This is a genomic window from Marinobacter sp. F4218 (genome assembly GCF_019443085.1).
GTDB lineage: Bacteria > Pseudomonadota > Gammaproteobacteria > Pseudomonadales > Oleiphilaceae > Marinobacter > Marinobacter albus.
In genome coordinates this window covers 401,328-632,013 of the sequence record NZ_JAHZIL010000002.1, presented here as the reverse complement: position 1 = coordinate 632,013, position 230,686 = coordinate 401,328, and the positions used below count along the sequence as shown (strand labels likewise).

Sequence of the window (230,686 nt, the reverse complement as noted above, 5' to 3'; positions counted from 1 at the left end):
AGTGATACCCTCCGTGAATCAGGTTGTTGCCATGTTCTGCAAGCACGGTTGCCAACCAGTCCCAGTCTTGTTGATTGACTATCTGGGTAATGCCTTCCTGAACCTGTCCATGGTCCAGTAACCATTTAACGGTTTTCTGCCAAAGTGTCAGCGCCCGGTCCGGATCTGAGTGCCGGATACGCTGCAGTAGTGCGTCCCGGAAGAGGTCGTGATAGCGAAACCATTGATCGTGATTGTCCAGGGGAATCAGGAACAGATTCTGACTGAGTAACTGCTCCAATCTCTGCTGGCTGTCCTGTTGGCCGCGAATGGCGTCGCAGAGTGAGGCGCAGAGCCGCGGACAGCAGGCGGTATCCAGAAGGAAGTTTGCCACCTCGGCCGACTGCTGTTCGAGGACTTCAGCCAGCACATAATCACTGATATGCCGCTCATCGATATCCAGCTGAGCCTGGCTCTCGCTGGCCAGGTGACTGCCTTTGCGGACATCGCTGATCTGGCCGCCGCCCGACAGCGCCGTGAGCTGCATGGCGGCAACCCAGCCCTCGGTCCTCCGACATATGGAGCGCACCTCCGCGTCAGGGAGGTTTATCCCCATGGTGTCGTGAAAGAAACGGCGACATTCGTCCTCTGAAAACGCGAGTAGGCCCGGGTGGATATCTTCAATCCACCGCCGGACCCGCCAGCGGGCAAGGGGGAGCGGCGGTTCAGTTCTGGAAGCCAGCGTGACGGTGATTTCGGGTGGCAGGTAGTCAATGAAATAGGCGAAGTCCCGCAGAATCTGCTCATCCTGAACCAGATGAAAATCGTCGAGCACCAGATTCCAGGGGCTCTGGTCAGCAGACAGAACATTCAGGAGGCCGGTAATGGCGCCGGTCGCTGCGTCGTGGGAATCCTGGCTGAGCTTTTTCCGGCATTCCTCCAGCCCGGCCAGCCCGGAGTATTCGAACGCTCCAATGACGTACTGCCAAAACCGTCGCCGCTCATCGTCATGGTCATCCAATGAGAGCCATGCGGTGGGAGAAGGCGTGCTTGCGCACCACTGGGCAACGAGAGTCGTCTTTCCGAAACCGGCCGGCGCTATAACCAGGTTCAGCCTCTTCGGGCTGTGAGGCTCGAGCATCGTGCTCAACCGGTCACGGCGAACAGCACGATGGTCAGAGGTCGGCCGAAGGAATTTGGTGGTCAGCAGCATTGTGTCTCTGAATGCGGAAAGTGTTGATAACGGATTGTGTGCTTTGTCACAGCCAAGTCAAGGGGATTTAAGGCATTAGGGCAGGTTGAACGACGCTTTAATTCATTTTTGGTCTAAACTTAGGATAAAGCTTCTTCTATACTAAAAAAGCATGAAAAATAGATTCGTTATGCGTAGGCTGGGGCAGAATTGCGAGAACAGGCCGCTAGCCGAAGGCCGGGAATCCAGGGAGCAACAGACTCAATGAAATTACAACAGTTGCGATATATATGGGAGGTTGCCCATCACGACCTTAATGTGTCCGCAACCGCTCAAAGCCTCTTTACCTCACAGCCGGGAATTTCAAAGCAAATTCGCTTGCTGGAAGATGAACTTGGCCTCGAGGTTTTCGCGAGGAGCGGAAAGCATCTGACCCGGATAACCCCGGGCGGTGAGATAATCATCCGCGAGGCAGGAGAAATCCTGCGCCGGGTAGAAGGGATCAAGAAAATTGCCCAGGAATTCAGTAACCAGCGCCAGGGAGATCTGAGTATTGCAACTACTCACACCCAGGCACGGTATGCCTTGCCGCCGATAATCAGAGGCTTTATTGAATCCTATCCTGACGTTTCCTTGCACATGCATCAGGGGACGCCAATGCAGATTTCTGAGATGGCAGCCAATGGAGCGGTCGATTTTGCCATCGCCACTGAGGCCATGGAGTTGTTTAACGATCTCATCATGATGCCCTGCTATAAGTGGAATCGCAGTGTAATCGTTCCAAAAAACCATCCGTTGGCCAAAATCGATGAGCTTACACTGCCCGACCTCGCCGAGTACCCACTCGTGACCTACGTATTCGGTTTCACCGGGCGCTCCAAGCTGGACGAAGCCTTTCAGTCCCAGGGACTCACGCCCAAGGTGGTGTTCACGGCCGCCGATGCCGACGTCATCAAGACTTACGTTCGCCTGGGGCTCGGTGTTGGCATCATTGCGAGCATGGCGTTTGACCCGGAAACCGACCAGGACCTGGTTGCCCTTGATGCCAGGAAGCTGTTTCGTCCAAGCATCACCCGGATCGGGTTCCGGAAAGGCACTTTCCTGCGCGGTTACATGTATGACTTTATTGAGCGCTTTGCGCCGCATCTTACCAAAGAGCGAGTCGATGAGGCGGTGGCCCATCAGGGAAGCAGGGCTGAGATAGAGGAACTTTTCAAGGATGTGGATCTGCCCACCTACTGAGTCGGTGGGCGATTCGATAGCACGGCCGGTTTAATTCCTGGCGATCAGGTTGTCGGCATGCAGGCCACACTCTTTCTTGGTGGCTTCTTCCCACCACCAGCGTCCTTCCCGTTCGTGCTGGCCGGGTAGAACCGGGCGGGTGCACGGCTGGCAGCCGATACTGACGAAGCCCTTTTCGTGCAGTTCATTGTAGGGTGCTTCTGATATCCGGATATAGTCCCAGACCTCCTTGGACGTCCAGTCTGCCAGCGGATTGAATTTGACCAGGGTTTTCTCGTCTGTCGAAAACGCCGAGTCTTCCTGGACCACGGGCACATCATTGCGGGTGCCCGGACTCTGGTCCTTCCGCTGCCCCGTAATCCACGCATCGACGGTTGCAAGTTTGCGCTTCAAGGGATTGACCTTACGGATACCGCAGCATTCGGAATGACCATCCTCGTAAAAACTGAACAGCCCCTTTCGGTGAACAAGGTCCTGTACTTCATCGGCGTCCGGGAACAGCACTTCGATGTCGATGCCATAGTGCTTCCGGACCTTCTCAACAAACTCATAAGTTTCAGGGTGCAATCTACCCGTGTCCAGGGTGAAGACCTGAAGGTTGTCGGTAAGTTTGTGGGCCATTTCAATGAGCACTACGTCCTCGGCGCCACTGAACGAGATGGCTATGTTGTCGTACGCCTTGAGTGCGGCCTTAAGGATGGAGCGGGGGCTCTGTCCTTCTAATTCATCCCGGAGCTGTTGGATATCGGTCATGTCCTGCAGGTACCTGATCTAAATGAGTGAAAAGGCTACCATTAAATGCCTCATAGCATGAAGGAATGAGCGTCTATATGGTTATGCCCGATGCAATCCTCGCGGTATTTTCTTATCATACGGCGCAAACCAGAGCGGAGCCGTTGCTCCGACATACCTAACTGTCTATCAGGAGACCACTGTGGAACTCGCATGCCTTGACCTTGAGGGAGTACTGATCCCGGAAATCTGGATCGCGTTCGCGGAGAAAACCGGTATTGAAGAGCTCAAGGCGACGACTCGTGACATCCCTGATTACGACGTACTTATGACCCAGCGCCTCAAACTGCTTGACCAGCATGGCTATGGATTGCCACAGATTCAGGAGGTGATTGGCGAACTGGACCCGCTGCCAGGCGCCCGGGAGTTTTTGGACTGGCTGCGGGAACGATTCCAGGTGGTGATTCTGTCCGATACTTTCTACGAGTTCGCCATGCCGCTGATGGCAAAGCTCGGTTTCCCGGCGTTGCTCTGTCATAAGCTTGAAGTGGCAGACAACGGACAGATTACAGATTACCTGCTGCGCCAGCGCGACCCGAAGCGGCAGTCTGTCCGAGCTTTCCAGTTGCTCAACTACCGGGTGATCGCTGCCGGTGACTCGTACAACGATACCACTATGCTGGGGCAGGCTGAGGCGGGGATTCTGTTTCATGCGCCCCAGAATGTGATTGACGAGTTTCCACAATTCCCGGCGGTGCACAACTTTGACGATCTGAGACAGGAATTTCTCAAGGCCAGCGCCAATCACAGCGCCTGAGCGGATTCTCTGGCGGGGGGAGGGTTCGTGGCTCCCCCTTACAGGTTTTCGAGGAACTCCATCAGTGGTCTGACCTTCGTCAGCGTCTCCTGATATTCACTCTCGGGTTCCGAATCCGAGACAATTCCCCCGCCTCCCCAGCAGCGTATGGTGCCGTCGCCTTGGCACAGCATGGTCCGAATGGCGATGTTGCTGTCCAGTGTGCCGTCCAGGCCCCGATAAAAAACAGAGCCGCAATAGGGACCGCGCCAGTGTGGTTCCAGTTCCCGAATGATCTCCATGGCCCGAATCTTGGGGGCGCCGGTGATGGAGCCGCCCGGGAAAGCGTCGAAGAGCGCCTTTAGCGGCGTTACGCCCGGTGCGAGTCGGGCGTGTATGTGGCTGACCAGATGGTGAACGTTCCGATAGGATTCGAGGGCAAAAAGCTTGTCAACGATCACACTGCCGGTTGCCGAATTCAGGCTCAGATCATTCCGCAGTAGGTCGACGATCATCAAGTTCTCGGCCCGGTCTTTGTCCGATGCCTCAAGCTCTTCCGCCAGTGCTCTGTCTTCTTCCGGGGTTGTACCCCTTGCTCGGGTACCCTTGATTGGGCTGGTTGTGATCGTGTTTCCGTCAATTTCCAGGAACCGTTCCGGTGAAATGGAGAGAACCGCATCATCTCCGGCCCGGATAAAGGCGCTGTACGGTGTCGGGTTCGCCTCTGCAAGTGCCTGGAACGCGGTCCAGGGCTCACCTTGATACCGGCCTACAAACTCCTGAGACAGGTTCGCCTGATAGCAGTCTCCCGCCTCTATGTATCGGCAAATAGCCTCAACGCTGGCCTTGAACGCCTCGGGGGATTGGCGGGGCCTGAAGCAGGAGGGCATGGCCCAGGATGAATCAATGGCTACGGGTTCGGAGCTCAGCCAACCAACCAGTTTTTCGCGCACCCTTGCCGGGCATTGTGGGTGTACCCAGAGGTAGTGCGCTTCGGTCTTGCGATTATAGCTCGCAGTCCAGAGGTAAAACCCGGCAGAGACAAGAGGCACCGGCGACCTGGGGCATAGCGCTGTAAGATGCGCTTCCCTTGCGTAGCCGAGTTCGTAGCTGAGAAAACCGATCCATCCACCCTTGAGGCACTGTTTATTCCCTTCGTCGCGGAGCTCGAAGTCTGAAACGATTGACTCCATGTCCGCAATCAGTGTTTTGACTTCTGCTGGGCCGGCATCCGGCGAAAACAGGATCCGGGATTCCGAGGCAGTTGCCGAGAATCCACTGAATGAGCCCCGGGCTTCCCCTGCACCCACACTTCCCACATACACGAAATCACGTTCTTTGGATGCGTGGGTCAACAGACGTTTGTACTGATGCTCACTGATGGGAGTGGTTACGGAAAGAGTCAATTTGCCCTCGGAAAATTCGGAAGAATGATAATCAGGCCACAAAACGGACGTTGTCGGTTGCGGATTAGCGCTGATTTAATGATGTACTTAAAAACAATCAACGCAAATGGCAATAACGGCACGGCCTATTCTATCGAAAGAGGCCGGGCTTCGCGTCTGTTTCATGAACCAACAACAGGAAATAAACCATGCAGCTTTTCTCTCGGGCAAAAATTACCGCGACCTTGTTATCTGGCGTTATTACGCTCGGTTCTGGGGTTTCTCTGGCTCAGGAGGAGACCGTTGAGGTGAAAATTCCGAAGAACAGTGTGTTATCGGATGGGGTGATCTCAAAGAAAGAGATGGCAAAGTATCTGGTGATCGGGAACAAGCAACTAGCTTACCTGGCCAGAAATGCGACGGAAGAGTATGCGCCTGAGTTGGAGGGAAAGGGACAGGCGATGCCGTCAGCCTGGATGCTTATGTCAGATGGCATAACCGTCAAGAAGGTTTCGTTGGATGAATCGGCTGATGGTGCGCCCCCCCAGATCCGGATCGCCATGTTCCGGGCAGCGCTGAAATCCATCGCACGGAGGGGAAAAATTAATGCTGCGGTTATCGTCTATGCAGGCAAGCTCAGTGAGGACAATCCTCAAGAGGTGCTTGTGCTTGAACACGAACATCGCCTCGGTATTTCTGCGACAAAGATTGTTCCTTTTGAGATTGATGGTGGCAACGTCAAATACGCAGAACCTGTGACCAACAATAAGCCATTTCAGATGTTCTACGATGATAAAGGTCAGGCACCTAGCACCGGTTAAGGGCATTTTGAGAAATAGTCGTGGTTTGTTTCAGGTTGTAATTGGTGGGTTAAGAACTGTGAATGCAGTCACGGACTAGGACTGTAAAACAATCTTAAATGGAATTGTGGAGTAACGAAGTCCACACCCAAAACTAAAAAGCTCAGATAAGAACAACATGAGTTTATAAGGAGATAAGAATGAAAGGCCTGAATAAAATTGCTCTTGCTACAGCTATCGCCGCGGCTCCTTTTGCAGCCAACGCAGAACTGAAAGCCATGAACGACAGCGCCATGGGTAACGTTACCGGTCAGGCCGGTGTGACCATCGAGCTGGAAACCAAAGTAAGCATCGGCCAGTTCAAGTACACCGATGAGGGCTCCTTCGCGGTTAACGGCATCGTGCTTGGTGGTTCTGGTGTTGCCGGTGGTACTGGCACTGACCTCCTTGACCAGCTGAAGATCGATATTGACGTTGCTGACGATGGTGACGCCATCATCCACGTTGGGTCACTTCAGACCGATCCGGCCACCGGCGCACCTGTTCCGATCGACTGGGGTATGACTGTTGATTCCATGGAGCTCCTCGCGGGTTCTACTGGTACAGACAGCACTACTCTGATCTCCAACATGAGTATGCACGGTGACCTGGCGGCTCTGGATATGCGCGTAGACACTGCGACTGATCACCTCAACGTAGCTGTTGCGTTCGACATCGACGATATGGACTTCGACGTTGATTTCCTGGCTATCGGTATCCGTGACCTGACCGTTACAGGTGCTGGCACTAACTTCGACTACGATGGTAACGGTACAACTGCTGATGAAGAACTGGCAGCAAGCAGCGGTGCGTCTGCAGAGGGCTACGATCTTACTAACCCGCAGCAACAGCTGGCGTTTGGTAAGTTGACCAACTATGCGAACGTTAACCTGGACGTTTACAAGGGTGCTGGCCTGGGTGCCTCTACCGCTGTTGACGTACTGCGCGTTGACGTAAACAACGTCTACATGGACGTTGCTATCGGCGCTGTTGAAATTGGTGGTACCTCCATCGGTTCCGTGGCCCTGGATAACCTGGCCGTTACCGACACCAAGATGGCTATCTACGGTCACTAATCTGACCTGATACCAGAACTGGTGAAGCGCCCCGCCTAGCGGGGCGTTTTTTTGTTCCTGAAAAGTTGGGATCGAAAAAAAACGGCAACCCAGGGGCTGCCGTTTTGGTCTTGAAATGGGGCCAGATTATTGGTCGGGCACTGCAATGGAAAGATCAAAGCCGCCACCGGGACGCGGAGTAAGGCTGATCGGCCCTTCATTAATAGCCTGCGGAACCTGAATCTGATCAATGCCCGGCGGATTGCCAATGGAAAAGTTGAGGTTCTGGCCGTCAAACCCAATCCCCAACTGATCATTCAGGAAAGTCTGGGAAAATGGTTCATCCGGTATCTGGGCCTGCTGGCCGAAGATCAGCGGAGGAATCGTAGGTGTAAACTCGGCGGGGGGCTGTGCCCGCGCGAGCTCTTCCTGGGGCAAGAGCAGGGCGCGTCTCAGGAATTCGTCTTCAGCGCTTTCGAGCGCATCCGTTTTTCCTTCCTCAATGTACCTTTGCAAGGCTTCCCGATAGGCTTCCTCTTCGGCCTCGCTGAGCACCGGCTCGCCCGGGGAAATCGTGAGCGAGCGGATGATTCGTTGGCGGTCCGCTTCTGATTTCTGTTGCTCCTTGGGGACGACAATAACGGCAGAATCCTTAACATAGGTTTCGACCATCTCGTCTGAAGTCAGTGCCTGAACACCTGCCAGGGCAGGGAGGGATGCACTAATCCCTGCGACTGAAGCAGCGAGCAGATTTCGGCGTTTCATAATCAGGCCTTTTGGGAAGATAAACGCTGATTCATGGCATGTCTGACCTTACTGCAGTCAGGATGCTTCCAATATCAAGTATTCGGTTTGTAGGACAGGTTTTCAAGCTGGATTGATTGCATTTGTGATCAGAATCGTCGAATTTCCAGTATTGTTATTAAGCTGTCGCTACACGGTTTATATTGCCGGAACTTTTAATGCTTTTACTGGCCCGAAGGGCACCATGAAGAACCTATTCAAGAACCGTTGGAAACGGTGGGTGAATCGACGAATTCCCCGCGCGGACGTCCAGTTGCTCAGTCAGAAGAATATTTTCATTTTGCCTACAGGTGCCGGCACGGTATTCGGTGTCCTGTTGCTGGTGATGTTGATCACCGGCATTAACTATCAGAACAGCCTGATTTACCTGACGACCTTTCTACTGGGGGCGGTTTTCGTTGGTGCCATGCATCAGACCCATCGAAACCTTTCCGGGCTGGAAGTGACTCTGGTCCAGACAGGCGAAGGGATTGCGGGTGAAGAGCTACCTTTTCGAATTCGCGCGACGGCCGGTCGCGATAATGCCATTGCTATCCGTTTATCCTGTGACGGTTCCGGACTTGGGGCCGCTCACATTTCCGCCGGGCAGGCGAAAGACCTGACGTTACCAGTCCCTTCGGTGCATCGAGGCTATTTGCGCCCGGACCGGATCCGTATCGAGACACGGTTTCCTTTCGGTCTGCTCAAGGCCTGGTCGTGGATTCGGCCTGCCTCCTACGGCATCGTGTTTCCCCGGCCGGTTCCTGCTCCCGATGTGGGCATTTCGGTAGAAGATGGCAGTGATTCCGAAAATTCCAGCCCGGCGGAAGGCAATGACCACGCCGACCTGAGGCCGTGGCGCGAAGGGGATATGAGTCAACGGGTGATGTGGAAGCGTTACGCCCGAAGTGGCCAGATGGTGGTCGCTGAATGGGAGGGAGAGCAAGGCAGTCCCTACTGGCTCGATTTCAATGCCTTCCCTGGCACAAATCATGAGTTACGGCTCAGTTACCTCGCCTGGCTTGTGGCCGAGCGTGATCGATCCGGCATCCCCTTCGGTCTCAGTTTGCCGGGTCAACTTATTGAACCCGATTCAGGCGCATCTCACGTCAATCGTTGCCTTAGGGCCCTCGCCGTGTATGGGGAGAAACGTCCCCGCGAGATGGATTCAGTGCGCCACGGAACCAGACTCCAACCGGACGCTGCAGGCTCAGGATTTGCGGAGGAAGGTGTATGAGAGGGCTAAAGGAACGATCCGGCGCTGTGTCGGAGGTACCATCCCCCACCTCCGGCCTGCCTTCCAGGGCCGTGCTTTGGCTTATCGGCAGTTTCGCATTATTGCTGACGCCGCAATTGGATCGCCTTCCAATCTGGTTGATTGCGGCGTGTGCCGTGTTGGCGGTTTGGCGCTGCCTTGCCCAGTACGGACGAGTAAGATTGCCGGGGCGGTGGTTGCGAGCCGGGATTATGCTGGTGTTGATCTCGGTGTATGTTGCGACCGTGCGGGGCCGGTTTTCCGTTGATACTGCCGCGTCGTTCTTTGTGCTTGCGGTCGGTCTTAAGTGGCTTGAAACCCGCTCATCCAGGGACTTCTACGTCCTATTTTTCATCCTGGTCTATCTGAGTACGGTTAATTTTCTCTTCCACCAAGAGATTCACTGGACCCTGGTAAACCTGGCGGCGATTGCGGCACTGCTGGTGGGCCTGCAGGTGCTTAATGCGCCGGACTTTCCCGGTGCCATGAAAGCGAGTTGGCGGAGGCTGGGGCTGTTGTTGGCGAAAACCTTGCCGATTGTCGTGTTGCTGTTTGTTTTCTTTCCCCGAATGTCGCCTTTATGGAGCGTACCACTGGTTTCCGGCGAAGCAAGGTCGGGTATCAGTGACACTATGCGCCCGGGCGACATCTCAAGCTTGGCACAGAGTAGCGAGCGGGCGTTTCGGGTGACGTTTGGTGGCGAAATGCCTGCCTACAGGGACCGCTATTGGCGTGGCCTTGTGCTGGATTACCTGGACGGTGAAACCTGGCGGCAGGTCGCTGGTGGGGGGTATCAGCGCCCCGGGCGTGTGGCGCTGGACGGTGGCGTAGGTGATCTTGGGCCCCGACAGTACGATGTGCTTCTGGAGCCCACCGATAAGCGTTGGGCCTTTGCACTGGAAAACTCCCGGGCGGTGTCTGCCAATGTGGTCGAGGAATCCGAGGATCTGTTTCGATTCAAACGGCCAGCCGACACATCAGTTCGATACCGCCTGGAACGGGAAGCAACCGAGAATCGGGGGGCAACCTCGTTGCCACCGGCGGAGGCCCGACGGTACCTTCAGTTGCCGGCCACCGGGAATCCAAGAGCCCGGGATCTGGCTGACAATTTGCGCCGACGTTTGACGGATAGCGAAGTCCTCCAGGCATTGCTGACCCGATTCCGGGAACAGCCCTATTTCTACACACTCAGACCACCTCAAATGCCTGACAATGGCATCGACACACTGCTTTTTGACGCCAAGCGGGGCTTTTGTGCTCATTATGCCGGCGCGACCGTGTTCGTTTTGAGGGCGGCCGGCATTCCGGCGCGAGTGGTTGTCGGCTACCAGGGCGGTGATCGAGGAGCCGGTGGCGACTACCTGATCGTGCGGCAATACGATGCACACGCCTGGGTTGAGGCCTGGATCGAGGGCAGGGGCTGGGTTCGGGTAGATCCAACTGCTGCGATTGCACCGGATCGGATTGAGTCGGGGCTCCGTGAGGCTGTGGCGGAGGAGGGCTCCTTCCTTGAGGATGACTGGACATCGCCGCAACGGTACAACGATATTCCCATTATCCAATGGGCAAGCCTTCAATTGGATCGCATTAATTATCAGTGGCAGCGCTGGGTCGTGGGTTACCAGGGACAAAGTCAGATGGACCTGATGTCACGCCTACCCGGAGGTTTTGGCTTGAAAGAGTTAGGCTATCTGAGTGCGGGAATTGTTGGCGCCGGTTTGCTTGTGGCTAGTCTGATGTCCGCGTGGCAAGTGCGCAGGGGCGAACGTCGGGATGCTTTTCGGAGAATTGTTGATACCTGGCACCTGCTCTGTTTCCGGGCGGGAGTGCCCGTTCGGACTGGCGAGACACCCACTGCGCTGGCTGAGCGCCTGGGCCGGGCTGAACCTGCGGTGGCTGAGTCTGCGCGGCTCTTTGCCCGAACCGTCAACAGCCATTACTATAGCGACAACCCGACCGAAGGCAGGGATGACCAATTGCAGCGTCTCCGCCGTTTGCTGGCCACTATGAAAAAGCAAATGCGCCGTTCTCATTCAACAGCAGGTAAACGCCCGTGACCGATATCGCACGCAACATGCCCTGGCACAAACGGGCCTGGTCAGCGGTTCAGCACCGTCTGTCGGAAGGCCGGCTCCCGCACGCACTGATCATCACGGGGGAACGGGGTGTCGGAAAACGGGCATGGGCCGAAGCCGTTGCCGGCCTTTTACTGTGTGATAGCCCTGCAGATCAGGCACCCGGTGAACCGGTTGCCTGCGGTCGCTGTAAGCAATGCGAGCTGTACGCAGCGTCCAGCCACCCGGATGTTCGTGTCTATGCCCCTGAAAAATCACGAATGGTCAAAGTGGATCAGATCAGGGCACTGTCGACGTTTGCCGTGGCGTCCCCACAGGTTGCCAAACGAAAGGTGGCAATCATTGATCGCGCCGATCAACTGAATATCAATGCGGCCAATGCCCTGTTGAAGACTCTGGAGGAGCCTCTTCCGGACGTCACACTTCTCTTGTTGCAGGAGAGCGGCAGGCCGGTTCTGCCGACCGTTCGGTCGCGCTGTCAGACTCTGACCATCCCGACGCCGGATTTGGAATCCGCAAACACGTGGTTGGTGGAGAGAGTCCAGGCACTGGAAGAGGCGGACCGCCCACCTGCCGACATTCTGGCTAAAGCCCTCATGCTCTCGGGCAATGCCCCGCGGCTGGCGCTGGAATATGCCACCGGAGATTTCCTTAGCCTTCGAGATGAGGCATTTACCCGGTTCAAGCAGTTCATGAAGGGGCAGATGCCCGTAGCTGAGGCCGCCAAGGCGTTCAAGGCCCTGGGTCTTGAGGGGAGTCTGTGGCTATTCGAGGGTTGGGCTGCAGACCTGGCCCGATTGAGCTCCGGGGGGAGCGCCCATGATCACGAAGCGGAAGAGATGTTGGCTTACCTTGCTCGAATGAATCCGGCGTGGCGAGCCCACGATTTGTTGGATATGGTAAGGGATTCCAGAGCAGCGGGTGTCTACAATGCCAACCCGGAACTGGAAGCCAGCCGGCTATTGATCGCATGGCAAAAGCTGATGCCGGTTAAACGGCGGGTTGGCTGAGGGTCGCAATCCCGGTGCATTGCGCCTTTGGCGTTCACAACTGCTATGATTGCGAAATGACAGGGATTTTTGGTCCCTGAAACGACGAATTATCGAGATAACACAAGAAAGGTGTCAGTTATGGGGCCCGGATTTGGTGCACGCAGTGGCATTCTTACCCTGACCATCAAGGACAAGGCGGTACTCTATGCCGCTTACATGCCGTACATCCGACAGGGCGGACTCTTCATTCCGACCCAAAAGCAGTACCAATTGGGCGATGAAGTTTTCCTGTTGTTGAATCTGATGGATGAGCCGGAAAAAATTCCGGTGGCCGGAAAAGTCATCTGGATAACGCCAAAAGGGGCGCAAGGAAATCGCGCAGCCGGCATCGGCGTGCAGTTTAATGGAGATGATGAAACCGCCCGTACGAAAATTGAATCCTACCTTGCAGGGTCTCTGAGTTCCGATCGTCCCACCCATACAATGTGAGGGCGATTTCGCCATGAATGATATCGCCATGTCGTCGGAAGCCATCAAGAGTGCCGCAGGGTTTCGGGAGTCCAAATGGCGCCTCAGAAGCTTGTCCCTCGCCGGATTGACCTGGCCCGCCAGAACGCGCGCGACCGAACCAAAAACGGTGCTCATGCTCCACGGGTGGCTGGACAACAGCCTGTCCTTTATCAAGCTCGCCCCCGAGTTGACTGACTTGGCGAATGTGCATGCTATTGATATGGCAGGGCATGGTCAGTCTGGCCATCGGCCAGAGGGCCAGAGCTACCTGCTTATGGATTACGTCGCCGATCTCGCGGAAGTCGTAGACGGGCATTTCTCCGGCACGGGCGAAACCCAGGTGGATCTTGTCGGGCACTCCCTTGGCGGAATCGTCTGTGCGCTTTATGCCGCTGCCTTTCCAGAGAACGTCCGTAAACTGGTCATGATTGACAGCCTGGGCGCGATCAGCCGGCCCGTTGAAGAAACGGTGCCCCAGCTCAGGCGCGCCATCAAGAAGCGGCTCGCGGGGTCCGGGCGCCAGACCGTCTATCCGGATATTCAATCCGCCGCCAAAGCCAGGGAGGGCGGTTTGAGCCCGCTCAGTCCCGAGGCAGCGCTTACCCTTATTCCACGCAATATGAAGCCCGAGGGAGACGGTTTCGTCTGGCGGACCGATCCAAGACTGAGGCACCCTTCGCCCCTTATGATGAGCGAGGATCAGGTTATAGCGTCGTTAAAGGCGATTGTTACACCGACACTCTTTGTCCGTGCGGAGAAAGGCCTGCTTGCCTTCAGGAAGGGGCTCGATGAGCGTCGTGAAGTAATCGCCTCCCTCGACATTGCCAACGTTCCGGGCGGGCATCATTGTCATCTGGATGGCGACACCCGGCCAGTTGCCGAGGCAATCCGAAACTTTCTTGAAGATGAGTAGCTCCTTGCCGAACAATCGTTTTGTCCATTGCATTGCCTTTCTCTCTGGCTTTTTGCCCGGGCTGGCGGCTGCCGCCAGCCCCGCGGAAATGCCCGAACCCTTTCCCCAATCGACGCTTGAGACCACAACAGCCATAGAGTCGCCCGGGCACCTGGTTCTGTTCAGTCCTGTGCGGGAAGTGAATAACCAGATCCGATCGGAAACCATGGCCAGACTCCCGGTCGCCGGCGAGGGCCGGCTTTACGAAATTGCCCGGGATTCCGGTCGGGATAAGGCGCGGGAGCACTATCTCCGGCTTTTGCAGGACCGGGGCGCCCAGATTCTTTTTGACTGCACGGGCCTTTCCTGTGGACGCAGTAATGTCTGGGCCAATCAGATTTTTGATCAAAGAGAGCTGTATGGACGAGATGCCACCCAGGATTACCTAGTTGCCGGGACGACGGCGAGTGATGGCAGTCGCTGGTTAACCCTCATCTACACAGTCACACGGGGTAACCTGAGAGAATACGTCTGGATTGAACATCTTGCGGTGGCTTCGGGGGCCAGGGTGCCAGGCTTGGGCAGCGTTGACAGCCGTATTCGCGGGCCCGTGATTGTGCCCTGGACGGGGGGCATAACCTATCGGTTTGACTGGTCCGCAACTGATCGTCGCAAGATTTCCGAGTGGTCGGGTGACGAGGGCGCCCTCGTGGTTCTTTCCGGTTTTTCCGCGCTGGGCACGGACGAGAGCTTCGAAGATGCCATGGCGCGGGCTTCGGAGGCAACCAAATCGCTGTCTGAAGTGTTGGCGAAAACCGGCGTATCGTCGGAGCAGCAGAAGCTCATCATTGTGGGCCCGAGTGTTCCCCTGGATGATCCGGACCGCCAGGGTGATCGGGTGGAAGTGACGGTCATCACGAGGTAACTCCCATGAGTAAATCCAGGGATGGCAAAGGTCCCAAGACTGAAAAAATGGTAGAATCGGGAACGGAGGATAAGGCTTCCAAGGTCCTGAAAAGTGCCGATGTGGCCCGGCCCACCTCCAAGGGGTCACCAAGGCAGACCCGGACCGCCGGCCAGCGCAAGACGGTTGCGCTGACTCTTGGAAGCGGCGGTGCCCGGGGCTACGCCCATATTGGCGCGATAGAAGTCCTCGTTGAGCGGGGCTACGACATTGTGGCGATTTCAGGGTGCTCGATGGGCGCATTGATTGGCGGCATGTTCGCTACGGGAAAAATGCAGGACTACAAGGATTGGGTGACTGGTCTGGGCCAGTTTGATGTTCTGAAGCTTCTGGACGTCACCTTCAACTCGGTGGGCGCGATCCGCGGCGAGAAGATATTCTCGGTAGTTCGGGAAATGCTGGGTGATACCCGAATTGAAGATCTGCCGATTGCCTATACCGCTGTGGCGACGGATCTGCTTGCGCACAAGGAGATCTGGTTCCAGGAAGGACCGCTGGATCAGGCCATTCGCGCCTCCGTGGCTATACCGAGTGTGGTAACGCCCCTGGTGCTGAACGGTCGCGTCCTGGTAGATGGCGCCTTGCTCAATCCGCTTCCGATCATCCCCACCATTTCGTCCCACGCTGACATCATCGTTGCGGTAAATCTCAGCGGGGAGGATGAGCGTCGCCAAAGGGTACCGGATGCGGCCTTCAATCAGGAGGGCGAGGAGTCCGAAATGGATGAGTGGGTTGATACGATTCGAGAGAAGGCTTCCCGATGGTTTGACTGGGACACGCTCAAGTCTTTCGCCGCCCGGAAACCCGACAGCGGCGAGACCCCGGAGGAAAAGATCTCAAGGGAGATGCACAAGAAGGATGATGATAAGCAAAAAGACACGAAGCCTTCCGATAAAAAGGCTCAGGAAGAACACGAGACCATCGACTGGGACAAGCTCGGTATCGGCAAGTTCGATGTGATGAACCTGACGGTTGAGACCATGCAGAGTGCCCTGGTGCAGTACAAGATCGCCGGGTATCCCCCGGACTTGCTGGTCAACGTGCCCAAAAATGCCTGCCGTAGCTACGACTACCACAAAGCGCCCGAGCTGATTCAATTGGGTCGTGAACGCATGTCGGCTGCACTGGACCGTTTCGAGGCGAACAGAAACAGTAGCGGACCTTTGGCGATTTAACTCCCATTCCCCGGCGTGATGTTGCAGAGGCTGCAGGACGGTAGCCAAAGGGCGTATAATCCCGCGCTGACCATTTCCAGTACAGGATTGAACTCTGTGACCAGCCACATTGATGATCTTTATACCGTCCGCGACTACCTGCGGTACGCGTCTTCGCAGTTTGCGGCTTCCGGGCTGTACTTTGGTCATGGTACGGATAATGTCTGGGATGAGGCCGTCCAACTGGTTATGCGCAGCCTTAACCTGCCATTAGAGAACAATACACTGTTCCTGGATGCCCGGTTGGTGCGGGAAGAACGCCAACTGATTCACGAGCGCATTGAACGGCGGATCAGCGAACGAATTCCGCTGGCCTATTTGCTGGGCGAGGCCTGGTTCATGGGCATGCCATTTCATGTTGACGAACGTGTCCTCGTTCCACGGTCGCCGATCGGCGAGTTGCTCGAGAACGGTCTGCAGCCCTGGTTGGGTGACAAGCCCGTGCACCGCATTCTGGATCTGTGTACGGGCAGTGGGTGTATTGGAATCGGAGCGGCCAGTGTGTTCGGTGAGGCCGAGGTCGAGTTGGCGGACATATCAGACGACGCCCTGGCGGTCGCTGAGTCCAACATTGATTTCCATGGCCTGCGGGACCGGGTTCGAACGATCCAGTCCGATGTCTTCAGCAACATTGACGGCCAGTACGATGTTATTCTGAGTAATCCCCCCTATGTGGACGCGGAAGATCTTGCGGATATGCCGCAGGAATACCGCCATGAGCCCGAGCTCGGCCTTGCAGCGGGGGCAGATGGGCTGGACATCGCGCATCGAATTGTTGCCCAGGCTCTGGATCACCTTTCGCCCGGAGGGTTGCTGATCGTCGAAGTGGGCAACAGTTGGGTCGCTATGGACGAAGCCTATCCTGATCTGCCGCTGACTTGGCTGGAATTTGAGAATGGCGGTAGTGGCGTATTCCTGGTAACGGCGGAAACGCTGCAGGAATGGCAGAGCTGAGCTTAAACAGATTTCTTATATTAACTGGATAAAGTACTGAATCATGTCGGGAAATACCTTCGGAAAGTTGTTTACTGTCACCACGTTTGGTGAAAGCCACGGCGCCGCGCTCGGCTGCATCATAGATGGCTGCCCGCCGGGGCTGGAGCTTTCGGAAGCCGATATGCAGCGTGATCTGGATCGACGTAAACCGGGAACGTCCAGACACACGACCCAGCGCCGGGAAGCCGACGAAGTGCGGATACTCTCCGGTGTGTTCGAGGGCAAGACGACAGGTACCCCAATCGGTCTGTTGATTGAGAACACCGATCAGCGTTCGAAAGATTATTCCAAGATTGCAGAGCAGTTCCGGCCGGCTCACGCCGATTACACCTACATGCACAAGTATGGCGTTCGTGACTACCGCGGCGGTGGACGTTCGTCTGCCCGGGAAACGGCGATGCGCGTTGCCGCGGGTGCGGTGGCACGGAAATTCCTGGAACAGAGACTCGGCATCGTCATCCGTGGCTATCTGTCCCAGCTCGGGCCGATCAAGGTTGAGAAGCTGGATTGGGCGCAGGTCCATCAGAACCCCTTCTTCTGTCCTGATGCAGACAAGGTCGCGGAAATGGAATCCTACATGGATGCCTTGCGTAAAGAGGGTGATTCCATCGGCGCCCGCATTAATGTTGTCGCCGAGGGAGTGCCGCCAGGGTTTGGCGAGCCCGTGTTTGATCGCCTCGATGCTGACCTTGCTCACGCCCTCATGAGCATCAACGCGGTCAAGGGCGTTGAAATTGGTGCAGGGTTTGACAGTGTGGAACAGAAAGGAACGGAGCATCGGGATGAGATGACGCCCGAGGGCTTTCTTTCCAACAATGCCGGTGGTGTATTGGGCGGCATCTCTTCCGGGCAGCCGATCCTCGCGAGCATCGCCCTGAAACCGACCTCCAGTCTGCGTTTGCCGGGACGGGGTATCGACGTCCACGGAAACCCCGCGGAGATCATTACCACCGGGCGCCACGATCCCTGTGTTGGCATCCGGGCCACGCCCATTGCGGAAGCCATGATGGCCATCGTGCTGATGGACCATTACCTGCGTCATCGCGGACAGAATGCGGACGTTTCCGTGTCCACCCCCGTGATAGGCCAGCTCTGATTCACGGCTAGCCACTGCGTTGGAGAGTAGAGTATCTACTGGCGACTTTCCAATCTCTACTTCTGGTTCTTTGCCCTCCTCGGAGGGCTGTTACCCTATTGGTCCCTCTATTTAGAGGGGCAGGGCTTCTCCTACCTTCAGATCGCCACGTTGATGGCGACGATACAGCTGACCAAGATAATCGCACCCAGTGTCTGGGGCTGGCTCGGCGACCGGACCGGACAGCGCGTGCGACTGGTTCGGTTTGGCGCTATTACCGGGTCCCTTTTCTTCGCTGGCGTGTTTCTGGAGCCGGGGTTTTATGGCCTTTTGCTGGTTATGCTGGCATTTACCTTCTTCTGGAACGCCATTCTTCCGCTCTACGAGGTCATCACGCTCCGAACGCTGGGAGCGCGCAAGGAAAAGTACGGTAAGGTCAGACTGTGGGGGTCTGTCGGATTTATTTTTGCGGTCGGGCTAGTGGGGGGCGTCCTCGAGTTTGTTCCGGTTCAGACCCTGCCCTGGCTCTTGTTGCCGGTGTTTGCCGGTATTGCTGTCTCGGCATTCCTAGTGCCTTCAGAGGTTGGAGAGCCGAAATCAGCGGCTCCAAAAGGAAGCCTGAAAAAGATCGTGACGCACCCAGCCGTTGTCACCTTCTTCTTGATGAATTTCCTGCTTCAAGTGTCCCACGGCGCCTACTACACGTTTTTCAGTATTCATCTGGAGCAACACGGCTACGGCAAACTTTCGATCGGCTTGCTCTGGTCACTTGGTGTCATCGCCGAAATAGCCCTTTTCCTGATCATGCATCGACTGTCCCGAAGATTCAGCGTTCGACAGATTGCCCTGGGTGCTTTAACGCTGACGATGATCCGGTGGGTGCTGATTGCTGAGGTAACCGACGTGGTCGCGGTGCTGGTGTTTGCACAGTGTCTGCATGCGGCATCCTATGGAGCGCTCCACGCCATATCGGTCCAGTACATTCAGGGATTCTTCGGTCGCCACCACCATGGTCAGGGACAGGCACTCTACAGCGGGCTCACCTTCGGGGCGGGCGGCGCGTTGGGTGCCTGGCTGTCTGGTTTTCTGGTAGAGGGCTTCGACACGTCGGCGGCTTTCTGGGGTGGTGCCGGTGCCATGCTGGTGGCCATTGCCGTCACTTGGCGAGGGCTGAGGCCCCCGCCAACCGAGCAGTGACTGAGTCTCGTTACTCCGCTGATTCGTCCTCGTCGTCCTCGATCTGAAGCGACAGCCCGCTGCCGCTCGGCCCTCCGGATGATGCCGCCGATGGGCTTTCGTTCCCTTCCTGTCCGTGCAGCTTGATCTTCAGGCGAAGGTTATTGGCGGAGTCGGCATTCTTGAGTGCTTCGTCTTCCGAAATCTTGCGATCCTTCCAGAGATTGAAGAGTGCAAGATCGAAGGTCTGCATACCAAGGTTTGCGGATTTTTCCATGATCTCCTTGATGCCCTCGATTTCTCCCCGAAGGATCAGTTCGCTGATGGTTGGAGTTCCCAGCAGAATCTCGATGGCTGCGCATCGTTTTTTGTCGATGGTGGGTACCAGCCGTTGGGAGACAAAGGCCCGTAGATTCATGGCGAGATCCATCAACAATTGCGACCGGCGTTCTTCCGGGAAGAAGTTGATGATGCGGTCCAGCGCCTGGTTTGCATTATTCGCGTGAAGTGTGGAGATACACAAATGCCCCGTTTCGGCAAAGGCTAGCGCGTGTTCCATGGTTTCCCGGTCACGGATTTCCCCGATCAGGATGACGTCAGGGGCCTGGCGCAGGGTGTTTTTGAGGGCTTTCTGGAAGCTCCGGGTATCCACGCCCACTTCGCGCTGGTTAACAATGCTTTTCTTGTGCCGGTGGATGTATTCCACCGGATCTTCGATGGTGATGATGTGCCCGGCCGAGTTGGAATTACGATGGTCAATCAGAGCCGCCAGCGACGTTGATTTCCCCGATCCGGTCGCACCGACAAAAAGTACCAGGCCGCGCTTGGCCATCACGACGTCTTTCAGGATGGCCGGAAGACCCAGGTCATCTGCATTGGGAATTTCGGCGACGATGTTCCGCGCGACAATGGAGATTTCATTCCGTTGCCGGAAGATGTTGATGCGGAACCGGCCAACATTGCGAATGCTGTAGGCAAGGTTCATCTCCAGCTCTTGCTCGAATTCGGTAATCTGTTCGTCGTCCATCACCGAATAGGCAATATCTTTGATGATGCCAGGAGCCAGGGGAGTTCGGTCAATGGGCTTGAGGGAACCGTGAAATTTCGCGCAGGGCGGAGCGCCGGTGCTCAGGTAAAGGTCCGAGCCATCGTGTTTGGCCAATATTCGCAGATAATCGTCAAAGCCCATGAAATCTCCTAAGCGTGTTGTATCGGTGGTTCATGATTCTGTTTCTTCCTGGCGGACAATTTCCAGGAGTGTCCTCGCAGCGAGGCTGAGCTGACGCCCGGAAAGCCCGACTGCACCAAGTACTCTCGAGACTGAAAAATTCGTGGCCAGTCTGTGCGTGCTTTCATCAAGCATGGTGATGGGCAGAACGCTCCATCCGAGCCCGACGCTGGTCATCATTTTGATTGTCTCGAGATAGTTGGTCGGGATCTGTTGTTGTAGCGCCAGGTTTGCTTCCAGGAACAGGCGGCTTACCGCCCGGTAAGTGGCGGTGGTCGTGTCCGGAAGGATTGCCGGGTAACGTGCCAGGTCCTCCAGCGACACCGATTTTTTCAAGGCAAGCTCGTGCTCCGGCCCTACAACGAACGCCATCGGATCTGGCCAGTGCTGATATACCATGAAGTGGCTTTCCATACTGTCACTGAGTGTGACAAAGGCGAGTTCGGCGTTACGCTTTTGCATCTCAGCGTAAGCGGCATCGGATTCCATGAACTGAAGGTTCAGTTTTACCTCCGGGTAGTGACTGGTGAACTTTCGAAGCCAGTTAGGCAGGTGGTGGAGCCCGATGTGGTGGCTGGCAATAATCTCCAGTTCCCCTTCAAGTTTTTCGTTGTCCGGCGAGAGTGCAATCCGGGCGTTGTGGATTTCATCAAGAATTCGCCGGGCGTGGGGCAGAAGTCGGACGCCGGCATCCGTGAGCCGGATCTGTCGGTGGCTACGGTCGATGAGTTTCACGTCCAGTTGGCTTTCCAGGGCTGCAAGGCGCTTGCTTATGGCCGGTTGCGTGAGATGAAGTAATTCGGCGGCTTCCGAAAAAGATCCCTGATCAACAATTGTCAGAAAGGCGCGAAGCGCAGTCGGTTCCATGGCGTGTCCTGCTATGTTGTTAGCCGTCGATCCTCTGGGGTGCTGGCCGTATGTCAAACGCTATAAGATGCCAAATAGGAATGCAAAGGATAAAAAACATGAATTGGGGTTATTTTGGTATGGGGAGTATGATAGTCCGATATGAAGTCAAAACCAGAAACCCGGGATAATGAGAGAGCAACCATGGCCGGCAAAACCTTATACGACAAATTGTGGGACGATCATCTGGTCAAGCAACGGGACGATGGTTCTGCGTTGATCTATATCGACCGGCAATTGCTGCACGAAGTAACCTCTCCGCAGGCATTCGAAGGCCTGCGTCTGGCGGGACGAAAACCGTGGCGTATCGATGCCAACATTGCCACTCCCGATCACAACGTACCGACGACGGACCGGGACAAGGGCATTGATGGCATTGTCGATCCGGTTTCGCGAACACAGGTCGAAACCCTTGATAAGAACTGCGATGAGTTTGGCATCCTCGAATTCAAGATCAAGGACACCCGTCAGGGTATCGTCCATGTGATCGGGCCGGAGCAGGGTGCAACCCTGCCGGGCATGTCTATTGTCTGTGGTGACTCCCACACCTCCACCCACGGAGCATTCGGATGCCTCGCCCACGGCATTGGTACCTCCGAAGTTGAGCATGTGCTGGCAACCCAGTGCCTTGTGCAGCAGAAAATGAAGAACATGCTGGTAAAGGTGAATGGCAAACTCGGAGCGGGCATAACGGGCAAGGATGTGGTTCTCGCGATCATCGGCAAAATCGGAACCGCTGGCGGGACTGGTCATGCCATTGAGTTTGGCGGCGAAGCCATTCGGAACTTGAGCATGGAAGCGCGGATGACCATCTGCAACATGGCCATCGAGGCCGGTGCCCGGGTGGGAATGGTTGCGGTGGATGATACCACCATCGATTACGTTCGCGGGCGACCTTTTGCACCCAAAGGCGACCAATGGGATGCGGCGGTCGAGTATTGGCGGACCCTGCACAGCGATGACGATGCAGTCTTCGATAAAGTGATAGAGCTTGAGGCGGCGGACATAAAGCCGCAGGTGAGCTGGGGAACTTCACCGGAAATGGTCGCCGGCGTTGATGGCTTTGTGCCGGATCCCGCCAAAGAGCAGGACCCTATCAAGCGAGAAGGCATTGTACGGGCCCTGAAGTACATGGGGCTGGAGCCAAATATGCCGATTACCGGAATCCAGCTGGATCGGGTTTTCATCGGTTCCTGCACCAACAGTCGGATTGAGGATCTCCGGGAAGCCGCAGCGGTGGTGAGGGGGCGTAGGGTAGCACCGAGTCTCAAGCAGGCCATGGTGGTTCCGGGCTCGGGTCTGGTGAAGGCCCAGGCAGAGAAGGAAGGACTCGACCGGATTTTTATCGAAGCCGGACTGGAGTGGCGCGATCCTGGCTGTTCGATGTGCCTTGCCATGAATGCCGACAAACTGGGGCAGGGTGAGCATTGTGCCTCGACCTCCAACCGCAACTTCGAGGGGCGTCAGGGCTTCGGTGGTCGTACTCACCTGGTGAGTCCGGCGATGGCGGCCGCAGCAGCCGTGACCGGGCACTTTGTCGATGTCCGCGAATTGACCCACTGATCCACAGGAGAGAGACCATGCGAGCATTTACGCAACACCAGGGCCTGGTAGCCCCCATGGACCGTTCCAATGTGGACACGGACATGATCATCCCCAAGCAGTTTCTGAAATCCATCAAGCGTACGGGGTTTGGGCCCAACTTGTTTGATGAGCTTCGATACCTCGACGAGGGCAAGCCGGATCAGGATTGTTCCAGCCGCCCGTTGAACCCTGACTTTGTGCTGAATCAGGACCGCTATCGGAACGCGAGCGTGCTGCTGGCTCGGGCGAACTTTGGTTGTGGATCCAGCCGTGAGCATGCCCCCTGGGCGTTGGAAGACTATGGCTTCCGGGTGATTATTGCCCCGAGTTTCGCCGATATTTTCTATAATAACTGCTTCAAGAATGGCTTGTTACCCATTGTTCTTGATGAAAAAATTGTTGAACAGCTGTTTCAGGAGGCGGAAGCAAGTGAGGGGTACGAACTTGCCGTCGATCTTGAAGCCAAAACCGTTACTACTCCAGGCGGTGAGTCCTTCGGGTTCGATGTGGACGATTTCCGTCGGCATTGTCTGCTGAATGGCCTTGACGACATTGGTGTGACGCTCGAGGATGCCGGCGCGATCAGGACCTATGAAGAACAACGCCGCAAGACAGCTCCCTGGCTGTTTGGTGCCGGCAACTGAGTTTTACAAATTGAAGTGATCTGACACAGGAAAGGATTATGTCCAGAACCGTATTGATGTTGCCAGGCGATGGCATCGGGCCGGAAATCGTCGCAGAGGCAGAGAAGGTCCTGCAAAAAGTTAACGACCGTTTTGCGCTGAATCTCAGTTTTGAATCTGGTCTTGTCGGTGGTGCCGCGCTCGACGCCGCCGACACCCCTTTGCCCGAAGAAACGCTGGACAAGGCCCGGAAAGCGGACGCCATTCTGCTCGGCGCTGTAGGTGGACCGAAGTGGGACAGTCTGCCCATGAGCCAGCGTCCGGAGAAGGGTTTGCTGGGCCTGCGTTCCAACCTGGAACTGTTCGCCAACCTGCGCCCGGCCATCCTGTACCCGCAGCTTGCCTCCGCATCTTCCCTGAAGCCGGAAGTGGTTTCCGGCCTGAACATCATGATTGTCCGGGAACTGACGGGCGGTATCTACTTTGGTCAGCCCCGGGGTGTAAGGGAACTGGAGAGTGGTGAAAGGCAGGGCTACAACACCTACGCCTACACAGAAACCGAGATTCGCCGAATCGGCCGGGTGGCGTTTGAGGCGGCCCAGCAGAGAGGCAAGAAACTTTGCTCGGTTGATAAGGCAAATGTGCTGGAAGTGACTGTTCTGTGGCGCGAAATCATGAATGACCTGTGTCGCGAATATCCGGATGTTGAGCTCTCGCATATGTACGTCGATAACGCCGCCATGCAGCTTGTCCGGGCGCCCAAGCAATTCGACGTGATTGTGACTGGCAACATGTTTGGTGATATTCTCTCTGACGAAGCGGCTATGCTGACCGGATCAATTGGCATGTTGCCATCTGCGTCACTGAACTCCGAGAAGCAGGGGATGTACGAGCCCTGTCATGGTTCGGCGCCTGATATTGCAGGCCAGGGCATAGCCAATCCGCTTGCCACCATACTGAGTGCAGCCATGATGTTGCGGTACAGTCTGGGTGAAGAGGAAGCCGCAGAGGCTATCGAGGCAGCGGTCAGCACGGTACTGGATCAGGGACTTCGGACTGCGGACATCATGTCTCCGGATGGAACCCAGGTTTCTACCCGGGAGATGGGAGAAGCGGTTCTCGCTGCGCTCTAGGCGCTGATCCGGTTCCGGCTGAATTTGCGACCCGACGGTAACAACATGCTGTTGCCGCGGGATCATCCATCCTGTCCCTGCCAGCGATAGAGGCAGCGGGCGGGCATAAAACGAGGTTCAAAGGTCGCACATGAAGCGAGTTGGACTTGTAGGTTGGCGCGGCATGGTAGGTTCAGTCCTCATGCAGCGCATGCGCGATGAAAACGACTTTGCCGATATCGATCCGGTATTCTTTTCGACTTCCCAGACCGGGAAGCCCGCACCGGACGTTGGTAAGGATGGCGTTCCTCCACTTCAGGACGCGTTCGATATTGATGCCCTGAAAACCCTCGACGTGGTTGTGACCTGTCAGGGTGGGGATTACACCACCAAGGTCTACCAGAAACTGCGCGACGCGGGCTGGCAAGGCTACTGGATAGATGCCGCCTCGACTCTGCGCATGGTGGATCACTCAGTGATTGTCCTGGACCCGGTCAATCGCGACGTTATCGACTCTGCCCTGGAAAAGGGTGTGAAAGATTACGTGGGTGGTAATTGCACGGTAAGCCTGATGATGCTGGCCCTCGGTGGCCTGCTCGAGCAGGATCTGATTGAGTGGGTCTCCCCGATGACCTATCAGGCTGCTTCCGGTTCCGGAGCCCAGAATATGCGGGAATTGCTCAATCAGATGGGTGATCTGCATGGCAGTGTGAAGTCCGAGTTGGCCGATCCGTCTTCCGCCATTCTTGAAATCGACCGTAAGGTGACGGAGACCATGCGAAGCGGTGATTTCCCGACAGAGCACTTTGGCGTGCCGCTGGCCGGTAGTCTGATTCCCTTCATCGATAAGCAGCTCGATAACGGCATGAGCAAGGAAGAATGGAAAGCAGGCGTTGAGACCAACAAGATCCTTGGTCGCAGCGACAACCCGATTCCAATCGACGGTATCTGCGTGCGCATCGGCGCCATGCGCTCGCACAGCCAGGCACTGACGATCAAGCTGAAGAAGGACCTGCCCGTTGCCGAGATCGAATCGATTCTGGCCAAGGCTAATGACTGGGTGAAGGTCATTCCGAATGATCGCGAAGCAACCATGGAAGAGCTTACGCCGGCGAAGGTCACCGGTACCCTGAGTGTGCCTATCGGTCGCATCAGGAAGCTGGCCATGGGGCCGGAGTACATCTCCGCGTTCACGGTAGGTGACCAGCTCTTGTGGGGAGCAGCGGAGCCGCTGCGACGCATGCTGCGGATCCTGCAGGAGCGTTAAGAAATGTTACGCAGGGGTAATTAATGCCAACTGTGTCCGGTTTCAGAAAACCGGTTGGGGGCGAAGGCTGATTTCGGCCTTCGCCCCTGTTATTTTCAAGAGCGCTAGGGAGTTCCGCTCGATTGATAAAAAAATGGTACAAGGATTGCGGCTGATTGATTGATAAAATAGGTATTATCAACAATACTTGCCGCACCAAGCGTCAATAGAACGACACTATAACTAGAACGATCCAGACGGAAGTCATCCAACCTCGTCCGATTCTGTTTTTATAAAGCAGTAACGAATAACGGAGACTGGAAAGGAAAAAGCATGAAGGTACGCAAGCTTGCGGTTGCCCTGGCTCTGGCGGGAGGGCTCGGATCCAGCGTTGCACAAGCCCTGGGGCTGGGAGAAATTGAACTTCAGTCCTATCTGAACGAGCCTTTGGACGCAGAGATCAATCTGCCCCAGAGCCGAGGTGTGGATCCGGGCGATGTATTCGTGAATATAGCCCCCGAATCTGCCTATGAAACAGTCGGACTTAGCCGCAACCAGTTTCTGAGTAAACTCAGGTTCCAGGTTATTACCCAGAGCGACGGGTCCCTGGCAGTCAACGTATCTTCACGGGAGCCCTTGCGTGAACCGTATCTGAACTTTCTGCTCGAGCTGACCTGGCCGAATGGACGGTTGATGCGGGAGTATGCTGTTCTGGTCGATCCTCCTGTCTACGCGGAGGACTCCGGTGTCGAGGAACGGGTGAGTGCGCCAGCGGTCACCTCCGGAGCCAGCCAGCCGTCTACCAGTCGCAGTGCCGAGTCTGTTCGTCGTCAGGCGCAGGCGGAGCAGTCGTTGGGGCGAGGGTACCAGGGCAACACCTTCGGCCCGACTGGTGCGTCAGATACCCTTTGGACCATTGCCTCCAGTGTTCGTCCGAACAACAGTGTGACCACCCAGCAGGTCATGCTTGCCATTCAGGATCTTAATCCTGATGCCTTCATGGGGGAGAATATCAACCGCCTCAAACGGGGCGAGGTACTTCGGGTACCCACGCTTGATCAGATCCAGTCCCGGACCAGGGCAGAAGCCACACAGGTTGTCAGGCAGCAGAATGAGGAATTCCAGTCTCCGCAGCGCACGGTTGATGCGACTGACAGCCAGCAAGCCCAACCAGCATCCACACAGGCATCCGCCGGCGGCGATGAGCTGAAACTGCTTGTTGCGGATAATGAAAGCACGGAATCCAGTGACGGTGGCTCCGCGGGTGGTGATGGAGAACTTCCGGGCGGAGTCGACGCGGGTACCGCAGTTGCAATGGAGGAGCTGGAAAGCGCGCGTCGTGAGAACGATGAGTTGAATAGTCGCGTTAACGATCTGCAGGATCAGGTACAAACGCTGCAGCGACTGCTTGAGCTGAAAAACAGTCAGTTGGCAGATATGCAGCAGATGACGGGTGAATCCGAAGAGGTTTCCGCTGACGCGACAGCCCCTGTTGAGGGCGAAGCGAATGAAGAGGGTGCTGAAGGCTCCGACCCGGCAGTAGCGGCGCCTGATGAAGCGGCTCCCGGTGAAGTCGACGAGACAGAAGGCACTGTCGGTGTCGAAAGCCCGGATGCTGACGCGACTGCCATGGATGAAGAAGGCGTGGCCGCAGAGTCCGACGAAGCTGGGCAGGCAGAAGAGGAGTCGGGAGCGGCTGCTAATGGCGATGCTGCCGACCAAATGGCGGAAGGCTCTGCTGAGGAATCCGAGAGTGGCGCTGATGAAGCGGCCATGGAAGAGGTTGACGAAGCTGATGCGGGTGCTGGTGCTGGTGCCGAGGTAACTGAGCCAGAAGAAACAGTCGTATCGCCCGAAGCTGAGCAGTCGGCAAGTCAGGAACCCAAACCTTCGGCGCAACCGCCAGTCGCGGAAAAAGGATTTCCGGGCAACATCATTGATGCCATTACCGGCAACTTGCTCTATCAGGTTGCGCTGGGCGGAGGTCTTATCCTCCTGCTCCTTCTTCTCCTGTCGTTGGCGCGTCGGAATGCCAACCGCGAAAAGGCGTTTTATGAGCAGCTGAACAGTGAATCCGGTGATGAATCGGACTCCTTCGAGTTGAGTCTGGACGAAGAGGACGCGGATCACGGTGCCAGTGATGAAGCACTGGCAGAAGCGGACTCCTACATTGCCTATGGACGCTATGATCAGGCTGCCCAGACTCTGGAGGCGGCCATTTCGAGGGAGCCAAGCCGGAAGGACCTTCGACTGAAGCTGCTGGGTGTCTATGCCGACAATCAGGACCGTGAGTCGTTTGAGAAGCAGTTTGGTGAAATTGAGGCACTGGATGACGATCAGGCCTTGGCTTCGGCCAACGAACTGCGCGCTCAGTTGGACGAAGCGGAATCGATGCCCAGTATCGATGACCTTGAGTCCCAGCTTCGCTCAGATTCATTCGGAGGCTCACAGGCTGAAACTGCGGAAAGCGTCCCCGGTTTGGGAACAGAAAATGATTCCCAGCTCTCGGACGAGTTGCTTGCGGACCAGTATGACGCCGGGAAAGAGGAACAGGTTGAAAATGAATTCGGTGAGCTGGACACGGATTTTGCGGACTTTGATCTGAACGAGCTTGAGTCGAAAGAGGACTCTGCGGACGCCGGGACAACGGAGTCTCAGGAAGCCTCAGAGCAAGAGAACAGTGACGATTCAATTGAGTATGACCTGTCCGGTCTGTCTCTGGAATCCGAAGAGGAAAACGCGGTTGAAGGCCAGGAATCTGGCACTGAAGGCAAAACCGATTATTCTTCGTTTGAGATGGATCTCAGCGATCAGGCCGAAAGTGAAATCGATGACACTGACTGGTCCGACGACCTAGGTCTCGAACTGGACAGCGCTGTTGAAGATGAGTCTGGCGCCAACGCATCTGGAGAAAAACGTTCCGCAGAGGTCGCTGACGATTCAGCCGACAGCGACACTGACTCTCTGGACGAATCCTTCCTGGATGAGCTGGATGCCGAGTTGGATAAGGTTGCCGGCGAAGAAGACGAGCTGGGCGGGGATGAGATGGAGGAGTCGTCTCTGGATGATCTCGAGCTGGATGTCTCCGATGAAGACCTCGCCTTGATGGAGGAGTTCTCCGATTCCGCCGATTCAGCCAGTGCCGACGAGGGCGAGGCTCCCGCTCTGGATGAAGAGCTAAACCTTGAGGATACTCTTGGTGAGGGTGATGTCCTCGGTGAAAGCGCGGCTGCCAGCCCGGAAGAAGAAGTGGCCGGCACTGAAGAGCTGGAGGACCTTGGTTCTCTGGATGAACTGGCAGAGCAGGATGACGAGGCTTCCGAAGGTAGTTCCGAGATCGAAGAGCAGTTGCCCGTAGCGTCAGACGAAATTGGTGAGGATGTGAACAGATCTGGCACCGTCGAGATCGACGAAAACGAGCTTGGCGACGATGACGATTTCGACTTCCTTGCAGGAACTGACGAAGCTGCAACGAAGCTTGACCTCGCCCGTGCCTATATCGAGATGGGAGACAGTGACGGCGCCCGGGATATACTCGAGGAAGTTGCACTGGAAGGAGATGAGGATCAGAAAGCGGAAGCGCAGGATCTTCTTAAAAATCTGTCCTGATTCGTTATAATCGCGTTGATCAGGCGGAAAGCGCCGGCCGTCGAATCCATTTCGACACAAGCCGGCGCTTTGTTTTTTTCAGTATCATTCATTCCGGATAGGCGTTTGTTTCTCGAACCTCAACAGCTTACCACCGAAATTGACATAGGCGATGGTCGCGTTGCCCTTGCTTTCGAATACGACGGCCGTGATTTTCACGGCTGGCAACTTCAGAAGTCCGGCGTTCGCTCCGTCGAGTCAGACCTGACGGCGGCGGTCTCGAAAGTTGCAAACCATCCCGTTGACCTGGTCTGTGCAGGACGGACGGATGCCGGCGTACACTCCAGTTATCAGATTGCCCACTTTGAAACTTCATCCACCAGGAGTCTCCGATCCTGGGTAATGGGGATAAATACGGCACTACCAGGCGATATTGCCGTTCACTGGGCGGGCAATGCCCCGGGCGACTTCCATGCTCGTTTTTCTGCCGTTTACCGGCGCTACCGGTACGTGATCTATAATCATCCCGTGCGGCCTGGAATTCAGCGGGGGCAGGTCAGCTGGACGTTTAAGCCTTTGGATGCCGGATGCATGCATGAGGCAGCGCAGGCACTGTTGGGCGAGCATGATTTTTCAGCTTTTCGGGCAGCCGGATGCCAGTCCCGTTCCCCGATCCGTTTTATGGAGCAGGTGACAGTAACCCGTAAGGGAGAGTTCGTCGTAATAGACATCCAGGCGAATGCCTTTTTACACCATATGGTTCGAAATATAGCCGGAGCTTTGATGGCAGTAGGATCAGGGCAGCAGCCAGTTAACTGGATTCGTGAGATACTCGAACAGCGGGACAGGAAACTTGCTGGCGTGACGGCACCACCGCATGGCCTTTATCTCGTGGATGTCGGTTACCCGGAGCGGTATGGGATACCCCAGGCTGAATGCGGGCCCGGTTTCCTAAGGCCCTGGTACAGTGAGGAGGAAAACCATCCGATTCCTCCAACCCACATACATCCGAAGCTATCGGTACAGAAGCCATGAGCGTGCGAGTCAAAATCTGCGGACTGACACGTGTCGAAGACATCGAGGCGGCGGTCAAAGCTGGCGCCGATGCGTTGGGACTTGTCTTCTATGAGCCGAGTCCAAGGTCGGTCAGTATCGTTCAGGCTGCGGAGTTGGCGCGCCACGTTCCCGCCTTCGTTTCGGTCGTTGGCCTGTTTGTGAATCCGACAAAGGATGAGGTCCGGGAGGTGTTGGATCGGGTTCCTCTGGATTTGCTGCAATTCCATGGCGACGAAAGTGCTGAGTTCTGTGCGCAATTCGGACGGCGCTGGATCAAGGCCATTCGGGTCCGGCAGGGACGGGAGATACAGGCGGCCTTCACAGACTATAGCCAGGCTTCCGGGCTGCTGGTGGATGCCTGGGATCCTGATCGGTTCGGCGGAACGGGGCAGTCATTCAACTGGGATCTCATCCCTTCTGATCGGCCTATGCCGCTCATATTGGCCGGTGGGTTGTCTTCTGATAACGTATCCCGCGCGGTCGAGCAGGTGAAACCCTGGGCCGTGGACGTCAGCGGCGGTGTTGAGCAAAGTAAAGGCATCAAGGACATCGAAAAAATTTCCGATTTCATTAAAGAGGTTCACCGTGTCTGTAAAACTGACTGAAGAAATGCTGAAAGCACTGCCGGATGCGAGGGGGCACTTCGGGGCCTTTGGCGGACGTTTCGTTTCCGAGACGCTGATGGATTCGCTCATGACGCTCGAGAAGCAATACAACGAGCTCAAGCACGATCCTGAGTTTCAGGCGCGGTTCGACAAAGAGCTGGCCGATTATGTAGGCCGACCCACCCCCCTGTATTTCGCTGAAAGGCTTACCCGCGAAACAGGCGGTGCGCAAATCTGGCTGAAACGGGAAGATCTCTGTCATACCGGTGCCCATAAGGTAAACAACACCGTTGGTCAGGCACTGCTGGCCAGTTTTTTGGGGAAGAAACGGATTATCGCTGAAACCGGGGCAGGTCAGCATGGCGTTGCGACAGCGACAGTCTGTGCCCGGCTAGGTCTGGAGTGTCATGTTTTCATGGGCGCCGAAGATGTTCAGCGCCAGTCCCTGAATGTTTTTCGCATGAAGCTGCTAGGCGCCGAGGTCCACGCGGTCGAGAGTGGTAGCCGAACGCTTAAGGACGCAATGAATGATGCCATGCGTGACTGGGTCTCCTATGTCGATGAAACGTTCTATATCATCGGAACAGTTGCGGGGCCACACCCCTATCCCATGCTGGTGAGGGATTTCCAGTCTGTAATTGGTCGCGAGACCCGCCGTCAAGCGTTGGAGAAAACCGGCAAGTTACCCGATGCACTGGTTGCCTGCGTTGGTGGCGGCTCGAACGCCATTGGCATGTTCTATCCATTCCTCGCCGACGAATCCGTTCAGCTCTACGGTGTCGAGGCGGGTGGTCTCGGTATTGAAACCGGCAAACACGCCGCGCCCCTGTGTGCCGGTCGTCCAGGGGTACTCCACGGCAATCGCACCTATCTTATGGAAGATGAGAACGGCCAGATTGCCGGCACCCATTCGGTCAGCGCTGGTCTGGATTATCCGGGGGTAGGTCCTGAGCACAGTTGGTTGAAGGATATTGGCCGGGCGAATTATGTATCCGTGACCGATGATGAAGCCATGGAAGGTTTCCGCAAGCTCACTCGGGTCGAAGGCATAATGCCCGCCCTGGAGACAGCTCATGCCGTGGCTTACGCCATCAAGCTCGCTGCAACCATGGACAAGGATCAAACCGTCGTGATCAACGTATCCGGCCGGGGTGATAAAGACATTAACACGGTTGCCAAGTTAGAAGGCATCGAGATCTGAAGAATCAACAGGAGCAGGCATGAGCCGAATTGAAGGGGTCCTGAAAACCCTCAAAGGACAAGGTCGCAAGGCACTTATTCCCTACATCACTGCCGGAGACCCCCATCCCGATGTGACTGTGGATCTGATGCACACGCTGGTGGAAGCAGGTGCCGACATTATTGAACTGGGCGTGCCGTTCTCTGACCCCATGGCCGATGGGCCGGTCATTCAGCTGGCCTGTGAGCGAGCCCTCAAGCACGGCACGTCCTTGCGTCAGGTGTTAGCTATGGTCAAGGAATTTCGGACCAAAGACATCGAAACCCCGGTGGTTTTGATGGGCTACCTCAACCCGATGGAGGCAATGGGGTACGAAGCTTTTGCCGATGCGGCTGTCGATGCGGGCGTTGATGGAATACTGACCGTCGACCTGCCCCCGGAAGAGGCGGACGATGTTGCGCCTCTGTTCACTGAGCGCAAACTGGACGCCATCTTTCTGCTGGCGCCGACCACAACAGATGAACGGATTCGCGCAATCAGCGAGCACTCCTCCGGCTATGTGTACTATGTTTCATTCAAGGGAGTCACCGGGGCCGGCAAGATCAACGTGGAGGAAGTGGCTACCAAGGTGGCCCATATTCATGAGCTCACAGCTCTCCCAGTAGGTGTGGGTTTCGGTATTCGTGACGCAAAAACGGCTGCAGCGGTGGGTCAGGTATCCGATGGTGTAATTGTTGGCAGCGTTCTGGTCGATACAATAGCCAGAAATCAGGCAGATACCGACGAGCTGAAGCGGGCGCTGAAGGATCTGCTCCACCCGATGCGCGAAGCGCTGGATAGCCTGGACTCCTGAAATATGGGCCCGGGCCGACAGGCATCACAGGACAGGATGAAATCATGAGTAACTGGCTGGACAAGATCATGCCGAGCAAGATCCGCTCGGAATCCAAGCAGAGAACTGGCGTTCCCGAGGGGTTGTGGAAAAAATGCCCCAAGTGCGGCGCCTTTCTCTACAAGCCGGAACTTGAGAAGAATCTCGATGTTTGTCCAAAGTGCAACCACCATCTTCGGGTGAGCGCCAGGCGTCGTCTGGATGTTTTCCTCGATTCCGATGGTCGGGAGGAGATTGCTACAGAGCTGGAGCCTTGGGACCGGTTGAAATTCAAGGACAGCAAGCGCTACAAGGATCGATTGTCCCACGCGCAAAAGTCCACAGGTGAGAAAGACGCACTGGTGGCGATGAAAGGCACAACGCTGGGTGTACCCCTCGTTGTCTGCTCATTTGAGTTTAATTTCCTCGGGGGCTCTATGGGGCAGGTTGTGGGCGAGAAATTTGTCCAGGCCGCCAATGTCGCCCTCGAGCACCGCATTCCGCTGGTCTGTTTCTCTGCCAGCGGCGGTGCCAGGATGCAGGAAGCGATTCTATCGCTGATGCAGATGTCCAAGACGGCGGCAGTGCTTGAGCGTATGAAGCAGGAAGGCATCCCCTACATCTCCGTGTTGACGGATCCGGTGTTCGGCGGTGTGTCGGCCAGTCTGGCCATGCTTGGTGATTTGAACATTGCTGAGCCGTACGCCTTGATCGGTTTCGCCGGCCCGCGTGTCATCGAGCAGACCGTCCGGGAAAAGCTGCCGGAAGGTTTTCAGCGTAGCGAGTTCCTGCTTGATCACGGTGCCATCGACATGATTCTCCATCGCCACCAGTTACGCGAGCGCATTGCGCACGTCCTGGCGAAGTTCACGGGTCAGGAGCGGCCCGAGACCGAGGAACCGATTGAATTTGAAGTTACGGAAAAACCGGAAACCGATGCCCCCATCGAGTAACATCTCTGGCCAGTCCCCACACCCGCCGGGGACTGGCGCCACTGTCGACCGGTGGCTTACCTACCTTGAAGCCCTTCATCCAACCGAAATAGATCTTGGTCTTGACCGCGTGCTTATGGTTTTGCGGCGGCTTTTTCCGCGTAAGCCATCTGCCCGGATCATCACCGTTGCGGGTACGAATGGAAAGGGGAGTGCGGTTGCGTCGCTTGAGGCATTGCTTCGTGCGGCCGGACGACGAACCGGCGCTTATACTTCGCCGCATCTGGAGTCTTACAACGAGCGTGTCCGGTTAGACGGTTCCGATATCGACGACGCGTCGTTGGTCTCGGCTTTTGAGCGGGTTGAAGCTGCCCGCAGAAACATTTCGTTAACCTATTTCGAATTCGGCACGTTGGCTGCGTTTGTAGCGTTTTCCGAAGCCGAGGTCGAGGACTGGCTGCTCGAGGTAGGCCTCGGGGGGCGGCTGGATGCCGTTAATGTCCTTGATGCGGATATCGCAATCATAACCTCGGTGGACATTGACCATGTCGCCTTTCTTGGCGATAACCGCGAGGTTATCGGTTTTGAAAAGGCCGGAATACTCCGGCCGAAGATACCCGCCGTCTATGCGGATTCCGATCCACCCCGGTCGGTCCTCCAACAGGTAGCTGCGCAAAAGGTCGATCTGGCGCTCGCCGGACGCGATTACCGATTGCTGGACGCGGAAGACGGCGAAGGGCAGGTGCCGGCCAGACTGGTACTGGATTATCAGGGTTGGAAAGTGAAACTGCCCAATGGGCCGCTCCCCGTTCCGAGCGTCGCTGCAGCGGTGGTGGCACTGCGAGTTCTTGAGCCGGGTATGGATGTGTCCGTCATTGAGCGGACGCTGGAGTGCCTGAAAGTGCCGGGTCGGTTTGAGCAGATGTCGGCAAACCCGGATGTCTTTGTCGACGTGGGTCACAATCCTCATGCTGCAGGCTGGCTTGCGGGTCGGTTGGCGGCCCTGAAATCGGCAAATCGCCGGGTTTTGGCAGTTTACGCCGCGCTGGGTGATAAGGACGTGGAGGGCGTCTTTGACGCCATGAAGTCGGTCGTGGATAAATGGTGGCTGGCTGGACTGGACGTACCCCGGGGGCTCTCCTCCGACATGTTAGGTGACAGGGCCGCAGGTGCCGGGCTATCGGAATGCCGGCAGGCCGAGACGGTTGATGCGGCGATCACGGCTGCCCAGGCCAGTGCCCGGCCCCAGGATCTGATCGTTATATTCGGGTCCTTTTTCACGGTGGCTGAAGCTCGCACGCGGCTGACACCGATCAGTGCCCGTCGGCGCCTTGAGCTGTTTCTGGATGTGGATGATCGCCGGGAGATAGCTCCGGGCCTTGAGGTCACGGATGTGCTCCGGTCCGACGCCAGCGAGCTCTACCAGGCACAGCTGTCCCGATTCCGGAAGTCCTCCGGTGAGGCCGATGCGCTGGTTGCCATGGAGGGGGCTACCCTTGGTGTGCCGCTGGTTGCCTGCGCTTTCGAGTACAGTTTCATGGACGGAACCATGGGGGAAGTCGCGGGAGAAAAGTTTGTCCAGGCGGCAAACGTCGCTCTTGATCGTCACATCCCGCTGGTATGCTTCTCTGCCAGTGGTGGTGCCCGGGTCCAGGAGGGGTTTCTTGCGCTGATTCAGATGGCGAAAACCGCTGCAGTGCTCGAGCGGATGAAGCAGCAGGGGATTCCCTATATTTCAGTGATAACAGACCTGGTGTATGGAGAGGTGTCTGCAAGCCTCGCAATGCTTGGCGATCTGAATATTGCCGAACCGGATGCAAGAAGCGGGGCCTCCTACCCCGAGGTCATTCAGCAGGTTGAACTTGAAGGTTTGCCGGATGGTTTTCAGGGCAGCCAGTTTCTGCTTGAGCGGGGGGCTGTTGATATGATTCTTGACCGTCGACAACTGCGCGAGCGCATTGCTCACATTCTGGCAAAGTTTGCCGGGCGGGATCAGCCGGGGAGGGCGGAGGAAATTTCACATCCCTGAAGTCTGATGCCAGGGACGTCGGAGCGCCTTAAACTTTGTCCATAGCCTGGGGTGGTGCTTTGAGTTCTGTGAAGATGCCAGTTAGTATCAGCTGCTAATGCCAAAAGTGGTAAATCACCAAATTACGGGAGCCGGGAATCGTGGATGGATTGAAACAAAGAATAATCGGGGCGCTTGTTCTGGTTTCCCTGGCGGTTATCTTTGTTCCGATGTTGTTTGACGAGCCGCATTCCGAGCGAACCTCCACCAGCATCAAGATTCCAGAGGAGCCGCCTTTCCCGGAGGTGACGTCACCGGAGGCAGACACTTCGATGCCTCCGTCCTACGAGGAACCCGCCTCTGCAGCGGAATCCGAAACCCCGGCACAGGTTGAATCCGCGGCAGATGCTCCGGATTACCGAATCGTTGAAGATAGCCAGGACCCCTTCGACAGTCCTCCCGAGTCGAGTCAGCCGGAGCCAGTCGACCCAGTAGAAGAAACAGCTGATGAAGTGGCCGAAAATACGACCCCGGCGGACGAGCCATCCAAAGCTTCCGGAAATGAAAGTGAAACTGAGTCGGCTGAATATACCCGCTCGCTGGAAGGGGCGTGGGTGGTTCAATTGGGTAGCTTTGGTAACGCTGACAATGCCCGCCGCCTGAGAGACAAGGTTCGTGACAAGGGGTATGGCTCCCACTTGCAGAAGGTTGAGCGGGGCGATGCCACATTGACCCGTGTTTTCAGTGGTCCCTTCGCCAGTAAAGCCGATGCAGAAGCCGCCAAGCGCAGTCTTGATGAAGCGTTCAGTCTCAATAGCCTGGTGACAACCGGCGACAAATAAGCGTCTTTCTGATGGTTTATGGGCTCCAGGCAGTTTGGTGGCGGCCGGTTTCCTGATAGAATTCGCGCTTCCTTTTTTCCATCGGGTTCTTCATGGAAGCGCTGATCTGGATTGACTGGGTCATCATTACCCTGATTACAGTGTCCACGCTCATCAGTCTTAAACGGGGTTTCGTCAAAGAGGCCTTGTCGCTGGTGACCTGGGTAGGTGCGTTCATACTCGCCCGAACCTTCCACCCGCAAATGCAGTCGCTCCTTGAGAGCACAGTCGAAACGCCCCTGGTCCGTTTGATTGCAGCGTTTGCAATACTCTTCTTTGGCACGCTCATCGTGGGCGCTATCATCAACAATATGATTGGTCACCTCGTGCGGGCCACCGGCCTGTCAGCCACCGATCGGGTTCTGGGGATGGGATTCGGGCTTTTACGTGGGGTTGTGGTGGTGATCGTTGCCATTGCCTTCACCCGATACACCCCTCTGGCACAGGACACCTGGTGGCGTGAATCGTTAATGATAGGCAGGCTGGCCGTTGTGGAGGACTGGTCGCGACGGACACTGGGTGACGAATTCGCCCGTTTTCTGGGGCCGGCTTCGGATGGCCAGAGTGACCCAGGCAGTAATCAACAGCAGGAAGGCGTGGAACCAGCGTCTACCTCCAGCTAACATTCGAATCTAACACTCGGAGAAAACCCTATCCATGTGTGGCATTGTCGGCATCGTCAGCACTTCCAACGTAAATCAGTCTCTCTATGATGCATTGACTGTTCTTCAACACCGGGGCCAGGACGCGGCGGGCATTGTTACCTTTCAGGATGAGCGTTTTTTTCTGCGCAAGGACAACGGTCTTGTTCGGGATGTTTTTCATACCCGTCATATGCGTCGTCTGGTTGGCAATGTTGGTATCGGCCATGTGCGCTATCCGACTGCGGGCAGTTCAAGCTCGGCCGAGGCTCAACCGTTCTACGTGAACAGCCCTTACGGAATCACCCTGGCTCACAATGGCAATCTGACAAATGCTGATGATCTTAGCCAGGATCTTTTTCGCACCGATCTTCGTCATATAAACACCAACTCTGATTCGGAAGTCTTGCTGAACGTGTTTGCCCATGAGCTTCAGAAGCTCGGTAAGCTGGACCCGACCAAGGATGAGATCTTTGCGGCGGTCAGGGCTGTACATAAGCGCTGCCGTGGAGCCTACGGCGTAATTGCGATGATCACCGGCTACGGCATCGTCGGTTTCCGGGATCCGAACGGTATTCGTCCGGCCTGTTACGGCGTTCGGGAGTCGGAGGACGGGCGCAAGGAATACATGATCGCGTCAGAGAGCGTCGCGTTGAGTGCCGCCGGGTTCACCCTGGTCCGTGATATTGCTCCGGGCGAAGCGGTGTATGTCGAAACCGACGGTACGCTCTACACGGAACAGTGTGCAGAAGAGCCCCACCTGTATCCGTGTATTTTCGAGCATGTCTATTTTGCCCGGCCCGACTCGATCATCGATAAGGTGTCGGTCTACAAGGCGCGCCTGCGAATGGGTGAGACCCTTGCCGACAAGGTACTTCGCGAGCGTCCGGAGCACGACATTGACGTGGTGATGCCAATTCCCGACACCAGCCGTACGTCGGCCATGCAGATGGCCCACCGCCTGGGTGTGAAATTCCGCGAAGGCTTCATCAAGAATCGCTACATTGGCCGAACCTTTATTATGCCGGGTCAGAAGATGCGCAAAAAATCTGTCCGCCAGAAGCTGAACCCGATTGATCTTGAGTTCCGCGACAAGAACGTGATGCTGGTCGACGATTCGATTGTGCGGGGAACCACCTGCAAGGAAATCGTTCAGATGGCCCGTGATGCCGGTGCACGAAACGTGTATTTCGCTTCTGCGGCGCCTCCCGTCCGATACCCCAACGTCTACGGGATCGACATGCCCTCGGCCAGTGAACTGATTGCCCATGACCGGACGGTGGAAGAAATCCGTGAACTGATCGGGGCAGATTGGTTGCTGTATCAGGATCTGGAAGATCTGATTGCGTGCGTGAACGACGTTAACGACGAGATTGAAGGTTGGGAATGCTCGGTCTTCACCGGAAACTACGTCACCGGCGACGTCGATCAGGAGTACCTGAATCGGCTTGAGGAAGCCCGCAATGACGATAAGAAGTCGAAACAGCAGGGTGGAGATTCCGGTGATAACGGCATCATCGATTTGTACAATGATGAAGATTAAACGCGCAACGCGTGATACCAGGAGTAGCTCATGACTTTCCGCCGTGAACAAAATGTCTGGATCCCGGAGTCGGATCTTGAGGGTATGTCTGTTGATACCCTGGCGGTGAGGGCAGGGCAGGTGCGTACGGGGGAGCTGGAGCACAGTGATCCGATCTTCCCGACATCGAGCTTCGTCTATGGCAGCGCGGCCCAGGCGGCAGCCCGCTTCGGCGGCGACGAACCGGGCAACATCTACTCGCGGTTCACCAATCCCACGGTTCAGGCTTTCGAGGGACGAATTGCGGCCATGGAAGGGGGCGAGCGTGCCGTAGCGACGGCGTCGGGGATGGCTGCCATTCTGAGTACCTGCATGGCGCTGCTGAAAAGCGGGGATCACGTGGTGTGTTCCCGCGGCGTGTTTGGCACCACTAATGTGCTGTTCCAGAAATATATGGCGAAATTTGGCGTCGAGACCTCGTTTGTCGGTCTCACGGACCTGGAAGAGTGGGCCGCCGCGGTACGCCCGGAAACCCGTATGCTCTTTATAGAAACGCCGTCCAACCCACTGTGTGAAGTTGCGGATATGGCAGCGCTGGCCAGTCTGGCCCATGCCAACGATGCCCTGTTCGTGGTGGACAACTGTTTCTGTACGCCGGTGTTGCAGCGTCCCCTGGAGCATGGTGCCGATATCATTATCCATTCGGCGACCAAGTATCTGGATGGCCAGGGCCGTTGCGTCGGCGGTGTTGTGGTCGGGCCGTCAAAGTTGATGGACGAGGTGTACGGTTTTCTTCGTTCCGCTGGTCCTACCATGAGCCCATTCAACGCGTGGGTATTCCTCAAGGGGCTGGAAACCTTACCAATCCGTATGCGTGCCCACTGCGACAATGCGGTAGAGTTAGCGTTGTGGCTGGAACAACAACCGGCGGTTGAAGAGGTTTTTTATGCCGGTTTGCAGAGTCACCCACAGCACGAACTTGCAAAGAAGCAGCAATCAGGGTTTGGTGGTGTTCTTTCGTTTCGTTTGAAGGGCGGGCGCCAAGAAGCCTGGTCTTTCATTGACGCCACCCGGATGATCTCGATTACCGCGAATCTGGGCGACGTGAAAACCACGATCACCCATCCGGCCACCACCACCCACGGTCGCCTGTCGCCGGAAGACAAGGACGCTGCGGGTATCACTGAAAATCTGGTCCGGATTTCGGTGGGCATAGAAGCAGTCGAGGACCTGAAGACCGATCTTGCACGTGGCTTTCAGGCACTTCAGAACCCAAGCAATGGAAACGTTTGAGTATTCATGGCCGAATCCGCAAAAGCGAAGAAAGCACCACAGGAACTGACAGAGAAGCAGCTGCGCTTTCGCCGTTTGGTGGCACAGGGTGCCCGGGAAGGCGCCGTGATTGCGCTGATCGCGCTCTGCATCTACTTTTCCATGGCGCTGGTTACATTCAGTCCGTCTGATCCGGGCTGGGCCAGTATTGGCCACGATACCAGCGTTCAGAACTATGCGGGCCGCACCGGCGCCTGGCTCGCGAGTCTGTTCATGGACTTCTTTGGTCAGGTGGCCTACCTGTTCCCGCTGATGATCGCAGGGTATGCAATCATGTTGATTCGTCGTCGGAACGATTCCATGGATTTGCACTGGCCGCTGTTCATGATGCGGTTCGGCGGTTTTTTGCTGATCCTGCTGTCTGCCACCAGTCTGCTTTCGCTTTATTCAGTTTTCGGCCTCGGTGTGTCCTCTGGTGGGGTCCTGGGAACGGCGGTATCGGAGGCCATGGTCCGGTTCTTCAACCTGCCCGCGACAACGCTTCTGCTGATTGCCATATTTCTGTTCGCGATCACCGTCACCACTGGATTGTCCTGGTTCCGGCTGATGGACCAGATTGGTGGAGCGACGCTCAGGTTCGCGCTAGCGCTCAAGGCACTCTTCACTCCCAACCCGGATAGGAAAAAGCCTGCACCATCACCCAAGGCAGAGCCTCCGGTGGTAAAGGACCGAGTCCCTGCACCAAAGTCCGGAACTGCTGAAAAGCAAAAAAACGGGCCGCGATGGTGGCATCGAATTCCCGGCTTTGGTCCATCTAAGGCCAAGAAACCGGCAAAGACTTCGCCCGAACGGCGAGAGCCAGGGCTGGAAGGCCTCAGTGCTGCAGTGGACCCAGAGCCGGTACGGCTTGAAAGCTTCAGCTCCACAGACGATAACACGCCTCCTGAACCGTCTCAGAGCAATCCGGCGCCTGCTAATTCATCACCCAAGCCTTCGGGAAGGTCGCTGAAGATTTCGCCGTTCAAGAAGGATGAGCAGCCACTTTCCAGCAAAAACGGCAAGGACAAACAGCCCTCGCTGCTGGAGGACCTGGAAAACCCGATCCCGCCGATTTCTCTGCTGGATCCACCCGAAGAGCACAAGGGAGAAAGAGGCTATTCCGAAGAATCCCTCGAACACATGTCCCGAATGCTTGAAGAAAAGCTGGGGGATTTCGGTGTCTCCGTGGAAGTCGTTGAAGTCAATCCCGGGCCCGTGATCACCCGTTTCGAGATCAAGCCGGCTCCCGGCGTCAAGGTGAGTAAGATCTCGAACCTGGCGAAGGATCTGGCACGCTCACTGGCGGTTCTGAGTGTGCGGGTTGTCGAGGTCATACCCGGTAAGTCCGTTGTCGGGATCGAAATTCCCAATGAAGAACGGGAAATGGTCCGCCTGAGCGAAGTTCTGGGCGCCCGGGTGTTCGAGGATTCGTCGTCACCGCTGACACTGGCATTGGGCAACGACATAGGTGGTAACCCGATGGTGGCCAACCTGGCCAAGATGCCCCATTTGCTGGTGGCGGGTACCACGGGGTCGGGCAAGTCCGTCGGCGTGAACGCCATGCTGCTGAGTATGCTTCTGAAGGCGACGCCCGATGAGGTCCGCTTCATCATGGTCGACCCAAAGATGCTGGAGTTGAGCATTTACGACGGCATCCCCCATCTTCTGGCGCCCGTTGTCACTGACATGAAAGAAGCCGCTAACGCGCTTCGCTGGTGCGTCGCAGAAATGGAACGCCGTTATCGGCTCATGGCCAATCTTGGCGTTCGGAACATTGCGGGATACAACCGCAAGGTCAAGGATGCCATTGCAGCCGGCGAACCGCTACTGGACCCGCTTTGGAAGCCGGATGAATATCTCGCCAATGATGAGCAGGAACGACCAGAACTGGAAACCCTGCCGTTCATCGTGGTTGTGATCGATGAATTTGCCGACATGATGATGATCGTTGGCAAGAAAGTGGAAGAATTGATTGCCCGAATTGCCCAGAAGGCGAGGGCCGCGGGGATTCATCTGGTGCTTGCCACCCAGCGACCGTCTGTTGACGTCATTACCGGTCTGATCAAGGCAAATATCCCCACGCGTATGTCCTTCCAGGTCTCGTCCAAGATCGATTCCCGGACGGTTCTCGATCAGGGCGGCGCCGAACAGCTTCTCGGGCATGGCGACATGCTCTACCTGCCGCCGGGCTCTGGCCTGCCGGTCCGGGTTCATGGTGCTTTCGTCGATGACGATGAAGTCCATCGCGTCGTCAGCGCGTGGAAAGCGCGTGGCGAACCGGTCTACGTGGACGACGTTCTGAACGGTGCCGAGGGCGAAAGTCTGCCCGGCGTACCGACACTCTCGGAGGGTGGTGGCGATAGTGAAGGCGATGCCCTGTTCGACGAGGCAGTGGCGTTTGTCACCGAAGGCCGGCGGGTGTCGATTTCGTCCGTTCAGCGCAAGTTCAAGATTGGCTACAACCGGGCGGCGAATCTCGTCGATGCCATGGAAGCTTCGGGCGTCGTCAGTGCCGCCGGGCACAATGGTGCACGGGAAGTTTTGGCCCCGCCACCCCCCAGAGACTAGGAGCCGTATCATATGCAATACCATCCCTTTCTGAAGATGTTCGCCATCGCAGTGGTTACCCTGTTTGCGTTGGCAGCGAAAGCGGCTGATAACGGGTCAGAGTCGCGGGATGCGGCTGCCAGGCTCGCCTCCATGCTCAAGAGCTACGAGTCCTATCAGGCTGATTTCATTCAGATCGTTGTCAATGAAAACGGCAACCAGGTTCAGGAAACCCGGGGGGCTCTGAAAGCCAAACGTCCCGGGTTGTTTTACTGGGAAACCAGTGCGCCGCTTTCCCAATTCATCGTCAGCAACGGTGAAACGGTTGAAGTCTACGATCCAGATCTTGAGCAGGTGACCATTCATAATCTGGACGAACGGGTCCAGACAACCCCGGCTCTTTTGCTCAGTGGCGAGGTCGATAACCTTGAGGAAACCTACCGGGTCTCCAGAAAGGCCATTGGTGATAATACCCGTGAATTCATGCTGGAGCCCCGTAGCCCGGATTCCCTGTTCCTCTCCCTGCGTCTCACGTTTTTCAAGGGTGAGCTACAGGAGATGCGGATGCAGGACTCGTTGGGCCAGCTCAGTGTTCTGAGCTTTGATAACATCAGGTTGAACGAGAGTGTCGACAACAGCGCCTTTTCCCTGGAATACCCGGAGGGCGTCGACATCATCCGGGACGGAGCCTGATGCAGGATAGCCTGTTTGAGGACCAGCCCGGTTTTCGCCCACTGGCGGCGCGAATGCGGCCTGCCAGCCTTGATGATTATGTCGGCCAGCTGCATCTCGTGGGGCCCGGCAAGCCTCTGCGCCGTGCTGTTGAGCAGGGGCAGTTGCATTCCATGATCCTCTGGGGGCCACCGGGTGTCGGTAAGACCACCTTCGCTCGCCTCCTTGCATCCCTCAGCGATCTCAGCTTCGAGACCATCTCGGCGGTCCTCAGTGGCGTGAAAGAGATCCGTGCCGTTGTTGATCGGGCCCGCAATCGCAAGCAATCCGAAGGGCGGGACACGCTCCTGTTCGTGGACGAAGTGCATCGCTTCAACAAAAGCCAGCAGGATGCCTTTTTGCCTCATATTGAGGACGGTACCTTCATCTTCGTGGGGGCTACCACGGAAAACCCTTCTTTCGAGCTGAACAGCGCACTCCTGTCCCGAACCCGGGTTTACGTTCTGAAAAACCTCGACGACGACGATATCCTGCGATTGCTTGAGCGGGCCCTGGCCTCAAGCGACGGCTTCGCTGGCCGTTTATCGGTGCCAACGGATGTACTTGAGCTGATGGCAGCTGCATCGGGAGGGGATGCCCGGCGAGCTCTGAACATTCTCGAGGTGGCGGCGGATTTGGCCGAACCGGACGCTGATGGTCGTGATTGTGTCACCCATGAGCAACTCGAACAGGTCATGCAAACCAGCCTGCGTCGCTTCGACAAAGGCGGGGACGTGTTCTACGACCAGATCTCGGCACTTCACAAATCGGTCCGGGGATCCGATCCGGACGGTTCGCTTTACTGGCTTTGCCGCATGCTGGATGGGGGCTGTGATCCACTGTACGTTGCCCGGCGATTAGTCCGGATTGCCAGCGAGGATATCGGAAACGCCGATCCGCGGGCGCTGCAGCTCAGCATGGACGCCTGGGACGCACAGGAGCGGCTGGGGTCTCCGGAAGGTGAGCTGGCGCTTGCCCAGGCAGTTACCTACCTGGCCATGTGCCCAAAGAGCAATGCAGTCTACAATGCGTTCAACCAATGCATGTCAGACATCCGCCAGGATCCGGATTTTGAAGTGCCCGTGCATTTGCGTAACGCCCCGACCAAGCTTCTTAAAACCATGGGCCATGGTGAATCCTATCGGTACGCTCACGATGAGCCCGATGCGTTCGCCGCCGGCGAAGCCTACCTGCCCGAATCCATACATCAGCGCCGCTATTACCAGCCGGTGAATCGCGGGCTCGAAATCAAGCTGGCTGAAAAACGGGAGCGTCTCGATCAGCTCAACGCCCAGAGCTCCCGAAAGCGCTACTCCTGAGCCTTTCCCACGGTAGCCACGGGCCTCTGTGCAGGTATAATGGCCAGTCATTTATCACACATCGCTAACCGGAATAGTCAGGATAACCATGCTCGATCCCAAACGTGTCCGCACTCAGACTGAAGAGATCGCCCGTCGGCTGGCCATCAAGAACTTTACCTTTGATACCGCCACCTTCGAGCAGCTCGAGGAACGCCGTCGCGCCCTGCAAGTGCGGACGGAGACGCTGCAGAGCGAGCAGAACAAACAGTCAAAGTCGATTGGCAAGGCCAAAGCCGCCGGTGAAGACATCCAGCCGTTGCTGGACAAGGTGGAAAGCCTGAAGGCGCAGAAATCTGCCGCGGAAGATGAGTTGCGAACCCTGCAGGACGAGCTTTCGGATTTCCTGGCGGGCATTCCCAACCTTCCTGACGAGGATGTCCCGGCGGGTGACAGTGAAGACGACAATGTCGAAATCCGGACCTGGGGGACCGCGAGGCCCCTGGGTTTCGAGGCGAAGGATCATGTCGCCCTGGGAGAGGGGCTCAAAGGGCTGGATTTCGAGACCGCAAGCCGCCTGGCTCATTCCCGATTCGCGGTTATGCGGGGCCCGATTGCCCGTCTGCACCGGGCGCTGGCTCAGTTCATGCTGAACCTCCACACCGGCGAGCACGGCTATACCGAAGCCTATGTGCCTTACCTGGTGAACGCGGAAACGCTGTATGGCACAGGCCAGTTGCCCAAATTCGAGGAAGATCTGTTCAAGATGGAGGGAGAGAATCCCCTTTACCTGATCCCGACGGCAGAGGTCCCGGCAACCAACCTTGTTTCAGACAGCATCCTGGACGCCAAGGAGCTGCCGCTTCAACTGGTTTGCCACACACCCTGTTTCCGCAGTGAGGCCGGGTCCTACGGCCGTGACACCCGGGGCATGATTCGCCAGCATCAGTTTGACAAAGTCGAGCTGGTACATGTTGTTCGGCCAGAGGATTCTGATGCCGCGCTGGACGCACTCACAGGGCATGCCGAAAAGGTTCTCCAGTTGCTGGAACTGCCGTACCGAGTCGTCACCCTGTGCGGAGGAGATATGGGCTTCTCGGCAGCCAAAACATACGACCTGGAAGTCTGGCTGCCGGGGCAGCAGAAATTCCGGGAGATCTCGTCCTGCTCCAACACCCGTGATTTTCAGGCACGGCGCATGCATGCCCGGTGGCGTAACCCGGAGACCGGAAAGCCGGAGCCCGTACACACTCTGAACGGGTCTGGTCTGGCGGTGGGGCGTGCCCTGATTGCCGTGATGGAGAACTATCAACAGGAAGACGGCAGCATTCTGGTTCCGGATGTACTAAAGCCTTACATGGGAGGCATCGACCGAATCCAATGACCAATCAGCCGACACATGCACCAGGGAAGGGCGTTGGTGCAACCCCAGCACCAATCCGGTACCGAACCAATCCCGTCACGGATAATCCGAACAGCTCCGCGGGAGAGGTGGCCCTTGTCGGGGCGGGCCCGGGTGATCCGGAACTGCTTACGCTAAAGGCATGGCGCCTGATTACCTGCGCCGAGGTGGTGCTTTACGATCGTCTCGTTTCGCCAGAGATCATGGCACTTATTCCGGATTCCGCTGAAAAGATCCACGTCGGTAAGCAGCGCGCCAATCACGTGTTACCGCAGGATCAGATTAATCAGCGCCTGGTGGATCTGGCGCGGACCGGGCGCAAAGTGGTGCGTCTGAAGGGCGGTGATCCGTTTATTTTCGGTAGGGGCGGTGAGGAAATAGAAACATTGGCCGCAGCCGGTGTCCGGTTCCAGGTGGTCCCCGGCATTACGGCGGCGTCCGGCTGTGCGGCGTATTCCGGAATTCCGCTCACCCATCGCGATTACGCTCAGTCAGTACGCTTCGTGACCGGCCATCTCAAGAACGATACCTGCGACCTTCCCTGGAAGGATTTTGTCCAGAACAACCAGACCCTCGTGTTTTATATGGGTCTGGTGGGACTGCCCATCATCTGCCGGCAACTGGTTAGCCATGGCATGTCTCGAGATATGCCCGTAGCGCTTGTTTCCAAGGGAACGACTCCCGAGCAATTGGTGATCACCGGCACCTTGACCGACATCGTGGAGCGGGTTGAGGCGCAGCCGGTTCAGCCGCCGACACTGGTGATTATTGGCCATGTGGTGGCTCTGCGGGAGCGCCTGGATTGGGTAGGTGGGCTGCCTGATAGAACCCTCGCGCAGGATTGAGTTGCAAGCGAGGCGGGCGACCGCATCATTGAGTCTGAACAAAAAAAGGGAGCCTGAGGCTCCCTTTTTGCTATCCGGTCGTGCTCAGCCAATTTTGCGCTTTGGCAGGACATCCTTCAGTTTGTCACGCATTTCCCGAATGGCTTTTTCGGTGGTCGGCCAGTCGATACACGCGTCGGTTACGGAGACGCCGTACTTCAGATCGGCCAGATTGTCCGGAATGGACTGATTGCCCCAGTTAATGTTGCTTTCCACCATCAGGCTCTGGATAGAGTTGTTGCCTTCGAGGATCTGGTGGGCCACGTCCTGCATAACCAGCGGCTGTAGCCCGGGATCCTTGTTCGAATTGGCATGGCTGCAGTCAACCATGATGGACTTCCGGAGCTTGGCTTTTTCCAGTGCCTGCTCGCAAAGAGCTACGCTTACGGAATCATAGTTGGGCTTTCCGCCACCACCGCGCAGAACCGCGTGTCCATAATTGTTTCCCTTGGTCCGGATAATCGCAACTTTGCCTTGCTGGTCAATACCGAGGAAGCTGTGGGGGTGAGACACGGACTTCATCGCGTTAACCGCGACGTCCAGGCTGCCGTCGGTGCCATTCTTGAAGCCGATGGCCATAGACAGACCGCTGCTCATCTCGCGGTGGGTCTGCGACTCGGTAGTACGGGCGCCGATTGCTGACCAGGCAATGGTGTCCTGCAGGTATTGCGGAGAAATAGGATCCAGGGCTTCAGTGGCTGCCGGCAGGCCGAGTTCGTTGATATCTAGGAGCAGGCGACGGCCAATGTGCAGGCCCTGTTCGATATCGAATGTATCGTTCAGCTTCGGGTCATTGATCAGCCCTTTCCAGCCCACGGTGGTCCGGGGTTTCTCGAAATAAACGCGCATTACAATCAGCAGCGTGTCGCTGACTTCGTCAGCAAGCTTTTTTAGGCGTTGGGCGTAGTCACGGGCAGCCTCCACGTCGTGAATCGAACAGGGGCCTACCACCACGAACAGGCGGTGGTCCTTGCCGTCCATGATGTCATAGATGGCCTGACGTCCATTCGCCACGGTGTCGGCTGCTTTGTCGGAGAGCGGCATCTCCTGTTTCAGCGCTTCAGGAGTGATCAGTGGTTCCTGGCTGGCCACATTCAGATTCTCTAGTTTTTTGCCCGACATGTTGTTCTATATCCCCGATTCTGATCGTTGCTTCCCGGTTGGACGAACAAATGCCAACGGGGTTGCAGATTAACGCGAATGTCACCGGTGTCCGGTTGCGATTAACCCCGGCGAGGTGGTTATACTGCGTCATTTGGTAGGCCTTTTCAACGCTTCTTCAGTACGGGGTCTGGATGTCACAAAACCGGCAGAAATCGCGAGATGTTCCGGTCCGCAGGACGGTCTCGGGAAAGATCGCTTTTGTCCTGTTGGGCTGAGCAGAGGGACGAGCGTGTTACTCATGTTGTCCGTTCCGTTCACTTGGACTGGTCGGCGATGCAGATCAATGCCGCTTATGTCGCCGACCGGATCATGGACGTGTTCCTCAAAACCAGCGGGTTGCATCCGGAGCTGTCACGGCGCCTTGCCCGACTGGGGCTTTTTCTCGCCTGGCGAATGAACCTTGAGGGCGCAAAAGCGTTCAGTTCCAACCTGGTTGAATGGCTCGACAGCCTGCAGGAATGGCGTGGCTGGAGTGATTCCGAGGCCGGTTCTCGAAAGTGCTTCTTGATCAGCTCGACGCCCTGGTCATTGCGGTTTCGGGCAGTTTCGAGTCGGGGACGGTGTCTGCGGTCGAGGACTTTTGCCGCCAATGGAAAGAGGGTGCAGACAGGCGCAACGGTCAGATTGGCAAACTGAGGCAGCGACTGTTGGAAACCGAGTAGGGCGCGGCTCGCCAACGTCGCGCTGACCAGACGGCCCGGGCGCTGATTGGTCGGGCATTGCAGGGCCGCCAACTGCCGGTTCCCATCAGTCGTTTTGCACTCGACCACTGGCATCGGCTCCTTAAACACCCGATCTGGGAAACCGGTTTTGAGGGAGAGACCTTTCGTCATGGTCTCACGCCTCCGAGGTGAAGCGCCGGAGCTGGCGGACGCCTTGCCGCCTCCTGAGCGGTTCAGATGGGATACTTCTTGGCTGAAGTTTTCGGGCGCGAACCTGGGGCAGGCAAGTGTAGCGGAAGGTCAATGGTTCGTTGAAGGCAAGGGTAATCGTGAGCAGCGCGGTTATTTCTTCGCGCTGCTGCAGGACACTGCCGAAATTCTGTGGACCAATGGCGCCGGGGTGAAACTTGGCCTTCAGCCGTGGGCTGAGTTTCAGCGGGCCCGGGCAAGCGGAGACTTGCGCCCGCTACCCAGGTTGACGCCCTTTGGTCAGGTTTTGAATGAAACCGTCACGGTGCTTGCGGGCGTCAGTGAGAAGCAGCGCAGACTACGCGAGAACGCTGCTCAAGAAGCCAGGAATCAGGCTGATGCCCTGCGGCGAAAGCGTGAGCAGGAGGATTTGAAGCGCGAGAGGGAAGAAGCGGCTCGCGAGGCAGAGCTTCGGCGTGAAAGGCAGCGACTGGAGGAGCAACGCCAGGATGATGATAGGGCTGAACGGGAACGTCTTGCCCGGGAGCAGCGGCTTCTCGCCCGAAAGCAGGTTCATGGCCTCAAGCTCGGTGGTTGGATCGTGGTTTCGCCGTCAATGCCTGAGGAAGAACCGATTCGATTGAAGCTGGCCGTCCGCATCAACGCATCCCGCAAGCTCGTCTTTGTCGACCGCTTGGGACTCAACCGCAGGGAGTTCCTGGAGGACAACCTGGTGGAGGACATCGTAGTTGGCTGGATTAGGGTTCTGGGCAGCTCTGCGGAGTTCGACGATACCCTCAGCCGGGTGGTTGGCCGGATCCGAGTGGACCGAAACTGAGGCCGAAAGAGGAGCAGGAAAAATAATAATGAGTAATACAGACTACGGTTTTGGCACTTCCGAGAGCGCTTCAGAGGGGCCCGATAATCGGGCAGACTATCGTCTCACGGCAACGGCACGAGCAACGCTCGAGCTAGAATCCGAGGTGCCCGGGAAGGCCTTGAAAAACCGCGGACGAGACCTGGTGTGCCGAATCCGCGACATTTCAGCGCGTGGAATGTGCCTTTTTTCTCCGGAGCCGCTGTCTTTGGGGGCGCTCCTTCCAGCGACGGTAGTACTGGGCGATCATCCGACGCCGTTCTTATTGATGGTGGAAGTGGTCTGGTGCCGCCCGAACCGGTCGGAGTTTCTGGTTGGTGTTCAGATCATGGAATCAGACGGCACGGGTTACGTTGAATGGTTGGACGCGGTCGCTTCAGCAATGGAAGGGGAGTAATGGGAGGCACAGAAAAGCCGGCGCAGGGCCGGCTTTCTTAATCCTGATAGCGACTGCCGCTGGGACTCATTCTTCCATTTGAGCCATACCGGTAATATTGAAACCGGCATCGACGTACATGATTTCCCCGGTGATGCCGCTGGCCATGTCCGAGCTCAGGAAAGCGGCGGCATTGCCGACCTCATCGGTGGTCACGTTACGACGCAGCGGAGCCTGTTTGGCATTCTCCGCAAGCATCCGGCGGAAACTCTTGATGCCCGAGGCCGCCAGTGTCTTGATCGGGCCGGCCGAGATGCCGTTGACCCGAATTCCATCCTTGCCCAGGCTCGCTGCCATGTAACGGACATTGGCTTCAAGTGAGGCCTTGGCCAAGCCCATCACGTTGTAGTTCTGCAGTACCCGTTCCGCACCCAGGTAGCTCAGCGTCAGCAAAGAGCTTCCTTCGTGCATCATCTTCCGGGCACCCTTGGCTAGTGCAACAAAGCTGTAAGAGCTGATGTCGTGGGCGATTCGGAAACCCTCGCGGGTGGTAACATCGACATAATTGCCGTCCAATTCATGCCCGGGCGCAAACCCAACGGCGTGAACGATGATGTCGATGTGGTCCCAGTGTTTGCCAAGCTCGGTAAAGACGTTCTCGATTTCTTCGTCGCTGGCAACGTCACAGGGAAAAGTCAGCTTGCTGCCCCATTGTTCGGCGAATTTCTCCACCCTGGGTTGGAGCTTTTCGTTCTGATAGGTGAACGCCAGCTCCGCGCCTTCCCGGGCGAATGCTTCGGCGATACCGTAGGCGATGGACAGTTTGCTGGCAACGCCAACGATCAGTGCTTTTTTGCCACTGAGTAATCCCATGGGTAGTTCTCCCTGTGTTCCTGATTTCGGAGCATTATCCCTGAACTCGCGCGCTCCGGGTAACGCTCAATTGGTCGTAGACGCGTTCTGGTAGAAGAACGCCGCACTGAGTAGTTCCTGAGTGTATGCCTGGCTTGGTGCGTGGAAAATGTCGTCGGCGTTCCCGTATTCCACAATCTTTCCGTGGTGCAATACCAACAGTTTATGACTGAGTGCGCGAACGACGGCCAGATCGTGGCTGATGAAAATATAGCTTAGACCATAGCGGCCCTGTATATCCCGCAGAAGCTCAATCACCTGTTTCTGGACGGTCCTGTCCAGCGCAGAGGTTGGCTCGTCCAGAATGATCAGATCGGGCTGAAGCACGAGGGCGCGGGCTATGGCAATGCGCTGGCGCTGTCCGCCCGAAAATTCGTGAGGATAGCGATGTCGATTGTCGGGATCCAGGCCAACGTCCCGTAAGGCCCGGATTACCCGTTGCTCGTGGTCGTCAGAGTTGCCAGGCTCGTGAATTTCCAGGCCTTCGCGCACGATCTCAGCGATCGACATTCGCGGGCTAAGGCTGCCGAATGGGTCCTGAAACACGATCTGTATCCGGCTCCGCCAGGGACGAAACTGCTTCTGGGTGAGGTTGCCCAGCTCTTCGCCGGCCAACTGGATGCTACCGGTACTGGCGGTCAGCTTGAGTAGGGCGTGACCAATGGTGGTCTTGCCGCTTCCGCTTTCCCCGACAATCCCGAGGGTTTCGCCGCGATTCAGGCTGAAATTGGTGTCCTGGACCGCGTGAAAATAGTCTTTGACCTTGCCAAAAAGTGATTTACGGGTGGAAAAACGGACGTCCAGATGGGAGACGCTGAGCAGGGGGGTGCTACTGCCGGCGGCTGCCAGCGGGGCCTCGGGCGGTTCGGCATCCAGCAATTTTCGGGTATAGGGGTGTTTTGGTCGATCAAACAGAGTCTCGGTGTCTGCAAGCTCCACCAGTTTCCCCTGTTCCATGACCGCCACCTCGTCTGCATAGCGGTGAACAATGGAAAGATCATGAGTGATCAGCAGGATCGCCATGCCGAGTTTCTGCTGAAGCTCCCGGAGCAGTTCGAGAACCTGTTTTTGCACCGTGACGTCCAGCGCCGTGGTGGGTTCGTCAGCAATCAGGAGTTCGGGCTCGTTGGCCAGCGCCATGGCAATCATGACGCGCTGCTTCTGTCCCCCGGAAAGCTGGTGCGGGTAGCTACCGAGACGACTTTCGGGGTTCTGGATGCCGACCAGTTCCAGCAATTCAATGCAGCGCTTTCGAGCGGCGGAATTGCGCATCCCCTTATGCAGGGCCAAGGTTTCCCCAATCTGCTTCTCGACGGTATGCAGAGGATTGAGGGACGTCATTGGCTCCTGGAAGATCATGCTGATCTGGCGCCCCCGAATCTGACGAAGGCGTTTGTCACTGGCCTTCAGCATGTCTTCGCCGCGGAAAAAGATCTCTCCGGTCGGATAGCTGGCGTGTCGCTCATCAAGCAACCGAAGCACCGACAGTGCCGATATGGATTTGCCCGATCCGCTTTCCCCTACGAGTGCGAGCGTCTGGCCCTCGCGGATGGCAAGTGACAGGGAGTCCACTGCCCGGGGGCCATGATCGAAGCAGATAGACAGGTTCGAAATCTGTAACAGGTTGCTCATATCAGCTCTTTCTCGGATCGAAGGCGTCCCGAACGGCCTCGCCGACGAACACCAGGAGTGTCAGCATGACCGAAAGCGAGATGAAGGCAGATATGCCGAGCCAGGGCGCGTGCAGGTTCGCTTTCCCCTGCGCAATCAGTTCGCCCAGAGACGGCGAGCCGGACGGCAGGCCGAATCCGAGGAAGTCCAGTGAAGTCAGCCCGGTGATGGCGCCGGTCAGGATAAACGGAAGAAAGGTCAGCGTCGCGACCATGGCGTTGGGAAGAATGTGCCGGAACATGATTTTCCGGTTGTCCAGACCCAGGGCTCTGGCCGCCTTCACGTACTCGAAATTTCTGGCCCGCAGGAACTCCGCCCGGACTACATCCACGAGCCCCATCCAGCTGAATAGCAGCATGATGCCCAGCAGCCACCAGAAGTTCGGCTGCACGATGCTCGACAGGATGATCAACAGGTACAGCACTGGAAGCCCCGACCACACCTCAATGAAACGCTGTCCGAGCAGATCAATCTTGCCGCCGTAGTAGCCCTGAATGGCTCCGACCGCGACACCCACGATGCAGCTGGCAAAAGTAAGGGTGAGTCCGAACAGCACAGAAATGCGAAAGCCGTAGATCACCCTGGCGGCAACATCCCGTCCCTGGTCGTCGGTACCCAGCCAGTTCTCCGGACTGGGCGGTGCGGGCGAGGGCACCTCAAGGTCGTAGTTGATGGTGTCGTAACTGAAGCGGATTGGCGGCCAGACTATCCAGCCATTGGCTTCGATCTGACTGGAGATGAATGGGTCGCGGTAATCGGCCTCCGTGGGCAAAAAGCCCCCGAAGGTCTCCTCAGAAACGGACTCCACGACCGGAAAATAGAAGGTGTCCTGGTAGGACACAACCAGTGGTGAATCGTTGGCGATCAGCTCCGCCACAAGGGACAGGCCGAACAGGGCGAGAAACACCCAGAGAGACCAATACCCCCGCCGGTTGGCGCGGAAATTTCGCAGCCGCCGCTGCTGAATTGGCGTGAGCGATTTCATGCTTACGCCCCCTCCCGGCTTTCAAAATCGATACGGGGATCCACCAGGACGTAGGTGATGTCGCTGATCAACTTCAGGATCAGGCCCATCAGGGTAAAGATGTAGAGCGTTCCGAATATAACCGGGTAATCCCGGTTCAAGGCAGCCTCAAACCCCAGTAGGCCTAGCCCATCCAGGGAGAAGATGACCTCGATCAGCAGCGATCCGGTAAAAAACAGCGCCACCAGAACACCGGGCAAGCTTGCAATGACAATCAGCATGGCGTTTCGGAACACGTGGCCGTAGAGCACCTGCTTCTCCTCCAGTCCCTTGGCGCGGGCAGTCACCACGTATTGCTTGCTGATTTCGTCGAGGAATGAATTCTTTGTGAGCAGCGTCAGTGTGGCAAAGCCACCAATCACATTGGCGGTGACGGGCAGGGCCAGATGCCAGAAGTAATCGCCGATCTTCTGGTACCAGGTGAGTTCGTCAAAGTTGGTCGAGGTAAGTCCGCGCAGCGGAAACCAGTCGAAATAGCTGCCGCCGGCAAACAACACGATCAGCAGAATCGCGAACAGGAAGCCCGGAATGGCATAACCGATGACAATCGCGGAGCTGCTCCATACATCGAACCGGGAGCCATCAGTCACTGCCTTGCGGATGCCCAGGGGAATGGAAATGATGTAGATAATCAGGGTCGACCACAGTCCCAATGATATGGAGACCGGCATCTTCTCGACGATCAGGCTGGTCACGCTCTTTTCGCGGAAAAAAGAATCGCCAAAGTTAAACGTGGCGTAGTCCCCCAGCATCTTGATAAATCGTTCGTGGGGCGGCTTGTCGAAGCCATACATGACTTCGATTTCCTTAAGCAGCTCATCTGGAATACCCCGGGATCCGCGACTGTCGCCGGAGGCGCTGGAAACCTCGCCGCCGGAATCACCACCCGAGGCCCGCGCCAGAGCGCTGCCTCCGTGGCCTTCCATCTCGGCGATGAGTTGTTCAACCGGGCCGCCGGGTGCGGCCTGGACGATCACGAAGTTCAACAGCATTATCCCGATAAGCGTCGGGATAATCAGCGCCAGCCTTCGTAGTATGTATATGCCCATTTAGCGGAGGGTTCCTTCCGTTACAGCGAGGATCAGAATCAATTGCTCAGGGCCGTACCCACCAGTTATCCAGATCAATGCCGTTCTTGGGCGTCATTTCGGGGCGCTGCAGATGATTCCAGTAAGCCACCCGATCTTTGGCCAGGTGCCAGTGCGGAATCACATAGTGACCGTGCAGAAGAACCCGGTCCAGTGCACGGACTCGCTGAACGAGTTCTTCGCGGTCCGGGGCCTGTATGACTTTGTTGACCAGGTCATCGACGACTTGATCGGAGACGCCCATGTAGTTTCGTGATCCAACGGCGTCGACATTGGCGGAATGCCAGTATTCGCGCTGTTCGTTACCCGGGGAATCGGACTGCGGCAGGACCTGTGTGATCATGTCGAAATCAAACTCCCGAACCCGCTGCACGTATTGATTGCTGTCCACGAGTCGCACAGAGACATCAATGCCCAGTTTTGCAAGGTTGTTCTTGAACGGCAGAACTACCCGTTCAAAGCTCTTCTGGAACAACAGGATTTCAAAGGCCAGTGGCTCTCCCGTGCTCTTGTTGACCAGTTTGCCATCCTGAATTGCGTAACCGGCCGAGCGCAGCAACTCGAGGGCGGATCTCAGGTTCTCTCTGAGGCCCTTCTGGCCTTCGGTTTCCGGTGCCTGATATTCCTCTGTGAAAACGTCCCCGCCGAGCTGATCCCGGTAGGGCTCCAGGATTTCCAGTTCCCGTCCCTGAGGCAGGCCGGAAGAGGCGAGATCGCTGTTTTCGAAGTAGCTGTCGGTTCTGGTGTACTGGCCATAGAACAGGTTCTTGTTGGCCCATTCAAAATCGAAGCCATAGGCAAGTGCTTCGCGCACCCGGGGATCACTGAATACCTCACGGCGGGTGTTAAATGCAAAGCCCTGCATGCCGGTGGGTCGATGATGCTCAATTGCTTCGGCAACGATTGTCCCTTCGTCGAATTTCGAGCCGGTGTATGCCGTTGCCCAGTTCTTTGCCGAGGTTTCCACTCTGAAATCAAAGTTTCCGGCCTTGAAGGCTTCGAGGGCCACGGTATCGTCGGTGTAATAGTCGTACCGGATCTGATCAAAGTTGAAGCGGCCTTTTCGGACGCCGAGGTCCTTGGCCCAGTAGTCGTCGACACGTTCGTAGATAATTGACCGGCCTGCCTCAAAGTCGCCAATCCGGTAGGGGCCGCTACCCAGCGGCGGTGTCAGGCCGTTGTCACCGAACTCACGGCTCTGCCAGTAATGGGCAGGCAGAATGGGCATCTGGCCAAGGATGAGTGGCAGTTCCCGATTCATGGTGGGTCTGAAATCGAAACGGATTCGTTGGGGGCTTTCTACGGTGACCTTGGCGACATCCGCGTAGTAGTTGCGGAAAAAGGGGTGGCCTTTGGAGGTCAGGATTTCGAAGGAAAACTTTACGTCCTCGGCGGTAATGGGCTCACCATCGTGAAAGCGCGCATTCTCCCGCAGATTGAAGGTCACATAGCTCCGGTCTTTCGGCGTTTCCAGGGATTCCGCGATCAGGCCATACGCGGAAAACGGCTCATCATCCGAGGAAACCAGGAGAGTGTCGTACAGATAGGTGCTGATACCGGCCGCCGCGACACCGCGAATATCAAACGGGTTGAACGAGTCGAAGCCGTTGGCGACCACTGCCATCTTCAGTGCTCCGCCTTTGGGGGCCTCAGGATTCACGTAGTCAAAGTGAGGAAACCCGCTGGGGTATTTTGGCTCGCCGTGCATTGCGATGCCGTGCTGTGGTTCCGGGGAGTCGGAGGCGTGTTCGCTGCCCATCACGGAGGTTGTCATGGCCAGCAGGGCTAAAGAGGAGAGGATCGATGTAAGGTATGAGGCTATCCGTTTGCTTGTCATAGGTCTCGCACGTTCCGGAGTGTCAGGCCGGTACGCCAGAATCCGGTCCGGCACACCGTTGGTTCCTAATCGAACCCTTATGATTCTTGTAGTTAGGGAAAGTTCCTGCGCCCGGATGCGAGGGTGCTAGGGACTGTTCCGAATATCAACGTAGAGTACCAGACTTTGACCCGGTTGCAGATAACGTGAGGTGTTCAGGTCATTCCAGCTTGCAATGTCCCGCACATTCACGGCAAAGCGGTTGGCAATCGTGGACAGCGAATCACCTTTGCGGACGCGATACCCGACCTTCCGAACCATGGCATTGCCCCGGGCATTATTGGTGGCGACGACTGTGGGCTTCGAGGTCTTCGACCAGATGACCAGTCTCTTTCCGGGGATCAGCGGGTCTCCGGGAGCCATGCCATTCCAGGCAGCGACTTCACGAACCGATACCCGGTGTTCCCGGGCTATGTCCCAGAAGGTGTCACCCCGACGGACGGTGTAACGAACCTTGTTGCCATCACGTTTGCGGTCCTGCTTGCGCTCCAGTCGTTGTGAGGCACTCAGGGCATAGGTGTCGGAAGCTTTGCTGGCGGATGGGATCATCAGTCGTTGGCCGATCCGGATAAGGTCGGAATTCAGGTTATTGACCTGCTGTATCACCGATGGCGTGGTGGCGAACTTGCGGGCGATGGTGATCAGGCTGTCGCCGGACTGTACTTTGTAGTTGCGCCAGGAAACCCGTTCACCGGCTGGAATCTTTGCAAGGGCCGCTCGAAAGGTCTCGGCGTTTTCCCGGGGTACCAGCAGGCGGTGTGGCCCGTCCGGATTGGTTGCCCAACGATTGTAGGTGGGGTTCAGCAGGTAGATTTCGTCAACATCGATGCTGGCCAGTTCGGCCGCCTGCGCGAGGTCCAACTGGGAACCGGTTTCGACAATCTCGAAGTAGGGCTCGTCTTCCAGGGCGGGCAGGGTGATGCCGTAGTCCTCGGGTTTGTCGAAGATCTTCGCCAGGGCAATCAGCTTTGGAACATAGTGGCGGGTTTCCCGAGGCAGTTCGAGGGACCAGAAATCCTGTGGCCGGTTTTTCTTCCGGTTCCGGCGCATGGCACTGGAAACCGTTCCGCCACCGCTGTTGTACGCGGCAAGGGCCAGTGTGTAGTCACCGTCGAACCGGTTGGCGAGCCGATCCAGATAGGTCAGGGCAGCATCCGTTGCAGCCACGACATCACGGCGGTCATCGTGCCACCAGCTCTGAGTCAGGCCGAAGTATTTCCCTGTTGACGGAATGAACTGCCAGAGGCCAGCAGCCCGACCATGGGAATAGGCAAACGGATCGAAGGCGCTTTCCACCACGGGCAGCAGGGCGAATTCAGCTGGCAGCCCCCGTTTCTCCGTTTCGTCGAGAATGTAATGAAGGTAACGGCTACCCCGGTCTACCACTCGATTGATATAGCCGGGGTGACTGGCATACCAGTTGAGTTGATCCCGGACCCGTTCGTTGTCCACGTTGTGGTCAAGCGCAAAGCCTTCACGCAGGCGGCTCCACAAATCGGTCTGTTGAGGTGCGGTCTTAACGATCTGCTGTCCGGGGTTGTCCAGCTTTTCACGGGCGTCCCGAGCGGTGTCCCGTAGTTCTGGCGCAATCGCTTCGTCCAGTGCGCCATGGACTGCGGCATCGTCGTCCTCGCCGGATTCAACCGATTGCTTGAGATCTTCGTCGCCCGTGGCGACGGTAACCTGGTCAGTCTCAAGTGGATTGGTTTCCTGTTCCCCCGAATCGGTTTCGGTAAACCAGTTCGTGGGATTGACCCATGAGTTACCAGGTTGATTCAGCAGGCTGCAGCCGCTGGCCAGAGTCCCGGCGAACAAGAGGATAGACAAACGTTTGACCGACATAGAATGCTTCCGGCTCATTGTTGAAGCCGGATGGTATGTCTGAAATTCCGGCATATTTAAAGGGTTACGGTCACAAATTTGTCATGATTCTATGGGAGGCCTTTTCCAGGGGTCAAGAAACCTCTCGTTACGTCCCTGAGAGAAATTGTTAACCAGTCAGAAATTATCCTTGCCGTGGCGGATTGCCGCAAAGATGGCGTTCTCGGAATCGGCCGGCAGGCCGTGCCTTGCGCAATAGTTCCTTGCCGCATCGACAACCACCGGATCGTCCCATCTGAGAAAGGGATTGAGGCGTTTCTCCTCTCCGAGTACCGACGGAACCGTCGGGTACCCATCTTCCCGACGCTGCTTGCAGCGGATCTCGAACGCCTTGAGTCCTTCATCTCCGGGCAGCCAGCTGCGGGCAAACTTCAGGTTTGCCAGCGTATACTCGTGGGCGCAGTAAACCGCGGTCCGTTCAGGCAGGGCCCGGAGAGTTTGAAGCGACTGGCGCATCTGTTCGGGCTTGCCTTCGAACAGTCGGCCGCAACCGCAGACAAAAAGCGTGTCGCCACAAAACAGAACAGGGCGTCCATCCACTTCCGTGTCGGTAAAGTAGGCAATGTGGTCCAGGGTGTGTCCGGGGACGCCAAGAACCTGGAACGTCAGGTTTTCCCACAATACCTCATCGCCGGGATGGACCTTGTCTGTGCAGCCCGTAAACGGAGATTCGGCCGGCCCTGTCACGCCGCACTCCGGGAAAGCCCTCATCAGCTCACTGATGCCCCCCACGTGGTCGGGGTGGTGGTGGGTGACCAGGATGGTGTCCAGAACCAGCCCATTGTCCGCCAGGTGCTCAAGCACAGGGCCTGCCTGGCCCGGATCAACAACCAGGGCTTTGCGATTTTCCTGGTTCGACAGGCACCAGATATAGTTGTCGTTGAACGCTGGAATGGCGGAAATGGTCAACATAAAGCCCCACATGTGCAAAACGAATGTGACTGATATGATAGTCCATTAGATACAGGGCCCCAACAGTGGGCTCCGGTTGCGGGGGTAACACAGTGTGAGCAAGTCTGGAGCGATTGATTATCCGGAGCGTCACGAGACGTTTGAACGGTGGTTCGGGACGCCCCTCGGTCGGGCATTGCTGGCGGACCAGAGAAGGATGCTTGACCACGAATTGAGCCACCTGACGGGTGCACGTCAGCTCCAGGTTGGCGTCAGTCATCGCCTACCCTTGGCGACCGGCACCGATTTCGCCCAGAGGATCATGACAACGCCCCGCTGGTATCCCCACATTCCGGACGGTGTGGCGGTTTGTGACGCCCATGAATTACCGTTTCCGGGCGATTCCATGGACCTTGTTGTGCTTCACCACAGCGCGGATTTCAGTCGCTATCCCCATGATGTGTTGCGCGACGCAGCGAGGGTTTTGCGAGGCGAGGGGACCATTGCTCTGATCGGCTTTAATCCCGTGAGTCTCTGGGGGGTCCGAAAGCTGGCTTCCCGCCATCGAGACGGACCCTGGGGTGGGCGATTCATGCTGCGCGGGAGAATGGAGGACTGGCTGCACTTGCTGGGTTTCAATGTGGAAGCATCGGTGACCCGCTTTTTTCGGCTTCCTCTCCAGAGGAGTGGTCGCAAAGCCCGAAGCCGGCTCGACGCAAAACTCGGGGGTAACAGAATCCTGCCTGTCGGCGCTTATTACTGTATCCTTGCGAAAAAACGCGTTTACGCCGGTATTCCCAGAAAGCCTGCCTGGCGACAGGCAAAGGTCATTTCACTCTCGGGAACCAGAACAATCGGAGCATCCAGGGGGTGCGCCCGTAGGCAGTATGCGCCAGGCAAGACTGATTAACCGACAGGAGACACGATGGCCGGTAAGGTGATTTTGTATACCGACGGGGCGTGCAAGGGCAATCCCGGACCGGGCGGCTGGGGCGTTGTATTGCGGTATGGGGATGTCAAGAAGACGATGCATGGCGGAGAGGCGGAGACTACCAACAACCGAATGGAGCTGATGGCAGCGATTCGGGGGCTGGAAGCGCTCAAGCGTCCCTGTGAAGTCGAACTCTTCACCGATTCCCAGTATGTCCGCAAAGGCATCACCGAATGGATGGCGGGGTGGAAGCGCAATGGCTGGAAAACGTCGGCCAAGAAGCCGGTCAAGAACGAAGACCTGTGGCGGGAACTCGACACCGAGGTGGCCCGGCACCGGATCAATTGGCATTGGGTCAAGGGTCACGCAGGTGTCCCGGATAACGAACTGGCGGACGAGTTGGCCAACCGTGGTGTTGCGGAACTCGCGAAAGCCTGAGAACGATTTTATTGAGCAGTGTGCATTATGAGACAGATAGTACTGGATACCGAAACCACCGGTATTGATCCGTCCGAGGGTCACCGGATTATCGAGATTGGCTGCGTGGAGCTGATGGAGCGGCAGCTCACGGGTCGTAATTACCATGTTTACATCAATCCGGAGCGGGAAGTCGAAGCAGAAGCGATCACTGTGCACGGGATTACGAACGAATTCCTGGCGGATAAGCCGAGGTTTGCGGAAGTCGCTGACGAGTTCTTTGAGTTTATCAAAGGTGCGGAGCTGGTTATTCATAATGCGGCGTTCGACGTCGGCTTTATGGATGCGGAATTTGCGCGACTGAAACCCGTGAGGAAGACCGCCGATTATTGCGGCATCGTCGATTCCCTGGCCATTGCCCGCAAAAGGCATCCGGGGCAAAAGAACAATCTCGATGCCCTCTGTAAGCGATATGGCGTTGATAACAGTAACCGTGACCTGCACGGTGCCTTGCTGGATGCCGAGATATTGGCCGATGTGTACCTGCTTCTTACCGGTGGCCAGACCGCGCTCTCCCTTGACGCTGGTGCTGAGGAGGGTGGTAGCAGCAGTGGCATTCGTAGGTTAGCCGAAGACCGCGCGGCGCTGTCGGTGATAAGGGCCTCCGATGACGAAAGCGCTGCCCACGATGAATTCATGGCGATGTTGGAAAAAAAGGCCGGTGAAACAGTCTGGGGAAAACTCAGTTAGGTAGGGTGAGAACTGCGTCAGTCTGTACCAATTGTTACATTCCCGCTTTCTTGAGGTACTTGAGTTTTATGTTATAAGTAATGATAAGTTCGCCAGTTTTTTGCGAACTGAACCCTGTTTTAGGGGCATTACTGGCCGGGAAGGCTTGATCCGGCTTATAACAAGAAAGCCTGTCAATTCGTCCGACAGGCAATAGTCACTATGAGGAAGCGGTAGTCTCCGCACACTAACAGGAAGCGTTTATGGTTCAATCGTCTCTGGCGACGAAATCGCAGTCGTTTGATTTGGTCAAAAATGAAATAGAACAGACCATCAGACAGGCAGAATCTAGCCTTGAACGCTTTCAGGAAAACCGTGAGAGTGGTGAAGATCTCCAGAACTGCGTGGACTTCATCAACCAGCTCCGGGGAATTTTCATTCTGGTTGAGCTTCGTGGCGGCACCCTGCTGTGTCAGGAAGCGGTCAGCATGGCCAACGATGTCCCGGTTGGCGCAAACGACGACAAGAACATCCTCCTGACTACCCTGAACAGTGCACTGTTTATCCTTCGCCGGTATGTCGAGTACTATCATCAGCAAAGGGAAGATCATCCGGAATTGTTGCTGCCGGTGATCAATGACTTGCGGGAAGCCCGCCGGGAAAAGCCATACCCTGAGTCCTGCTTCTTCGATGTTGACGTCAAGGAACGCCCCGATTTTTGCGCCGGTATCCAGGTTCAGCCTTTTGATGGCAATGAGGCCGAGTACGAAATTCTGGCACGCCGGATGCGCCTGACCTTTCAGGTGGCCTTGCTTGGCATCCTTAAAGACCGCAATGACGTCGTGAGCAAAAAGCTGGTAGGACGGTCGGCGCGCGGTCTGGCTCGGTTGTGTCAGGGTGCCCCCATGGGGCAGATGTGGTGTCTCGTATCGATTGTCGCCGATACCATGCTGGACAGGGCCATGGTCTTCACCAAGGCCCGTAAGCGCATGTTCATGCGTATTGAAAAGTACGCCCGCGAAGTGGTGTACGTCGGCAAAGTCGCGACCGCCAAGGATGCGCCGGATTCACTGGTTCGAGACCTCATCTATCTCCTCTATCGCAGCGGATCGGCCAACCCGGAAGTTACCAGCGTTCTGTCGAGCTACCGTCTGACGCCGGCCGAATTCCCCGATGCCATGCTTGAGGCTCACGCCCGCAGGCTTTATGGACCGGGCAGCGACGTCCTGAAATCCCTTTCCGATGCCCTGCAGGACGAACTCAATCAGTTAAAGGACAAGCTGGACATCATCGAGCGTGGGATTGAGCCGGATCTTGCCGAACTGTCTTCCATCGCTGGAACGCTTGAGCGCCTTGCCAACACGCTGCTGATGCTGGACCTGAACAAGCTTGCAGCAGTATCCCGCGAGGAGGCTTCAAGGCTGCGGAAATGGGAAGAGGAATCCCGGCTGCCGGGTGATGACGAACTGTACCGTCTTGCCGATTCGGTGTTGGGTATCGAAGACGCGATCATGCAGATAGTAACTCGCGGTATCACCTCCGAAACGGACGCGTTGGCCAGTGGCCAGCGAAACCGGGATGAGTCTGTCTATCTGCGCGAAGCGCTGTTTGTGGTAGCGGACGAAGCGCGTAGCGCGTTGACGCTCGCAAAACGCGCAATCACCGCATTCATGGAGTCGGATTACGACAAGCTGCATCTGGCCAACCTGCCTGCGACTCTCCACAGCATCTGGGGTGGTCTGCAGATGGTGGACGACCCAGGTGCGGCGAGTGTATTGGAGCGCGTGGCTTCCTCCATTCAGGAACGCCTGCTGGATTCCCGTGAAGCTCCCCCCATGCAAGTGCTCGAAGCGCTGGCGGATGCACTCACCTCGCTGGAATATTACATCGAGAGCATCGGCAAGCGGGAAGACCGTAATGTCGATCTTTTGAAGCTGGCGCAAACCTCCCTGACTGATGTAGGTCTCTGAAGCAATGTCCAACGAGCTTGCAACCATCGTTCTGGCAGCCTGCGGAGGGCTGTTGGTTATCATCGGGCTTTTGTTCTTCTTGCGCCCGCGCTGGTTGCTTGGCTGGCTAAAAGGGATGGCGGTCTTTGGCCTGATGCTGCTGGGCGCCTATGTGTTGATCATCGCCGTCAACCTGGCAGGGTATCAATCGCTGGAAGGGATGCAGACAGTTGCGACCATTTCGACCCAGCGTCAGGATGACCAGCTTTGGCGAGTGACGCTTGAGCCACGGAACGACGCCGCCCCATTCGTCGAAACGTTGAGCGGTGATCAGTGGCAGGTAGATGCCCGGATAATCCGGTTTTCCGGCCCCTTGCGCTGGATCGGTATTGCTCCGGGGTATCGTCTGGAGCGGCTGGGCGGACGTTATACGTCACTAGAACAGGAGCGCTCCCAACCCAGATCGGTCGTCAGTCTTGGCGAGGTGACCTGGCCGGATCTGTGGGCGCTGGATCAGGAATTCAACATGCCGTTCATTGAGGGCGTTTACGGCAATGCGACTTTCATGCCGATGCGGGACGGTGCGTTGTTTGACGTGCGTCTCTCTGCTTCGGGCCTGGTTGCTGTTCCGGTAAACCAGCAAGCTCGCCAGGCGGTGCAGGAGTGGGATCAGTAAAACGGACGTTCTGAACGAAAAAAACCTGCGCAGTGCGCAGGTTTTTTTGTGAGCCTTCGCCGGGGCAGTTAGCCCATCTTGAACAGCTCGCCCAGCTTGGTGGCCAACATCATGTCGCCTTCAGCGCGCAGCTGGCCGGCCATGAATGCTTGCATGCCGTCGGTTTCGCCGGAAACGATGCCGTGCAGGGTTTCGGAATTCATGATCAGGGTAACGGAAGGGTCATCGTGAGCGCCTTCGTGTTGCTTGCAGGTGCCATCGTTAATGACCAGGTGATAGGTCTTGTCGTCCTCGATGTCGAACTGGAATACCAGGTCCAGGCCCTGCGCAGCGTCTGCGTTAAAGTTCTGTTCGAGTTGTTCAAATACCTGAGCTACCGACATTGTTCTACCCTTTGTGATGATTGTCTTGTCATGGCGACGGCTTAGATCTCCCTCGCGCGGTACCGCAGAATGGGAGCCGGTCTGGAGCCGACCTCGCCATCCGACTTTATGGTTAGTGGCAGGTTGTGTCAAGCTCGATCGAACGCTTGTTTTAATTATTTTTCTCTTCTTATCACTATAAATTCGGTAAGTTACACTTTGACGTTTTCACAATCGCACGGAGAAGCACTTTGGAGTTCCTGACAGAATACGGTTTGTTTTTAGCCAAGGTTGTCACCTTTGCGGTGGCGGCGATCGTCGTAGTCGCGGTCATCATTTCGGCAGCCCATAAGGACCGTGACGATCATGGCGGGGAAGGCGAGTTAAAAATCCGAAAGCTGAATGAGAAATACACCAGGCTTCGCGAGTCCATTCAGGCCAGATTGATGTCGGATTCCGAACGCAAGGCCTACGAGAAGAGCCAGAAAAAAGAACAAAAGGCGAAGAAAAAAGCTGAAAAGGCCCAGCAGAAAGAAGGGACTGCTGATAAAGAAACCCGATCACGGGTCTATGTTCTCGACTTTGACGGCGACATCAAGGCCAGCGATACCGATCCTCTGCGTCGGTCAATCACAGCAGTCCTGAGTGTCGCCGATCCCGAGCGGGATGAAGTGGTGATCCGCCTTGAGAGCGGTGGCGGTTTGGTGCATTCCTACGGGCTGGCGGCCGCACAACTGGACCGGATTCGCAGCAAGGGGATTGCGCTGACGGCTTGCGTTGACAAAGTCGCGGCCAGTGGCGGTTACATGATGGCTTGTGTGGCAGACCGAATCATCGCGTCACCATTCGCTATCCTGGGCTCCATTGGTGTGGTTGCTCAATTACCCAATTTCCATCGGTTCCTGAAAAAGAACGATGTTGACTTCGAAGTGCTTACTGCGGGCGAGCATAAGCGGACCATGACCATCTTTGGTGAGAATTCTGAAAAGGGGCGGGAAAAGTTTCTGGAAGACCTGGAAGACACCCATGTGCTATTCAAGGAATACGTAAGTGAGCGTCGTCCGGGCGTCGACATAGGCGCGGTTGCCAACGGGGACATCTGGTTCGGTAAGCGGGCGCTGGACGTCAACCTCATTGATGAAATCAAAACCTCCGACGAATATCTCATTGAAGCCTGTGACCGGGCGGACGTAGTCTCAGTGACGTACCAGCGTAAGCGGTCGCTCCCGGAAAAGCTGGGTCTGGCGACCAGCGCTGCCCTTGAGCACACGATCTGGCGGGTACTCAGTGCCTTTCGGAACCAAAACATGCAATAGCATCTGCAGGGTGGGGGATAACCATGCCAACGAAAACCGATTTTAAAGCCTGGCGCGTCGAGGAAAAGGACGGGCGGTACGTAGGTAGCGAACAGACCCTCAATACGAGCGATCTCCCGGACGGCGAGATACTGATCCGGGTTTCGCATTCCTCCCTCAATTATAAGGACGCTTTGTCGGCGTCCGGTAATAAGGGCGTGACCCGAACTTTTCCTCATACCCCGGGTATCGATGCGGCCGGCGAGGTGGTTGAGTCTTCCTCCCCGGACATCTCTGCGGGCAGCAAGGTAATTGTCACGGGGTATGACTTGGGTATGAATACCGATGGTGGATTTGGCGAGTACATTCGCGTTCCCGCCGGTTGGTGCGTCCCGATGCCGGCCGGCTGGGATGCGCGTAAGGCCATGATCTACGGAACGGCCGGTCTGACGGCGGGTTTGTGTGTTCAGAAGCTTCTCACCATGGGCGCTAACCCGTCCCAGGGGCCAGTTGCGGTTTCCGGCGCCAGTGGTGCCGTCGGCAGCGTCACGGTCGAGCTGTTGGCCAAACTGGGATTTGAAGTTGTCGCCATCAGTGGCAAGTCAGATCATGCTGATGACCTGAAGGCACTGGGAGCTACTGAGGTGGTTGGCCGTGATACCTTGGCCGAAGAGAAAAAGCCTTTGGTTAAACCGGCTTTCGGAAACGCCGTAGATACTGTCGGGGGTACCCCTCTGGCGGAGCTCCTGAAACAGATCAAGCCGGGTGGGTCCGTGTCCTGTTGCGGGCTTGTGGCCGGGCCTCAGCTCCAGACCACCGTTCTTCCGTTCATCCTGCGCGGAGTCAATCTGCTCGGCGTAGACTCGGTGGAGATCTCGCTTACGGAGAAACAGTCAGTGTGGGATAAATTTTCCGGCGAGTGGGCCTGCCCGAAAACCGAAGCGTCGGCCAAAGACATCGGACGGTCTGGTCTGGAGCCAGCTCTGCAGGCATTCCTGAAAGGTGCCTCGGCTGGAAAGATTGTTCTTGATCATAGCCTTTAAATAAAAAAGCCTGCCACGCGTGGCAGGCTTTTCTTGTCTCTGTCGGGGCCCGGTTCCGTTCAGGAAGCTCGCCGGCGAAACAGAGGAACATCCGTATCTGTTGCTGCCTGGTAGCCCTGGCTAAAGAAATTGAGGCAGCGAACGGCTTTCTTAATATCCTTGTCCGGGCGCAAGGCATACGCGCTGAAGCCGCAGCGCTTCATGAACTGCAATTGATCAAGCAGGACATCACCGATGGCCCTCAGTTCGTTCTCATACCCGAAGCGTTCACGCAGCAACCGGGCGATACTGTACCCGCGCCCGTCACTGAATTTCGGGAAGTTGACGGCAATGACGGGCAGTTCGTTGACCTTGCCTTCAAGTATCTCCGGCTCGTCGTGGCTATCAAACCAGACGCCAACGGAGTAGTTGCCGGCAAAATGCTCGTAGCCTGCCAGCCAGAGGTCCGCGGGAATCAGCGCCTTACCCTGTTCTGGAATTTTGAGGGATTCGCCCTCAGCGGGGCGGGGCACGACGGTCCAGTCATCACGTTGGATGCTGCCATCCTGGAAAATTACATCAGGCATAAACCCGCTCCTTGAAGGGATCAATTCCAACACGGCGATAGGTATCGAGGAAGGTTTCTTCCTCGGTACGCTTGTCGACGTACACATCGATGATCTTGGCGACGACCTCGGGCATATCGTCACGGGCGAAAGAGGGGCCGAGGATCTTGCCAATGGCGGCGTCGTGATGGGATGACCCGCCCAGGCTGATCTGATAGAACTCCTCGCCTTTCTTATCGACACCGAGTACGCCAATGTTGCCGACGTGGTGATGCCCGCAGGCGTTCATGCAACCTGAGATGTTCAGGTCAATGTTGCCCAGATCGTACAGATAGTCGAGATCATCGAACCGGCGTTGAATAGCTTCGGCCACTGGGATCGATTTGGCGTTTGCCAATGCGCAGTAATCACCACCGGGGCAACAGATAACATCGGTAAGGGTGTTAAGGTTAGCGGTGCCAAAGCCCATGGGGGTTACGGCCTGCCACAGTTCCAGTAGCCGGTCCTGACGGACGTCAGCCAGAACCACATTTTGCTGGTGGGTCACGCGGACCTCTCCAAAGCTGAACTCATCGGCCAGTTCGGCGATCTGTTCCAGCTGGCGATCAGTGACGTCGCCCGGCGGTGTGCCGGTCTTCTTCATGGTCAGGGTGACAATCGCATACCCTGGCTTTTTGTGGGTGTCGACGTTGTGGCTCAGCCACTGGTCGAACTCCCGATTTTCAAAGCGCTGCTTCGCCAGCAGATCGGTCGCATTATCGGTGGCCGTATAGTCAGGCTCCGTGAAATAGGACTGAATCCGATCAATGGCATCGCGGGTCAGGCGTGTAGGCGAATCCTTGATGTGCGCCCATTCGGCTTCCACCTTCTCCGCAAAAGCTTCCGGAGTCAGGGCCTTGACCAGAATCTTGATACGCGCCTTGAACTTGTTGTCGCGACGACCGTACCTGTTATAAACGCGCAGTACAGCTTCGAGGTAGGTCAACAAGTCCAGTTCCGGCAAGAACTCACGAATCACAGGACCAACCATCGGGGTGCGGCCAAGGCCGCCACCAACGTGAACCCTGAAACCGAGTTCGCCCGCATCGTTCCGAACCATCTGCAGACCAATGTCATGCACCTGGATAGCTGCCCGGTCGGTTTTCTCGGACGCATTAACGGCTACCTTGAACTTGCGTGGCAGAAAGGCGAATTCCGGATGGAATGTGGACCACTGGCGAATGATTTCACAGTAGGGGCGAGGGTCTGCAATTTCGTCTGACTGCACACCGGAAAACTGGTCGGTCGTGGTGTTCCGAATACAGTTGCCGCTGGTCTGGTTGGCATGCATTTCCACTTCGGCGAGCTCGGCGAGAATGTCGGGAACGTCTTCAAGTGCCGGCCAGTTCAGCTGGACATTCTGTCGGGTTGTGAAGTGGGCGTAGCCCTTATCGTAATCGCGGGTAATCCGCGCCAGCCGACGCAACTGGTCTGACCGCAACATGCCATATGGAACCGCAATCCGGAGCATTGGCGCGAGGCGCTGGACATAAAGCCCGTTCTGGAGGCGAAGTGGCAAAAACTCATCTTCGGCCAGTTCACCGGCCAGGGCGCGCTCTGTCTGGTCACGGAATTGGGCAACCCGTTCGGCAGCGATTCGCCGATCATGTTCGTCGTATACGTACATAGGGAACGTCCTGCTTTAAAGCGTCGTTACGGCCTTCCGAAAACAAATTCTGAAATCCAGGAAGTCGGGCCTTATATCTGCCCGGGAGGATATCACCGTGTTTTTATTCTTAAAATGATTATTTCAAAATATGTTTATCGATTGAGGCGATAAGCGGGAGCGCGGGAAACTGGACGGATGTCAATTTTAAGGCTTTACTGAGAGCTGGGCTGAAGTAATTTTCATCAGCCTATGCAAATAATAAAAAGATCCACGAGTAAAAGATCCGAAAGAGGAAAGCACAATGAAAAAATCTGCGCATTCAGACAGTCAGGCTGACGCTGTCGCCGCCGTGTTGCTGGTACTGCTCGCCGTTGCTTTCGCCGTTGTGTGGGTATCTGGTCAGTAGGTTATTGACTGGCCAACACCATCTGCACGATCACGATCAGCCCAATTACGAAACCTGCGGTGAAGAGAATCCCCGCGATGATGTAAGGCCAGGGGCTGTGGCTTGAGAAATCCTCCTCCCGGCGCTTGTCTGACTGGACGCCAAAAGCGCCGGCGAGAATGCTCTGCATGACTTTCAATACGCCCGGGCCACCGGGCTTGCCATTTTTATGTTCTTCTCTGCCTGACGGATCTGCCATAGCATCGCCTGTGGTTGCGAATGATGAGTGACCGTTCGAATTATTCAGCCGGATCGTAGGCAAGGCTGGGCGCCAGCCAACGCTCTGCTTCCGCCTTCGAAATACCTTTGCGTTCAGCATAGTCTTCAACCTGATCCGCGCCAATCTTCCCGACCGCGAAATACTTTGATTCCGGATGGGCAAAATACCAGCCCGAAACCGCTGCAGTGGGGAACATGGCGAAGTGTTCGGTCAGTTCAATGCCGGTGGTTTCCGTGGCGTTCAGCAGTTCGAACAGAGTCGCCTTTTCCGTATGTTCCGGGCATGCGGGATATCCCGGAGCAGGGCGGATTCCACGGTACCGTTCCTTGATCAGATCTTCATTGCTCAGCTTCTCATCGTTGGCATAGCCCCAGAATTCCTTTCGAACCCGTTCATGCATGCGCTCGGCGAAGGCTTCGGCGAGGCGATCAGCCAGCGCCTTGACCATAATGGCGTTGTAGTCGTCGTGGCGGTCTTTGAATTCCAGGGAGAACTCTTCCGCACCAACACCGGTCGTGACCGCAAAACCGCCAACGTAGTCACAGGCCTCGGAGCCCTCCGGTGCAATGAAGTCCGAAAGCGCCATCATCGGTTTCCCCGGCGCCTTCTCATCCTGTTGGCGCAGGTGGTGGAGTATGGTCAACTCTTCGCTTCGGGTTTCATCCTTGTAGACCACAATGTCATCGTCCCGACGGCTGGCCGGCCAGAAACCGATAACCGCCCGCGCGGAAATCCGCTTTTCATCTATCATCTGGCGCAGGATTTTCTGGGCGTCGTCGAACAGGCTTCGAGCGGCTTCGCCCCGCTTGGGATCGTCAAAGATGCCGGGGTATTTGCCCGAGATATCCCACGAGATAAAGAAAGGCGTCCAGTCGATGTACTCCACCAGTTCGTTCAGGTCATATTCCTCGAACACCTTGATTCCGGTGAACGCGGGTTTTGGTGGGGTGTAACCGTCAAAGGTGATTTCCGGTGCCCGCGCCCGCGCTTCCTTGAGAGAGACCAGTTTGGTGCGGTCGCCCCGGTTCTTGCGCCGTTCGCGGATCTCGTCGTATTCGATGCGAGCGGCTTCCACCAAACCGTCTTTGCCGGTCTTACTCAGCAACTGGGAGGCGACGTTCACACAGCGCGAGGCGTCAGATACATACAGAGCGATGTCGTTCTTGTACTGGGGCTCAATCTTGACCGCTGTGTGTGCCTTGGAGGTGGTGGCGCCCCCAATCATCAATGGAATGTTGAAGTCCAGGCGTTGCATCTCCTTGGCCACATGAACCATTTCGTCCAGCGACGGCGTGATGAGGCCGCTGAGACCGATAATGTCTACGCCTTCTTTCTTGGCGGTTTCAAGTATTTTGTCGCAGGGCACCATCACGCCCAGATCAATCACTTCGTAATTATTGCACTGGAGTACCACGCCCACGATGTTCTTGCCGATGTCGTGGACATCGCCCTTAACGGTGGCCATAAGGATTTTGCCCTTGGCCTTGTGGTCCTCGGTTTTCTCGGCTTCGATGTACGGAATAAGGTGAGCGACTGCCTGTTTCATCACCCGCGCGCTTTTCACCACCTGGGGCAGGAACATCTTGCCGTCACCGAACAGATCACCAACCACGTTCATGCCGTCCATCAACGGGCCTTCGATGACCTCGATGGGATGGGAGGCGTTCTGGCGGCAAGCCTCGGTGTCGTCGACGATGTAGTTGGTGATGCCTTTAACCAGCGCATGCTCAAGGCGTTTCTCTACCGGCCATTCGCGCCAGGCAAGGTCCTCTTCCTGGGTTTTTCCGCCTTTGCCCTTGAACCGTTCGGCAATCTCCAGCAGCCGGTCGGTGGAATCGTCCCGGCGGTTCAGAACAACGTCTTCGACCAGTTCCTTGAGTTCAGGATCGATTTCATCGTAAATCACCAGCTGTCCCGGATTGACGATGCCCATGTTCATGCCGGCCTTGATGGCGTGGTACAGGAAGACCGAGTGAATTGCCTCGCGCACCACGTCGTTGCCCCGGAAGGAGAACGACACGTTACTGACGCCGCCGGAGATGGAGGCGTGGGGCAGGTTTTCCCGGATCCAGCGGGTGGCATTGATGAAATCGACGGCGTAGTTGTTGTGCTCTTCGATGCCGGTAGCGATGGCGAAGATGTTGGGGTCAAAGATGATGTCAGCGGGATTGAATCCGATGCCCATCAGCACGTCATAGGAGCGTTTGCAGATCTCGGTCTTGCGTTCGTATGTGTCGGCCTGGCCCTGTTCGTCAAAGGCCATTACAACGACGGCCGCGCCATAGCGCATGCAGTCTTTTGCCCGCTTGATGAACTCATCTTCGCCTTCCTTGAGGCTGATGGAATTCACCACGGCCTTGCCCTGAGTGCAGCGGAGGCCGGCCTCGATCACTTCCCACTTGGAGGAGTCGATCATGATGGGCACGCGGGAGATGTCCGGTTCCGAGGCGACGAGGTTCAGGAAGGTGACCATCACCTCCTTCGACTCCAGCATCCCTTCGTCCATGTTTATGTCGATGATCTGGGCGCCGTTCTCAACCTGATCGCGGGCGACGCTCAGGGCTTCCTCGTATTGTTCCTCCTTGATCAGTCGCAGGAAGCGCTTGGAACCCGTTACGTTGGTTCGTTCGCCAACGTTGATAAAAAGAGTGTTTTCGTCACCGGTAAACGGTTCGAGGCCAGACAGTCTCAAGGCCTTTTTGCGCACGGGAATCTGGCGCGGAGGATACTTGGCCACCGCCTCGGCGATCGCCTCGATGTGATCCGGGCGTGAGCCGCAACAGCCACCGATGATGTTCAGGAAGCCGTCCCGCGCGAAGCCTTCGATGATCTCGGCCATCTCTTCTGGAGTCTGGTCGTATTCACCAAATTCGTTGGGCAGACCGGCGTTCGGGTGCGCGCTGACATAGGTTTCGGCCTTGGCGGAGAGTTCCTCTACATAAGGACGGAGGGCGTCTGCACCCAGTGCGCAGTTGAGGCCAACGGAAACGGGCTTTGCGTGAGCAACGGAATTCCAGAAGGCTTCGGTTGTCTGGCCAGACAGGGTCCGCCCCGAGGCATCGGTGATGGTGCCGGAAATCATGATTGGCAATTCAATGCCGCTGTCTTCGAAATACTGCTGGGTCGCGTAGATGGCCGCCTTGGCGTTCAGCGTATCGAAGATGGTCTCGATCAGGATCAGGTCACAACCGCCCTCAACCAGGCCCTCCACGGCTTCGTAATAGTTGTCGACCAGAGTCTGAAAATCGACGTTACGATAACCGGGATTGTTCACGTCTGGTGAAATAGATGCGGTGCGTGAGGTCGGGCCAACGGCGCCAGCCACGAAGCGGGGTTTGGCGGGGTTGCGGGCGGTGAAATCATCGGCAATGTCCCGGGCCAGTTGTGCCGCCGCCACATTCAGCTCCTTGGCGATGGCTTCCAGCCCGTAATCTGCCTGGGAAAGACGGGTCGAGTTGAACGTATTGGTTTCGATAATGTCCGCGCCGGCATCGAGATAATCCGCGTGAATGTTGCGGAGCAGGGCAGGCTGAGTCAGGTTGAGCAGGTCATTGTTGCCCTGAACTTCCCGGTCGTAATCTGCAAACCGATCGCCGCGAAACGCCTCCTCGTCCAGTTTCAGGTTCTGGATCATGGTGCCCATACCGCCATCAAGAATCACAATGCGTTCCTGCAGGGCCTTGTGGAGCTGTTCCAGACGGGTGTTGCGATCGGTCATATCAGTACTTCCGGATGTCGTTTATAACGGCGTATTTATCTCAGTGGCGCGGGATAATAGCAAAAATGCGCAAGCCCGTCTTAGTACGAATGACCATTATCATCTGCTCAATCGAACGGGCGCACAGAGGTTTTGTCGTAGGTGAAAGTCATTACGCCTATAAAGACCAACCATTTTACTTGGTCTTTCATGTTTGCGCGAAGTCCCTTAAAATGGAGTCAAACTTTCAAACGGGTTGAAAACATGGCATTGGTTACTGTGACAGATCCCGCCCGGGATTATCTTGCACAACTTATTGAGAAGCAGGACGTGGACGGCATGGGTGTCCGGATTTTCGTAACCCAGCCCGGCACCAAGAATGCCGAAACCTGTCTGGCGTATTGTCCGCCCAATGAAGTGGTTCCGACAGATGAACAACTGGATCTGGAAAAGTTCACCTTGTACCTGGACCACAACTCAGTGCCGTTTCTGGAAGAAGCCTTTGTTGATTACTCCAAAGATCAAATGGGTGGCCAGCTGACGATCAAGGCCCCGAACGCCAAGGTGCCAAAGATTGACGATGACGCGCCTCTGCCGGATCGGGTGAACTACATCCTGGCGTCCGAAATAAATCCGAACCTTGCTGCCCATGGCGGCGACGTTTCTTTGGTGGAAATCGTCGACGAGTCGGTTGCCGTGCTCCGCTTTGGCGGTGGTTGCCAGGGTTGCTCCGCAGTCAGCCTGACGCTGAAGCAGGGAGTGGAGTCCACCTTGAAGGAGCGGGTGCCGGAGATAACCGCCGTTCGGGATGTGACGGACCACACCAACACCGAAAACGCCTACTATCAGTAGGTCTTGTCTTTCTGACCCGCCCCGCCGATCGTGGTGTGGCGGGTTCCGATCAAAACCTGCCGCAATACCGCTATTCTGATGGCTTCACGGCCAATGTCCAAAAGTTCCAAATACTTCATTATCAGTCACATAAACTGAATCAGCACACGGCTACAATGGTCTACTGAGTCAAACCTATCCAGGATTCTCTTCGGCCACACATTCTTTACCGGGGTTTCATTTGTCCGACCTAGCGCTTCTGTCCCTGCCGATCATGGCGGCCACCGTAGGCTGGTTCACGAACTGGCTTGCGATCAAGATGTCATTTTATCCGGTGCAGTTTATCGGAGTGGGCATACTGGGCTGGCAAGGCGTTATTCCCCGTAAAGCAGAAAAAATGGCGCACATCTGCATTGATCGCACTTTGCAGCAGTTTGGTGACCTGAATTCCGTCTATAACAAGCTTGAACCCCAGCGCATCGCCGAGCAGGTCATCTCTCAGGTTACCCCCAGACTCGACGAATACATCGATGAAGTGATGTATGAGATTCAGCCGGTGCTATGGGATAACCTGCCGCTGTTCGTAAAGAACCGGATCTACCAGTGGGCCAGAGAACAGTTACCTTCCCGGGTCGAGGAGCTGGTCGAGGATTTTGGAGACGATCTTGATGAACTGGTGGATCTGAAGGCCCTGCTCAGTAGGGAGCTTGAGAAGCATCCGGACCTTATGAACCGTATTTTTCAGCAGGCCGGGGCGGTGGAACTGCAATCGGTTATTAACCGGGGCGCCATCATTGGCGGCATTCTGGGTGCTGCATTGATTCCGCTGTGGATCCGCTTTCCGGAGCCCTGGTTGTTGCCAGTTGGCGGGTTTGCTATTGGTTTTCTCACCAACTGGGTGGCCATCACGTTAATTTTTGCCCCGCTCAGGCCCCGACGAATCCTTTTCTGGAAGGTCCAGGGGCTGTTCCTGCGCCGACAGCCCGAGATCAGCGATGTCTGGGCGAGATTGGTGGCGGACGAGCTGATTACGGTCGAGAAGGTGGCCGACGCCATGCTCAATGGTCGCCATGGCGACCGGACACGCGCCATCATTCAGAAACACCTCCGGCCTTTGCTTGATAATTCGGTGGTTATGAAACTGACGGCGCAGGTGACTGTCGGGATGACCGGATACACCGAGTTGAAGAAGGCGATGAATCAGAAGGCGGTGCTGGCGACGAAAGACGTCTTCAGCGATCCTGCCTTCAACCGCGAGCGTGCTCCCATAGTCGCTGAAGTGCTTTCGGGTCAGATGCGGGCGCTTGGGCCGTCAGAGTTTCAGGACATCCTTCGTCCCGCCTTCCGTGAGGAGGAGCTCCAGTTGATGATCGTGGGCGGGATTTTCGGCGCTCTGGCGGGACTGGTCCAGTTCGTCTCGCTGGTACATCTGAGCTTTTAACTGACGACACGCGTTTTTAGACGCGAGGAGAGGAACCATGCCGGTTTGGGCGGTAATACTGATTCAGGTGTTGGCCACGGCCTTCACGGTCGCGCTGGTGCAGGCCGGTTTCTGGGGACTGGTTGTCCGGCCCTATCTGGACCGGAAAGTGGCGGAGCTAATCCAGGCGTCACAGGAGATCGAGCCAAATGTGACCCGTGGCGTAAAGCGTGGCGTTGAGGAAACCATCAAAGGTTTTCCCGAGAGCGCGCTGGACGGGACGGTTAAGGAATCGACCCGGCAGTTCCTGAAATTCGGCTCGGGCCTTTTCGAGAACGGGCTGAGCAGTTTTCTGGGAAGTGCGGCAGACCTTGAGCGGAAGGCTGAGGCTGAACGTCGGGGACAACGACCTGCTGACTGACAGTTACAGGCAGTTGGTGGGGCGAGGGAGGCCTGCAATACGGCAAGCGGTCTTGGCCGGCGTCCCGGGGAACAGCTGCATCAGGTAAATGCTGTTGCCTTTTTCTTCGCCCATGGCGTCCTTCACGGCTTTGACAAACAGCCTGTTGGATGGGGGTGATATTTCATGTTCCTTATAAAAATCCCTTAGGAACATTATGATTTCCCAATGGTTTTCTGATAATTCAAGTCCGTCTTCGGACGCAATTTCTTCGGCTGTATCCCGGCTCCATGCCCAGGCATCCTCCAGAAAACCTTCGTTGTTTCGTTCCGGGCTTGGACTCTTGACCATGGTTCACCAACTGATTACACGTTCTGCCTGAAGTGTAAGGCCAACCCATTCCGAATAGTCGACCAGTGAGGTAGCTTGGGTGCTGCCAGAGAGGCCCCGGGCTGCCACATCGTCTCTGAGGGCATACACCCGGGCGGAATGAAAACCCTCTGCTGCAGCGAGGCCGAGCACACCATTCTCGATCAGCACGATGGCGTCATCCGGGCCAAGCATCCCAAGGCATTCGCCGAACCGTGGATGGTCCGGGGTTTTGTTCAGAATATGCAGAGTATGAAGTTCATTCATTCTTAGGTTCCGAGTCTGAGTCCGTTATCCGCGCTAGCCAGCAAACGCGGCTTGGGAATATTGTGCTAGGAGCTCGGCATTTGCGTCAGTCAGCACCACACTGTCCGCAAGCTCCGGCGGAGCAATGCCGTACCGCTCACAGGAAATCCGGTCGGCCAGGATATCCTCAATGCCAAAGACAGGAGCGGCTGCCAGATTCTTCTCAACGGATTTTTGTTCGATGCCGGAAGTGTTCTGGCCTGTACGCAGCCAGTTAACGCCCGCGCCAATAAACAACAGGCTCACAGGCTGATCAAACGCCGCCAGTGAAAATGCCATATCGAGGGCTTCGCGTCCGGTCCAGCCACCATAGGGGGGCTGGTCAATGATAATGAGCATCGCCATCCTCAGCGGTCTCCATGGAAATACAGGGTCCTGGAAGATTTAATGTTGCCTTCAACCCATTCGCCAAGGCCGGCAATGGTAAACGGTGCCCTGAGATTGCTGGCATCCAGTTCGTAGCGTTTCTGTTCCTTGTCATCCACCAGTCCCCGTCGTAATGCCGATGCTATGCATGCCACGCCGGGCACCTCATGTTCCTCAAGAAACGTGGCCCAGTTCTTGGGCCAGTGCGGCTCGTCGGATGGTGGCGTTACCAGGGCTGAGGCCAGGTGAATACCGTCACCGTAGAGGAAGACCCGGTCAATGGCATGTCCGGCAGCAATGGCTGCCTTGGCGAAGGACAAGGCGGTCTGCGGCGCCTGCGTGGAATAGGGCGCGCCGGTAATAACCAGGGTAAAGGAATGCGGGTCGAGGTTATTCATGATGTTGGGTCTGGCCAGAAAGTTTTCAGTTTACAGAAAGCAAAAACCCCGGCAAGAGCCGGGGCTGTTTGAGCGAGTAGCTGATCCCTTGATCAGTCGTCGCCGCTGAATGCCGACAAGAGGTGGAGCAGGCTGACAAACAGGTTGTAGATGGATACGTACAGACCAACCGTCGCAATGACGTAGTTTCGCTCTCCGCCTTTGATGATCTGACTGGTTTCAAACAGGATCATGATGGAAGCGAAGACGGTGAAGCCAGCCGAAACCGCCAGGTGAAGGATGGAGCTTTCCATAAAAAAGGCCAGCAGCATGGCGCCGATCAGCACAAACGCGCCGGCGGTCAGGAAGCTGGACAGGAAGCTGAAATCCTTCTTGGTAATGATCGCGGTGGCAGAGAGGCCAAGGAAGGCCACTGCCGTCAGTGTCAAAGCCTGAGCAACAATCTGGGAGGCGCCGGCTGCCACAAACGCGCCGATGATTGGGCCCAGGGTGTAACCCATGAAGCCGGTCAGTGCGAAAGTGGTAACAATGCCCCAAGGGCTGTTTTTAAGCTTGTAGGTCGCAAACAGAAGGCCGATGTAACCCACGATGGTGATCAGAAATCCGGGGTGGGCCCCATTCATGTTGAGATATGCGGTTAGGGCCGAAAAGGCCAGGGTCATGCCCAGGAGCATGTAGGTATTTCGCAACACCTTCATTGCATCTGCGCTGATTCCGGTGGGCGCGCGCTCCGTCTGGGGCGCAGAATAGGCTCCCTGATCGTTTTGAACGCCGAATCGTCTGTCTTCCATTGTGCTCTCCGTTGTGAACGTCTGGATACTGTCTTCCATCATAGTGTCAGATACGCAACTTTCAATCATTTACGACAGGAAACTGCCCCGTGGATTTCATTAAAACCTGTTAATGATAGAAAGTCCGGCTGGTTTTATGCAGGGCGTTGACAGCGTTGGCAATTCCGGTATCATGCTCCCCGCTGTCGCAACGGCAGCAATGGAAAAACGGTGGGCTGGCAGAGTGGCTGAATGCAGCGGTCTTGAAAACCGCCGAAGGTTAGTAGCCTTCCCGGGGTTCGAATCCCTGGCCCACCGCCATTTTTCTCTTCCTGGTTTCAGATTCTCCCCCTTGATGTAGCCTCAGCGATTCGGTTCGCGTGTTTGTGCGTATTTGGTTTACGAACCCGAGACCTCACGATAGTGATATTGAAGAGTGGGAGGCCCCGTGAGCGAAAAAGAATTGAATTCCAGTGTACCCGAACAGTCGGATGTCCGTACGAATCGTCGGTTTTCCGTATCCGCGAATCGCGGGCAGGCGAGTCAGCGGGTCAGGTACGTCGAGTCCGGAGGTGCCGCTGTTGATACGGGTGAATGTACATTCTGCCAGTCCTTTCCGGAATTGTCCGATCAAGATCCCGGGGACAAACCATAGCGTCTGAAGGGTGCTTCTGGGGGAGGAGGTGGTGCAGGCTCATGCACTCGGCGATTTCAGGGCGTCCCGGATGGCTTGAACCGCAGCCAATGCACTGTCGTTGTCCCCATGAACGCACAGGCTGTGAGCGGGTAGTTCCAGCCAGCGGCCATTGATGCTTGTTACCCCTCCCTGTTCCGCAAATGATAGCGCCTGGCTCACAATGATCTCGGGATCACTGTGCACCGCGCCTTTGTGTTTTCGTGGCACCAGAAGGCCTTCATCCGTGTAGGCGCGATCTGCAAAGGCCTCGAGCAGTACCGGCACGCCAAGGCTTTCTATCAGCGCCTGTTGCTCGTGATAGCGGCAGGTAACGGGAATCATCAGGGGCAGGTTGTGACGATAGGTGCCCACGGCTTCGGCGACCGCTCTCAGCAACGTGTCGTCCCGCATCATGTCGTTGTTGAGTGCCCCGTGGGGCTTCACGTAGGAAATGTGGGTCCCTTCGGCCCGGCACATCCCATCCAGCGCGCCAAGCTGGTAAAGCATGAGAGCGTGGACCTCCTCCGGCGTGTGGGCAATGGAGCGTCGTCCGAAGCCCGCCAGGTCATGGTAGGAGGGGTGGGCACCGATCTCGACCTCGTGTTCTGCGGCCAGCGCAACGGTACGGCGAATGACCATGGGGTCGGCAGCATGAAAGCCGCAGGCAACGTTGGCCATGTCGATGAGGGGCATTACCGCCTCATCCTGGCCCATTTCCCAGGCTCCGTAGCTCTCCCCAAGATCACAATTCAGCTTCATCTTTCACATGTCCCGGCCAGGGTAGGTGGCCTCTTTCCGTTCGTCTGCCAACCTCTGCCGTTTGGCCAGCTTTTCCGGTTTGTTTTTCGGAATCTGCCAGCCCTGCAGGTTCTCCTCAATCAGCCTGACCAGCGCTTCGATGTGCCCTGGGGTCGCGTTAAGCGCCGGTATATAGCTGAAGCCCTCGCCACCGGCTTCCATGAAGTATTCTCGGTTCTCTTCATCGATTTCCTCAACGGTTTCGAGGCAGTCCGACGAGAAGCCGGGGCAGAACACATCTATAGATTTTACGCCTTTTTTCGGGAGAGATTTAAGCGTTTCGTCGGTGTAGGGTTTGAGCCACTCCTCTTTTCCGAACCGGGACTGGAAGGTGGTCAGATAGTCCTCGCCAGCAAGGCCAAGACGCTCTGCCAGGAGGCGGGATGTCTTGTGGCACTCGCAGTGGTATGGATCCCCTTTCATCAGGTATTTCAGGGGCACACCATGGTAGGACAGGATGAGCTTCTGGTTGCGTCCATGGTTGGCCCAGTGGGCTTCGATGTGTCTGGCCATCGCTTCGATGTAGGGTGGGTAGTCCGGGTAGTGGGAGATAAACCGCAAATCCGGCAACCAGCGGCGCTTACTGAAGTCCTTGGCAATGGCATCGAAGGTGGACGCGGACGTTGAGGCCGAGTACTGGGGATAGAGGGGCAACACGAGCAGTTTGCGAACGCCCTGGGCCTGCATTTCATCCAGAACGTTGGGGATCGACGGGTTGCCGTACCGCATGGCGAATCCGACCACCACGTTCGGGCCGTATTTTTTCTTCAGGGCCTCCCGGATTCCCTCGGCCTGTTTTCCGGTGTGGATCAGCAGGGGAGAGCCCTCGGGCATCCAGACTCCGGCATAGGCCTGAGCGCTCCGCCTGGGGCGAATACGAAGAATAATCCCGTGCAGTATCAGCCACCAGAGCGGGCGCGGAAGCTCAACGACCCTCGGGTCAGAGAGGAATTCAGCCAGGTACCGGCGAAGCGCAGACGTTGTGGGCGCATCGGGAGTGCCAAGGTTGGTAACAAGAACACCAAGGCGCTCGGGTTGGTTGTGGCTGAAATTCTCTGAACCTTTGAACTGCATAGAGGAAATCCTGGTGATTGATCTTCGGGGAAGGGCCGGACGGTTCTATTTTTCCGAGGCCTGCTGGGCCATGCGAGGAGCAAGGCCACTGATGTCATAACCGGCGTTCCTGGCCTTGGTGAAAATCTCCTGGGCGGAGGTTTCCCGGGCAGCACTCAGAGCCCACAGCACTGTGCAGCGCGTACCGGAACGACAAAAAGCCAATACGGGTTTCTCCGCGTCTCGGATCATCGGGGCGAACCGGTCAACGTCCTGGTCGGTGATGTTGCCTGACTCAACCGGCATATAAACCCAGTCGAGGCCGACTTCGCGGGCGGCCGCTTCGATATCCGACATCGGGGGCTGTCCAAACTCTTCCTGGTCAGGGCGATTGGCAACCAGGGTCTTGAAACCGAGACGTGCCGCCTCAGCGACATCATCGACGGAGATTTGCGGTGCGACTGAGATAGTGTCATCGATCTTTCTGATTTCCATGTACGTGCGCCTCCGTAGTCGTTAACTGTGGGACTGCCGCCATGATCTCACAGCTATGGGGTGCTGTCAGAATGGCGGCTCAAGACAGTAACAGAATTGATCAGGCTTTGGTGCGGCGACGCTCTATGACTTCAAACGCCGCCATGCCGGCAACCATGGATGTTACGAAAACAAGAGCCTTGAACTCGCCAGCTCCCAGTGCGACCAAGCCGGGCCCGGGGCAGAAACCGGCCACCCCCCAGCCGACACCAAAGGCGAGCCCCCCAACAACCAGGCGTTTGTCGATGTGGTTGTTGGTGGAAATTTTCATGGAGAAGCCGAGGAACGACAAGGTACGGCGACGCGCCAGCGCAAAGGCCCCCAAGCCCACCACGACGGCACCACCCATCACGAATGCGAGGGAGGGATCCCAGAGCCCGGCAATATCGAGGAAACCCAGAACCTTTTCGGGGTTGGCCATGCCCGACACAATGAGCCCCAGGCCGAAAATGAGCCCGGCCAACAGCGAAGCGATATGATATCTCATGGTTTTACACTCCCAACTGGTGCCGGATGATGTAGACGGTAACGAAGCCCGCGCCCATAAAGGTGAGGGTTGCTACCAGGGATCGGACAGAGAGCCGGGAAAGCCCGCAAACACCGTGGCCACTGGTGCAGCCGGAGCCGTAGCGGGTGCCAATTCCAACCAGCAGGCCCGCGATGATCAACGCTGGATAGCCGGCGTTGATTTCAATTGGAGGCAGTTCCGCTGCGAGTAGCCACACAGCGGGTGCGCCAATGAGCCCGACAAGAAACGCCAGGCGCCAGGCAATGTCACCGCGGCCTGGTACGAGGAGACCACCCAGGATGCCGCTGATACCGGCAATCCGGCCGTTAAGAAGCAGAAAGCAGGCTGCTGCCAGCCCAATCAGAATGCCGCCCGCCAACGCCGACCAGGGCGTAAAGTTACTCCACGCAATTTCAATCATTCAGAGTCTCCACAGTGGTTCACAGGAAGGTTTTTGGAATAAGCATATAAATAGGGGCGATAATAACAAAAAAAAGCCCGGCACAGGGTGCCGGGCAGAGGCGTGCGAGTAGTATCCATGAAAGACTTCCAGACAAACCGGCATCAGCAGGGATACCGGTATCAGGAAGTATTGACCATATTTTGAACACTTCAAGCTGCTACCCGGCTCGTTTCAAAACATTTTTTCATATTGAATGCCTGTTTATATTGCGGCCTTTCGCTGTGCGCCTTTCAGGCCGACTGAAATCGGCCTCGCAGTGTAATACAATGGGGGCTCCCAGCAATATTTTATCCCCTGAGGTTGTTACATGTCTGACGAACACGACAAGAAGCCGGAAAACGATCCGCAACTGGCGGCCAAGATCAAGGATTCGGCGCGCCAGATATGGCTGGCCGGCCTCGGGGCATACACCAAGGCAGAAGAGGACACCGGGCGATTTTTCGATCGTCTGGTCCAGGAGGGCGAGCAGCTCGAGAACAAGACCCGTGGCGTGGTAGAGAAACAGATCAAGTCCGTCGAGGATCGGGTTGGAGATGTCCGGGAGCGCGCGACCGGCACCTGGGATAAACTGGAAACGCTGTTCGATGAGCGGGTATCCGGTGCTCTCCGTCGTCTCGGTATTCACCGGCGCGAAGAAATAGAAGCCATGGAGCGGCGGATAGAGGCACTCGAAAATGAGCTGATGCGCCTTCGGAGCGAACGCGGGGACGACGAGGAAGAATAATTTCCCGGGACTAGAGGTAGTCCCGGCTCATCAGACGGGCGTGATTTTGTTCGTCTGGAGCCAGGTAGGGAATGACCAGATGCATCATCTGGTAGACACCACGACCGGGATCCACTGACTCCCGGTCGTTCAGATGAGATAGCGTATCAAAACTACACCAATAGCAGGCAGTTAGCGTTAACTGCTCACACAATGCCTGAAGCTGCTCCGAGCCAATCTCCATCATTTCCTGCTGTCGGAAACTCTCGCAAATCAACTGGAAGGCGGCAGTCTTCTTCTTTTTCAGTCGTCTGAACCGGGTTTGTAACTGGTCGTACCGGGAGAGGACATTCACCAGATCCTGGTAAATGAATCGGTAGCGGGCGACCGTCTCGAACAGCAGGTGAAGGAAGAAGCCCTGCTGATCAAGACTGATGTCGACGTCTTTCGGCACCGCCAGCAGATCCAGCATTTCTTCCTCGAACCGTCCGAACAGCTCCTCGACGATGTCGCCCTTGCTCTTGAAATGGTAGTAGAGGTTGCCGGGACTGATGTCCATCTCATCGGAGATCAGAAGCGTAGTCACATTGGGTTCGCCGACGCTGTTGAACAGCGCCAGGCTGGTATCGAGGATACGGTCGCGGGTTTTGATTTTTTTCATGTCGCGCCCGGTGCGCTCCTATAGGTCAAAGCTTGCCCAGACAGGGCAGTGATCGGATGGACGCTCCATGGCGCGGATGTCATACGAAACACCGGCTTCACGCGCTTTCGGCAGCAGGCTGTCGCTGGCCATGATCAGGTCAATACGCAGCCCGCGGCGGGGATCGCGTTCAAACCCTTTGCTGCGGTAATCAAACCAACTGAAGGTATCGAATTCCTCGGGATGAAGATGCCGGAAGACGTCGGTGTATCCCCGGGCTTCGACCTGTCCGAGCCATTCCCGCTCTTCGGGCAGGAAACTGCACTTTCCGGTGCGGAGCCACCGCTTTGCGTTGTCCGCGCCGATCCCGATATCCCGGTCGGTGGGTGAGATATTCATGTCGCCCATCACCACAACGTGGCCGCCACGTCGCTTCAGGTCATCCAGGTATTTCATCAGGTCGGCATAGAATTTTTCCTTGGCGGGAAATTTCACCGGGTGGTCCCGACTCTCGCCCTGGGGGAAGTAGCCGTTGACGACCGTGAGGGGCTCTCCATTTACCATGAAGTGGCCTGTAATCAGGCGCCGCTGGGAGTCTTCGCCATCCCAGGGGTAGCCCTTGAGGACCGTGTCAGGTTCCATCCGGGACAAGAGTGCCACGCCATAGTGGGTTTTCTGGCCATGAAAGTGAACGTGATAACCCAATTCACGGATAGCCTCCACCGGAAATTCCTCGTCTCGGACCTTGGTTTCCTGAAGGCCTATGAAATCCGGTTTCAGACTGTTGATGACGGCTTCGAGCTGGTGCAGACGGGTACGAATACTGTTGACGTTGAACGACACAAACATCATAGGTGCTGATTCTCCGGCGTTGACTCCGCCGCGAGTTTAACACAATGGGTACGGGGGGCGGCCTTGGCAGTGGCGACGCATTCAGGGAGTCAGTTCACAATCCGGCCAGTTTGATACCGAATACTGAATGTGAGCAGTGTAATTGGCGTCGTTGTTCTTCCTGATATTGGTGAGCCCGTAATAGTCGGTCAGGGCGCCCCTGGCGTTGTAACCCAGGATAATCGGGTCCACCAGAAACCGCAGGACCATCCCGGTGGGACGGATCTGAACAACATGATCCGCCGTTACCTTCGAGCTTTCAGTCGACTCGAGTACAAATTCGTAGTGTTCGCCGCGCGTGGGGCCTAGAAACCGGAACTCCACCGATTCGCCATTCAGCACAGCCTGCCAGTTGCGCCGGACGAAATTGTCGAAACCGGCATCGACCACAACTTTCTCGGAGAAGGGAACATCGAAGGTTCTGCTTTCCCCGGCCGGCATTTGCCAATTGATGACCAGGGTATTGGGCTCGGGGTATTCAATCGACAGAGATTCATCGAATTCGGGCTGGCGGAAGTCGACGGCGGGACGAAGGACCGAATCCGAGTAATTGAGGTCCTTGGACGCGAACGCATGATCGCGGTCCGGCCTCTGGTAGGCAATTGAGTGTTCCTGAGGCTGGAATACACCGCTCTCGCATGTGCCGGCCACGGCGTGTTGCTCCAGGTAGAGAGTTTCGCCTGCGTAAGTTCTGGCCGTCCCGGTAAAGCTCATCTGCGCGGCGAAAGCCGCTGGCGCGGCCAGACAACATGCAGCCGTAATAATGAGTCCGGCCCGCTGCCTGGTCATTGCTGAAGCTCCGGGTACAGGGATTTCCTGAGGAACAGGAGCAAGGGGAACACCACCAGCCAGCCAATGGCCAGGGCCATAAGGGAGGGCACCAACTCGGGCAGGATAACGGCGCCCAGTTTGCTGGCAGACCAGTAGGCAAATGGCCCGGCGATGGGAGCCAGGACAAATGGCAGCCAGGCTTTGCGGCTGATCCAGTCGAGGGAATGGCTGAGCGTGGTCATGAAGATGGCCCAGATCGCAACCAGCCAGGGTGGCGTCAACAGCACTTCACCATCCGCACTGGCCAGGATTCCGGTACGGAACCACAGGAGGTCAAGCGAAGCCCCCAGCACCGTACCCAAGCCGATGAACTGGAGTTCGCTCATTCGCTTCTGGCTTACGAGCAGCAGGTGCAGAACCAGGAGTCCGGCCACCAGGCCCGCTGCCGGCATTCCGGGGTAGAGAATGCAGATCAGCCAGCCGGCCTGGAAGACAACAAAGTTCAGAATGTTTCGGGTGGTCTCAGATCGGATCATAGGCTCAGGATATTTGATCGTTTGTTTCCCGGTTTTGCCATCAGGATCTGGGATACGCCGATGGCGCGCTCACTGAACCCGGCTTCACAGTAGGCGAAGTAGAATTCCCAGAGGCGTCTGAAGGCCTGATCGTAGCCCAGGGCCTCAAGTTTTCCGGGGTTCGCCATGAACCGTTCACACCAGTCTTGCAGGGTGCGGGCATAATGGAAACCAATGTCCTCGGCATGCGTGAGCACGAGGTTGCTCTGGGTTCTCATGGAATCGAGGATGGCACCGAACGATGGAATGAAGCTGCCGGGAAAGATAAAGCGCTGGATGAAATCAACATTCTTCAGGGCGCGCTTATAGCGCTGTTCCGGCATATTGATGGCCTGAATCAACGCCAGCCCATCGTTTTTGAGCAGGGTGCTGATCTGTGCCAGGTAACTGTCGAGAAACTGCGGCCCAACGGCTTCAATCATCTCGATGGAAACGAGCTTATCAAACCGACCCTCTAGATCGCGATAGTCGTCGAACAGCAGGGTGATGCGGTCATCGAGGCCTTCCTCGGTAACCCGGGCCTTAGCCAGTTCCAGCTGCTCTTTTGAGATTGTGGTCGTGGTTACATGGCAGCCATAGTTTTTGGCGGCGTGAATAGCGAATCCGCCCCAGCCGGTGCCAATCTCGATGACCCGGTCGCCAGGCTGCAGGTCCAGTTTCCGGCAAATGGTGTCCAACTTATGAATGGCGGCCTCATCCAGCGTCGCGTCCGCACTCGGGTAGATCGCCGAGGAATACATCATGGTCGGATCCAGGAAGAGCTCGAACAGGTCGTTGCCAAGATCGTAATGGGCACTGATATTTTTTCGTGAACCCTCCCGGGTGTTCCGGTTGAGCCAATGAAGTCCCTTGAGTGCCGGTTTTGTCACCCAACTGAAGCGATCCTCAAACCCGTTCATGCGATCGACGTTTCGGGTGAAGAACCGGAGCAGGGCCACCAGGTCCGGGGTAGACCAGTCGCCATTGACGAAGGCTTCCGCAGCCCCGACGCTGCCCCCGGTGAGCAGATCCCGCCAGGTGCTGTGGTCATGAATCACCAGCTCAGCCGCCGGGTACCGGGCATCCCCATCACCGAACACCAGGTCATCGCAGCCATCCTCATGGACAGTCAGGATGCCGTCGCGAAGTTGGTTTAGCTGTTGTAACACTAGACTCCTGGCGATGCGGCTGGCCAAAGAACGTGAACGGTCCTGGTCTTCCGCCGATTGAACTGAGGTATTCAGGTTCTCCATGAACTTACCCTTCCACGCTTCTCGTTTTTGTGTGCGGTACTGGAGACATCCAGCCCCGAATCGTCTGCCCCCCGCCGGTAGGCCGGGTCCTTTTCGGACAGTTTGTCCGGGTGGGTATAGAACGGAGCGCCTTTGAGTTTCAGCTTCAGGGCATGCCAATAGATACCCGCCGACACCTTGAGCGCCTCCACCGGAAACTTCCGCAGGCTTCTGTGTATTTCTTTACGGGTGAGCGGGGTGCGATGGACCACCAGGGTGGCATCAAAATGTTTCTTTTCCTGTTCCAGCACGTTCATGTGAATTCGCAGATCGGGACCCCGGAAGCTGAACGTCCACTGGTAGTGCTGTTCCATGCCATTAAAGGGGGATACATGGAAACGCTTGCTGAACCCAAACCGTTCAGTGTGCCAGCCCCCCGAGCCAGGGCCTTCGCCCAGAGTTTCGAGACAGTAGACATGGCGCTCGTGCCAGGGGGTGTTGGTGATCTGGGCGACGATGACCCGGGGTACGGCGCCTTCCTGGGGACTGTCATCACAGCCATAGCAGAAATAGAAACTGACTGGATTGAAAACGTACCCGAAGTACCGGGGGTGGGTCACGAGTTCGACGGTGCCATCCGGATGCCAGCCGGTCGCCTTTTCCACATGATTCCTTACGGTGGTAGCCAGCGAACCGGCTTCGGGCTGGAAGTAGTCCGCCCGCCGCAGTGAAAGCCAGTTAAAACGCTCCAGGGAAAACAAAGGGCTGATGCTGGTGACCCGGTCCCATTCGTCCACGTCCAGTGCCAGCATGCCGGTGCTGTACTCGAACTCGTGGTTAACCGGGAATTTCCGGCGGTGCCGGACCGACCCTTCAAGCCATTGGCTGTTCATCGCTATAGCTCCAGACCGAAGGCCTCGGTCACTCTGAGCGCGCTGCGTACGCCGTCCTCATGGAAACCGTTGAACCAGTAAGCCCCACAGTAATGGGTCCGGTTCTGGTTCCCGATTTCGTCGTACCGGCCCTGCGCTGCGACTGCCTCCAGAGTAAACACCGGGTGACTGTAACGGAACTGCTTGATGATCCGGTCCGGCGCAATATCGTGGCTGCGGTTCAACGTCACGCAAAAGGTTTCCGGCGCATCATGGAAGTTCTGAAGAATGTTCATGTTGTAGGTGACCGACACCGGCTCGGTACTGTGGGATGGAATGAAGTAGTTCCAGGCGGCCCAGGCGCGGCGGGTATCCGGCAGTACGCTACTGTCAGTGTGCAGCACGACATCGTTACTCTGATAACCGATGGCCCCGAGGACCTCGCGTTCCCGGTCGCTGGGGTCCGTCAGCATCGCCAGGGCCTGGTCGCTGTGACAGGCGAGCACGACCTGATCAAAACGGCGCTCTTCGCCACCAACGTTAAGGGTGACGCCGTGCTCATCCCGCTTCACACTTTCGACCGGGCTGTTGAGGTGGGTGCAGTCCCCCAGTCGGTCCATCATCTTGTGGACATACTGGGCCGAGCCACCGGAAATCACTCGCCAGGTCGGGCGGTCATCCACCGACAGCATGCCGTGGTTGTTGAAGAATTGAAGGAAGAACCGAATCGGGAACTGCTCGAGCACGATTTCCGGTGCCGACCAGATCGCCGCGCCCATCGGTACGATATAATAGTTCCTGAAATAGCGGGAGTAGCCGTTGCGATTCAGATACTGGCCCAGAGTCTCGCTGTCGTTGATCGCCTCCGCGGCAAGATCTGCCCGGGTCTCGCGGTTAAACCGGAGAATTTCCCGGATCATCTTCAGAAAAGGCAGGTTGAACACGTTCTTGCGCTGGGCAAAAAGGGTGTCGAGACTGGTGCCGTTGTATTGCAGACCGTTGGCTTTGCAGTCGACGCTGAAGCTCATGTCGCTGACTTCTGACGGCACACCGAGCCGATCCATCAATCGGATAAAATTGGGGTAGGTCCAGTCGTTGAAGACGATAAACCCCGTGTTGACGGGCCAGGTGCGGCCACCGGCCTCGACCTGTTCGGTATTGGTGTGGCCGCCGGCATAGTCTCCGGCCTCAAATACTTCCACATCGTGCTTCTCGGCCAGTAGCCACGCGGCCGTAAGGCCGGAAACGCCGGCGCCAATGACAGCTATACGCTGACGTTCGTTACTCATCCATTGTTTTCCTGTTCAGTGGTACTTTTTCTCGCCATATTCGCCGCCATGCGATCAATCAGAGCCTGTGGCAGAGTTCCGAGCATCCGGAGCATCCAGGTGAAACGTTTGGGGAAGGCGATCTCGTTCCTGCCCTTGGCCAGGCCGCTAACGATTCGGTCCGCCGCCTCCTCGGCCGAGACGAGGAAGGGCATGGGGAAGTCGTTCCGATCCGTCAGCGGTGTTTTGACGAAGCCCGGGGAGACAACGACCACATCAATCCCTTCGGCGGCCAGATCCGCCCGCAAAGCCTGGGCGAAATAGGTCAGGGCAGCCTTTGAGGCGCCATAGCCTTCGGCGCGGCCGAATGGAAACCACCAGGCCGATGAGCTGACAATCACCAGTGTTGCCGGCAAGCCTTTGGCTCGAGTGCGCCTAAGGGCTGGTAACGCTATGTCCAGACAGCGGGCAGTTCCGATCACGTTGGTGTGGATGTTCTTCTCGATCACATCACTGTTGTAGTGAGTTATGTCGAGGTATTCACAGGTGCCGGCATTCAGGATCGCCATGTGAAGATCGCCGTGATTTTCCAGGACATTGGCGATACCCCGGAGATCCTCCTTGCTGGTGGTGTCGCCAGGTGCGGTAAGGATCCGTTCTGGCGCCAGGGCCTTGAGCTCCTCCAGGGGTTGCGCCCGACGACCGGAGAGCACCAGTCGATGGCCTCCTCGGGCAAGGGCCCGGGTTACGGCCTCGCCGATGCCGGAACTGGCGCCGGTGATCCAGATGTTCGAGTGGGTCTGCAGACGTTCACTCATCCGGCGTATCCTTTAATCCAGCGGATAACACCGCCCACTACCGGCAGGTTTTCATACAGCAGTTGGCCTGCATCGAAGTAGTCGCGGTGATAACACACCTTACCGTTGGCGATCCGCAGATGACTGATCCCATCCACCTGAATTTCCCTGCCACCATTAATGCGTTTGTGACGCAGGTGCATAACCCAGGGCACGGCTGAAAAGGAGCCATCGACGACCGGCTCTGAGAACTCGAACCGGCAGCTGATGGCGTTGGCGTAGGCACTGGCAAAATACTGAGTCAATGCATCCAGGCCCTGAACCGATCCCAAGGGATCCTGAAACTGAATGTCTTCGCTGTAGACTTCAGACAGCTTGTTCAGGTTGCCCTTGTCGAGTTCGTTAAACAGCCGCCTGAAATCGGCGAGCGTGACGGGAACCGAGGAATTATGAGAACCGACTTCAATGGCCGAGGCGCTTGTCATGAACGTGTTCTCCTCATTCTGTCCAGTTGACGGGTTTCTTCCTTGATATGTTTGGGTATCGGGTTGAGCTCCCAGATAATCCCGAGGCGGGACAGGAGCCATAGTCCATACCAGGTGATATCGATCTCGTACCACCGGAAGCCCTGACGCACCGATTGGGGCCAGCGGTGGTGGTTGTTATGCCAACCTTCACCCAAGGTAAGCAGTGCCAGCCAGAAATTGTTTCGGCTGCCATCGGAGGTTTCAAACCGCCGCTTGCCCCAGACATGGGAAAGCGAGTTGATCGAAACGGTTGCGTGGAACAGGGCAACGGTAGAAATGAAGAAACCCCACACCAGCAGCTGCAGGCCATTGGTGCCCAGTCCCGGTGCCCAGGCTGCCAGGGCCTCGCCGAGCCCGTAGATGGCGATGGCAGCCAGGGCGGGAACGATTGCATCGAAGCGATTAATGAACCGGAGCTCCGGGAACTTCATCCAGTCCCGAACCCGACGCTCATCCATGGTGAAGCCCGCATCACAAGTGAACCAGCCCACATGGGACCACCAGAACCCGCCATGGTGAGGCGAGTGCAGATCCTGTTCCTGGTCGGAATGCTGATGGTGATGGCGATGGTGGGCGGCCCACCAGAGGGGCCCACGCTGGGCTGCGCTGGCGCCAAGCACCGCAAAGACGAATTGGGCGGGCCGGCTTGTTTTGAAGGTTTTATGGGCGAAATAACGGTGGTAAAAACCCGTGATTGCAAACATCCTTATAACGAAGAAGGCGATTGCGAACACGATTGCGAAGGTGCTGGCCCCAGTGTAGAACGCCAGCAGGCACGCAAGGTGCAAAGCCAGAAACGGAATAACCCGGATAAAGTTGAATGATCGGGAGCTGGCGTCGATGTGATCCGAACCCGCAGAGGAATCGAACCACCTCAGAATGTTTGTAAACCAGTTTTGTACTCGGGTCATACCCTGTTTGCCCTTGTCTCTAAAATGAACCTGAACAGCGTGTTCATCGGAATTGGCCGAACAAAACGCTTGCAGGGTTGTACGTTCTAACTCATCACTTTGGATGCACGATAACCCATGTTTAATCAGCCATCGCAGTCAACCCATATACGCCGTATTGCAGTTGTTGGTTCAGGCCTGTCCGGACTTACGGCCGGCCTGAAGTTGAAGCGACAGGGCCACGATGTCACGGTTTTCGAGAAAAGCCGCGGTCCGGGTGGAAGGCTGGCAGCCAAACGGGTTCAGGGCGGATCGGCGGACGTAGGAGCTCAGTATTTCACCGCCCGTAATCCTGCATTTCTTCCATTCCTTCAAGAATTCGCCGGTGATAGCGCGTTCGCCGAGTGGCAGGGCCGATTCGCGTTCCGGAATGAGCGAGGTGAGTGGGATAGCTTCCCGGATGAACCCCGGTACGTCGGAAGCCCCCGAATGACAGCTATTTCCCGGGCGCTCTCCGCGCACCTTCAAGTGGTGGCGGAGACCCGGGTTGAAGCACTTGAAAAAGTGGGGCGTCGATGGTCTCTGACGGACACGGAAGGCACCGCGCTTGGTGAATTCGATCAAGTAGTGATCACGGCGCCCCCGGCCCAGACCCGGACCCTGCTGGTAGACAGCAATCTTGGCGAGCTGGCGGCCAAGCTGGATGAGCCCGTCAAAAAGGTATTACCTTGCTGGGCAGTGGCGGCGCATTTCGAGCATGCGCCCAGTGCTGCTTACGAAGGGATGCGTGTTGAACACCCGGTGCTTTATTGGGTGGCTAACAACTCCAGCAAGCCCGGCAGGGAAGACTCCGGCCAATGGTGGGTGTTGCATGCCAACCCGGAATGGACCGAACAGCACGTAGAAACGCCCGCGGCAGACGTCGCGCAGTTGATGGTTGACGCCTTCCGGGAACTGGTCGGTTCCGCCGGCGAGCCGGACAAGGTGGTGACTCACCGGTGGCTCTATGCCCGTTCGGCGGACAGCGAACAGCCCGGACACCTCTGGTTTGCTGATCAGAACATTGGCATCGCCGGAGACTGGCTCAGTGGAGGGCGGGTTGAAGGCGCCTTCAACAGTGCTTGCAGCCTGGTGGCCGCAATGTCGGAGGATGACTGACGCCGGTTACTCGGTCATGCCGTCCTGGCCCTGGGTGGTTACGTCCGGGCGCAGGTAGAAGTGCGTGATCGTACCGTCACTGAATTTGCTGAAAAAGGCGCTGACGTGCGTAATCTTCTTCAATGACCGCTTTCGGTTGATCGGATCCCTTGTCAGGACCTTGATGCCGTTGAAGTTATCCTGAATATTCGAAAACCTTGCCCGCATGGAGCAGGTCACGACGTGCGCGGGATTGAGCTTCAGTTCCTGCGCCAGCCAGGCGCTGTGACGCTCAATGCCGCGATCGCTCAGATCCTCTCGGGTGTCGAGATGGTTGAGTTTGACCCGGTTGACGATGCAGAACGAGAAGCTGGCCGGGTTTCGCCTTGCGACCTTGCGGAAGGCTTCCCAGAAGAAGTTGTCGGTCAGCTCGGCGAAAAACCGCATGTCGCTCAGGCAGGTATCCACCCACTGAAAATTCTCGGGGTCTTCCAGCACTTCATTGATGGCTTCCCGCAGAAGCCAGTCGAAGCCGAGGGCCGTTTTGTGGGCGTAGACCTTGCGGTACATCTGGTGCCGGCTGTACACGAAATCCTCAAGGGCTCCGAGGCCTTTCTGGGTAATCGCCAATCCCAGCCACGGCTCGGAAACGTTCCAGCCGAACCGGAGGTTGCTCAGCAGGTGGTCCAGATTGAAACCACCGATAGTCACTGATGAGTGGAAACCGTCCCTGAGCATGTAATCGGCACGGTCCGCATCAATTTCTCCGGAAACGATCGATTTAAGCAGGTCCATGACCATGCGGGGGATATCGTTGCTGATCAGGGATCCGGATTCAGCGTCCTCACCGGCAATAAAAGCCCAGAACGTTCGCGCGTGGCGGCGAAAGGTGTCGCTGGGCGACACATCCGTAGTCTCCATGATCCCGATGACATCGCGGGCACAGAGCCCGGCACTCTCCAGATCGACGGCCGTGAGCACGTCGTGGGCAACGCGTACGGAATAGTGCTCGTGTTCCAGTTCATCCGGCTCAGCGGAATGGTAGGCCGAGTATTCGACGCCGGTCCAGAGATCTCCGAAGCGTCCCGGGCGGGACATCAGGTCGCGAATGCGGCGGGCCTGCGTAAACTGGTGAGAGAAGCTGGAATGGCCGCTGTCGTGCAGCAGACACCCCAAGCGAATGGTCTTGGCGAGGTAGTCGATTGCATCAAGCTGGCTCAGGCTGAGGTCCGTCTGCTTGCTTAGTTGTCGTTCCCGTAGATAGGCGTCGATCATGGATCGGAACATGCGTGTTCCCACATGCATGACACCAATGCTGTGAAGAAAGCGGGAGTGGGTTGCCCCCGGGAAAACGAGGCTCAGAATGTCGTTCTGGCAGATGTTTCTGAGGCGCTGGAACAGGGGGTGATCGATAACCTGGATTTCGTGCCGGTAGAGGGGGATGCCGCCATGGACTGGATCCATGATCAGCTTGTCATAAGCGCCTAGCAAGTCGTTTACGGCACTTCTCATATCCAGGAATCTCCCAATTTAGTAAAACTGGCCTTGTTATATCACAGGGTCGTGCCAGAATAGGCTTATTAAAGCCGATTTTCCTTTTATCGCTGGTAGCTTAGGGCAACAGCCATGACCTCGCGCACCGAGCGCATACTGATTATTGATGCTGATGAAAAGGCCCGCCGGGATCTGGCTCATTATCTGGAGGCCCGAGGCTTTTATGTTACCGGGTATTCCGGTCTGTCTTCTGCCAAGACGCTGTTTGACGATAGCATTCCTGATGTCATCTTTGCAGACCTTCCGCCATCAGCGATCGGCGACCTTGCCTCCCGCCTGGAGGAATCCGAAACCTTCACGCCCATCGTCTGCTGTTCCACTAGTGACTCCAGCGCCGACGTGGTAAAAGCGCTCCGGGCAGGGGCTGCGGACTTCGTGCTAAAGCCCTGCAACGATGACAAAGGCGCACTGGATGACGTCATTGAAAAGCTCTTTGACCGTGTCCGGGTGAATCGCCTGAATCAGCTTTACCGCCACGAACTGGAGGAAGCGAATCGGGATTTGCGCAACGGTATTGCCGAACTTCGGGCGGATCAGCGGGCCGGCCGGAAAGTTCAGCTGCGCATGCTTCCGGATCATGAGCAGGATCTGGTGGGGTTACATGTTGATCACCTGATAAAACCGTCCCTGTATCTCAGTGGCGATTTCCTGGACTACTTTCGCATTTCCGAAGACCAGGTGCTGGTCTACATTGCCGATGTTTCGGGCCACGGCGCCAGTTCCGCTTTCGTCACCGTGCTTCTGAAAAACCTGACCAACCGGTTGCAGCGGAACCTCCGGCGCCAGTCCAGTGATGACATCCTGTACCCGGATCGCTTCCTTGAACGGATCAATTCGGAGTTGCTTGATACGGGTCTCGGCAAACACGTAACCGTGTTTGTTGGCATTATTTCTGTCAACGAGCGTAAATTAAAGTACGCAGTAGGGGCCCATTTCCCGATGCCCATTCTGTCCTTTGAAGGCGGCGAAACTGCGTTTCTGGAGGGGAGTGGGTTACCGGTAGGCCTTTTTGAGGCGCCCCAGTGGGAGGTTTACGAAATACCGCTGGATAAACCGTTCCGGCTAATCCTGTTCTCGGACGGCATTTTGGAGGTCATTCGCGCCAAAAGCCTTGATGAAAAGGAAAGGACGCTACTTGAACTCGTTTCAGGAGGTAGTCACACTATCGCCTCCCTTAATGAGGCTCTGAATCTCGACGAGATCACGGAATTACCGGACGATATAGCTATCGTGTCGGTTACTGATACCATGATCGGATCAGATAACACGTCGTCGAAATAGTGGCAGTGTGAAAAATGGCTGGTTACAAGATCCTGCAAGCTGAAAAACAGGGCATCTATGTCCTGAAGTTTATTGGCGAAATCCGGCTGAACCTGTGTTCGACGCTGGACAATCTGGTTGAGTCCATCACCCAGGATCCCCAGTTCAAAACCGTGGTCGTTGATCTGACTGAAACCGAAATCATCGACAGCACCACGCTCGGGCTCCTCGCCAAGATCGCCATGGCCGCCCAGCAACAAAGCCATTTCCTCCCCACGCTGATTTCCACCAACCCGGATATTACCCGCATTATCACATCCATGGGGTTCGACAAGATTTTCATTATTGTTCGAGAACCCGCGTCCCGTATTGAAGAGCTCGAAGAGATTCCCGTATTGAAAGCCAGCGAGCAACAGGTCCGCGATAAGGTCCTGGACGCTCACAAGGTGCTGATGGGGCTGAACAGCCGGAACAGGGAAGAGTTCAAGAATCTGGTGCGTGCGCTCGAATGTGAAGAGCCCGGTTAAGCCGGCACGTTTTTGATCCTGAAGCGCTCCGGGTTCTCATCGTCTTTTTTTATAAAACAGTGGAAGAGTTATGTCTGAAAAGAACTCGCCTCAAGACAATGGCGCCAAGGGGCCGGTACACGACGTAGCGGTACTTGGCGGTGGCAGCTTCGGTACGGCAATGACCAAAGTGCTGGGCGAAAACGGCCATCGTGTTCACTTCTGGATGCGCGATGACGCTCAAGTAGCAGAAATCACCAAGACCCGCATCAATAGCCGATACATGCCAGGCGTTGAGCTCTCCGGCGATATCCAGCCTACGACAGATCTCGCCGAGGCTGTGGGCAATGCCGAGATTGTTTTCGTCGCCATACCGAGCAAAGCATTTCGGTTCGTTATCCGGGACCACAGCGATCAGTTCCGTGACGGCCAGATTGTTGTCAGCCTGACCAAAGGCATCGAAGAGCATGGTTTCAAGCTGATGAGCGAGATTCTCCAGGAGGAGATACCGCGTTGCCGCATCGGTGTTCTTAGCGGCCCCAACCTTGCCAGCGAAATTGTAAACCGGGATCTGACTGCGACGGTGATCGCCGCCAAAGATCCGGACGTGCGGCGGACAGTGCAGGATCTGCTCGGCTGTGAGTATTTCCGGGTCTATGCCAATGTGGATATCTATGGCGTGGAGCTGGCGGGCGCCCTGAAGAACATCTATGCCATCGTGGCCGGTCTCGCGTCGGCTCTGGAAATGGGTGAAAACGCCAAGGCTATGCTGATTACCCGCGGGCTGGCAGAAATGAGCCGTTTCGCCGTCAGCCTCGGCGCCAACCCCATGACCTTCATGGGCCTGGCGGGGGTGGGGGATCTCATCGTGACCTGCACCTCGTCCAAGAGCCGGAATTATCGGGTTGGCTATGCCGTGGGCAAGGGCCAGAAGCTGGACGATGCCGTGGCGGAGCTGGGCCAGGTCGCCGAGGGTATTTATACTCTGAAACTGGTGAAAGAGAAGTCCGAGGCTATCGGGATCTACATGCCCCTGGTGCGGGGTTTGTACGAAATTCTCTATGGTACGGCGTCCATCAAGGCAGTCATCAACAGCCTGATGATGGCGGTGCAGAATTCCGACGTGGAATTTATACTGCCGCGCACGATCAGTCAGTAACGTTTATTCAGTGGAGGGTTGCCTGTGCAGTTGCTTATCATGCGGCACGGCGAAGCTGGCTGGCATACGCTTGACCAGGAGCGCGAGCTGACCGAAGCCGGGCGCCTGCATGTTGCCGAGTCTGCTGCGCAGATGGCGGAATCCCCGTGGCGACCCAAGCTGATCTGGACCAGCCCTTACGTGCGGGCCAGAGAGACCTCGGCCATTGTGTCGGAAATCCTGAACTGTGCCGTGGAAGAGAAGCAGTTCCTTACGCCGGATGACGATCCTGGCCTGTGCCTTGACGCCTTGCTGGAAAACCGGACCTCACCGCTGCTGCTCATCTCGCACATGCCCCTGGTGGGCAGTCTTGCCACCTTGCTGGTCGACGGCCACCGCCATGGCATTCCCTTTATGACGTCGCAGGCGGTGCTGCTAGATATGCCTGTGGTCGGTCCCGGATGTGCAGACTTGAAAGCCCAGTTTTTGCCCTGATCTCCTCCTTATCGAATTTCCTGCTATTGATTGAGTTCCTGATATGTACAGTTTTCCCATTGATTACGTTGAGCCGGTCTTTCGCCCGCCCAGTGAGGCGAAATCCCTCATCCTTCCGGTAACCAACGGGTGTTCCTGGAACAAATGCACCTTTTGCGAAATGTACACCCAACCGCAGAAGAAGTTCCGGGCCCGCAAGCCGGAGGACGTTCGTCGGGATATCGACAAAGCAGCGCGCAGCCTCGGGGGTGTGAGGCGGGTCTTCCTGGCAGATGGCGACGCGATAGTGCTGCCAACGCGGCGTCTGCTGGAGATCCTGGCAGATCTGAAGGCGGCCTTTCCGGATCTGCGGCGGGTGTCCAGTTACTGTCTGCCCCGAAACCTGGCGAAGAAAACGGTGGAAGAGCTGGCACAGCTGAAGGACGCCGGGCTAGAGATACTTTACGTGGGGATGGAATCCGGAGACGACGAGATACTGAACCGGGTTAATAAAGGGGAGTCCTGGGAATCCACCCGCTCTGCGTTGCTGAAAATCCGGGAGGCGGGTCTGACGAGCTCGGTAATGGTTCTGAATGGGCTGGGTGGCGAAAGCCTGTCGCGCCAGCATGCCATCAATACCGCCACACTGTGCAACGAAACGCAGCCGGATTTCCTGTCTACGCTGGTCGTGAGCTTTCCTCAGGGAGAGGAACGGTTCCGGGCAGGATTCGGGGACGACTTTGTGCCTCTGTCCCAGCAGGGGCTATTCGAGGAAATCAAACTGTTTCTGGAGCATCTTGAGCTGGAACGCACGGTGTTTCGTAGTGACCACGCGTCAAACTACCTCGTCCTGAAAGGAACGCTGGGGCGCGACAAACAGAAGATGCTGGATCAGGTTGATCTGGCAATCAGCAGCCCCGGTGCCGTTCCGCTCAGGGCGGAATGGATGCGTGGGTTGTAACGGAAAGATTGCGGAGCCATCGTATGAGCCAGAACCCGGAAAACCTCGCCAGGCAAGTGGAGCAGATTGTGAAGAACCCCGAACAACCGCCGCTCGACCAATGGCACCCCGAACTCTCCGGTGACATGGATCTGCGCATCACCCGGGACGGGCAATGGATACACAAAGGTGAGCCGCTGGCCCGCGAGGCGATCGTTCGCCTGTTTTCCACGATCCTGCGCCGGGAAGAAGACGGCGAGTATTACCTGGTAACCCCGGTGGAGAAGTGGCGGATCCAGGTGGAAGACACCCCTTTGCTCGCTCACTCCCTGACGGTCGAAGGTGAGGGGCAGGATCAGGTCATCAAGCTGACGACCAATGTGGGTGAAACGCTCGAGGTCGGAGAGGACCACCCGCTCGATGTCGGGGTGTATCCGGATTCCGAGGAACCACGCCCGGTCGTTCGGGTTCGTCACGGTGTCGATGCAAGATTGGTGACCGCAGCATTTTACGATCTGGCCAATCATGTTGTTGAACAGGGCGGGGCAGACGACCGGATGCTGGGGGTTTTTAGTCGCGGAAATTTCTACAAAATCGGCCGGGGTGGTTGAAAACCCATACGTCGCCCCCACCTCTAACGGTAGAAAACGCATCAACTCAGTTGTTAAACTGTGTTTTCATACTTGTTACGAGCCTGGCTCTCTAACGAGGCCCGGTGGTCGTCAGTCCCTCTGTGCAGTCTGACTGTTCAAGATCACTTTCGATTACCTTAATTCATTAAACAGTCATTGCGACACGCAAGGAGATCACATGGCCCAACCTCGTGTTGTCACCATCCATTACACGCTCACCAACGACCAGGGAGAGCAGCTTGACTCCTCCCGTGTAGAAGGTCGCGAGCCTCTGTCTTACCTGGAAGGTGCCCAGAACATTATCGGTGGACTGGAAAGTGCACTGAACGAAAAGAATCCTGGCGATCAGGTCAAAGTATCTGTTGAGCCGGCAGAAGGTTATGGCGAAGTTAACGAAGAACTGGTCCAACCGGTTCCGCGCTCAGCTTTTGAAGGTGTCGACACGATCGAGCCCGGCATGCAGTTTCAGGCACAGACCCCGGGTGGCCCCCAGGTTGTCCGTGTCGTTGAAGTCGGCGACGAAACCGTCACCATCGATGCCAACCACCCGCTGGCTGGCGAGACCCTGCACTTCGACGTAGAAGTTGTAGAGGCTCGTGAAGCTACTGACGAAGAAAAAGAGCACGGTCACGCTCACTAAGCTTGTCAGAAGCTCCAACGAAAAACGGCTCCCCCGGGAGCCGTTTTTTTTATGCCTGAATGATTTCAGGATACAAAAAAGCGGCCCCGAAGGGCCGCTTTCCGTTGCGCTCCAAACTTACATGTTCGGATAGTTCGGACCGCCGCCGCCTTCCGGAGTTACCCAGTTAATGTTCTGTGCAGGATCCTTGATGTCGCAGGTCTTGCAGTGAACGCAGTTCTGGGCGTTGATCTGGAATTTCTTGCCGCTGCCGTCGTCCTTCTCGACAACCTCGTAAACGCCGGCCGGGCAGTAGCGCTGAGCCGGTTCGTCATACTTCGGCAGGTTTTCCTTGAGCGGAATATCCGGATCGGTCAGTTTCAGATGCACTGGCTGATCTTCTTCGTGGTTGGTGTTTGAGATGAACACCGAAGAAAGGCGATCGAACGTCAGCTTATTATCCGGCTTCGGATAGCTGATGGTCTTGGCCTCGGACGCGGGCTTGAGTGTCGCGTAGTCCGGTACCGTGTCGTGGAAGGTAATCGGGAGGCTGCCGCGCAGGATGTTCTGCTCGAAGAAGGCAATCGCGCCACCAACGATGTTACCAAACTTGTGCATGGCCGGACCGAAGTTACGCTCGGCGTACAGCTCTTTATACAGCCAGCTGTCCTCGAAACGCTTCTGGAAATCGGTGATTTCTTCGCCGGCCTTACCGTCCTTGAGCGCCTCGAATACAGCTTCAGCGCCCAGCAGGCCAGACTTCATGGCCGTGTGGGAGCCCTTGATCTTGGAGCTGTTCAGGGTGCCAGCGTCGCAGCCCAGCAACAGGCCACCCGGGAAGCTCATCTTCGGAAGGGCATTGTAACCACCTTTGGAAATGGCACGGGCGCCGTAGGACACGCGCTTGCCGCCTTCCAGGTATTTGCTGATCTCCGGGTGAAGCTTCAGGCGCTGGAATTCGTCGAACGGACTCAGGTGCGGGTTGCTGTAGGACAGATCGGTGATCAGGCCAACGTACACCTGGCCATTTTCCAGGTGATACAGGAAAGAACCGCCGGTAGAGCCGCTCTCGTTCAGCGGCCAGCCTGTGGTGTGAACAACCAGGCCCGGCTCGTGCTTGGACGGATCAATGTCCCACAGCTCCTTGATGCCGATGCCGTAGTGCTGGGGATCCTTGCCTTCGTCCAGCTTGAATTCGTTGATCAGGCGCTTGCCCAGGTGGCCCCGGCAGCCTTCGGTAAAGAGGGTGTACTTGGCGCGCAGCTCCATGCCTGGCATGTAGCCGTCTTTCTCGGAGCCGTCACGGGCCACGCCCATGTCGCCGGTGATGATGCCTTTGACCTGACCGTCTTCAACGATGGTCTCGGCAGCAGCAAAGCCGGGGTAGACTTCCACACCCAGCTGCTCGGCCTGCTCAGCGAGCCAGCGGCAGAGGTTGCCCAGGCTGATGATGTAGTTGCCGTGGTTGTGCATGTTCTTGGGCACGAAACCATTCGGGATCTTGGTCGCTTTCTGCTGATCTTTCAGCAGGAAGATATCGTCACGAGTGACCGGCGTGTTAAGCGGGGCGCCTTTCTCTTTCCAGTCCGGGAAGAGTTCGTTGAGGGCAGTGGGCTCGAATACGGTACCGGCGAGAATGTGCGCGCCGATTTCAGACCCTTTCTCTACCACGCATACGGTCAGTTCTTCGCCAGCTTCCTGTGCCAACTGCATGACACGACAAGCTGCCGACAGGCCCGCCGGGCCGCCGCCGACGATAAGAACATCAAATTCCATCGATTCGCGTTCCACGTTGGTCTCCTCAAACTTCTTTAATGGATATTATTTGCCCGCAGGCCAATTCTGGGCCGACATCATACCGGTAAAAGTGCCTATAGACGACTGCCCAAAGCCGAACAAGCCGACTTATTAGGAAGAAAGGATATCGTATTTAAAGAATCAAACAAACGTTTGTTTGAAATTCTCTGCGTCCTTTGGCATTGTAAGTGCGCACCGAAACATCGTGTGTTCTGAGGCGTTTTTTAGTATCGTCTCACCGCCAGGCCGAGTCAACACCGGCCGATTGGCTTGAGAAACGCTTCTGACGCGTCGGATGGGGCTATTGACCCATTCAACCTTTGCCTGCAGTATTAGTCCGCCGTGACAGCAGGCCCCGCGTGAGGAAGCTGTTTGTAACGTTTGACGTGAACGCCCATAATTCTGGATTCACGCCGAAGCGAGAGGAATCAAGAATACTCCGATATCCGCAGCCGCGGGGTCGCGAAAAGAGTGTTTCTGATTGCGAGTCTTTAAACCCATCGTAGAAGAACGAGGAATCTATGAAGGTTCTGGTCGCTGTAAAACGAGTAATCGACTACAACGTAAAGGTGCGCGTCAAGCCGGACAATACCGGTGTTGATCTCGCCAACGTCAAGATGGCAATGAACCCATTCTGTGAAATCGCGGTTGAAGAAGCGGTTCGCCTTAAAGAAAAGGGTGTTGCCAGTGAAATCGTGGTGGTCTCCATCGGCCCGAAAGCTGCACAGGAGCAAATCCGTACTGCCCTGGCCCTGGGTGCTGACCGTGGTATCCACGTGGAAACAGACGAAGAGGTTCAGTCTCTCGAAGCGGCCAAGCTGCTGAAGTCTGTTGTCGAGAAAGAAGAGCCCAAGCTGGTCATTCTTGGCAAGCAGTCCATCGATTCCGACAACAACCAGACTGGCCAGATGCTGGCTGCACTGACCGGTATGGCTCAGGGTACCTTCGCGTCCGAAGTGGTTGTTGATGGCGAAAAGGTTAACGTAACCCGCGAAGTGGACGGTGGTCTGATGACCGTGTCTCTGAACCTGCCGGCGGTTGTTACCACAGACCTGCGTCTGAACGAGCCTCGTTACGCTTCTCTGCCGAACATCATGAAGGCCAAGAAGAAGCCGCTCGAATCTGTGAGCCCGGCTGATCTGGGTGTCGACGTTGCCCCGCGCCTGTCCACGCTGAAAGTTGAAGCGCCTGCCGCCCGCCAGGCTGGCGTGAAAGTGGCTGACGTTGCTGAGCTGGTCGATAAACTGAAGAACGAAGCGAAGGTGATCTAAATGAGCATCCTTGTAATTGCTGAACATGACAACAGCAGCCTGAAACAGGCTACCCTGAATGTTGTAGCGGCGGCCAAGGCCATCGGCGGGGACATCGACGTCCTGGTTGCCGGTGAGAACTGTGGCGCCGTTGCGGAAGCAGCTGCCAAGGCCGAAGGCGTGAACAAGGTACTGGTTGCCGACAACGCCGCTTATGGTCACTTCCTGGGCGAAAACCTGGGCGAGCTGGTTGCCGAAGTGGGTAAGGGCTACAGCCACATTCTGGCGGCTGCCGGTACCACCGGCAAAGACTTCATGCCTCGTGTTGCTGCCCTGCTTGACGTTGCTCAGGTGTCGGACATCATTCGCGTTGAATCCGAAGACACCTTCGTTCGTCCGATCTATGCAGGTAACGCGATCGCGACCGTGAAGGCCAGTGACAGCATCAAGGTTATTACCGTTCGTCCGACAGGTTTCGATCCGGTTGCTGCCGAAGGCGGTTCTGCCGCTGTAGAACAGCTGGACGTGGTCAAGGATGCCGGTATTTCCGCGTTCGTTAGTGAGCAGAAAGCGGAATCCGACCGTCCGGATCTGGCCAGTGCCGGTGTTGTAATCTCCGGTGGTCGTGGCATGCAGAACGGCGACAACTTCAAGATGCTGGAGCAGGTTGCTGATCTGCTGGGCGCCGCTGTTGGTGCATCACGTGCCGCGGTTGACGCTGGCTTCGTGCCGAACGACATGCAGGTTGGTCAGACCGGCAAGATCGTTGCTCCGCAGCTGTACGTTGCTGTTGGTATCTCCGGTGCCATCCAGCACCTGGCTGGTATGTCCGACTCCAAGGTGATCGTTGCGATCAACAAGGATGAGGAGGCGCCGATCTTCCAAGTGGCCGATTACGGCCTGGTAGCGGACCTGTTCGAAGCAGTTCCGCAGCTGGAAGAAGAACTGAAGAAAGTACTCTGATAGTTTCTTCGGTTGAAAAAGGCACCTCCGGGTGCCTTTTTTGTTGCCTGCTCATAAAATAGCCCATGCCCTTAACCAACCACAGTAGCCACTCGGATGCCTCGTCATGACCGTCTCTCCCTTTGAAGCACTGGCTTGCCCTCTGGATGGACAGCCCTTATTGCGAGCCGACAGGAGTTGGCGTTGCGAAAGCGGGCACAGCTTCGACATTGCCCGGCACGGCTATGTCCATCTGTTGCCTGTGCAGAAAAAACGCTCCCTGGATCCCGGCGACAGTAAGGAGATGGTGGCGGCACGCCAACGGTTTCTCAACGCGGGTTACTACGAGCGGATATCCGATGCGGTTAACGTCGGAGCGGCTGATGTGGTCCAGGGACACGCCACTGCGTCGTTTCTCGATGCCGGGTGTGGTGAGGGCTATTATGTACGGCGACTCGCAAATACCTTGGAGGGGAGCCAGGATGTTGCAGGCCTGGGGCTCGACATCTCGAAATGGGCAGTCCTGGCCGCCGCAAAACAGGATAAGCGGTTCAGGTGGGTGGTGGGCAGTAACGCCAATCTGCCGGTGTTGTCGAACGAATTGGATGGTGTGTTGTGTCTTTTTGGTTTTCCGGTGTACGGCGAATTCCGCCGGGTTCTGAAACCGGGTGGTCAGATCCTCCAGATCGATGCGGGCCCGGAGCACCTGAAGGAACTTCGGGAGATAATCTATCCGGAACTGAAATCCGATCGGCCTGACAGGGAGGCTGTCCCGGAGGGTTTCCATCTGGTTGGTAGTGAAAACGTGAAATACAGCCTTACTCTGGGCAGCCAGGACGTCATTTCGGATTTGCTGGCAATGACCCCGCATCTATACCGCGCCGGCGCTGAAGGGCTTGAGAAGGCCGCGGCACTGACGACTTTGACCGTCACCGTGGATGCTGTGCTCAGACGATTCCAGAAGACCTGACTCCCGTTCGCTTGCCTAACCTGATTTGTCCGGTGCCCGGTTGCGCCCGGGCTTGCGCGAAACGATCCGTTTTTCGGCTTTTCCGATAATCAGGGTATCGGCGAGGATGTGCAGGGCCTTGTTGGTGGTCCGAACCGTCTTATAAAGGGTCTCACTGGTTTGATCGTGTGTCTGCCTCGCTTTCCGGGTACTTTCACGAAACTCGGCATCCTCAGAGAACAGGTCAATCAGACCAAAGGTCGTGTTGGATATTGCCTTGTGAACCTTTTCCACGGCGCTGGCCCCGCCTGACACGGTGTCCTCCAGCAGCTTTGCGCGGTTTCGCACCTCAAGCAGATCCATCCGGCTTTTCTGGATCGCACTGTGGGCGGCAATCCGATGGGAGTTAAGTACTCTCAGGTGCCGCCGGGCCACCTGCAGTTGCCGGAATGTAAAGCCCATTGCTGCCGCAGACACAAGTAACAGGGCAGGGCATATCAAAAGGTAAGGGGTCATGTGGCAGGTCTCCTACCGATACTCGATGTGCATCTCGACATCGATTTCACGTTCGGCCAGTTCGGACTCCAGCTCTTTCATCACTTCCTGATACACCATTTTCCGGACCATCACCGGAAGCCGGTCTGCCAGTACCCGGGCTGACCGCGATTCCCGTTTGGCAATGGCAATCGGATCGAGCACCCGAAGCGTAAGAACAAACTCCGGGTCTTGATCCGGGTTCTCAATGTTGTCGGTTTCCATCATGCGGGCGATCAATTTCCGCTGTTCCAGCACCTGCCAACACAGAAAACCGCTGAAAGTGGCGAGAACCAGGCTTACTATCACCAGGACTGTGGTCAATTCGAATCTCCGTGGGTCGTTAAACTCGTTTTTCGCAGTTTGCCTGACAAACCATGACAATCGATTGGCCCTGACGACGTGATCTCGAAAGTCTGTGGTGAAATTGGAACCTGCCCTCAAAACAGCCAACAAGATTTGCAGTGTGCGTGACTGCTATGCAGAATCAAGGGGTTAAGACCTACGATTGTCCCACTTAAGGAAATTATTATGGTCTGGTTCAAGGCGTTTATCGCCGGTTTTCTTGCAACCCTGGTATTCCACCAGGGAATGTTCATGCTTTTTTATCTGGGCGGCGTGGTGCCGATGGCACCTTTCAACCTGACTCCTGTTCCACCGCTTGGGGTTCCGTCCGTCCTTTCACTGGCATTTTTCGGCGGCCTGTGGGGCCTTGTGCTCTGGTTGATACTTGGCCGTCTGGCCGGCAGCAAATTCTGGCTGGGGCACGTCCTGGTGGGTGCCATCGGCCCTACCGCAGTGGCAATGCTCGTGGTGTTCCCGCTCAAGGGCCTCGATGTTTCAGCGCAAACCTGGATTGGCGGCCTGATCCTTAATGGATTTTGGGGCCTTGGCGTGGCGACCTTCCTGCGCCTGATGGGGGCCCGCGCACCGCGCGCCGCCGCTTGATCACATAAATTATTATATCGAACTAAGGATGAGCAATGACTAAATCAGCCGCGACTTATGATCTGGTTGTGTTTGGAGCGACCAGTTTTGTCGGTCAGATTCTTACCCGGTATTTGCTCGACACCTACGGATTGGGTAAGTCCGTGAACTGGGCGATCGCCGGTCGCTCAGAAACCAAGCTGAATACCCTGAAAGAGGAATTGGGGAAAGACGCAAAAGAACTTCCGGTTATCCTGGCCGATGCCTCGGACGAGCGCGCCCTGCAGGCGATGTGTGGTCAGACCCGGGTGATCATTTCCACAGTGGGCCCCTACGCGCTGTATGGCGAGCCCCTTGTGCAGGCCTGCGTTCGCACCGGCACGGATTACTGCGATCTGACCGGTGAGGTACAGTGGATCCGGAAGATGGTCGACCGTTACGAGGATGAGGCCAAGGCCTCCGGCGCGCGGATTGTCCACAGCTGTGGTTTCGACTCCATCCCGTCTGACATGGGCGTCTGGTTCCTGCAGGAGAAAGCGGAGCAAACCTTTGGCGCGCCCTGTCGCGATGTTCGCATGCGAGTTAAGGTTGCCAAGGGCGAATTCTCCGGTGGCACCGTGGCATCGCTGATGAACGCTGTTAAGGAAGCGGCAGCCGATTCCAAGCTTCGCAAAGAGCTGGCAAACCCGTTCTCCATCTGTCCTCCGGAACACCGCTCCAAGACTCGTCAACCGAGCCTGAAGGGCGCCGAATACGACAAGACCTTCGACGTCTGGTTGGCGCCGTTTGTTATGGGCGCGATCAATACCCGGATCGTTCACCGTTCTAACGCCCTGCAGAACGCCCGTTACGGTAAGGAATTTACCTATGATGAGGCAATGATGGCTGGGCGTGGTATAAAAGGCCGTTTGGCGGCCTACGGTATTACCGGTGGCCTGGGCGCTTTCTTAACGGCTTCGGCCCTGAAACCTACGCGCTGGTTGGTTGAGAAATTCGTGCCGAAGCCCGGTGAGGGCCCCAGCCCGGCGGCCCAGAAAGCCGGATTCTATGACCTCCGGTTTGTCGGGCGCACCGAGGACGGCAAAACCATTATCACCAAGGTGACGGGCGATCGCGATCCGGGTTACGGCTCCACCGGCAAAATGCTCGGGGAAGCCGGAATGTGCCTGGCATTCGATGTGCCGGCCGAGAAGGAAGGGGGCTTCTGGACCCCATCGTCCCTGCTGGACGGCAGCCTCATGGAGCGGCTTACCAGCAAGGCCGGACTGACCTTCGATGTGCTGGAAACCCGTTAGGAAGCAGTCTCAGTAAGTCAAATGGATCATGCGGTCGGTGCCCGGAAGGGCGTCGGCCCCGTGAGCCAGAGCAATCACCGTTTTTCCCTCCAGCCATTGCTCCAGCCTCTGACAGATCCGCTTCCTGGTCGCCGCATCCACTCCCGTGAAGGGTTCGTCAAGGATGATCAAAGGCGCCGGACTCAGCAACACTCTGGCTAATCCAACGCGCCGGGCCTCGCCCCCGGAAAGCCGACTGCCTGCGCTACCCAGCCAGGTGTCCAGCTTGTCCGCTTCCAATCCAAACCGTTCTGCCATCTCAACCAGCTCCAGGATCTGCCACAGCTCGGCATCACTGGCTTGAGGGTGTGCCAGAAGCAAGTTCGCTCTGAGGGTATCCTCGAACAGAACGGTGGTTTGGGTGAGGTACGCAAGCGGAACGTGGCTAACAGAGCCGTGATAAGCGGGCATCAGGCCAGACAGAGCATTCGCCAGGGAAGATTTACCGCTGCCGGAATGGCCGACCACACCCAGGTGCTCCCCCTCACTGACGGTTAAATTGAAATGCATGAAAATCGGGGCCGAATCGATGTGGCGGATACTCAGATCCGATGCAATCAGGGCCGTTCCAGCAGGCAAGTCCGTTTTGGCGGCCGTTCCGTCCCACTTCGTCGCGTCTGACTCGCGACTCAATCGCTCAGCCGAGCTTTCCGTGGCTCCCAGTTTGCCGAAGGCCTCCGGCAGTGCTGCATACACCTCTGCCAGCCCCAGCAGGGCAATGGGCAGAAGGACCAGAACCGGTCCCGAAATCAGGCCCGCCTCGAACAGCGAAAATCCGACCCAGAGCGTAAAGACGGCCGCCAGATTGATAAGAAGATGACTGCTCGCCAAATGCCAGCCGACACGCCGGTCGGCTTTCGCCTGTTCGGAACTGAGCTGCTGGGCCTGCCGCATCAACCAGGCCGCGTGCTTTCCGGTGCGCCCGGCCGCGGTGAGTTCGGCAAAACCCTCCAGATGCTCGATGACTGCTATACGCAGGCGCTCCTCCCGTTCGCTTTGCCGGCTAGAAATCCGCCGTGTGCGCAGGAAAACAGCCAGCGTGGCGAGCAGAAGCGCCGAGGACAGGAACACCGCAAGCCAGAGAGCTACGGTGCCGTTGAACCAGACGCCGGCCAGAACCACCATGAGCAGAACCACCAGGGCGGCGAGAGCCGTTGGTGCAATCAACCGCAGGTACAGGGTGTCCAGCGTATCCACATCCCGAGTCAGCCGCGACAACCATTGGGCCCCGGAGAGCCCGGATCGATGAACGGGGGTAGTGGTTGCCAGCCGCCGGAACAGATAGACCCGGATGTCGGTCAGCAGGCGAAGGACGGTGTTGTGGTTGTATACCCGTTCCGCATAACGGCCGATGGTGCGGGACAGCGCGAAGAACCGGATCCCGCCGCCCGGCGTGTAAAGATTGATGGTGGCCTGGGCGCCGGCCGCCAGGGCGAGGCCGACCAATGCCGTTTCAGTAATGAACCAGCCCGACAGGGCGAGCAGGCCGATTCCGGACGCCAGTGTGATCAATATCAGGCCGCCGCCCACGGTAAGTCGAACGGGGCGCTGGAAAATCAGGCGAAGCCAGGGCGCAAGTTCACGCATCGTGTACCTCACCCTCCGTAACCAGCAACATCCGGTTGGCCAGGGTAAGCAGGGCCTGGTGATGTGTTGAGAAGATCAGCGTTTTCCCCGCCCGGGCCAGTTTGTGTAGCGCTTCCAGCACGTAGACTTCGCTGTCGGTGTCCAGCCCGGCGGTAGGTTCATCGAGCAGAATCAGGTCATAGTCCGCCACGAAAATTCGGGCCAGGCTGAGCCGCCGAGCCTGACCGCCCGACAGGCCCTGTCCGTCCTCGGACACGTAGCTGTAGATGCCTTGTTCCCGACTGTCGAGAAGGGGCCGCAGGCCGACGTTTTTCAGGGCGGTCTCGATGGCGATGTCCGAGGCCTGCGGACTGGTCAGCCGCAAGTTGTCTGCCCAGGTGCCGTTCACCAGAAACCCGGTCTGACCCAGCCACCCGAAACTGTCAGCGCCTGGGGCCTGGCCCAGCACACTCACTGCACCTTCGTTCGGTTCGACAAAACCGGCCAGCAAATGGAGCAGGGTGCTTTTCCCGCCGCCCGAGGGCCCGGTCAGGGCAACGCAGGAGCCTTTTTCGAAGGTCAGCGACAGGTTCCGGAAGACCGGATGGCCGCGCCGGTATTCCACAGTAACCGACTGGAGTTCTATCCGATCGCCGGGGCCTGCAGCCTGGTTCGTAACACGTTTGGGGTGATCGCCCTGAAAGCGCGGCCCCAGTTTGTCCATCCGCTCTAGGATTTCTGCGCCGGCGCCCAGGGCTGCAGCGCGATCGTGATAATGCTGGGACAGTGTGCGAAGTGGCTGGAAGAATTCCGGCGCCAGCAAGAGAATCAGAAGGCCCGAAAACAGGGTGAGCTGGTCGGACGGACCGTAGGTAATGTAGCCCAGCAGGCCGAAACCGATGTAGATGGCGATGACGGCAATCGCCATCGACGCAAAGAATTCCAGCACGGCAGATGACAGAAAGGCCACCCGAAGCGTCTTCATGGTGATGCGCCGGTAGTGATCGGAGCGCGATTGAATCAGGAGCGAAGCGGCTTCGGTCTGGCCAAACAACTGCAGGGTGCTCAGGCCCCTGACCTTGTCCAGGAATTGCCCTGAAAGCCGGCTGATAGCCTGGAAGTGTTGCTGATTGAGTTTCGCCGCGCCCATGCCCACCAGGGCCATGAACAGCGGTATCAAAGGCGCAGACAACAACAGGAAAATGCCTGCCAGCCAATCAAGAGTGAACACCAGCACCAGAATGATCAGCGGTATGATCAGGGACAGCACCATCTGGGGTAGATACCGGGCGAAATAGCCGTGGAGGGCTTCGACATGATCCAGCCACTCCCGGGACAGCTCTCCGGCTGAGGCGTGACTGATGGCCACAGGCCCGGCAGCCTGCCATTGGCGATTGATCTGCCGGCGGGCATCCCGCCGGACATCTTCACTGCAGCGTGCGGCCATGTGGGTTTGCAGGCCCTGAGACGCCGCCCGGACGACAATCGCCAGAAGCACCAGAATAAAGGGCAGTGTCAGGTCGGTAACCGGTACTTTTTCCACCACGCCCCGATGGACAAGGGTGGCCAGAAAATACATCTGCAAAACAGTCGCCAGCCCTGAGACAACGCCAGCCGCGACCGTGGCACGAATCCATTGCCGATTGCCCCTGGCGAGGCTGGCCAGCCAGCGTTTTACCTCACGCTGATTCGGGGCTGAAGATGGCTCCCCAGCCCCGTCAGACTGTCGATCGGCTGTTTCTGCCACTTAATGGTAGCCCTCACCTGCACGAACCTTGCCGCGGAAAACCCAGTATGTCCATGCGGTATAGACCAGCACGATCGGGATTACAAACAGCAGGCCCAGCAGCAGGAAAAGCTGGCTTTCGTAGGCAGAGGCGGCGTCCCAAAGCGTGTATTCCGGCGGAACGACATAGGGCCAGCGACTAGCCACGAGACCCAGGTAGGTGGTGATGAACAGCCCCATGGTGGCCACGAAGGGCATGCCTTCATAGCGGTTTCGTACCGAACGGAAGATCTGCATGGCACAGAGCAGGGTCAGTACCGGCAGGATCCAGATCACACTGAGATTGCTGAACCAGCGCTCCCGTACCATGTCGTCCACGAACGGCGTCCAGACACTGATAATGCCGAACACCACGAGCACTCCGGCCAGCAGGGGCAGGGTAACCCGGTAGGCCCAGGCCTGCAGGCGGCCTTCGGTTTTCAGAATCAGCCAGGTTGAGCCCAGCAGGGCGTATCCGGCGAGCATACCGAGTCCGGCCAGGACCGTGAACGGCGTCAGCCAGTCCAGGGCGTTGCCAACGTAAACCCCATTGGCGGTTTCGAAGCCCTGAATGTAGCTGCCCACCACGGCGCCCTGGGCGAAGGCGGCAACCGTCGAACCACCCGCGAACGCCCAGTTCCAGAGATACCGTGACGTTCTGGCCTTGAAGCGGAACTCGAAGGCGACCCCCCGGAAAATCAGGCCGGCGAGCAGCAGGAACACGCCAATGTACAGCGCGGGGAGGAGTATGGAGTAAACCAACGGGAAAGCAGCCAGCAGGCCGGCCCCGCCAAGTACCAGCCAGGTTTCATTACCGTCCCACACCGGCGCCACCGAGTTCATCATGGTGTCCCGGGATTCCTCGTTCGGCGCAAACGGAAAGAGGATCCCGACGCCCAGGTCGAATCCGTCCATCAACACGTACATGATGACGCCGAAGCCGATGATGAATGCCCATATCAGGGGCAGATCGAACAGTTCCATAATCAGTGACCTCCCTGGTTGATGGGTTTGCCTGTCTGGTTGTCCCCGTCAATCTCGAACGGTACGTGGGCGGCCGAGAATGGCCGTTTCGGGCGTTCCGCTTCGTGCTCCCAATCATCGGGGCTGTCTTCGAGCCCCACATAGAGCACCCGCATCAGGTAATAGAGCCCTGCGGTAAACACCAGGCCATAAACCACGATGTAGCCGATCAGGGTAAACAGAGCCATTGGGCCGGTCAGCGACGGTGTGACCGATTCCGCCTGGGTCATCACGCCGTAAACCAGCCAGGGCGCGCGGCCAATCTCTGTAACAAACCAACCACTGAGGACTGCGAGGAAAGGCGCAATGCTCATGAACCTGAGCCCCTGGAGGAACCATGTATTGCGCCAGTAACGACCGCCGGCGCGGAGAATCAGGCCGGTCACCGCGAACGCAATCATCAGCAGGCCCAGGCCCACCATCAGCCGAAATGACCAGAACACGATGGCAACGGGCGGCTGCTCCGCCGCCGGTACCTCGTTCAGGCCGGGCACCTCGCCATCCCACTCGTGGGTCAGAATCATGCTAGCCAGACCGGGAATGCCGATTTCGTAAAGGTTGCTCTGACTGTCCTGATCCGGAATGGCGAACAGCAGCAGCGGGACGTTTCGGGAGGTCTCCCAGTTGCCTTCCATCGCCGCGACTTTGGTGGGCTGATGTTCCAGGGTATTCAGACCGTGGAAATCACCAACCACGGCCTGGGTCGGAGCAATGAACAGCAGCAGCCACAGGCACATGGAGAGGGCTTTGCGGTTGGCCTCCACTTCGCGACCTCGCAGCAGATACCAGGCGCTGACCCCGGCCACCACGAATCCACCGGTCAGGAAGGAGGCGAGGGCCATGTGCATGAACCGGTAAGGAAAGGAAGGATTGAAGATCGCTTCGCTCCAGGAGGTCACATGGAATACCCCCTCCCGCAGCTCGAAACCGGCCGGGGTGTGCATCCAGCTGTTCGCGGACAGAATCCAGAACGAGGAAATGAAAGTGCCCGTGGCCACCATAACGGCGGCGAACAGGTGAAGCCCGGCCGGCACCTTGTCCCGCCCGAAGAGCAGAACCCCGAGGAATGCCGCCTCGAGGAAAAACGCCGTGACCACCTCATAACTGAGAATCGGCCCGAGAAAATTGGCCGATGCCTGGGCGAAATTGCTCCAGTTGGTGCCGAACTGGAAGGACATTACGATGCCGGATACCACGCCCATGCCGAAAACCACGGCGAAGACCTTGGTCCAGAATGCCGACAGCTTCACCCAGACCGGGTTCTCGGTTTTGAAGGCCAGGCCTTCAAGCACCGCAATGTAGGAAGCCAGGCCAATGGTGAAGACCGGAAAAATGGCGTGAAAAGACACTACAAAGGCGAACTGTATTCGCGAAAGGATGAGAGGATCTAGTTCCATGGGAACCCTCCGGTAACTCATGCATCACAATAAACGGGGAACAGCAGTCCCGTTCGGCCGCTGCCTGGGCGCATGTTGTATGTTGTTATTACCGGCAGATAGCTGCCATGCTACTAAAAAACATGGACAAATCAGGTAGGGCAGATTGTCGCACCCCCTGACAAATGACAATAATGGTGGACGAAATGAGCTTTTACGAAGAACGCATACTTCCCCACCTGATTGACTGGGTCTGCTCGAATGGCCAGGTGATGAAACTCCGGAGCCAGGTGGTCCCCAAGGCGAGAGGCGTTGTCCTGGAAGTAGGTATGGGCTCTGGTATAAACCTTGAGTTCTATAACCCGGAAACAGTCGAGCTCGTATACGGCCTGGAACCCTCGGAAGGCATGCGTCGCAAAGCCCAGGCAAACCTCTCGCGCTCATCCGTAGAAGTGGAATGGCTGGACCTGCCCGGCGAGAAAATCCCCCTTGCCGATCACAGCGTGGATACCGTGTTACTGACCTTCACCCTCTGCACCATTCCTGACTGGAGCGCTGCGCTCCAGCAAATGAAGCGGGTGCTGAAACCGGAAGGTGAGTTGCTGTTCCTCGAACACGGCGAATCACCGGATCCCGGAACTCGCACATGGCAGAATCGCGTAACACCGACCTGGAAGAAAGTCGCCGGAGGCTGCCATCTCAACCGGCCGATTTCGGAGTTGATTCAGACAGCGGGATTCGAGGTAACGGATCTTGAAAACCTTTACATTCCCAAGACCCCCAAAATTGCGGGTTATGTCTACAAGGGCAGGGCCGTCAAGCCAGCGGGCGCATGAACCTGCGCGCCGCTGGAATCCGAATTGCGTTACCGAACCTGCCCTTATACAATTCTGCCCGTCCAAACCTCCCTCCGATGCTCCGGTGGTGAAATTGGTAGACACAAGAGACTTAAAATCTCTCGACCTCACGGTCGTGCCGGTTCGATTCCGGCCCGGAGCACCAATCCCAAATATTCCCATCATAAACATCGCGATTAACGCGCCAGGTTAGTAGCCGAGCCGTCTGACTATCGTTGCTGTTCGCATGGTTCGCGCCTGTAAAATGATTACATTGCCCTTCAATTATGGTTGGGATAACGTGTTGTTTTAAAACAATAGATATGGCTGCGTGTTAAATGACATTGTGTAATCATGAAGCCGTCGTATTTTTGCAATAACGAAACGCGCTATCTAACCAGTGCTAGCTCACAATGAACCGAGTGTTTATATTTTTGGCAATAGCAATTTTCACGGGCTGTGCGTCGACAACGGTGCCACGCAATGATTCGGGTTTTGTCGAAGTGGCTAACCTAAAAGCTTTTGAAGGATGCTACAAAAACTGCAGCAACACTTCTGATGGCTCAGCGTTGGCTTGTCTGAGCGATATCGTATGGCCGAAGGTGTTTGGGATAGAAAACAAGCCTGAAGCAGTTTTCATCAAGCAAGAAGACAACAATAGATTAATCGTTTCTGCAATCTCGAATGGAATGATTCTAAAAAAATCTGCCTTCGAGGCGGGGAGAGATTTTGAGTTCGAAAACGGTCGTATCGAATTGGACCGCGAATATATAGCTTCTGGGGCCCGTGAGACCGGAAATGTTTTCATTGGAGTCGGGACAGGTAAAACGGTTTTAGGTCTCGACGCGCATGGGGAAGGTCGTGTCAGTCAATCAGTTTCTTTTGCAGGCACTGGATTTCTCATAATCCCAATCGCTGGGGCGGCGACGGACGTTAGCAAGATTGAGAGGTCAGAGGGGCTTTGCAATTCAAGTTAAAGCAATCTGCCTTTGTCGAAGAAGCCTAGTACGAAGAAGTCGGGGAAGAACTCATGGCAAGCACAGGGTTCGGGATCGGCATTGTTATTTCATGTTGGTGGGCATATAGCCTCTACATGGGCGGGTCAGATTGTGGTCCCAGTGGTACGAGCCTCGGTTTGATCATTGCACCGATCTGCGCGACTTTGGGCAATAAAGCGGCAGCAAGTATCCCTTTGCTAGTTGGCGTCATCTGCTCCTACCTATTCGTGAGTTCGGTACGTGAAAAGCTATAACAAGGCCATTACGGTTGTTCCTTGCTGTTCGCCCTCCAGCGGACGCCCTTATGAGGGTGCCGCTAAACACAAGCGTTAATTGACCAAACTCCCTGAGAATGTCAGATGAAAGAGCTCCTAGAAAACCATCATTTTATCCTCGCCGAGGCTGCTGTTGTTGAAAGGCTCCGTCGTAGCAAAAGGATTGAGCTGGACAGAAGTTTAGTTCACACCCCATTGATCTATTGTCACGAGGGTAGAGCAGAACTACGGAGCTTATACCGTGAATATCTGGGCATCGCCGACGCGAATAACCTTCCTATATTCCTTTTTACGCCTACTTGGCGGGCAAACAAGGAGCGAGTGCAAACATCAAATCAGCGACATACCATTAACGTTGATGCCGCGCATTTCCTCAAAGAACTAGTTGTCGACGAATCCAAGAAAGTGCCCGTTAAAATCGGCGGTGTGATTGGCTGTAAAAACGATTGCTATTTACCTGAGGAGGGATTGTCACTGAATGAAGCAAGCGAGTTCCATAAATGGCAGATCGATCAGCTAGCAAGCGCAGGAGTTGATTTTCTGATTGCAGTCACGTTGCCTTCCGTAGAGGAGGCAGCTGGAATCTCTCTAGCAATGGAAGCCACGGGATTACCTTACATCATAAGTTTCGTGATTGGTTCCGATGGCAACATCCTGGATGGAACGGAAGTTCAGAAAGCTATTGAATATGTGGATTCTAAGACTACGAATAATCCGCTTGGCTATTTTATTAACTGTTCCTACCCATCATTTTTGAATCCAACGACACTCTCTGAACAAGCATTTGAAAGGCTAATTGGTATACAGGCAAACGCATCTTCCCTGAGCCATGACGAGCTTGAGGCTTCAAAAGAACTTAAATCTGAATCCGTTGAGGAATGGGGTAGCCTCATGGCTCAGTTGAACAGAGTTTTTGGATTGAAAATACTTGGTGGTTGTTGTGGTACAGATGGTAAGCATCTCGAATATTTGACAGAGAATATCAGCTAAACCAAAGAGAAGATCGAATGCCACGAGCGGTGCACTTTGAAGTCTTTTTGTTAACAAGTCAGGCCAACGGACGCGCGGGACGCGCCGCTGCCTTCAGCGTTAAGCTAAGAACATAAAATTCAACGGATAGTGGCAGGAATAAACGGATGAACTCACCAACAATAATTACATTAGTCGGATTCATAGCGTGGAGTTTGCTTTTGCTCGTGCTCATGGAGTCTATTCGATCGAAGATGGTACTTACCAAAGAGATCGCTCCGAACGAGTTTAACCCTCAGAACTCCAATTTATCACCGTTTATGCAACGGTTGGCTCGCGCCCATGCCAACTGCATTGAAGGTCTTCCGGTATTTGGGGGCATCATGATTGCGGCGATCATCACTTCAAACGCCAATGTAACCGATCAGCTAGCATATATTTTCCTGGCCGCGAGAATAGCTCAGTCTTTGCTTCACCTTGCATCATTGAGTCCGGTTGCAGTAACGATGAGGTTTGGTGCTTTTGCTGTGCAAATGGGTATCGGAGTGTATTGGTGCTACAAATTGCTAGAGGTGTTGGTTTAATCGGCTGCAGTATAACCAGTCGGATCGCGAGACAAATGCCTGCGGCATTCGCCCGTTTTGAAGCGTTAGCTGTAAGGGGATGAATCATTGAAATACTTTTCATACGGTTCGAATATGTCCATCAAGAGAATTTCGGCAAGAGTTCCCTCTGCCGTATTCGATACCGTCGCTATCCTTAATGGGCATAATCTAAAATTTCGAAAGATTTCGAGAAGAGATACCTCGGCGAAATGTGATATCGCGGAGTCGTCCAACGAGACTGATATTGTCTGGGGAGTTGTTTTTGAGATTGACCATAGTGGAAAAGCTGCCCTGGATAGAGTTGAGGGACTTGGATATGGGTACGAACAGAAACAGGTTGAGTTGGTCGGAACGGATGGGGCGAGATTTAGCGCATTTACGTACTACGCCACGGATATCGACGAGAACTTGAAACCGTATACGTGGTATGTGGAACACGTATTACGTGGCGCTCGAGAGAACGATCTTCCAGCTGGATACATAGCTTTCATCGAAGAGGTTGGATCGATACAGGATCCGGATCGGGATCGCCACGAACAAGAGTTATCAATTTACCGCTAGCAAACGCATTCAGACGGGCTCAGCAAAGCTGGGCCGCTGATGCGAGGCGTTACAAGGCCAACTGAATGGGAGTTCAAGTGGTTACCTGTTATCTGAGATACGTCATAGATCCCTATAAAGCCGTTGAGTTTGAGCACTACTCCAAGATGTGGATACCTCTGGTTCAGAAATTCGGTGGTCAGCATCATGGATATTTTTTGCCATCCGAGGGAGCCAACAATATCGCCATCGCATTATTCACTTTCGAGTCGCTGGCCGCTTACGAGCAGTATCGTGAGGCGTCATTTAAAGATGCAGATTGCCAAGCGGCTTTCCAGTATGCAGAAAAGACTCGTTGCGTATTTAGCTGCGAGCGCAGCTTCATGAGGCCGGTGTTTGAGTGAGCTTGTAATAAGGGTATCAGGATCGTTCCGGCCCGATGGGCCTCAAATGCCGCAGGTTAGCCGCCGTTGGTAGAGGTTGTCGTGATGTCGAGAAACAGCCCGGAAACCAGGCGGCGGTGAATAACCCGAGCCCTTGGCGTGTCTCCATCGTCCACCCCTGAACGTTTGGGAGGGCGATGGAGTTCACTTTCAGGCCTCTGTCTGTTCACGCTGCGGCTTGAGGCAGGTTGGGTCGACAGATCTGACGGACAGTGCCAAGGAATTCTTCCGAGGAGAATTCATCCGTCCCCATTGCCTTGCCGGTTCTGGCCGTGTGCTCTGCAATGTCCTTAACGCCGACCATTCCTACGACTTCCCGTTGTTCGTTCACAATGGGCACGCGTCGTATCTGCGCTTCGCTCATCATTTTCAGAACGTCATGAATGTCGTCCTCCGGGTGACAGAAGTGACAGGTCTTTCCTTCAACCAGTTCCGAGGCCGCAATGTCCCATAGCGGCTTGTGTTTAAGCGCTGCCGCAATGGCGATATCCCGGTCCGTGATCACGCCAACCAGCTTTTTCTCCCGGTCGATGACAGGCACGATTCCCAGATCATCGTTCCACATTTCGGTGGCGACCTGTTCCAGAGAACTCTCCATGTCGCAGCACAGAATGTTTTTGTGCATGATGTTTTTAATGGACATGATCGTCCCTCCCGATTACCCATGAGTCCTTCGCTAAACCGCGTCCCTGAGCAGACTTTGACCTGCAACGTCCTCTGGTGTTTCCGGGTTTTTAAGTTTATTTACTCCTGAGCCTGGAGCCTCGCAAGCCGGTACCGCCTCACTTCAATCCATCCGTGGGTAAGAAGGGCCGAGAACACAATCACGCCACCAATGAGACTGAGGGGTGTCGGAACTTCCCCCAGGAACAGCCAGACCAGAAATGCACCGATCACCGTCTCAAGCAAGAGCATCATGCTGACCTCAGCCGCCGGAATGTAGCGCGGGCCAATCTGGATCATCGTCGCCGCAACCGGCAGGAACACCAGGCAGAGCAGGGCGATGAACAGGCTATCCCGAAGAGAGGGAATTTCTACACCACCTGCCAATGCGGCTGCGCCAGCCAGCATCAGGGCGCCGAACATCAGCATGACACTCATGTCGGCGTCCGGCTTTGATCGGGCAACGTTCAGGTTGGACGCCAGCGCGGTTGCCGCGATAAATGCCATCAGAATACCAAGGGGTTCGCCCCGGCCCCATTCCCCGATGGCCATGATGGTGGCGCCGGTGACACACACGATGATGATGGCCCAGGTTCTCAGCGGCAGGGTTTCCTTCCAGACCAGCCAGGCAATCAGGGCAGCGATAACCGGTGCGGTATTGAGGATCACCAATACGTTTCCGGCGGCGGTATTTTTCATGCCGACTACAAAGCCCAGTGTGCTCATGGCAAAGGCGGCGGCGCAGAATAATCCTTTCCAGCCACACTTGCGCATTTCCGCGGCAAGGCCGGATCGGTAGCGAACGCTGTTGATCACGAGGAAACTGAACGCCAGCAAGATGCCCCGCCAGAACAGGAAAACCACCGGTTCCACGGAGGTGATTTTTACCAGCAGGGCATCCGGCGTGATGAACATGACGCCGATCGCTGCAATGCTCAGTCCCTTGATTCGGGTTGTTTCCAAGCGATTACTCCGGCCGGTTCTGGTTGCGGATGGCGGCCTCAAGCCGGGCAATGCAATCCGAGAAGGTTCGGCTGATTCTGGTCTGGTCTCGAATCATGGCCATGCGCGGCCAGGTTGCCTGTTCGCCAAGGCGGATGAACATGTCCAGGTCAGCCCGGCTGGGGTTCGATAACAGTTTTCGGTACAGCAAGGGGCGGAATGGGAAGTGGACGTTGATGTCCCCCAGGTAGGTTTGTGTGGTCATCGCGTGGGCCTGCTCCAGAAGCGGACGAACAACCGATGACGGCGCTGAGTTGCGGCTGAGTTTGAGCGCCGTTGCGACCTGTGCATGCGCCATGGAAGCGGCAGCCTGTTTCAGTGTGGCTTTAGGCCCGCGTTCATGGTGATGGGTAATAAAGGGCAGCACATGGGGATTGGCCTGGCTCACGATGGTTCGGTTCACGTTGTGCAGGCGCGCCATACGCATCAGCGGCAAGTCCCCGTGTACGCTGCCGTCAATCCAGCGCTCGGTTGGCATGTAGGGCTTGGAGCCCTCAGAACCCTTCTCGAAGTCCCGCGCTTGCAGGGTGACCGGGGGATAGATCGCCGGCACCGCGCAGGAGGCCAGAATGGCTGAGTCCACCAGGACTTCGGGCGAACTCAGGCTGTTCAGCAGCCTCGGTTTTTGTCGGGTGCGGGTGGGCGATACCGAGATGTTCAGGGTGCGCCCACTGTGGGTCTCTGCCTCTTTGAAGCTGATACTGCCGATGTTGGTCCGGATGTGTTCCAGCAAGTGGGAGGGATCCATGGCGTGCTTTCTACGCCAGATACGCTCCGGCTCAAGCCATCGGAAGGCGTTCAGGTGAATCTCGTCAGGTTCGGTGAAAAAGGATTCAAGCTCGCGCTTGTTTCGGGTGCAGACGGCGCCGGCTACGATTGCGCCCATGCTGGACCCGGCGATCACATCCGGGAGCAGCCCGACCTCCCAGAGCGCCCGGGTAACACCAATATGGTAGATCCCGAAAGCCGCGCCACCGCTCAGCATCAGGGCCGGCCGGCCATACACCCGTTCGGCATCCCTGAACAGTCGGAGCTTCTGTTCCATCGACACGCCGGGCATGTCGTGGTCACAGACGAAATTCATTGACCGTTCCACTTCGTCGAGGAACTCGGTGACCAGAACTTTGGTACCGGTCCGGGCGACTGCGTAGAGGTCCGGGTTCGCGATCTCGCCCAGGTGACGGTAAACGCTTTCCTGGAGCACACGGGTCAATCCCCGTGTGTCACCGCGCTTTCGGCAGCGGATCATTGCGGCGATGTGATCCCTGAGCAGCTTTTCGTGCAGCAGTTCACAGCCGGCCTCCTCTCGCCAGGCCAGTGTGCCGTCCAGCTCATCAAGCTTTTCGGCGGTGGCGTACCATTGGCGGTAGGAATCCGCTTCGCCGAGTTGCTTCATTAGCTGCCGGCGTTGGGTTTTTCTGTCGCTCATAAGGTTTTTCGCTTTACGGGTGCCGCTGGATGAGGGCGCGTACGCACCGCTCAAATACGTCCTCATCATAGAAAGGGTGTGAGGCCGCGCCCTGTCCGCGGATGATTTCGCCCCCGGCCTCCACGATACCGCATTCGATCATCAGGTTATCGCTGAACTCGAAATTCTCCACGGTGTGGCCAAGGTTGTCGGTGTCGGAAGAGCCCGCCCGATCGAAATAATTTCTCGGATCCATCGTGTATCCGACCGCAGCCTTGTCCTTGGCGATCATGTAGCCGACTTCGAAGACGGTACCGGGATCGGCGCTGAGGCCACGAAATGGGCTGAGGTTGGCAATGATGGCCTGGCAGCTGTCCATGAGCTCGCGGTTGGCTCGGTATATCCGGAAGCCAAGGCTCCGTTTTGATTCGCTGCCTGGACCTTCCAGTTCGGTGTCCAGCGGGTCTACGCCCTCCAGGCCGCAGGCAGCCAGCAGGCGCTTTTTGCTGGCGACAATGCGCCTGTGCTCGCGCTCTGGAAAAAATACCTCAGGCCCCGCCAGGTATACGCGTTGTGGTTTGGTCAAGGACTATCCTGTTTTGGAAGTGGTTCAATACGGTTGATATCGCCGGTTGGCGGTTCGGGTTCGTCTTCCATGATCACCAGTATTCCACCCACAATGATAGCAATGGCGACCAAAGCCCGAAGGATCGTCGATTTGGACATGCCTCGCTCCTTTGTCAAACTGAAACCTGGTACTTACCTGTGGGGCCAGAGTGTCAATCACAACCCCTACGGTAAATTCCTGAGCGTTCTACAAAAGTCTCTTCGACAGCAATACGTACGTGGTTAATACTGAAACATTCAGTGATGTGTAATTCCAGAGCCGCGTGAAGGGGGAACGAATCATGATGTCTGACGAGGAACCATTGGTTCGCAAATACAGCGACAGCGGGATAACGACGCTCACCCTGAACCAGCCCCAGAGCCGGAACAGCCTCTCGATGGCCATGCTTGAAGCGCTGTCCGGGGAACTGGAGGCCATTGCCAGTGACGCGGATACCCGGGTGGTGGTCCTTGCCGCCCATGGCAGTGTGTTCTGCGCGGGCCACGATCTCCGGGAGATCCGGGAGCAATTCGATGATCAGGATTTCCAACTCGCCCTGTTCCATCAGTGCAGCAAGGTCATGCAGCAGATTGTGTCCCTGCCAAAGCCCGTGATTGCCCGGGTTGCCGGTGTGGCTACCGCCGCAGGCTGCCAGTTGGTCGCCAGTTGTGATCTGGCCGTGGCCGCGGATACCGCCCGCTTTGCAACGCCGGGGGTCAACATTGGTCTGTTCTGTTCCACGCCCATGGTGGCGCTTTCCCGCAACGTTTCGCGCAAACACGCCATGGAGATGCTGTTGACCGGTGAAATGATCAGTGCCGTCAGGGCAGAGGAAATCGGCCTGGTGAACCGGGCGGTGGATGAGCAGGTGTTGGACGAGACGGTCTACGGGATGGCAAGGACCATTGCAGACAAGTCAGGACACACGCTGAAAGTCGGTAAGGAGGCATTTTACCGGCAATTGGAAATGCCCCTGGCGGAGGCCTACGAATTTACCTCAACCGTGATGGCGGACAATATGCAGGCCAATGATGCACGGGAAGGGATCTGTGCGTTCCTGGAGAAGCGCAAGCCGGATTGGCAGGATAGCTGAGGCGAGGGTGGCGATCAGTCGGCGAGGCAGTCAGCTTCGCCGACGACCAGGCGGTCTCCGACCCCTATGCCGTGCTCCGAAAAAAAGCCCCGGTTCATTTCAACCGCCGAGGTGAACGCCACTCTCGCCGGATAGGACGGGCAGTTTCCGGAGTTGCCTGAACTGCATGGTGCCATCGTTCGAATATTGCCGATTTCCCCCTTTGGGCCAATATAGGCAATGTCGAGAGCGATGAGAGTCTTGTACATCCAGAATCCATGCTCCGGATTCTGGGGCTGCTCATACACGAACAACATACCCTCGTTCTCCGCCAGGGCTTTGCGCCCCATCAGTCCCTTCTGCCGCTGACCGAAGTCCTCCGCCACCTCGAGAGTGACCGGAACTGAGCCTTCCGGCGTTATAAAGCAAGCCGTTGAACTCGGTAGCCTGGGCTGGGGAACGCTTGGGTCCGCGGAGCAGGCGGATACCAGCGGAACCAGCAGCAATGCGAGCAATGAGGCATAGCGATTGGAGATCATGAGCGCAGCCGATAACCGGTTTTGAAAATGTACCAGACAGCAAGCATGCATGCGCTCAGGAAGACCAGGGTCATACCGACGCTGATTCCCACGTGCACGTCCGACACTCCGAAGAAAGCCCACCGAAAGCCACTGATCAGGTAAACCACCGGGTTGAACAGGCTGATGGTCTGCCAGATTGGTGGCAGCATATCGATGGAATAGAAGGTACCGCCAAGAAACACCAGCGGCGTAACGATCATCATCGGTACGATTTGCAGTTTTTCGAAGCCATCCGCCCAGATGCCAATGATAAACCCGAAAAGGCTGAAGGTGACCGAGGTAAGGATCAGGAAAGAGATCATCCAGAACGGATGCAGCACATCGTAATCCACAAACAGCCGGGCTGTGGCCAGTATGATCAGGCCGAGGATCACCGATTTGGTGGCGGCCGCGCCGACATAGCCGAGTACCACCTCCACGTAGGAGACCGGAGCCGACAGCACCTCGTAGATGGTGCCGGAAAACTTTGGCATATAAATGCCGAAAGAAGCGTTGGAGATGCTCTGCATCAGCAGCGAGAGCATTACCAGGCCGGGAATGATGTAGGCCCCGTAACTGATGTTGTCGATGTCTCCCATGCGCGAGCCGATGGCTGAGCCGAATACGACGAAATACAGGCAGGTGGAGATGACTGGTGACAGCACGCTTTGCATCACGGTGCGCTTCATGCGGGCCATTTCAAAGTTGTAGATTGCGCGGACGCCGTAAAGGTTCATGCCTTTCTCCAGTGATTCGGGCGGGGCTATTCGTGCACGAGGCCGACAAAAATCTCTTCCAGGGAGCTCTCCCGGGTCTGAAGGTCCCGGTATTCGATACCGAGATCGCCGAGGGTACGCAGCAACCGCGCGACGCCGGCCTGTTCCTGCTGGGAATCGAAGGTGTAGATCAGCTCGTAGCCATCATCAGACAGTTCAATGGGTTCGAGCGTGAGCTCGCCAGGCATTTTATCGAGCCTGCTCTGAAGCTGCAGCCGCAGTTCCTTCTTGCCGAGTTTGCTCATCAGGCGGTCTTTTTCTTCCACCAGAATGATTTCGCCGTGGCGAATCACACCAATCCGGTCCGCCATCTCCTCAGCTTCTTCAATGTAGTGTGTGGTAAGGATGATGGTCACACCGTTCTCCCGGAGCTTCCTGACCATTTTCCACATGTCCCGGCGCAATTCAACGTCAACGCCTGCGGTTGGCTCATCAAGGAAGAGAATCTGGGGTTCATGGGACAGCGCCTTGGCAATCATCACCCGGCGTTTCATGCCGCCGGACAGCGACATGATGCGATTGTTGCGTTTGTCCCAGAGCGACAGGTCCTTCAGCACCTTCTCGATGTGTTCGGGTTTGGGGGCCTTGCCGAAGAGACCGCGACTGAACGAAACAGCGTCCCATACGGTCTCAAAGGAGTCCGTGTTCAGCTCCTGGGGGACCAGGCCAATGGACTGCCTGGCCTTGCGATACTCTCGCACGATGTCATGGCCGGCAGCTTTCACCTCGCCCTGGGAAAGGTTCACGATGCCACAGATAATACTGATCAGGGTCGTCTTTCCGGCTCCGTTCGGGCCGAGCAGGGCGAATATTTCGCCCCGGTTGATTTCCAGGTTGATGTCTTTCAATGCCTGGAAACCGTCGCCATAAACCTTGCTGAGGTGCTTTACGGAAATGTCCGGCTGCACGGGCGTATCCTGTCTTTAAAATGGGTCAGAAATGAAAGCGCAGTATTTTCTCATGACTGGCGCCAATTTAGAAAGCTTTGCCTGTCTCCGCTCAGCGCTCATAATGCCGCTGTCCGAAACTGAGGTATAACAATGTTACGAGCAGCCATGATTGTGGGATTGATACTGGCGTTGGTCGCTACGGTGGTATTCGTCCCCCGAATGTTAAGAAATAACGGTCAGGAACCATGGGGCGGCCCAACTGTGATATGCGACCTGCTGGAGGGAAGCTGTTCGTGGTCAAGCCGGGCCGGGCAGTGGACGGTAGATCTTCAAGTCCCTGGTGAGGGCAGTCAGGATTCCCAGTATAGGCTCACTGTAATATCGCCCGAGCCCCCGGAACGATTCCTCGCGGTGCTCAGGGGCGAATCCATGTACATGGGCGAGTACCCGGTGCCGCTTCGCCGTCAGGTCGACGGTAGTTATGTCGGGAGTTTTACGGCTCCTGTCTGCAGCACCGGAACGGAGATGGTCTGGCGCATCGATCTACAGCAGGGCCAGGAAGCATTGGAAAGCATTCCCGTGAAAATGGTGTTCCGGGTGGATAGCTGACAAGCCTCCATTATTGTGTAAAATTCCAGTCACTTTTCACCAACATCAACACTGATTCCAGGGAGGATACGATGGATTACGGAGATAGCGTTCAGAAGGTACTGCTTCGCAAGATCCGCAAAGCGGAGCAGGATCTGCTGCAGTTGAAACTGGATTACTGCCGGTTCGTGTTTGGCTTGACCCATCGGGCCAGAGTCGTGTCTGACGGAACCGTCTATCTGGTTCGATCCGTTGACGTGGAAAGCATGAAGAATACGGAAGAGGGCGGTTTTACCAGGCCTGCCATCGCAGGCATGCCGATCAATCAGGCGGACACAGGGGAATCAATCCAACTGGGCACGAACTGGGAACTGGACACGGTCTCCGATCAGGCTGCCATCAAATAAAGGCATTGGCCGTGATGGCCTCATAAAGACTGCTGGCGGGCGTTACGTAGTGATGTTGCCGCCAGAACTCCGCGCCCTCCAGGCCCCCTCGATAACACGCCAGAAGCGCACTGCTTTGGCTCAAGGTGGCAATTGCCTGAAGTGCCTGAGGCTGCCGAATTCCGATTTTCCGCTGTGCGATGTGCGCGGCCAGCCCCGCCAGGGAGTCGGAATGTCGGGTGGATCTGTCGCAAAGCGCGCAGGCAGCGCCGTACAGCCAAACCGCGGCATAGTCCCGCACCGCCTCCGGCGCCTTAGCCAGATCAAGCCCATTGACTCGACAATCCCGTTCCTGAAGGCCTGCAAGAATGTGCAGCCGGGTAAACAGTTCCGTCCGGTCGGATGAGGTGACGGGTTGCGTGGTCTGCTTTCCAATAAACGGGGCTGGCCCGAGCTCCTGGTTGGAACCGCTCTCCGGCAAGGGGGCCGCGCGCACCAGCGAGAACATGCGATAGGCCATCAGCAGCACAAGGGCTACCAGGCCAATCTGGATCACGAAAACCAACCCATCTGTCATGTCTTACCCGCCTCAAATAGTTCAGAACCCGGCCGAAGTGTAACGAACTGTAACCCGCAGGGGGATGGTACAGCTTGGCAGATTGAGCCTTTCGATTGGCCGGAGTGACGGAACTGTGATGAACATCAAAATCCGCGCCCCGTTCATCTATGTCGGTAATATTTACAGGCTAAAGCGAGCCAAAGCCGCTAGCAGGTTGGCATGGTTTGCAGTGCCAGTTTCCGGCGGATGTAGCGTCCGAGGGCATCCACACCGATGTTGAGCAGAGCGGTTATCAGGATCAGCATCATGGCACGGTCAAACTGGATATTCTGAATGGCGCTGTCCACGTAGAAGCCCAGGGTATAGATGCCGAGAATGCCGAGGATCGCTGTTTCCCGCATGATGATTTCCCAGCGGTAGAACAGGAAGGCCAGGAACGAGCGGTAAACCCTGGGCACCAGCTCCCACGAGTAACGGCTGAAGCCCTTTACGGCATCGCCTCTCAACTTGATGTTATTGGTCTGGCGACCAATCAGGTGGCCGATGATACCGCCATTATGCAGAGCCAGCGCAACAACGGCAGGCAACATCGAAGGACCCCACAATTGAAGCAGGATGTAGGCAAGGATGTATTCCGGTGTTGACCGTGCAATGACCAGAAATACATGGCCGGATGTTCGGCGAATGGGACCGCCGAAGTGATTGGAGATCAGGGGGAACAGCAAGAGGGCCAGAATGCCGGTCCCGACCAAGGCAATCTGGGTGAGAATCACCGTGTTCCAGATGCCCGGCAGGGCCTGATGGACCATCAGGTCTCCAAACCAGGAGGTCAGGCCGGCAAGACCCTCGCCCTGCCTGATGGGACTGGGAATGATGTCCTGGGTGAAAAACCGTTCAACATTTCCCCAGACGATCGGCAGTCCGTCCCCCAGGAAAAAAGGCGCACCGAGTATGTAGATCGGTAGCAGCTTGGGTTTGACCCATAACGGCATGGTAGCGATCAATACATAGAAAAGGATCAGCATGGCGCCGGCGTCTGAGTAAAGCCCCTGGGAAAATGCCGATTCGAGGTAAAACCCCAATGTCGGCAAACCCACAAAGCCGAGGATGGCACTGGAGCGCAGGCCGCACTCAAGCCGGTACGCGGTATAGGTCCGAAGCTGGACCCAGCAATCCGGAATTCGGGTGTACAGGAATGCGGCGATAACCCCAGTGCCGGGCGGCAACAGGCGGCCCGGCTCGGGATCCGCTTCCTCGAGAATCTCGGAATACACCTTGGCAAAGATCCCGGAGTAGGGGATGGCAATGGCGAGAACCCCCGTTAGCGGGTGGAAACCGAAGAATTGGAGAAAGATGAGCGCCCAGAAAAGCTCGTGAATGGCCCGGATAAACGCACAGAAGATGCGAACGGGCAAGAAACGGTAGACCAGAGACAACATGAAGCCGGCCACACTCCCGAGCGCCACCCCCACGAACGCGAAGGCGACGGTCCTCAGTAATGCCGTCATCAGCCCCTCGGAACTGAAAAAATTGGGAGTCACGACACCGAGGAAGAAGTTGCCAAGATCCCGCCATGGATTGGAAGCGGTTATCGCAATGTCGGCGGCCAGCAGCCCAGCCACCGCAATGGCAAGAAAAATCAGGCTGGTTCGAACCGTCGGATAGGAAAACATGAGGGGCTGGCGTTTCCTAGTAGAGTGACATGATGTCGGCGGCAGTCAGGCGATCGCTGGTGTCATCCAGTGCGACCTGGCCGTCCTGTATTCCAACTATCCTGTTGCAGTACGTCAATGCCATTTCGACGTCGTGGAGCGCAATGACACTTGTCGTAAAGTATTCCTTGAGTCGCTTCATGACAAGGTGTGCCATGGGACCATCAAGGGCGGATACCGGTTCATCCGCCAGGAGTAAACCGGCGTTTCGATACATGGCTCGCGCTACTGCAACCCGCTGACGCTGTCCGCCTGACAGCGACGCCGTAGGAATCCAGAGCTTTTCAGGCATGCCCAGGTCAGCCAGCAATTCCCGAACGGCTGTTTTGTCCGCGGTAAAGGGGCGGATCAGGGACATCGTGTTGTACCAGACTGAATGCCGATCCAATTGGCCCATGAACACATTGTGGAAAACGGGAAGGGCGTTAACCAGCCCCAACTCTTGTGGCACCAGTGAAGAGTTACGATTCACCTGCTCATGAATCAATCGAATCAGTGTTGATTTGCCGGCACCGCTCTTGCCGACCAGAGCGACCTGTTCGCCCTGTTTGACCGTCAGGGAGAGCGGGCCAACCACCCGCTCTCCGCTGAAGGAAGCTGTCAGACTTGGGAGATCGAATCCTGACATTAATCGAGGATTCCAATCTCTTCGGCTGTCTTCCGGATGGGCTCGTAATCGTCATTGGAGGCAGGGATGAAACCTGAGCGCGGGAAGCTTTCCAGCAGCGCTTTATCGTCCAGGCTCAACAGCGCCTCTTTGACACGATCCTTGAAGCCTTCTCCAAAGCGGTCGTTCACGTCACCGCGGATGGTCCACTGGTAATCCGGGTACGGCGGGGTTTCCCAGATCACCTGAACCGCGTCGGTATCGACGTTGCCATCCTCAACCTCTTTCTGCCAGACCTGGAAGTTCAGCGCGCCAACCTCGTAGGTGCCGGCCTCTACGAGACGGAGAGTACGTGTGTGATTGCCGCTGAAACCAACCCGCGAAAAAAAGTCCTCTGGCTGTTCGCCGAAGGTTTCACGAATGTAGAATTCCGGCATCAGACGGCCGGAGGTAGAGCCCTTGGACCCGAAGGTGAAGGTCTTGTCTTTGAGGCCATCCTGCAATTCAGACAGGTCTTCAGCCGGTTCAATGCCAGTGCTGGTGTTGGCTATAAAATAGGTCTGGAAGGCTTCGTCCTCGACGCCCTGGGCAATCGCTTCGGAGCCGGGAACCAGACGTCGGGCCTGGACACCGGAAAGACCACCGAACCAGGCCAACTGAACCTGATTGTTACGAAATGCCGATACAGCGGCGGCGTAGGATTTGACGGGAATATACCGAACGTCCACATTCAGTTCTTCCGAAAGGTAGTCGGCAACGCCTCTGAACCGCTCCACAAGCTTTGTTTCGTCCTCATCGGGAATGGCTGTGAACACGAAGGTTTCAGCGGATGCGGAGAAAGCCATTGCACCAAGCAGGCCGGAAAGCGTGAATTTCCGTATAAGATTCAAAGCCATTTGATGTCCTTAGTTCTATGATTGGATGACTGGAGTGAGCGAACGCACGTCGCATCCTGAAGGGCCAAGGATACCTTGATTTGCGTCAACCCTGAACAGCTATACGAATTGCTGCTTTGATTGGCTCAGCCCTGTAACCCCAAGTCTTTGCATCGTTTGTGAATGGGAAAATCATGAAAATAATAATGATCACGCCGGCACCTCCGGGATCCCGTGCCGGCAATCGTGCCACCGCCGAGCGCTGGGCTGACCTGCTCCGACAAGCCGGCCATCAGGTTGCTGTTGTGACGGAATACCAGGGCGAGAGTTGCGATGCGTTTGTCGCCCTACATGCCTGGCGCAGTCACGATGCCATCCAGATGTTCCGGAAATGCTGGCCGGAAGCGCCGTTGTTACTGGCGTTGACGGGCACCGACATTTACCGCCACCAGCACGAATACCCACTTCCCACACTGGCGTCCATGGCGGCGGCCGACGTATTGATTGGATTGCACGCCCGGGTGAACGAGGATATTCCAGAGCAGTTTACCGATAAGCTCATTACCCTTTACCAATCTGCAGAGGCATTGCCTGCGGCGCGAAACGCCGGCCGCAACACCGATTGTTTTGACGTCTGTGTGATTGGCCATCTGAGGGAGGAAAAGGATTCCCTTCGGACCGCGATTGCTGCCCGGCTTTTGCCAGAGGATTCGACAGTTCGCGTTCTCTGCGCCGGAAAGCCGCACAATGACAGTTGGCAATCGATGGTGGAGAAGGAGGTGCAGGAAAATCCGCGCTTCGAATGGCTGGGTGAGCTCGACAAAGCAGAAATCCGGTCACTGATGGCGCGATGCCAGCTCATGGTGATCAGCTCCGTGATGGAGGGTGGCGCCAATGTGGTTTCCGAGGCTTGTCGGGCGGGGCTGGCGATCATCGCCTCGGACATCCCCGGAAATCGCGGCCTGCTGGGTGATCATTACGACGGTTATTTCCCGGCTGGGGATGAGGTATCACTTGCCCATACCCTCCACCGGGCAGAAACTGACCCGGAATACCGGGAGCGCCTGTCGGAGCAGGTGCAGGCACTTGCCCCGCTTTTCACGCCCGAGAACGAGCGGCAGGCTCTGGAACGGGCGTTGGAGACAGCCACCCGGCGCCGGGCTGATCTGAAAGGGTAGTCCCTCGGTTCAGACGCTAGTCCTTTAGCGAAATGGGTTCGATGGCGCCTTCCACATCCTGCGGCAGCACCCGACCGATAATTGCGGTGTGCGGGTAGCCGAGGGATTTCAGTTCCCGCACGCAGGCTTCGGCCTGATCGGCGGAAACGCTGGCGAGTAAGCCGCCCGCCGTCTGCGGATCGAAGATCAACGGGTACCTGGGATGCTTGACCCATTTCTCCTGATCCCGGATACCACGACGCAACCGGATGTTGGCAGGCTGGAGCGAGCTCAGGATGCCGGCCGCTGCGGTCTCTTCCGCTCCCGGCAATACCGGAATTGCAGACAGGTCCAGCTCTGCGTCAACGCCCGAGGGCCGGGTCATCTCGACGAGGTGCCCGAGAAGTCCGAAGCCGGTAACGTCTGTGCAGGCCCGGGATCCGTATCGCCTCAGGCATTCCGCCGCAAGTTTGTTGGACTGGATCATGGAGGCAAGGGCGCTATCAATCCATCGACCTCTGGCCGCCAGTCGGGCGTGGGCGGCAAACAGGGTGCCGGTACCGATCGGTTTGGTGAGTATCAGAACATCACCGGCCCGCAATCCGCCTTTACTCATGACCTCATCCGGATCGATCAGGCCGTTGACGGCAAAGCCCAGCGCCAATTCCTTACCTTCGCCCGTGTGGCCGCCCACCAGGGCACAACCGGCCTCATTCAGCACCTCCACCGCCCCGGACATCATCTGGAAAACGACGTCCTCGACCTTGGATTCTATGCCATAGGGCACCGTCGCCACAGCGGTCGCACTCTGAGCCTCGGCGCCCATGGCGAACACATCTCCAAGACTGTGGTTGGCTGCAACGCGACCAAAAACATAGGGATCGTCGATGAACGCCCGGAAAAAATCCACGGTATGGACCACAGCCTTGCCAGGGGGGACCCGGAGCACTGCCGCATCATCGGGCGCATGCAGACCAATGAGGATATCGTCCCGCTCAATCGGTTTGAGCTCTCCGAGTGCCCGGGATAGCACGGTACTGCCGACTTTCGCACCGCAGCCGCCACAGCGCATGGCCACTGCCGAGATAGCCTGGGAGGCTTCTTCGGGGTTCTGTGCCGCGGCCGTGTCGGGTAGCTTGGCGTCATCCTCCATGGCCGGCAGGTCGTTGAACTTTTTCATGAAGCGGCGGTCGATCCAGTCTTTCCAGCGCCAGACGAGGGCACCGTCGAATTCCATGTTCCCGCGGGAAGCGACGGCGTACTTGTCGCCGGTACTGATCAGTGCCAGCCAACTTTTCTGCGGGTGAAAATCTCTGGCTCGCTTGCCGAGGGCCATGCGCTTCAGGTTGTCGGCCAGGGGAGGGCCCTGGCGTACCGCGAATACCCCCGCTTTTTCCCTCGGGTGATTGGTGACATTGGCGATATCACCGGCGGCAAAAATGCTGTCGTCGTTCTCGGACTGAAGCGTGTCACGAACCCGAATGAACAGGCTCTCATCCAGGGCGAGTCCGGTGTCCTTTAACCACTCAGGGCCGCCTGCGCGGGTTACCCACAGGACCTCGTCTGTTTGCAGGGATTCGCCCGATTCGGTCAGCAACAACCCTTCCTGAACCTTGCGGACCGGGGACCCGAGGTGAACTTTCACGCCCCGTTCCGAGAGTGTTTTCCGGAATATTTCGCGAACCTTGGGGTTGTGGGTCGGAAGAATCTCGTCGGCCGCGTCGAAAAGATGGAAATGCAGCTGATCCGGATCTTTGCCCCGCTGCTTGAGTTCTTTCGTCAGTCGGAACTGCATGGCGAGGGTCAATTCAACGCCACCGGCACCGGCTCCGACAACGCTGATAGACAGCGGCCCGTCGTGGTTTTCGATCCGGGACAGCAGGGCAAGCCAGCTGTTATTGAAGCCGGTGATGGGCTTGACCGGGACCGCATGGTCGGCAGCCCCTTCAACTTCGTTGACTTGCGGAGACGAACCGATATTGATGGACAGAATGTCGTAGGGCACATCCGGTCGACCACGGCATATAACTCGCTTCTGATCCCGGTCGATACCAATCGCTTCGTCACGGTAGAACCGGGCTCCGGCGTATTCTGCCAGACGGCTGAGATCTATATGCACGTCGTCATAGCTGTAATGGCCGGCTACGTACCCGGGCAGCATGCCAGAGTAGGGCGTGTGGGTATCTCGGCAGATCAGGGTAAGCCGCACGCCGGGGACCGGGTTCATGGCGAACCGCTTCAATACCCCGACGTGGCTGTGCCCGCCGCCAACCAGGACTATGTCCCGTAAAACAGGCTGGTCAGGCGTTCGCATCATACGATTTTCTTGGCTTCAGTGCTGAACTGGGAAAATCCCTTGATGTTGGAGAAGGCCTTGAGCTTTTCCTGGTCGGCCTCGGAAGGATTGGCGATCTGATCAATGGACGTAATGCCAGCTTCCTTCATCTTCTTGGCCGTTGCCGGACCAATACCTTTCACCAGAGTCAGGTTGCTTTTGTCGACGGCTTTGGCTGTGCCAGTCGCCGGCTTCTTAGCAGGTGCCTTTTTGGCGGGCGTCTTCTTGGCAGGCGTTTTTTTAGCCGAAGATTTGGCGGCCTTACTACCGGATTTGGCGGACGATTTTGGCGCCGCCTTTTTGGCCGCTGTCTTCGCTTCCTGACTGATTTCCTCGGTGCGTTTCTTTACCTCGTTTCCGGCTTCCTTTGAGGCGACACCCAGGCGTTCAAGAATACTGCTCTGAAGCTCGTGGAATTCGTTGAGCCTGCGTTCAAACTCATCGTTGAACCGCTTCATCTCCCGCTCACGCAGGTCGTCCACTTCTTTCAACAGCTTCCTGACCGGGTCCTGAATCTGCTGCTGCAAGCTGTCGAACTGCTTGAGCGCATCGTTGACCAGCCCTTCGATCTGGGAGGACGTTTTCTCGAATTCCTTGTTGACCTTTTTTACGATCTTATCAACGCTCGGTTTGGCTTTCTTCGCCATGAAATGTCTCCTTACGGGTGGGGGACGAACAGTCGAACAGAATCAGGCCAATTGCCGGAAACCGGAGAGAGGCCCTGGGGAACGTCGTGATTTAAGAGACTGCTTCTTTGAAAGCACTTCCCGTATCCGGCGGAGCTTTTCCGCAAGGGGGGAATCTTTCTCAGAATCAAGCTCAACAAAATCAACGGAGTAGAAGAAGTTGCTGCAGTGTTTTCTACGCTCAGTCACGAGCCCGGTAACGCCTTCGGCTCGAATTTCGTCGAAGGGCATATCCATTACCAGATCCAGAGCAATGGTATCGCCAGGATTGAAGACCTTGTCGGTTTTCATCACACACCCATACGCGTCCAGTTCATAGAGGGCCGCTTCAACCAGTTCCTTACGGAACAGGCCCTGCCTGACTCGAAATTGCGCGATTAGGTCTGGTAAAGATTCATTCATCAAGATTTACTCTGGCGAATTTCCGTATCCACTGCGGCTCACCATACGGACGGTGAGCAGGATATTGTCTAAACAATAGACACTGATTGGTTGTTTGGCAACGCCATCAGTGCCCTACGTGGTAGCTCTCAGGCAGTGCGTAAAGTCCCTGCCTGAGTGTATCGGCCGGCACTACTTCTTTTTTAGCTCATACATGTCCACGCGCCGATCTTTCAGATTGGTGACGGAGCCTTCGTTACGCACCAACTTGAGTTTTTCGAGATCCATATCTGAGAACATGATCATTTCCGTGTTCGGGGTCGTTTCAGCCATCACCGCATCGTGGGGGAAGGCGAAATCCGAGGGAGAGAATACGGATGACTGGGCGTATTGGACGTCCAGGTTCTCAACCTTCGGCAGGTTGCCGACACTGCCTGTGATGACAACGTAACATTCATTTTCGATGGCCCGCGCCTGGGCACAATGCCGGACGCGAAGGTAGCCGTTCTTGGTGTCTGTCCAGAACGGAACCATGATGATATCGACGTCTTCACAGGAGGCAATCCGGCCGAGTTCCGGGAACTCGATGTCATAGCAGATCATGATCGCGACGCGACCGGCATCGGTCTCGAACACCTCAAAATCGCTACCTCCTTCGATAACCCAGTCCCGGCGTTCGTGTGGTGTGATATGGATCTTGCGTTGTTCATCAACCCGTCCGTCCCGGTGGCACAGGTAAGACACGTTGTAGACACGGTCGTTTTCCAGGAGCGGCATGGATCCGGTAATGATGTTGATGTTGTAACTCACTGCCATCTCGGACATTTCATCCCGGAACTGCTCGGTGAAGCCGGCCAGGAAACGAATGGCCCGGGTCTGGTCCATTTGATCAGTAAGGCCCATGAGCGGCGCATTGAAAAACTCGGGGAACAGAGCGAAGTCGCTCTTGTAATCCGAGAGGGCATCGACAAAGTACTCGACCTGCTTGAGCACTTCCTCTACTGAGGTGAATTCGCGCATCTGCCATTGCACAGCGCCGAGACGCACCTGAGTTTTCTTGACGTTCAGGACCGAAGACGGGGGCGTGTAGAGGATGTTGCGCCATTCCAGCAGCGTCGCGTAGCCGAGGGATTTCTCATCCTCCGGCAGGTACTTGTGCATCAGCCGCGTGACCTGGAAATCGTTGGAGAGCTGGAAGCTCAGTATCGGGTCGTAAATTTCCTTGCGGTCTACCCGATGGATGTATTCCGCCGGCGTGTACTGGTCCGCGTACTTGTGGTAGCTGGGGATACGACCACCGGCAAGAATGGCTCGGAGATTCATGGAGCGGCAAAGCTCTTTCCGTGCCTCATAGAGCCGCCGTCCGAGACGGTAACCGCGATATTCCGGATGGATGAACACATCAAGTCCGTACAGGGAGTCCCCATTGGCGTTGTGCCAGATCTTCTCGTTGCGGAGGATGAGATCGTCGTAGGTGTGCGGATTGCTGAACCGCTCATACTTGACGCAGACGGTGAGGGCGACCGCGATCAGGTGACCATTATCCTCGATGCAGATCTGTCCATCGGGGAACTGTTCCACCAATGCCTTGATCGTCTCCTTTGGCCATGCACCTCCGATGTCATCGTAAATACGGTCCATCAGGATCTGAAGTTGATCGTAGTCGTCCAGCGTCAGATTCCGGAGATTCAGGTGCAGTTCTTCGTGGGCCATTCAGTTCGGCTCCCGTTGGGTTGAGAAGTAGAGGTAGTTACGTAACCGGCGACATATTTCAGAAGTTTATCAGATGCTGTTAAAGAGTTCGCATAACAGGCCGAAACATCACTTAACGGATATTTATTTCGAGAAAGCGTATGTTCCCGCGCTTTCAGTATTGTGACTTAATGATTTTCCCAGAGGATTCCACTTTGAACCTGACTTTTGGTCAAAAGCTGCTTACCGCCTTCAGTGTGCTGCTTTTGCTTGTAATGGCCGCCTTCACGCTCTCGGGCGACCTGCGACTGCAGAAAACCACTTCTACCTACGTCGATGCATTGATCGACGACGCGGTTGCCCAGAGTACGTCGAGTATCGCCGATTGGCTTAATACCCGGCTGAAGATGACCGAATCAACCGCCCAAGCCCTGGAGCGGGTGGATACGGATGAGCAGGCCAGAACGGTACTTCAGGCCATCACCACCGGAGGGGGATTCCGGGACGTCTATGTTGGCCGTGCCGATGGTTTCATGCTGATGAAGTCCGAGGAAGCCAACGCCACACTTCCGGCCGACTACGATCCGCGGGTTCGGCCCTGGTACAGGAAAGCCATGAGCCTTGGCCGTGCTTCGTTCACCGAACCCTACCGGGACGCCAGCACCAATGACACCATCATTTCGACCCTGGCACCAGTAAAGCGGGGCGCCTATAAGGGAGTTGCCGGTGCGGATATCGGGCTCGGAGCCATCGAAAAGACGCTGGAAACGGTAACGCTCGCGGACACAGGTTACGCGGCCTTGATCAATGCCCAAGGGGTGGTGCTGTTTCACCCGGACGAAGCGCTGATCGGCAAGAACATCAAAACACTGATCGGCACCAAGCCGGTGATGGATGGCAGGCCCCATGGATACGAGGCCGGTGAGGCTTCGTGGAGTGCGAGTTTCTATCCCATCAGCGATGCCCGAGGCGTGGACTGGTATCTGGGCACCTTTGTGAATCAGGATAAAATCAGTGCGCCGGTGCAGAGCGCGCGCATGACTGGGCTGGTAATCGCCGTAATTGGTTTGCTGATGTCACTGGTGGTGCTGCATATCGGTATCAAGCTGTTGATGTCGCCGCTCCGTCGGCTGAACGGTGCCATGGCCGACATCGGCACCGGTGATGCGGACCTGACACAGCGACTGGAAGTCAGCGCCCGGGACGAGTTTGGCCAGTTGGCAGAGAGCTTTAACCGCTTCGTGGAAAATATCCAGACGGTGGTGCGCGATGTTCAGCAGGGAAGCGAAGAACTGGGCAGTAACGTTCGATCACTGCGGGACACCGCCAGCAACAGCCGTTCCAGCGTGGAACAGCAGCAAGTGGAAATTGATATGGTTGCGACGGCAATCAATGAGATGTCGGCAGCGGCCGGTGAAATTGCGCAGAATGCCCAACAGACCGCGGACGCGGCGAATACAGCAGATAACGACAGTCGTGCCTCCCTGGAAACCGTCGGGGCGTCCCGGGATGCGGTGCAGAAACTGGCCCGGGAGATCAATGCCGCCGCGGACGTTATCAATACGCTGGGCAAGGACGTTACGTCCATCACCTCGGTACTTGAAGTGATTCAGGGGATTGCTGAGCAGACCAACCTGCTGGCGCTGAACGCAGCCATCGAAGCGGCCCGCGCAGGGGAAGCGGGTCGAGGCTTCGCCGTTGTTGCCGATGAAGTCCGGAACCTGGCCCAGAGAACCCAGGCCAGCACCGAAGAAATCAACGATATGATAGAGCGACTGCAGAAAGGGGCCAATGACGCAGTCAGCGTTATGAAGGCCTCTACGGCCGTATCCAACGTCAGTATGGAGAAAGCCGAGGATGCGATGGATTCGCTGAACCGGATTGCAGCAGCGATCACCTCGATCAACCAGATGACCTCTCAGATTGCCACAGCCTCGGAAGAACAGACGTCGGTGACCGAGGAACTGAATTCGTCGATCACTCGAATTGCTGATCAAGGACAGGAGGCTGCGGCAGCGGCGACTGAGAACGACGTATACAGTGGGCAGATCGAGAGCATTGGTCATACCCTCAATCAGAACGCCTCACGTTTCCGGGTCTAGCGGCTCAATATGTCGAGGCGGTGACGCAGGGACTCCAGTGTCTGCCGCCCGACATTCCCTGACTCCTCACTGAGGTAGGGATTCTCCAGCACCAGAATACGGCGGTGGTGCAGGTCCAGTTCCTGTACGGCGCGCCCGTAATAGGTTCTCAGAAACTCCGCAAAACTGCCGTCCAGAATGGCTCGTTCCATGCCGAGTTGCAGTCGGTGGGCAGTCTGTTTGTCCTCCGGAGCCACAAACAGGTACGAAGGCATGGCGTAGGCCAACAGAATGTCCGGTTCAATCACCAGGTTTGGATCGGCCTCAACCTCCAGGTCATACAAAACTTCGCTGGCGCCCCTGGCGAAACATTCAAATCGATCATTTCGAAGCATTGAAAACAGGATTTCATACCGGGTGTGGGTGACGACCTCAATGTTGTTGGCCCGCAGTACTTCAGTATCCGGCCAATGGGTGCCCTGTCCAATGCGGATACCCGACTCTTCAAGATCCTCGAGCGTGCGAATCTCCCTGAACAGGGGCAAATGCTCCGGGCGCACCACGCAGACACGAAAGCCCAGCAGCCCCCCATCGATGGGGATGGGGACAGCGGCCAAAAAGCGTTCCCGTTCCCTGGATGTCGCGACATTGGCAATATCCACCAGCCGTGACCGGCTCCGACTCAGTTCCCGCAGAACCCGACCCTGGCTGAGATCCTGGCTTCTGACCAGCCGAAAGGATCCATATTCCGGTGTCTTACGCAGGGCCAGGTTGACCAGCGCGTTGATGGCGGGACTGTCGAAATTGCGGTACCACAGGATGTAATCGCGGGTTGACTCGAACGGAGCGGCGGCTCCTGCCCAGGAAACGGGGCACAGCAGCATTGCCACTAGCGTGATTGCGGAAGCTCGTCCCAAAACCAGAATTCCTTCTCCAGGGGCGGAACATACACCGGTTTGACCGGCCTAAAAGATAATAAAACGTCTTTACTTTAGATCAGAACCTGATGAAAAAAGGTCGAAAATTTCAAAAAAATGTAAAACTATGTTGCGAACTGACGCGGCCATTGTGATGATCAGGCCCATCCTCAGAAGACAAGAAGAGCAATATTATGGCACTCATCGATAACCTCATTGGCGCGACCGGAAAATGGGTCGCGAACTCGGACTCCAACGCCACCCTTGCAAGCCCATTGGCGTGGTTGCGCAAGACGGGTGGTTATTCAGCGGTCAACAGGATTATCGGGATGTCGATCCCCTTCGCTACCCGGAACCGGTTCGGCGTCGAGGAGTTGAGGCCGGGCTACGTGAAAGCGAAAATCCGGCTAAAGGGGAACAAGAACCACTTTGGCAGTCTTTACGCCGGCGCTTATTTTCTGGTCGCCGAAATCCCGGGAGGCGTTCTTACCCTGTTTGATCTTGGCCCGTCGTACACGCCGATTCTGAAAGAGATGACCCTGCAGTTTCTGCAGCCGGCCAACTCCGACGTGACCGTTGAATTTTCATTGCCCCCGGAAACCGTGGAAGAAATCCTGACGGACGCGGACAACACCGGCCGCGCGAAGTTCTCCCTGGAAGGGCAGTTGCACGATCAGGAGGGGAATCACGTCGCCACCTCCATCGCCCATTACCGGGTGCGGAAGCAGGGTTTCAAGCCAACAGACTGAACAGGCTCTGGCGTCACTTCCGGTCCAGGCCGGCAATCGCCTCGAGGAAAATAGCCCCGTACTTTTCAAGTTTGGCGGCCCCAACACCGCTGACCTCAGCCAGCTCTTCAAGGGAGCGGGGCTTTCGCTCAAGCATGTCAAAAAGCGTGGTGTCGTGGAAAATCACGTAGGGCGGCACCCCCTTCTTTTCCGCCAGTTCCTTGCGACAGGCGCGCAAGACTTCCCAGCCGTGGTCGTCGGTAATCTGATCCCGCACCGCCGAACCGCCCCGGGTTCCAGAGGACCGGGATGCTGTCTTTTTCACCTCCGGATCTTTCCGCAGCTCAACCTGATGTTCACCTTTGAGCAGAGGGCGGCACTGTTCAGTCAACTGCAGGGCACCGTAGCCCTCCGGATCGGCGCGCAGATAACCGTTGGCGACAAGCTGACGAAAGACCGATTTCCACTCATTGGTGGACAGTTCCGTACCAATGCCAAAAGTCGACACTTCGTGATGGCCGGACTGCAGGATTCGCTCGTTTTCGGAGCCACGGAGTACGTCGATGAGATAGGTAACCCCGAAGCGCTGGCCGGTCCGGAAGACGCAGGAAAGTGCCTTTTGGACGGCTACGGTGCCGTCCCAGGTTTCTGGTGGGTTCAGGCAGGTATCGCAATTGCCGCAGGGCTCATCCAGGACATCGCCAAAGTAGCGTAACAGGACCTGACGCCGGCAACGGGTTACCTCACATAAGCCTAACATGGCATCGAGCTTTTGCCGCTCCACCCGCTTGAAGTGGTCGTTGCCCTGGGACGCTTCCAGCATTTGACGCAACTTGATCACGTCCTGGAGACCATAGACCATCCAGGCGGTGGAGGGCTTGCCATCCCGTCCGGCCCGGCCGGTTTCCTGATAATAAGCCTCCAGACTTTTCGGTAAATCAAGGTGGGCGACGAAGCGGACATCAGGCTTATCGATACCCATGCCAAATGCGATGGTGGCAACAATGATGACACCGTCTTCCCGTAGAAACCGTTCCTGATGCCGTGCCCGGTCGTCTGCAGGAAGGCCGGCGTGATAGGGAAGAGCCGTGTACCCCTTATCCGCCAGCATTTTGGCGGTTGCGTCCACCTTGTTGCGGGAAAGGCAATAGACGATGCCACACTCACCTTCATGTTCTGATTTAATGAAGTCCAATAACTGTTTGTTTGCGTTGGTTTTCGGGGCGATCCGATACTGGATGTTCGGTCGATCGAAGCCGCTCACGAAGTGCCGGGCTTCGGTCAGCGTGAGGCGCTCGGCGATTTCCTTGCGGGTTCGTTCATCCGCCGTGGCCGTCAGGGCAATGCGGGGAATGCCCGGGAACTCGCCTGCCAGCATGCTGAGCTGAAGATAATCGGATCGAAAATCATGACCCCATTGGGAGACACAGTGGGCCTCATCAATGGCAAACAGTGAGATGGATGCGTTATGCAGCAGTTCGATGGTGCGGGGCTGGATCAGACGTTCTGGTGCACAGTAGAGCAGATCCAGTTCTCCGGTCATCAGCGCATATTCGGTCGCGCGAGCCTGCTCGAAATCCATTGTGGAATTGAGGAAAGCGGCTTTTACGCCCAGCTCCCGGAGGGCGGCAACCTGGTCCTGCATCAGGGCAATCAGGGGCGAGATCACGATGGCTGTGCCCGGGCGAACCAGTGCCGGTACCTGGTAGCACAGGGACTTACCGCCACCGGTGGGCATGAGCACCAGCGCATCGTTGCCGCTGACCACTTCCCGGATAATGTCACCTTGCAGGGGGCGGAAGGCTTCATAACCGAACACTTCGTGAAGAACCTGCTCCGGATCCTGGCTGGATACAGTCGGTCGTTCGGTGGTCAGCTGTTCAAAATCCTGTTCAAAGTGCATAAGGTAACCGGTTTTCCGGCATGAGGCCGGTAGGATTGCAGGGATGGAATGACTGCCTCGGCAGAGGCCGCAAATCATACCAGATTCCTGACCGGTGATGGCGAAACCGACAGGTACAGCTATGGAGGCAAAGTGACCCGAGAAACGCTACAATACTGCCCTTTTGAACCACGGTTCAGCGGATATCTGTGACAGAAACTGACAATAACAGGGCTTCCATGCAGGAATTTGATGCCATCCGTCCTTATTCGGACGAAGAGACCGGTCCGGCTATCCGGCGCCTGGTTAACGATCCGGATTTTCTGGATATGATCGGGCGTTTCAAGTCGCCGACCATTGCCAGATGGGCACCGGCGGTATTGCGGGTATTTATCCGCCGCTGGCTGATCAGCCATTTTGGCCAGTTCAATCGCGTTGACGATCTCCAGGCCCGACTTTCCGAATACGTGGGTGAACTGGTCGACGGTACCACCAGTCGCGTCACCGCCAGCGGGCTGGAAAACCTGGACAAGAACAGTTCCCACCTGTTTATCTCTAACCACCGGGATATTGTGTTCGACCCGATGGTGGTGAATTTTGAACTCTTCCGGCACGGTTTCCACACCACGAGAATCGCGATCGGGGACAACCTCCTTGCCAACCGTGTTTTTGCCGAAATGATGCGGCTCAACAAGAGCTTTGTTGTGCGTCGCAATATGACCAGTCCCCGGGAGATGCGGGACGCCTACATGACGTTGTCTGGTTTCATCAACCACAGCATCGATACCAACAACAGCATCTGGATCGCACAGCGCGAGGGGCGTGCCAAGGATGGTCTTGATTTCACCGATCCCGCCATCATCAAGATGTTCTATATGAGCCGCAAGAAAAGCGGGCTTAGCTTTGCCGAGGCAATGAACCGGCTGCACATCGTGCCCGTGTCAATTGCCTACGAGTACGATCCCTGCGACGAGGACAAGGCTCGGGAGCTGGAAACCCGCGCCCGGACCGGGAAGTACACCAAAGCAGAAGGTGAAGACACCAGCCAGATCATGAAGGGGCTTACCGGGTTCAAAGGGCATGTTCACGTGCATTTTGGCGCGCCCATCCATGATTCACCGGACAACCCCAGGGATCTGGCCAAACGGATCGATGAGGAGATGCATGCCCATTATCATTTGCACGCCTCGAACCTCGCCGCCTATGAGATGCGCGGCGTGCACCCGGATTCCCATGCGACGCAGGAGAATGTGAGCGAAACGGTGGTCACGGCTGAAGCGTGGTCGCCGGCAGAACTGGAAGCGGCTGAAGCCGAGATGGAGCGCCGCCTGGAAGCGTGCGACCCGGCGATACGCCCGTACCTGCTGGACATGTACGCCAATCCAGTGGTGACCGCACTGGAAGCGAATTCAGACTAACGCCGCCCGGAAAAACTCCGGTGATTCATTTGTCGACGTCAACGAGGTGTTGAGTGCAGGATCTTGAGTATATTGAAGTGGAAACGGGTTCCGAACCGACAGCCGCGGTTATTTGGCTGCACGGGCTGGGAGCAAGTGGCCACGATTTTGAGCCGGTGGTTCCGGAACTGGGCTTACCGGAGGGTGCTGCGGTTCGTTTCATTTTCCCCCATGCCCGCAATATCCCGGTCACCATTAACGGCGGCGTGACTATGCCAGCCTGGTACGACATCAAGGCAATGGACATCGACCGGGTCGTGGATACCGACCAGTTGATGGAATCCGCCGCCGCGGTGGGAAAACTGATTGATCGCGAGATCGAACGGGGTATTCCGGCAGAAAAGATCATTATCGCCGGCTTTTCCCAGGGCGGTGCCGTTGCCTACGAGCTTGGGCTGACCTACCCCAAACGCCTTGCCGGCATACTGGCGTTATCCACCTATTTCGCGACCGCAAAAACCATCAAACCGTCAGCAGCCAACGCAGAAACGCCGATCAGCGTTTACCACGGCACGTTCGACCCGATGGTACCCGAATCCCTGGGTGTGCAAAGCGTCGAGACCCTGAAGGAAATGGGCTATGACCCTGCCTATCAGACCTTCCCGATGGAACACAGTGTCTGCCTGGAAGAAGTTCTTGATATTGGCCGCTTCATCCGACGGCACGCGCTCTGACCAGACCGGGCTTGAAGCATTCAGATCCATAGCAAGGCGCCCATCTCCAGAGGATGGGTGAGGGCGTCATGATAGGGGTACATTCTCAGTCTCAGTGTTTGCAAGCCCGGGTAGGGCGGCGCGATCTGGGCTGAGAACACGGTTTTCCCGTCCTGGTCACTCTCTTCTTTGAGCAGAACCCGGTTGTCGCCAGACCGCTGGTAGCTACCAACGCATTGTGGGGTCACCAAGCACTCCACCCTGACATCGCCGGCCGCCAAGCCATTCAGGTTAGCCTCAACCCGGAGCTCTATGGTTTCGTCGAAGGCGCAGCGACTCTCCACGCACCCCTGGACATTGAGGCTCACTCCCGGCCAGGCCTCTCGCACCCGCTGTTTCCAGACGCCGAGTTCCCTGGCAATCGCCGCATCATCCTCAAGCATTTTCTTGCCCTGCATGGAGGCGTGCGAGTAATAGCGCTCGACATAGTCCATCACCATCCGCTGGCTGTTGAAACGTGGGGTGATGGTTTTCATCGACGCCTTTGAACGCTTTACCCAACCCTTGGAGTAACCCTGGGAGGCGCGATTGTAGTAGAGCGGGACAATTTCGAACTCCAGCAGGTCCAGAAGATCCCGGGCTTCCTCCTCATTCCGGAACTCGGCATCGAGGTCCAGGTTGCGGGGCGTAATCGCCCAGCCATTCTCGCCGTCATAGCCTTCGCCCCACCATCCATCCAGGACACTCAGGTTCAATGCGCCGTTAAGCGCGGCTTTTTCCCCGGAGGTACCACTTGCTTCTTTCGGGTATTCCGGCGTGTTGAGCCAGACGTCAACGCCGCTCAACAGGTGCCGGGCCATGGCCTGGTCATAGTCTTCCAGCAATATGACGTGGCCCATGAGCGACGCCTGCATGGAGAGATCATGAATCACCTTGATCAGGTGTTGCCCGGGCTTGTCTTTTGGATGGGCCTTGCCCGCAAAGACCAGAACCACCGGGTGGTCGCGGTCGGTCAGGATACGTTCCAATCGCGCGAGGTCGGAAAAAATCAGCGTAGCACGTTTGTAGGTGGCGAATCGGCGCGCAAAACCGATCACGAGGGTATCCTTATCGAAGGATATAAGCTGCCGCGTCATGCGGTCTGTTACCGAATGGCCGGTGCCATTGCGGACGTGCTGGCGCTGGAGCTGGTTGACCACGAATTCCCCCATTTGCTGCTTCAGGGCCTTGTGGACACTCCAGTAGTGATAATCCGGTATTCGCTCAACAAACTCCCAGAAATCCCGATCGCGCAATTCGCTTCGCCAGGTTGGGGCCTGAATATCGAACAGGCTGGCCCACTCGGGGGCCAGGAAGGTTGGTACATGCACGCCGTTGGTGATGTATCCAATCGGGTTTTCTTCGGCCGGAATCTGGGGCCAGACATCTCCTTCCATGTCTGAGGCCACCGAGCCATGGATCCGGCTCACGCCGTTGTGAAATCTTGATCCACGAAGCCCAAGGCTGGTCATGTTGAAGCTTTCGTCGCCATTCTTGGACCCGAGGGCAAACACCTTTTCAAAATCAAGACCGGATTCATCCAGGTAGGCTCCCAGGGCATAGAGCAGGAGATCCCGGCTGAAGATATCGTGCCCGGCGGCCACAGGTGTATGAGTCGTGAACAGTGTTGCCGCTGCCACTGCCTCTAGTGCTGCTTCGAAATCCAGGCCACCGGCCATCAGTTGCCGGCACCGTTCCAGGATCTGAAAGGCCGCGTGGCCCTCGTTGATGTGCCAGACTGTGGGCGCCAGACCGAGGGCATCAAGAACCCGCGTGCCGCCGATGCCGAGAAGCATTTCCTGACTGATGCGGGTGGACTCGTCGCCACCGTAGAGCCGAAGGGTCAGTTCGCGGTCTTCCGCATTGTTTTCGTGGGTATGGGTATCGAGCAGGTAAAGGTCGATGTGGCCGACCTGAGCCTTCCAGACCTGGGCCACGACATTCCGATCCGGGAAAGGCACCGCGACCTTGAGCGGCTCGCCATTCAGCTCTACCGCCGATATGGGTAACTCATCGCTGAAATGAGACTGGTAGCGGGCAACCTGTTGGCCCTGGGGGTCGATGGTCTGTATGAAATACCCCTGCTGGTACAGGAGGCCGACCGCGACAAACGGCAATCCGAGATCGCTTGCTGCCTTGCAGTGGTCGCCCGCAAGAATGCCAAGGCCACCGGAGTAGATCGGGAAGCTTTCATGGAAACCGAATTCCGCGCAGAAATAGGCGACAAGTTCGGTATCCCTGCTCAGAATTTCATCGACTTCCGGACCTGACTCTGATTCCAGGTATGCATCATAACTTCCTAAAATACGGCGATATTCAGAGAGAAAAGCTCGATCCTCGGCAGCCTCATCGAGACGCTCCTGGGCTACCCGACGGAGAAACAGCTTGGGGTTGTGTTCCACTTTCTGCCAGAGCGGGAGGTCGATCCGGGCAAACAGATTTCGAACCCCATGATCCCAGCTGTAGAAAAGGTTGTTGGCCAATTCCTCCAGTCGTTCAAGTACTTCGGGGACCCTTGGTCGGGCCTCCAGCCGGAATTCGGTAGCCTTATTCATGATGAATGCCTCCTTTTGGAAACCTTCCCGCTACGTCTTGATCGGGGTCTGTCGTTCAGCAAGTATTCCTTGATAGAGCTCGCCGTAATGCACGGCACTTTGCGTCCAGGAGTAGTCACCTGCCATGCCGTTTTCCTGAAGCCTGCGCCAGGCTTTCCGGTTCTTGTGACAATCCAGTGCCCGTTCTACCGCTTCCAGAAAGCTGACCGGGTCCGGCGATTTGAAACAGAAGCCATTGGCGTGATCAATTCCGGTGTCAGCGGGATCGAAGACGGTATCCCGAAGCCCGCCCACCGCATGGACGACAGGAATGGTGCCGTACCTCAGGCTGTACATCTGGTTCAGACCACAGGGCTCAAACCGGGAAGGCATCAGAAACAGATCACAGCCGGCGGTTATCCGGTGCGCCAGAGCCTCGTCATAGCCGATCTTCAGGGAGACGTGAGCCGGCCATTTCCGGGCGAGCTCCTTGAGTGGCGCCTCAAATCGCGCCTCCCCTGAGCCCAAAATTGCAAACTGACACCCGCGTTCCAGTAACGGGGGCATGACGCTTAATAGCCAATCCAGGCCTTTTTGTTCGACCAGCCTGCCAATGAATCCGAGTAGGGCGGCACCATTGGCCGCGAGACCCATGGTCTGCAACAAAGCCGTCTGGCACAGGCGTTTGTTCTTTAGATGGTCCCGACCGTAGTGGCGATCAAGATATTGATCGTCTTCCGGATTCCAGGTTCGGGTATCAATGCCATTGAGGATGCCGGAAAGCTGCGGACGGCGATAACGAAGCAGTCCATCGAGTCCGTACCCCAGCTCGGGCGTCTGGATCTCCTCGGCATAGCCGGGGCTTACCGTCGTTATCCGGTCACTGAAAACCAGACCGCCCTTGATAAAAGATAGCTGGCCATGAAATTCCAACTGATCGTAACGCCATAACGTCTCCGGCAGGCCGAGAGCCGCAAAGGTTGTTTGGGGAAAAAGACCCTGGTAGGCAAGGTTGTGTATGGTAAAAACCGTTCCGGGGCGTTCCGGGTAGGCCTGGAGGAAGACCGGTAAGAGCGCGCTTTGCCAGTCATTACAGTGAACAATCTCCGGGCACCAGGCCAGTCCGGCCTGGCCCATGGCGATTCTGGCACCGACTTCTGCAAACAGTTTGAAGCGCTGGGCGTTGTCCGGCCAGTCCTCGCCTTGGTCATTCTGATAGGGGTTACCTTCGCGCCCGAACAATTGGGGACAATCGACCAACCAGATAGTGACTGCGGTTCCCGGCAAACGGCTTTCAACGAGAGTGACCTTGAAGCCGTCAATCGAAAACTGGGCGAGGGGGCTGGTACCGGTTCTGCTCGCCGCAGCCATCGCAGAGGGATAGCCGGGAAGCAGGATGTTGACGTCATATCCCAGCCGACACAAAGCCTCAGGCAGGCTGGCTGAAACATCGGCGAGTCCGCCAGTCTTGACCAGTGGATAGACTTCACTCGTCGCAAACAGAACCCGAGTCATCCGGCTGGCCTCAATATCACGGCAGCCAGCGGGGGCAGGGTCAGTTCAAGAGACCAGTCCCGGTTCATCCAGGGAACATCCTCCGCGGTTATCGGTAGCGGGTTACCCACGTTGCTGCCGCCATAGTATTCGGAATCGGAGTTCAGGATCTCTTGCCAGGGACCGGCCTCCGGGACGCCAATTCGGTAGTGGTAGCGAGGCACCGGAGTGAAATTCACCACCACCACTGTGCGGTTGTGGGGGGACTGTCTCAGATAGCTGATTACCGATTGCGAGGAATCGTGACAATCGATCCATTCAAAGCCGGCCGATTCGAATCCCCGGAGGTGCAGCGAGGGATCCTGGCAGTATAGGCGGTTGAGGTCACGCACCAGGTTCCTGATACCGTTGTGCTCGGGCCGGGAAATTAAATCCCAGTCCAGTTCCCGGGCCTCGCTCCACTCCCGGAACTGGCCAAACTCGCCCCCCATGAACAACAGTTTCGCGCCTGGATAGGTGAACATGTAGGTGAACAGAAGCCGCAGGGAGGCCAGTTTCTGCCAGTCGTCTCCCGGCATCTTGTTCAGAAGACTGCCTTTCCCATGCACCACTTCGTCGTGGGATAACGGAAGGAGGAAGTTTTCGGAAAACGCGTAAATCAGACCAAAGGTAAGCTTGTCGTGGTGGTACTGGCGAAACACCGGATCCTGGCGCAGGTAATCGAGCGTGTCGTGCATCCATCCCATGTTCCATTTGAGGTTGAAGCCGAGGCCGCCAAGTTCGACCGGACGGGTTACACCCGGCCAGGACGTGGATTCTTCCGCAATAACCAACGTCCCCGGAAAACGTTGCTGACAAACTTGATTAAGCTCCCGAAGAAACTCGATGGCCTCCAGATTCTCATGGCCGCCGTGTACATTCGGAACCCAATCTCCCTCTTTACGGGAGTAATTGAGGTACAGCATGGAGGCAACGGCGTCCACCCGGAGGCCGTCGATATGAAAGGTGTCCAGCCAGAACAGGGCACTGCCGATCAGGAAGTTCCGAACTTCATGGCGTCCGTAGTTGTAGATCAGCGTGCCCCAGTCCTGGTGCTTGCCCTTGCGAGGGTCCTCATGTTCGTACAGGGCGCTGCCATCGAAACGGGCCAGGGCGTGCTCATCGGTGGGAAAGTGACCTGGCACCCAGTCCAGAATCACCCCGATACCTTTCTGATGGCAACTGTCGATCAGATAACGCAGGTCATCAGGACTACCAAATCGACTGGTCGGAGCATAGTAACCGGTGGTCTGGTAACCCCAGGATTCATCTAGTGGGTGCTCGGTAACAGGCAGCAGCTCGATGTGGGTAAAGCCCATCTCCAGAACGTAGGGAATGAGCTGGTCAGCCAGTTCCCGATAGGTGAGCCATCGCCCGGAGCCATGGTGTCGCCAGGATGCCGCGTGCAACTCGTAAACTGAAATTGGCGCTTCCTGCCAGTTCCAGTGGCTGCGACGGGCCAGCCAGTCTCCGTCCTGCCAGGCAAAGTGGCCCCGCTCAACCACGACGGCCGCGTTGGCCGGACGCATCTCAAACGCCTGACCGTAGGGGTCAATTTTCTCCAGCTTTTGTCCGTTCGCACTGGTAATGCAAAAGCGATAAAACGCGCCCGGCTTCACGTCGGGGATAAAACAGGACCAGACACCGGAATCGCCAATGGAGGCCATCTCATCCCGTCCCGCCTCCCAGGCGTTAAAATCGCCAATGACACTGACGGCTTTTGCCTGAGGGGCCCAGACGGCAAACCGAACACCCTCACCCCCTTTGGATGAACATAGGTGGGCTCCCAGCACGTTGTAGATGTGCCAATGCCGTCCTTCACTGAACAGGTGCAGATCAAACTCACTCAGGGTGGGGCTTTCCATAGACCACGCTCGTTCCTGACAAGGGAAGTTCCATTGGACGTTATGGCAGGTGGACAAAAAATGACCTGCAACAATTCTACGTCATAATTCAGTGATACTGTTCTAATCTTAATATGCTCGTCAAAATTGTGCCGGCCCCGTGTCCACCGGAGACCGGCATCGCGACGGAAAACCAAAAGGTTTTCAGGGAAGCAGTTATGCAAACGGCCAAGCGTTATGTAAGTCGTCTCACTCGGCAAACCCTCGCACTGGTGCTTGCCGGAGGAAGAGGCTCTCGTCTTCACGATCTCACCAAATGGCGTGCCAAACCGGCTGTGCCCTTTGGCGGCAAATTCCGCATCATTGATTTTCCCCTGTCCAACTGCATCAACTCCGGCATAGGGCAGGTTGGCGTTATTACCCAGTACAAGTCCCATTCCCTGATCCGGCACATTCAGCGCGGCTGGGGGTTTATGCGCGCCGAGCTGGATGAATTTGTGGAACTGCTGCCGGCGCAACAGAGGATTGAGACCTCCTGGTACGAGGGAACCGCCGATGCAGTACTCCAGAACCTGGACATCATCCGCAGCCACAAACCCGAATATGTGCTCATTCTGGCCGGAGACCATGTCTACAAGATGGATTACGGCACCATGCTGGCCGCCCACGTCGAGAGCGAGGCAGACATAACGGTCGGATGCATCGAAGTCCCGTTGGAAGAAGCCTCCGCATTCGGTGTGATGGCGGTCGATGACGACATGCGAATCGTTGAGTTCGCTGAAAAACCGGAGTGCCCCAAGGCTCTGTCCGGCCAGCCAGGAAAGGCGCTGGCCTCGATGGGGATCTATGTGTTCAGCACGAAGGTTCTGTTCGAGGAGTTGATGCGCGATCATCGGAGGGAAAGTTCTTCCTCCCACGATTTCGGCAAAGACATCATTCCGTCGGTTATCGAGCGGCTGAAGGTGATGGCATTTCCATTCCGGGATCCGATCCAGAACAAGGAGGCCTATTGGCGGGATGTTGGAACCGTGGATGCGCTGTGGCAGGCAAACCTTGAGTTGATTGGCGTCAGTCCGGAACTGAACCTTTACGATTCCCAATGGCCGATCTGGACCTACCAGGAGCAGCTGCCGCCCGCCAAGTTTGTCTTCAATGATGAAAACCGGCGTGGAACCGCCGTGGATTCGATGGTCGCTGGTGGCTGTATCGTCTCGGGGGCCACGGTCAGTAACTCGCTGCTGTTTTCGCAGGTGAAGGTGCACTCCTACAGTGAGATCGGGGATTCCGTCATTTTCCCGGACGTCGAGATTGGCCGGCATTGCCGTATTCGGAAGGCGTTGATTGATCGTGGCTGCCGGATTCCCGACGGTACCGAGGTGGGATTCGACGAAGCAAAAGACCGCAAGCGATTTTACGTGTCGCCAAAAGGCGTCGTACTGATAACGCCCGAGTTGCTCGGGCAGGACTATCCCCATGGACTCTGACAGCCGGACCCCTGTGGTGCTTTTCTGGCACATGCACCAGCCGGGGTATCAGGACTGTCAGACCGGACAGTTCCAGTTTCCCTGGGTTTATCTGCACACCATCAAGGACTACAGCGACATGGCGGCGCATCTGGAAGCCCATCCGAACGCCCGGGCTGTGGTTAACTTTGCGCCGATTCTGCTGGAACAGATCGAAACCTACCTTGTGCACATTGAGCGCTGGCGCCATGGCGCCGGTGAGATCGGAGATCCGCTGCTCGCTGCGCTGGTGGCGGAAACCTTGCCGGAGCCAGGGAGCCCGGGGTTTCTCGACCTGATGGAAAAGTGCCTCCGGGCCAATCAGGATCGGATCATCAACCGCTTCCCCGCCTACGCGCGACTTGCTGAACTTGCCGGCTTGTATCGGAAGAAACCAGCGATACAGCGGTATATGTCACCCATGCTGCTGACGGATTTGCTGGTCTGGTATCACCTAGGCTGGATGGGGGAGACCATTAGGCGCGAAAACCATTGTGTCCAGAGTCTCCAGGAAAAGGGGGGGCAGTTTTCATGGGACGACCGCTGTGCCCTGATGGAGGTCATTTTCGAAATCCTGGCCGGCATAGGCCCCCGTTACCGCCATCTGGCTCAGATAGGGCAGGTTGAGCTATCGGTCAGCCCGTACACTCACAGCATGTTGCCGCTTTTGATCGAGCTTGCCTCCGCCCGCGAGGCCATGCCCGAGATCGTGTTGCCCGCGTTTGAACGCTACCCGGGTGGTGACCTGCGCGTGGCCTGGCAGCTCGAGCAGGCCAAGCGGGTGTTCCGCCGGTTTTTCAGTGTTGAGCCAACCGGGTGCTGGGCTTCCGAGGGAGGTCTGAGCCAGGCCACCCTGGCATATCTTGATGCACACGGGTTCAGCTGGACAGCCAGCGGTGATTCAGTGATCCGGAACAGCATCCACCACGCGAGGACGGCTGACAGTTCCGTGCCGGACGCCGGCATTCACAGGCCCTATCGGTTTGGGGACACTTCGGCGACGGTTTTTTTCCGGGATGACGGGCTTTCCGACCTTATTGGATTCACCTACGCCGATTGGCATGCCAGTGATGCCGTGGGCGATCTGGTCCATCACATGGAAAACATTGCCGCCCAGGGAAACCCGGAGTCGCGTTCCGTTATTTCCGTCATTCTGGATGGTGAAAACGCCTGGGAATACTATCCGGAAAACGGTTTCCACTTTCTGGACGAACTCTATGAGGTGTTAGAGAACCACCCGGCACTGCGACTCACCACCTACCGGGATCTCGTTGCGGACCCGGTCAGCAAGACCGTCACCTTGCCTCACCTGGTTGCCGGCAGCTGGATATACGGAACCTTTTCAACCTGGATAGGAGATCCGGACAAGAACCGCGCATGGGAGCTTCTGTGTGAGGCAAAGTGCCATTATGACCGGTTAATGGACAATGGAAGTCTCAATGCCGAGCAGAAGGAGGCCGCACAATTACAGCTTGCGATCTGCGAGGGCTCGGACTGGTTCTGGTGGTTCGGGGATTACAATCCTGCCCAGATCGTCAGTGATTTTGAGCACCTGTATCGAAAACATCTGGTTAACCTGTATGACCTGATTGGGTACCCGGCACCGGCCTCCGTCTTCCAGCAGTTAAGTCAGGGCAGTGGCGCGCCCGAGCGCGGTGGCACCATGCGCCCGGGGCACGACCGGAATGACAACGCATGACTGAACACGCAACCGGCGCGGACCTGCTGGGCACACGGAAGGCAGGCGTCCTGCTGCACCCCACGTGTTTGCCGGGCGAATGGGGCGTGCTTGGGCAAAGTGCCCGGGATTTCCTGGATTTCCTTGCAAGCGCCGGGATTCGCGTCTGGCAAACCCTGCCCATAGGCCCGACCCATGCCGATCTGTCTCCCTACCAGTCGTTGTCCGCACATGCAGGAAGTCCCGACTTTGTGGATTTGAGCGAGCTCATTCCTCTGGGACTGCTGGAGCAGAGTGAACTTGCCCAGGCAGCTCAGGTGACCGGCCGCCGCCCCTGTTTTGAACTCGCGGCGCAAAGATTCTTCGATCAGGCAAGGGATGAACCGGAAAACGTAACTTACCGACATTACCTGGACTACCGGGCAGCCAACGATCACTGGCTGGATGATTTCTCGTTGTTCACCGCCATACGGGAGCGGAATCCCGGCCTGAACTGGTTGGAGTGGCCAACCGAACTGCGGGACCGAGACACCACGTCGCTTCGGGCCTTTGCCGAAAATGCTGCTCCCACGATACAGCGGGTGTGCTTTGAGCAGTTCATGTTTGATCAGCAATGGCAGGCTATTCGGCGTTACGCCCACGAACGGGATATCCGGATGTTCGGAGATATTCCGATCTTCGTTGCCCACGATAGCGCCGATGTCTGGGCCAACCGGCATCTGTTCAAACTCGATAACCAGGGCCGGTCAACGGTGGTTGCGGGCGTCCCGCCGGATTATTTCTCTCCCGATGGACAGCATTGGGGAAACCCCTTGTTCGACTGGGACGCGATGTCCGAAGAAGGGTACAACTGGTGGCTACAGAGACTCGATAGCCAACGCCATCTTTTCGACCTTATCCGAATTGATCATTTCCGCGGGCTTGAAGCCTACTGGGAGATTCCGGCTCAAGACTCCAATCCGAGATACGGATATTGGGTCGCGGGCCCCGGCCGCAACTTCCTCGACGCCTGTTTCCGAGCATTTCCCGAGCTTCCGCTGGTGGCGGAGAATCTTGGCATAATCAGTGAAGAGGTCGAGCAGCTCCGACGAACATTTCATTTGCCAGGGATGACTGTTCTTCAGTTCGGATTCGACGGCAATCCCCAAAATCCCCATCTGACCCACAACCACGAACGAAACAATCTGGTGTACACCGGGACCCACGACAACGATACGACACTTGGCTGGTACAGGGGGTTGGATGAACACACCCGTCATTACGTAAACCACTATCTTGGAACCAGCGGTGAACACATGCCATGGCCGGTAATCCAGGCGGCTTTTCGCTCGGTGTCCTGGCTTGCCATTGTTCCCATGCAGGATCTGCTCGGACTGGGTTCCGAGGCGCGCTTCAACACACCCGGCACCATAGAAAACAACTGGTTGTGGAAACTGGACTGGAGAGAGGTTCCGCCCGGCCTCGCGGGCAGTACCCGGGAGCTTGCAGGACTATACGGAAGATTAACATGACTGCTGGATGGTTTTTGACCAACATCAAAATGTGGATGAAAAAAGTTGGATATAAACTGTTCAATAACTGTCCAAAGTACTGCCGTTATTCATTGAGTCATCAGGGGAGGATTCATGGAACACAGACTCAGTAAGCGCGTACCTGGGAAACTCGGATTGCTTGTCTATAAAAGGGGCATGCCGGTTGCGACCGGGCAGATCCGGGATGCTTCCAAACGGGGGCTTTTTATCGCGACCGATTATTCCGATGTTCAACTGAACCAGACACTTGAGATTGAATTCCGGTTTCCAGAACGGGAAGAGCGGCATTTCCGGAGACTGAAGGCCCACGTTGTAAGGATATCTGACAAGGGTCTCGGTGTGGACTTTGACGGCGTGGAGAACGATACGTTTACCATCTCCTCGCTGCTCCATTGGCTCGGCCAGCACCACCGATCGGTGGAATATTTTCCCGTTCGACAAAGCCAAGTGTATTGATCGCTTTCAAGGAGGACCGTCATGAAAAGGCTCGAGGGCAAGGTAGCCGCGGTTACGGGTGGGTCTCATGGTATTGGTGCAGCAGCCGTGAGGCGTATGGCCGAAGAGGAGGCAAGCGTTGCCATCCTCGATTGCCTGGACGACGAAGGTGAGTCGCTGGCTCGAAATCTCGTCAGCAAAGGCCTTGATGTAGCCTATTGGCACTGCGATGTCAGCCGTGAGCAGCAGGTCAAGGAAGCCCTCGATGGCGTTGCCGATCATTTCGGCTCACTGAACGTGCTGGTTAATAATGCCGGCATCGCCGGCCCTAACAAGCCCACCCACGAACTAACGGAAGAAGAGTGGGATAGCGTCCAGAACGTGAATGTGAAAGGCGTGTTTTTCTGTACCAAGCACGCCATTCCTCACATGAAAAAGGCGGGCGAGGGCAGCATTATCAATCTGTCTTCGATTTACGGCCTGATTAGCGCACCCGACGTGCCGCCTTACCATGCCTCGAAGGGGGCGGTGCGACTGATGACCAAGACCGATGCCATGTTGTACGCCCCGGACCGAATTCGAGCTAACTCCATTCACCCCGGGTTTATCTGGACCCCGATGGTCGAGGGCCATCTGAAATCCACCGGGGAAGATCTTGAGGAGGCAAAACGCGCCACTGCAGCATTGCATCCTCTCGGCCACATGGGCGAGCCCGATGACATCGCATGGGGCATTGTTTATCTGGCTTCGGACGAGTCCCGTTTTATGACGGGCAGCGAACTGGTGATTGACGGCGGGTATACCGCCCACTGATTTAACTCTTCAGTCCGAGACGCCCCTGTGACCATTGCAGCCTACAACCCACGACATATCCCCGAGGGGCTAACGGAACTTTCGAGCCTCGCCCTGGACCTCAGGTGGAGTTGGCATCACGGCAGTGACAGCCTGTGGCGTGCTATTGATGAGGAAACGTGGAAGGCCACCCACAATGCCTGGCTTGTCCTCAACAGCGTGTCCGGTGAGTGGCTGGATACGTTGTCCAACGACGAGACCTTCCTCGCACTTTACCAACGACAGGTTGAGGCACATCGCCAATTTGAGCGGACCAGTACCTGGTATTCGGACGAATATCAGGGCCGGCTGGACAAAGGTGTCGCCTTTTTCTGTATGGAGTACGGCCTGAGCGAGTCACTGCCCCTGTATTCCGGAGGGCTCGGCGTGCTTGCCGGGGATTATCTCAAGGCGGCCAGCGACCTGGGTGTGCCGGTAACGGCGGTTGGTCTTCTATACCAGCAGGGTTACTTTCGGCAATCGGTAACGGCTGAAGGGCAGCAACTGGAATTCTACCCCTACAACGATCCCAGCATGTTACCGCTCACACCGCTTACCAATGACGACGAGCAGTGGGTGAGGGTCATCATACCGTTCCCGGGTCGGCAAGTCCGGCTGCGCGCCTGGAAGGCCCGCGTGGGTCATTGCGATCTGCTGCTCCTGGATAGCAATGATCCCCGCAATGAACCGGGGGACCGGGGTATCACAAGTGAACTGTACAGCAGCAACTCCGAGAAACGTCTCCAGCAGGAGATAGTGTTGGGAATCGGAGGCTGGAAACTGTTGCGGCAACTGGAAATCACGCCCTCGATTTGCCACATCAATGAAGGCCACTGCGCGTTTGCATTGCTCGAGCGTGCCCTGGATTGGCAAAACGAACACGCCACCGATTTTGAGACGGCCCGTCTGGCGACCCGTGCAACAAACCTGTTCACCACCCACACCTCGGTAGCGGCGGGCTTCGACCATTTCCCGCCCGGCCTGATCCGTCTGTATCTCACACCGTGGATGAACGAGTATGGCTTCACGATGGATCAGCTGATGGGCCTGGGGAGCAGCAGCGGAGAGCACTCTCTGCGGGCGGGTGATGAGGCGTCCATAAACATGGCGTTGCTTGCACTCAACATGTGTGGGCGAATCAATGGCGTCAGCAATATGCACCGAAAAGTTACCCAGACGCTCCTCCAGCCTTTTTTTCCCCGCTGGCCGGCGTGCGACATTCCGGTCGAATCCGTCACCAATGGCATCCACACGCCTAGCTGGGATTCGCTGGAATCCGACGCACTCTGGACCAAGGCGTGTGGTCAGGAACGCTGGCGTCGGCCACTGCCAAGTTCGTGCCCATTAAGCGACATTCCCGATTCGGACCTGCTGAGCATGCGGCAGGCCCAACGCCGCCGTCTGGTTCATTATCTTCGGCAACGGCTAGCCAGCCAGCACTGCGAACATACCCCGGGCAACAATCCCGATGCCGCCTGCGGCCTTTTGCTGGATAACGAAACGCTGACCCTTGGTTTCGCCCGTCGATTCACGGAGTACAAACGACCGGATTTACTGTTGTCAGATCCGGACCGACTCCTGGCTTTGTTGAACAACCGGGATCACCCGCTGCAGATTGTCCTTGCGGGGAAGGCGCATCCAAAGGACGAATGTGGTAAGGATCTGATTCGGCGCTGGAAAGCTTTCTCATGGTTGCCTGGAGCCGAAGGCAAGGTGGTTTTTATTGAGGATTACGATCTCGGGGTGGCGGCTCAACTGATCCAGGGCGTGGATGTCTGGCTCAACTGCCCCCGCCATCCCTGGGAGGCGTGTGGCACCAGCGGTATGAAAGTGTTGGTCAATGGCGGCCTGAATCTCTCCCAATACGATGGATGGTGGGCCGAGGCATGGAATGACTCGGTCGGCTGGGCGATTCGCCCGGGCGCTACGTTCGAAGAGTTGAGCACCTCTAATTCACACGACCATTCAGATGCCCTCGAACTCTATGAGTTACTGGAGAAAGAGATTATCCCGGAGTTTTACCAACTCGACGCCAACGGCCATCCCGGGCGCTGGATTGAGCGCATCCGATCGAGCATGAACGGTCTGACTGCAACCTATTCGGCGAACCGGATGGTGCGCGAATACGTCGAAAGCTTCTACCTGCCCATGGTGGAGCTGGGAAACCGACGTAATCCCACGTCGGCCCGGGACATGGTTGAGACCTACCGGGACGTGTCCCAGATGTGGCGGAGACTTCGGTTCACGTCGGTCGAAGCCAGGCAATCGAACGACGAACAGACCTTTTTCGTGGACGTTTATCTGGATGGAATACCGGAACAGCTCGTGGCGGTTGAGCTTGTTGCCGAAGCCTCGGAATTCGGCCCGAGAGAAACCCACATGATGACCATGAACCACCCCCAGGTTGGTTCCGAACACGGCTATTCCTACGAATGTTCGGTACCAGCGCGACCGGAAGGGCACTACACGCCAAGGATACGGCTACGGGATGAGCGCCTGAATCTGCCGCTTGAGAATACTGCAGTGCTCTGGCGAAACTAGGATCTAGCTGCGCCAGAACGCGGGAGACAGCACGATGATGACGCTGAGGATTTCAAGGCGGCCCATCAGCATACCGACCGAGAGCACCCACTTTGCGCCATCAGGCAAAGGACCAAAGTTACCGGAGGGACCAATAATTTCTCCCAGACCGGGACCGACATTGGTCAATGCAGTGAGGGCGCCGGACAGCGACGTAACGAAATCCAGCTGCATCGCAGCGAGGGTAATGGTGATGAGCAGAAGGCAGAGCAGGAAGATGAAAGTGTAGGCGATCATCGACGAAATGATTTCGTCGCTCACGGCCCTGCCATTATAGTTCCTCGTCAATACAGCGCGGGGATGCAGCAGGCGCATCAACTGCTCACGCAATATGATCAGCGATAACTGGAACCGGAAGATCTTCATTCCGCCGGCAGTCGAGCCGGAGCAGCCACCAACAAACATCAGGAAGAAGAACAGTACGAACGCCAACGGTCCCCAGGCGGAATAATCTTCCGAGGCATAACCGGTCGTTGTCACCACCGACGTTACGTTGAACAGCGTGGCAGTGTAATTATGAAGCGGATCAAACGGCACCGGCGACACGAGCCAACGGTAGAGCGTTAGCAGGGCCGGGACCAGGAACAGGATGGCCAGGAACAGACGCACCTGCTGATCCCGGAACAGTACCCCATGCTGGCCGTGCATTTCACGCACAAACAGAAAGAACGGCAGGCTACCAATGATCATGAACAGGGTCGCTTCCATCAGGATCAGATCGCTGAACTTGCCCATAGACATGTCGGAGGTGGAGAACCCACCGGTCGCAATGCTTGTCAGGCCATGGTTAAAGGCATCGAACAGGGTCATCCCTGAAACCCAGTAGGTGAAAACGGCCACGATGGAAAACGCAACATAGACCAACAGCAGCCCCCGGCTGAGCGTTTTCATCCTTGGCAGGGCCTTATCCGTCCATTCCGACGATTCCGTTGCGAACAACCGCATTCCTCCGACGCGGAGAAATGGCAGAACCGCGACGAACATACCAATAATCCCGATCCCGCCTATCCACTGGAGAATGGAGCGCCAGAGGAGTAGGTCGCGGTCCATCGTATCCAGACCGCTCATCACCGTAGCGCCGGTGGTGGTTATCCCTGAGGTGCCCTCAAAGAACGCATCGGCCGCAGAAATTCCGTTGTCACTCAGGTAAAAGGGCAGGGAGGAGAAGAGGGCGATGATAAACCAGCTGGACACGGTCAGAACGAACATGAATCGCGGTTTGAGGTCCCGCGACTGCCGGTAAGTGGCCAATATCCCGAGAACGCCAAGACCACAGACAATGGCGGCCGATTCCGCGAACGCCATGGCATTGGGCGTTTCGGAACCAGCCAGAAAAATGACCGGTAACGTCATGAAAATGCTGAGCAGCACAAACATGACGCTAACAATGAACACAACGGGATAAAGGTTTCTCAAAGAATGCTCAAGCCAGCTGAAACAAGAGACGGCGTCAGAATACCTGTGGGTGCCGGCTTCCGCAAGGAAATGGCGACGGCGAGCACCGAATTAACCCCGAATTAAATCACTGTAAATAAGAGGTAAATGAGGATCCAGGGTCTGGAAATGTCCGTGTTGTTGGTGCAACTTGGAAAATGAAAAACGGAACGTTCGCTAAGGAGAAGGATTAATGAAAAACTCAAGTTCCCTCGCAGTTGTCTTTGCCGCCGGACTGGTTACAGCGGGCGCGGCCAATGCCCAGGATATGTATAAATCGGGCGTTGGCGGGCTCTACACCGGACTGAACTACACCTTCGCGAATCTGGATATCGGGTCTTCGGACGCCGATGTAGGGACGCTCTCCGCCAAGGCCGGTGTTATGGCCACTCCGTTTCTGGGCTTTGAGGCTCGCGGCGGTTTCGGTGTGGACGATGACCGCATTGGTGCTGTCGATGTCTCTCTCGATAACTTCTTCGGGGGCTACGCGACTTTCAACCTTGCCAACGAGTCTCCGATTACGCCTTATGCAATTCTGGGCTTCACCCGCGTCGAACTTGAGGCGAAAGGGCCCTTCACCACCGCAACTGAAGACGAAAGTGACGTTTCCTACGGTGTAGGCGTGAACATGAAGTTCGCATCCAACCTCTCTGGCAACCTCGAATACATGCGTTATTATGATGACGACGATGTCACTGTAGATGGTCTGGGGGTGGGCGTTCAGCTCAACTTCTGAGACCCCGACAACCAGGAGCCTGATTGAATCATCTAGCCCACGTTTTTCTGGCCCCGGATTCTCCGGAAGCGCGTGTGGGCAGCATCCTGGGCGATTTCGCCCGGGGTGTTGATCTGGCGAAGCTTCCAGAGCTGGTGCAGGCGGGTGTCCGCCACCACCGCGCCGTTGACGGTTTCACCGATCAACATCCGGAAGTCCTTGCCAGTAAGGCATGCTTCTCACGGGAGCGGCGCCGATTTGCCGGCGTTGCCCTGGATATCCTCTACGATCACTATCTGTTAAGACACTGGCAACGTTTCAGTCACGCGGATCGTGATACCTTCGTTCACAACATTTACGGCGAACTCCGAAACTATGAGCACCTGATGCCTCCGTCAATGGTCAAGGTGACAAGAAGGATGGTCGGCCACGACTGGTTTGGTGCCTACGAAGACTTTGAAAGCATTGGCTATGCCCTGGACCGAGTTGCCGGCCGTATTCGTTTTCCGAACCAATTTTCCGGCATTATTGACGAGATTCGAGCAAATGACGTTGAGCTGGAAACGCGTTTTTTAAGCTTTTTTCCGGATTTACAGACCTTTGCGGGAGATATTTAATGAGAAGACTGGCTTCACTGGCATTGGCAGCAACCCTTTCGTTCCCTGCGACCAGTGTGATTGCTAAAAATGCAGAATCGTCCAATACATCGGTTCCCGAAACCCTGGGTTTTGTGGAGTGGGTCGTTATGAACGACACCAATCTGCGCTTGAAAGCCAGGCTCGATACCGGCGCAAAGACGTCATCACTCCATGCCGTTAATGTCGAAGGCTTCAAGAAGGATAACGAAGAGTGGGTGAAGTTTCAGTTACCCCTTGGAGATCATGAAGATCAGCCGAGTGAGGGTGACGTTGAGCATGAGGATGTCGTTCTTGAATTCGAGCGGCCGGTCCATCGTACGGTTCTGATAAAGCGCAAAGGTGCCCCCTCGCAACGTCGCTACGTGGTGAATATGGAGTTCTGTATCGCCGGAACCATTCATGAAACCCAGTTCTCGCTGACTGATCGTGGGAACTTCTCTTACCCGGTGCTCCTTGGCCGACGTTTCATGCGGGACGACAATATTCTGATTGATTCAGCTGACAGCTTTATAGCGCAGCAGGACTGCGAATACAGCACCCTCGAGGAAATTGCAAAACAGGCGGACTAAAAAGATACCGGCGGGAGCGTGAGCCTGCGACGCTCCCCGCCGCCTCGCCTTTGCCCGAACTCCCGTTGATCCAGCAAATCCAGAATTCGGTCCAATTCCTGGCCAACCAGGGCGGCATTGCGGATCATTGCCAGCTTTGGCCAGGTATTTCGCTTGCCCGCCAGAATCAGGTTCGCGATTTCCTGGTCATTTCGATACCCGAAAAGCACGTTTCGCCAGCTGAAGTCCTTTTTCTCAAGAATAATGTTTACGTCGCCGGTATAACTCTGGTTGAGCACGCTGTGGGCAATCAGAACGGCGGGACTGATAAAGGACACACCGAAACGGCTCAGGTACACCTCCAGCTCCTTGAGTAGATCGGCAGCTGTCCCCGTGATCATAGCTCCGGCGACACTCCGCAACCCTCGGCGGGGACGAAGTTTGGGATCCTCAACAAACGGAACCGCCAGGGGATTGATCATGCTGACTATGTAGTGATTGACGCCGAAAAGCCGAGACAGCCGTTTCGCAGGCAGGTCTTCGGCAACGGAGCCATCAACCCACTTTCGGGATGGTAGATAGGGCTTCGGTTTTCCATCGGCGCCCTTGGCGTAAAGCGTAACGGGAGGCACGACGCCGGGAACACTGCCGGATGCATCCATGGCAGAGCGGATATAGACGTTGGGAGAGGTAATCGCGTTCATCAGCCTGGAGTTCTGGTGCTTCTCCGCCGGTGCGATCGAGATATTGATGTACCGCCCGGTGTGCTCGTACGCTTCCTGGAAGGTCATCGAATTGTTGATGCTATCCATCGCACGTTCCTTCACGGAAAGTGGCGACACCCCGGGCTCCATTCCGGCCAATACTCTGACCGGATTCAGGTGTTCCGGCATATCGTAGCGGTAACGTTCAAAAAAACCGGCCTTCAGTTCTTTGTTGGTATACATGGACAGTAGGGCCGATACCCAGGCCCCGGCGCTTGCCCCGGAGACCACATTCGGTAACAGATCCTGTTCGATTAGGGTTTGAACCACACCGTGGTGGAAATATATCAGCCCACCTCCGCCGCTGAGCATAAGGGCAGAGCGTCCATAGCAGTGACTGGCCCGGCGGAAAAAATCCACCTTATCCTGAAGAGAAATGTGGGACGAAGACGAATCTGCGACGGTCTTCAGAGCTTCGACAATGGCATTCACGTAATTATCGATCAGCCGTTTGGTTCCGGTGAGCGCCTTGTCGTACAGGATAGGGCGGCCCATTCCACTCATATTGCCGTGGATGCCTTCGTTCAGAAGGTAGAGGAGCTCCTCGTGATTCTGTTCGGCCAGCAGGGTACGCAGTAGCTCATACCTGGCCCGGATGTCGCGGTAATCGTAATATTCAGAGGCATCACTTTGACGCCAGTTTTCAGCGCCAGACAGGTTATCGAGGGCAATAGCAGCTTCATGCCATTGCTGATAACTCGTGGCCGATTGCATGCGCTGTCGCAGTTCCTGCCGGCTGAATCCTTTCGGCTTTATCAGGGACATCATTGGCGAGTACCGTTGTCCATTGCGCGGTCTTTTTTTAGTATGTACCTCAATGCGACATCGTGCCAGTCTTCGCCGGACGGCTGAGTGCGCGGCCAAGGCTCGCAAAATAGTCGCTGAATGCGGCAGCGACCCGATCTCGTTCCGCCCCGGAAGGATACAGCCCTAGCCGCGCCTCCTCGGAATTCCGGGTTCCTCTGACTAGAAAGCCATCCCGGGGAGCCCTGTCCTCAATGAATGCTTCAAAAGCGCGGGCGGCCATTTCTTCCGGGCGTGCCCAATAGAGCGAGTTCCGATGTGTATCGGCAGTCCTTGAGGCGTTGAATAGACCGCTGGGCCCCGTGCCATCGGCATTCAGCAAGATTGCCTCAAAGCATCGAAACAGCAGCGAGGTGAGGGCATGGGGCTTGAAGCGCTGGCTGTCGAGCCACAGGGAACTGGCAAATGCCTGGCGACCGGACTGCAGGAATACTTTGGAGGCGATGTAGTGATCGAAGGCATGGAACCACTCGTGAGCCAGGCTCCCCGCGCCTGCATTCTTGGCGAGTGCGAGTTGCCGGGTGGCCGGAATATAGTGGGCGCAAACGCCGAGCTGGCCCCCAATTCCATATTGCAGGCCCAGAGAGCTTTTCAGGGAAATAACCTGTTCAGGCACACCAAGCGTGGCCTTCAGAGTATCCAGCGCACCATGGAAGCGTTGCGCCGCCCGATCACGCTCGGACTCTGTCACCCATCGACCAATTTCGATGCTGCGGAAATCGTACCGCCTCCGGATATCGACAAAGGAAATGCTCACGGAACTCCAAAAATAACAGCTGTATATAGATACAGCATTATAGGCGGGGCCGGTACCGCTAACAACCCATCCGGCCTCGCCGATGATCGGAGACCGCTCAGCGGATCACATCCCTTCGTCCCGCAGGCCGAGGATCCAGTCAACCAGATCGTTGGCCTCCTGGTCGCTGACTTCTGGCCGAGGACCGGGTGGGGGCATAACGGCTGATCCCCAGTGATCCTCTCCTCCGGTCTTAACAACTTCTACCAGCATCTCTCGGTCGTCTTCCGTGTACTTCTGGGCAACGCTTTGGAAGGAGGGCGCTCGTGGCACCTCCTCGCTGGTGAGATGGCAGCCGAGGCACTTCTTTTCCTCGGCCATTTTCATCATGCCGTGGGAGTCTGCGAAAGCAACAGACGCTCCCATGCTGAGACAGGTAGTAAGTGTTAGCGCAATAGCTTTGTTGTTCATACCGCCCCCTTTATTGCTCATCTTGAATCCGAATATTGAGATGACTGCAATAGGCCCGGGACCAATTAACTACCTCAGACTTTAACTTAGTCCAAGAACAACAGGCGCTCCACTTCCAGCCATCACTTCTCCGGCTCGGTTCGAATGTGAATGTCTCGTTGCGGGAAGGGGATCTCGATACCGGCCTCTTTCAGAGCCCGGGTAATCGCCGAGTGCAGCTCGTGGGACAGCGGCATAAAGTCCAGCACATCCCGGACGAAAACCCGGACCTCAAAGTCGATCCGACTTTCGCCCAGTTCAACGCAGAACACGGCTGGCGCGGGCTCTTCAACTACCCGCTCGTTTTTGACGGCAACTTTATGTAGCAGGTCTTGCACCTTATCGACGTCTGAACCGTAGGCGACACCAACCCGGACAATCACCCGGGTAATGGGATCGGACAGGGTCCAGTTGGTCAGATCCTGAGTGACGAAAGTCTTATTGGGAATAATCTGCTCTTTGCGATCCCAGTCCACCAGCGTTGTCGCCCGAATCCGGATTCGGGATACCGTGCCAGTAATACCGCCAATGGTAACCGTGTCGCCGACACGGATTGGCCGTTCAAACAGAAGAATAATGCCGGAGACAAAATTGGCCACGATTTCCTGGAGACCGAAGCCCAGCCCCACACCAAGTGCAGCCACCAACCACTGAAGCTTCGACCACTGGAACCCGAGTCCCGCCAGAGCGGCGACAATACCAATAAAGACAATGATATACGTGGCCAGTGTGGTAATCGCATAACCGACTCCCGGTTCGAGATTGAGTCGACTGAGAAACACGACTTCCAGGGTTCCCGGAAGGTTTCGGGCCGCGAGCACGGTGCCTGCGCCAATAGCCAACGCGACCATCAGGTCTCCCAGATTGATCGGGACAGGGTCTTGTCCCTCAATGCCCGTGTTGATGGTCCAAAGAGTGATGTCGTCAAATATCCCCAGCGCTGGAAAAACATTGTCCCAGAGCATCCAAAGACCGACAGCTGCCAGAATCAGCGAGATAATCTTTAACAGGGTTTCGCTTTGCTGGCTGATTTCATTGATATCCCGCCGTGGCGAATCGAAACTCATGGGAACGCCCTCGCCAGACGATTCCGCCGCTTCCCGGGTTTCGGCCAGTTTCCGCTCGGCCTCCCGGGTTTCCAGAACGCGCTTGAGCGCCATCCGGCGCTCTCGCACCGCCAGGCTTCGCAATCCGAGGTAATGCAGTAGGATCACGAAGGCCACCCAGCACAGGCTGATGAACATGAGACCTTCAAACCGCACCGCGGTGTAGTGATAGCCCCACAGTGAGATAAAGGCCAGAGCCAGCGGCATGGCCACAGCTATCCAATGCAGGACACGGAGAATCTGGCTGGTGGATTGATCCTTTCGCACCGCAGTCATAAATTGCTGGGCAAAGTAGGCGAGAGCAAACGATGCAAGCATGAAAAGAAAGCGCCCGAGGCTGTCGCTGTAAACTGCACCTTTCTTGGTCGCCATCGTGGGCATGATGATAATGATGGGAATCAACACGGCTAGCAAGATGGGGATCTGCTTCCGAATCATCCGGAGCGTATTCGGATTCCATTGAAAGTGGCGTTCGCCAAGGCCCTTGGTGTAGGCCACGGTGTATACGCTTCTTAATAGCAGAGTGACGAAGGCGGCGTTGGACAAGCCTTTGGAGAGGGCATGGAGAAAACTGTTCCCACTCTCCAGTAAAAGGTGTCCAAGTGTGAGGAGGAATACTCCCGGCAATGCTAGCAGAAAGCTGTAAACCAGCGCAGAGAAGGTGAAGTTCCAGCGATCCTGGCGGACATTCCCCACGTTATAGCCCGTATCGATGAGAGCTTTTCGAAGCCGGCGCCGACGCACGGCCATCACCACCACGACCACCGAAAGCAGTACCAGGAGTGGCCAGTGCTCATCGACGGAGGCCTGAACGGCATCCTTCAGGGCAGGCAATTTAAAACTGGAAACGAACCAGACCACGCCTCGGTATATCTGCCCAACCATCTCCAGATTGACCTTGTTGGTGCTGGGCAGCCAGAACAGTCGTTGCTGAAGCAAAGTCTGGTAAGACTCCAGCCGATCCTGGAGCTGAACCACGATATTGTAATACTCGTTCAGAACTTCAATGTGCTTGGTGACGGACCCATGTAGCTGGCGAAGAAGCTGTACCCGTTTCACCTCCAGCCTGCCACGGGCATCATCGTCTGGCTCGATCACTGCCTCAAACTCTTCAAGCCGCAGTTGTTCCTCGCGGGCGGCTGACAACTGGGCGCTGATACCTTTCGTTAAACCGGCGGCGATGGTCTGGTTACGTAACCGCTCCAGACGCTGGCGCAACAAATTTGCGTAGTCATCGGTGAGGTTTAATCCCGCCCTTTCCAAGCGCAGTTCAAAACTTTCATATTCATTATCAAGTCGGGTGCGGAGCGACTCTGCGTAGGCGAGCCGCTGTTCACTAATACTCAGGGCATGTTGACGACTATCGAGCGCTTCGCGAAGCTTTTGGATCTGCTGCTGGATATCGGCGTTCTGCGGCGCAGGTAGCGAACTTACCAGCGGCTCCTCCGGCGCTTCAATCTCTGGTTTGACCGGTGTTGGTTCGGGCTCGGGTTCTTCTTCCGACTCTTCTTCCTGCGCTTTCTTTTCGTCTTCCTCAGCGGGGGGAAACCTCTCGGTTTCCGTCTGAACGGGCGGCAGCAGATCATCCAGTGCTGCCATCGCGTTCTCAGCCTGACTCATCCCAACAAGAAAGATCAGGGTGAAAGCCAAGGCGTAGACGCGACGTGTGGTCATGATTCTGAAGTTATCCGAAGTGATTTTCCGTAAGTTTAGCTAGAAACCCGCGTGGTAGGGGGGAGCGCCAATGGAATCTGACAGGATGGTAATTGGGGGATCTTTGATGAACTCCCAATCTGGTGCTAAAAAATAGCTTATAAGATGTTCCAGGGAGCCTGGGAACATGTAAAGAATTCTTGTCCTGCGCGCCCCTTAGATGGTGCCGACTGCGAATTGACGCGCTCGGCGTCCTAACAGAGGGCGGGAATCATGAAATCCTACCGTATTTTTCTTACCTTGTTGGTCATGTTGCCACTGGCGGTTCAATCTGCGCCAAGATTGGAATCACGTCTTACACCTTACCTTTGGTTTGCCGGCGTCGAAGGCAATGTTTCCTCGAGACCGGGCGCGCCAACCGTTCCCATCGACATTTCCGCGAGCGATGCTCTCGAAGATAACGAAGCCAGTTACATGGTGTTGTTTGAAACCAAATACCTAAGGCATGGCGTGCTCTTAGACCTGCTCTACACAGACACACGTTCAAGCGAGGACCTGATTACTGCGGTTGGTTTGAATGTGAAATCAATTTCCAAGAATAAGATCTATTCGGCGGCGTATCTTTACGAACTTTTTCAGCGGGACAGGGCGGTCATCGACGTTTACGGCGGCGTCCGTTACTGGAAAGTGGATACTGAGCTACGCTTCAGGGGCGGACTGGGAATCCTGGCCGGTGAAAGAATCCGCTCAGCAGAGAGCTGGTACGATCCTCTCCTTGGAATCAAAGGGCGCTCGCCCCTTGGTGGGTCGAACTTCTATGCTTCAGGCGGCTTGGCTGTCGGGGGATTTGGTGTCAGTTCTGAACATTTCTACGATGTATCCATCAATGCCGGTTATCAATGGACTCAGGGCTTTGGCACCTCAATCGGATACCGGGTATATGACCTCGACTATGAAGACGGTTCGTTTTTGTATGATGTCGAGCAAAAAGGATGGTTGCTTGGTCTGAGCTGGGCTTTTTAAAGGGCTCTTAGGCGAGCGCCCACACAGGGCTTGCTGTCTGAGCGCCCCCAAAGACGTCACGGAGATGGTTCAAGCCGTCGGCGCGTACCGACACTGATCGCTGGCCAACACCGCAATATCTGCCGGCTGTTGATGCCTTTTGCTCGAATCCTCGTGGCCGCCGGTGCTCCAGAAAGGCGTGTTTGCTTCCTCAATCAGATCAGAGCCGGGTATCCCGATATCCCGCACGAGCGAGTCCAATTCCTGCCGGCTCATCTGGTGCAACTGATTCCGCAATGCCTTCCTGGTGGCGTAGTTTTGCAGGTAAGTTCTGAAACGTTTGAAGAGCAATGATTGAGCGTTCATGACGCACCTCCTGTGTTTCCTATAGCTTATTCCTGTGGTGCTCAAAAATAAGACACAGAGCGGCAGTGGAGGGACGGAACAGATCGAGAATTCTGCTGTGCTGTACTGCTGATGGTTTTAAGCTTCTGTACCGGTCGTGGGCGATCACGGGAATTCGGTAGGGCCTTTCATGACAATCGCTGGTAAACACGACGTAATCTTTGACAGGTTTTGGGCCTGTGACTAAATTTTATAGGTCTTCATTTGAATAGGGATATTCAAAATGTCGGACTACAGGGATTTTGCACAAAGATTCAAGATCGCATGTAATAACCAGCCCCGGGTTCCAGCTAATGCCAAAGGGCAGGAAACCTGGTTATCGACACGTCTTGGCATCAGCCACGAGGCTGTCAGGCGATGGTTTTGTGGCGAGAGCATGCCACGCCGGAGGCTAATGGCAGACCTGGCGTCTCTGCTTCAGGTAGACGAAAGATGGTTAGCCTCGGGTTATTCCGCCGATAGGTTGGATCGGGAAAACAACAAAAGAGCCTAGGGCATCCCACATCTAAACGAACACAGCGCCGTTTCCTTGCGCTGGAATCGTCGACATTCTCAAAGAACACAATACCGTCAGAGCCGACAGATGAGGTCCAACAGGGGCTTTTCCATGCCGGGTATTGGGACAGACTCTCATTGGCATTGTGTGTTGAATATAGCATTTAACATAATATACATTATGCGCAGTAAGGTATGCTTCTGCTTTCCATAAAACATGAAGGATTCGTGTAGATTTCAGTTGAGACTGAGACTCGGTCTCACGGAGTTTGAAATTTGGAGTCCGATTTTTTTCAGTCACCTATATAGGTTTTGATTTTCAGGAACTGGTGATTTTTCAAAACATGATGAGACTCTTTCTTTCTCTCACACCCTCACGCAGGCAGCCGGGGTTGATACAGACGTCGGGGCACGCGCTCATAGTTGGCACTCTGCCCGTTCTCGATGTATGTTAGTGCCATGACTATACAAGAAGGATTGCGTCATGGTCGGCCCAAAAGTTATCTAAGTTTCTGGTTTTCGGACCTTTCCAGGTTCGGTGTCAAAGGGTCAACAACAACTCCCTACCGTGACAGGATGTACCAGAGCGCTTCCATCCTCAGTTATCAGGTTGTACCAGCCCGGACGACAAGTAGGAAATCTCCAGACCACTCCCCTCTCTCAGTTGAATCGTGAGCCCACCCAGGTAATCTGGCCATTCCTTGAGCGAAAGCGGCGTCCGCTGCAACCGACTCGCAAGGGTAGCAACAATGGTGTCATGCGTTACCCAAACATGAACACCATCATCTGATTCTGTCAGCATCGCCTCAATTGAATGCTGTACCTGAGCAACCGCCTCATCCAGGTCTCTAAACCCTGGCCATACGGAATTGCCACTCAAAAGATGTTCGTTGACGGCTTCAGCGCCCTTCTCAACCCAGTTCGTCCATGCCAGTTCTGCATCATCAATAATGAATCCCGGATCCCCAAGCAGGTTGGAACGCCCGATGGATGTGAGTGGAACCTCGTGATGCTCTGCAATTAGCTCAGCTGTTTGTAAGCAACGCAGAATGGGGCTGCTTTCAATGGATAGAATTTTTCGCGGAAGCGACTTGGCCAAACGCATTGTTTCGTGAATACCATTCGATGTCAGGGAGAGTTCGTTGCCGACAGTTCCATCTTGAATGGCAGGTCTTTCGGCGTGCCTGATAATAAGAAGAGTTTTCAAGGCTTGGGCCTACAGCGCAGGACGGATACCAGGCTTGCTCCGTTAATGGTCTCAACAACATCGAATCCCGCGTTATGAAGAAGATCAGAGTAGTGATCCTGCGATCTTTCCTGACCTCCAGTAACTGCCAAGAGGTGTAAGTCGCATAACCCCCCACCAAATCCCAACTTTGGTAGAAACATTTCGAGGACAAGTAACTCCCCTCCGGGTCTCAGTGCTGCCTTGGCGTGTTGGAGAATCAATGCCACCTGCTCATCGTTCCAATCATGGAGCACTCTCGCCAAGAGCAGTTTATCGGCGCAGATTGGCCAGGGCTCGAACAGGTCAAACGGCAGGTAATAGACTCGATCATACATTTGCTGCTGAGTGATCTCGGCTTTGTCTCCGCAATAGACATCCGTTTCAGGGAAACGCCTCTTTACCAGCGAGCTGAGGGTGCCTGTGCCTCCAGCAGCGTCGAACACGACGTCGCCAGCATTGATGTTCAGCAACGGAACCACTGAGGCGTAATCGTGCAGTGCATAGCTGGCCAGCATTTCATGATGTGCTTTGACGCGTTCCTCGTCGTGGCTTACCTCGTCAAAAATATCCTGGTCTACATTAGCCCCTTTCAAGATCGCTGGCAGCCTCTCCCAGCGCCTCAGCAAATCCCCACCGTATTCCTCAGGTGCTGAAACAAGGGTTTTCGGATGGTCGGAGCGTAAATACTGACCTTTCTCCGTCAGCACGTAATTATCCCGCTCCATTTGAATTACACCCAACTCTCCCAATGCGCGAAGAAACCGAACTAATCTTTCAGGAGCCATACCGGTAGATTTGGATAGCTGTTGCTGATTCACCGGAAGTTGGTCAAACAGCCCTGACTCCGAAGCGGTCTTCAGAGCCATCGTTCGCCAATAACCAACCATATCCGCAGACAGCTCGGCAAAATGGTCGATCGTCGGCCTGCGGAGGGTGCGCAAAGTTACGCCTTTCTCATTGATGACCTTCAACGCGCCGTCGCCGGTCTCAACTCTTGAACAGCCGTTATAGAACGGTTCCACATTCGCATATCTTGCGGGATATAACGGCTTGCCCGCCTTAGAGATGTGATGCCAGCCTTCGTTACTCCGAGCCCTGGCGTAGCCTTTATGAAAGACGTCCAGATCAAGGAACCACTGTCCATGGATCAATTTCCCTGCAAAATCGATGTGGGAGCTGAGGCCATCCCGACCTTGAACAACGGCTACCCCCTCACGAAAATCTCCGGAATAAGACCATTTTGATGAGTAGAGAGGCTTTCCTGAGAGATCGATATGATAGTAATAGCCTTCGAAATCACAGACCACGCAGGCATCATTCTGGAAATTACCGACAAACGCATATCGGCTCTCGTAGAGCGGATTTCCATCTGAATCGATGTGAAACCAAAGCCCATCTGATACAACCGCAGCGAAGCCGTAATAAAAGCCAAATGTCTCATCATATCTGTCGTTGTAGGCATCGGATCCGTCAGGACGAATGTGCCACGCAGCATTATTCAACCTGACCGGAGCAAGCCCTGGCGCGTGAAAAGGAAGTACCTGTTCAAACCGCTGCTGGTACATTGCCCTACCGTCCGAATCAACATGGTGCGTCCCACAGGAGCTAACCTTTGGATTACCCGCAGACGTACTCATGACGGGCGTCTCATGTTACAGCTCTTACACAGATCATGATGTCGGTAGTTTTCTACAAGAGCCGCATAGCGCTCGCCTTTGATCACTTCCTTGACAGAGGTATCCATCAAATTTCCAAATTCGCCAAGAGACTTCCGCTGTTGATCTGGAGCACAACAAACATTGAACCGTCCCGTTGGGTCTACCCAGATCTCTTTATTTAAAAAGGGGCATTCACCATCCGGCGCTATGTCATCAAGATTCGCCAAATCGAGCTTAAAGAAGTTATCCAATCTGAGGCGGGAGCCACCTGATCCTGCGTGTTCTTCAACAATGGCCTCACACTCCTCGACGACACGGTTCCACTGGGTAGCGAAAACGATGTCATTCCTCAGACTTTGCGCTTCCAACTCCGGAAAATGAGCCCATAGCTGATGGCCTTTAACTCGGTCAAAGCCCATGGATGCCGCCAAGCGAACCATATCCGGAATCTCATGAAGATTCTGGCGCATAAACGTCAGCTGCATGGTCATTGAGCAGTAGTTGTGGTCGCCTAGCTCATCTCTAACCGCGATGAATCGTTTGGCTTTGCTGATATGCTCATCCAACTCAGCCCCAAGCATGATGTCTCGGTGGGTTTGCGAAGTCGCTCCGTTCCAGCTTATTTTGACATCACTGCCGATTGGCACGATGCGCCTCGCCCAGTGTTCGACACTTTGATGTTTCTGGGGGCCGGGAAACGTTCCATTAGTGGTCAAATTTAGCTTCAGGCCTAACTCATGGCAAAGCTCCAGAAACATTTCGAAATGCGGGTAAAGGAGCGGCTCCCCCATCGTTGAGGGAATAATCTCGCGGAAACCCAGTGCCGCCACTTCCCGGACCACTTTTTCCAGCAACCCCTTTTCCATGATGGGGCGGATACGACCTTGAGCGCTGCGTGTCGCTCTATCATCGCCATACGGCGAGTGATCCTCGCACATGACGCAATTCAGGTTGCAATAATCTGGGTTAGTATCCAGCGTCGCCCGCCAAAAATCCGGCTTTAAACTCAATTCATCACTCGCTTGTATTGCTCTTCCAGATCCATCACGTGGGATTGAATGTCGGGAATCTGACCGTCGTCACTGAATAGATAACCCCTTTGCCCCAGTTGGTGGGCCAACTCCGGGGCATCAACAAGGCGCTGCATCTGCTGTGAGAGAGACGAAACATCTCTGTGTTCATACAGCAGTCCATTCACTTCATGCTGGACGTATTCGCCCATTCCACCGGCGTCAGCTGTTATCACTGGCACTCGGGCTTGCTGAGCTTCATGAATCACCAATGGAGAGTTCTCGACCCAGATCGACGGCGTCACAATCGCATCCGTTTTGTCGAAGACATCTTTTGTGATCTGCTGGTTCTTGTATTCTGGCATCCAATGAATCCGCGCCTGTTTTTCAATAGCCAGCGTGTTGGCGATGGCTCTAAGTGCGCGGCTATCCTGGCCCCTGTCTCGTCCCCAAATTCGGAGTTGGCAGTCGCCTTTAACCCGGCCAAACGCTTGAATTAGCTGATGGATGCCTTTGGCGGGAATATGGGTTCCGATATAGCCAAAAGTGAATGGTTCATCCGGCATCCTGTGGCGGTCGGCCATTCGGCTTCGATCAAATCCGTAATCGAGATAGATGCTTTTCGGCTTCGGCAGCCCAAAATCCGTTTCATACCTGGACTTCAGATAGCGGGACGGTGATATGAACAGGTCGACCTGATCGACAACATCTCGAACATGGGCCATGCGTCGTCCAACCCAGTTTTCCCAGTATGCGACGTCGTGTTCGAACTCATCCTCTGCCCCCGAAAAATAGCGTGAATAACATTGTGTCGCGCATTTCCGATTCTCTTGGCCGTCGCATGCCGCCCACAGATTATCCTCATCGGAATGCATCTGCATAAATTGACCACGCGGGCACATGAGCCAGTAATCGTGCAGTGTGTAGACCACCGGGAGGTCTCGACGCTTGGCTTCGAAAACCAACGAGGTCGACAAATGGTTCAAATGCCCGATATGGACGACATCTGGCTTGATTTGATCAAGCAGCTCTGCGAACCGTTGGTCGATAACGGAAAGCCGGTATCGATCACGATGGCGGGGGTTATTGACCAGGTGGACTAGAATTCTCGGCTGGTCGTGATCCACGTCCTGCCTCATCGATCCATCGGGCCTGAACGAGTCTTCTTCACGGGTAAAAACATGAACCTCATGCCCCAGCTCGGCAAGCGCATGACAGATCGTTTGTGAGTAGACCTCAGACCCGGCGTTGTAGAGCATGGGATAGCCGTGGATTACCTTGAGAATTTTCATGCTGTTTCAATCAACGAAGCGTTAGTTTGGAATGCTTTCACTAGAGCGCGAATTCCCTCGAATGGCGTGATTCTGGCCTCCCAGCCCAGCAGTCTTTTTGCTCGCTCGGGGTTCCCGATAAATCGTGCTACATCATAGGTGCGCGATGGTGCGGCAACGATGCTGGAGTCTGAGTCGGCAGCGTCCACGGCAATGTTGGCGGCCTCAAGCAAGGTCGTTCCAATACCTGGAAGCAGATGGATGGGCGGCAAATCGTGTTCATTAGCATTGAGCAAAGCTACGAGCTGCACTATTCCCCTGACCGTGTCCTCCACGTGAGTAAAATCAAAAAGGTGGTCAAATCCGTCGACTCTTAGTGGTCGGCCCTCGGCGGCATTTCGACAAAAAGCAGGTAAAACCCGGTCTTCATGATCCTCAACACACCCATAGACGTTAGCAAGCCGAACGACCGCCGTATTCAAGCCCTCAAGTCGAGCTTCTCGAGCGTATTGCTCCATTTTCGCCTTGGCTCTTCCATAAATGTTGACAGGACATACTGGCGCATCTTCGGAAACCGGTAGTCGATCCGGCTCCCCGTATACTTCCCGACTGCTGGCCAACAACACCCAGGGTTTTTGTTTGCACTGTGACGCGATATCCAGAAGTGAATGACTGGCCATCGCGTTTGTCTGCCAGCAAAGGGACGGATTCCGCTCACCCCATATCACTCTTGACACAGCTGCAAGATGCACTATCCCAGAGACATTGGAGATGACGGAACGAATAGCCTCTGGCTGGGTGATGTCACCACTGCCGTCCGCAATATCGAGCCCGACAACCTGGTAATCCGCTGATTTAAGACGAGGCACAAGATGTCGTCCGACGAGGCCTCGGTGACCGGTCATCAGGATTTTTGTCATGACCACGAACCCTTAGATTCAGATGAGTGGGGTTTCAGAGGAGCAGTCCAGACAGCTATAGCTGCCAGACAGGTAACAGCGATTAAGAGGAAGATTCAAAACCTATAAAAGGTTTACAGCTTCTTTGATGGTTTTGCGTGTTATGGGTATCGCGCGGGAAGTTTTCTCAGATTCGGATATCCGTAACCGTTGGTTGCTCCTTGCTCGTCAGCAATATACTGAATCCTATAAGGAAAAACCAGTTTGCTTGGCAGTTCCCCTACAGAAAACAAAGGTTCAACTGACCTGCTCGCCGCTAGTTAAACCGCTTGCTATTCGGATTGAGTCGAGGCTAGAAAACATCGCGGTTGTTTGTGGGGGAAGCGGATCTCCAAAACCCGCGACCTGGCCAAGGCCGATGTGGTCGACTACATCAAGGTTTTTTTTATCACCGAGTCCGACGTCATACCAACTTGGGTGGCGTCAGCACAGAGGGTTTTGAAATGGCCTCCGTTTGAGACTGGGGCTTGTCATACTTATCGGGGTAGGTCCACTTCGGTCGCAAAGCGAACATTCGGATGAGACGTTTAACGCTGAACGAAGCGGCGCGTCTCACGCGTCCGCCTTCCGTGACTTGTTATAGCTCCGGTGTAACAATCTTACAGTGGCCATTAATTCTAGTGCTCATAACCCCGTCAACCGAATACTCGAGGGTTCGCCGGTTTATTGATAGCAATACTTCTTTATTAAAGGCAGTATCAGTGACGACTCCCTCACAGGTCAGATAAATCAGATTTTCTGAGGCAAAGACATTTCCCGCTAGTAAGGCAAGCACCAGACTAAACAGTCTCAAACCAGCCTCCTTAGGAGCCATAACGCGCAGCAACCAATTCACCGGCAATACTCATTCCTAGAAACATCACTGACAATTTGACCCTTTCCCCGTTTCGGGTCCAGCCAGAGTTGGAAGAATCCAGCTCCTGACCCCGCTTGGATTGGAAAAACAGCGCACAAAGCGCAACAAGCTCAATGACTAAAAGAAGCGTTCCCACAGGCTGGCTGGGACGACGAATTTAGTACTTTGTGTGGTCGTCCACTTGCTGCGGTTTGGGCTGGCCTCCGCGCGTAAACGGTTCACGGGGTCGTTCGCAAACTGTTCACGTTCTGTATCGGTCCAAACCAACGCGCCAAGTTCCCAGGCCCAGGCAAGTGGGACGACGTGGTGGGCATTTATCGCGACGACGCTGAAACAGGTAAACCAACAATCAGGGAAAAGACTATTCGAACTTTGGAGTGATACAGATGCCTGCTGATCTCGCGACAGCCCGGGTTACTGTTCTTTTTCACACAGCTACCCTGATACTTTGATTGTTAGTTTATTGCTCAAAATTCCAGGCGGGCACCAGAGCGATGAGCGGGCCTGAATCGAATAGATACCCTCTCTGGAGAACTTCAGGGTTCGTTCCCCACTCTCAGTGAAACCGAAATCATATGAGCCATCATCAGGTTCAATTTTCCATTGAAGATTTAGCGCCACATTGCCCTCAGATTCAGGGGGCTTCGAAGTAAAAACGCAACCACCCTCTGAATCGACCTCTCTCACTTCGATAAAACCGCTACTTCTTCGTTCCGCATTCAATAGAATATCTTTACCTACCCGGGCTTGTTTAACTGAAATTGCAATTTCTAAAGACTGTTGGAATTCAGGCCCCGGAATATACATTTTTGCTGGCTCCTGATCAGAACACCCATTTAAAAAAAATACCAATAAGAAGCAAACCGCACTCAATTGGTTATGTATTTTCATATAAAATTACTCCCCAGGACATACAGCTCTTGAGGAAGATGCTGTCGGAATAGCTATAACGCCAAACCACATATCCTCAGGATCGTTCGCCCTCACATTACACTTGCGATATAGCTCTCCTAAGTGACGCCCCGACCTTTGATTATCCGAAGACAAAATAGGTCTTAGAGATACACCGTGAAAACCGTAATTGCCTGGGCCTCCTTCATGTGTGCTCCTGAAAGGATATTCATCGCAGTCCAAACCAGAAAATAATCCGGTAGCCCCCGCACACTCATCGGAACCCTCGTACCAACCAGAAGGATGTTTTGGGCTTAACCTACTCAATACCACAGGCTTACCGGTCATCTGGGCATCCAGAACATGCGTAGCCGATTGTGGGACATCGCTTCCCAAGAATAATAAGGGAATACTTGCCCGGCAGTCTGGATCTTGAGATCTCGCACACATATTTGCGGCGATAGTGCCAATCCTAACGTCTGCCGCTGTGCGCTCTCTTTTCATCACGTTTACATCGGCGTCGGTAAAGCTGTACCGAAGGGCCGATATGAACGCGATGCCAGCTGTGTTTACCGCAGCGTTCGCTAATTCCGTACTTATACTTAAACGTATGCCCAAACTCATGAAGCTGTTTCCGCTCGGGTCAATATTGTTAATAGGGTTCCGTCCGGCATACAAATACTTGTGCAATGTCACCGGGTCACTATCGTGCCCCATCCACGTATCCATCTGAGTAAACCGACCCACACTCTGGTCGTAATAGCGTGCCCGGAGATAGTACTGCTCCAACCCCGAATCCAGCTGTTCTCCGGCGTAAAGGTATTCGTTCTCGGTTTCGCCGGACCTGGCCAGCAAGGTGCCGAAGGCGTTGTAGTAGTATGAATCGGTGACTGCACTACTCTCATCCGCTAATGCCCTGGTCGAACCATGGCCGTCATAGAGGTAGTACGAGGTCGCTCCTGAACGCTGTTGCGCCAGCAGATCGTCTCCGTACGTGTAGCTGACCTCGGTGGTGCCATTGTTCACTTCTGCCAGTACCTGGGCGTAGTTTCGGTTGCTGTCCACCACGAACTGGGTGGTGGTGCCGTTCTCGGTCCGGCGGGTACGAATACCATCCGCGTTGTAACCGTAGCTCGCGCTGTATCCCGGACGGGCTGTTTCCACCAGCTTGTTACGGGCGTCGTAGTGGTACCGGGTGACCTGGCCGCTTTCGGTTTCGGTCAGGGTGTTGCCGTTGGCATCGTAGGTGAAGCTGGTGCTGCCCTGCTGGGTCACCCGATCGTTGGCATCGTAGCTGTAGGCGGTTTGTACGCCGTTGATGGTGCTCAGGGTGCGGTTGCCAACTTTGTCGAACCGGTACTCGGCACTGTGGTTACCGTTGACCGGGTCGTTAACGGTCTCGCCCGTTAAGCGGTAAAGCGCATCGTAGTCGTACGTGGTGCTGCGACCATTATGCAGCTCCTGCACACCAATACGGCGGCCCGTCGGATCCAGGTCGTAGCGGTAGTCCGCCACCACGGCATCGGAGGCATTGGTGGTGGTCAGGGTCATCAGTCGATTCAGGGCGTCGTAGCCGTAGGTAGTAACGTTACCGTTCGGGTAGCTGACGCTGGCGCGGTTGCCCACCTTGTCGTAGCTGTACCGAGTCTCGCCCTCTCCGTCACTCACCGAGGCAAGCCGGTTCAGCTGGTCGAAGCCGTAACGGGTGCTGCGGGTCTGATCGTCAGTGGACACCTCCAGCTGCACCCGGTTACCGGCGTGGTCATAGCCGTAGGACAGGACCGAGCCGTCGGTCTGGACCTCTTCGACCAGCCGGTTCAGGGCGTCGTAGCGGTACTCGGTAGTGCCTTCCGGTGTGGTGGCACTCAAACGGTTGCCCACGGCGTCATAAGTGAAGCTCTCCACGGTCCCATCGCCATAGATCACCCGGGTCAGGCGGCTGTTCAGGTCGTACTGGTAGCTCGTGGTCTGACCGTTGAAGTCGGTATGGCTCAGTCGATTACCGGCTGCGTCGTAGCTGAAGCTTTCGGTCTGGCCCATGGGCAGGGTCCGGCTCAGGACCCGGCCCTGGCTGTTGTAGGTCCAGCGGGTGATGCGGCCTTCGGCGTCGGTCTGGGCCAGCTTGTTGCCCGCGGCGTCGTAGCTGTAAGTGGTGATGCCATCGAGCGCATCGGTCACCTGAATCAGACGGCCCAGGGCGTCGTAGTCGTAACGGGTCACGCGGCCGTTCTGGTCGGTGCGGGAGATGCGCCGGCCCAGAGCGTCATAGGCCTCGGTGACTTTGCTGCCGTCGTGATAGAGGGTCTCGGTACGCTGATCCAGTGCGTTGTAGGTATACCGTGTGGTATGGCCATTGGCATCGGTTTCACCGATGAGGTTGCCATCGGCGTCGTAGTCGAAGCTGTGGCGATTGCCCAGAGCGTCTACCACGGCGGTACGGCGCCCGGCGGCATCGTACTCATAGTGCGTAACGTTACCATTGGCGTCGGTCTCGCTGACCACCCGGCCCGCCGCGTCATAGTCGGTGGCGGTGTGGCTGCCATCGGCGTAATCGGTGCGAACCACCCGGTTCAGGGCATCGTAGGTGTAGCGCGTGATCCGGCCCAGGCGGTCAGTCTCGGTCGCCACGTTGCCCTCGGCATCGTACGTCTTGTAGGCCACGGTACCGTCCGGGAAGTAGGTCTCGGTCATCCGTCCGAAGGCGTCATAGACGTATTCGGTTCGGCGGCCCAACGGGTCGACGGTCGCGGTCTGATTGCCGACCACGTCGTACTCGCTGTAGACCGTGGAGCCATCCGCGTGGTGAGTCTCGATGACCCGGTTGTTGGCGTCATACACGTAACGGATGGTTTCCGCCACCGTACTGCCACTGACCGTGCGTCCGCGAGTCTCGGTCAGTACGTTGCCGTTGGCATCGTAAGTGAATCGAGTGGTCTCCCCGCGCGGGTTGGTTTCGGTCAGCTTGTTGCCGTCATCGTCGTAGGTGTAGGTGGTCGCGTTGCCCTCGGCATCTACGCTCTTGGACACCAGACCCTCGGCATTGATGTGATTGCCGGCGGTTTTGCCGCTGGGGTCTTCAACAGTCAGCAGGTTGCCCACACTGTCGTAGGTGTTGGCGTACTGATTGCCCCGGGCATCGGTGATGGTCAGTTCCTGACCGCGGGTGTTGTAGGTGTACGCCACCGTGTTACCCAGCGCATCGGTCTGGCTGAGCTGGTTGTTGCGGTCATCGAAGGTGGCCGCGGTGCTATGGCCCAGCGGGTCGAGCTGGCTGAGCTGGTTACCGCGCTCGTCGTAGTTGTACTGCCAGGTCTGGCCGGCGGCGTCCACTTTGGTGGTGACGTTGCCGCGGTCATCGTAGTAGTAAAGGGTAGTGTTGCCGCGACGGTCGGTGACCACGGATTGGCGACCTTCAACGTCGTGGTTGAAATCCGTGCGGTTTCCGTCACTGTCTTCCTGGGCGATCAACCTCCCATTCTCATTGTAGATATTACGAACCAGTGTTCGGCCCAGCGGATCAATGATATCCAGAAGACCGTGGTTACGGTTGTAGGTGTACTCAGTAGCATTGCCTTGCGCGTCGGCACTGGTGACCAAGTTGTTATCCCCATCGTAGAGGTAGTTCAGTTGGTCGCCTTTGGGCGTGGTGATCGTCTTGATGCGGCCATTGCTATCACGCTGGAAGGTCACCGCCTTCCCGCTGGAGTGGAAGATCCCATCGTTGGTGTACCTCAACGTGTGGCCGTTCGGATCCACCACCTTCTCAATGCCGAAATCCTGATTGAGTGTGTAGGCATAACCAGCCTGAGTAGTAAGCAGGTAGCGCTTAGGGTCCACTGGGCTTGAGAAAGTTCCGGTTTCAAGCAGCGTGCCATTTGCATATCGCGCTGTGCTGTCGTCGAGAGCCTTCAGAGTGGACTGGGTATCGCCCTTCGGTTTGAAGTCCAGGGTGACATCCTTAATGACCTGATATGTATTGCAACTTGGTGCAGCGCCCACTTCGAAGCGTTCTACATCGCCGGTTGGCAAAGTGACAGTCACTACTGGCGCACCGAGAGGTTCGATACAGAAGTCGGTGATTAGGTTGAGTGGGCCGCGCTTGTACTGGTTAACAGTCCAGTAGCTGCCCAGAGCTCGAGACTCCTCTACCCTTGCGTCCTGATAGCCAATGCTCCAGCCCTGTCCGAAGTCGAGTGGCTCAAAACGCTGGCGACTGTCGTAGGTTCGGGTCACACGAATGGGTATACCTGCTACCGGAATCGACAGGTCCTCCAGGGTAATGCTGAAGTTACCGACTTTAAGGTCGCCTTCGACTTGCAGGGACATCATGTCAGAACCAGCCAAGCCGTTGACATCCAGTGCCAGAATAGCCACGTCGTATTGGCCGTTCATCAGGAGGCTGGGGTCAAAAGTGGCGACCGGAGCTGATATCTGGCTTGTAGTCCCTTCTGCGATGGTCTGCCACTGATCTTTACCCTTCGGGGTAATTATCACCTCATAAACCGCCAGATTATCGTCCTGAATCGTGGCGATAATGTCCGTTGGGGCGGTGATAATACTGCCCTCCTCCGGGCCTTCCAGCGTAACGACTGGTGCAACGGTATCGCTGTCATCAAGAATGGTGACATATGCGGTCTCCGTTACTGTGTCCTCAGAATCAGAAACCACAGCGGTAACTGTGTGGCGCCCGGTGCCCGTGGCGGTCCAAGTAGCACGCCCGTATGGGCTTAGGGCCAAAAGCTGGCCATCTACCTCAACGGACTGACTGAAATCACCACGGCCGCCCTCGGTGAAAACGTCAATGGTGACCATTTCACCGGCATCCACGCTATCCGGCGTGACCAGCAGGGTCACAGCCAACGGCAAAGGCTCTTCCTGAACCCTGATACTCGTATTCTGGAGAGTTCTCCCTTTGCCATCATCGGCGAAGTAAGAAATGTCGTGAATACCCAGCTGGTCTTCGGTCGGCGTCCAAGTAACCAATCCGGAAGTATCGACCTGCATGCCATCTGGCTGAACCATGGTGCCGTAGGTCAATTCATCGCCATCAGCGTCCGTCGCGACGAGCTGGTACTGATAAATTTCACCTGCCACGGCCTGTGTGCTCGGCCGACTGGTAATGTCCGGATAGCTATTCTCACTCACTTCAACCGCATCCAAGGTGAAGCTTTGGGTGGAGTAGGCTTTGCCATCGGAGACGCGGATACGCACAGAATGGGCAGCAACCTGATCGCTGGCCGGAATCCAACGAAGTTGGCCGGTAGAGTTGAGTGTCATTCCGGAGGGGGCAGCTTCAAGCGAGTATGTCAACGCGTCGCCGTCTGCATCCCGGGCAATCACGTCGTACTGGTACTCTTCGCCAACGAAGGCCGGAGATGTAGGAGTACTTCTGATCTCCGGGGCTTCATTGGACTCTGCCGGCGCATTGACCGCAATTCCGAAGGATTGAGTAGATGCCGCGCCTCGGGCATCGGTGACTCGGATTACGACGTCGTGAACTTGACCTGCTTGAGTTCCCGCCGGGGTCCAGCCCACCTGTGAGCCACTCAAAGTCATGCCATTTGGAGCTTGGTCAAGGCTGAAGGAAAAGGCATCTCCATCGTCATCGATGGCTGCGACCGAATAGATGTAAGCCGAACCCGCCAATGCCATAGTTTCCGGCGAACTGGTAAATTGCGGAGGATGATTCGCGCTCTCGTTGACCGGTAGCGTGAGCTTCTGCCCTACTTCACCTCCACGGCCGTCACTGACCAGGATTTCAACGATGGCTGTTTCGCCAATCCATTCAGATCCTGGCAACCAGCTGAATAGTCCATCGGCACTGATTGTCATGCCAGATTCCTGCGCGGCCAGAGAGTAAAACAGCGTATCTCCATCTGGGTCGTTGGCGTTTACATGATAATCAAACCGCTGGCCAGCGTAGACTGCACCGCCAGGAGTGCTGGTGATGGTCGGTGGCTGGTTGTTGGCGTTCGGATCCTGCACTTCGATCAGGAAGTATTGCTTGCTCGATGCGCCACGGGTATCCAGTGCCGTCACCTCTGCGGAGAACACACCGGACTGATCCTCAGCGGGGGTCCAGCTTATCTGGCCACTAACACCGTCGATGGTCATGCCTGACTGAGAGCGGCTAAGCAAATAGACGACTTCGTCACCGTCCGGGTCTCTCGCATCGGCTTCGTAATAGTACGTCTCTCCCCCGCTAATGCCCTTTGGCGGCTCCGATTCAAAGATTGGCGCCAGATTATCTGGAGGTGTGACTGTAACTACGTGGGTCTGTTCGGCGACTGCTCCGGAGAGGTCTGTCGCCTTTACATTGAGAGTATAAACCCCCTCTGACAGTGCCTCCGCAACGAGCTTTCCGGTACGTTCGCCCAGCTCAAAACCTTCTGGAGCATTCACCAACTCGAAGCGATGGGCATCTCCTTTGTCGGGATCGGCTACAACAAACTCAAAACTGTAGACTTCGCCCGAAACAGCGTTGCTTGACGCAGCACTGGTGAATTCTGGTACATCGTTCGAGTCCGCCATGGATACGGCAAACTTCTGAACATCAAAAAGACCTGCTTCGTCGTAGGCCCGCGCATCTACCACGGCGGCAATTGTTTCATTATTGTCGACCGCACATTCCACTGCGTTCTCGGGCAACGTTACTTCTGCTTTTATCGCCTGAACAAGCTTTTCATCATCTACCGTCAGACTGACAACTCGTTGTTCCCCTGCTTCAAGCCCATCAAGGGTCACTTGTCCCAGGTCAGTTTCGCCTGACCAGGAGTGATCATGCACAAAATTAACGGTCAGTGGGCCGTCCACCGGCGCCAAGCCTCGGTTCAAGACGTTTACGGAAATGGTGCTCGTCGCCTGGTCATATTGGATGCCGCTGACTGTGACATCTGGCAATGCGAGGGCATCCCTGTCCGGAAAAGTGTTCAGCCGGAAGGTATTGTGGGTCAGCCAGCTTGGGCTTGGGGACCTCGGCACCGTTAGGTCATCATTGATGTTGTTTATGCTATAGGCATGCTGGTTCCAGATGGAGCGGGTCGGAGCCCAAGAGTCGCTTTCGTCCTCGAACACACGAATCCCGGAATAGTTACCTCTGCTGTAACTATTCGAGATAACGACGATTTCCGCGTGACCATCATTATCTACATCAGCGACGACAGGGAGTTCGTAGGTCGTGCCACTCGTGTTCTCTATTTCGTAGATCACCTGGCCCGTGGGACCGTCATAAATCCGCAGATAATACTCATCTGCATAGACGACTTCCGCTCGACCGTCGCCATTGAAATCGAATACCGACGATCCGGTCTTATGGGACGAATTATCACGGGTTGGCGATTGCCAGACGATGGCGCCATCGGCACCAAACACAACGTATTGGTTCGCGCCTGCGACTCCAATTTCAGGAGTGCCATCCCCGGTTAAGTCTGCGATGGTCGGTGGCCCCCCCCTTCCTCCTCCGGGGATAGCCTTATTCTCCCAAATGACTGATCCATCGTGATTCAGGAGACTTACATAGCCGGCATGTACAGCCGCTATTTCCGGCAGTCCATCAGAATCCATGTCTCCAACGGCAGAGAATCCATCGCCACGATTAAATAGCAGTTGTCCATCATGACTGTACGCCCCTCGACCCGCTACAACCTCTTGGAAGCCATCACCATCTAAATCTGCCGCAAAAGAAAGAGGTCCAGCGCCATTATCTCCAGATGGGCCTGATGCCCTCCAGCTCACTTGGCCCATGTTGTCGAAGACGGTATTACCCACGACTATTTCAGGGACACCATCCTGGTTCAAATCAGCAATGCTGGCGCCACCCCAGCGAATCCTCGGCCGGTAGCTCGAGGTCCACTCGACTCTCCCCTCGTGAGAGAACGCTATGATTCCGCCTCCAGGGCGTGGCGTAACAATTTCAACAAAACCATCGCCATCGATATCTGCCGCCGCTGGAGAGCCCTCCGGCAAAACGCTGGCACTGGCTGACGTCCAAATCGCCTCCCCGTTTTTGGCCCAGATAGCCCTCAAGTAACCAGAGCTATAATAATACCGGCTACGGAAGGTCTGGAAGATAATTGCTATGTCGTCTCTCGTGTTTACAACACCATCACCATTAGTGTCATAAAGCGGCACAGCAATCGGTGCATGCATGACCTGATCATAGTTGGATGCAGGTTGCCCAGATACATCCCAACGCCATTTTTCAACTGGATTTAGAGATCCCAGGTTCGCTTGCGGTTCACCAATACATAGGAAGTTCGAATCTGTTCGGTTGTCTACCCAAGGGCTCCCTCCCGCCCAGGAAATCGATCCGGTATCCGCTACAACACTCATCCCTTCTGGCGCTAATTCCAGTCCGTATGAGAGAACGTCGCCCTCATTGGGATCAACAGCCTCCAGATCATAGTCGTAACCTGAACCCTCAACACCCGCTACGATGGCGGGACTGACAATCTCGGGTGGGAGGTTCTTTTCAATAATCAAGGCGAAGCGCTGCTCTACCGTAGCACCCCTGAGGTCGGTCACAAGGACTACAACCTCATATTCACCTGGCTCAATGCCGCCCGGGGCCGATGTGAAACGCCCTGTCCGCTCGTCAAGATAAAGGCCTTCGGGACCAGAAATGATTTCATAGGTATGGGCATCGCCCACATCGGTATCTGATACCTCAACCTGATACTCGAAGGATTGTCCACCCTGCAAAGCTGTCTGGGGCTCGCTGTCAATCACAGGAGCTTCGTTCACGTCCTCGACATTCAGGGTATAAATCTGGGTGTCCGCAAGGCCGTCCGGATCGGCCACATGGTGACGGACCAAAGCCGCGCGAGTGATGTTGTTTTTGATCTGACACTCTTCAATGGCTGCACCAGGATTGAGTACCACGGTGATGTCATCGGTCAGCTCATCCTCGCTGACAACGATCGTAACGTTAGACTTGGCGTCGCTGGTCAGCTGCGCCACCTGGGCAGAGCCGAGTAACTGCCCCTCTTCAGAGTTGCCGGAATAGAATGAGACATCCAGCGGTACGCGAATATCTGCAAGACCAAGATTAAAGAGCTCGACACTCAATGAATGTACACCACTAGTACTTTCAGAAAGGGATACGTGACCTAGTCGGACGTCGGGATTACCCAAATGGTCAAGAGCAACCGGGAGATAAGCCATAACCAGGCTGGTGGTCGCCAATTTAGTGGTAAACAGGCCGCTTGTGGTATCCCAGGTCCCACCCGCCTGTTGGTGGTCCAATAGATATTCTATTGTGTTTAGAACCACCGGATCGGTCAGTGCCGGGTCTTGGTAATCCAGGGCCAGCCCCACCCAGGCTGAGGTGAGAGGATCGCTCTGGCTGCCGGAATGATAGCGTGACCAGCCGCCATCCTCGCGTTGGCGGTCTCGAAGTTGCTGGTCAAGAAGGGAAATCGCGGCCGAAATTCGGGACTCTATTTCCTCACCGCCAACAAACGGTGCGATTTCTGCGAGGCCCATAAGGCGGAATACGCGCTTCAGACTGTCGTTTTCATTCGTGTTCAGCCCTCCCAAAAGATGTTCCGCTAACGCCGGCATCATCATCCGATAGGCATGGGCAATCTCGAGTTGATCAGACGTTTGGGACTCCATCCCATCGAGATCATTGAGGTATCCCGCGGCTGCCTGCGCTACGAGCGCCGTGATCCCAAGGGAATCGCGCAACCATCCGCTGTTATGGTCCGTTGTCCAGTACGACTGATTGCCACTTACTGTGACCCGATCAAGGAAGAAGTCCAGCCCGTTCTGGCGAACCAGGAAAGTCCGGGAACGATCGGGCACCGCATTAAGCGCCCATAGAGCGAACGCTGTTTGATTCTTCGCAAATTGGGGATGCGAGCGGCGGATAGAGCCATCATTCAATTGGCTAGATAAAATTTCCGTCAGCAGATACTCCGCAGCCCCTTCATCCACATCGGCCTTGGCTTTCGAAGATTCCATACCCAAAAGGCTCTGGGTCTGGATATGACAACCAAGGCATCCGTTCTTCTTGTGCCAAGCAACCGACTGCGGAGCAACATAGTTGCTGGCATCGGCAATGGAAGCCTTTACGCGATGGAACAGCGGGGCGATGTAACTGATCCCCGAAGTGTCGTCACCCTCTTCATAGACCTTCACGCTACCGCTTGGCACCACATAACACTGTTGATTGAAAGTGGGTACCGATTGCGTGAATTCTGGCTGGGGTAACCAGTGAATCACTCCGGACGCGCTATCGATGGTCATGCCAACCGGACCACGGTCTAAGGTATGAGTCAGCTCATCCTCGTTCGGGTCTTCCGCGACGACGGGATAGTTGTAATCTGCCCTTTCAGGAGTGGCAATGATCGGCGGACTGGTAATCACCGGTGGAAGGTTCGGCTGAATTACATTGATGGTGATGTTAGCCGTCGCCCGGAGCTCCCCGTCAGACACCTCGTATTCGACTACCTCTAGGCCTTCAAATCTGGGATCCGGGGTATATACCAGCTCCGGGGCCTTCCCTGTGAACTCTCCATTGACCGGCTCATCGATCAGCCGGTATTCGAGAGTTTCATTGTCAATATCTTCACCCAGAAGAGTGACAACTACCGGGTCCCCTCCTTCGGTCTCTGCAAAGACATCCTTTGCCGTGGGCGCATCATTGACCGGCGTTACCGTCAGATTATATGTGGCGGGCTGGGAATCCAGCTCTCCATCGTTGGCAACATATTCCAGTGAGTCCGGTCCGAAGAAGTTGGCCTCTGGCAGATAAAACACGCCATTGTCAGTCTCGACGACTTCGCCGTGTGTGGGGGCGGTCACCACGGTAAATGTAAGCGGTGAATTTTCGATATCGCTGCCGGAGAACGTCAGCGGGATTGCGGTATCTTCGGGACCGGTGGCTGAGCGGGGATCGGCTACCGGAGCATCGTTTACGGGCAATACCTCAATGCTGACGGTAGCAATACCAGAGAGTTGTTCGTCATCGTGTACCTGAAACTCCAGGCTGTCGTTACCATTAAAATTTTGGACAGGCGTGTAGGTAACTCGTGAGCCTGATTGCTCAATCTGACCGTGCTCTGGCCGAGCCAGTATCTCGTAAATTAACTCGTCGTTATCTGCATCCTGAGCCTGTAGCTCAAAAGTAACCGGTGTGTCCTCAGGTGTGGTGATATGGCTGTCGAGTGATTCAGGACGATAGTTATAGCAGCGTGTATAGCGTTCAAAAGTAAAACTGATGTAGCCCTTGCCGTTAAGGGCATAGTCATTCAAGCGAATAACGGCAAAACGCACGGTCTCGTAGTTGAAGCGGGAACCCTGTGCCTCCACGCTCCCCCAAACCGGAACGATAAGGTTGTAGTCCAACAGGGAGTCAAGATTTGAACGTACAGCGTTACTGTTTTTGACACCGGGTGAACCCTCCACCCAATCACCAATATTGATCTGAGTATCGAAGGGATTAAAAGGATTTCTGTAGTTTTCGCTGGTTCCAGGCGGAAAAAGTGCTTCAGCTAGCATGTTGACATCATTACTTCCATTCCATGACAGCCAGCTGTAATTCCCAGGGCCGGTGCCCGTGGGAATATTCTGAAATTTCTGCCCCGGGGTCGCGGAGGAAAGTACAGAACTGGAAATGGCTATGGGATAAAGAGAGCAGGAATCTGGGCTTATGACGATGTCATCAGTTTCTTGGAACTGCTCAGCATTTACCAAAGAAAAAGACGTAACTAACCAAGCGAGCGCGAAACCGCGCGCGTACTTATACATCATCACAACTTCCCTGTATTAATTGCACGACTGGTGCAGAGCCCAAATTTGGCCCGAAGTATGGCAGGTCAGAATTTATCGAGGACTGCCTGGTTCACTTTTTCTAGATGTTTTACATTCTTTGACAAAGACTTGGGCGGCGGTGGAATTAAGGTAGGGCTTTCAAAAGGACTTGAAAGATTGGAACGTTGTCATTTGATTCGACCCGTTTGGATTGGAAAAACAGCGCACAAAGAGCAATAAGCACAATGACTAAAAGAAGCGTTCCCACAGCCTGGCTCGGACGACGAATTTAGTACTTCGTGTGAAAACCTAAGCGGGCTCAATATTCTAGAATTTACTTTAGATTTCTTTAGCACTTTGTGTGGAAATTCCGCCCTAACCTATTGATTTCGGGTTTTAGGGATTTAGCACTTACTGTGTTAGTCCACGTCCAGGACGAGTTTCCCTTTCGAGCGATGCGACATGGATGCCTCGAATAACGCTCGAACCGATGCTGTGGTCAGCGAGTACACCTTTTCCTCCACAACAGGATGAACGGCCTTTTCTGCCACCCACTCAGCCAGTTGCGCCATATTCCCCTCCATCAATGGATCAACCAAGAAGAAAACGTATTTTTGACCGAGCCCCGTTTTGCCAAGTAACCGGCGCCAGTAACCCTTGATCATGGTCGACACTACATTGCCAAAGGATTCTTGCGAGTCTCCGGCAATAGTGACGAAAATCCCGCCCGGCTTTAGCCCCTGTCGCGCCGCTTGCCAGGCGTCAGCGCCGCCAACACAATCGAATACCACATCGAGATTTTTTCCTTTCAGAGCGTCGCCCACGTTCGTCGTCTTGTAGTTGATGACCGTGTCCGCACCGTGGCCAAGAATCTGTTCCACCGCTGATCCGGTCGCGTAAACATGCTCTGCGTTCAGCACGCGTTTGGCGATCTGAATTGCCAGACTTCCTACGCCTCCCGAGCCTCCGAAAATGGCTATTTTGCCTCCGGTTACTCCTCGGCGTTGACCATGGGTTAGCAGCCCTTGCATGGCAGTCAGCCCCGCAAGCGGCAGCGCAGCCGCTTCGTGATGGCTGAGGCCCTCAGGCTTTTTCGCACACGCCTTTGAACTGACCACGACGTATTCGGCAAAGGTACCGCGAGAGCATCCAAAGACAGAATCCCCTTCCTTGTAGTCTTTCACGTCGCTTCCGACACTGACGACGGTGCCGCTGTAATCAAGTCCGGGTATCTTCTGTTTGGACGGCACCTTGATAGCTCCCACAATGATCTTCCAATCGAGGGGATTGACGGCCGCGCTCGCAACCTTGACCAGCATCTCGTCTGGCTTTAGTTCAGACGGCTGGCCGACTTCTTTGACCTCAACGACCTCATTAGGGTCACCGTGGGTTTCGTAGACAGCTGCCTTCATCGGGTTCTCATTCTCGCGGTCACTCTGATTGCATCATTAGGCGTTTTGCATGCTTATTGTCATATTAGTCTGTTTGCATAAGGGCATTAGAAAGTTGAGCGCTGGTCTAACGGGCACCACTGACAATGAACCTGATCGGCGACTGGGGCCAACTCGTAGTGCAGCTGGTCCGCCCCCAACACATGGATCTCGTTGTCTACCGAATCGACAACCTAACGATTGGTAAGGCGGCGAATTCATCAACCGCCTCAACCGTTTTGCATTTAGATGGTTAAGCCGCTGACTGCCAGGAACTGGCTATTACGGCTTGTGCTTGGGTTTCTTCCTCGGGTGTCAGCGTAATTTCTCCGCCGGAAGTGGCACCGAATGCCGCCATCGCAGATACAAGCTGCTCCAGCTGTGACGCCGAAATAACAGCATCGTCTGTTGCTAAGGAATCTATTTTGAGAGCAGAACCTGAGTACCAGCCTTGAACCTTAACCCGGTCGTCAGTTCCGAGCACATCGGCAACCAGATCTTCTCCCTGACGCGAGAACCAGAGTTCAGATTCATCGATTCCAGAGAAGCGCAAGTTGTCTGGATCAGACGAGTTCGACAGGTTATTGATCGTATCCACCCCATCGCCAACTCCAAAGTGGTAGGTGTCGGCACCTTCTCCGCCTAGCAGATAGTCGTTACCAAGGTTCCCGTAAATAGAGTCATATCCAGCTCCAGCATCAATAAAGTCAGCGTCAGATGATGCCAAGATGACTTCTCCGCCCGCGGTCCCTGCTGTGACGGACCCAAATCCTCGCTCATCAGGTAACCCTTGGTAATCTGGGGACCCTTGCGGATCCGGATTAATCAGTCCAAAAGCACCAAAGACCTGGTCAGCTGTTATTTCTCCTCCAGGCCCAAACTCGATCCGATCTATCGCATTATCGCCGCCCAGAAAGAAGTTCTCCAATGTCACGGTGTCACTGCCACCGCTTGCCTGAAGCACAAGATTGTCACCATACTTCATCAACCCGCTGGCTACTTCACTGAACGTAATATCCTCGAATCGGAGAATGTCATAACCACCGCCTGTGTTATTGATCGTATCCTGACCTTCTCCTTTGCTAAACAGGTATGTGTCGTTGCCCCGCCCTCCGAGCAGTAGGTCATTTCCGGTTCCGCCGGACAGAGTGTCATTTCCGTTACCACCCACAAGTCGGTCTGCTGCCCCTTGACCATCAAGGACATCATTTCCATTGAAACCTTGAATAAAATCAGCATCCTGCGTGCCGATCAAATCACTATCATCTATGGATGTGCCAGAAATAGTTTCTGACCAACCCGCTACTGGGGTGGGTTCGGAAAGCCCAAATGCGCCATAGATCTGACCGGAGGTAATTTGGCCTCCGGTCTCAAATTCGAGCGTCTCTATGATGGCGTCGCCCCCGATAAAGAAATCCTTCACAGTTACTTGATCAGGTCCACCGTCGATTCTGAGAATCAAATCATCACCTGACTTCATCAGGCCCGAGGCAACTTGAGTGAAGGTAATGCCGCCAGAGAACCGGAGGATATCGGTACCGCCACTTTCATCGACGACATCCTGTCCGTTTGTATAGATATAGCTATCGTTCCCTAGGCCCCCAAGTAATAGATCATCACCGCCATTACCTAAAAGCTCATCATTACCGGATCCACCAATAAGAATCTCTTTTCGACCGTCGCCTTGAATCTGGTCGTCACCGCCCAAACCAGGTTCCGGTTCTGAAGGACTGGCGTCGGCGCCACCGGCTGAGTCATGGCCTTCATCTGGCCCATTGACTGTAAGAGTGAATGTAGAACTTGCGTTTGCACCCGCAAGATCTGTAGCAGTTACCATAATATCCAAGGTTTCGGCGCCATCGGAGGCCGGTACGCCCGTAAAATAGCCAGAGCTTGAATCGAATACCAACCATTCAGGCAAACTTGAGCCACCTGCGAGCATTGCGCTGTAGGTCAATTGATCTCCGAGATCTTCGTCTATGAAGCTGTCGGCAGAAATGTTGAAGTCAATGGCTTGCCCGGCCGTAGCCGACATATCCTGTAACTCCACCTGCACTACTGGCGCGTCATTGACGTTGACCACAGCAAGTTCAAACACAGAATTGACGGATGCACCATGACTATCTGTTGCAGTTACCTGAATTAGATAGGTGCCGACATCTTCATTGGCAGGACTCCAACTAAGAGTGGGCTGATTTGGGCCTATCCCGCTCTCGTTTGAGAAAAACTCCAGTCCCCCTGGCAACGAGGAGCCGTCGGCCATTGATGCCGAATACGTCAATACGTCATGGGAATCCTGATCACGGAAGCTGGAAAGCGGTATTTCGAAGGACCAATTGGTATCCTCCAAGATATCCTGATCAGAAACCGGAGAAACTACATCCGGCGACTGGTTTCTGGATTCAATATTTGCTTTGACATCGGACCAGGCCAATCTCGAGCCGTCTGCAAATTCAACCCACTCTATGCTGTCGGAAGTTCCGAATTCGACCTTCTGATCTTCACCCAAAAAAAGGGTTTGGCGTATGCTTGATGCCGATCCGGCTGAAACAATGTCCAGGTCAGTCAGAGCAATGCCTTTGCCCAGAACCAACGTATCCACTCCCTCGGAATCAGCAACATAGTCCGAGCCTCCATCAGCATCCAGATAATATGAATCATTGCCACCCGCCCCAACCAGTCGATCGTCTCCGGATCCACCAAAGAGTATGTCGTCGCCGGCATAGCCATAGAGCCTGGAACCGTTCGAACTGGCGATCACCAGATCGTTCCCGTCCGTAGCCCCTACTTCCCGGCTGCCATCTGTGTAGCTTACATAATGAGGTGAATTGTGATCGCTGGGTCTTGCCGAACAGTACTCCAGCCAACTGAGGTCGCTTGCAGAGCTGTTTGCCAGATTAATAAAGACACCAGCTGGTGTCGTTTCTGCAACTTCTCCGTTAACAAAGATCTGGTCAACGGAAGGCCCTGCGCTTGTGAACTGATTTCGTATTTTCAGGCTAGGTCTGTAACTGCCATCAACCACCGCTACCAGATTATTGTTCTCCTGATAGAAATGCAGTGCCTCAGTCGACGAGACGCCCTCGATCACCAGTTGATCGGTAGCCATGTCTTCAGCCACATTCGAGAGTTTCAGGGAGCCTTGTGTGATATCAAAAAACACCTGGTCACTTCCTTGGCCAAGCGATACCTCATCCCTTCCGCTGCCGGTCCGAATAATGTCGTCTCCATGCCCCCCGTAGATTCGATCGGCCCCTGAGCCACCATCAAGGGAATCGTCGCCGTCATTTCCAAAGATTTGATCGTCACCAGCCAAACCCTGTATGGCATCCGAGAGCTGACCACCATGCAATTCATCTGAACCATCAGTCGGTAGGAGAACCCCCGCGTTGATTTCTTCACTGTTCCAGACAGTGCCATCATCAAAGCGGATTTCGTCGATAGCCCACGCTGACATAAAAAAGTGAGAGTCGACCCGTATTCCGTCCCCGGCTCCAGGTAAATTCACTAGAAGATCACTGCCCTTTCGCCGCAAAGAAACATCGCTTGCTGCTATCCCTTCTCCAAATTCGAGGACATTCTCTCCATCGGTAGAATAGGAGTTATCAATGACGTCCTGGCCATCACCAATGGCATAGCGGTATATATCACTGCCGTCGCCCCCTTCAAGGCGATCGTTGCCGTGGCCGCCGGTAAGCGTGTCGTTTCCTGATCCACCTTCGAGGCGATCATCGCCTTTCCCCCCGAAAAGAAAGTCGTTATCCTCCTCGCCCAAAAGCTCGTCGCTGCCGCCATCACCATAGAGCGTGTCCTTGCCCGCGCCCCCGGCGATCAAATCGTCACCGGCAAGCCCAAAGACAATATCGGCCTCAGAATCGAAGTAGACTTTATCATCGAGTTCCGTGGTTTCATTGACCATGTTCATAATCATGGCGAGATCCCAGGTCGTTCCGTCCGAGAACTGAATGCTGTCTATGGCTGTTTCCGGACCACCAAAGTGTTCCGTAACGATAATGTTCTCACCAGACTTGATATTCCTAATGACCAGGTCATCGGCTGGATACCCTGGGTCCCGTTGCAGTTTCAGGTCGGTTGGAAGAACCGATTCATCGAACAAAACGGTATCAAAACCACCGGAGGTATCGCGGTTGTCGATGATGTCGTTACCACCACCGAGAGAGAAACGGTAGGTATCGTTGCCTTCACTGCCGCGTAGCTGGTCATCACCGGCGCCACCGATCAGGGTGTCATCCCCTCCTAAGCCGTCAATAAAATCGTGTCCGGCTTGGCCGTCAATCGTATCGTCTGACGAAAATCCCTCCAGATTATCCCAGGAGTCACTGCCGACAAGGCTTTCCTGCCGTATTCTCGACGCATCCCACTCGGAGCCATCCTCCATGAACAGAATCCTGTGGATCGGCTGCCCGTATCCCCCTTCTCCAAAATGGCTCGCGATCTTTATACGGTCTCCAGAATCGCCAATGTCTAGGAAGAGATCGTTGCCAGAGCGGTAGGCATGAATCTGGTCGGGCACGATCCCCGGCGCAAACTCGAGTGTGTCGAACTGGGCGGTGTATGAACCGTTGTATATTTCGTCGCTGCCGTCGCCGAAGGAATAACGATAGATGTCATTACCCGCTCCGCCGTAAAGCCGGTCCTGCCCCAGGCCTCCAACAAGAATGTCATTGCCGTCGTCACCCATTAGGTCGTCATTGAACCCGCCACCGTTGAGGGTATCGTTCCCTTCCAGGCCGGAGAGCGTGTCCCGCCCCTCCAGTCCCAGAATAACGTCATCGTTTGAGGTGCCATTGATGACATCGGCGATCGCACGCCCGTAAATAGTTCCCTCCGGGGTCGGTGCGGTATCAGGAAACTGGTCGAGTAGATCCGCAGTGGTCCACTCGGTTCCATCATCAAGCCGAAGTGAGGAAATGCGATACGTTGGGTCGTTGGAATTGAAGAAATTGTAGATATTGATCCGATCGGTGCCGTCGCCTATCGCAACAACCAAATCGTCCCTTTCCCGGCTGAATCCGACCATCTCTGCGGTAATCCCGGCACCCAAGAGCAAGATCTCAGAGCGGCCCTCGGTAGTATCGTGTGCATCGATATGGTCATGGCCACCGCCAAGTTCGAAGCGGTAGGTATCGCTGCCTTCACCACCTTCCAACCAGTCATCACCCTCTCCGCCCTGGAGGACGTCATTACCCGAATCACCGAACAGCTGATCATTATTGGAACCGCCGTGAAGGGCATCGTTCCCGCCACCGCCATGTAAGGCATTTGCTCTGTTTCCACCCGTTATGCTGTCTCGCCCTGCCGTACCCGAAATTGAAGCATTATTCGTTGCAATGCTCAGGGATTGGCTGGCGCCATCGTCGGTTGTGATGTCCGCGATTGCCTGGAAAGACGCCGTAGAGAAGGTGATCGTCCCGCCGGCTGCTCCGTATCGGAGAACCATGAGATTGCCGCTTTGGTAGGCACTCAGGGCACTTGTACTGCCGGCTACCCGCAGGTAGGTGTTGCCCTCGTCATCCTCCAGAGCATCCGCCCCATCGCCTTCCTCAAAGACATAACGATCATCGCCCGCACCGCCCCAGAGAGAATCATTGCCTCGGCCGCCGTCTAGGACATCGTTACCTTCTCCACCGAGCAATTCATCGGTACCGCTGTCTCCCGACAGGATGTCGTCGCCGGCCTGGCCGAACAACACATCGTCATCGCCACCGCCTTCCAGACGGTCCTGGCCCGAGCCGCCCTGAAGTTCATCATTGCCGGAACCGCCAAACAATTTATCATCACCGTGAAAGGAGGGGGCCAGGGAGGCGTCATCCCCAATCAGTAGGTCTTCGCCAATACCGCCATACAACGTGTCATGACCGCCATTGCCGGCTATCGAATCGTTCCCGGCGCCGCCGAAGAGAGTGTCGTCGCCATGCCATGCTCCGTCCAAGGCCGCGAAATCATCCGCGGCCACGTCGACCCAGTTCCCTGCGGTGTCCAAGAATCCATCGTGCTTACCCTTTCCTGAGCTGCCGCCAAACCGCCCCGGGTTATTGAGTTTATCGCCTTCAATCCAATCATCACCGGTACCACCGGAGATGTGGTCATCGCCAACCTCACCGATCAAGACATCATTTCCTGCGCCGCCTTCGATGGTGTCGTCGTAATTCCCGGTCGGATCGACATTAGTTATGTGCTTCAGCAACGTGTAACGTACGTCGGGCTCGGTGAGGCGCCCGGTTTCTATCCGGCGGTCTTCGGTCAATGTGTAGGTGACAATCGCCCCGGCCGAATCCCCCAGCACGAGGTCGGCGCCTTCGCCCCCACTGACAAGGTCCGAGCCAGCTCCCCCGTAAAGCTCATCATCGCCAGCGCGGCCACGCAAAACGTCGCTGCCACTACCCGCGGTGAGCCAGTCATTCCCTTCCCCACCATCAAGGTAATCCGAGTCTCCAGCGAGTTCGCCCATGGATCGGTCAAGCTCATTGCCCGTTTCCATGTCGACCAGAATCTCAGAGTGGTTCCCCATGAGGTGGTCAGCGCCATCCCCACCCAGGAGCCGGTCTGAGCCCTCTTCCCCATAAAGGGAATCACTGCCCGTAGCACCGGAGGCAATGTCGTCGCCCTGTTGGCCGAGTAAAACATCATCATTTGTTGCGCCGTTCAGTCGGTCATTGCCCGCACCCCCGACAAAGTTCCATGCCGGATTAACGCCGGGCTCAAACAGACCGGCGTCGAAAAGGGCCGCGTTGTAGATGATCGGGGCGGCTGATCCAATAGTGGGCCCCGAGTGATAGGCCTGCCAGTTACTAACGGTGTCTCCATCGGTGGGTATGAAAACATCATGGCCGGTACCAATATCGATGCTGCCTACACTGTCGCTATTCGTTGTTGGCTCGGTGACAGATAGTCCGAAGTTCTCAAGGCTGGGCGCCTCAATGGTGGCGACCGAGGCAGTATCAGCCGTGCTTGCCACCAGGTTAGTGAAACTCGATAACTGGGACGAGCTAAAAATCTGTATCTTGTCTTCTGCAGAGCCGTTGACCAGCACTATCACGGAATCCGGAAAGACATAGAACAGGTGATTTCCATCAGTGTAAGCATCCGGCTGACCATCTATCGGATCAATTGAGGAGACGATCTCGCCATTGATCTCGAGCTGGCCAATGTCATCAAAAATTTTGTCCGCTCCGTCGCCGGTTCGGTAACGATAGGTGTCATTGCCCGTCCCGCCGACAAGGTTATCGTTGCCCTCCCCACCTTTCAGGGTATCGTCTCCGCCGAGCCCATAGATGCGGTCGTTCTTAAGGCCGCCGGAAAGCTCCTGATCCGTTTCGTCTCCACCAAAGACCACCATGTCATGTGTGGCCGTGTTATCAATAATGACACGATCCCACCAGTTAATGGATGTAACTTCATCACCGTGCAGAAGAACGTTGTCTCTGGACTGATCATTTGCATCCCGCTCCGAGCTCAGCCCCTGGTCGGCATACACGAAATCTCCTTCTCCGACAGCATCATTGTCGTTAAGGTCATTCGCATTTCGGACCATCAGGTATTGGTAGTAATCCGCACGGTCTTCCCAGAAGCCAGCGGGATGCTCTCCGAACTGGTACGATTCTGAATCAGGTGCGAAGATACCTTCCGCGTAGTCGTCGGGAACGCCAATGGCAAAAGAGGCACCTTCAAGAAGCGCGTACCGAATGGCCGTGGCGCGCTTGCTGTCCTCGTAGGCCGCAATGTGGGCGAGGTCGAGGGAGTCCAGTGGAAGTATCGAAAACCCATCTCCGATGGACTCTAGCGTCTCGTATAAAACTGGAGCGTCATTAACCCCCTCCACCTCCCGATAGACCGTGTTTCCTTCCGCATCAATTCCACCCTGAACCTTAACGCCCAGTTGAAAGGCCAAATGCTTGATAACCGTGTTTAACGAAATCGCAGCAGAGTCTGGTGAGGAAAGGTCGGACTCACCGTTCGGGGATAGATCCCCTTCCTTCTTCTCAATGATGGATTCAATGACCCGATCGGTCGCTTGCCACAATACAGCGTCTATCACTTCTACTGATGCAGACGGATCAACTGCTTCAAACAGCCGCATGACAGACAGGGTATCCACCAGGTGGACCATTGAATGGTTGCCGGTAGCAAGATCGGAGAAAGTTTCGTAATTGCTTATCAGGGATTGTTTTTGGATAAATAGGCGGTGCGGTGAGTCGTCGTACTGCTGAAAATAGGTATCGTTGGCGGTGAACTCGAAACCGGGCTCCGCCACTACTCTGGTTAGTTTCGACTCGTTGATACCCTCCGAGATCAGCAAATGCTCCAGGGGGTTCAGCCCGGCGCCGTTAAACGTGATGACGTCGGTAATGTACTCGTCATAGCTGGCAGCGGCTTGTAGGCTCAAATGGCCGCCCAGGGAATGGCCGACAACCGTCAGAGATTCTTCGCCGAAGTGCCCAGCGTCGAGCCATTGCTGCATTACGGAATCCTGGGCAGGGGTTTGCATTCCGATACCGAATGACAGCATAAAGTCATTTACCAGATCCGCTGGTCCTCCCTTTAATGTTGTTTCAGTCCCTCGGAACGCGAGGATGGGTTTGTTGCCATTGTCAGTATCTATAAAGAGGGTGGCGGATAAGCCTGAGATGTTGCTCTGGACATGGTCAACGATGTGGTATCTTTCCCTGAATAAGTCGAACTGTGTTTCTGTAAATCCTCGCTTTAGGAACTCCTCCAACGTTGCGGAATCATTTATTATCTCTCCAGTTGACTCACTGTATAGGCCTTCAAAACTGATATAAGCTGCGTCAGCTAGCAGAGCACCCTGGTATACAGACTCAATTTTGTTCGTCATGATAATCCCTTATCTATGATCTCTATGATTAAAGTAATTACTCAGATTTGAAAACTGCAGATCGCAAGTCCCTTCCATACCCTTTGGGGGAGCGGTATTTCCCAATATCTCGGCAGTCAAACACCTTGCCGTAACTCAAAGCGCTTTTTGGCCAAGGGTTCAAAAGGTATGTGACTCTTTTACCTATCACTTCGGCTGAACCAAGGTCGCGGATCTCAGCATAAAAGCGACCGATTGTTGAGCCATACCAATCGTTGACGCGCCATTCCTCCGATTCTTCAAAATACCCATACTGAGCCGTTGGCTGGTCAATCGGTTTCGAGGCAATACAATAGTCTTCGAAAAATCGATCGTACTGCTCTGAACCCACCTTTTTACTGAGGTTCCATTTCCAGATCGCGGCATTGCACTGGGGACTGTCTTTGGGGGCCTTGAAAATCCGATGGTATCCAGCGCCACCTTCGAAGTACCGGTGGAATCTCGGTCTTTCATAGTTGAATTCAATGTAGTCATACCCTGAAACGATAATGTCGTTCCAGCAGCCGTAGCAGTCCTGCGTGGTGCCCTTAAAATAACCATCCACCCTCAGATCTTTACGGATGGTGATGCCCCCATCCTTCTCGCACAATTCTTCGAGTTCGCTCATACCAGGGGTGTAAAACACGGAACACCCTGACAACCACACGTTAGCCAGACCTATCACAAGCACCATCCATTTATCGTTCACCCAGACTTTCCTCCTTGTAGCGAAGCAGCGGAGACAGAAAAAACTCAATGATTCTGCGCTGTCCTGTTTTAATTTCGGCGGTTACTGACATCCCCGGTGAGAGGGCGACATAGTTGCCGTTCACAATTAGGCCGCCCTCCCTGAGACGAAACAGGGATTTATAGACCAACCCCTGCCTTTCGGTTTCAATAGCGTCTTTTGAAAGACCCACAAGTTCTGCAGCAATCGACCCGTATTTAGTGAAGTTAAAGGTGTTCACTTTAACCTCGGCGGGCTGGCCCTCCTGTACGAAACCAATATCCTTGTTCAGAATCATGGCTTCTACCTCAAGTTCGCCTTGATCAGGAACAATCAACATAAGCTCTTGAGCTGGCGTGACGACCCCACCGACGGTGTGGATGGCGAGTTGCTGCACCTTTCCATTCATCGGCGCTCGGAGGTGGAAGAGTCCGTGGCGTTTTTCTGTCTTGGTCTTCTGTTCCCGCAACGTGGATTCATTCACCCGCAGGGACTGCAACTGGCCTAGTACTGTCTTGTAGGATTCGTGCCGGTAGGTCTGCTGCTCTGCAAGGTTGGCAGCCATAGAGGCTTCCAGTTTCTTCTGGATAGCCTGCTGCAAACCAATTTGGCCTTCGATCTCGATTTGGCTTTGCCGAAGTTCAAGGTAATCCGCACGCGCGCCCATTTTCATTTTCTGCATGGTATCGAGTGCATCAACACGTTCACCCAGAACCTGCAAGATCCGTTTGCTTCGGTCAATTTCTGCCTCCGCCATTTGCCACTCCGCATCCAGCCGTTCACCCTGTCTTTGCAGGGCGTTTAGCGTCGCACGATGTTCCGCTATTTCTTCCCGCAATAGGGCATTCTGGCGATCAACTCGTTCGGCGAGTTCTGGATCTCTTGCAACAGAAAATTCGCCAGGTTTTCCATCCAACTCAAACCATTGAACGAGTGCCTCCAAACGCAATCGTTGCGCCTTAGCATCCAGCCATTCTTCGGTAAAGCGCCGCAGGTCGGACTCGACCATTTCAGAGTCCAGCGTTACCAAAAGCTCTCCCGCCTGTACTTCCTCGCCCTCTTTCACGTGGATTCCGGCAATGGTGGCGGTTTCCATGGGTTGGATTATTTTGACGCGCTCACTGGGGACAACCTTTCCCTCAGCAACTGCGACGATATCTATTTTCCCGAACACCGCCCAAAGGACTGCAAACAGGAACAGCAGTACAATGGCGTATAGAATGGCTCTTCCCGCTGGTGATGCCGGTGTCCTCTCAATTTCGACGGCGGCAGGCATGAACTGGTAGATGTCTTTTTCGGACAGTTCCTCTCTGATTGCGTTGCGTTTGCTTTCACCGCCCGTCATGTCAGCCTCACCGTATCGACCCTTTCAGAACCGAAAGCGAAGCCAATGGCGCCTTCTCGGCCACCGGCCGGTGAATGATCCATAGGTTTGCCCGAATCCGGGGCTCTTGCTCTTATCGGAACAGAGGCATTCTGGTACTCGAAGAGCCTGGAGTAGTACCCGTTTTGGGCTAACAGTTTTTCGTGGTTTCCGTCCTCGACGATTTGACCATTCTCAACGACAACAATCCGGTCGGCATGGCGAACGGTTGAAAGGCGGTGGGCGATGATGAATACGGTGCGGCCTTTACAGATGTTGACCATGTTGTGCTGAATGACCCTTTCAGACTCATAGTCCAGGGCACTGGTAGCCTCGTCGAAAATCAATATCTGTGGGTTGCTGATCAGTGCCCGGGCAATGGCGATCCTTTGTCGTTGGCCTCCTGATAGATTAGCGCCCTGCTCGCCAACTGGTGTGTCATAGCCTTCAGAAAGTTCGGCGATGAAATCATGTGCACCAGAGAGTTTGGCAGCTGCTATCACATCCTCTATAGGAAGGCTCGGGTCTACGAAGGCAATGTTGTCTTTTACTGAGCCGTTGAACAGACGGTTTTCCTGCAGTACGACACCAATCTGGCGTCTTAGCCACGCTGGCTCCATCTGCGCAAGGTCTATGCCATCAATCCGAACTCTCCCTGCCTCTGGCAAATAGAGTCTCTGGATGAGCTTGGTCAACGTGCTTTTCCCAGACCCAGATCGACCGACGATGCCTACAATCTCGCCGGCAGCAGCGTTCAGGTTCAGTTGTTTCAGCACTAACGGAGCTGATGAGCCGTACCTGAAATCGACATTTTCGAAACGTACGTTGCCCTGGATCCGAGGTAACGTAGTGCGGTTCGGGTTGTGGCCGGGCTCGGCGGGAGTGTTCAGAATGTCACCTAACCGCTTGAGTGAAATTCCCGCCTGCTGGAAATCCTGCCAAAGCTGAACCAGTTTGAGGATGGGACCGCTCACCCTTCCGGCGATCATGTTGAAGGCTATCAGTTGACCAATGCTCAGCTCGTTCGCCATAACCAGAGTGGCTCCGATCCAGAGAATCAGTACCGTCACGACCTTATTGATGAACTGAGCGCACTGATTGGCGATGTTGCCAAGGTTCGTAGCTTTAAAGGAAGCCGCCACATAGGCCGCAAGATTCTGTTCCCAACGCCGCTGCATCTGCGGCTCGACCGCCATGGACTTGACGGTTTCGATTCCATGCATGGATTCTGTCAGGAACGCCTGATTCTCGGCACCACGTTTGAACTTTTCATCAAGCCGCCTGCGCAGTATGGGGGTGATCGCTAAAGAAAGACCGATATAGAAGGGAATCGCCCCCAAAACAATCCAGGTCAAAGTAGGGCTGTAGAAGTACAGAACGGCGAAGAAAACAATGGTAAAAAAAAGATCAATGATCAGAGTGAGTGCGGAGCTGGTAATGAAGTTACGGATGGTATCGAGCTCTTTGACCCTGGCAACTGTGTTGCCAACCTGGCGACTCATGAAATAGGAAATTGGCAGGTGGGTAAGATGGTGGAATAGTTTCGATCCTAAAGTAACATCCACCCTGTTGGTTGTGTGGCTAAAAACGTAATTTCGAAGGCCATTCAACACCACATCAAAAAGAGAGATAACAATAAGGCCAAAGGCGAGCACGTCCAGCGTGGTCAGGCCCTTGTGAACCAGTACCTTGTCGATCATGACCTGAAAGAACAGAGGCGTGATCAGTGCAAAGAGCTGAATGAAAAAAGACGCGACAATCACGTCTCGAAGAAGGTGTTTGTACTTGAGGATTGCTGGGATAAACCAACTGATATCAAACTTCTGCTTGCCCCCGAGAAGAAGGCTGCGTTTTGACATCAGTATGATGTTGCCGTTCCACCTTTCGAGAAACTCAGATTTGGCCAGGGTCTCGGGGGCCCTCGCCAGCGGATCCTGGATCAGTACTTCCTCGCCCGCGGCCTTTGCGAGAATGACAAACCTTCCTTCTTCCGTCTCGGCTATTGCAGGAAGATTGATTGACCCGAGCCGATCCCAATGAGTCCTCAACGCACTGGTTTTCAGCTTTAGATGGCGAGCTGCTCTGAGGATCTCAGACCTTTGGAAAGGTCGCTCGTGAGTCCCGAAATGATGACGGAGTTGATCCGAGTCTGCGGCAACCTGGTGATACCGTGCGACGAACACGAGTGCTGCGAGGCCTGAATCCATCGTCCCTGATGGTCGAAGCGACAAAATTTTCTTCCTTGATTACAACTTCAGGCCGTTGAAGCTAGCACAGTGTTAGCCGTAATCCTATGATAGAAAACGTAATTTACAAACGAATAGAAAGTCTGTGACACGTTTCACGGCCGCAGGAGGTCCTGAATATTATTCGTCGCACAGGAGCGTAGGAATATCCTTTTCGGTGCTGCTCTGAAGAGTGGACGATCAATTTACTTTAGGCTTCTTTAGCACTTTGCGTGGAAATGAGCTTCTAACTATCTGATGTTTGGCAAAGAGGGTTCAGTACTTTGTTTGGTCGTCCACTCGTGGGCGTCTAAACATTGAATCCAATCAACGGTCATTACGCTCCCTGCAAATAACATCGCCTGTTAGCGGTCTGGATAAATCTCGATAGCACCGGAACGCCCCGGATGAAAATGGTGTCCTTGTGCCTTCTATTGCACCGGCTTTACTCCTTTTGTCATTGCTTTTATCGCGATCGTCTCTAAATGATCTCGAATAGATCCCGACCTCAGCCTTACGCAAAGTTTCGTTAGCATTGAAAGGCGGCGTGGCATGGGCCAATGCGGGAGCTAAGAGAAGTATTACACCGACGACCAATGTTCTCTGGAGCGCCAGTTTCCAAATAAGGTTGGGCCGGAAAAATTTATTGCCAAAATGCTTATGCACGCTCGCCACCGATCAGTGAAATTGGCCAGCGAGCTGAACCTACGACCTTCTCTCCAGCTGTGTCAGCCGTTTGGAATGTTTTTATTTTTTTCGGATGTCCAATGCGATTTCGCCTGTGTATCTCGTCAGCGATTGCCTGCCAAGAGGCCCTGGCGTGCTTCAGATTACAGCCAGGAGGGGCGGCAGCTACTGCCGGTATAAACGACTTAATACCAATGGCGCGCATCCTGTCTCGGGCTTTCGAGCCCAATGCTGCTATTACACACCGATTTAGAAGCTCGATTTGCGGCGCGAGGTAGCGCGAGGCGCAGTTTCGTTCGCAGGCGGCTCCAACGTGTCCACTTTCTACAGGAGCGGAACACAACACGGATTCCGTCATCCATGTTTTTTTCATTTGCTCTTCGAAGGTCAATTCTGGCCAGCATAAATCGAGGATCAATCTTACGTTTCTGTGGAACAGATCAGTGCCTTCAGAAAACGCTCTCATAGCCTTTTCGTGCGCGGATCCCATCCCGGTGTGAAACTCATCGTCATGAGGGTCACCTGGTTCCGCAAACACCAAAACAAGTTCAACCTCATTTAACCTGCCATGCGCCCCGAGAAACCCCCGAGGCACATGTCCCTCTGAGGGGTTCCACCGCATATTCCCGCAGGTGCTTGAAAACCCCTCGCATGGGCCATAGGCGGGGAGAAGAATTTCTTTAAGTTCGCTGTTTAGATCCACGTTTAACCTCATCCTTGAGCGCTTATTCACAACTAAACTGGCTAACACTTATTTTAGGCCAAAGGCGAGAACTCTCCAGAAAATCACAGACTGCTTAATAATTGATCCCCCCGCATTTGGGGCTTTTGAGTGAAGAAATCTGGCTCTTGAGCCGGACGACGAATTTAGCACTTCTTGTGGAAACAGGGCTGAGCCCCCTATTCTAGAATCTGCTTTAAGTTTGTTTAGTACTTTCTGTGGAAACGCCGTTCTAACTTACTGATTTAAAGTGTGCCCGTTTTAGTACATTCTGTGCTCGTCCATTAGGAACACACCGATTATGGCGTCGATGATGCCTGGTCGTATTGACGTCGATCACTGGTTCGGCTGCCCGATAAAGCGGCTGGTTTCGACCAGACGTTCGCCGCCGTCGTTTACTGAGTCCAGGTGAAACGCTATATCAGACACGCCACGATCAAGTGCCTCCGGTACTGCAGTTACCGATACTGGCATTTCACGCCATTCACCTGCACCCACGACGATGTTCTGATGTCCGATCAGGCTCAGTCCGTCCATACCACTGACACGTAACTCGAAGGTCTGGCTATGCTGACTTTTGTTGAGCACTTTCAGGATATAGCTGTTCTCAATATTCCCCTTTCCGTCGAACCGGAACAGTCCCCTGTCTTTGACCACGTCAAACTCGACCATGGGCCTGGCCATCACAGCCCAGGAGAAGATGGCAATAAACGACACCAGCAGAGCGCCGTATCCCAGTAACCTTGGGCGTAGGATTCTCAGTCGTCCACCTTCCAGCTCCCTCTCACTGGTATAACGGATAAGGCCCGGAGCATAATCCATTTTGTCCATGATGGAATCGCAGGCATCAATACAGGCCGCGCATCCGATGCATTCCATCTGCAGGCCATCGCGGATATCGATGCCGGTTGGGCAGACCTGAACGCACATCTGGCAATCGATGCAATCACCGAGGCCTTCAGCCTTATAATCCGAGCCGGCTTTGCGGCCACCCCGGTTCTCCCCCCTCTGGGCATCGTAGCTGATGACCAGGGAATCCCTGTCCAGCATGGAGGACTGAAAGCGCCCGTAGGGACACATGTGCAGGCAGACTTTTTCGCGAAGCCATCCGGCATTGAGGTAGGTGGCGGCGGTGAAGAAGAACACCCAGAATGCGGCCATGCCAGTGACCTGCAGGGTGAACAGATCCGCAACCAGCTGCCGGATTGGGGCAAAATAGCCAACGAAAGTCACAGCGGTTGCCAGGCTGATTGCCAGCCACATTCCGTGCTTTAACGCCCGCTTGTAGATCTTCGACGATGACAAGGGCGCCTTATCCAGATTTTTGCGTTGGTTTCGGTCACCTTCTGCTACCCTTTCGGCCCACATGAATACCCACATCCAGACACTTTGTGGACAGGTGTAGCCACACCATACGCGGCCGGCAACGACCGTTATGAAGAACAGTCCGAAGGCGCAAATGAGCAGGATAGCGGACAGAAGTACCAAGTCCTGGGGCCAGAAGGTGCTGCCAAAGATATGAAACTGTTTTTCGGATAAATCCCACAACACCGCCTGGCGGTCGCCCCAGGACAACCACACGGTACCGAAAAACAAGGTAAACAGAAGTGTTCCGCCGGCAATTCTCAAGCGTCTGAAAAAGCCCTGGAACTTACGGGTGTGGATTTTGCCGTTGTCATCAGGCCCTACGGCAAGGTTACGTACAGGAATGGCGTTACTCAACGGATACTCTCCCCGACAATAATTGGACTGTCAGGGAGAGTAATCCTCAGCACCTAATGGGCACAGGCTCAATTAATACAATATTGATGGGTACAGATATGTAGGCGCAGCCAGACGTTTCTACTCATTGTGCAGCAAGCCGGGCAATTGCCGGAGAGCGTCCATTCGGGATTCGTTCCAGGGATGGGCGAAGCTTATTCTCAGGCAGTTTTCGAACTGGCCAGATACCGAAAACAGCGGGCCCGGCGTGATGATGATGCCGTGCTTCAGGGCATTCGTGTATGCCGCCAGTGTGTCGACCGTCTCCGGCAACTCCACCCAGACGGTCAGGCCACCTTGCGGGGTACTGACGCGCACCTCCCCGGGCCAGGTATGGAGCGACGCAATCAACCTGTCCCTGTTAGCCCTCAGTTCATGGCGCTGACGGCGAAGGTGGGAGGTGAAACTGCCATCGGCCATGTAGTCCGCCACGCCCTGCTGGAGGTACCGGCTGCTGGCCAGTTGGGTAACCAGCTTCAGGTGAAGGATCCTGTCGTGCCAACGCGCACCGGATATCCAGCCAAGCCGCAAATCCCGGGACAGGGATTTGGAGAAAGAGCTACACAGGATCACCCGGTCCTTACCATCCATGGCCTTCAGCGGATCAGGAGAACGACCAAGAGCAGTATCTCCATAGATATCGTCTTCTATCACCGCGAGGTCATGCCGTTCTGCCAACGAAAGCAGGCGTTTTTTGTCTGGCTCCGGCATCAACGCACCTCCCGGTGTCGAAAATGAAGGAGATACAATACAGGCTCTTACCTTCCAACGCTCAAGTACTTCCTCAAGGCTATCCATGTCCATGCCCGTTTCCATGGACGTGGGCACTTCGACCACTTTAAGGCCAAGCTGTTCCAGAAGCTGCAATGCACCATAGAATCCCGGGGATTCGACAGCGACCACATCCCCACGCTCACAGGATGCCATCAGCGCCAGAAACAGGGCATGTTGGCAACCTGAGGTGATGCAAAGCTGTTCCGGTGAGGCAGTCCACCCTCGCCTGGCATGATGGAGCGCCAACTGCTCCCGCAAGCCGTCAAACCCTGCAGGCTTATCGTAATACTGGAAGTCTTCGCCCTTCTGGCGCCGCAGTGCCCTGCCTATCGAACGGTTCAGAGTCACTATTCCCGGCGGAAGCTCGCCACTGTGAAGATCCGGCAGTAAATCAAACGCCGCACTACGGCCCATGATATCCAGCAGCAGATCGCTGACATTTACCGGGCGTGGGGCTTCTATCCGGGCACGACTAACCGGCTTCTTCACTCCGTCCGGCTGCAAGGAAACAAAGTAGCCGGCTTTAGGGCGGGCCTCGATCAGGCCCTGGGCCTCCAGTCGCTGCAGGGCGTGCTGAACCGTTGCCTTGGACAATTTCTGTTCGACACACAGCGTTCGGATCGAAGGCAGGCGCTCTCCCAACCGCCAACGCTGCTCCAGGATTCCCTTCAATAACCAGCCTTCCAGTTGCTGATAGCGGTACTCGTCAGTCATTTATGGCCCTTACCCTGTCCTAATGCATCGGCAATTTCATACATCTGCACCTATTCTGCAAGCCCGGGCATACTCCCGCCTGTCCACAACAAAATCCACTGCTTTCACGCCAACTCCGTTTAGTAGTTGATGGAGGTCATTACGGGGCAATGCTACTTGAGTCAGTCTAGAAAAGATTCGAGTGAGCTTCTGACCTAGTCGCGTCTCAGGGTAAATCCGTTGGTTTTTTTGACCTTTGAGTTACTCAAAGGTGCTAAGTAATAGAAAGGACCAACGAAAGACAAAGGACTTCGTGATGAAAAGGCTTCTCCCAGCCCTGCTCCTGTTTCCCTTGTTTGCGATCGCTGCCGAGTCGTCGCCTGGCGGCGAGGAGCTGGTCGATGGTATGGAAGATACCCTCTGGGGCAACTCCAATCATGGTCGTTTTACCATGCGCATCGAAACCGAATACTGGACGCGGGAGCTGGACCTGGAAGCCTGGATGGATCGGCCCGAAAAAACCCTGATCCGCATCCACGCGCCCAAGAAAGAAGCCGGCATCGGCTCGCTACGCATCAAGGATGCCATGTGGAACTACCTGCCCAAGGTGGATCGCACCATCAAGATCCCGCCCTCGATGATGCTCCAGCCCTGGATGGGCTCCAACTTCAGCAATGACGACCTGGTCAAGGAGAGCTCGTTCGTCAACGACTACAGCCACGAAATCACCGGCAGCGAAGAGCAGGACTGGGTGACCGTCTACCACGTGCGCTCTACTCCCAAGCCGGACGCGCCGGTCGTGTGGAGCCGTTTAGAATTCAAAATCCGCGATGACCATATACCCGTAGCCGTGACCTACTTCGGTGAGCGGGATCAGTCGGTCAAGGAAATGACCTACAGCGCCATCGAAACCATGGGCGGGCGCCGCATTCCCACCCGCTGGACCATGGTGGATACCGACGACGCCAAATCCCGCACCGTGATCGAGATCGAGTCCATCAAGTTCAACGTCCCCCTCGAGGAAGACCTCTTCACCCTGCGCCGCCTGCGCAATCCACAGTGAGGACACGTCATGGCGATTGTGAATGTGGAAAAAACCTCGCGCATCTACCGTCAGGACAGCGTGGCGGTCAAAGCTCTCGATGACGTTTCCGTGGCTATCGAGGCCGGTGAATTCACTACCCTGGTGGGGCCGTCCGGTTCCGGTAAGACCACCCTGCTCAACCAGATCGGTGCCTTGGATGAACCCACCTCCGGCCGCATCCAGATCGACGGTCAGGAGATTACCGGCCTCAACCGCAGGAAGCGCACCGCCTTGCGATTATGGAAGATCGGTTTCGTGTTCCAGGAATACAACCTGATCGGTGTGCTTTCGGCCCAGGAAAACGTGGAATACGTGTTGATGCTGCGCGGCGTGCCGTTCCGCGACCGACGCGAAAAGGCGCGGCAGATTCTGGCAGAGGTCGGTCTGGAGGGGATGGAAGGTCGCCTACCCAACGAACTGTCTGGCGGTCAGCAGCAGCGGGTGGCGGTGGCCCGGGCCATTGTCAGCCAGCCGGCCATTGTTCTGGCCGACGAACCCACCGCCAACCTCGACTCCAAAACCGGTGCCGCCCTGCTGGACATGATGAGGCGGATGAACGACGAGCACGGCGTTACCTTCGTCTTCTCAACCCATGATCCCATGGTGATGGAGCGGGCCCGCCGGGTGGTGCACCTCAAGGACGGGCGCATCGAACGTGAGGAGCACCGGCAATGATGGCCTGGCTGCGATTGGCCCTGGGCAACCTGCGCGCCAACCGCCGCCGCACCGGCATCACCCTGCTCTCCCTGACCGTCGGCGTGGCCGGGCTGGTGTTCCTGTGGGCCTTTATCGACGGCATCAATGCCCAGATGATCAACAACATGACCGGCTATGTGACCGGCGACCTCAAGGTGCACAAGCGCGGCTTCCACGACGAGCGGGAAATGAACATCGCTCTGCCGCAGCAATGGCAGCTGACAGAGGCTGTCGCCGATGTCACCGGAGTGGACGCCGCCACGCCCCGGGTCACCGGCCACGCGCTGGCCAGTCTCGCCGACCAGTCCCGGGCCCTGCAGGTAATGGGGGTGGCGCCAGAGCAGGAGCGCTCCGTCACGAGGCTGGACCGATCCATCGTCCAGGGCCGCTATCTGCAATCCGGTAACGAAATCGTCCTTGGCACGGGCGCCGCCCGGGCACTGGATGTGGCCCTGGACGACGAACTGGCCCTGGTGGTGCAGGCAGCGGACGGTTCCATTGGCGCCGACCGCTTCAAGGTGGTGGGTCTGTTTGAAACCGGCGTTAAACGCATAGACGGCGGTGTGGCTCAGATCCCTCTTGATGCAGCCCAGTCCCTGTATGCCTTCTGGGGCCGGGTTACGGAAATTGCCGCCCGGGTTGACGACCCCGACCTCCTCAATGGTGTCGTGGCAACCTTGGAGACACAGTTGGGCGAGCGTGGTGTGGAAGTCCTCGACTGGCCCGCCTTGATGCCGTCGCTGATGCAAATGGTAGATTTCCACAACGTGGTGACCTACATCGTTATCTTCGTGGTGTTTGTGGTGGTGGCGGCCGGTATCGTCAACACCATCCTGATGTCCGTGATGGAGCGCGGCCGGGAGTTCGGGGTGATGATGGCTTTGGGCACCTCCGGGTCTCGTATTGTGCAACTGGTGCTGATGGAAACCACCTTGCTGGCCCTGGTGGGCTATGCCCTAGGCCTGATCCTGGGCCTGGCCGTGACCACCTATTACGCCAGCCACGGCCTCGACTTTACCGCCTACATCCAGGCCATGGACACCATGCCGGGGCTGAGCGGTATCGTTTATCCCACCACCAGTCCTGGCCGTTGGCTGATCATTGGCGTGGTGGTGATCATTGTGGCCTTGCTGGCCGCGGTTGTGCCGGCCTGGATTGCCAGCCGCCATACGCCCCTGGAAGCCATGGACGCCCATCGCAGCGCCAGCAACCGTCTGCGCCGGGTCCGTGCTGAAGTCACCGCCAACAACCGTCTCCTGATTTTTGCCCAGATGGCCCTGCGCTCGGTGTTCCGCAATCCGCGCCGCTCCCTGATCACCGCCTCGGCTACCGCGTTCGGGCTCGCCGCCTATCTGTTCCTGTACGGTTTCACCGATGGCTTCTTCGAGCAGATGATCCGCAACTCCACCCAACAGTTGAGTGGCCATGTGCAGGTAATGCAGCAGGGCCATGATGTGGATCTGTCCCCGGCCCTGCGTATCTCCGATACCGCCTCCCGCGTGCAGGCGCTGGCGCAGCGGCCCAACGTCGAAGCCGCCGCCCCGCGGGTGCTGGTCAAGGCCATGGTCGCGAATCCCAAAACCAGCCGCCCGGTGGAGGTGGTGGGCGTGGACCCGGAGCGGGAAAGGCAGGTGACCCGATTGGCGAATTACATCGTTGAAGGCCATTATGTGGAGCCCGCCGGCGACGGCATCGTGATCGGCCAGAAACTGGCAGACGATCTGAACGCCCGCCTGGGCGACAAGCTGGTCGTCACCGTCCAGCAGGCCAGCGGTGACCTCGCCTCCAGTGCTTACCCGATCGCCGGAATTTACCGCACCGGGAGCGACCTGTTCGACAGTGAGTACGTCTTCACGAGTCTCACCAGGGCCCGGACTCTGCTCGGTTTCCAGCCTGACCAGGCCTCGCGTATCGCCCTTCGGTTGCAGGACCGCAGCCAAAGCACGCTTCTGGCCCGGGACCTGAACCGCACCCTACCCGGCGATCTGGTGGCCCAGGACTGGGAAACCCTGTTACCCATAGTGATGCAAATGATCGACATGACCCGGATCGACTTTTACCTGATCCTGTCGGTGGTGTTCGTCGTGGTTGCGATCGGTGTCATGAACACCATGGTGATGTCGGTGATGGAGCGCACCCGTGAGCTGGGCGTGATGCTGGCGTTGGGAACGCGCGGCTCTCAGGTGGTGCTGACCATCCTCTTTGAGGCGTTGTTTCTGGCGCTACTGGGCATGGCCGCCGGCAGTGTGGTCGGAACGCTGATCGTGGCCTGGTATAACCGCAGGGGGATCGACCTCTCGGCCGTCGCTCATTCATTTGAAGCCGTTCCCGGAGTAACGGACGTGATTTACCCGGTGCTCATCTTCGACCACGTCTGGCTGCCTGGTCTGCTGCTTTTCATCTGCTCCGTGCTGGTGGCCCTGTACCCGGCGCGACGGGCATCAAGACTGGATCCGGTGGAGGCGATTCGCCATGGTTAAGCGTACATGCGCTGTAATCGCGGTGAGTCTGATGCTGGCTCCGCCCGCCGGGGCCGACTTCAGTCATTCCGGCTCGCTCAAGAACCTCACTGTTGGTTCGCGTTCGCTGGTGGACGACGATCCGTATGTGTCGAACCTCACCCGTCTGCGCCTGGAACCGCACTATCGCCAGGGCGACTGGACCCTGGAGGCGGCCTACGATGTGGAACTGGTTACCGGCAGCTTCCTCGACAGCCCCGAATTCGCCCTGCTCAAGGACGCCCCGGATCCGCGATACTGGGACCTGCAGGGCGAGCTGACCGAATCCGGCGATCTTGTGGCCCGCCACCAGTTGTACCGGGGCACGGTGAAATGGCGCTCGCCAGTGGGGGATTGGCGTCTCGGCAGGCAGCAGGTGAACTGGTCCACGGCGCTGATCTGGAACCCCATGGACATCCTCAACCCGGTGAGCCCCCTGCAACTGGAACCGGATGAGCGCATCGGCGTCGATGCCCTGCTCTGGGATACGCCCTGGGGCGCCCTGGGCCGGATCAGTGCCGTGCATGCCCCGCAGCATGAGGACGACGAGGCCAGCACCGCCGCCCGGGTCAAGCGCTTCGTGGCCGGTGTGGATGCCAGTGTGATGGCCGGAACCTTCGCCGATGTCACCAAGGCTGGTGTCGGCGGCAGCGGTTCGCTGGCCGGCACCGGCTGGCGCATGGAAGCGGTGTGGAGCGAGCCCGACGAGGAAGCCAGCTACTGGCAGGCGGTGGCGGATCTCAACTGGTCGTTCCGCAACGGTGTCAATCTTGCCCTGGAATACTTCTACAACGGCCGGCCCGCGCCCAATCCGGGACTGTCTTTCAGCCGCCTGGCGGCCGGGGAGCCCCAATACGCGGACCACCACTACACCGGCCTTTTGGTTTGGCAGGACATCAATCCCTTCTGGCAGTACCGTATAGTCGCCATCCGCAACGCCGACGACCAAAGCTGGGTGGTCTACCCCCGCTCCACCTGGACACTGCCGGTGCCCCTAGAGGTGTATCTGACAGCTGGCGTGCAGCTGTTTGGCGGCAATGACAACAGTGAATACGGGGCGCTCAACAACCTGGGATTGCTGGAAGCCCAGTGGTTTTTTTGATGGGGGCACAGCGTAGACGGCAGATTGCTGGCTGCCCATCTGTTTTTTAAAACTATGCCCCTCTGTTGCCACAGTCCTTTGCTAGACAAGTCAAATCAAACCGAGCGTCAGAATTTTTTACACCTCTCTTGACTGACCTTTCCGTATGGCAACAAAAACATATACCTACACGCACGGAGCGTTATTTGCTTGTGTACCCCTGATCCATCCTTATCCTGCGGTTCTTGGCCGAGGGCGTGGAACCTAAATCGTTAAAGGTGCCTTCGCGCAGTTGGAAGACATTCTCCAAGTTATTCAGTGTCGATCGGAAACTCGACAAAACGGAGGAGTCATCATGTACCCCCATCCACAATACCGGAAAGACCTGCCCAGTTTGTTGACAACCGCATTAGTGGCCGTGTGTTGGGCCAGCCCAAGTCTTGGTGATGCCCCCTGCAATGAGCTTGATGAATGCCGGGTGCTGATCGAAATAAATGCCACGGATGGCGATATCGGCTTCCACGTTCTATTCGACGCCGAAGGCTGGCGGCAGGCAAAAATCATCGGCCCGGACGGTAAACTACTGTTTCTGGAACAGGCTCGCAAAGCGCTCAAGGATCAGAAGCTGACCGAAAACTTCTTTGAGAGCGCCGAACCAGTGTGTGAACCGGGGCTGGTTGAAGAACCTGGGGACGAGGTAGTGACGTTGCCGGAGTTTCTGGCGCGTTTCGAAGCCGGTTTCTATGAATTTCAGCTCAAGCTGGATAACGGAGGAGTTCTTGCCGGGACGACGCTGTTGTCTCACTTCATTCCGGCGGCACCGGCGGACGTCGATTTTGACGGCACCACCATCACCTGGAGCTATGGTGACGATCTCGGCGAATGCACAACCCAGCCGGATGGATTTGTATTGGCTGGAGAAGGTGACATTGTGGCCTACGAAGTGGTCATGGAACCTGACGATGACGCTCTGGCTCCATTCACCTACTCGGTACGCATTCCCGCTGGCGTAAACAGCGTGAGTGTCCCGTCCAGTTATTTGGCCGCGCTTCCCGCGAATGCACCACTGAAAGTGGAAGTCGGAGCCATCGAGCGACGCCCTAACGGCTCTTTCGGCAACCAGACCTTTTCGGAGGAGGATGGCTTCTGTAACAATCCCGATCAGGAGCAGTGCCCTGGAGAAGAAGAGGATTAGGATGTTGAGGTCGGCTGCTGTCTAGGTAGGTTCCAAATCCAGGTCGCTGGTGGCCGGCATTGCATTCGCTGGCCCGACAATCAGTAAGCCGGCTTCCTTCATCGGCACGGCCAACACTTCGAGCTGTTTTTCGTGAGTACGGTAGCCGCCCATTGTGGCCATGGCCTGCCGCACGTCAGGGTTTCTGAACAGCACGTGTTCCGAAATGCGGTACTGAATCACCAGGCTGTTGCCCCGGCGCATGGCAAAGGCCTGAGCGGGCTCACCGCCCACGGTGGTGTGCCAGGTGGCAAGTAGACGACCACCTGCCAACTTGGCTGGAGCTGAAATGTCAGCGGTATTTGCCAGTGCAGGCAGGTCCGTGACAGCCACCTTCTGATAGTCTGCCAACGCATCACTCACCATCCGTATATGGTCGTGACTCCTGAGGCCCACGTCGGGCAACAACAGCACCCCGGCGAGCACCAGTGCCACTACCCATCCTCCGGTACCGACCACCGCTGGACGGTACAAACCGGTCAGCCATTGCCTGAGATTGAACCTGGAGGTTGTTCTCGGGGCCGGGTCGGAGTACTCAGGTGCGTCTGCAAGCGCCTTATCCAGTCGCTTTTGCAGGTCAAACGGCATGCGGGTTGTCGGCACCTCCTGGAAGCGTCGGCTCATGACCTGCTGACGGGCAACGTCCGCACGACAGGCTTCACAGCCGGCCAGGTGCGCCTCGACCAGGGCCGTGTGATGGTCATCCAGCTCGCCATCCGCGTAACCTGCAAGCCAGTCCTGAAGTTCGAGGTGGAGTTCAGAGAAGCGCCCGGCTTCTGATTTTTCGACGTCGTTCATGTAGGTTTACCGCCGTGAATAGAGGTTGCAGCCAATCCATCGGCGGATTCCGTCCTGATAAGCAGGCTGGCTAGAAGCCGCCGCCCTCTCGATAACCGGCTCATAACCGTGCCCTGTGCAATGTCCAGAACCTCTCCCACTTCCTGATAATTCAGTCCTTCAACATCCCGTAACAAGACAACCTGGCGAAAATTATCCGGTAGCGCCTGCACTGCCTTCATGAACTGCTCATTGCTTTGCGTTTGCACGGTCTGCTCGAACGGTCCGGCCGATGTGCAGGCCTGCTCCTGAAGAAATGCGTCGCCGGTAGTGAGCATCGGTGCCAGTTGGTCTCGCCGCGCGTTACGCCGAACGTCATCAGCCACCACCCGATTCAGGATCTTAAGCAACCACGCATACACCGCCACCTGATCCGTAAGCTGCGCGAAGTCACGCCACCCCCGAAGCAGGGCCTCCTGCGTCCAGTCCTCGGCTACCTCCCGCGACTGGGTCTGGCGCAGCGCGACACCGAACAACCTGTCACGCCAGGGGCGAGTCAGGGCATCGAACTGCTGTTTACTCCGGGCTTTGCGCATCCATAGTGCCTGTAAGAGTGCCTATAAGGGGCCATATCTTAGGGGTTGCCGGGAACAGCGACCCAGAACGGGAATTTGCCATCGACAGGTTCCCGACGCACCACCTGCAGGGACTCCAAATCAATAACGGTTATCAGATTGTCTGCGGTCACGGACGCATAAAGGTAACGGCCGTCGGCGCTTGCGCGCACGCCATGGGGCCCGGTGCCGACTTCCGGGTTGGCCACAACAGTAAGACTGTCAGCATCAATCACCGTCACCCGGGATGCAGAGATGGCTCCCGTGGCCACATACCGACTGTTCGGAATTACGTCGATGCCACCGTGGCCTGCGCCGACCTTGAATACCTTGAGGACTTTCTCACTGTCCAGGTCCAACACACCCACGTGGCCAACGAAATCACGAATCCATAACCGACGGCCGTCCTCGGAAATATCAATATTGTGGGGGCTATCCAGCCCTGGCGTCGGTATGGCGCGCTGTTTGTCGAGCGTTGTCATATCCACCACGGCTAACGCGCCCTCGCCCTGCAAGGTAACGTAAGCGAGGCTGCTATCCTCGTTAAAAATGATGTTGTGGGGCGTGTCACCCACATTGACCTTTTTGACCAGTGACAGGGTCTCCATGTCGATGACGGCAATTTCTCCCAGCGTGGTTGCCACGGCAAGGCCATAACGTCCGTCGGGTGACACTTTAACGCCCTGCACCACCTTGCCGATCGGAAAGCTCGCCTGAATCTCGCCGTTATCCGTGTCCATGATGTAGACATTGCCGGTTTTGAACCCGGACACCATCAGCTGTTTACCATCCGGGCTCAGCGCAGTGTAGTGAGCGCCCTCCACACCCGGCCAGGTGGACTTTGAAGGGAAACGTTCAACAACACCGGAATTCTGAACTGCAGCATAGATCGGTTTAGGAACGGCCTGCTCTAACGACACTTTGGCCGCCGTGCCAGCAGCTGACGCATCCTGAGAGGCGGCCGGGCCTGAACTCTGCTCACCAGTTCCCATGACGGCCTGACGCAACTGGTGGACGTCTTTCCCAGAGAAATCCTTGCCAGAGAGCGCGCTCACCTCCTCGGCGGTATAGGGTTGGAAATCGGGGGATATTCGCTCCCGATTGCCAAACGCCGTTAACACGTAATTCAGGACATCCGCGATTTGCTGGTCGCTGAGCGAACCGCCCCAGGCGGGCATATTGCCATTGTAGGCTGTTCCTTCGACGTCAATCGAGCCGGTCAGGCCGTATTGCAGCACATGGGCCAGATAGTCTCGCCCACCGATACCGCCATTGGCATTGAAGATGTTTGCAGCGTGCCCCTTCTGAGGCGGGAACGACCCGGGAATGCCCTCACCTCCGGCCTGATGGCAAGCGGCGCATTGCTGGCTGTAGACCTCTTCTCCCCGGGCAATACTGTCTTCTCCCGGCGCTGCTGTGACAGCACTGGTGCCGGAGATAAGACCGATTGAAAGCACCAGTTTTAACATCGGCGAAATACGTTGGTTTACCATTGTTAGAGTCCTGATTCGCAGGTGGAACCGTGAAGCCTTCAGCCAACGGCGGCTGCTCTTTCTTTATAAGCATATGTGCCGAGCGAGCTTCACGGGGTCAAAATTGTTTACAGTCCCCTACCAAGGCGTCACTGGGATTCGATTTATTCCCCCTTTTTACGATTTTTCTGAGCTGGCCCAAGCTCATAATCACTTTGTGAGCCGTGATCATCCTGCCTGGCTCCCTCTTTAGCGGTCTTGGGCTGGTGGCGGGCGCATCTTCCACTACTATCAAGGTAAGTAAGCCCTGGAGACGATGTTACCGTGGGACTGTCGATCAAAAAGACGGAATTTTCGGCGGAAGAGTTTGAACGTTTTGCTGCCAAGGTCCGGACGGACCTTACAGCACTCAATCGGCTTCTGAACCGGCCCGGATTTGGCGCGGGAGAGAGTTCCATTGGCGCCGAGGTCGAGTTCTACATCGTAAACCCTGACCTGCGAGTTCAACCTATCAACACAGAAATCGCCGCCAGCGTCCAGGACCCCCAACTGACGGTTGAGCTCAACCGCTTCAATCTCGAATACAACCTCAGCCCCCAGGCCTTCAAGGGCGATCCGTTTGCCAGAACAGAGCAAGAGCTGCTCGCTGCCATCAGACGCATCAACCAGCACGCCGCACCATTGGATGGGGAGCTGATAGCGATCGGTATTCTGCCCACACTTCGCGAGTCCGATATCGACGCGAAGGTGATGACAGATGAACCCCGATACCACGCGCTATCCAACGCGCTGGTCAAACAACGAGGCGAGCCATTCAGCATCCATATCGGTGGCAACGATGTCATAGACCTGGAGGCCGACGACGTCACCATGGAAGGGGCCAATACCTCATTCCAGCTGCACTGGCGGGTGCCCGCCAACCGTTTCGCCGATTATTTCAATGCGGTCCAGCTGGTCACGCCGATTGTCCTGGCTCTGGCCAGCAATTCGCCCAGCCTGTTTGGCCACCAGCTGTGGGACGAAACCCGCATTGCGCTATTCAAGCAATCCATCGACAGCCGATCCCCCAATCATAAAACCTGGCGCCACCCACCAAGGGTCTATTACGGAAACGGCTGGGCCCGCAGCGCCTGGGAACTGTTTGCGGCCTCCGCCTCGCTGTATCCCCCCATCATTCCGCTGATGTCGGATGAAGATCCGATGGCCGTCATTGATCGCGGAGGGGTGCCGAAACTGGCCGAGCTGCGCCTGCACCAGGGAACCACCTGGCCCTGGAACCGGGCCATCTTTGATCACGAAGAAGGTGGTCATCTACGCATCGAGATTCGTTCCATGCCTGCAGGGCCGACTGCCGTTGATATGTGTGCGAACGGACTGTTCGTGATCGGGGCGGCCTTGGCAGTGCTCGATGACATCCGTCATCTGACGTCGATACTCCCCTTCCATTACACCGAACACAATTTCTACCGCGCCGCCAAATATGGCATCGATGCAGAAATCATCTGGCCGCACAAGGATCAGGTTCAGTTGCAGGAGACGCCTCTGTTGACCGTGGCCCGTGACCTGCTGCCGCGTGCCCGGGAAGCATTGAACCGAACAGCCATGGACGAGACGGAAATTCACCGCCTGCTGGGAATCATCGAAGGCCGCATCGAGTCCAACATATCTGGCGCCCGGTGGCAGCGCCACATCACCGAGTCTTTCCTGAGGTCCCTGAGTCCCGATGAAGCGTTCCGGAGTATGCTGTCCCTCTACATGGCCAACCAGAAGAAAAACAGGCCACTCCATGAATGGACGCTATCACCGTGAGCAACTCGAACGTTCTTGATTATCTGAATGATCCGTCACCCCGGACGCTGGGTCGCTCACCCCTGGAGTGGCTGGACCGACTGCACAAGCCCACGGTTGTTCGTGTGGCCGGCCGCGATCGTTCTCGTACCCGGGCCATGGCAACCCTTCTTCACGGCAATGAGCCTTCGGGGCTGTTTGCGCTTCACCGGTGGTTACTTGAGCAGCAAACGCCCGAGGTTAACATGCTGTTTCTCCTGGGAGGCGTCTATCCCGCGAAAATCCCGCCTGCCCTCTCACTGCGCCAGCTTCCCGAAGGACGTGATCTCAACCGATGTTTCAAAGAACCTTTCGAGGGGGAGGAAGGTGCGATTGCCGAGGCCATGCTGGCAGAGCTTCGCAAAGAGAACCTCGAATGCTTGCTGGACGTTCACAACACTTCAGGCACAGGTCCCGCCTTCGCTGTGACCATCACCAATGACGGCGCCCATCAGGCGCTGACCTCGCTCTTTACCGACCGCCTCATCATGACGGACCTTCGTCTGGGCGCCTTGATGGAATATTCGGAACAGGAGGTACCCACGGTGACCATCGAATGTGGTGGGTCACAGGATGATCTAGCTCATCAGCTGGCGTACGACGGACTCGTTCGGTATACGTCGAGACCGGATGTGTTGTCGCTTGAAACAGCGGATTGGGACGTCGCCGTGTTGCGAAATCCGATTCGGGTGGAACTGGCTCCTGAAGCGACCATAGAATATCGGCTTGAACCCACTGGTCAGGCTGACCTCACGTTTCCGCCAGACATCGAACACCGCAATTTCGGGATTGTTTCTCCAGACGAGCCTCTGGGGTGGATTGGAGAAAAAGGCCTGAGCGTACTCACAGCGATCGGCCACAACCGGACGGAAAACATGGAGCGGATTCTTCGGGTCAAGAATGGGCAGATCTACCCCGCCCAGGCCATCAAGGCCTTCATGATTACCACCAACCCGATTATTGCCAAGAGTGACTGCTTGTTCTATGCGGTCAAAGCAACAGGCGAACCTATATTTTGAAGAATCCAAAGAGTCCCAGAGGCGCCGAATTTAGTACGTCGGGCGGTTGTCTATCAGGCTGAAATTCAGGATTCCCCAGACGGACTCTGCTATATATTATGGGATTCGACCCAATCTTCCTCACAGGCGATAAGCGCAGTCTGCTTACTATTTATTGGTAAAAAGCAGTTCAAGGGAACATTGATGCGCGTAAATAAAGTCCTGCTCCTTTCGTTGGTATGCGCCCTTACACTAATCAATGAAGTCTGGGCCCAGGCGCCAGCAGATTCGAGCTCCAGGCCCGCGAATGATCCTATTCTTACGAATCCTCAGATCTCAGTAGAGGAGCTTTCGCATCGTATCGTTCCCATGAAAAAAGAGGAGCTCAAGCCCCTCGCGCTCGCCTGGCAAGATGTCGTGAAAGCGGAAACCGAGAAGATTTCGGAAAAGAAAATAAGCCTGCGCCAAGATCCGGACGCGGTCTATAGAGAAGCCTATCAGGAAGTCGCGAGCATGGTGGAAGCGCGAATGGCTACATTTGAGCGCTACACTATGGTGGTGGATGCTTTCGAAAGCAAAGGTGGAGATCCTGACCTGGTGAAGGATTTCCGCAACTATCGTGACTCTATCCTTTTTAACGAAACGGCCCTTGCGAGCCCCCGCGCAATCTTTCTGGCCATTCTGAACTGGGCGACCCGTCGCGATGGCGGTATAGCCGTTCTCAAGGACATCGGGATTGTTCTTCTTGCTTTCCTGGCACTGCTTGCGGTTGCGCGAACCGTTGGAGCTGCTGCCCGCAAATGGATTGGACGGGTTCCGACCATTTCAAAACTGCTGGAGACATTTCTTGTTGGTGTGGTTTTCTGGCTAGTCCTCACCATGGGTCTTCTGCTCGTCCTGGCTGGCCTGGGAGTCAATATAGCGCCTATCTTCGCAATGATTGGTGGCGCTTCTTTCATTCTGGCTTTCGCCCTTCAGGATACCCTGGGGAATCTCGCGAGCGGGCTCATGATCATGATCAACCAGCCGTTTGATGAGGGCGACTACGTCCAGGTTGGTGGTGTTGGGGGAACCGTGAAATCTGTGAGCATTGTCGCGACCACCGTTGCCACGCCAGACAATCAGGTGATTGTAATTCCGAACAAAAATGTCTGGGGGAATGTAATAACCAACGTAACGGCAAGCACCACGCGGCGGGTGGACCTGGTATTCGGTATTTCCTATGAGGACTCTATTCCTGAGGCACTGGAAGTTATGAACCGTGTGGTGAGTAACCACCCGTCAATTTTAAGTGACCCTGAGCCTGTCATTCGGGTTCATCAGCTCTCCGAAAGTTCTGTTAATTTCATCTGTCGCCCTTGGGTAAAAACAGAGGACTATTGGGCCGTATACTGGGACCTGACACATCAGATGAAAGAGGCTTTCGATGAGGCGGGGATTTCCATGCCCTACCCGCAGCGTGACGTTCATATAAAGAACCGCACAGGAGCGCGATCATGAGTAATCCCACAAAATCGCTGGTATTAGAGTGCAATATCGCTCAATCCTGCGGCGCCATTGAGCTACTGATAGAACCCAAGGAGAAGGATCTGGGTGGATTCTCCGTTCGACGAGTCTTGCCAACCAAAGAACGGCAAATGGTCGGCCCCTGGATCTTCTTTGACCACATGGGTCCGGCGCGTTTTCCTGCCGGGGACGGCATCAATGTTCGCCCTCACCCGCACATCAACCTTGCTACTGTGACCTATCTTTTTGAGGGTGAGCTCCTCCATCGCGACTCTCTCGGTAATCGCCAGCCCATCAAGCCCGGTGACATAAACCTTATGGTGGCTGGCAAGGGGATAGTGCATTCCGAAAGAGAACGCCCCGAGGTAACTGCCTCCGACCATACATTGCATGGCCTTCAGCTTTGGCTGGCACTGCCTGAAGCGAAAGAGGAAATGGCTCCGGCGTTTATACACTATCCGGGTGAAATGATTCCGGCCACGGTGGTTGATGGCGTTCCCGTCCGAGTGATCATGGGGAGTGCTTTCGGCCTGACCTCACCAGTAGACGTGTTTTCAGACACCCTCTACCTCGAGGCTCATTTGCAACCGGGACAAAGCCTCACCCTGCCCCATGCCGAAGAACGGGGCCTTTATGTTGCGCAAGGTTCGCTTGTCGCAGGGGATACCGATATCCCGCAGTTTACGATGGCGGTTTTGGGGCCCGAGCCTGATGTCGAAGTTGTGGCGAAGGAGGAAACCCGAATCGCTCTGATCGGGGGAGAACCGTTCTCACCCCGTTATATGGAGTGGAACTTCGTTTCCAGCCGGGCTGAACGAATCGAACAGGCCAAATCTGACTGGAAAGCGGGTCGCTTCCCAGTCGTTCCCGGCGACGAAGTTGAGTTTATTCCATTACCGGAATAGGGCTTCAGCGCCGCGGTAGCAGCCCACTGTCAATCATTTGCTGAAAGAACCCCTCCATGGATTCCTTGACTGGTCTGTAGGAAAGCCCCAACTCCCGTTTGCCTTTGCTATTGTCCGCTCGCCACGGCCAATCCACGTTGCGGGCGATGAACGTCCGGTTAATCGTTTTGTCGGCCAGCGGTCCGACCAGCCACACCAGCCATTTTGGCAGGGCCCGTCGGGGAACCGGGTAACGATCGCCGTATTTCTCCCGAAGAGTCTGGGCCAGCTCAAAAAAATCGGTGTTGTGGCCGGAAACAATATAGCGCCCGGCGGCCTCTGGCGTGAATCCGGCCTGGAAATGAGCCTCTGCGACATCACGTACATCAACCACCCCAATCCCGACGCGCGGTACCCCGGGTTTCATCCGGCCATCCCCCATCTGTTTGATCAGGTTGAAACTTTCCGATGTTGCATGGGGGTTGATACCGGGGCCAATAACAAGGGAAGGATTGATAGTCACGAGATCCCATTGATCCTGCTGTTCCGCAATTTTCCACGCCTCCTGTTCGGCCACTGTCTTGGAATAGGAGTACGGCTGGTTGTCCAGGGATGAACTCGTGTTCCAGATAGACTCGTCGATTACTCCGTTGGGCGCATTTTTCAGATCGGCGTTGTCGCCGTAAATCGCGGCACAGCTGCTGGTCACCACAACACGTTTCACGCCTGGCGTCTTCGTCGCCTGAGAGAGAACATTCCGGGTACCCAGTTTTGCAGGTTCGACCAATTCCTTCAGCGGATCCGACACAGCCCGGGTAAAGGGCGAAGCGGTGTGGAAGACCAACTCGCAGCCGGCCATAGCATCGGCGTACGATCCATCTTCCAACAAGTCGGCCTTGAAGTAGCGAATCGTTCCCGGTGCCCCTTCGGCTATCGAGTTCAGGTATTTGAGTTTCTCAGGGTCATCGGGATCCCGGACCGCTGCGTGAACGGTTAAACCCTCGTCCAACAGGCGCTTCACCAACCAACCGGCGACATAGCCGGTGGCCCCGGTGACAAGTACTGGGGCGGTTTTATCAATCGTTTTCACGTTCAACTCCTGACGCGATGCGGTGGAAGACTGAATATAGCATTATGCGTGTCGCGAGATCGGGTGGGACTGGCAGAACACGCCAAATCACTCGCAATCGCAGTGCACCCTGTAATCTTTGCCCATGAGGTCCGCCCTCGGCACCAATCGTGAGTTAAAGTGCTCGGGTATATTATTGTTACCGCATAGAAACCATCAATTAGTCTACTTTTGGTGACCACCATCGACTATGAGCTTGAACGAAAAAGCAGGCGTCTAAACAGTTAGATACGGTCGAAAAAAAGTGGTCAATCCGTCGAACGGATACGGAGAAAGACACATGCAAACGATCCTCGGGGCAACCGGGCAAATCGGGCGGGAACTGGCGCTCAGTCTGAAGAGGGACCACACCAGCAGTATTCGTCTGGTCAGCCGCTATCCAGAGAAGATCAACGATTCTGACAAGCTGGTCAGCGCTGACCTGATGGACGCTTCACAGACTCTGGAGGCGGTTGGGGGTTCGGAGATTGTTTACATGACCGCCGGATTGCCCCTCGACAGCCAGCTTTGGACAGACCGCTGGCCGGTTATGATGCGCAACGTGATCGATGCCTGTGCCGCGCACGGCGCCAAGCTGGTGTACTTCGACAATACCTATATGTATTCCCAGACCAGCGAACCCCAGCTGGAAGATGCGCCGTTCAGGCCCAACGGCCCCAAAGGCCGCGTCCGTGCCGAGATCACACGGATGCTACTGGATGCCATGGACCGGGAGCATATTGAAGCAGTGATATGTCGCGCCCCGGAATTCTACGGGCCGGGCAGGACACAAAGCATTACCAACTCGACGGTGATCGACAACCTGCTCGCAGGAAAACCGGCAAAGGTATTCTTGCGTGACGATACCCTGAGAACATTGATTTTTACCCCGGACGCGAGTCGTGCCATGGCACTCCTTGGCAACACACCGGATGCCTACGGGCAGACCTGGCACCTACCCTGTGACGACAACCGCCTCACCTACCGCCAGTTTGTCGAACTGGCCGCCGGAATTTTCGGGGTGGATGCAAGCTACAAGGTGCTCAAGCGCTGGCAGATCTGGCTGGCTGCTCGGGCTAACAAAACGATACGGGAGACGGAAGAGTTGCTGCCCCGATACAAGACCGACAATCTCTTCATTTCAGAGAAATTCAAATCACGGTTTCCGGACTTCAGAGTGACAACGTATCGCGAAGGTCTAACCCGGATTCGGGATGAGCATGCTACTCGTTAATTGAGGTTCTGAACCAGAATGGGGACCAACCGGTCCCCCTCCAGCTATTGCGCCCCGGACCAGGTGATTCCCAACTGATTGTTCACGGCATCCCGGATTTCGCGGTATCGATCGGGTTCGTTGATCAGCTTATCCAGATCATCCTCGGGGAAAATCTCTTTCAGTTTCTCCTTGGTTTTCTCCTTCGTGAAAATAGCCGGGAGCATCTGTTCGAGGCAGCGCAGCATGACCTCGGGCGACACCGATGCCCCGGGTGAGGCCCCGAGCAAGGTCCCGTAGCTTTTGTCACTGGAGACGAGGATCTCGGTACCCATCTGCAAATCTCCGTCCTTAATGATTTGCACCCGCTGGCCGGCCTCAACCGGTTTCCAGTTGAATTTCTTACTCATGCCAGGAGCAAAGCTTTCCAGCTCCTCGAACATGCTCTTTTCACCTTTAAAGGTTTCTGAGACCAGATATTTCACCAACGGAAAATGCTCGAGTGCGACGTTTAGCAAGCCGGGAATGTCGTGCAGGCGCATTGAACGGAGGTAATCGACAAAGCCCCGGCCCTTTTCCAGAACGGGCTTGAACGACGCAAACGGACCGAACAGCAGGTAGTGCTGGCCATCGGCCACTCGCAAATCAAGATGCGGAACGGACATGGGAGGCGCGCCCACTTTCGCTTTGCCGTAGGTTTTTGCGCGATATTGGTCAGCCTGTTCTTCACTGATCGGCGCCTGCAAAAACCGGCCGCCTACGGGAAAGCCCGTGAATCGGCCACGGAACGGCAAGTGGCTTTTCTTCAGAATGGGAAATGCGCCGCCACCCGCTCCGACAAACAGTACGTCGGCCCTGTGCTGAATGGCGCTCCCACGCTGTTCCGCCTCAATCAGCCAGCTGCCTGCGGGGCTGCGATGCACTCGCTTTACATGGGTGCCGTATTCAATTTTGACCCCCAGTTCATTAGCGGCGTAGGCGGCCATTTGCTCGGTCAGCGATCCGAAATTAACATCCGTGCCTGTTTCGATGACGGTAGCCGCCATTTTTTCGTGGGTTGGCCGTCCCTCCATCAGATAAGGGATCCAGCTTTTTATCTCGTCGAACTCCTCCGAAAAACGCATGTGTTCGAAAAAGTGGTGAGCTGACATTTCCTTGAACCGTAGCCGCAGTTCTTCGATGGCCGGTTCAGCCACGATGGTGCAGTGTTTGGTTTGATTGATGAACGTTCTGGGGTCCTTGATCGCTCCATTTTTGATCAGATAGGCCCAGAATTGTTTGGCAACGTTGAACTGCGCGTGAATTTTCAGAGCCTTTTCAACGGAGATAACCTCTTCATCCACCGGGGTATAGTTGAGCTCGCAGTTCGCTTCATGCCCGGTGCCGGCGTTGTTGAATACCCATGAATTGCCTGCGCCGGGGCCGTCCAGTCGCTCCAGGATGGTGATATCCAACTCGGGGGCCAGTTCTTTCGCCAGGGTGGCAAAAGTTGTTCCCATAATTCCCGCGCCGATGATTATTACATTCATTGCATCCGTTCCTTATCAGTTCGCCAGATCAACAGGTTACTACGTATGTCATGCGGATGTACGGCCTTCACCTTCTGTTGGACCGACGTAACTCTTCGCTCAAACAAGGTGATCAGCATTCGATTGCATTAACCGCAAGCCCGCCTCGGGAGGTTTCTTTGTACTTGTCCTGCATATCCATGCCGGTTTCACGCATTGTTTTGATGACCTTGTCCAACGAAATAAAATGCTTTCCGCTCCCCCGCAGTGCCATTTGGGCCGCGTTAATGGCCTTGACCGCAGCAATCGCGTTCCTTTCGATACACGGAACCTGAACCAGTCCTCCGACCGGATCGCAGGTTAATCCGAGGTTATGTTCCAGACCGATCTCCGCAGCGTTCTCCACCTGTTCCGGCGAGCCGCCCAGCACCTCGCACAACCCTGCCGCTGCCATCGCGCAGGCGGACCCTACTTCACCCTGGCAACCAACCTCAGCACCAGAGATTGATGCATTTTCCTTGCAGAGGGCTCCAATCGCTGCCGCTGCCAGCAGAAAATCAGTCACATCGTTGTCTGACGCGTTCGGCTCGAATTCCATGTAGTACATAAGAACCGCCGGAATGATGCCCGCGGCGCCGTTGGTCGGGGCGGTTACCATACGACCACCACAGGCGTTTTCTTCATTGACGGCCAATGCATACAGGTTTACCCAGTCCATGGCGCCCAGTGTCGAGCTGATAACATTGGACTGGGCACTGCTAAGTAACGACTGGTGGAGCCCCTTTGCACGGCGCTCTACCCCAAGCCCGCCGGGTAGTGGACCCTCCTTGCGCAGGCCGGAGGCAATGCAGTCGCTCATCGCCGTCCAGATGTTCAATACTCCTGCACGGATCTCAGGCTCGGGACGCCAGACCTTCTCGTTCTCCAGAACCAGCTGACTGATTCGTAGCCCGTGCCTGTTGCAAAGCTCCAGCAATTCCGCAGAACGGCTGAAACGGTAGGGAAGCTTTGCCTGAGGCACCAACATGGCACCTTCCACCGCCTGACTTTCCTCAATCACAAAGCCACCGCCCACAGAATAGAACGTATTCTCAAAAAGCAGCCGATCGTTCTCGTCAAGAGCCTCTATTCGGAGCGCATTCGGGTGGTATGGCAGTGTCTCGTCCAGAAAACGGAGATCCCGGCTCCAATCGAAGGCCACCGGGTATTGGCCGGGCAGGTCCAGAACCCCGGTCTGTTTGAGCTGCTCCACGGTCGGCCGGATGATCTCGGGGTCAACACTGCCGGGGCGGTGGCCCATCAGGCCTAAAATAATCGCATGATCGGTGCCATGCCCCTTCCCCGTTGCACTCAACGAGCCATATAGCCCGACCCGAATGCGCCTGACCTTCGCAATCAATTCACCGGACTCAAGTTGCTGCACAAAGGTAGCAGCCGCAACCATGGGGCCGACCGTGTGGGAGCTGGACGGGCCAATGCCTATTTTGAACAGATCGAAAACGGATACAGACATAGGAACACCCGATCAGGTTATTGGTTTTGGGGCAGCCTGGTGCCGAGAACGGTGACGAACCGACCCGCGGATCCCCTGAAAACCGGCGCGTTTACTGAAGTGTAGATTCATATCCCGCCCATTTAGACCAGGTACTCAACATTAAAATCCGCACTATGGGTCTACCCTCGAAATGCAGTTTACGTTAAGGTAAACCAGCCTAAGCCGAATCACACCAGATTCCAACAGGCTGTCTTTCAAGACATTAACTACACTCCCAAAAGGAGTGTTTTGTTCCTCAGGCCGACACCCCAGGAAGAGGATTATGACAACAACAAAGTCCAAAGTTGTGTATTCCCCAGTGTTTACCGACGGTGCGGAATTCCGAATTCCGACCTTCAAGCTCTTGAAACAGGACGGCTCGCTCTACAAGAGTGCCAAGGCCCCTGATCTCGATAAGGAAAAGGCCCTTCGTATTTACCGGGCCATGATCACTACCCGAATTCTCGATGAGCGTATGCTTGCCGCCCAGCGGCAGGGACGTTTGAGCTTTTACATGCAATGCACCGGCGAAGAGGCCGCCGTTATTGGCAGTGCCGCCGCGCTGGATGACAACGACATGATCATGGCTCAGTACCGGGAACAAGGCGCCCTCGCCTATCGCGGTTTTTCCATCGACGAGTTCATGAACCAGTTGTTCGGCAACGAACTGGACTATGGCAAGGGCCGCCAGATGCCCGTCCATTATGGCTCCAAGAAGCTGAACTACATGACCATTTCGTCTCCGCTGGCCACCCAGATACCCCAGGCCACCGGCTACGCCTACGGCCAGAAGATGGCGGGGGACGGCCATTGCACGATCACCTATTTCGGTGAAGGTGCTGCCTCCGAAGGTGACTTCCACGCCGCACTGAACATGGCCGCCGTTCACCGTGTGCCGGTGATATTCCTTTGCCGGAACAACGGATACGCCATTTCCACGCCCGCCGCAGAACAATTTGCGGCCGATGGCGTCGCGCCCCGGGCCTATGGCTACAAGATGGATGTGATCCGCGTGGATGGTAACGACATTCTGGCCATGTACGAGGCCACCCGGGCCGCCCGGGCCATGGCTGTTGAACATAACCGCCCGGTGCTGATCGAAGCAATGAGCTATCGCCTCGCAGCGCACTCTTCATCCGACGATCCTTCCGGCTACCGTAGCAAGGATGAGGAAGCCGTGTGGCGTGAAAAGGACCCGATCCTCCGGATGCGCCTCTGGCTCGAAAGCAAGAAATGGTGGAGCGAGGATGACGAGAAACAGCTTCAGGAGAACATGCGTCGTGAGGTGCTCGAGACCATGAAGCGCGCGCAGAAGCGGCCACCACCGCCACTGGAGACGCTGGTGAGTGATGTCTACGACGAAGTACCACCGATGCTGGCTGAGCAGTTCGAAAAGCTCAAGGCCCATATCCGCAGATACCCAGACGAGTATCCGAAGAGCGCCGAGCACGCCAAGGGAGGGGCCTGAGATGTCCAAGATGAATATGCTCCAGGCCATCAACAATGCCCTGGATACCGCCATGGGAGCGGACGAACGAGTACTCTGTTTCGGTGAGGATGTTGGCGTCTTCGGGGGCGTTTTTCGTGCTACCAGCAACCTGCAACAGAAATACGGTAAGGCCCGTTGCTTCAACACACCGCTGGTGGAACAGGGCATCATCGGCTTCGCCAATGGTCTCGCCGCCCAGGGATCGGTGCCCGTCGCGGAGATTCAGTTCGCCGATTACATTTTTCCGGCGTTCGACCAGATCGTCAACGAATCGGCCAAGTTCCGCTATCGTTCTGGCGACCTGTTCAACGTCGGTGGGCTGACCATTCGGGCCCCCTATGGCGGCGGCATTGCTGGTGGTCTCTATCACTCCCAGTCACCCGAAGCCTATTTCGCCCATACTCCGGGTCTGAAGATCGTGGTGCCACGCAATCCCCATCAGGCCAAGGGGCTTTTGCTGGGAGCTATCCATGATCCGAACCCTACCCTGTTCTTCGAACCCAAACGCCTCTATCGCGCATCGGTTGGCGAAGTGCCCGACGAGGACTATCGTTTGCCGCTGGGCGAAGCCGAGGTCATCAAGGAAGGCACTGACATCACGCTCCTCGGCTGGGGTGCCCAGATGGAAGTGATTGAGCAGGCAGTCGAGCTCGCCGAGAAAGACGGCATTTCCTGCGAGGTCATCGACCTCAGGACGATTCTGCCCTGGGACGTGGAAACCGTGGCGAATTCGGTGTTCAAGACCGGGCGCCTGGTGGTCACCCATGAAGCTCCCCTGACCGGAGGTTTTGCCGGTGAAATCGCCGCGACCATACAGGAGCGCTGCTTCCTGTACCTGGAGTCGCCGATCGCGAGGGTTACCGGGATGGATACACCCTTCCCGCTGGTGCTGGAGAAAGAGCACCTGCCCAACCACCTGAAGGTCTACGAGGCCATCAGGGCGAGCGTCGAATTCTAGGCTGATATCAGGACAGGAGAGCGAACATGAGTGATTTTATACTGCCCG

At 56.0% G+C, this 230,686-nt stretch carries 194 protein-coding genes, 2 tRNA genes and 1 pseudogene (2 of these 197 only partly in view); 101 read left to right on the top strand and 96 right to left on the bottom strand.

The genetic code is table 11. The features are described from left to right. Window positions 1-1,192, bottom strand: the 5' portion of a protein-coding gene (locus K0B93_RS03330; protein ID WP_219865819.1) for a LuxR C-terminal-related transcriptional regulator. The gene continues 1,547 nt to the left of window position 1, outside the view; only the first 1,192 of its 2,739 coding nucleotides appear in the window; its start codon is at window positions 1,190-1,192; its stop codon lies off the left edge, out of view. A gap of 243 nt (window positions 1,193-1,435) precedes the next feature. On the opposite strand from K0B93_RS03330, the gene cysB reads away from it, so the two are divergent. Beyond that, complete coding sequence (gene cysB, locus K0B93_RS03325; RefSeq protein ID WP_219865818.1) at window positions 1,436-2,413, top strand: HTH-type transcriptional regulator CysB; 978 nt, start codon at window positions 1,436-1,438, stop codon at window positions 2,411-2,413. Between the two features lie 30 nt (window positions 2,414-2,443). Here the strand turns inward: cysB and K0B93_RS03320 are convergent, their stop codons facing one another. Beyond that, on the bottom strand, window positions 2,444-3,166 hold the full coding sequence (locus tag K0B93_RS03320) for a phosphoadenylyl-sulfate reductase (protein WP_219865817.1): 723 nt from the start codon (window positions 3,164-3,166) through the stop codon (window positions 2,444-2,446). Window positions 3,167-3,347: 181 nt separating this feature from the next. On the opposite strand from K0B93_RS03320, the gene thrH reads away from it, so the two are divergent. Next, window positions 3,348-3,962 (top strand): bifunctional phosphoserine phosphatase/homoserine phosphotransferase ThrH, encoded by a 615-nt coding sequence (thrH, locus tag K0B93_RS03315; protein WP_219865816.1) that lies wholly within the window; start codon window positions 3,348-3,350, stop codon window positions 3,960-3,962. Between the two features lie 38 nt (window positions 3,963-4,000). On the opposite strand, the gene pabB is transcribed toward thrH, so the two are convergent. Next, window positions 4,001-5,347 (bottom strand): aminodeoxychorismate synthase component I, encoded by a 1,347-nt coding sequence (gene pabB / locus K0B93_RS03310; protein WP_219865815.1) that lies wholly within the window; start codon window positions 5,345-5,347, stop codon window positions 4,001-4,003. A gap of 188 nt (window positions 5,348-5,535) precedes the next feature. On the opposite strand from pabB, the gene K0B93_RS03305 reads away from it, so the two are divergent. Next, the gene (locus K0B93_RS03305; protein WP_219865814.1) at window positions 5,536-6,147 is read left to right on the top strand and encodes a hypothetical protein; all 612 of its coding nucleotides are present in this window, start codon (window positions 5,536-5,538) and stop codon (window positions 6,145-6,147) included. 179 nt (window positions 6,148-6,326) lie between these two features. Then, window positions 6,327-7,241 carry a DUF6160 family protein gene (locus K0B93_RS03300; protein ID WP_219865813.1) on the top strand — a complete coding sequence of 305 codons (915 nt, stop codon included), beginning with the start codon at window positions 6,327-6,329 and terminating at the stop codon, window positions 7,239-7,241. 126 nt (window positions 7,242-7,367) lie between these two features. On the opposite strand, the gene K0B93_RS03295 is transcribed toward K0B93_RS03300, so the two are convergent. Continuing rightward, complete coding sequence (locus K0B93_RS03295; RefSeq protein WP_219865812.1) at window positions 7,368-7,985, bottom strand: hypothetical protein; 618 nt, start codon at window positions 7,983-7,985, stop codon at window positions 7,368-7,370. Between the two features lie 223 nt (window positions 7,986-8,208). Between K0B93_RS03295 and K0B93_RS03290 the strand changes: the two genes are divergently transcribed. The 10 genes from K0B93_RS03290 (at window position 8,209) to K0B93_RS03245 (ending at window position 19,173) form a co-directional block, all read left to right on the top strand. Then, complete coding sequence (locus K0B93_RS03290; RefSeq protein WP_219865955.1) at window positions 8,209-9,240, top strand: DUF58 domain-containing protein; 1,032 nt, start codon at window positions 8,209-8,211, stop codon at window positions 9,238-9,240. Then, the gene (locus K0B93_RS03285) at window positions 9,237-11,315 is read left to right on the top strand and encodes a transglutaminase TgpA family protein (RefSeq protein WP_219865811.1); all 2,079 of its coding nucleotides are present in this window, start codon (window positions 9,237-9,239) and stop codon (window positions 11,313-11,315) included. The genes K0B93_RS03290 and K0B93_RS03285 overlap by 4 nt, the downstream gene beginning before the upstream one ends. Then, on the top strand, window positions 11,312-12,343 hold the full coding sequence (locus K0B93_RS03280) for a DNA polymerase III subunit delta' (RefSeq protein WP_219865810.1): 1,032 nt from the start codon (window positions 11,312-11,314) through the stop codon (window positions 12,341-12,343). Before K0B93_RS03285 ends, K0B93_RS03280 begins: the two co-directional genes overlap by 4 nt. Window positions 12,344-12,463: 120 nt before the next feature. Continuing rightward, window positions 12,464-12,814, top strand: a complete 351-nt coding sequence (locus K0B93_RS03275; protein ID WP_008171779.1) for a PilZ domain-containing protein — start codon at window positions 12,464-12,466, stop codon at window positions 12,812-12,814. Window positions 12,815-12,827: 13 nt separating this feature from the next. Continuing rightward, on the top strand, window positions 12,828-13,748 hold the full coding sequence (locus K0B93_RS03270; protein ID WP_219865809.1) for an alpha/beta fold hydrolase: 921 nt from the start codon (window positions 12,828-12,830) through the stop codon (window positions 13,746-13,748). Window positions 13,749-13,752: 4 nt separating this feature from the next. Further along, entirely contained in the window at window positions 13,753-14,652 is a 900-nt protein-coding gene (locus tag K0B93_RS03265) for a DUF4892 domain-containing protein (RefSeq protein ID WP_228743194.1), read from the top strand. A gap of 5 nt (window positions 14,653-14,657) precedes the next feature. After that, the gene (locus K0B93_RS03260; protein WP_219865807.1) at window positions 14,658-15,866 is read left to right on the top strand and encodes a patatin-like phospholipase family protein; all 1,209 of its coding nucleotides are present in this window, start codon (window positions 14,658-14,660) and stop codon (window positions 15,864-15,866) included. 96 nt (window positions 15,867-15,962) lie between these two features. Continuing rightward, a complete protein-coding gene (gene prmB, locus K0B93_RS03255) occupies window positions 15,963-16,859 on the top strand; it encodes a 50S ribosomal protein L3 N(5)-glutamine methyltransferase (RefSeq protein ID WP_219865806.1) in 897 nt (298 codons plus the stop codon). A 43-nt stretch (window positions 16,860-16,902) separates the two neighbouring features. Next, on the top strand, window positions 16,903-17,997 hold the full coding sequence (gene aroC / locus K0B93_RS03250; RefSeq protein WP_219865805.1) for a chorismate synthase: 1,095 nt from the start codon (window positions 16,903-16,905) through the stop codon (window positions 17,995-17,997). Between the two features lie 33 nt (window positions 17,998-18,030). Further along, the gene (locus K0B93_RS03245) at window positions 18,031-19,173 is read left to right on the top strand and encodes an MFS transporter (RefSeq protein WP_219865954.1); all 1,143 of its coding nucleotides are present in this window, start codon (window positions 18,031-18,033) and stop codon (window positions 19,171-19,173) included. A gap of 10 nt (window positions 19,174-19,183) precedes the next feature. Here the strand turns inward: K0B93_RS03245 and K0B93_RS03240 are convergent, their stop codons facing one another. Together K0B93_RS03240 and K0B93_RS03235 are read right to left on the bottom strand one after the other, a co-directional pair. Beyond that, complete coding sequence (locus K0B93_RS03240) at window positions 19,184-20,341, bottom strand: PilT/PilU family type 4a pilus ATPase (protein ID WP_219865804.1); 1,158 nt, start codon at window positions 20,339-20,341, stop codon at window positions 19,184-19,186. A gap of 30 nt (window positions 20,342-20,371) precedes the next feature. After that, window positions 20,372-21,247 carry a LysR family transcriptional regulator gene (locus K0B93_RS03235; protein WP_219865803.1) on the bottom strand — a complete coding sequence of 292 codons (876 nt, stop codon included), beginning with the start codon at window positions 21,245-21,247 and terminating at the stop codon, window positions 20,372-20,374. Between the two features lie 183 nt (window positions 21,248-21,430). Between K0B93_RS03235 and leuC the strand changes: the two genes are divergently transcribed. The 20 genes from leuC (at window position 21,431) to cobA (ending at window position 47,249) form a co-directional block, all read left to right on the top strand. Beyond that, a complete protein-coding gene (gene leuC / locus K0B93_RS03230) occupies window positions 21,431-22,849 on the top strand; it encodes a 3-isopropylmalate dehydratase large subunit (protein WP_219865953.1) in 1,419 nt (472 codons plus the stop codon). A 17-nt stretch (window positions 22,850-22,866) separates the two neighbouring features. After that, complete coding sequence (leuD, locus tag K0B93_RS03225; RefSeq protein WP_219865802.1) at window positions 22,867-23,514, top strand: 3-isopropylmalate dehydratase small subunit; 648 nt, start codon at window positions 22,867-22,869, stop codon at window positions 23,512-23,514. A 38-nt stretch (window positions 23,515-23,552) separates the two neighbouring features. Continuing rightward, the gene (leuB, locus tag K0B93_RS03220; RefSeq protein WP_219865801.1) at window positions 23,553-24,626 is read left to right on the top strand and encodes a 3-isopropylmalate dehydrogenase; all 1,074 of its coding nucleotides are present in this window, start codon (window positions 23,553-23,555) and stop codon (window positions 24,624-24,626) included. Window positions 24,627-24,756: 130 nt separating this feature from the next. Further along, window positions 24,757-25,872, top strand: coding sequence for an aspartate-semialdehyde dehydrogenase (asd, locus tag K0B93_RS03215; RefSeq protein WP_219865800.1), 1,116 nt, complete (start codon window positions 24,757-24,759; stop codon window positions 25,870-25,872). Between the two features lie 312 nt (window positions 25,873-26,184). Next, window positions 26,185-29,460, top strand: coding sequence for a FimV/HubP family polar landmark protein (locus tag K0B93_RS03210; RefSeq protein WP_219865799.1), 3,276 nt, complete (start codon window positions 26,185-26,187; stop codon window positions 29,458-29,460). 105 nt (window positions 29,461-29,565) lie between these two features. Further along, window positions 29,566-30,474, top strand: coding sequence for a tRNA pseudouridine(38-40) synthase TruA (gene truA / locus K0B93_RS03205; RefSeq protein ID WP_219865798.1), 909 nt, complete (start codon window positions 29,566-29,568; stop codon window positions 30,472-30,474). Next, window positions 30,471-31,100, top strand: a complete 630-nt coding sequence (locus tag K0B93_RS03200; RefSeq protein ID WP_219865797.1) for a phosphoribosylanthranilate isomerase — start codon at window positions 30,471-30,473, stop codon at window positions 31,098-31,100. The genes truA and K0B93_RS03200 overlap by 4 nt, the downstream gene beginning before the upstream one ends. Further along, a complete protein-coding gene (gene trpB, locus K0B93_RS03195) occupies window positions 31,093-32,301 on the top strand; it encodes a tryptophan synthase subunit beta (RefSeq protein ID WP_267460722.1) in 1,209 nt (402 codons plus the stop codon). The genes K0B93_RS03200 and trpB overlap by 8 nt, the downstream gene beginning before the upstream one ends. A 19-nt stretch (window positions 32,302-32,320) precedes the next feature. Next, window positions 32,321-33,133 carry a tryptophan synthase subunit alpha gene (gene trpA / locus K0B93_RS03190; RefSeq protein ID WP_219865795.1) on the top strand — a complete coding sequence of 271 codons (813 nt, stop codon included), beginning with the start codon at window positions 32,321-32,323 and terminating at the stop codon, window positions 33,131-33,133. 44 nt (window positions 33,134-33,177) lie between these two features. Continuing rightward, the gene (gene accD, locus K0B93_RS03185; RefSeq protein WP_219865794.1) at window positions 33,178-34,104 is read left to right on the top strand and encodes an acetyl-CoA carboxylase, carboxyltransferase subunit beta; all 927 of its coding nucleotides are present in this window, start codon (window positions 33,178-33,180) and stop codon (window positions 34,102-34,104) included. Then, a complete protein-coding gene (gene folC, locus K0B93_RS19370) occupies window positions 34,088-36,112 on the top strand; it encodes a bifunctional tetrahydrofolate synthase/dihydrofolate synthase (RefSeq protein WP_219865793.1) in 2,025 nt (674 codons plus the stop codon). The genes accD and folC overlap by 17 nt, the downstream gene beginning before the upstream one ends. A 140-nt stretch (window positions 36,113-36,252) precedes the next feature. Beyond that, on the top strand, window positions 36,253-36,933 hold the full coding sequence (locus tag K0B93_RS03175) for an SPOR domain-containing protein (RefSeq protein ID WP_219865792.1): 681 nt from the start codon (window positions 36,253-36,255) through the stop codon (window positions 36,931-36,933). Between the two features lie 92 nt (window positions 36,934-37,025). Next, entirely contained in the window at window positions 37,026-37,595 is a 570-nt protein-coding gene (locus K0B93_RS03170; protein ID WP_219865791.1) for a CvpA family protein, read from the top strand. Between the two features lie 34 nt (window positions 37,596-37,629). After that, the gene (gene purF / locus K0B93_RS03165) at window positions 37,630-39,156 is read left to right on the top strand and encodes an amidophosphoribosyltransferase (RefSeq protein ID WP_219865790.1); all 1,527 of its coding nucleotides are present in this window, start codon (window positions 37,630-37,632) and stop codon (window positions 39,154-39,156) included. A 30-nt stretch (window positions 39,157-39,186) separates the two neighbouring features. Beyond that, window positions 39,187-40,428: an O-succinylhomoserine sulfhydrylase gene (locus K0B93_RS03160; RefSeq protein ID WP_219865789.1), complete on the top strand. Its 1,242-nt coding sequence runs from the start codon at window positions 39,187-39,189 to the stop codon at window positions 40,426-40,428. Between the two features lie 6 nt (window positions 40,429-40,434). Next, window positions 40,435-43,014: a DNA translocase FtsK gene (locus K0B93_RS03155; RefSeq protein WP_219865788.1), complete on the top strand. Its 2,580-nt coding sequence runs from the start codon at window positions 40,435-40,437 to the stop codon at window positions 43,012-43,014. Between the two features lie 12 nt (window positions 43,015-43,026). Then, on the top strand, window positions 43,027-43,686 hold the full coding sequence (lolA, locus tag K0B93_RS03150) for an outer membrane lipoprotein chaperone LolA (RefSeq protein WP_228743188.1): 660 nt from the start codon (window positions 43,027-43,029) through the stop codon (window positions 43,684-43,686). Next, window positions 43,686-45,023, top strand: coding sequence for a replication-associated recombination protein A (locus K0B93_RS03145; protein WP_219865787.1), 1,338 nt, complete (start codon window positions 43,686-43,688; stop codon window positions 45,021-45,023). The genes lolA and K0B93_RS03145 overlap by 1 nt, the downstream gene beginning before the upstream one ends. Before the next feature lie 88 nt (window positions 45,024-45,111). After that, window positions 45,112-46,386: a serine--tRNA ligase gene (gene serS / locus K0B93_RS03140; protein ID WP_219865786.1), complete on the top strand. Its 1,275-nt coding sequence runs from the start codon at window positions 45,112-45,114 to the stop codon at window positions 46,384-46,386. After that, window positions 46,383-47,249 (top strand): uroporphyrinogen-III C-methyltransferase, encoded by an 867-nt coding sequence (gene cobA / locus K0B93_RS03135; RefSeq protein ID WP_219865785.1) that lies wholly within the window; start codon window positions 46,383-46,385, stop codon window positions 47,247-47,249. Before serS ends, cobA begins: the two co-directional genes overlap by 4 nt. An 84-nt stretch (window positions 47,250-47,333) precedes the next feature. On the opposite strand, the gene K0B93_RS03130 is transcribed toward cobA, so the two are convergent. Beyond that, on the bottom strand, window positions 47,334-48,410 hold the full coding sequence (locus K0B93_RS03130; RefSeq protein WP_219865784.1) for a 3-deoxy-7-phosphoheptulonate synthase: 1,077 nt from the start codon (window positions 48,408-48,410) through the stop codon (window positions 47,334-47,336). Between the two features lie 315 nt (window positions 48,411-48,725). On the opposite strand from K0B93_RS03130, the gene K0B93_RS19190 reads away from it, so the two are divergent. From K0B93_RS19190 to K0B93_RS03120, 3 genes are all read left to right on the top strand, one after another. Beyond that, complete coding sequence (locus K0B93_RS19190) at window positions 48,726-49,088, top strand: hypothetical protein (RefSeq protein WP_228743186.1); 363 nt, start codon at window positions 48,726-48,728, stop codon at window positions 49,086-49,088. A gap of 195 nt (window positions 49,089-49,283) precedes the next feature. After that, complete coding sequence (locus tag K0B93_RS19185; protein ID WP_228743183.1) at window positions 49,284-50,141, top strand: DUF1631 family protein; 858 nt, start codon at window positions 49,284-49,286, stop codon at window positions 50,139-50,141. Window positions 50,142-50,169: 28 nt separating this feature from the next. Continuing rightward, window positions 50,170-50,577 carry a PilZ domain-containing protein gene (locus K0B93_RS03120; RefSeq protein WP_219865783.1) on the top strand — a complete coding sequence of 136 codons (408 nt, stop codon included), beginning with the start codon at window positions 50,170-50,172 and terminating at the stop codon, window positions 50,575-50,577. 66 nt (window positions 50,578-50,643) lie between these two features. On the opposite strand, the gene K0B93_RS03115 is transcribed toward K0B93_RS03120, so the two are convergent. The 7 genes from K0B93_RS03115 to gloB form a co-directional block, all read right to left on the bottom strand. Continuing rightward, window positions 50,644-51,429 (bottom strand): enoyl-ACP reductase FabI, encoded by a 786-nt coding sequence (locus K0B93_RS03115; protein WP_218634500.1) that lies wholly within the window; start codon window positions 51,427-51,429, stop codon window positions 50,644-50,646. A 66-nt stretch (window positions 51,430-51,495) separates the two neighbouring features. Further along, window positions 51,496-53,100, bottom strand: a complete 1,605-nt coding sequence (locus tag K0B93_RS03110; protein WP_219865782.1) for an ABC transporter ATP-binding protein — start codon at window positions 53,098-53,100, stop codon at window positions 51,496-51,498. 1 nt (window position 53,101) lies between these two features. Next, window positions 53,102-54,124: an ABC transporter permease gene (locus K0B93_RS03105; RefSeq protein WP_219865781.1), complete on the bottom strand. Its 1,023-nt coding sequence runs from the start codon at window positions 54,122-54,124 to the stop codon at window positions 53,102-53,104. Window positions 54,125-54,126: 2 nt separating this feature from the next. Further along, window positions 54,127-55,212, bottom strand: coding sequence for a microcin C ABC transporter permease YejB (locus K0B93_RS03100; protein WP_219865780.1), 1,086 nt, complete (start codon window positions 55,210-55,212; stop codon window positions 54,127-54,129). A 46-nt stretch (window positions 55,213-55,258) separates the two neighbouring features. Then, entirely contained in the window at window positions 55,259-57,088 is a 1,830-nt protein-coding gene (locus K0B93_RS03095) for an extracellular solute-binding protein (protein WP_219865779.1), read from the bottom strand. A 126-nt stretch (window positions 57,089-57,214) separates the two neighbouring features. Continuing rightward, window positions 57,215-58,969 carry a LysM peptidoglycan-binding domain-containing protein gene (locus tag K0B93_RS03090; protein WP_219865778.1) on the bottom strand — a complete coding sequence of 585 codons (1,755 nt, stop codon included), beginning with the start codon at window positions 58,967-58,969 and terminating at the stop codon, window positions 57,215-57,217. A 156-nt stretch (window positions 58,970-59,125) separates the two neighbouring features. Further along, window positions 59,126-59,920 (bottom strand): hydroxyacylglutathione hydrolase, encoded by a 795-nt coding sequence (gene gloB, locus K0B93_RS03085; RefSeq protein WP_219865777.1) that lies wholly within the window; start codon window positions 59,918-59,920, stop codon window positions 59,126-59,128. 94 nt (window positions 59,921-60,014) lie between these two features. Here gloB and K0B93_RS03080 point away from each other — a divergent pair, with 94 nt between their 5' ends. The 5 genes from K0B93_RS03080 (at window position 60,015) to K0B93_RS03060 (ending at window position 64,601) form a co-directional block, all read left to right on the top strand. Further along, window positions 60,015-60,809: a class I SAM-dependent methyltransferase gene (locus tag K0B93_RS03080; RefSeq protein WP_219865776.1), complete on the top strand. Its 795-nt coding sequence runs from the start codon at window positions 60,015-60,017 to the stop codon at window positions 60,807-60,809. 15 nt (window positions 60,810-60,824) lie between these two features. Then, on the top strand, window positions 60,825-61,268 hold the full coding sequence (gene rnhA / locus K0B93_RS03075) for a ribonuclease HI (RefSeq protein WP_219865775.1): 444 nt from the start codon (window positions 60,825-60,827) through the stop codon (window positions 61,266-61,268). 27 nt (window positions 61,269-61,295) lie between these two features. Further along, a complete protein-coding gene (dnaQ, locus tag K0B93_RS03070) occupies window positions 61,296-61,997 on the top strand; it encodes a DNA polymerase III subunit epsilon (protein ID WP_219865774.1) in 702 nt (233 codons plus the stop codon). A 242-nt stretch (window positions 61,998-62,239) separates the two neighbouring features. Further along, window positions 62,240-63,946: a chemotaxis protein gene (locus K0B93_RS03065; RefSeq protein WP_219865773.1), complete on the top strand. Its 1,707-nt coding sequence runs from the start codon at window positions 62,240-62,242 to the stop codon at window positions 63,944-63,946. Between the two features lie 4 nt (window positions 63,947-63,950). After that, on the top strand, window positions 63,951-64,601 hold the full coding sequence (locus K0B93_RS03060; protein ID WP_219865772.1) for a multidrug transporter: 651 nt from the start codon (window positions 63,951-63,953) through the stop codon (window positions 64,599-64,601). A 68-nt stretch (window positions 64,602-64,669) separates the two neighbouring features. On the opposite strand, the gene K0B93_RS03055 is transcribed toward K0B93_RS03060, so the two are convergent. Beyond that, complete coding sequence (locus K0B93_RS03055) at window positions 64,670-64,984, bottom strand: SCP2 sterol-binding domain-containing protein (protein WP_219865771.1); 315 nt, start codon at window positions 64,982-64,984, stop codon at window positions 64,670-64,672. A gap of 230 nt (window positions 64,985-65,214) precedes the next feature. Here K0B93_RS03055 and sohB point away from each other — a divergent pair, with 230 nt between their 5' ends. Together sohB and K0B93_RS03045 are read left to right on the top strand one after the other, a co-directional pair. After that, window positions 65,215-66,279 (top strand): protease SohB, encoded by a 1,065-nt coding sequence (gene sohB, locus K0B93_RS03050; protein ID WP_219865770.1) that lies wholly within the window; start codon window positions 65,215-65,217, stop codon window positions 66,277-66,279. Between the two features lie 23 nt (window positions 66,280-66,302). Further along, window positions 66,303-67,301, top strand: a complete 999-nt coding sequence (locus K0B93_RS03045; protein ID WP_219865769.1) for a YhdH/YhfP family quinone oxidoreductase — start codon at window positions 66,303-66,305, stop codon at window positions 67,299-67,301. 59 nt (window positions 67,302-67,360) lie between these two features. Here the strand turns inward: K0B93_RS03045 and K0B93_RS03040 are convergent, their stop codons facing one another. The 4 genes from K0B93_RS03040 to metH form a co-directional block, all read right to left on the bottom strand. Beyond that, the gene (locus K0B93_RS03040) at window positions 67,361-67,867 is read right to left on the bottom strand and encodes a DUF934 domain-containing protein (protein ID WP_219865768.1); all 507 of its coding nucleotides are present in this window, start codon (window positions 67,865-67,867) and stop codon (window positions 67,361-67,363) included. Next, window positions 67,860-69,512, bottom strand: coding sequence for a nitrite/sulfite reductase (locus tag K0B93_RS03035; RefSeq protein WP_219865767.1), 1,653 nt, complete (start codon window positions 69,510-69,512; stop codon window positions 67,860-67,862). The genes K0B93_RS03040 and K0B93_RS03035 overlap by 8 nt, the downstream gene beginning before the upstream one ends. A gap of 389 nt (window positions 69,513-69,901) precedes the next feature. Next, a complete protein-coding gene (locus K0B93_RS03030) occupies window positions 69,902-70,138 on the bottom strand; it encodes a DUF2970 domain-containing protein (RefSeq protein WP_219865766.1) in 237 nt (78 codons plus the stop codon). Window positions 70,139-70,178: 40 nt separating this feature from the next. Then, on the bottom strand, window positions 70,179-73,877 hold the full coding sequence (metH, locus tag K0B93_RS03025) for a methionine synthase (RefSeq protein ID WP_219865765.1): 3,699 nt from the start codon (window positions 73,875-73,877) through the stop codon (window positions 70,179-70,181). 243 nt (window positions 73,878-74,120) lie between these two features. Between metH and nfuA the strand changes: the two genes are divergently transcribed. From nfuA to K0B93_RS03010, 3 genes are all read left to right on the top strand, one after another. Continuing rightward, window positions 74,121-74,708: a Fe-S biogenesis protein NfuA gene (gene nfuA, locus K0B93_RS03020; RefSeq protein WP_219865764.1), complete on the top strand. Its 588-nt coding sequence runs from the start codon at window positions 74,121-74,123 to the stop codon at window positions 74,706-74,708. A gap of 220 nt (window positions 74,709-74,928) precedes the next feature. Then, a complete protein-coding gene (locus K0B93_RS03015) occupies window positions 74,929-76,128 on the top strand; it encodes a DUF445 domain-containing protein (RefSeq protein WP_219865763.1) in 1,200 nt (399 codons plus the stop codon). Window positions 76,129-76,165: 37 nt separating this feature from the next. Continuing rightward, the gene (locus tag K0B93_RS03010; protein ID WP_219865762.1) at window positions 76,166-76,528 is read left to right on the top strand and encodes a hypothetical protein; all 363 of its coding nucleotides are present in this window, start codon (window positions 76,166-76,168) and stop codon (window positions 76,526-76,528) included. 3 nt (window positions 76,529-76,531) lie between these two features. Here K0B93_RS03010 and K0B93_RS03005 read toward each other — a convergent pair whose 3' ends face one another. The 5 genes from K0B93_RS03005 to K0B93_RS02985 form a co-directional block, all read right to left on the bottom strand. After that, on the bottom strand, window positions 76,532-76,858 hold the full coding sequence (locus tag K0B93_RS03005; RefSeq protein WP_219865761.1) for a TusE/DsrC/DsvC family sulfur relay protein: 327 nt from the start codon (window positions 76,856-76,858) through the stop codon (window positions 76,532-76,534). 3 nt (window positions 76,859-76,861) lie between these two features. Continuing rightward, window positions 76,862-77,143: a sulfurtransferase complex subunit TusB gene (gene tusB, locus K0B93_RS03000; protein WP_219865760.1), complete on the bottom strand. Its 282-nt coding sequence runs from the start codon at window positions 77,141-77,143 to the stop codon at window positions 76,862-76,864. Between the two features lie 33 nt (window positions 77,144-77,176). Further along, a complete protein-coding gene (locus tag K0B93_RS02995) occupies window positions 77,177-77,527 on the bottom strand; it encodes a DsrE family protein (RefSeq protein WP_219865759.1) in 351 nt (116 codons plus the stop codon). Between the two features lie 2 nt (window positions 77,528-77,529). After that, on the bottom strand, window positions 77,530-77,946 hold the full coding sequence (tusD, locus tag K0B93_RS02990; protein WP_219865758.1) for a sulfurtransferase complex subunit TusD: 417 nt from the start codon (window positions 77,944-77,946) through the stop codon (window positions 77,530-77,532). 92 nt (window positions 77,947-78,038) lie between these two features. Then, window positions 78,039-78,737, bottom strand: coding sequence for a Bax inhibitor-1/YccA family protein (locus tag K0B93_RS02985; protein ID WP_219865757.1), 699 nt, complete (start codon window positions 78,735-78,737; stop codon window positions 78,039-78,041). A 209-nt stretch (window positions 78,738-78,946) separates the two neighbouring features. Between K0B93_RS02985 and K0B93_RS02980 the strand changes: the two genes are divergently transcribed. Next, window positions 78,947-79,037 (top strand) — tRNA-Ser (locus K0B93_RS02980). A gap of 373 nt (window positions 79,038-79,410) precedes the next feature. Here K0B93_RS02980 and K0B93_RS02975 read toward each other — a convergent pair. The 5 genes from K0B93_RS02975 to K0B93_RS02955 form a co-directional block, all read right to left on the bottom strand. After that, entirely contained in the window at window positions 79,411-80,151 is a 741-nt protein-coding gene (locus K0B93_RS02975; RefSeq protein WP_219865756.1) for a 5-oxoprolinase subunit PxpA, read from the bottom strand. Between the two features lie 3 nt (window positions 80,152-80,154). Further along, entirely contained in the window at window positions 80,155-81,264 is a 1,110-nt protein-coding gene (gene hemH, locus K0B93_RS02970; RefSeq protein ID WP_219865755.1) for a ferrochelatase, read from the bottom strand. Between the two features lie 45 nt (window positions 81,265-81,309). Next, a complete protein-coding gene (locus tag K0B93_RS02965) occupies window positions 81,310-81,738 on the bottom strand; it encodes a TIGR01244 family sulfur transferase (protein WP_219865754.1) in 429 nt (142 codons plus the stop codon). Between the two features lie 100 nt (window positions 81,739-81,838). Next, window positions 81,839-82,264: a YeeE/YedE family protein gene (locus tag K0B93_RS02960; RefSeq protein WP_219865753.1), complete on the bottom strand. Its 426-nt coding sequence runs from the start codon at window positions 82,262-82,264 to the stop codon at window positions 81,839-81,841. A gap of 4 nt (window positions 82,265-82,268) precedes the next feature. Continuing rightward, window positions 82,269-82,706, bottom strand: a complete 438-nt coding sequence (locus K0B93_RS02955) for a YeeE/YedE family protein (protein WP_219865752.1) — start codon at window positions 82,704-82,706, stop codon at window positions 82,269-82,271. A 349-nt stretch (window positions 82,707-83,055) separates the two neighbouring features. On the opposite strand from K0B93_RS02955, the gene K0B93_RS02950 reads away from it, so the two are divergent. After that, a complete protein-coding gene (locus tag K0B93_RS02950; protein WP_219865751.1) occupies window positions 83,056-83,472 on the top strand; it encodes a phasin family protein in 417 nt (138 codons plus the stop codon). 10 nt (window positions 83,473-83,482) lie between these two features. Here K0B93_RS02950 and K0B93_RS02945 read toward each other — a convergent pair whose 3' ends face one another. From K0B93_RS02945 to K0B93_RS02900, 10 genes are all read right to left on the bottom strand, one after another. Continuing rightward, complete coding sequence (locus tag K0B93_RS02945) at window positions 83,483-84,112, bottom strand: TetR/AcrR family transcriptional regulator (RefSeq protein ID WP_219865750.1); 630 nt, start codon at window positions 84,110-84,112, stop codon at window positions 83,483-83,485. A gap of 18 nt (window positions 84,113-84,130) precedes the next feature. After that, window positions 84,131-84,943 (bottom strand): exodeoxyribonuclease III, encoded by an 813-nt coding sequence (gene xthA / locus K0B93_RS02940; protein ID WP_219865749.1) that lies wholly within the window; start codon window positions 84,941-84,943, stop codon window positions 84,131-84,133. 81 nt (window positions 84,944-85,024) lie between these two features. Beyond that, window positions 85,025-85,771: a hypothetical protein gene (locus tag K0B93_RS02935; RefSeq protein ID WP_219865748.1), complete on the bottom strand. Its 747-nt coding sequence runs from the start codon at window positions 85,769-85,771 to the stop codon at window positions 85,025-85,027. After that, window positions 85,768-86,289, bottom strand: coding sequence for a DUF2878 domain-containing protein (locus tag K0B93_RS02930; protein WP_219865747.1), 522 nt, complete (start codon window positions 86,287-86,289; stop codon window positions 85,768-85,770). Before K0B93_RS02930 ends, K0B93_RS02935 begins: the two co-directional genes overlap by 4 nt. Next, window positions 86,286-87,560 (bottom strand): SAM-dependent methyltransferase, encoded by a 1,275-nt coding sequence (locus K0B93_RS02925; protein WP_219865746.1) that lies wholly within the window; start codon window positions 87,558-87,560, stop codon window positions 86,286-86,288. Before K0B93_RS02925 ends, K0B93_RS02930 begins: the two co-directional genes overlap by 4 nt. Beyond that, window positions 87,548-88,432, bottom strand: coding sequence for a DUF1365 domain-containing protein (locus K0B93_RS02920; protein WP_219865745.1), 885 nt, complete (start codon window positions 88,430-88,432; stop codon window positions 87,548-87,550). Before K0B93_RS02920 ends, K0B93_RS02925 begins: the two co-directional genes overlap by 13 nt. Before the next feature lie 2 nt (window positions 88,433-88,434). Further along, window positions 88,435-89,700, bottom strand: a complete 1,266-nt coding sequence (locus K0B93_RS02915; protein WP_219865744.1) for an NAD(P)/FAD-dependent oxidoreductase — start codon at window positions 89,698-89,700, stop codon at window positions 88,435-88,437. Further along, window positions 89,697-90,497, bottom strand: a complete 801-nt coding sequence (locus K0B93_RS02910; RefSeq protein ID WP_219865743.1) for an SDR family NAD(P)-dependent oxidoreductase — start codon at window positions 90,495-90,497, stop codon at window positions 89,697-89,699. Before K0B93_RS02910 ends, K0B93_RS02915 begins: the two co-directional genes overlap by 4 nt. Then, window positions 90,494-90,961, bottom strand: coding sequence for a nuclear transport factor 2 family protein (locus tag K0B93_RS02905; protein WP_219865742.1), 468 nt, complete (start codon window positions 90,959-90,961; stop codon window positions 90,494-90,496). The genes K0B93_RS02910 and K0B93_RS02905 overlap by 4 nt, the downstream gene beginning before the upstream one ends. Next, window positions 90,958-91,914 (bottom strand): acyl-CoA desaturase, encoded by a 957-nt coding sequence (locus K0B93_RS02900; RefSeq protein ID WP_219865741.1) that lies wholly within the window; start codon window positions 91,912-91,914, stop codon window positions 90,958-90,960. The genes K0B93_RS02905 and K0B93_RS02900 overlap by 4 nt, the downstream gene beginning before the upstream one ends. Before the next feature lie 117 nt (window positions 91,915-92,031). On the opposite strand from K0B93_RS02900, the gene K0B93_RS02895 reads away from it, so the two are divergent. Continuing rightward, window positions 92,032-93,051, top strand: a complete 1,020-nt coding sequence (locus K0B93_RS02895) for an NAD(P)/FAD-dependent oxidoreductase (RefSeq protein WP_219865740.1) — start codon at window positions 92,032-92,034, stop codon at window positions 93,049-93,051. A gap of 6 nt (window positions 93,052-93,057) precedes the next feature. Here the strand turns inward: K0B93_RS02895 and K0B93_RS02890 are convergent, their stop codons facing one another. Beyond that, complete coding sequence (locus K0B93_RS02890; RefSeq protein WP_219865739.1) at window positions 93,058-94,542, bottom strand: HD domain-containing protein; 1,485 nt, start codon at window positions 94,540-94,542, stop codon at window positions 93,058-93,060. A gap of 114 nt (window positions 94,543-94,656) precedes the next feature. Here K0B93_RS02890 and K0B93_RS02885 point away from each other — a divergent pair, with 114 nt between their 5' ends. From K0B93_RS02885 to K0B93_RS02855, 7 genes are all read left to right on the top strand, one after another. Next, a complete protein-coding gene (locus tag K0B93_RS02885) occupies window positions 94,657-95,865 on the top strand; it encodes a PP2C family protein-serine/threonine phosphatase (RefSeq protein ID WP_219865738.1) in 1,209 nt (402 codons plus the stop codon). Window positions 95,866-95,879: 14 nt separating this feature from the next. Further along, window positions 95,880-96,371, top strand: coding sequence for an STAS domain-containing protein (locus tag K0B93_RS02880; RefSeq protein ID WP_219472532.1), 492 nt, complete (start codon window positions 95,880-95,882; stop codon window positions 96,369-96,371). A gap of 70 nt (window positions 96,372-96,441) precedes the next feature. Further along, window positions 96,442-97,509, top strand: a complete 1,068-nt coding sequence (locus K0B93_RS02875; RefSeq protein WP_219865737.1) for an NAD(P)H-dependent glycerol-3-phosphate dehydrogenase — start codon at window positions 96,442-96,444, stop codon at window positions 97,507-97,509. 24 nt (window positions 97,510-97,533) lie between these two features. Next, entirely contained in the window at window positions 97,534-97,983 is a 450-nt protein-coding gene (locus K0B93_RS02870) for a SixA phosphatase family protein (RefSeq protein ID WP_219865736.1), read from the top strand. Between the two features lie 43 nt (window positions 97,984-98,026). After that, the gene (locus tag K0B93_RS02865) at window positions 98,027-98,923 is read left to right on the top strand and encodes a radical SAM protein (protein ID WP_219865735.1); all 897 of its coding nucleotides are present in this window, start codon (window positions 98,027-98,029) and stop codon (window positions 98,921-98,923) included. A gap of 23 nt (window positions 98,924-98,946) precedes the next feature. Continuing rightward, window positions 98,947-99,513, top strand: coding sequence for a DUF1285 domain-containing protein (locus K0B93_RS02860; protein ID WP_219865734.1), 567 nt, complete (start codon window positions 98,947-98,949; stop codon window positions 99,511-99,513). Between the two features lie 199 nt (window positions 99,514-99,712). Next, complete coding sequence (locus K0B93_RS02855; protein ID WP_219865733.1) at window positions 99,713-100,174, top strand: FKBP-type peptidyl-prolyl cis-trans isomerase; 462 nt, start codon at window positions 99,713-99,715, stop codon at window positions 100,172-100,174. 117 nt (window positions 100,175-100,291) lie between these two features. Here K0B93_RS02855 and K0B93_RS02850 read toward each other — a convergent pair whose 3' ends face one another. Next, window positions 100,292-101,944, bottom strand: coding sequence for an electron transfer flavoprotein-ubiquinone oxidoreductase (locus K0B93_RS02850; RefSeq protein ID WP_219865732.1), 1,653 nt, complete (start codon window positions 101,942-101,944; stop codon window positions 100,292-100,294). A gap of 527 nt (window positions 101,945-102,471) precedes the next feature. Between K0B93_RS02850 and K0B93_RS02845 the strand changes: the two genes are divergently transcribed. The 3 genes from K0B93_RS02845 (at window position 102,472) to K0B93_RS02835 (ending at window position 105,112) form a co-directional block, all read left to right on the top strand. Further along, on the top strand, window positions 102,472-103,221 hold the full coding sequence (locus K0B93_RS02845; protein WP_219865731.1) for an electron transfer flavoprotein subunit beta/FixA family protein: 750 nt from the start codon (window positions 102,472-102,474) through the stop codon (window positions 103,219-103,221). Next, the gene (locus tag K0B93_RS02840; protein ID WP_219865730.1) at window positions 103,222-104,163 is read left to right on the top strand and encodes an electron transfer flavoprotein subunit alpha/FixB family protein; all 942 of its coding nucleotides are present in this window, start codon (window positions 103,222-103,224) and stop codon (window positions 104,161-104,163) included. Between the two features lie 106 nt (window positions 104,164-104,269). Further along, window positions 104,270-105,112 (top strand): putative RNA methyltransferase, encoded by an 843-nt coding sequence (locus K0B93_RS02835; protein ID WP_219865729.1) that lies wholly within the window; start codon window positions 104,270-104,272, stop codon window positions 105,110-105,112. Window positions 105,113-105,127: 15 nt separating this feature from the next. Here K0B93_RS02835 and K0B93_RS02830 read toward each other — a convergent pair whose 3' ends face one another. Next, window positions 105,128-105,607, bottom strand: a complete 480-nt coding sequence (locus K0B93_RS02830) for a hypothetical protein (protein WP_219865728.1) — start codon at window positions 105,605-105,607, stop codon at window positions 105,128-105,130. A 12-nt stretch (window positions 105,608-105,619) separates the two neighbouring features. Continuing rightward, window positions 105,620-105,949 (bottom strand): hypothetical protein, encoded by a 330-nt coding sequence (locus K0B93_RS02825; protein WP_219865727.1) that lies wholly within the window; start codon window positions 105,947-105,949, stop codon window positions 105,620-105,622. A 207-nt stretch (window positions 105,950-106,156) separates the two neighbouring features. On the opposite strand from K0B93_RS02825, the gene K0B93_RS02820 reads away from it, so the two are divergent. Continuing rightward, window positions 106,157-106,573 carry a hypothetical protein gene (locus K0B93_RS02820; protein WP_219865726.1) on the top strand — a complete coding sequence of 139 codons (417 nt, stop codon included), beginning with the start codon at window positions 106,157-106,159 and terminating at the stop codon, window positions 106,571-106,573. Between the two features lie 35 nt (window positions 106,574-106,608). Beyond that, window positions 106,609-107,847, top strand: a complete 1,239-nt coding sequence (locus tag K0B93_RS02815) for a saccharopine dehydrogenase family protein (protein WP_219865725.1) — start codon at window positions 106,609-106,611, stop codon at window positions 107,845-107,847. A 9-nt stretch (window positions 107,848-107,856) separates the two neighbouring features. On the opposite strand, the gene cydC is transcribed toward K0B93_RS02815, so the two are convergent. The 4 genes from cydC to K0B93_RS02795 are packed head-to-tail and all read right to left on the bottom strand — an operon-like array spanning window position 107,857 to window position 113,637. Next, window positions 107,857-109,473, bottom strand: coding sequence for a thiol reductant ABC exporter subunit CydC (cydC, locus tag K0B93_RS02810; RefSeq protein WP_219865724.1), 1,617 nt, complete (start codon window positions 109,471-109,473; stop codon window positions 107,857-107,859). After that, a complete protein-coding gene (cydD, locus tag K0B93_RS02805) occupies window positions 109,466-111,199 on the bottom strand; it encodes a thiol reductant ABC exporter subunit CydD (RefSeq protein ID WP_219865723.1) in 1,734 nt (577 codons plus the stop codon). The genes cydC and cydD overlap by 8 nt, the downstream gene beginning before the upstream one ends. After that, entirely contained in the window at window positions 111,200-112,201 is a 1,002-nt protein-coding gene (gene cydB, locus K0B93_RS02800; protein ID WP_219865722.1) for a cytochrome d ubiquinol oxidase subunit II, read from the bottom strand. It abuts the gene before it with no gap. A 2-nt stretch (window positions 112,202-112,203) separates the two neighbouring features. Further along, the gene (locus K0B93_RS02795) at window positions 112,204-113,637 is read right to left on the bottom strand and encodes a cytochrome ubiquinol oxidase subunit I (protein ID WP_219865721.1); all 1,434 of its coding nucleotides are present in this window, start codon (window positions 113,635-113,637) and stop codon (window positions 112,204-112,206) included. A gap of 185 nt (window positions 113,638-113,822) precedes the next feature. On the opposite strand from K0B93_RS02795, the gene K0B93_RS02790 reads away from it, so the two are divergent. From K0B93_RS02790 to K0B93_RS02760, 7 genes are all read left to right on the top strand, one after another. Continuing rightward, window positions 113,823-114,452 carry a class I SAM-dependent methyltransferase gene (locus K0B93_RS02790; RefSeq protein WP_219865720.1) on the top strand — a complete coding sequence of 210 codons (630 nt, stop codon included), beginning with the start codon at window positions 113,823-113,825 and terminating at the stop codon, window positions 114,450-114,452. 79 nt (window positions 114,453-114,531) lie between these two features. Then, window positions 114,532-114,618, top strand: a tRNA-Leu gene (locus K0B93_RS02785). A gap of 247 nt (window positions 114,619-114,865) precedes the next feature. Further along, window positions 114,866-115,429 carry a hypothetical protein gene (locus K0B93_RS02780; RefSeq protein WP_219865719.1) on the top strand — a complete coding sequence of 188 codons (564 nt, stop codon included), beginning with the start codon at window positions 114,866-114,868 and terminating at the stop codon, window positions 115,427-115,429. Window positions 115,430-115,809: 380 nt separating this feature from the next. Continuing rightward, window positions 115,810-116,715, top strand: a complete 906-nt coding sequence (locus tag K0B93_RS02775; RefSeq protein WP_219865718.1) for a homocysteine S-methyltransferase family protein — start codon at window positions 115,810-115,812, stop codon at window positions 116,713-116,715. A 146-nt stretch (window positions 116,716-116,861) separates the two neighbouring features. Then, window positions 116,862-117,278, top strand: a complete 417-nt coding sequence (locus K0B93_RS02770; RefSeq protein WP_219865717.1) for an MAPEG family protein — start codon at window positions 116,862-116,864, stop codon at window positions 117,276-117,278. Between the two features lie 87 nt (window positions 117,279-117,365). Then, entirely contained in the window at window positions 117,366-117,860 is a 495-nt protein-coding gene (locus tag K0B93_RS02765) for a gamma-glutamylcyclotransferase family protein (RefSeq protein ID WP_219865716.1), read from the top strand. A 77-nt stretch (window positions 117,861-117,937) separates the two neighbouring features. Next, the gene (locus K0B93_RS02760; protein ID WP_219865951.1) at window positions 117,938-118,243 is read left to right on the top strand and encodes an NIPSNAP family protein; all 306 of its coding nucleotides are present in this window, start codon (window positions 117,938-117,940) and stop codon (window positions 118,241-118,243) included. 205 nt (window positions 118,244-118,448) lie between these two features. Here K0B93_RS02760 and K0B93_RS02755 read toward each other — a convergent pair whose 3' ends face one another. From K0B93_RS02755 to K0B93_RS02735, 5 genes are all read right to left on the bottom strand, one after another. After that, window positions 118,449-118,925 (bottom strand): CBS domain-containing protein, encoded by a 477-nt coding sequence (locus K0B93_RS02755; protein WP_219865715.1) that lies wholly within the window; start codon window positions 118,923-118,925, stop codon window positions 118,449-118,451. Window positions 118,926-119,026: 101 nt separating this feature from the next. After that, window positions 119,027-119,908 (bottom strand): DMT family transporter, encoded by an 882-nt coding sequence (locus K0B93_RS02750; protein ID WP_219865714.1) that lies wholly within the window; start codon window positions 119,906-119,908, stop codon window positions 119,027-119,029. A gap of 4 nt (window positions 119,909-119,912) precedes the next feature. Continuing rightward, window positions 119,913-121,376, bottom strand: coding sequence for a patatin-like phospholipase family protein (locus K0B93_RS02745; RefSeq protein ID WP_219865713.1), 1,464 nt, complete (start codon window positions 121,374-121,376; stop codon window positions 119,913-119,915). Between the two features lie 13 nt (window positions 121,377-121,389). Beyond that, on the bottom strand, window positions 121,390-121,941 hold the full coding sequence (locus tag K0B93_RS02740; RefSeq protein ID WP_219865712.1) for a nucleoside 2-deoxyribosyltransferase: 552 nt from the start codon (window positions 121,939-121,941) through the stop codon (window positions 121,390-121,392). Next, the gene (locus K0B93_RS02735; protein WP_219865711.1) at window positions 121,938-122,081 is read right to left on the bottom strand and encodes a hypothetical protein; all 144 of its coding nucleotides are present in this window, start codon (window positions 122,079-122,081) and stop codon (window positions 121,938-121,940) included. The genes K0B93_RS02740 and K0B93_RS02735 overlap by 4 nt, the downstream gene beginning before the upstream one ends. Window positions 122,082-122,266: 185 nt before the next feature. Between K0B93_RS02735 and K0B93_RS02730 the strand changes: the two genes are divergently transcribed. Beyond that, window positions 122,267-123,055 carry an enoyl-CoA hydratase gene (locus K0B93_RS02730; RefSeq protein WP_416383190.1) on the top strand — a complete coding sequence of 263 codons (789 nt, stop codon included), beginning with the start codon at window positions 122,267-122,269 and terminating at the stop codon, window positions 123,053-123,055. 14 nt (window positions 123,056-123,069) lie between these two features. Here the strand turns inward: K0B93_RS02730 and K0B93_RS02725 are convergent, their stop codons facing one another. From K0B93_RS02725 to K0B93_RS02715, 3 genes are read right to left on the bottom strand one after another with little or no spacing between them, the layout of a single operon-like run. Continuing rightward, window positions 123,070-123,573 (bottom strand): DUF192 domain-containing protein, encoded by a 504-nt coding sequence (locus K0B93_RS02725; RefSeq protein ID WP_228743179.1) that lies wholly within the window; start codon window positions 123,571-123,573, stop codon window positions 123,070-123,072. After that, window positions 123,570-124,331: an ABC transporter permease gene (locus K0B93_RS02720; protein ID WP_219865709.1), complete on the bottom strand. Its 762-nt coding sequence runs from the start codon at window positions 124,329-124,331 to the stop codon at window positions 123,570-123,572. Before K0B93_RS02720 ends, K0B93_RS02725 begins: the two co-directional genes overlap by 4 nt. A gap of 26 nt (window positions 124,332-124,357) precedes the next feature. Then, complete coding sequence (locus K0B93_RS02715) at window positions 124,358-125,278, bottom strand: ABC transporter ATP-binding protein (protein WP_219865708.1); 921 nt, start codon at window positions 125,276-125,278, stop codon at window positions 124,358-124,360. Window positions 125,279-125,689: 411 nt separating this feature from the next. Here K0B93_RS02715 and K0B93_RS19175 point away from each other — a divergent pair, with 411 nt between their 5' ends. Both K0B93_RS19175 and K0B93_RS02705 read left to right on the top strand, forming a co-directional pair. After that, window positions 125,690-125,869 carry a hypothetical protein gene (locus K0B93_RS19175; protein WP_228743177.1) on the top strand — a complete coding sequence of 60 codons (180 nt, stop codon included), beginning with the start codon at window positions 125,690-125,692 and terminating at the stop codon, window positions 125,867-125,869. A 71-nt stretch (window positions 125,870-125,940) separates the two neighbouring features. Next, window positions 125,941-126,255: a hypothetical protein gene (locus K0B93_RS02705; protein ID WP_219865706.1), complete on the top strand. Its 315-nt coding sequence runs from the start codon at window positions 125,941-125,943 to the stop codon at window positions 126,253-126,255. On the opposite strand, the gene K0B93_RS02700 is transcribed toward K0B93_RS02705, so the two are convergent. The 4 genes from K0B93_RS02700 to K0B93_RS02685 form a co-directional block, all read right to left on the bottom strand. Beyond that, window positions 126,248-126,811, bottom strand: a complete 564-nt coding sequence (locus K0B93_RS02700) for a hypothetical protein (protein ID WP_219865705.1) — start codon at window positions 126,809-126,811, stop codon at window positions 126,248-126,250. The two genes, K0B93_RS02705 and K0B93_RS02700, sit on opposite strands and share 8 nt — an antisense overlap. 188 nt (window positions 126,812-126,999) lie before the next feature. Beyond that, on the bottom strand, window positions 127,000-128,466 hold the full coding sequence (locus tag K0B93_RS02695; RefSeq protein WP_219865704.1) for a PhnE/PtxC family ABC transporter permease: 1,467 nt from the start codon (window positions 128,464-128,466) through the stop codon (window positions 127,000-127,002). 16 nt (window positions 128,467-128,482) lie between these two features. Further along, entirely contained in the window at window positions 128,483-129,133 is a 651-nt protein-coding gene (locus K0B93_RS02690) for an ATP-binding cassette domain-containing protein (protein ID WP_219865703.1), read from the bottom strand. Beyond that, window positions 129,133-130,008 (bottom strand): putative selenate ABC transporter substrate-binding protein, encoded by an 876-nt coding sequence (locus K0B93_RS02685; protein WP_219865702.1) that lies wholly within the window; start codon window positions 130,006-130,008, stop codon window positions 129,133-129,135. The genes K0B93_RS02690 and K0B93_RS02685 overlap by 1 nt, the downstream gene beginning before the upstream one ends. A gap of 173 nt (window positions 130,009-130,181) precedes the next feature. Here K0B93_RS02685 and senB point away from each other — a divergent pair, with 173 nt between their 5' ends. Continuing rightward, window positions 130,182-131,165 (top strand): selenoneine biosynthesis selenosugar synthase SenB, encoded by a 984-nt coding sequence (senB, locus tag K0B93_RS02680; RefSeq protein ID WP_219865701.1) that lies wholly within the window; start codon window positions 130,182-130,184, stop codon window positions 131,163-131,165. Between the two features lie 16 nt (window positions 131,166-131,181). Here senB and selD read toward each other — a convergent pair whose 3' ends face one another. The 4 genes from selD to K0B93_RS02660 form a co-directional block, all read right to left on the bottom strand. Continuing rightward, window positions 131,182-133,458, bottom strand: coding sequence for a selenide, water dikinase SelD (gene selD, locus K0B93_RS02675; protein WP_219865949.1), 2,277 nt, complete (start codon window positions 133,456-133,458; stop codon window positions 131,182-131,184). Then, the gene (locus K0B93_RS02670) at window positions 133,458-134,126 is read right to left on the bottom strand and encodes a helix-hairpin-helix domain-containing protein (RefSeq protein WP_219865700.1); all 669 of its coding nucleotides are present in this window, start codon (window positions 134,124-134,126) and stop codon (window positions 133,458-133,460) included. The genes selD and K0B93_RS02670 overlap by 1 nt, the downstream gene beginning before the upstream one ends. 42 nt (window positions 134,127-134,168) lie before the next feature. Beyond that, window positions 134,169-134,567, bottom strand: coding sequence for a hypothetical protein (locus K0B93_RS02665; RefSeq protein ID WP_219865699.1), 399 nt, complete (start codon window positions 134,565-134,567; stop codon window positions 134,169-134,171). Between the two features lie 171 nt (window positions 134,568-134,738). Continuing rightward, entirely contained in the window at window positions 134,739-136,259 is a 1,521-nt protein-coding gene (locus K0B93_RS02660) for a GNAT family N-acetyltransferase (RefSeq protein WP_219865698.1), read from the bottom strand. Window positions 136,260-136,453: 194 nt separating this feature from the next. Between K0B93_RS02660 and K0B93_RS02655 the strand changes: the two genes are divergently transcribed. Next, window positions 136,454-138,340: a methyl-accepting chemotaxis protein gene (locus K0B93_RS02655; protein WP_219865697.1), complete on the top strand. Its 1,887-nt coding sequence runs from the start codon at window positions 136,454-136,456 to the stop codon at window positions 138,338-138,340. Here K0B93_RS02655 and K0B93_RS02650 read toward each other — a convergent pair. Further along, window positions 138,337-139,236: a hypothetical protein gene (locus K0B93_RS02650; protein ID WP_324123943.1), complete on the bottom strand. Its 900-nt coding sequence runs from the start codon at window positions 139,234-139,236 to the stop codon at window positions 138,337-138,339. The two genes, K0B93_RS02655 and K0B93_RS02650, sit on opposite strands and share 4 nt — an antisense overlap. A gap of 194 nt (window positions 139,237-139,430) precedes the next feature. On the opposite strand from K0B93_RS02650, the gene K0B93_RS02645 reads away from it, so the two are divergent. Next, a complete protein-coding gene (locus tag K0B93_RS02645; protein WP_219865696.1) occupies window positions 139,431-139,985 on the top strand; it encodes a YiiD C-terminal domain-containing protein in 555 nt (184 codons plus the stop codon). A gap of 13 nt (window positions 139,986-139,998) precedes the next feature. On the opposite strand, the gene recQ is transcribed toward K0B93_RS02645, so the two are convergent. Next, window positions 139,999-141,867, bottom strand: a complete 1,869-nt coding sequence (gene recQ / locus K0B93_RS02640; protein ID WP_219865695.1) for a DNA helicase RecQ — start codon at window positions 141,865-141,867, stop codon at window positions 139,999-140,001. A 218-nt stretch (window positions 141,868-142,085) separates the two neighbouring features. Here recQ and K0B93_RS02635 point away from each other — a divergent pair, with 218 nt between their 5' ends. After that, window positions 142,086-143,264, top strand: a complete 1,179-nt coding sequence (locus K0B93_RS02635; protein WP_219865947.1) for a 1-acyl-sn-glycerol-3-phosphate acyltransferase — start codon at window positions 142,086-142,088, stop codon at window positions 143,262-143,264. A 53-nt stretch (window positions 143,265-143,317) separates the two neighbouring features. Then, on the top strand, window positions 143,318-143,977 hold the full coding sequence (locus K0B93_RS02630) for an alpha/beta hydrolase (RefSeq protein ID WP_219865694.1): 660 nt from the start codon (window positions 143,318-143,320) through the stop codon (window positions 143,975-143,977). Window positions 143,978-143,997: 20 nt separating this feature from the next. Here K0B93_RS02630 and glgP (K0B93_RS02625) read toward each other — a convergent pair whose 3' ends face one another. Genes glgP (K0B93_RS02625) through glgB form a run of 3 tightly spaced genes read right to left on the bottom strand, consistent with a single transcriptional unit; the run spans window position 143,998 to window position 149,927 of the window. Next, window positions 143,998-146,550, bottom strand: coding sequence for an alpha-glucan family phosphorylase (gene glgP / locus K0B93_RS02625; protein ID WP_219865693.1), 2,553 nt, complete (start codon window positions 146,548-146,550; stop codon window positions 143,998-144,000). 30 nt (window positions 146,551-146,580) lie between these two features. Continuing rightward, window positions 146,581-148,044 (bottom strand): glycogen synthase GlgA, encoded by a 1,464-nt coding sequence (glgA, locus tag K0B93_RS02620; protein WP_219865692.1) that lies wholly within the window; start codon window positions 148,042-148,044, stop codon window positions 146,581-146,583. Further along, window positions 148,041-149,927: a 1,4-alpha-glucan branching protein GlgB gene (gene glgB / locus K0B93_RS02615; RefSeq protein ID WP_219865691.1), complete on the bottom strand. Its 1,887-nt coding sequence runs from the start codon at window positions 149,925-149,927 to the stop codon at window positions 148,041-148,043. The genes glgA and glgB overlap by 4 nt, the downstream gene beginning before the upstream one ends. 197 nt (window positions 149,928-150,124) lie before the next feature. Between glgB and glgC the strand changes: the two genes are divergently transcribed. The 6 genes from glgC (at window position 150,125) to glgP (K0B93_RS02585) (ending at window position 158,425) form a co-directional block, all read left to right on the top strand. Next, complete coding sequence (glgC, locus tag K0B93_RS02610; protein ID WP_219865690.1) at window positions 150,125-151,390, top strand: glucose-1-phosphate adenylyltransferase; 1,266 nt, start codon at window positions 150,125-150,127, stop codon at window positions 151,388-151,390. Continuing rightward, window positions 151,380-153,107: a glycoside hydrolase family 57 protein gene (locus K0B93_RS02605; protein WP_219865689.1), complete on the top strand. Its 1,728-nt coding sequence runs from the start codon at window positions 151,380-151,382 to the stop codon at window positions 153,105-153,107. The genes glgC and K0B93_RS02605 overlap by 11 nt, the downstream gene beginning before the upstream one ends. After that, window positions 153,104-154,597, top strand: a complete 1,494-nt coding sequence (gene malQ, locus K0B93_RS02600; RefSeq protein ID WP_219865688.1) for a 4-alpha-glucanotransferase — start codon at window positions 153,104-153,106, stop codon at window positions 154,595-154,597. The genes K0B93_RS02605 and malQ overlap by 4 nt, the downstream gene beginning before the upstream one ends. Window positions 154,598-154,711: 114 nt before the next feature. Then, the gene (locus K0B93_RS02595; RefSeq protein WP_219865687.1) at window positions 154,712-155,074 is read left to right on the top strand and encodes a PilZ domain-containing protein; all 363 of its coding nucleotides are present in this window, start codon (window positions 154,712-154,714) and stop codon (window positions 155,072-155,074) included. Between the two features lie 21 nt (window positions 155,075-155,095). Beyond that, window positions 155,096-155,866 carry an SDR family NAD(P)-dependent oxidoreductase gene (locus K0B93_RS02590; RefSeq protein WP_219865686.1) on the top strand — a complete coding sequence of 257 codons (771 nt, stop codon included), beginning with the start codon at window positions 155,096-155,098 and terminating at the stop codon, window positions 155,864-155,866. A 27-nt stretch (window positions 155,867-155,893) separates the two neighbouring features. Beyond that, window positions 155,894-158,425 carry an alpha-glucan family phosphorylase gene (gene glgP, locus K0B93_RS02585; RefSeq protein ID WP_219865685.1) on the top strand — a complete coding sequence of 844 codons (2,532 nt, stop codon included), beginning with the start codon at window positions 155,894-155,896 and terminating at the stop codon, window positions 158,423-158,425. A 3-nt stretch (window positions 158,426-158,428) separates the two neighbouring features. Here the strand turns inward: glgP (K0B93_RS02585) and K0B93_RS02580 are convergent, their stop codons facing one another. Then, a complete protein-coding gene (locus K0B93_RS02580) occupies window positions 158,429-159,841 on the bottom strand; it encodes a TrkH family potassium uptake protein (RefSeq protein ID WP_219865946.1) in 1,413 nt (470 codons plus the stop codon). A 250-nt stretch (window positions 159,842-160,091) separates the two neighbouring features. Between K0B93_RS02580 and K0B93_RS02575 the strand changes: the two genes are divergently transcribed. From K0B93_RS02575 to K0B93_RS02565, 3 genes are read left to right on the top strand one after another with little or no spacing between them, the layout of a single operon-like run. Beyond that, a complete protein-coding gene (locus K0B93_RS02575) occupies window positions 160,092-160,634 on the top strand; it encodes an outer membrane beta-barrel protein (protein ID WP_219865684.1) in 543 nt (180 codons plus the stop codon). A 23-nt stretch (window positions 160,635-160,657) separates the two neighbouring features. Next, window positions 160,658-161,230, top strand: a complete 573-nt coding sequence (locus K0B93_RS02570) for an ACP phosphodiesterase (RefSeq protein ID WP_219865683.1) — start codon at window positions 160,658-160,660, stop codon at window positions 161,228-161,230. Then, window positions 161,230-161,820, top strand: a complete 591-nt coding sequence (locus K0B93_RS02565) for an ATP-dependent zinc protease (protein WP_219865682.1) — start codon at window positions 161,230-161,232, stop codon at window positions 161,818-161,820. Before K0B93_RS02570 ends, K0B93_RS02565 begins: the two co-directional genes overlap by 1 nt. Here K0B93_RS02565 and K0B93_RS02560 read toward each other — a convergent pair. The 4 genes from K0B93_RS02560 to K0B93_RS02545 form a co-directional block, all read right to left on the bottom strand. Next, a complete protein-coding gene (locus K0B93_RS02560) occupies window positions 161,817-163,331 on the bottom strand; it encodes a DUF3336 domain-containing protein (RefSeq protein ID WP_219865681.1) in 1,515 nt (504 codons plus the stop codon). The two genes, K0B93_RS02565 and K0B93_RS02560, sit on opposite strands and share 4 nt — an antisense overlap. Window positions 163,332-163,377: 46 nt before the next feature. Then, a complete protein-coding gene (locus tag K0B93_RS02555; protein WP_324123942.1) occupies window positions 163,378-164,124 on the bottom strand; it encodes a CLCA_X family protein in 747 nt (248 codons plus the stop codon). Window positions 164,125-164,229: 105 nt separating this feature from the next. Further along, on the bottom strand, window positions 164,230-164,574 hold the full coding sequence (locus K0B93_RS02550) for a c-type cytochrome (RefSeq protein ID WP_219865680.1): 345 nt from the start codon (window positions 164,572-164,574) through the stop codon (window positions 164,230-164,232). Window positions 164,575-164,696: 122 nt separating this feature from the next. Next, window positions 164,697-167,393 carry a mechanosensitive ion channel domain-containing protein gene (locus K0B93_RS02545; RefSeq protein WP_219865679.1) on the bottom strand — a complete coding sequence of 899 codons (2,697 nt, stop codon included), beginning with the start codon at window positions 167,391-167,393 and terminating at the stop codon, window positions 164,697-164,699. Between the two features lie 252 nt (window positions 167,394-167,645). On the opposite strand from K0B93_RS02545, the gene K0B93_RS02540 reads away from it, so the two are divergent. Then, window positions 167,646-168,395: a hypothetical protein gene (locus K0B93_RS02540; RefSeq protein ID WP_219865678.1), complete on the top strand. Its 750-nt coding sequence runs from the start codon at window positions 167,646-167,648 to the stop codon at window positions 168,393-168,395. Between the two features lie 69 nt (window positions 168,396-168,464). Here K0B93_RS02540 and K0B93_RS02535 read toward each other — a convergent pair whose 3' ends face one another. The 6 genes from K0B93_RS02535 to K0B93_RS02510 all read right to left on the bottom strand — a co-directional run bounded on the left by K0B93_RS02535 (window position 168,465) and on the right by K0B93_RS02510 (window position 175,361). Continuing rightward, window positions 168,465-168,740 (bottom strand): DUF1127 domain-containing protein, encoded by a 276-nt coding sequence (locus K0B93_RS02535; protein WP_219865677.1) that lies wholly within the window; start codon window positions 168,738-168,740, stop codon window positions 168,465-168,467. Between the two features lie 1,132 nt (window positions 168,741-169,872). After that, window positions 169,873-170,481: a histidine phosphatase family protein gene (locus K0B93_RS02530; protein WP_219865676.1), complete on the bottom strand. Its 609-nt coding sequence runs from the start codon at window positions 170,479-170,481 to the stop codon at window positions 169,873-169,875. Continuing rightward, window positions 170,478-172,067 carry a methyltransferase gene (locus K0B93_RS02525; RefSeq protein ID WP_219865675.1) on the bottom strand — a complete coding sequence of 530 codons (1,590 nt, stop codon included), beginning with the start codon at window positions 172,065-172,067 and terminating at the stop codon, window positions 170,478-170,480. Before K0B93_RS02525 ends, K0B93_RS02530 begins: the two co-directional genes overlap by 4 nt. A gap of 68 nt (window positions 172,068-172,135) precedes the next feature. Further along, window positions 172,136-173,170 carry a radical SAM/SPASM domain-containing protein gene (locus K0B93_RS02520; RefSeq protein WP_219865674.1) on the bottom strand — a complete coding sequence of 345 codons (1,035 nt, stop codon included), beginning with the start codon at window positions 173,168-173,170 and terminating at the stop codon, window positions 172,136-172,138. Then, the gene (locus tag K0B93_RS02515) at window positions 173,167-174,462 is read right to left on the bottom strand and encodes a glycosyltransferase (RefSeq protein WP_219865673.1); all 1,296 of its coding nucleotides are present in this window, start codon (window positions 174,460-174,462) and stop codon (window positions 173,167-173,169) included. Before K0B93_RS02515 ends, K0B93_RS02520 begins: the two co-directional genes overlap by 4 nt. Further along, window positions 174,459-175,361, bottom strand: coding sequence for an NAD-dependent epimerase/dehydratase family protein (locus K0B93_RS02510; RefSeq protein ID WP_219865672.1), 903 nt, complete (start codon window positions 175,359-175,361; stop codon window positions 174,459-174,461). The genes K0B93_RS02515 and K0B93_RS02510 overlap by 4 nt, the downstream gene beginning before the upstream one ends. Before the next feature lie 360 nt (window positions 175,362-175,721). Between K0B93_RS02510 and K0B93_RS02505 the strand changes: the two are divergent. Beyond that, a pseudogene (locus K0B93_RS02505) lies at window positions 175,722-175,858 on the top strand (IS3 family transposase); the annotation flags it as partial. 515 nt (window positions 175,859-176,373) lie between these two features. On the opposite strand, the gene K0B93_RS02500 reads toward K0B93_RS02505, so the two are convergent. The 11 genes from K0B93_RS02500 to K0B93_RS02385 all read right to left on the bottom strand — a co-directional run bounded on the left by K0B93_RS02500 (window position 176,374) and on the right by K0B93_RS02385 (window position 208,178). Further along, the gene (locus K0B93_RS02500) at window positions 176,374-176,664 is read right to left on the bottom strand and encodes a GmrSD restriction endonuclease domain-containing protein (RefSeq protein ID WP_219865944.1); all 291 of its coding nucleotides are present in this window, start codon (window positions 176,662-176,664) and stop codon (window positions 176,374-176,376) included. 27 nt (window positions 176,665-176,691) lie between these two features. After that, window positions 176,692-177,147, bottom strand: coding sequence for a hypothetical protein (locus K0B93_RS02495; RefSeq protein WP_219865671.1), 456 nt, complete (start codon window positions 177,145-177,147; stop codon window positions 176,692-176,694). 6 nt (window positions 177,148-177,153) lie between these two features. Next, window positions 177,154-188,901 carry an Ig-like domain-containing protein gene (locus K0B93_RS02490; RefSeq protein WP_219865670.1) on the bottom strand — a complete coding sequence of 3,916 codons (11,748 nt, stop codon included), beginning with the start codon at window positions 188,899-188,901 and terminating at the stop codon, window positions 177,154-177,156. 419 nt (window positions 188,902-189,320) lie between these two features. Then, entirely contained in the window at window positions 189,321-190,313 is a 993-nt protein-coding gene (locus tag K0B93_RS02485) for an NAD(P)-dependent alcohol dehydrogenase (protein ID WP_219865669.1), read from the bottom strand. Between the two features lie 271 nt (window positions 190,314-190,584). Next, window positions 190,585-199,188 carry a calcium-binding protein gene (locus tag K0B93_RS19170; protein WP_228743175.1) on the bottom strand — a complete coding sequence of 2,868 codons (8,604 nt, stop codon included), beginning with the start codon at window positions 199,186-199,188 and terminating at the stop codon, window positions 190,585-190,587. Window positions 199,189-199,225: 37 nt separating this feature from the next. Then, window positions 199,226-199,915, bottom strand: a complete 690-nt coding sequence (locus tag K0B93_RS02410; RefSeq protein ID WP_219865668.1) for a hypothetical protein — start codon at window positions 199,913-199,915, stop codon at window positions 199,226-199,228. Further along, window positions 199,905-201,278, bottom strand: a complete 1,374-nt coding sequence (locus K0B93_RS02405; protein ID WP_219865667.1) for an HlyD family type I secretion periplasmic adaptor subunit — start codon at window positions 201,276-201,278, stop codon at window positions 199,905-199,907. The genes K0B93_RS02410 and K0B93_RS02405 overlap by 11 nt, the downstream gene beginning before the upstream one ends. Further along, window positions 201,275-203,503 carry a type I secretion system permease/ATPase gene (locus tag K0B93_RS02400; RefSeq protein ID WP_219865942.1) on the bottom strand — a complete coding sequence of 743 codons (2,229 nt, stop codon included), beginning with the start codon at window positions 203,501-203,503 and terminating at the stop codon, window positions 201,275-201,277. Before K0B93_RS02400 ends, K0B93_RS02405 begins: the two co-directional genes overlap by 4 nt. A gap of 676 nt (window positions 203,504-204,179) precedes the next feature. Then, complete coding sequence (locus K0B93_RS02395) at window positions 204,180-204,911, bottom strand: hypothetical protein (protein ID WP_219865666.1); 732 nt, start codon at window positions 204,909-204,911, stop codon at window positions 204,180-204,182. Window positions 204,912-205,265: 354 nt separating this feature from the next. Continuing rightward, window positions 205,266-206,651 carry a cytochrome c oxidase accessory protein CcoG gene (gene ccoG / locus K0B93_RS02390; RefSeq protein WP_219865665.1) on the bottom strand — a complete coding sequence of 462 codons (1,386 nt, stop codon included), beginning with the start codon at window positions 206,649-206,651 and terminating at the stop codon, window positions 205,266-205,268. 120 nt (window positions 206,652-206,771) lie between these two features. Next, window positions 206,772-208,178 (bottom strand): PLP-dependent aminotransferase family protein, encoded by a 1,407-nt coding sequence (locus tag K0B93_RS02385; protein WP_219865664.1) that lies wholly within the window; start codon window positions 208,176-208,178, stop codon window positions 206,772-206,774. A 295-nt stretch (window positions 208,179-208,473) separates the two neighbouring features. Here K0B93_RS02385 and K0B93_RS02380 point away from each other — a divergent pair, with 295 nt between their 5' ends. The 5 genes from K0B93_RS02380 (at window position 208,474) to K0B93_RS02360 (ending at window position 214,711) form a co-directional block, all read left to right on the top strand. Beyond that, the gene (locus tag K0B93_RS02380; RefSeq protein WP_219865663.1) at window positions 208,474-209,220 is read left to right on the top strand and encodes an outer membrane lipoprotein-sorting protein; all 747 of its coding nucleotides are present in this window, start codon (window positions 208,474-208,476) and stop codon (window positions 209,218-209,220) included. A 9-nt stretch (window positions 209,221-209,229) separates the two neighbouring features. Continuing rightward, entirely contained in the window at window positions 209,230-209,916 is a 687-nt protein-coding gene (locus tag K0B93_RS02375; RefSeq protein WP_219865662.1) for an ABC transporter ATP-binding protein, read from the top strand. Next, the gene (locus K0B93_RS02370; RefSeq protein WP_219865661.1) at window positions 209,913-212,417 is read left to right on the top strand and encodes an FtsX-like permease family protein; all 2,505 of its coding nucleotides are present in this window, start codon (window positions 209,913-209,915) and stop codon (window positions 212,415-212,417) included. The genes K0B93_RS02375 and K0B93_RS02370 overlap by 4 nt, the downstream gene beginning before the upstream one ends. Next, the gene (locus tag K0B93_RS02365; protein ID WP_219865660.1) at window positions 212,410-213,537 is read left to right on the top strand and encodes a hypothetical protein; all 1,128 of its coding nucleotides are present in this window, start codon (window positions 212,410-212,412) and stop codon (window positions 213,535-213,537) included. Before K0B93_RS02370 ends, K0B93_RS02365 begins: the two co-directional genes overlap by 8 nt. Before the next feature lie 334 nt (window positions 213,538-213,871). Continuing rightward, window positions 213,872-214,711, top strand: coding sequence for a hypothetical protein (locus tag K0B93_RS02360; protein WP_219865659.1), 840 nt, complete (start codon window positions 213,872-213,874; stop codon window positions 214,709-214,711). A 21-nt stretch (window positions 214,712-214,732) separates the two neighbouring features. On the opposite strand, the gene K0B93_RS02355 is transcribed toward K0B93_RS02360, so the two are convergent. From K0B93_RS02355 to K0B93_RS02345, 3 genes are read right to left on the bottom strand one after another with little or no spacing between them, the layout of a single operon-like run. Continuing rightward, entirely contained in the window at window positions 214,733-215,548 is an 816-nt protein-coding gene (locus K0B93_RS02355) for an anti-sigma factor family protein (RefSeq protein WP_219865658.1), read from the bottom strand. Then, window positions 215,545-216,123, bottom strand: coding sequence for an RNA polymerase sigma factor (locus tag K0B93_RS02350; RefSeq protein ID WP_219865657.1), 579 nt, complete (start codon window positions 216,121-216,123; stop codon window positions 215,545-215,547). The genes K0B93_RS02355 and K0B93_RS02350 overlap by 4 nt, the downstream gene beginning before the upstream one ends. A gap of 38 nt (window positions 216,124-216,161) precedes the next feature. After that, window positions 216,162-217,634 carry a cytochrome D1 domain-containing protein gene (locus K0B93_RS02345; protein ID WP_219865656.1) on the bottom strand — a complete coding sequence of 491 codons (1,473 nt, stop codon included), beginning with the start codon at window positions 217,632-217,634 and terminating at the stop codon, window positions 216,162-216,164. 303 nt (window positions 217,635-217,937) lie between these two features. On the opposite strand from K0B93_RS02345, the gene K0B93_RS02340 reads away from it, so the two are divergent. From K0B93_RS02340 to K0B93_RS02325, 4 genes are all read left to right on the top strand, one after another. Beyond that, entirely contained in the window at window positions 217,938-219,422 is a 1,485-nt protein-coding gene (locus K0B93_RS02340; RefSeq protein ID WP_219865655.1) for a hypothetical protein, read from the top strand. After that, the gene (locus K0B93_RS02335) at window positions 219,419-220,459 is read left to right on the top strand and encodes a succinylglutamate desuccinylase (RefSeq protein ID WP_285368075.1); all 1,041 of its coding nucleotides are present in this window, start codon (window positions 219,419-219,421) and stop codon (window positions 220,457-220,459) included. The genes K0B93_RS02340 and K0B93_RS02335 overlap by 4 nt, the downstream gene beginning before the upstream one ends. A 348-nt stretch (window positions 220,460-220,807) precedes the next feature. After that, window positions 220,808-221,938: a mechanosensitive ion channel family protein gene (locus K0B93_RS02330; protein WP_219865653.1), complete on the top strand. Its 1,131-nt coding sequence runs from the start codon at window positions 220,808-220,810 to the stop codon at window positions 221,936-221,938. Beyond that, complete coding sequence (locus K0B93_RS02325) at window positions 221,935-222,849, top strand: pirin family protein (protein ID WP_219865652.1); 915 nt, start codon at window positions 221,935-221,937, stop codon at window positions 222,847-222,849. The genes K0B93_RS02330 and K0B93_RS02325 overlap by 4 nt, the downstream gene beginning before the upstream one ends. Before the next feature lie 4 nt (window positions 222,850-222,853). Here K0B93_RS02325 and K0B93_RS02320 read toward each other — a convergent pair whose 3' ends face one another. Further along, window positions 222,854-223,918 (bottom strand): NAD-dependent epimerase/dehydratase family protein, encoded by a 1,065-nt coding sequence (locus tag K0B93_RS02320; RefSeq protein WP_219865651.1) that lies wholly within the window; start codon window positions 223,916-223,918, stop codon window positions 222,854-222,856. A 319-nt stretch (window positions 223,919-224,237) separates the two neighbouring features. Here K0B93_RS02320 and K0B93_RS02315 point away from each other — a divergent pair, with 319 nt between their 5' ends. Continuing rightward, on the top strand, window positions 224,238-225,170 hold the full coding sequence (locus K0B93_RS02315) for an NAD-dependent epimerase/dehydratase family protein (protein ID WP_219865650.1): 933 nt from the start codon (window positions 224,238-224,240) through the stop codon (window positions 225,168-225,170). Window positions 225,171-225,214: 44 nt separating this feature from the next. Here the strand turns inward: K0B93_RS02315 and K0B93_RS02310 are convergent, their stop codons facing one another. Together K0B93_RS02310 and K0B93_RS02305 are read right to left on the bottom strand one after the other, a co-directional pair. Beyond that, window positions 225,215-226,678, bottom strand: a complete 1,464-nt coding sequence (locus tag K0B93_RS02310) for a malate:quinone oxidoreductase (protein WP_219865649.1) — start codon at window positions 226,676-226,678, stop codon at window positions 225,215-225,217. A gap of 112 nt (window positions 226,679-226,790) precedes the next feature. After that, a complete protein-coding gene (locus K0B93_RS02305) occupies window positions 226,791-228,170 on the bottom strand; it encodes an L-serine ammonia-lyase (protein ID WP_219865648.1) in 1,380 nt (459 codons plus the stop codon). Window positions 228,171-228,474: 304 nt separating this feature from the next. On the opposite strand from K0B93_RS02305, the gene K0B93_RS02300 reads away from it, so the two are divergent. The 3 genes in view from K0B93_RS02300 to K0B93_RS02290 are tightly spaced (at most 26 nt apart) and all read left to right on the top strand, a layout consistent with a single transcriptional unit that may run on beyond the window. After that, a complete protein-coding gene (locus K0B93_RS02300) occupies window positions 228,475-229,659 on the top strand; it encodes a thiamine pyrophosphate-dependent dehydrogenase E1 component subunit alpha (RefSeq protein WP_219865647.1) in 1,185 nt (394 codons plus the stop codon). A 1-nt stretch (window position 229,660) separates the two neighbouring features. Continuing rightward, complete coding sequence (locus K0B93_RS02295; RefSeq protein ID WP_219865646.1) at window positions 229,661-230,638, top strand: alpha-ketoacid dehydrogenase subunit beta; 978 nt, start codon at window positions 229,661-229,663, stop codon at window positions 230,636-230,638. A 26-nt stretch (window positions 230,639-230,664) separates the two neighbouring features. Next, window positions 230,665-230,686, top strand: partial view of a dihydrolipoyllysine-residue acetyltransferase gene (locus K0B93_RS02290; RefSeq protein ID WP_219865645.1) — the beginning only. 1,553 nt of this gene lie beyond the right edge of the window; the window shows 22 of its 1,575 coding nt (coding positions 1-22); its start codon is at window positions 230,665-230,667; the stop codon falls past the right edge of the window.

What these genes read in the sequence shown, in the direction of transcription:
- cysB (WP_219865818.1), top strand. Translation starts at nt 1,436, where the DNA reads ATGAAATTACAACAGTTGCGATATATATGGGAGGTTGCCCATCACGAC.
- K0B93_RS03320 (WP_219865817.1), bottom strand. Translation starts at nt 3,166, where the DNA reads ATGACCGATATCCAACAGCTCCGGGATGAATTAGAAGGACAGAGCCCC.
- K0B93_RS03305 (WP_219865814.1), top strand. Translation starts at nt 5,536, where the DNA reads ATGCAGCTTTTCTCTCGGGCAAAAATTACCGCGACCTTGTTATCTGGC.
- K0B93_RS03300 (WP_219865813.1), top strand. Translation starts at nt 6,327, where the DNA reads ATGAAAGGCCTGAATAAAATTGCTCTTGCTACAGCTATCGCCGCGGCT.
- K0B93_RS03295 (WP_219865812.1), bottom strand. Translation starts at nt 7,985, where the DNA reads ATGAAACGCCGAAATCTGCTCGCTGCTTCAGTCGCAGGGATTAGTGCA.
- K0B93_RS03290 (WP_219865955.1), top strand. Translation starts at nt 8,209, where the DNA reads ATGAAGAACCTATTCAAGAACCGTTGGAAACGGTGGGTGAATCGACGA.
- K0B93_RS03285 (WP_219865811.1), top strand. Translation starts at nt 9,237, where the DNA reads ATGAGAGGGCTAAAGGAACGATCCGGCGCTGTGTCGGAGGTACCATCC.
- K0B93_RS03275 (WP_008171779.1), top strand. Translation starts at nt 12,464, where the DNA reads ATGGGGCCCGGATTTGGTGCACGCAGTGGCATTCTTACCCTGACCATC.
- K0B93_RS03270 (WP_219865809.1), top strand. Translation starts at nt 12,828, where the DNA reads ATGAATGATATCGCCATGTCGTCGGAAGCCATCAAGAGTGCCGCAGGG.
- K0B93_RS03260 (WP_219865807.1), top strand. Translation starts at nt 14,658, where the DNA reads ATGAGTAAATCCAGGGATGGCAAAGGTCCCAAGACTGAAAAAATGGTA.
- aroC (WP_219865805.1), top strand. Translation starts at nt 16,903, where the DNA reads ATGTCGGGAAATACCTTCGGAAAGTTGTTTACTGTCACCACGTTTGGT.
- K0B93_RS03240 (WP_219865804.1), bottom strand. Translation starts at nt 20,341, where the DNA reads ATGGGCTTTGACGATTATCTGCGAATATTGGCCAAACACGATGGCTCG.
- K0B93_RS03235 (WP_219865803.1), bottom strand. Translation starts at nt 21,247, where the DNA reads ATGGAACCGACTGCGCTTCGCGCCTTTCTGACAATTGTTGATCAGGGA.
- leuC (WP_219865953.1), top strand. Translation starts at nt 21,431, where the DNA reads ATGGCCGGCAAAACCTTATACGACAAATTGTGGGACGATCATCTGGTC.
- leuD (WP_219865802.1), top strand. Translation starts at nt 22,867, where the DNA reads ATGCGAGCATTTACGCAACACCAGGGCCTGGTAGCCCCCATGGACCGT.
- leuB (WP_219865801.1), top strand. Translation starts at nt 23,553, where the DNA reads ATGTCCAGAACCGTATTGATGTTGCCAGGCGATGGCATCGGGCCGGAA.
- asd (WP_219865800.1), top strand. Translation starts at nt 24,757, where the DNA reads ATGAAGCGAGTTGGACTTGTAGGTTGGCGCGGCATGGTAGGTTCAGTC.
- K0B93_RS03210 (WP_219865799.1), top strand. Translation starts at nt 26,185, where the DNA reads ATGAAGGTACGCAAGCTTGCGGTTGCCCTGGCTCTGGCGGGAGGGCTC.
- K0B93_RS03200 (WP_219865797.1), top strand. Translation starts at nt 30,471, where the DNA reads ATGAGCGTGCGAGTCAAAATCTGCGGACTGACACGTGTCGAAGACATC.
- trpA (WP_219865795.1), top strand. Translation starts at nt 32,321, where the DNA reads ATGAGCCGAATTGAAGGGGTCCTGAAAACCCTCAAAGGACAAGGTCGC.
- accD (WP_219865794.1), top strand. Translation starts at nt 33,178, where the DNA reads ATGAGTAACTGGCTGGACAAGATCATGCCGAGCAAGATCCGCTCGGAA.
- folC (WP_219865793.1), top strand. Translation starts at nt 34,088, where the DNA reads ATGCCCCCATCGAGTAACATCTCTGGCCAGTCCCCACACCCGCCGGGG.
- K0B93_RS03170 (WP_219865791.1), top strand. Translation starts at nt 37,026, where the DNA reads ATGGAAGCGCTGATCTGGATTGACTGGGTCATCATTACCCTGATTACA.
- purF (WP_219865790.1), top strand. Translation starts at nt 37,630, where the DNA reads ATGTGTGGCATTGTCGGCATCGTCAGCACTTCCAACGTAAATCAGTCT.
- K0B93_RS03160 (WP_219865789.1), top strand. Translation starts at nt 39,187, where the DNA reads ATGACTTTCCGCCGTGAACAAAATGTCTGGATCCCGGAGTCGGATCTT.
- K0B93_RS03155 (WP_219865788.1), top strand. Translation starts at nt 40,435, where the DNA reads ATGGCCGAATCCGCAAAAGCGAAGAAAGCACCACAGGAACTGACAGAG.
- lolA (WP_228743188.1), top strand. Translation starts at nt 43,027, where the DNA reads ATGCAATACCATCCCTTTCTGAAGATGTTCGCCATCGCAGTGGTTACC.
- K0B93_RS03145 (WP_219865787.1), top strand. Translation starts at nt 43,686, where the DNA reads ATGCAGGATAGCCTGTTTGAGGACCAGCCCGGTTTTCGCCCACTGGCG.
- serS (WP_219865786.1), top strand. Translation starts at nt 45,112, where the DNA reads ATGCTCGATCCCAAACGTGTCCGCACTCAGACTGAAGAGATCGCCCGT.
- cobA (WP_219865785.1), top strand. Translation starts at nt 46,383, where the DNA reads ATGACCAATCAGCCGACACATGCACCAGGGAAGGGCGTTGGTGCAACC.
- K0B93_RS03130 (WP_219865784.1), bottom strand. Translation starts at nt 48,410, where the DNA reads ATGTCGGGCAAAAAACTAGAGAATCTGAATGTGGCCAGCCAGGAACCA.
- K0B93_RS19190 (WP_228743186.1), top strand. Translation starts at nt 48,726, where the DNA reads ATGCAGATCAATGCCGCTTATGTCGCCGACCGGATCATGGACGTGTTC.
- K0B93_RS19185 (WP_228743183.1), top strand. Translation starts at nt 49,284, where the DNA reads ATGGTCTCACGCCTCCGAGGTGAAGCGCCGGAGCTGGCGGACGCCTTG.
- K0B93_RS03120 (WP_219865783.1), top strand. Translation starts at nt 50,170, where the DNA reads ATGAGTAATACAGACTACGGTTTTGGCACTTCCGAGAGCGCTTCAGAG.
- K0B93_RS03115 (WP_218634500.1), bottom strand. Translation starts at nt 51,429, where the DNA reads ATGGGATTACTCAGTGGCAAAAAAGCACTGATCGTTGGCGTTGCCAGC.
- K0B93_RS03110 (WP_219865782.1), bottom strand. Translation starts at nt 53,100, where the DNA reads ATGAGCAACCTGTTACAGATTTCGAACCTGTCTATCTGCTTCGATCAT.
- K0B93_RS03105 (WP_219865781.1), bottom strand. Translation starts at nt 54,124, where the DNA reads ATGAAATCGCTCACGCCAATTCAGCAGCGGCGGCTGCGAAATTTCCGC.
- K0B93_RS03100 (WP_219865780.1), bottom strand. Translation starts at nt 55,212, where the DNA reads ATGGGCATATACATACTACGAAGGCTGGCGCTGATTATCCCGACGCTT.
- K0B93_RS03095 (WP_219865779.1), bottom strand. Translation starts at nt 57,088, where the DNA reads ATGACAAGCAAACGGATAGCCTCATACCTTACATCGATCCTCTCCTCT.
- K0B93_RS03090 (WP_219865778.1), bottom strand. Translation starts at nt 58,969, where the DNA reads ATGTCGGTCAAACGTTTGTCTATCCTCTTGTTCGCCGGGACTCTGGCC.
- gloB (WP_219865777.1), bottom strand. Translation starts at nt 59,920, where the DNA reads ATGTTGACCATTTCCGCCATTCCAGCGTTCAACGACAACTATATCTGG.
- rnhA (WP_219865775.1), top strand. Translation starts at nt 60,825, where the DNA reads ATGGCCGGTAAGGTGATTTTGTATACCGACGGGGCGTGCAAGGGCAAT.
- dnaQ (WP_219865774.1), top strand. Translation starts at nt 61,296, where the DNA reads ATGAGACAGATAGTACTGGATACCGAAACCACCGGTATTGATCCGTCC.
- K0B93_RS03065 (WP_219865773.1), top strand. Translation starts at nt 62,240, where the DNA reads ATGGTTCAATCGTCTCTGGCGACGAAATCGCAGTCGTTTGATTTGGTC.
- K0B93_RS03060 (WP_219865772.1), top strand. Translation starts at nt 63,951, where the DNA reads ATGTCCAACGAGCTTGCAACCATCGTTCTGGCAGCCTGCGGAGGGCTG.
- K0B93_RS03055 (WP_219865771.1), bottom strand. Translation starts at nt 64,984, where the DNA reads ATGTCGGTAGCTCAGGTATTTGAACAACTCGAACAGAACTTTAACGCA.
- K0B93_RS03045 (WP_219865769.1), top strand. Translation starts at nt 66,303, where the DNA reads ATGCCAACGAAAACCGATTTTAAAGCCTGGCGCGTCGAGGAAAAGGAC.
- K0B93_RS03040 (WP_219865768.1), bottom strand. Translation starts at nt 67,867, where the DNA reads ATGCCTGATGTAATTTTCCAGGATGGCAGCATCCAACGTGATGACTGG.
- K0B93_RS03035 (WP_219865767.1), bottom strand. Translation starts at nt 69,512, where the DNA reads ATGTACGTATACGACGAACATGATCGGCGAATCGCTGCCGAACGGGTT.
- K0B93_RS03030 (WP_219865766.1), bottom strand. Translation starts at nt 70,138, where the DNA reads ATGGCAGATCCGTCAGGCAGAGAAGAACATAAAAATGGCAAGCCCGGT.
- metH (WP_219865765.1), bottom strand. Translation starts at nt 73,877, where the DNA reads ATGACCGATCGCAACACCCGTCTGGAACAGCTCCACAAGGCCCTGCAG.
- nfuA (WP_219865764.1), top strand. Translation starts at nt 74,121, where the DNA reads ATGGCATTGGTTACTGTGACAGATCCCGCCCGGGATTATCTTGCACAA.
- K0B93_RS03010 (WP_219865762.1), top strand. Translation starts at nt 76,166, where the DNA reads ATGCCGGTTTGGGCGGTAATACTGATTCAGGTGTTGGCCACGGCCTTC.
- K0B93_RS03005 (WP_219865761.1), bottom strand. Translation starts at nt 76,858, where the DNA reads ATGGTCAAGAGTCCAAGCCCGGAACGAAACAACGAAGGTTTTCTGGAG.
- tusB (WP_219865760.1), bottom strand. Translation starts at nt 77,143, where the DNA reads ATGAATGAACTTCATACTCTGCATATTCTGAACAAAACCCCGGACCAT.
- K0B93_RS02995 (WP_219865759.1), bottom strand. Translation starts at nt 77,527, where the DNA reads ATGGCGATGCTCATTATCATTGACCAGCCCCCCTATGGTGGCTGGACC.
- tusD (WP_219865758.1), bottom strand. Translation starts at nt 77,946, where the DNA reads ATGAATAACCTCGACCCGCATTCCTTTACCCTGGTTATTACCGGCGCG.
- K0B93_RS02985 (WP_219865757.1), bottom strand. Translation starts at nt 78,737, where the DNA reads ATGGAAGACAGACGATTCGGCGTTCAAAACGATCAGGGAGCCTATTCT.
- K0B93_RS02975 (WP_219865756.1), bottom strand. Translation starts at nt 80,151, where the DNA reads ATGAAGCTGAATTGTGATCTTGGGGAGAGCTACGGAGCCTGGGAAATG.
- hemH (WP_219865755.1), bottom strand. Translation starts at nt 81,264, where the DNA reads ATGCAGTTCAAAGGTTCAGAGAATTTCAGCCACAACCAACCCGAGCGC.
- K0B93_RS02965 (WP_219865754.1), bottom strand. Translation starts at nt 81,738, where the DNA reads ATGGAAATCAGAAAGATCGATGACACTATCTCAGTCGCACCGCAAATC.
- K0B93_RS02960 (WP_219865753.1), bottom strand. Translation starts at nt 82,264, where the DNA reads ATGAGATATCATATCGCTTCGCTGTTGGCCGGGCTCATTTTCGGCCTG.
- K0B93_RS02955 (WP_219865752.1), bottom strand. Translation starts at nt 82,706, where the DNA reads ATGATTGAAATTGCGTGGAGTAACTTTACGCCCTGGTCGGCGTTGGCG.
- K0B93_RS02950 (WP_219865751.1), top strand. Translation starts at nt 83,056, where the DNA reads ATGTCTGACGAACACGACAAGAAGCCGGAAAACGATCCGCAACTGGCG.
- K0B93_RS02945 (WP_219865750.1), bottom strand. Translation starts at nt 84,112, where the DNA reads ATGAAAAAAATCAAAACCCGCGACCGTATCCTCGATACCAGCCTGGCG.
- xthA (WP_219865749.1), bottom strand. Translation starts at nt 84,943, where the DNA reads ATGATGTTTGTGTCGTTCAACGTCAACAGTATTCGTACCCGTCTGCAC.
- K0B93_RS02935 (WP_219865748.1), bottom strand. Translation starts at nt 85,771, where the DNA reads ATGACCAGGCAGCGGGCCGGACTCATTATTACGGCTGCATGTTGTCTG.
- K0B93_RS02930 (WP_219865747.1), bottom strand. Translation starts at nt 86,289, where the DNA reads ATGATCCGATCTGAGACCACCCGAAACATTCTGAACTTTGTTGTCTTC.
- K0B93_RS02925 (WP_219865746.1), bottom strand. Translation starts at nt 87,560, where the DNA reads ATGGAGAACCTGAATACCTCAGTTCAATCGGCGGAAGACCAGGACCGT.
- K0B93_RS02920 (WP_219865745.1), bottom strand. Translation starts at nt 88,432, where the DNA reads ATGAACAGCCAATGGCTTGAAGGGTCGGTCCGGCACCGCCGGAAATTC.
- K0B93_RS02915 (WP_219865744.1), bottom strand. Translation starts at nt 89,700, where the DNA reads ATGAGTAACGAACGTCAGCGTATAGCTGTCATTGGCGCCGGCGTTTCC.
- K0B93_RS02910 (WP_219865743.1), bottom strand. Translation starts at nt 90,497, where the DNA reads ATGAGTGAACGTCTGCAGACCCACTCGAACATCTGGATCACCGGCGCC.
- K0B93_RS02905 (WP_219865742.1), bottom strand. Translation starts at nt 90,961, where the DNA reads ATGACAAGCGCCTCGGCCATTGAAGTCGGTTCTCATAATTCCTCGGTT.
- K0B93_RS02900 (WP_219865741.1), bottom strand. Translation starts at nt 91,914, where the DNA reads ATGACCCGAGTACAAAACTGGTTTACAAACATTCTGAGGTGGTTCGAT.
- K0B93_RS02895 (WP_219865740.1), top strand. Translation starts at nt 92,032, where the DNA reads ATGTTTAATCAGCCATCGCAGTCAACCCATATACGCCGTATTGCAGTT.
- K0B93_RS02890 (WP_219865739.1), bottom strand. Translation starts at nt 94,542, where the DNA reads ATGAGAAGTGCCGTAAACGACTTGCTAGGCGCTTATGACAAGCTGATC.
- K0B93_RS02885 (WP_219865738.1), top strand. Translation starts at nt 94,657, where the DNA reads ATGACCTCGCGCACCGAGCGCATACTGATTATTGATGCTGATGAAAAG.
- K0B93_RS02880 (WP_219472532.1), top strand. Translation starts at nt 95,880, where the DNA reads ATGGCTGGTTACAAGATCCTGCAAGCTGAAAAACAGGGCATCTATGTC.
- K0B93_RS02875 (WP_219865737.1), top strand. Translation starts at nt 96,442, where the DNA reads ATGTCTGAAAAGAACTCGCCTCAAGACAATGGCGCCAAGGGGCCGGTA.
- K0B93_RS02865 (WP_219865735.1), top strand. Translation starts at nt 98,027, where the DNA reads ATGTACAGTTTTCCCATTGATTACGTTGAGCCGGTCTTTCGCCCGCCC.
- K0B93_RS02860 (WP_219865734.1), top strand. Translation starts at nt 98,947, where the DNA reads ATGAGCCAGAACCCGGAAAACCTCGCCAGGCAAGTGGAGCAGATTGTG.
- K0B93_RS02855 (WP_219865733.1), top strand. Translation starts at nt 99,713, where the DNA reads ATGGCCCAACCTCGTGTTGTCACCATCCATTACACGCTCACCAACGAC.
- K0B93_RS02845 (WP_219865731.1), top strand. Translation starts at nt 102,472, where the DNA reads ATGAAGGTTCTGGTCGCTGTAAAACGAGTAATCGACTACAACGTAAAG.
- K0B93_RS02840 (WP_219865730.1), top strand. Translation starts at nt 103,222, where the DNA reads ATGAGCATCCTTGTAATTGCTGAACATGACAACAGCAGCCTGAAACAG.
- K0B93_RS02835 (WP_219865729.1), top strand. Translation starts at nt 104,270, where the DNA reads ATGACCGTCTCTCCCTTTGAAGCACTGGCTTGCCCTCTGGATGGACAG.
- K0B93_RS02830 (WP_219865728.1), bottom strand. Translation starts at nt 105,607, where the DNA reads ATGACCCCTTACCTTTTGATATGCCCTGCCCTGTTACTTGTGTCTGCG.
- K0B93_RS02820 (WP_219865726.1), top strand. Translation starts at nt 106,157, where the DNA reads ATGGTCTGGTTCAAGGCGTTTATCGCCGGTTTTCTTGCAACCCTGGTA.
- K0B93_RS02815 (WP_219865725.1), top strand. Translation starts at nt 106,609, where the DNA reads ATGACTAAATCAGCCGCGACTTATGATCTGGTTGTGTTTGGAGCGACC.
- cydC (WP_219865724.1), bottom strand. Translation starts at nt 109,473, where the DNA reads ATGCGTGAACTTGCGCCCTGGCTTCGCCTGATTTTCCAGCGCCCCGTT.
- cydB (WP_219865722.1), bottom strand. Translation starts at nt 112,201, where the DNA reads ATGGAACTGTTCGATCTGCCCCTGATATGGGCATTCATCATCGGCTTC.
- K0B93_RS02795 (WP_219865721.1), bottom strand. Translation starts at nt 113,637, where the DNA reads ATGGAACTAGATCCTCTCATCCTTTCGCGAATACAGTTCGCCTTTGTA.
- K0B93_RS02790 (WP_219865720.1), top strand. Translation starts at nt 113,823, where the DNA reads ATGAGCTTTTACGAAGAACGCATACTTCCCCACCTGATTGACTGGGTC.
- K0B93_RS02780 (WP_219865719.1), top strand. Translation starts at nt 114,866, where the DNA reads ATGAACCGAGTGTTTATATTTTTGGCAATAGCAATTTTCACGGGCTGT.
- K0B93_RS02775 (WP_219865718.1), top strand. Translation starts at nt 115,810, where the DNA reads ATGAAAGAGCTCCTAGAAAACCATCATTTTATCCTCGCCGAGGCTGCT.
- K0B93_RS02770 (WP_219865717.1), top strand. Translation starts at nt 116,862, where the DNA reads ATGAACTCACCAACAATAATTACATTAGTCGGATTCATAGCGTGGAGT.
- K0B93_RS02755 (WP_219865715.1), bottom strand. Translation starts at nt 118,925, where the DNA reads ATGTCCATTAAAAACATCATGCACAAAAACATTCTGTGCTGCGACATG.
- K0B93_RS02745 (WP_219865713.1), bottom strand. Translation starts at nt 121,376, where the DNA reads ATGAGCGACAGAAAAACCCAACGCCGGCAGCTAATGAAGCAACTCGGC.
- K0B93_RS02735 (WP_219865711.1), bottom strand. Translation starts at nt 122,081, where the DNA reads ATGTCCAAATCGACGATCCTTCGGGCTTTGGTCGCCATTGCTATCATT.
- K0B93_RS02730 (WP_416383190.1), top strand. Translation starts at nt 122,267, where the DNA reads ATGTCTGACGAGGAACCATTGGTTCGCAAATACAGCGACAGCGGGATA.
- K0B93_RS02725 (WP_228743179.1), bottom strand. Translation starts at nt 123,573, where the DNA reads ATGATCTCCAATCGCTATGCCTCATTGCTCGCATTGCTGCTGGTTCCG.
- K0B93_RS02720 (WP_219865709.1), bottom strand. Translation starts at nt 124,331, where the DNA reads ATGAACCTTTACGGCGTCCGCGCAATCTACAACTTTGAAATGGCCCGC.
- K0B93_RS19175 (WP_228743177.1), top strand. Translation starts at nt 125,690, where the DNA reads ATGTACATGGGCGAGTACCCGGTGCCGCTTCGCCGTCAGGTCGACGGT.
- K0B93_RS02705 (WP_219865706.1), top strand. Translation starts at nt 125,941, where the DNA reads ATGGATTACGGAGATAGCGTTCAGAAGGTACTGCTTCGCAAGATCCGC.
- K0B93_RS02700 (WP_219865705.1), bottom strand. Translation starts at nt 126,811, where the DNA reads ATGACAGATGGGTTGGTTTTCGTGATCCAGATTGGCCTGGTAGCCCTT.
- K0B93_RS02695 (WP_219865704.1), bottom strand. Translation starts at nt 128,466, where the DNA reads ATGTTTTCCTATCCGACGGTTCGAACCAGCCTGATTTTTCTTGCCATT.
- K0B93_RS02690 (WP_219865703.1), bottom strand. Translation starts at nt 129,133, where the DNA reads ATGTCAGGATTCGATCTCCCAAGTCTGACAGCTTCCTTCAGCGGAGAG.
- K0B93_RS02685 (WP_219865702.1), bottom strand. Translation starts at nt 130,008, where the DNA reads ATGGCTTTGAATCTTATACGGAAATTCACGCTTTCCGGCCTGCTTGGT.
- senB (WP_219865701.1), top strand. Translation starts at nt 130,182, where the DNA reads ATGAAAATAATAATGATCACGCCGGCACCTCCGGGATCCCGTGCCGGC.
- selD (WP_219865949.1), bottom strand. Translation starts at nt 133,458, where the DNA reads ATGCGAACGCCTGACCAGCCTGTTTTACGGGACATAGTCCTGGTTGGC.
- K0B93_RS02670 (WP_219865700.1), bottom strand. Translation starts at nt 134,126, where the DNA reads ATGGCGAAGAAAGCCAAACCGAGCGTTGATAAGATCGTAAAAAAGGTC.
- K0B93_RS02665 (WP_219865699.1), bottom strand. Translation starts at nt 134,567, where the DNA reads ATGAATGAATCTTTACCAGACCTAATCGCGCAATTTCGAGTCAGGCAG.
- K0B93_RS02660 (WP_219865698.1), bottom strand. Translation starts at nt 136,259, where the DNA reads ATGGCCCACGAAGAACTGCACCTGAATCTCCGGAATCTGACGCTGGAC.
- K0B93_RS02645 (WP_219865696.1), top strand. Translation starts at nt 139,431, where the DNA reads ATGGCACTCATCGATAACCTCATTGGCGCGACCGGAAAATGGGTCGCG.
- recQ (WP_219865695.1), bottom strand. Translation starts at nt 141,867, where the DNA reads ATGCACTTTGAACAGGATTTTGAACAGCTGACCACCGAACGACCGACT.
- K0B93_RS02635 (WP_219865947.1), top strand. Translation starts at nt 142,086, where the DNA reads ATGCAGGAATTTGATGCCATCCGTCCTTATTCGGACGAAGAGACCGGT.
- glgP (WP_219865693.1), bottom strand. Translation starts at nt 146,550, where the DNA reads ATGAATAAGGCTACCGAATTCCGGCTGGAGGCCCGACCAAGGGTCCCC.
- glgA (WP_219865692.1), bottom strand. Translation starts at nt 148,044, where the DNA reads ATGACTCGGGTTCTGTTTGCGACGAGTGAAGTCTATCCACTGGTCAAG.
- glgB (WP_219865691.1), bottom strand. Translation starts at nt 149,927, where the DNA reads ATGGAAAGCCCCACCCTGAGTGAGTTTGATCTGCACCTGTTCAGTGAA.
- glgC (WP_219865690.1), top strand. Translation starts at nt 150,125, where the DNA reads ATGCAAACGGCCAAGCGTTATGTAAGTCGTCTCACTCGGCAAACCCTC.
- K0B93_RS02605 (WP_219865689.1), top strand. Translation starts at nt 151,380, where the DNA reads ATGGACTCTGACAGCCGGACCCCTGTGGTGCTTTTCTGGCACATGCAC.
- malQ (WP_219865688.1), top strand. Translation starts at nt 153,104, where the DNA reads ATGACTGAACACGCAACCGGCGCGGACCTGCTGGGCACACGGAAGGCA.
- K0B93_RS02595 (WP_219865687.1), top strand. Translation starts at nt 154,712, where the DNA reads ATGGAACACAGACTCAGTAAGCGCGTACCTGGGAAACTCGGATTGCTT.
- K0B93_RS02590 (WP_219865686.1), top strand. Translation starts at nt 155,096, where the DNA reads ATGAAAAGGCTCGAGGGCAAGGTAGCCGCGGTTACGGGTGGGTCTCAT.
- K0B93_RS02580 (WP_219865946.1), bottom strand. Translation starts at nt 159,841, where the DNA reads ATGTTTGTGCTGCTCAGCATTTTCATGACGTTACCGGTCATTTTTCTG.
- K0B93_RS02575 (WP_219865684.1), top strand. Translation starts at nt 160,092, where the DNA reads ATGAAAAACTCAAGTTCCCTCGCAGTTGTCTTTGCCGCCGGACTGGTT.
- K0B93_RS02565 (WP_219865682.1), top strand. Translation starts at nt 161,230, where the DNA reads ATGAGAAGACTGGCTTCACTGGCATTGGCAGCAACCCTTTCGTTCCCT.
- K0B93_RS02560 (WP_219865681.1), bottom strand. Translation starts at nt 163,331, where the DNA reads ATGATGTCCCTGATAAAGCCGAAAGGATTCAGCCGGCAGGAACTGCGA.
- K0B93_RS02550 (WP_219865680.1), bottom strand. Translation starts at nt 164,574, where the DNA reads ATGAACAACAAAGCTATTGCGCTAACACTTACTACCTGTCTCAGCATG.
- K0B93_RS02545 (WP_219865679.1), bottom strand. Translation starts at nt 167,393, where the DNA reads ATGACCACACGTCGCGTCTACGCCTTGGCTTTCACCCTGATCTTTCTT.
- K0B93_RS02540 (WP_219865678.1), top strand. Translation starts at nt 167,646, where the DNA reads ATGAAATCCTACCGTATTTTTCTTACCTTGTTGGTCATGTTGCCACTG.
- K0B93_RS02535 (WP_219865677.1), bottom strand. Translation starts at nt 168,740, where the DNA reads ATGAACGCTCAATCATTGCTCTTCAAACGTTTCAGAACTTACCTGCAA.
- K0B93_RS02525 (WP_219865675.1), bottom strand. Translation starts at nt 172,067, where the DNA reads ATGTACCAGCAGCGGTTTGAACAGGTACTTCCTTTTCACGCGCCAGGG.
- K0B93_RS02515 (WP_219865673.1), bottom strand. Translation starts at nt 174,462, where the DNA reads ATGAAAATTCTCAAGGTAATCCACGGCTATCCCATGCTCTACAACGCC.
- K0B93_RS02510 (WP_219865672.1), bottom strand. Translation starts at nt 175,361, where the DNA reads ATGACAAAAATCCTGATGACCGGTCACCGAGGCCTCGTCGGACGACAT.
- K0B93_RS02495 (WP_219865671.1), bottom strand. Translation starts at nt 177,147, where the DNA reads ATGAAAATACATAACCAATTGAGTGCGGTTTGCTTCTTATTGGTATTT.
- K0B93_RS02490 (WP_219865670.1), bottom strand. Translation starts at nt 188,901, where the DNA reads ATGATGTATAAGTACGCGCGCGGTTTCGCGCTCGCTTGGTTAGTTACG.
- K0B93_RS02485 (WP_219865669.1), bottom strand. Translation starts at nt 190,313, where the DNA reads ATGAAGGCAGCTGTCTACGAAACCCACGGTGACCCTAATGAGGTCGTT.
- K0B93_RS19170 (WP_228743175.1), bottom strand. Translation starts at nt 199,188, where the DNA reads ATGACGAACAAAATTGAGTCTGTATACCAGGGTGCTCTGCTAGCTGAC.
- K0B93_RS02405 (WP_219865667.1), bottom strand. Translation starts at nt 201,278, where the DNA reads ATGACGGGCGGTGAAAGCAAACGCAACGCAATCAGAGAGGAACTGTCC.
- K0B93_RS02400 (WP_219865942.1), bottom strand. Translation starts at nt 203,503, where the DNA reads ATGGATTCAGGCCTCGCAGCACTCGTGTTCGTCGCACGGTATCACCAG.
- K0B93_RS02385 (WP_219865664.1), bottom strand. Translation starts at nt 208,178, where the DNA reads ATGACTGACGAGTACCGCTATCAGCAACTGGAAGGCTGGTTATTGAAG.
- K0B93_RS02380 (WP_219865663.1), top strand. Translation starts at nt 208,474, where the DNA reads ATGAAAAGGCTTCTCCCAGCCCTGCTCCTGTTTCCCTTGTTTGCGATC.
- K0B93_RS02375 (WP_219865662.1), top strand. Translation starts at nt 209,230, where the DNA reads ATGGCGATTGTGAATGTGGAAAAAACCTCGCGCATCTACCGTCAGGAC.
- K0B93_RS02370 (WP_219865661.1), top strand. Translation starts at nt 209,913, where the DNA reads ATGATGGCCTGGCTGCGATTGGCCCTGGGCAACCTGCGCGCCAACCGC.
- K0B93_RS02365 (WP_219865660.1), top strand. Translation starts at nt 212,410, where the DNA reads ATGGTTAAGCGTACATGCGCTGTAATCGCGGTGAGTCTGATGCTGGCT.
- K0B93_RS02360 (WP_219865659.1), top strand. Translation starts at nt 213,872, where the DNA reads ATGTACCCCCATCCACAATACCGGAAAGACCTGCCCAGTTTGTTGACA.
- K0B93_RS02355 (WP_219865658.1), bottom strand. Translation starts at nt 215,548, where the DNA reads ATGAACGACGTCGAAAAATCAGAAGCCGGGCGCTTCTCTGAACTCCAC.
- K0B93_RS02350 (WP_219865657.1), bottom strand. Translation starts at nt 216,123, where the DNA reads ATGCGCAAAGCCCGGAGTAAACAGCAGTTCGATGCCCTGACTCGCCCC.
- K0B93_RS02345 (WP_219865656.1), bottom strand. Translation starts at nt 217,634, where the DNA reads ATGGTAAACCAACGTATTTCGCCGATGTTAAAACTGGTGCTTTCAATC.
- K0B93_RS02330 (WP_219865653.1), top strand. Translation starts at nt 220,808, where the DNA reads ATGAAAAAAGAGGAGCTCAAGCCCCTCGCGCTCGCCTGGCAAGATGTC.
- K0B93_RS02325 (WP_219865652.1), top strand. Translation starts at nt 221,935, where the DNA reads ATGAGTAATCCCACAAAATCGCTGGTATTAGAGTGCAATATCGCTCAA.
- K0B93_RS02315 (WP_219865650.1), top strand. Translation starts at nt 224,238, where the DNA reads ATGCAAACGATCCTCGGGGCAACCGGGCAAATCGGGCGGGAACTGGCG.
- K0B93_RS02310 (WP_219865649.1), bottom strand. Translation starts at nt 226,678, where the DNA reads ATGAATGTAATAATCATCGGCGCGGGAATTATGGGAACAACTTTTGCC.
- K0B93_RS02305 (WP_219865648.1), bottom strand. Translation starts at nt 228,170, where the DNA reads ATGTCTGTATCCGTTTTCGATCTGTTCAAAATAGGCATTGGCCCGTCC.
- K0B93_RS02300 (WP_219865647.1), top strand. Translation starts at nt 228,475, where the DNA reads ATGACAACAACAAAGTCCAAAGTTGTGTATTCCCCAGTGTTTACCGAC.
- K0B93_RS02295 (WP_219865646.1), top strand. Translation starts at nt 229,661, where the DNA reads ATGTCCAAGATGAATATGCTCCAGGCCATCAACAATGCCCTGGATACC.